The following is a 230,686-nucleotide window of genomic DNA, read 5'->3' on the forward strand; positions in this document are numbered from 1 at the left end:
CCCGCGGTGGCCGGCTACTATGCCGATGTCGACGGCAACATGCTGTCGTTCCCCTTCAATGCCTCGACGCCGATCCTCTACTACAACAAGGATATGTTCCGGTCCGCCGGGCTCGATCCGAGTGTGCCGCCCAGGACCTGGCCGGAGCTCGGCGTCGTGGCCAAGCGGCTGCGCGCGGCGGGCGCGATGTGCGGCGTGACCACGTCGTGGCCGTCCTGGATCAATGTCGAGAACTTCTCCGCCTTCCAGAATCTGCCGATCGCGACCAAGGCCAACGGGTTTTCCGGGCTGGACGCCCAGCTGATCTTCAACAATCCGCTGGTGGTGCGCCACATCGCGCAGCTCGCGCAGTGGCAGGCCGACAAGACCTTCGACTATAGCGGCCGCGGACAGGCGGCCGAGCCGCGCTTCCAGAAAGGGGAGTGCGGCATCTTCATCGGCTCGTCGGGCACGCGCGCCGACATCAAGGCCAATTCCAAATTCGAGGTCGGCTACGGCATGATGCCGTACGAACCCGACGTGCAGGGCGCGCCGCAGAACTCGATCATCGGCGGCGCGACGCTGTGGGTGCTGCGCGACCGGCCGCGCGCCGAATACGCCGGCGTGGCGAAGTTCTTCGCCTATCTGTCGCGGCCGGAGGTGCAGGCCACCTGGCACCAGAACACGGGCTACCTGCCGATCACCCGCGCCGCATTCGATCTGACCCGCGCGCAGGGTTTCTACGATCGCAATCCCGGCGCCTCGATCTCGATCGAGGAGGTGACGCTGAAGCCGCCGACCGACCATTCGAAGGGCATCCGCCTCGGCTCGTTCGTCCTGATCCGCGACGTGATCGAGGAGGAGCTCGAGCAGGTGTTTGCCGGCAAGCGATCGGCGCAGGCCGCGATGGACAACGCCGTCGAGCGCGGCAACCGCCTCTTGCGCCAGTTCGAGCGCGCCAATCCGGATAGGTGATGAGGTTATGCGTTGCCTTAACCTCCCCTTGAAGAGGGGAGGTCGCTTTGCTCGCCAGAGCAAAGCGGGCGGGGATCTTCTCTCACCACTTGCAGCGTCGCTTGCAGCTGACCCCCATCCCGACCTTCCCCCTTTCAGGGGGAAGGAGAAGACGGCTGTGTAGCCCGGATGAAGCGAAGCGAAATCCGGGGCCGGTCTTTCAGGCGGCACAGAATCCCGGATTACGCTTCGCTTCATCCGGGCTTCTGTAACGGGCCTTGGTTAGTCAATCCCTTTTCGCGTCATCCACTCGCCGGGCACTTGCTTCTGTACGGGATCGGCGCGAAGGCCGTCGCCTGATGGGGTGCATTGAGGAGCCGGCCGGCCAATCTACGGATTGCGTGGTCGTGAGCCACTTCCCGGATGGCGGCCTGACCGGATCCATCGTCCCAGCGGAGGGACTTCGCTCGGGGAGAGCCTGGTGTCGTGGCCCGCCCGGAACCGATTGCTGCTCCTGGCTAGATGGCCTTGGTCATCGGGTTGAACGGTTTGGTGTCGGCGAGCATGCGATGCAGGATCACGGCGAGCTTGCGAGCCAGCGCTACCTTGGCCTTGCGCATGCCTGCGCGCCGGGCGATCCGCATCGCCCAGCTCTTCAATGCCGAGCAATTCTTGACCGGCTTGGTCAGCATGACGTGAGCTGCCTGGTAGAGTGCCTCGCGCACGGAGGCATCCCCGATCTTGCTGATGCGGCCGGTGTAGTCGGTCTCACCGGACTGGTACTTCTTCGGGGTGAGCCCAAAGTGGGCTCCCGTGGCCTTCGAGGAGCGGAAGCGCTTCGGGTCGTCGATCGCCGCGGCATAGGTGAGCGCCACGATCGGACCAACGGACGGCGTTGTCATCAGGAGCTTGGCGGATGGATGCGTCCTGGCGAGCTTCTGGGTGTGCTTGTCCAGGCTCTTGAACTCCCGCAGCAGCACCGCATGGGCTTGGAGCAGCGCCGCCGCGACCAACTCCAGTCCGGGATGGCCGGTCACGAGCTCGCGGATGCGTCCGGCGAACGTGCGCTCGGTGGTCGCACCGACCTTCAGGCCAAAACCGCGAAGTATGCCGCGCAGGCTGTTCTCGACATCGCGAAGCTTGGATTGCAGCAGCTTGCGCGCCGTCAGGATGGCGCGGGTCTCCTGCGCCGCGACCGACTTGCAGTGCACCGGCCGGAACCAGCCGAGCCGCATCAACTGCGCGATCCGGCGGGCATCGTTGCGGTCCGTCTTCACCGGCATCGACTTGAAGGCTTCGCGAACGTGCCGCGTTTCCAGCAGCTCGACCGCAAGCCCTGCGTCTCGCAGACCCGCATACAGCCATTGCGACAAGGGGCCTGCCTCCAGCCCGATCCGTTCCAGTACCAGACCCAGCGACCGGAACCAGGCGATCAGCGCCGCCGGCTCGCTCGCAACCTTCGTCTCGCGCAAAATCTTGCCTGTCCCATCGACAAGGCAAACGCTCGAGCATTCCAAAGACACGTCAATTCCTGCATAGTGGTACATGGTCGTCCCTTAATGATGCTTGGAGCGGGCTTGCCCGACTCCGTTGAACACCATCAGTTTGAGGGACGACCGCCTTCCAACCAACAGGCCGCTCGCGAGCGCGCTTCCAAATTGCGCCGTAGCGAGCGGGCGGCCGGCCCGTTACCCCATCTACGAAATAGCTTCCCGTCATTGCGAGGAGCGAAGCGACGAAGCAATCCATTCGCTGTACAAGCGGTGCCATGGATTGCTTCATCCGGCGGCGCTTCGCGCCGACCGGGTGGCTCGCAATGACGGTCCGAGAGATGATCGCTTCCCTTCCACTCCTCACCAACTACGACAGCTACCGCGCCTGGCGCAGCGACACGTCGCGCTGGTTGCCGGTCGCGCGCGATATTGCTGATGGCCACGGGCTGTCGTGCGTCGCGCCGCATGTGTTCTCGACCGGCACCAATCTGGTTGTCGGGCTGGACGATAACCTGATCCTCAAACTCTTCCCGCCGTTTCTGCGCCCGCAATTCGTGTCCGAGCGCGGCGCGCTTGCCGGGTTGCGCGGACGGCTCGGCATTCCGATTCCCGACCTTGTCGCGGAGGGCGAACGCGACGGCTGGCCGTATCTCGTCATCACTCGCCTGTCCGGCACCGTCGGCTCGGAGGTCTGGCCATCGCTGTCGGAAGCCGAGCGCGAGCGCGTGCTCGCCGAGATCGGGGCCGTGATTGCCGAGGTGCAGCGCGTGCCGCCCGGCAGCCTGCGCGCTATCGAGCCGCGCTGGGAGGCCTTCATGCGCGGGCAGATCGCGCAGTGCCGGGCGCGCCATGAGCGGCTCGGCCTGCCCAAAAAATTCCTCACCTCGCTCGACGATCTCCTGCGTGACGCCGCTGAGTTGATCCCAATGAACGCGCCGCCGGTGATCCTGACCGGCGAATACATCCCGGAGAACTTTCTGCTCGGACGCCGGGCCGACGGCTGGCACGTCGCCGGCCTGTTCGACTTCGGCGACGTCCGGGCCGGATGGGGCGAGTACGACCTGCTCGGTCCCAGCGCCTTCATGGCCGCCGGGCATCCGCGCCGGGTGCGCAGCCTGTTCGACGGCTTCGGCATCTCGCGCAGCGATGTGACGTTCACGCTGAAGCGGCGGCTGATGGCGCTCTTGATGCTGCACTCTGCCAGCGATCCGCTCCGGCACATCTGCATCGACGGCTGGCCGGACCGGGTCGACGACTTCGTGCAATTGCAGGAGCTGATTTGGCCGGATTAGCGCGCTTCAGCGCGCGGCCTCTATTGCCGGCCACAAAGCAAGCAGAAGCCGCTTCATGCTCATTTTTTGAGCATATAGCCTGGCTTTGTATGCAATTGGCGATCTAAGATTTTGCCCGACCGGGATACCGGCCGACGTTTTACCTCGCTCCGGCAAGGCATTAGCAGTACATAAGATTTCGTTAAGGGTTGGCACAATCCTTGCGATCTGAGTTCCAAGGCCGTTTCCCAAGGCGTTGGAGCATCACATGAAGCGTCGCGATTTCCTCAAATCGGTGTCCGGGCTGGCTGCGGGGGCGCTGGCGCCGACCGCGCCCGCGATCTGGTCGCCGGCCAAGGCCGACGCGCGCTCCGAGACGCTGCTCATCGTCTCCGAAGGCGGACCCAACAATCTCGATATCCACGGCGTCGGCACCAACGTGCCGGGCTACGAGGTGTCGTGGAATTGCTACGACCGCCTGATCAGCCACGAGATGAAGAGCGGTCCGGGCGGCGTGCCCTATTACGACCGCGACAAGTTCAAGCCTGAGCTCGCCGAGGACATCAACATCGGCGACATGTCGGTCACCTTCAAGCTGCGCAAGAACGCCAAATTCCATGACGGCACGCCTGTCACGGCGAAGGACGTCAAATGGTCGCTCGACCGTGCCGTCTCTGTCGGCGGCTTTCCGACCTTCCAGATGAGCGCGGGCTCGCTGACCAAGCCCGAGCAGTTCGTGATCGTCGATGACACCACGGTGCGCGTCGACTTCCTCAGGAAGGACAAGCTGACGATCCCCGACCTCGCTGTGATCGTGCCCTGCGTCGTCAACTCCGAACTCGTGAAGAAGAACGCCAGCGAGAAGGATCCGTGGGGCCTCGAATTCACCAAGCAGCAGACCGCGGGCTCCGGCGCCTACAAGGTGACCAAATGGACCGCCGGCACCGAAGTCGTCATGGAACGCAACGACGAGTGGGTCTGCGGTCCGCTGCCGAAGATCAAGCGCGTGATCTGGCGCATGGTGCCGCAGGCCGGCAACCGCCGAGCGCTGCTCGAGCGCGGCGATGCCGACATCTCCTATGAGCTGCCGTTCAAGGACTTCCAGGAGATGAAGGCGAGCGGCAAGCTCAACGTGGTCTCGCTGCCGTTCTCCAACGGCATCCAGTATATCGGCATGAACGTGACCAAGCCGCCGTTCGACAATCCCAAGGTACGGCAGGCGATGGCCTACGCGATGCCGTATCAGAAGATCATGGATGCGGTGCTGTTCGGTCTCGCCAACCCGATGTTCGGCGCGGCCAAGGACAGGCCGACCGAGGTCGCCTGGCCGCAGCCGACCAAATATTACACCGACATGGAGAAGGCCAAGGCGCTGCTCACTGAAGCCGGCTACGCCAACGGATTCGAGACCACGATCTCGTTCGACCTGAATTTCGCAGGGGTCAACGAGCCGCTCTGCGTGCTGGTGCAGGAGAGCCTGGCGCAGCTCGGCATCAAGACCACCATCAACAAGGTGCCCGGCGCCAATTGGCGCACCGAGCTCACCAAGAAGGAAATGCCGCTGTTCACCAACGTGTTCTCGGGCTGGCTCGATTACCCCGAGTACTTCTTCTACTGGTGCTACCACGGCAACAATTCGATCTTCAACACGATGAGCTACAAATCGCCCGAGATGGACAAGCTCATCGACGGCGCACGCATTGCCGCCGCGAATGGTGACACCGCGGCCTACGACGCCGACGTCAAGGGTTTCGTCGATCTCGCCTTCGCCGACATCCCGCGCATCCCGCTCTATCAGCCCTTCGTCAACGTCGCGATGCAGAAGAACGTGACGGGCTACCAATACTGGTTCCACCGCCGCCTCGATTATCGCGCGATGGCGAAGGGGTGAGGCGCTCATGCTTGCGATGATCGGCAAGCGGCTGCTGTTCGCGATCCCGTCGCTGATCGGGGTCGTGATCGTGACGTTCCTTTTGACGCGTGCGCTGCCGGGCGATCCCGCGGCGTATTTTGCTGGCCCCGCGGCCACCAAGGAGGCGGTCGACCAGATCCGGAAGAAGCTCGGCTTCGACAAGCCGCTGATCGAGCAGTTCGTCCGCTACACCAACGATCTCGCCCATGGCGATCTCGGCACATCGCTCACCACCGGCCAGCCGGTGGCGGCCGAGCTGCGCAACCGCCTGCCGGCGTCGGCCGAGCTCACTCTGCTCGGCCTCGTCGTCTCCATCGTGATCGCGATCCCGCTCGGCGTGCTGGCGGCGACGCGGCCGGGCTCCTGGATCGACCATCTCTGCCGCGTCACCACCACGGCCGGCGTGTCGCTGCCGGTGTTCTTCACCGGGCTCGTGCTGGTCTATCTGTTCTACTTCCGGCTCGGCTGGTCGCCGGCGCCGCTCGGCCGGCTCGACGTGTTCGCTAGCGCACCGCCGACCGTCACCGGCTTCTATCTCGTCGACACGCTGATCGCGCGGGACTTCGAGGCGTTTCGTTCCGCGCTCAGCCAATTGATCCTGCCGGCGGTGACGCTCGCGATCTTCTCGCTGGCGCCGATCGCGCGGATGACGCGGGCCTCGATGCTGGCGGTGCTGGCGTCCGACTTCGTCCGCACCGCGCGTGCCAGCGGCCTGTCGCCCGGCAAGGTGATCGTCACCTACGCCTTCCGCAACGCGATGCTGCCGGTCATCACCACGCTCAGCATGGTGTTCTCGTTCCTGTTGGGCGCCAATGTGCTGGTGGAAAAGGTGTTCGCCTGGCCCGGCATCGGCTCCTACGCGGTCGAGGCGCTGATCGCATCCGACTTCGCGCCGGTGCAGGGCTTCGTGCTGACCATGGCGGTCATGTACGTGCTGCTCAATCTGCTGATCGACATCCTCTACGGCGTGATCGATCCCCGCGTCAGGCTGGAGGGCTAGAGCATGAGCACCGTAGCTCCAACCGTCGAACCCGCAGGACCCGCCCGCACGTCGGGGCTTGCCGCGGCGTTGGAGCAGACCCGCTACGTCTTGAGCGAAAACAAGGTCACCGGCTTTGCCTTCGCGCTGCTGGTCCTGATCCTGTTTGCCGCGCTGTTCGGGCCCTACGTGGTGCCGTACGACCCGCTCGCCTCCGACACCGCGGCTGCATTGAAGCCGCCGTCCGCCGCGCACTGGTTCGGCACCGATCAGCTCGGCCGCGACATCTTCAGCCGCGTCATCGTCGCGACGCGGCTCGACACCTTCATCGCGGTCGCCTCCGTCGTGCTGGTGTTCCTGATGGGCGGGCTGGCCGGCATCGCCGCCGGCTATTTCGGCGGCTGGACCGACCGCATCGTCGGCCGCATCGCCGACACCATCATGGCGTTTCCGCTGTTCGTGCTGGCGATGGGCATCGTCGCGGCGCTCGGCAACACCGTGCAGAACATCATCATCGCGACCGCGATCGTGAACTTCCCGCTCTATGCCCGCGTCGCACGCGCAGAAGCAAACGTCCGCCGCAATGCCGGCTTCGTGCAGGCGGCGCGGCTGTCCGGCAACGGCGAGTACCGCATTCTGCTCGGGCACATCCTGCCCAACATCATGCCGATCATGATCGTGCAGATGTCGCTGACCATGGGCTATGCTATCCTCAACGCCGCGGGCCTGTCCTTCATCGGGCTCGGCGTCCGGCCACCGACCGCGGAGTGGGGCATCATGGTCGCCGAGGGCGCGGGCTTTATGGTGTCGGGCGAGTGGTGGATCGCGCTGTTCCCGGGCCTGGCGCTGATGATCGCGGTGTTCTGCTTCAACCTGCTCGGCGACGGCCTGCGCGACATCGTCGATCCGCAGCGGAGGACGTGATGATGTGGACCTGGCTAACGCATGCGCGCTTTCTTCGCCTCTCCCCGCGTGCGGGGAGAGGCCGGGCCGCGTTAGCGGACCGGGTGAGGGGGGCGCTCCGCGCACTCCTCAGCCAGTTGTACGTGCCGATAGATGCCCCTCACCCCAACCCTCTCCCCGCAAGAGCGGGGCGAGGGGGCGCACTGGACAGGCGGAGAACATGATGCCTGTCCCGGTCCGGTGCCGTGCTACCGCTCCGCTCCTTTGCATGGGGTTGATTTGCGGATTTTTGGATGACGCACCCCATGAGGGGAGGCGCGCATGACCGCCCAGCCGCTGCTCGACGTCAGCGACCTCACGGTCGAGTTCACCACCCGCCGCGGCATCGTCAAGGCGGTGCAGCACGTCAACATATCCGTCGGCAAGGGCGAGACCGTCGGCATCGTCGGCGAGTCCGGCTCCGGCAAGTCGGTGACTTCCTATGCCGTGATGCGCATCCTCGACCGCGCCGGCCGGATCGCCGAGGGCTCGGTGATGTTCTCCGGTATCGACGTCAAGTCGGCCTCGGAGAGCCAGATGCGCGATCTGCGCGGCCGCGAGGTCTCGATGATCTTCCAGAACCCGCGCGCCGCGCTCAATCCGATCCGCAAGGTCGGTCACCAGATCGAGGACGTGCTGCGCCAGCATGTGCAGCAGGCGCAGGTCACCGATCGCGGCGAGACGGCGATCGAGGCGCTGGAGCAGGTCAAGATCGCGCGCGCACGCGAGCGCTACCACGCCTATCCGTTCGAGCTGTCCGGCGGCATGTGCCAGCGCGTGGTCATCGCGCTCGCGCTGGCCTGCAATCCGCAGCTTCTGATCGCCGACGAGCCGACCACCGGGCTCGACGTCACCACCCAGAAGGCGGTGATGGACCTGATCGTCGAGCTGACCCGGCGCCGGGCGATGTCGACGATTCTGATCACGCATGACCTCGGCCTCGCCGCCGCCTATTGCGACCGCGTCGTGGTGATGGAGAAGGGCCGTGTGGTCGAGACCGCCAAGTCGGCGGACATCTTCGCCGCGCCCCGGCATGCCTACACCAGGAAGCTGATGCGCGCGACGCCGCGGCTCGGGGTGTCGCTCCGGGATCTGTTGCCGGAGGAGGATTCGCTTGCCTCTCCCCGCGTGCGGGGAGAGGCCGACACGCTCGGCAGCGCACTCGCGCGCCAGAGCGTGGCGGGTGAGGGGGACCCTCCACGGGCCGTGCCTGCGGATGCGGCCCCTCACCCCAACCCTCTCGCCGTAAAGAACGGGGAGAGGGGGCGGATGGAGCCTCTCCTGTCAGTCGAAAGGCTCGTCAAGGAATACCCGCGCCAGGGCGCGGGCGGGATGCTGGCAAAGTTGTTCGGGCGCAAGCCGCCGGTCGAGGAAGAGACCTTCCGTGCGGTCGACGGTATCAGCTTCTCGATCGATCATGGCGAGAGCGTCGGGCTGGTCGGCGAATCCGGCTGCGGCAAGTCGACGACGTCGATGATGGTGATGCGGCTGCTGGACCAGACCTCCGGCCGCATCATGTTCGACGGCGAGGACATCGGCGGCATCACGCCGCAGTCGTTCGCGCGGCTGCCGCGGCGCAGCCAGATCCAGATGGTGTTCCAGGATCCGACCGACAGCCTCAACCCGCGCTTCACCGCGGCGCGCGCCATCGCGGATCCGATCATGCAGCTCGGCGACATCCGCGGGCGCGACGCGCTCCGCACCCGCTGCGAGGAGCTCGCGCGGCTGGTCGGCCTGCCGGTCAATCTGCTGGATCGCTTCCCGCACCAGCTCTCCGGCGGCCAGAAGGCCCGCGTCGGCATCGCACGCGCCATCGCGCTGCACCCGAAGCTCGTCATCCTCGACGAGCCGACCGCGGCACTTGATGTCTCGGTGCAGGCGGTGGTGCTCAATTTGCTGCAGGACCTCAAGCAGTCGATGGGCATGAGCTATTTGTTCGTGTCGCACGACCTCAATGTCGTGCGCCTGCTGTGCGATCGCGTCATCGTGATGCGCGCCGGTCGCATCGTGGAGCAGGGCACATCCGAACACGTCTTGGGCAATCCGCAGGATGCCTATACAAGGGAGCTGCTGACGGCGATCCCGCATCCGCCGCTGCCGGTGTCTTGACGCATGATCCGGAAAAGTGGGGACCGGTTTTCCTCGCGACAAACGCGGAACGCGTTTGCGCGGAGATCATGCGCAAAATCGTTATTGGGAGCGAAATGACCGATCATCTCGACGACTATATGAACGCCGTCGCCCGCGCGATGGCGTTGCCGCTGGAGGACGCCTGGCGTCCGGCGGTGCGCGCCAATCTCGACGTCTCGCTGCGACTGGCGCGGCTGGTCGATGACTTCCCGCTGCCGGACGACGTCGTGTCGGCCGCCGTCTATTCGACCTGAGACCCCGATGTCCGAAACTCCCGTTCCCATGTCGGCCGCCGAGATCGCGCAGGCCGTCTCAAACCGCAAGATCACGGCTCTTGCCGCGACCGAGGCTGCGCTGGCGCGGATCGCCGCGCATGACAAGGTCCTCAATGCCTTCACCGACGTCACCGCCGATCGCGCGCGCGCCAGGGCCAGCGCGGTCGATGCCGCGATCGCCGCCGGTCAACCGGTCGGCCCGCTCGCCGGCGTGCCGTTCGCGGTCAAGAACCTGTTCGATGTGCAGGGCCTTCCGACCCGCGCCGGCTCGAAGATCAACCGCGACCTGCCGCCGTCGCCGCGCGATGCGACGCTGATCGAGCGGATGGAGGCGGCCGGTGCGGTGCTGGTCGGCGCGCTCAACATGGGCGAATACGCCTACGACTTCACCGGCGAGAATGTGCATGACGGCCCGTCGCGCAATCCGCATGATCCGGCGCGGATGACCGGCGGCTCCTCCGGCGGCTCGGGCAGCGCCGTCGGCGGCGCGCTGGTGCCGATCGCGCTCGGCTCCGATACCAACGGCTCGATCCGCGTGCCGTCGTCATTCTGCGGCACGTTCGGTTTGAAGCCGACCTACGGCCGGCTGTCGCGCGCGCGGTCCTATCCGTTCGTCGCCAGCCTCGATCATCTCGGCCCGCTAGCGCGCAGCGTGAAGGACCTCGCGCTCGCCTACGACGCCATGCAGGGGCCTGATGCCGATGATCCGGCCTGCATTGTGCAGTCGGTCGAGCCGACCGTGCCGTTGCTTGCCAATGATATTGGCGGGCTGCGGGTTGCGATCGCCGGCGGCTATTTCCAGCAGAATCTGTTTCCGGAGGCGGCAGAGGCGGTCGCGCGTGTCGCGAAGGCGCTCGGTGCCGCGCGGATCGTGGAGCTTCCCGAAGCTGCGCGCGCTCGCGCCGCGGCCTACATCATCACCACGACCGAGGGTGCCGCGCTGCATCTCGATCGCCTGCGCAAGCGTCCCAACGATTTCGATCCGGCGGTGCGCGACCGTCTCATTGCGGGCGCGATGATCCCGGCGGTCTATGTCGACAAGGCGCAGAAATTCCGCCGCTGGTATCGCGCGAAGGTGATGGAGCTGTTCCAGTCGGTCGACGTGATCCTGGCGCCGGCGACGCCGTGCACCGCGCCGAAGATCGGTCAGGCCAGTTTCACGCTCGACGGCGTCGAGCTTCCGGTGCGCGCCAATATCGGCATCCACACCCAGCCGATCTCCTTCATCGGTCTGCCGGTGGTCGCCGTGCCGGTGCCGCTTGAGCCGCTGCCGATCGGCGTGCAGATCATCGCGGCGCCCTGGCGCGAGGACGGCGCGCTACGGGTCGCCTATGCGCTGGAACAGATGGGCGTTGCGGCCGCGCCGGCGCCGAGAGGACTCTGATATGGAAATCGATATTCCCGACGTCGTCGCTGAGGTCACCGCGCAGTTCCAGCGATATGAGAAGGCGCTGGTCTCGAACGACGTCGCGGTGCTCGACGAGCTGTTCCGCGACGACCGCCGCACGCTGCGTTACGGTATCGGCGAGAACCTTTATGGCTATGCCGAGATCATGGCGTTTCGCGCCGGGCGCTCGCCGGTCGGGCTGATGCGCAAGCTCGAGCGGACCGTGATCACGACCTATGGCCGCGACACCGCGATCGCCTCGACGCTGTTCTACCGGGACAGCGCGCCGGGTAGAGTGGGGCGGCAGATGCAGACGTGGATTCGCTTCCCCGAGGGCTGGAGAATCGTCGCCGCCCATGTCAGCGTCATCGACGAACCCAAAGGTGCTTGAAGGGCGCTTGAGGATGAGCCTGGAAGATCTGCCGCAGGGCGCAGAATCCGAGATGACGGTGCGCCGCATCGATCGGCCGTCGTCGCTGGTCGACAAGGTCACCCGTGCCGAAGAGCTGCGGCTGCAACTCGCCGACGAGATCGTGCGTGGCACGCTGCCGCCGGGGGCCGGGCTCGATGAAACCGACCTTGCGCGGCGCTTCAACGTCTCGCGCACCCCGGTGCGCGAAGCGCTGCGGCAGCTTGCCGCCAGCGGCCTGATCGATGCCCGAGCGCATCGCGGCGCCGTGGTGGCGCGGCCCTCGCTTGAACGGCTCACCGGCATGTTCGAGGCGATGGCCGAGCTGGAGGCGATCTGTGCCGGCCTCGCCGCCGAGCGGATGACGGCGGCGGAGCGCCACGCACTGGAAGCGATCCACGAGGAGTTGCGGGTGCTGAGCTACACCGGCAATCCCGAGCGCTTCCATGAGGTCAATGAGCGCTTCCACAACGCGATCTATGCCGGGTCGCAGAACGCCTACATCGCCGAGATCACTTTGGCGACGCGGGTGCGCGTGCAGCCGTTCCGCCGCGCCCAGTTCCGCAACCTCGGCCGTCTGGCAAAATCCCACGCCGAGCACGACCGCGTCGTCGTCGCCATCATGCGCGGCGACAAGACAGGCGCCGCCGCGGCGATGCGCGCCCATATCGAGCAGGTGCGCGGGGAGTACGAGACCTACGCGGTGTCGGTGTAGCTTCTCCTTACCTCGCCCCGCTTGCGGGGCGAGGTCGGATTGCATCGCAGACGCAATCCGGGTGAGGGGGTACAGGTCTCTCGATAGTCCTCCGCGCGGAGAGATGCCCCTCACCCCCACCCTCTCCCCGCGAGAGCGGGGCGAGGGAGCGCACTTCCGCTGCGGCTAGGCTTTCGCCCTCTCCGCCATGAATGCGCGCCAGCCGCCATAGGCGGAAATGTCCTTCGCGCCCTGGATCGCGGCGGGCTCGACGATGAAGCCCTTGGCCTGCCGTCCGTCGGCGAGCCTGATCGTGCCGATCGACAGCGGCGGCGGGATCGCGGCGACGAACGTTCCGAATGCTGCCGGTGACATCGCCCACAGTTCGAGCTTGATCGCTGCGCCGGCACCGGCCTCGATGCGCAGCATGCCGGGCTTCGGCGGCGTGGTGTCGAGCGCGTAGAGCCTGTAGTCCGGTGCGGTGACCGCCTCTTCCAGCAGGCGCGCATCGAGCGTCGTCAGCTCGTGGTTCAGCGCCATGCCGGAGAGATGCGCACCGACCACCGCGATGGTGATGTCGTCGGAGCCGGCCTGCGTCGGCGCGGCGGTGAGCGGCGGCTGCGGAAGTGAATTGGCGCCGAGTGTAAGTCCGGTGTCGGCGTGAAACACGCGGCCGATGCCGGCAAGCTCGGCGTCGCGGCCGGCGCGCGCGAGCAGCGTGATGCCGAACGGCGCGCCGTCGGGCCGCATCGCTGCCGGCAGCGCCAGGCCGCACATATCGAGCAGGTTGACGAAATTGGTGTAGGTGCCGAGCCGCGAGTTCAGCTCGATCGGATTGGCGAGCACATCGGCGGTGGAATAGACGGTCGGGGCGGTCGGCAGCACGATCGCATCGAGTTGCGCAAGGCTGCGCTCGGCGACGCGGCGCAGCGCCTCGAGGCGGTACAGCGCAGAAAAAGTATCGGCGGCAGTTGGACGCGATCCGCCGACGGTGATCTCGCGCGTCACCGGATGGACCGCCTCGGGCGACGACGCCAGCAGGTCGCGGATCACGAGATAGCGTTCCGCCACCCACGGGCCCTCATAGAGCAGCCGCGCGGTCTCGTAGAACGGCGCGAGGTCGAACTCGACGAGGTTGGCGCCAAGCGCCTGCCAGCGCTTGCACGCCTCGCCATAGGCCTCCTCGGCCTCGCGATCGCCGAAGAATTTCAACTGGCCGGTTTGGGGAATGCCGAGCTTCAGCTTGGCCGGAAAGCTCGCCAGCGGGGCCAGCGCCCGGTCGCGCGAATACGGATCGGACTGATCGGGCCCGGACATGACGGCGAGCGCGGCCAGCGCGTCGTCGGCGGTGAGCGAGAAGATCGAGACGCAGTCGAGCGTGCGGCAGGCCGGCACGACGCCGGTGGTCGAGATCAGCCCGAGGCTCGGCTTGAGCCCGACGATGTTGTTGAGCATCGCCGGCACGCGGCCGCTGCCCGCGGTGTCGGTGCCGAGCGACAGCGGCACCAGGCCCGCGGAGACCGCGACCGCGGAGCCCGAACTCGACCCGCCCGGCACCAGATCGCCGCGCACCGGGTTCCTGGGAATGCCGTACGGCGAGCGCACGCCGACCAGGCCGGTGGCGAACTGGTCGAGATTGGTCTTGCCGATGATGACGGCGCCGGCCGCGCGCAGTTTCGCGACCACGGTGGAATCCTGCTCAGGCAGATAGGAGAACGCCGGGCAGGCGGCGGTGGTCGGCAGGCCCGCGACGTCGATATTGTCCTTCACCGCGACCGGCACGCCGTAAAGCGGCAACGTCGGATCGGCGAGCCGCTCGGCCTCGGCAAGCGCATCCTTCTCGTCGCGCAGGCTGATGAAGATGGCGGGATCGTTGTGCTCGCGGATGCGCTGGTAGCTGCGCGCCACGGTTTGGGCCGGCGTCATGGTCCCGGCGCGGTGCGCGGCGACGATCGCGGCGACAGTTTCAGTCACGTGCTTGGCCTCATCTCGTGAGCGGGAGGCGTCGGATGCCATCCGCAAGGGAATTGCAGCCTGGTCGAAGCAAGCAATGTGCCATTGTGTACAATTCGCCCGCGTCCGTCGCGCGGCGGATTATTGCACAATATCAGTTGCTTGAAATGCTCGTCGGGAACGGACGTAGGCCGGTATGAGAGAGTATCTGCCCAATTTAAAGGCAAATCCGGTCAAGCCGAAATCTCGGTCGAAAGGTCAGGTGAAGGAGGCGAGGATGCGCAACAAATGCTCGCGGTTTTCCTTGCCGATCTTCTCGGCCACATGCCGCTCATGCTCGGCGGCGAGCCGCTTGAACTGCGCCAGCGCGGTCTTGCCGCGCGCGGTCAGATGCAGCGCATGGGAGCGGCGGTCTGTCGCGGAGGGGACGCGGCTGACGAAGTCGCGGTCTTCCAGGCTGTCGAGCAGATGCACCAGCCGCGCGCGCTCGATCCCGAGCCGCTTTGCCACCGCCATCTGACTGAGGCCTGGATTGGCCCCGATCACGGTCATCACCGAATACTGGGTTGGGCGGATATCGACCGTCGCCAGCGTCTTGATGAAGTCCTGAAAGATCCAGAGCTGGAAGCGGCGCACCGCATTGCCGGCGTGACCGACCAGCGCGTCGAGGCCGATGTCGTCGCCGGCCTCGCCGTTGGGCGCCGCGCCATTTGCTCCGTGCGATCGGGGGCGGCGGATTGCCGCTGCCGTTCCTGCCGCCTTGCGCGATGTCTTTTGCTGGCTCGCCATGACCGCAAGGCTAGCGCGCCCAAGCTGGGATGGAAAGATTGTTGTTGACGACAACAATTGATGTCCGCAACATTATGACCAAAGAGCCCGGCCGGGACCGCGGCGCCGCACCATGTTGCGGCGCGATCCCGATAAGACACGGGTGACAAGACTTGGGCGAGGAGGAAACCATGACGATGGCCGCCGCCAGCGGAGACAATCCGAGCAGCCTGTTCGCGACGCCCGCGATCGTTGCGGATCGCCGCGACGACGGCAGCATCCTGGTCCGCTCCACCACGCCGCTGAAGCAAGGCGCCCGCTGCGTCGGCGACTGGCTGGAGCATTGGGCGCAGCAGGCGCCGGATCGCATCTTTCTCGGCGAGCGCGCCAATGCCGATGCGCCCTGGAGCACCGTCAGCTATCGCGACGCGCTCGGCATCGTGCGGCGGGCCGCATCGTGGGTGCTAGCGCAAGGGCTGAGCACGGAACGTCCGCTCGTCATCCTCTCCGACAACGGCATCGATCACGCGTTGTTCGCGCTCGCTGCGCAGCATGTCGGCGTGCCCTCGGCCGCGATCTCGCCGGCCTATTCCTTGATGTCGAAAGACTTCGACAAGCTGAAGAGCATGATCGAGCTGCTCGACCCCGGCGCGATCTACGTCGCAAGCACAAGGCCGTTCGCGGCGGCGCTTGCCGCAATCAAGCCGCTGCATCGCGCAACCATCGTCAGCGGCAATCCGGACGACGCCGACGCATTGTCGTTCCGTACCGTCGCTGCCACGCCGGAAGCGCCCGGGGTCGCCAAGGCGTTCGCGGCGGTGACGGCTGACACGATCGCAAAATTCCTGTTCACCTCGGGCTCGACGGGCACGCCGAAGGCCGTGATCAACACCCAGCGCATGCTGACCTCGAGCCAGCAAGCCAAGGCGCAGACCTGGACGTTCCTGGAGCAAGCGGGCGAGGAACTGGTGATCCTGGACTGGCTGCCGTGGAGCCACACCTTCGGCGCCAACCACAACTTCAACCTGGTGCTGCGCAACGGCGGCACGCTCTATATCGACGGCGGCAAGCCGGCGCCCGGGCTGTTCGCGACCTCGCTGGCCAACCTGCGCAGCGTGGTGCCGACGGTCTATTTCAACGTGCCGCGCGGCTTCGACATGCTGATCGCGGCGCTGCGCACCGACGACGAACTGCGCAGAAAATTCTTCGAGGGCACCAAATTCGCCTTCTATGCCGGCGCGGCGCTGCCGCAGAATCTGTGGGACGCGCTGGAGGACTTGTCGCTGCGGACGGTCGGTCGCCGGCTGCCGATGGTGTCGGCCTGGGGTTCGACCGAGACCTCGCCGCTGGCGACCGATTGCCACTTCCTGGCCAAACGCTCCGGCAATATCGGCGTGCCGATCCCCGGCACCGAGCTCAAGCTGGTGCCGTCGGGCGACAAGCTCGAGGTGCGCGTGCGCGGGCCCAACGTCACGCCGGGCTACTGGAAGGCGCCCGAGCTCACCGCTGAGGCCTTCGATGCCGAGGGTTTTTACAAGATCGGCGACGCCGTCACCTTCGCCGATCCCGCACGGCCCGATCTCGGCCTGTTCTTCGACGGCCGCGTGGCGGAGGATTTCAAGCTCAATTCCGGCACCTGGGTCAGCGTCGGCACCTTGCGCGTCGCCGGCATCGCGGCGCTGGCGCCGCTCGCGCAGGACATCGTCGTCACAGGCCATGGCCGCGACGAGGTGCGCTTCCTGGTGTTTCCGAACCTCGCCGCCTGCCGTTCGCTGGCAGGGCTGCCCGAGAGCGCCGATGCGCGGGAGGTGATCGGTCATCCGGCGGTCCGTGCTGCGGTTGGGCGGGGGCTGGCGACGCTGAAGGCGCAAGGCGGCCATTCCTCCGGCCATGCCACCCGCGCGCTGCTGCTGGCCGAGTCCGCCTCGGTCGACGGCGGGGAGATCACCGACAAGGGCTACATCAATCAGCGCGCCGTGCTGACGCGCCGCGCCGCAGCAGTGGCGGTATTGGAGGACGACGGGTCGGGTGAGGCGATCGCCTGCGCGGGCGTGTGAGGCGATTTGTGCATCTGACGCGCCAGCAGCGCGCCGCGTACACTGCCGTCGTCCCTGCGGAAGCAGGCACCCATACTCCGCGGCCGAAATTGTGAACAAAGTTCGTCGTTCCGCCGACATGCGATAATCAGCATTTTGTGGTTATGGGTCACGGCTCGGAGGCCGGGACGACACCGCGTTTGTGGCACGGATCATCCAAGTTTCAGCTGTCCAACCCGCCAAGTCCCCGCTGCTTCCACTTGCCGCGCTGCACGCGGTTGCCTTTTTAGTTGCCATAGCAACTAAGCTGTGCGAGTTTCCGAACCCATAGGGACAGGGCCGGTCAACGGCCACGCGTTTGGGAGGAGAATGTTGCGCAGCACGGCGCCAACGGCACGCATGGAAGATCGGGCGAAGACCGCGGGGGTGCCGGGCGCCGCCCATGGCCCGGCTGTGCCGTCAGGTCGTGCTTTGCCCGGTGACGGCGCCGAGATTCTCGTGCAGCCGGCGCAGCAGCTCGATCAGCACCTCGCGCTCGTCCTTCTTCAGGCACGCCAGCAGCCGCCGCTCGCGCTCCAGCGCCGCGACGATGACCTTGTCATGGACGGCGCGGCCGCGCGCGGTCAGCGTGATCGAATGGGTGCGGCCGTCGTCCGGAGCGGTGCGGATGGTCAGCAGGCCGCGCTTCTGCAATGCCGCGAGGTTGCGGCTGACCGGCCCCTTGTCGAAGCCGATCACTTGGCAGATCCGGGAAGCGGGAATCCCCGGCTCGATCGCCAGCTGCGAGATGATCCGCCACTCAGTGACGTTGACGCCGAAATTCTTCTGGTAAAACGCGGTGGCGCTGTTCGACAGCTTGTTGCCGATGAAGGTGATGAACGCCGGCACATAGCGATCAAGGTCCAGCAGCGGGCCGTCACTGGCGTCTGCGGGATCGGCCGGTCTCGGCCGGCGGGGCTTTCGGGGGAGGGGCTGGCTGCTCATCTCTCAAATCATCGCTGCGAAACTGTCCGGGAGCAATAGATATGCGGCCCGTGTTGACAAGATCAAACCTCGGGAGGTCCCGATGACTGCAACAGAAGCTGCGTCCGTCCCGCATCTCGACGTCGATCCGTTCGCGCTCGAGTTCTTCGCCGATCCATTCCCGACCCATGAGCGGCTGCGCGAGGCCGGGCCGGTGGTCTATCTCGACAAGTGGAATGTCTATGGCGTGGCGCGCTACGCCGAGGTCCATGCGGTGCTGAACGACCCCGCGACCTTCTGCTCCAGCCGCGGCGTCGGCCTCAGCGACTTTTCCAAGGAGAAGCCGTGGCGGCCGGCGAGCCTGATCCTGGAGGCCGACCCGCCCGCCCATACCCGGACCCGAGCCGTGCTGAGCACGGTGTTGTCGGCGACCGTGATGAAGCAGCTTCGCGGGCAATTTGCCGCCGCCGCGGAGGCCCGCCTCGATGCGCTGCTGGAGAAGCGCAGGTTCGACGCGATCGCGGACCTTGCGGAAGCCTATCCGTTGTCGATCTTCCCGGATGCACTCGGCCTGAGGCCGGAGGGCCGCGAGCATCTGCTGCCCTACGCCAGTCTGGTGTTCAATGCCTTCGGCCCGCCGAACGAGCTCCGCAAGGAGGCGATCGAGCGCTCGGCGCCGCATCAGGCCTATGTTGCCGAGCAATGCCAGCGCGACAATCTCACCCCGGGCGGCATCGGCGCCTGCATTCACGCCCATGTCGATAGCGGCGCCATTACCGCGACCGAGGCGCCGCTGCTGGTGCGCTCGTTGCTGTCGGCCGGTCTCGACACCACCGTCAACGGCATCGGCGCCGCCGTTTACTGCCTCGCCCGCTTCCCCGACCAGTTCCAGAAGCTGCGCGCCGATCCGACGCTGGCGCGCAACGCCTTCGAGGAAGCCGTGCGGTTCGAAAGTCCGGTCCAGACTTTCTTCCGCACCACGACGCGCGACGTCGAGCTCAGTGGAGCCAGCATTCCTGAAGGCGAGAAAGTGCTGATGTTCCTGGCAGCGGCCAATCGTGATCCGCGCCGCTGGGAAGCGCCCGATAGCTATGACATCACCCGTCGTACGTCGGGCCACGTCGGCTACGGTTCGGGCATCCATATGTGTGTCGGCCAGCTCGTCGCTCGCCTCGAAGGGGAGGTGATGCTGGCGGCGCTGGCGCGTCGTGTCGCCAGGATCGACATCACCGGCGAGCCGAAGCGCCTTTTCAACAACACGCTGCGCGGGCTCAGCAGCCTGCCGGTCGAGATCACGCCGGCCTGACGAGACGCTCAAGACCAGCAAAAGGTCGATTGAGGAAACATGGGAGGGAGACGATGAGGGGCTTCGGGGTTGGGCGATTTAGGATTGGACTTGCGCTGGCACTGGCCTGCGCCGCGGGCAGCGCACGCGCGGAGATTTCCGGCGACGTGGTCCGCGTCGGCGTGCTCAATGACATTTCGGGCATCTTCCAGGACACCAACGGCATGGGTTCGGTGGAAGCCGCGCGCATGGCCGCGGAAGATTTTGGCGGCGGCGGCAAGGGCATCAAGGTCGAGATCGTCTATGCCGATCACCAGAACAAGGCCGACGTGGGCTCTGCGATCGCGCGCAAATGGCTCGATGTCGAAGGCGTCGACGCCATCGTCGACGTGCCGAACTCGGCGGTCGGGCTCGCCATCAACACCATCCTGCGCGATAGCCGGATGACGTTCCTGGCGTCGTCGACCGCAAGCTCCGATCTCACCGGCAAGGCCTGCTCGCCGAACACCATTCAATGGGTCAACGACGCCTGGGCCACCGGCAACACCACCGCGGCCGCGATGATGCAGCGCGGCGGCAAGGACTGGTATTTCGTGACCGTCGATTATGCGCTCGGCAAAGGCATTGAGGCCGAGGCGACGAACTACATCGAGAAGCACGGCGGCAAGGTTTTGGGCTCGAGCAAGCATCCGCTCGGCACGTCGGACTTCGCGTCTTTCCTGCTGCAGGCGCAGAGCTCGAAAGCAAAAGTGATCGGGCTCGCCAATGCCGGCGGCGACACCATCAATGCGGTGAAGCAGGCGGCCGAGTTCGGCATCCAGCAGGGCGGCCAGACCATGGTGGCGTTCCTGCTGTTCGTGAACGACATCCACGGCATGGGCCTGAAGGTCGCGCAGGGCCTGCAGTTGCTGGAAGCCTTCTACTGGGACATGAACGACGACACCCGCGCGTTCGCAAAGCGCTTCGCCGCCCGTCCCGGCATGAACGGCAAGATGCCGAGCGGCAACCAAGCCGGCGTCTACGCCTCGACGCTCGCCTACCTCAACGCGGTTGCCGCCACCGGCAGCGACGACGCCAAGGCGGTGGTGCCGCAGATGAAGACCTTCAAGGGCAAGGACAAACTGTTCGGCGACACCACGATCCGCCAGGACGGCCGCGTCATCCACCCGATGTATCTGTTCGAGGTGAAGAAGCCCGAGGAGTCGAAGTACCCCTACGACTATTACAAGCTGATCGCGACCATCCCGGCCGACCAGGCGTTCCGCCCGCTGGCCGATGGCGGCTGCTCACTGGTGAAGTGAGCTCTTCGCCGCGAATGCTGCTGCGCTCCCTCTCCCCTTGTGGGAGAGGGCTGGGGTGAGGGGTATCTCTGCACACGGCGCACGGGCCGGAGAGACCGCAACCCCTCACCCGGATCGCATTGCGCTTCGCTTCATGCGATCCGGCCTCTCCCACAAGGGGAGAGGCAGACTAAGTTTGTGGCGCGCTGTTGGCGACTCACTACGCAGCCTTCGCCGCTCCGTCACCAGCCTTCACCCGCGCCAGCATCTCGGCCGCCGTCATCACATGTGCCGTTGAGAATGCGAGGATCGTCAGCGTGGCGCGGTGTACTTCGTCGGCGGACAGCGCGCCCTGGCCGACATCGGGATAGTCGAACGTGCCGGTCGCGTCCGACAGGAAGACGACCTTGTAATTGTGGAACATGGCGTCGCGCGCGGTGGCGTGGCAGCAGTTCTCGGTCGTGGTCCCCGAGATGATCACCGTGGTGATGCCCCATTCACGCAGGATGAGATCGAGATCGGTGGCGAAGAACGCGCTGTAGCGGTGCTTCTTGATGACGTGCTCGCCGGGGGCGGGGGCGAGGTCGTTGAAGATCTCGACGCCCTCGCTGCCGTCGACCAGCGACGACCGGTCGGCGATCGGCGAATAGAGATCGTCATAGAGCCCCATGTCGCTGCCGTCGCGGCGATGCACATGCGCGGTGTAGATGACGCGGATGCCCTTGTCCCGGCAGGCCTTCAGGGTCTGCGCCAGCCGCGGCACCATGGCGGCGGCCTGCGCCGAACGCAGCTTGGCGCCCTCGGCCACGAAATCGTTCTGCATGTCGACGACGATCATGACGGTTCGCGCCGGATCGATGGTTTCGCATTGGTAGCCCATGTGGTGTCTCCTCCTGGTGAGAGACAATTTCTACGCCGGTTCCCGCGATCGTTCTTGGCTGCGCCGGCCAGTCGCTGGTCTCTGCTTGCCAGAAGGGAGGGCTGGACGCAGAATGTCCCGCTGCCGGGTTGGGCGGGAGCAAGGTCCGATGCAGACCCCAGATCACACAGTCGTCGCGCAAACGCTTGTCGCGCCGGGTGACAGTTTCGACCGCTGGCATCACGTCACCTGCCGCGAATTCTCGCTGACCGAATGCCGCCGCGTCGCCGACGAGGCGTTCCAGGCATCGATCTCGATCCGCCATCTCGGCCCGCTGGCCATCAACGACATCTGGTCGTCGACGCCGGCCGCCGACCGCATCCGGGTGATGCGCAGTGCGAGCGACGTCCGCAGGGATCCGCGCGACTATTTCATGCTGTGGCTCACGCTGCGCGGCGAGGTCAGCTTTGCCCAGGGCGGCCGCGACGTGCGCATGCGCCGGGGCGATCTGATGCTGCATGACCAGGCGCAGCCGTTCACGCTCGAATTCGCCCCGAGCGCGCGCGCGATCATGGTGTCGATTCCGCGGCCGCTGCTGCTCGCACGCCTGCCGGATGCGCAGCGCCTGACGGCGCGGCGGGTCGGCAACGCGTCGAAAGTGGGAGCGCTGGCGGGATCGCTGATCCGCCGGCTGACGCGGCTCGACGACGCGGCCGGACCTGCGGCGACACGGCTTGGCGCGGCGGCGCTCGATATTTTCGCAACCACGCTGCAGACCGAGCTGACGGACGAAGGGCCGCAGCGCGGCGACGAAAGGCTGGCGCGGGTCAAGGCCTACATGCTGGCCAATCTCGACGATCCCGGGCTCGATCTCGATGCGATCGCCACCGCGCAGAACATGGCGCCGCGCACGCTCAATCGCCTGTTTGCGCGCGAAGGCACGACCCCGATCCGATGGCTGTGGCAGCAGCGCCTCGCCGCCGCCTATCAGGCGCTGGCGGAGCGGCGCTTCAGCCATGTCACCGATGTCGCGCTGAGCTTCGGCTTCAGCGACGTCTCGCATTTCAGCCGCGCCTTCAAGGCCGCGTTCGGCCGCTCGCCGCACCAGGTGATGGGGTGAGAATGCGTACAGCGCTGAGAGGCTAAGACAGATTGTTATCCGTCATCCTGAGGTGCGAGCCTTGCGGCGCAATTGCGGCGCTGGGCGAGCTTCGAAGGATGTACGGCCACTAGCGGGGCCGTCGATCGTTCGAGACGCGCGTGCCGCGCTCCTCCAGCGACAAAGGCGGAGCCTTTGCGCGGGGATGATGGATAACAGGATAGCGCAGTGCCGAGCCACCTACTGCGCGACCTTGCTGCTGCCTTGCGTGATCAGCCGCGCGGCGCGCTGGTCGCGGGTGTGGATCCAGAGCCAGTTCATCGCCACCGCAATCCGATGCCGCACGCCGATCAGGAAGTAGATGTGGGCGAGGCCCCAAATCCACCATGCCAGCGAGCCGCGCAGCTTGAGCCAGCCGAAATCGATCACCGCTTTCTTCTTGCCGATCTGGGCGAGGCTGCCGGCATGCTTGTAGCGGAACGGCGGCAGCGTCTTGCCGTCGAGCCGGGCCTTGATCTGCGCGGCGACATAGCGTCCCTCCTGCTTGGCGGCCGGCGCGATGCCGGGCACCGGATTGCCGTCGGGATCCTTGATCGTGACGGTGTCGCCGACGGCGAAGACATCGGGATGGCCGGGCACGGTGAGATCCGGCTCGACCTGCAGCCGATGGGCGCGATCGGCCGGCGCGTTCAGCCATTCGGCGGCGCGCGAGGCGCGCACGCCGGCGGCCCAGACGATGGTGCGCGCCTCCAGCCTCTTGCCGCCGAACACCACGCCGTCGGCCGAGCATTCGGTGACCGGCTCGCCCAGCATCACCTCGACGCCGAGTTTTTCCAGCGACGCCTGCGCGTAAGCCGAGAGATCGTCGGGGAAGCCGGCCAGCACGCGCGGGCCGGCCTCGATCAGCACCACGCGCGCCTTGCGCGTGTCGATGTGACGGAAGTCTTGCGGCAGCGTGTCCTTGGCGAGGTCGGCGATGGTGCCGGCCATCTCGACGCCGGTCGGGCCGGCGCCGATGATGACGAAGGTCAGCAGCGCCGCGCGCTTGTCCGGATCGGTCTCGCGCTCGGCGCGCTCGAAGGCGACCAGGATGCGCCGCCGCAGCGTCGTCGCGTCCTCCAGCGTCTTCAGGCCGGGCGCGAACGGCTCCCATTCGTCATGGCCGAAATAGGCGTGGCGGGCGCCGGTGGCGAGGACCAGCGTGTCGTAGGGAATGCTGCCGCCGTCGTCGAGCGCTACCCGCTTCGCCGCGGCGTCGATGCCGCAGACATTGGCGAACAGCGTCGTCACCTCGGGCCGGTCGCGCAAGAGATAGCGGATCGGCCAGGCGATCTCGCTGGTGGCAAGCGAAGCGGTCGCGACCTGATAGAGCAGCGGCTGGAACAAATGGTGGTTGCGACGGTCGATCAGCGTGATCTCGACCGGCGCCCCTCTGAGACCGAAAGCGGCTTCCAGGCCGCCGAAGCCGGCGCCGACGATCACCACGCGATGAGGTTTGGCCGGCGCTTGCGTCATCTGATGTCGCTCCCGGTTTCGAACGGCTTCGTCGTTTGATTATGTATTCATTCGCAGCCCCATTCCAACACGAAATGCCTGATCGCCCGATAGCAAAACCCAATCGCCGCAAGCTTCACGCGTCCTGCGGCGCGGCCGCGGCCACGGCCCGCCGCCGCATCGGCAGGAACAGTCCCGCGACCGCGCCGGCGAATGACAGCGTTGCGGCAAGGCTCATCGCCGACGCGAATCCGTTTGCGAAATGACCGGATGAATCGTCTGCGCCATTGGCGGAGAAGCTCGCCACCAACGCCGCGATACCGAACATGCCGCCGAGGAAGCGGCCCATGTTGAAGACGCCCGACGCCTTGCCCATCTCGCTGACGGCGACCGCACCCAGCACCGCGTTCTGCGCGGCCGGCATCGCCATCGACACGCCGACGCCGGCGAGCACCAGCGGCGCGACCAGCGCCGAATAATGCACTGTGGGGCTCACGATCTCGCTGATCCATCCGAGCCCGATCGCCTGCATCAGGAGGCCGGTGACGACCAGCGTGCGCTCGCCGAACCGGTTGACCGCGGCGCCGGCGATCGGCGCGGTGACGAACAGCGTCGCCGTCCACGGCAGCAAGCGCAGCCCGGCGCCGAAGGCGTCGAAGCCGAGCGCGATCTGCAGGAACTGCGGCAGCAGGAACAGCACGCCATACATCGCGGCGTAGAACAGCACGCTTGCGGCCATGCCTGACGCAAACGGCCGTGCCGCGAACAGCCGCATCGGCACCATCGGGCTTGTGGCACGCAGCTCCCACAGCACGAACAGCGCCGCCAGCGCGACGCCGGCGATCAGCGCGCCCGTCACTTCCGCGCTGGCCCAGCCGACGCCGTTGCCGCGCAGCAGGCCCCAGACCAGCGCCAGCGCCGCGAGCGCGACCAGCGTGAGGCCGGTGATGTCGAGCGGCGCCGTCGGCCCAAAACTTTCGCGCAGGCGCGTGATCACAAGGGCGATCGCGATCAGGCCGACCGGTAAGTTGATCCAGAAAATCCAGCGCCAGCCGAGATGCTCGGTGATGAAGCCGCCGATCGCGGGACCTATGATCAGCGCGCATCCGGTGATGCCGCTGAAAATGCCGAGCGCGCGGGCGCGCTCCTCCCGGCCGAACGCGCCGCTCAGGATCGCCATCGCCAGCGGCATCACCAGTGCCGCGCCCGCGCCCTGTAAGGCGCGGGCGGCGATCAGGGCCGCGGCGTTGCCGGCCAGCGCGCAGGCCGCGGACGCCACGACGAACAGGCCGATCCCGGCCGCGAACATCCTGCGCCGCCCGAAACGGTCGCCGAGCGCCGCGCCGGTCAGGAGCAGCACCGCGAAGGTCAGGTTGAAGGCATTGACGGTCCATTGCAGCGTCTCCACGGCGCTTCCGAAATCGGCGCGGATGGTGGCGAAGGCCGTGGTCATGATCATGGCGTCGAGCGCCATCATGAAGGATGCCAGCGCGGTGAGGCCGAGCACCCAGCGCTGTTCGGCGCGCTCTCGAGGGGTCTGCATGGTCGTTCTCCGTTGCTGCGCCGCGAGGTTGCGGCGCGCTTCGCCGGCAAGGACGAACCGGAACGGGCAAAGGATGCGGCGAAGAACTATTTTTGAATTTATTTTTGCCGGACCGCATCCTTTGGCGGTTCGCAAACGTCCTTGGGTCTGACGCGGCCGGTTCGGGCCGCAGAACCAGGCCAAGGAGGCCGCGATGAGACGGACCCTGATCAGGTACAAGGCGAAGCCGGAGATGGCGGAGAAGAATGCCGCGCTGGTGTCGGCCGTGTTCGCCGAGCTGAAGGCGGCGAGGCCCGACGGCGTGCGCTATCTGACCCTGCGGCTGGAGGACGATACCTTCATCCACATGGTCGAGACCACGGCCGAGGACGGTTCGAGCCCGATCCCGAAACTGGCCGCGTTCCAGGCGTTCCAGGACGGCATCCGCGATCGTTGCGCCGAGCCGCCGCTGGTTCGCTGTGCGGTGATTGTCGGGAATTATCGTATGCTGGATGAGCCGTGAACCGGCGGGCAGTGCACCGATCTGGCGGAGCCATCATGATGTCACCACACCAAGCGCCGGCCGCGACCGACGTCGACACGCTGTTGGCGGCGATGCGGCCGAGGCTGCATCGCTACTGCGCCCGCATGGTCGGATCCGTCATCGACGGCGAGGATGTGCTGCAGGACGCGCTGATCAAGGCGGTGGAAGCCTTCGGGTCCGCCGCGCCGATCCAGAATCCGCAAGCCTGGCTGTTCCGGATCGCGCACAACACCGCGCTCGATTTCCTCAGGCGGCGCAACCGCCAGGAAGCGCTCCACGCGCCGGAGGAGGTGGACATGATGGCCGGAGAGCTCGATGATTTGGGCCGCCGCGAGATCGCCGCGACCAGCCTGCGCACCTTCATGCGCTTGCCGGTGGCGCAGCGTTCCAGCGTGATCCTGATGGACGTGCTCGGCTGCTCGCTGCAGGAGATCTGCGGCATCATGGATTTCAGCCTGCCCGCGGTGAAGGCCGCGCTGCACCGTGGACGCACGCAGCTGCGCGAGTTTGCCAGCGAGCCGGACGACGCGCCGCGGCCCGGCCTGTCGCCGGCCGATCGCGTCAGGCTCAACGCCTATGTCAGCCATTTCAACGCCCGCGACTTCGACGCCATCCGCGCCATGATCGCCGATGACATCAGGCTCGAGCTCGTCAACCGCACGCGGCTGAACGGCAAGGCCGAGGTGTCGCGCTACTTCGGCAATTATTCGAAGATCGACGACTGGCACCTGGTGACCGGACAGGTCGAGGGACGCCCCGCGATCTTGGTGTTCGATCCGACCGCTCTGGACGCGCCGCCGCGATCGTTCATGCTGCTCGACTGGTCGGCCGACAAGGTTGCGACGATCAGGGATTTCCGCCACGCGTCCTATGCGATCGACGGCGCCGAATGGGCGGTGGACAAGGGGTGATCGGCTTTCGCCCCAGCCTTTGGCTCAGTGATCGCGCGGCAAACTCCGCGTCGTCCCGGACAAGCCAACGGGTCGGCGCGAAGCGCCGCCCGATGACAGGCTCCGCGCGATCCGGGACCCATAACCACCAATGGGAATCGTCTTGGATCGCTGAGGCCCCAACCCTCTTCAACAATCTAAGCCTGTGGTTATGGGTCCCTGCTCCCGTGCGCAATTGCGCACTAGGCAGGGACGACAATAGGGAGGGAGCCGCTACCGCGTCTTTCCGCCGAATTCGCCGTTGGCGATCCGCGCGACGCGGCTGCCGCCTGTGGCCGGCGTACTGCGTCTTTCGAACGGGCCATCGCCGCCGGTCTCGCGCGGCGATGGCGGGGCTTCTTCGTAATAGCCGCCGCTCCGCCAGACCAGCAGGACGATGTTCATTGCGCCATTGACGGCGGCGCCGACCACCGTTTCGGTGTGCTGATAGGTCAGCGCATATTCGGGAAATCGTCCGGCAATCGCCCTGTCGAGCACGAGGAGGGCGATCCATGCCGCCATCACGCAGACCGGATCCCAGCCCATGTCGCGCACCCGCATCGATTGCAGCATGAAGCAGATGACGAGCATGCCGTAGAAGGCAATGACCAGCACGGGGTTGCTCGATGCCTGTGCCAGCAGCACGTCCATACTGCCGCTCGCCGGTGCGTTGCCGGTGACGCCGTAGACCAGCATCATAAAGCCGAGGCCCACCACGAAGGTGCAGAAGAAGAAAGCCAGTCGGCCCATCCGGGCATTGAAGCCGAAGATGTAATTCAGCATGTGACGCACCCCTTTGCGGCAGCGTCGGCCAGGGATGCTTTCCGGACCATGAAGCCCGCAGGCGCTTGCCGGCCTGTGGTTTCCGGGTGCTTTACCGGATCGTTAAAGCCTGCTGCAGTGCGGGCGTGGGTCGTTGCGGAAGGCCGGTGCCTGCGACAATCGTTGCCCACGCAACCGGCATTATATTTCTTGCCATGGTCGATTTAGACGAATTATGATGCAAGGTGCTGGGGTATGCGCCGAAGGTTCTAAGTCAGCGCCGTCGGTTCATGCTTGCTGCAGACTTGCGATATCGCGCACAAAATACGTCACAGAACGACGCGCGCAAAGCGTGACCCCCCGGGCCCTCGTGATCGAGCCTGGTGGGATCTTTGGTTGAGGAGGGGAGTGAATATGAAAAAGGCATTTTGGCTGGCAGGCGCCATGGCTGTGGCGCTGGCGCAGCCCGCGATGGCGGCTGACAGCGTCAAGATCGGCTTCGTCTCGACCTTCAGCGGTCCGACCGCCGTGATCGGCAACGACATGCGCAATTCCTTCGAGCTCGCGCTCGACCATCTCGGCCGCAAGATCGACGGCAAGCCGGTCGAGGTGATCTACGAGGACGACCAGCAGAAGCCGGATGTCGGCAAGCAGAAGACCGAGAAGCTGGTGCAGTCCGACAAGGTCGACTTCATCGTCGGCTACATCTGGTCGAACGTGCTGCTGGCGTCGCTGAAGACCGCGGTCGATTCCAAGACCTTCCTGATCTCGGCCAATGCCGGTCCGTCGCAGCTCGCCGGCGAACTGTGCTCGCCTTACGTGTTCTCGACCTCCTGGCAGAACGACCAGACCCCGCAAGCGGTAGGCACCTACATGAACCAGAAGGGCGTCAAGTCGGTGTTCCTGATCGGCCCGAACTACGCCGCGGGCAAGGACATGCTGGCCGGCGTCAAGAGCACGTTCAAGGGCCAGGTCGTCGGCGAGGAATATACGGTGTGGCCGAGCCAGCTCGACTTCTCCGCCGAGCTCACCAAGGCGAAGAACTCCAAGGCCGAGTCGATCTTCGTGTTCTATCCGGGCGCGGCCGGCGTGCAGTTCCTGAACCAGTATGCGCAGGCCGGTATCAAGCAGCAGATTCCGCTCTACACCGCCTTCACCATCGACGAATTGTCGCTGCCGTTGCAGAAGGACAATGCGCTCGGCGTTCCCGGCGCGCAGCAATGGGTCAACGACCTGCCCAACGAGGAGAACAAGAAGTTCGTCGCCGACTACCGCAAGAAGTATCCCGGCCTGCGGCCGACCTTCTACGGCGCCCAGTCCTACGACGCTGCCAACCTCATCAACAGCGCCGTGGTCGCGGTGAAGGGCGACCTGACGAAGAAGGACGCGATGAAGGCCGAGATGGAGAAGGTGAACTTCAAATCGGTGCGCGGTCCGTTCAAGTACGGCAACAACCACATTCCGATCCAGAACTTCTATCTGCAGGACGTGGTCAAGGACGCCGAGGGCCAGCTCTCGCTGAAGACGGTCGCGACCATCGTCAAGGACGACCAGGACCGCTTCCACGACAAGTGTCCGATGAAGTGATTGTCGGGCGTCTTTTTGGCGCGCGGCTTGCTTCTCTTTACCTCGCCCCGCTCTTGCGGGGAGAGGTCAATCGCGAAGCGATTGGGTGAGGGGCTCTTTACCGGCATTCGGTTTGCGGAAAGAGCCCCTCACCCCAACCCCTCTCCCCGCAAGAGCGGGGCGAGGGAGAACCCGCAATGTGCAATGCGGCGGCGTGCTTGCGCTGCCGCTGTTTTGTTTCAGCCCGGTATGAAGGATCCATGTATCTCGTCGTCGAACAACTGCTGAACGGCCTGCAATTCGGCCTCCTGCTGTTCCTGCTGGCGGCCGGGCTGACGCTGGTGTTCGGCATCATGGACTTCGTCAATCTGGCGCACGGCTCGCTCTACATGATGGGCGCCTATTTCGCGGCGACCTTCGTGGCCTGGACCGGCAGCTTCGTGCTCGGCGCGCTGATGGCGCTGGGCGCCACGCTGCTGCTCGGCATCGTGCTGGAATATGTCGCGCTCAGGCATCTCTATGGCCGCGACCATCTCGACCAGGTGCTGGCGACGTTCGGTCTGATCCTGTTCTTCAACGACGCCGTCCGGCTGATCTGGGGCCCGGCGGGCCTCGCGCTGCCGCTGCCGGCCTGGCTCACCGTGCCGGTGCAGATCATCCCCGGCGTTTACTATCCGGCCTACCGCCTCATGATCATCGTGGTCGCGCTGGCGGTCGCAGCAATGCTCTATCTCGTCGTGATGCGTACCCGCATCGGCATGCTGATCCGCGCCGGGGCCTCCAACCGCGAGATGATCGGGGCGCTCGGCATCAACATCAAGCTGCTGTTCACGCTGGTGTTCGGCCTTGGCGCGGCGCTCGCCGGCCTCGCCGGGCTGATGCAGGCACCGATCCTCACCGTGCAGATCGGCATGGGCGAGAACATCCTGATCCTGGCCTTCGTCATCATCGTGATCGGCGGCATCGGCTCGATCCGCGGCGCGTTCATGGCCGCGATCTTCGTCGGCATCATCGACACGATGGGCCGCGCCTTCCTGCCGGACCTGCTGCGCAAGGTGCTGAGCGGGGCGGCGGCGTCCACCGCGGCGCCGGCGCTGTCCTCGATGCTGATCTACCTCCTGATGGCCATCATCCTTGTGCTGCGGCCCGAGGGGCTGTTCCCGGCGGCCAAACGATGATGCGAAAGCTCAACGTCTCCAATGCGGTCGCGGCGCTGATGTGCGCCGCCCTGATGCTGCTGCCGCTCTATTCGGCGGTCACGGGCAATATCTTCATCCTCACGCTGTTCACCCGGATCGTGATCTTCGCGCTCGCCGCCGCGAGCCTCAATCTGATCATGGGCTATGGCGGCATGATGAGCTTTGGCCACGCCGCCTATCTCGGCATCGGCGGCTATGCCGTCGGCATCCTCGCCGCCGAGGGCATCGGCTCCGGCTTCATCCAGTGGCCGGTGGCGCTCGCCGTCTCGGCGCTGTTTGCGCTGCTGATCGGCGCGCTCAGTTTGCGCACCCGCGGCGTCTACTTCATCATGATCACGCTGGCCTTTGCGCAGATGGCCTACTACATCGCCTCCGCGCTGTCGCGCTACGGCGGCGACGACGGGCTCACCGTCTACAAGCGCAGCGATTTCGCCGGCCTGATCAACCTGTCGGATCGCAACCAGTTCTATTACCTCTGCCTGGCCTGCCTGTTCGGCGGCCTCTACCTGATCTGGCGCATCGTCAATTCGCGCTTCGGCCTCGTGGTGCAGGGCGTCCGCTCCAACGAGCAGCGCATGCAGGCGATCGGCTTCCATGCCAATCGCTACCGCCTGGTCTGCTTCGTGATATCAGGCACGATCTGCGGCCTGGCCGGCGCGCTGCTTGCCAACAACACCGATTTCGTCAGCCCCGCCGTGATGTACTGGACCCGCTCCGGCGATCTCATGGTGATGGTGATCCTCGGCGGCATGGGCTCGCTGTTCGGTCCCGTCATCGGCGCGATCGTCTATCTCCTGCTCGAGGAGCTGCTGTCGCAGTTCACCGAATATTCGGGGCTGATCCTCGGTCCGGTGCTGCTCCTGATCGTGCTGTTCGCGCGCGGCGGCATCATGGGCCTGCTCGGGAGGATGCGCCGTGGCTGATTCCTTGCCTGATCCCTTGCTCCGCGTCGACAATCTGGTCCGCCGCTTCGGCGGCATCACCGCGACCGACAACCTCTCGATGGAGGTGGTGCCAGGCGAATTGCACGCCATCATCGGCCCCAACGGCGCCGGCAAGACCACGCTGATCAGCCAGCTCACCGGACAGGTGATGCCGAACTCCGGCACCATCCGCTTCGCCGGCCGCGACGTCACGAACCTGCCGTCCTACAAGCGCAGCCGCCTCGGGCTGGCGCGCTCGTTCCAGATCACCTCGCTGCTGAAGGATTTTTCCGCGATCGACAATGTCGCGCTGGCGGCGCAGGCGCATGACGGCCACTCGTTCCGCTTCTGGGGCAGTGCGCGCAAGGAACGGCATCTGCGCGAGGCCGCGCGCGCGGCGCTCGAGCGCGTCGGCCTCGGCACGCGCGCCGATATCGTGGTGTCGCAGTTGAGCCATGGCGAGCAGCGCGAGCTCGAGCTCGCGGTCGCGCTCGCCACCAGGCCGCAACTGTTGCTGCTGGACGAGCCGATGGCCGGGCTCGGCGTCACCGAATCGACGCGGATGGTTGCGCTGCTGAAGGAGCTGCGCAAGGAAGTCACCATCGTGCTGGTCGAGCACGACATGGAGGCGGTGTTCGCGCTGGCCGACCGCATCACGGTCTTGGTTTATGGCCGCGTCATCGCCTGCGACGTGCCGGACGCGATCCGCAAGCACGACGAGGTCAAGCGCGCCTATCTCGGCGAACAGCATGCGGTGACGCGCCATGGCTGAGACCAAAATGACTGAAACCTTGCTTGAAGTGGATGGCATCGAGACCTGCTACGGGCTGAGCCAGGTGCTGTTCGGCCTGTCGCTCAAGATCAAGTCGGGCGAGATGGTCGCGCTGATGGGCCGCAATGGCATGGGCAAGACCACGACGATCCGCTCGATCATGGGCCTGACGCCGGCGCGGTCAGGCGCCATCCGCTTCGCCGGCGAGGCGGTGCGCGGCCTGCCGTCCTACAAGATCGCAAAGCTCGGCATCGGCCTGGTGCCGGAAGGCCGCCAGATCTTCCCCAACCTCACGGTGCGCGAAAATCTCGTCGCCGCGTCGGGCAATCGCTTCAGTGCCTCCGATCCGTGGACCATCGACAAGATCCACGCGCTGTTTCCTCGGCTCGCCGAACGCACGAATAATATGGGCGTCACGCTGTCGGGCGGCGAGCAGCAGATGCTGGCGATCGGCCGCGCGCTGATGACCAATCCGAAATTGCTGATCCTCGACGAGGCGACCGAGGGTCTTGCGCCCCTGATCCGCGACGAGATCTGGAGCTGCCTGTCGATGCTGAAGGAGCGCGGGCAGTCGGTGCTGGTGATCGACAAGAACGTCGGAAACCTCGCCCGCATCGCCGACCGCCATTACATCATCGAGCGCGGCCGCACCGTGTGGAGCGGCACCAGCGAGGAGCTGATCGCCGAGCCGGATCTGCAGCACAAGTATCTGGGGATTTGAGCAGCAAGCATTGCCGTATCGCCGTCATCCTGAGGAGCCTGCGTTGCAGGCGTCTCGAAGGATCGATGGCCCGGCTGGTGGCCGTGCATCCTTCGAGACGCGCTACGCGCTCCTCAGGATGACGGATCAGAGAGGCGGGCTGCCGCGGCTTACCGTGAAGAGCCTCGCAGCAGTCGTTTCGCTGCGTCGGCCGCTGCTGCGGCATAGGCGCGATCGCCATGCACCAGCATCAGGGAGATCGCGCCCTCGGACAGCAGCCAGATCTCGCGCGCACGGCGGTGAGCGTCGCGGACACCGGCCCGCTTCAGCAGCGCGCCGAGATGGGTTTCGAGCAAGGCCTTGTGCCGGCGCGCAATTGCGCGTGCGGGATGGCCAGGGAGATCGGCCAACTCGATGACCAGCCTGGTGAATCCCGAGCCGGCCCATCGCGGCCTGTCCGCCCAGACCGCCAGGTCGCGGAACAGGCCGTCGATGATCGCCGCCGGCGAGCCGGACAGCTTGTCGCCGAACGTCGCGAACGCGGCCAAGGCCAGTTCGTTCTGGGCTTCGAGCACGAAGGCGAGCAGCTGATCCTTGCTTTGAAAATGGTTGTAGAGCGTGCGCTTCGTCACCCTCGTCGCCGATGCGATTTCGTCCATGCTCACGCGGCTGTATCCGCGCTGGCGAAAAAGGACGTATGCGGCAGCAAGGATGCGCCGCCGTGTCGGTTCTGCAGATCGCGCCATGCAGTCACCTCTTAAATATACCGAGTAGTGAATTTACATCGGTTGAAAAACCAATTGGAATGGCTTCCGGGATTTTTCGGCCCGCGCCAGTCAGCTTCCTCGCGCTGCGAAAGCCATTGCCATGCCCGATTCATTGACGCTCAGAGAGATCAAAGCTCGTCCGGTGGTGCTGAAGCTGAAGCGGCCCGTGGTCGCGCGCATTGTCACGATATCGGAGTGGCCGCTCGTCCTCATCGATCTGGTGACGGAGGAGGGCATTGTCGGGCGCGGCTATCTCGAGCCTTACATCGTGAAATCGCTGCGATATCTGGTTCCGGTGTTGCATGATCTCGGCGAATTGCTCAGAGGTCGGAGCGTGGCGCCTGTCGAGTTGTTCGAGGCGGCGCGCAAATCGCTTCACTTTGTCGGCTATGAGGGATTGTCGATGATCGCGGCGTCGGGCCTCGACATGGCCGCGTGGGACGCGTTGGCGAAAGCCGCAAACAAGCCGCTGTGCGTGCTGTTGGGGGCGACGGTCGGCGCCGTGAGATCCTACAATAGCAACGGCCTTTGGCTGAAGGAGCCGGCCGCCGTCGCGGCCGACGCTTTGGAATTGCGCGACGAAGGAGGGTTCTCAGCCCTGAAATTGCGCCTCGGCAGAAGCGATCCGCGCGAGGATCTGACGACCCTTGACGCCGTTCGAAAAGCAGTCGGGGATCGGATGCATTTGATGGTGGACTACAACCAGGGGCTAAATCTCGCCGAAGCCATCGAGCGGTGCCATACGATCGATGACTATGGCCTCGACTGGATCGAGGAGCCCGTCGTCTATGACAATCTTGACGGGCACGCCCGACTGGCGGCGGAGCTGAAGACGCCGATCCAGATCGGTGAGAACTTCTATGGTCCGAGGGAGATGCATAAGGCGATCGCGAGAAAGGCCTGCGACCTGGTGATGCCGGATTTCATGCGTATCGGCGGAGTGACGGGCTGGATGCGGGCGGCTGCGATCGCCGGCGCCGCGGGTATCCCCATCTCAACGCATCTTTATCCGGAAGTCGCCGCTCACGTCATGCGCGCAACCGAGACCGCTCACTGGTTGGAATGGCAGGACTGGGCCGATCCGATTCTCGAACGGCCGTATGAAATCAAGGATGGTCTTTTGCATATTCCCGACACGCCTGGTGTCGGTCTGGAATGGAACGAAGCGGCCGTCGCGGCTCACCTTGCAAGCGTCTAAAGCGCGATGAGATTGGGTTGAATCGTCATCGCGCTTTAGCTCTTTGTTTGAGCATGATCTTTGCGGAAAATCGCTTCACACTTTTCCGGATCATGCTCTAGAGCGGCGGAGCGCCTACGCCGACGCTTCCGTCAAAACATCTCGAAATATTCGCGGTGCTCCCAGTCCGACACCTCGGCCTGGAAGCGTTCGATCTCCGCGTTCTTGATGAAGACGTAATAGTCCACGAATTCCGGCCCGAGCGCCTGGCGGAAGAACGGATCGTCGTTGAGCGCGAACACGGCCTCGCGCAGCGACTTTGGCAACAGCGCGGCCTTGGCCTCGTAGGGCGTGTCGGCCGACGGGCCGGGGTCGAGCTTGCGGTCGACGCCGTCGAGGCCGGAGAGGATCTGGCTTGCCATGTAGAGATAGGGATTGGCGGCGGGTTCGCCGATCCGGTTCTCCAGCCGGGTCGCCGGATCGCCGGCGCCGCCGAGCACGCGGATCATCACGCCGCGGTTGTCGCGGCCCCAGATCGCGCGGTCCGGCGCCAGCGAATAGGAGCGGTAGCGCTTGTAGCCGTTGATGGTCGGCGTCGTGAACACGGTCGAGGCCCGGGCGTGCTCGATCAGGCCGGCGAGCCAGCCGCGGCCGAGCGCACTGAGCGGCTCGCCGGTCTCCTTGGCCATGAAGGCGTTCTCGCCATTGGCGCGCGACACCAGCGACTGGTGCAGGTGCCAGCCGCTCGCGAACACGTTCGGCAGTTTCGGCCGGCACATGAAGGTCGCGTGATAGCCGTGGCGGCGCGCGATCTGCTTCACTGCCGAACGAAACAGTACCATGGTGTCGGCCGGCGCAAGACCGACAGTCGGTGCGAAAGTGAATTCGCACTGGCTCGGACCGAATTCGACCTCGACCGAGCGCAACGGCAGGTCGAGCGCGATGATGTCGCGGCGGATGATCTCGAGCGCCGGCTCCATCAGGTCGTAGCGCTGCTCGGTGAGGTATTGATAGCCGTGCGATAGCAGGCTGACCGACGGCGGCCGTCCGGGCTGGCCGGCATCCTCCGGCGCCATGTGGGCGTCGTCGAGCTTGAACAGGTGGAATTCGACCTCGAGGCCGGCGACGAAATCGTAGCCGCGGCCGGCGAGCTGATCGAGCACCTTGCGATAGAGGTTGCGGGTCGCGAACGGCACCGGCCGGCCGTCGCTGAAATAGAGGTCGCAGAGCAGCCAGCCGGTGTTTTGCGCCCAAGGCAGCACGCGGAAGGTGGTGGGGTCGGCGACCATCAGCACGTCGGCCGCGCCTTCCATCTCCTTCATGCCGAAGCCGCCGCCTGATGTGAACACCGGAAACACCGTCTTGTGCGAGGTGTCCTTGGCGAGCATCGTCGTGGTGATGGAGCAGCCGCTTTCCAGCGAGCGCACCGCTTCGCCGGCGATCAGCGTCTTGCCGCGCAGGATGCCGTGCTGGTCGGGGAACGACAGGCGGATGACTTCGAGGTTCTTCTCCTCGACGATGCGGCGGAGGCGTTGTGCGGCCTCCTTCTGCTCATCCGACCACAGGCCGTGACGCTCGACGAAGCTCACCGCGTCACTCCTTCACTTCTCCCTCGCCCCGCTCTTCGCGGGGAGAGGGTCGGGGTGAGGGGCTCTCTCCGCCGACTCGATATGCCGATAGACCTGTACCCCCTCACCCGGATCGCTAACGCGATCCGACCTCTCCCCGCAAGCGGGGCGAGGTGAAGGATACAATGCGGAGCCATTGATACCATCTTCACTCCGCCGCCGTCAGATGATGCACCTTGCCGGCGATCTCGCGCGGCACGGGAGCTGCCCATGGTGCGCCGCGGCGGCGCTTGACGTCGACTTCCATCCAGTAGAGCTCCCAGCCCTGGGTCGGGCCGATGCCGTCCATCGTGGCCGGGCCCTGGATACTGCGCGCGGAGGCGTCGTCGAGGAACAGCATCGGCTTCTCGCCGCCGGAGACCTTCTCGATCTCCTGCCGCAGCAGGCGGCGGTACTGCACGATCGCCTTGTCGCTCTGGCCGAGATGCTCGTTGGTGCGGTCCTGAATCGCCCCCATCGACTCCACTGCCCACTGGTCGTGGACATTGATGTCGGTGCCCATGCCGGTATAGGTCTCGGTCGCCTGCTCGTGCGGATCGAAGCCGTAATCGTTGCTCTTGTTCTTGCGCGACTTGTAGTCCGGCAGCGTATAGAGCTCGAGCCGCTGGTCGCGCATCTTCTGCTTGTCGACCGGCGCCGCATAGCTGGTGAAGATCGCGTACCAGTAGCAGTTCTCGTCGTCGACCGGCACGTGCCACTGCGTGATCGTCATCTCGGTCGACATCGGGATGACGAAGCCGTGCGGGAACAGCTGGTTGGTGACGCGCACATGGGTGCGCTCCGCGTCGAGCTCGCGCAGCGCAATCAGGCGCAGGCCATATTCGGTGTGCTCGACATTGATGATCGGCCGGTCATATTCGCGCAGGATCTTGGTCATCGGCATGTCGCTGCCGGCCGAGGCGCCGCGGAACTGCTTGCCGTAAGCCGCCGAGGTGTCCTCGTCCTCGAAGAAGCGATGCAGAAAGGAGGCGTGCGCCGGATCGATGCCGACCTCGAGCGCCTGCAGCCAGTTGCAGTTCATGTGGCCCTTGAACGCAAACGTATGGCTTCCGGGCGCAACGAAGCAGTCGAGCTCCGGAAAGGCGGGCGGGGCGCCTTCGCCGAGCCAGGCCCACAGGATGCCGCTCTTCTCGACCACGGGATAGGAACGCTGCCTGATGCCCTTGCACAGCTGCGAACCGGCCGGCTCCGCCGGCGTCTCGATGCACTGGCCTGACGTGTCGAATAGCCAGCCGTGGAAGGCGCAGCGCAGCCCGCCATGCTCGAGCCGGCCGAAGGCGAGATCGGCGCCGCGATGCGCGCAGTGGCGATCGATCAGCCCGTAGCTTCCGTCCTCGCCGCGGAACAGCACCAGGTTCTCGCCGAGCAGCCGCACCGGTCGTACCGGGCGCGGCCCGTCCAATTCGTCCACCAGCGCCGCCGGCTGCCAGTAGCTCCGCATCAGCTTGCCGCACGGGTCCTTGCGCCCGGTGCGGGTGATCAGATCGTTCGCTTCCTGGCTCATCATGGCGGCGTCTCCCGGATTTGGATTTGTTCGCCTATTGAACGAATGTGCGAATTATGCCATGTCTGTTTTGGACAGCAAGCGCAATTTTTGAACCGTTCAAAGCCAAAGCCCAACCTGAAAACGCCATGCCCAAGCTGAAGCGGACCGACCAGGACGAGCGCGCCACCGACTTCGTCGAGGCGCTCGATCGCGGCCTGCGCCTGTTGCAGGTGTTCGGCACCGTGTCGGGTCCGGCGACGCTGAGCGACCTCGCGCGCGCCGCCGATCTGCCGCGCGCCACCGCGCGCCGCATCGTGTTCACGCTGGCGCATGGCGGCTTCGTTGCCACCGACGGCAAGCTGTTCACGCTGACGCCGCATGTGCTGACGCTCGCGGGCTCGTTCCTGCAATCCAACCAGGTGGTGACGGTGCTGCAGCCGGTGCTCGATCGCATCGCGAGCGCGGCACAGGAGATCGCCTCGCTCGCCTTGCTCGACGGCGACGACGTCGTGTTCGTGGCGCGCTCGAGCCCGACGCGCGTGTTCTCCGCCGGTCTCGACATCGGCTACCGGCTGCCAGCGTTCTGCACCTCGGTCGGCCGCACCATGCTCGGCCGCCTCACTGATGCCGAGCTCGCGACGCGGCTGAAGGCGATGCGCCGCGATCCGGTGACGCCGCAGACCACGACCGATCCGAAGAAGCTGCTCGCCACCATCGTCACCGACCGCGCGCAGGGCTATTCCCTCGTCGACCGCGAGGCCGAGCCGCATTTCCGCTCCATCTCGGTGCCGGTGCGCCGCTACGACGGCACCATCGTCGCCGCAATCAACATGGGCGCGCATGTCGATCGCGTACCGATGCAGGAATTGATTGACCGCTTCCTGCCGCTGCTGCGGGATGGTGCTGATGATGTGAAGAGCCGGCTGCTCTAAGGTAGTCCAACTTCGCTGACGATTTTCGTCATTGCGAGGAGCGATAGCGACGAAGCAATCCATGCATCCACGCGCGCGGAGAGATGGATTGCTTCGCTTCGCTCGCAATGACGGGGGTAGTGTTTCTTTTTGTGCTGTGAGATTACAGCGCCACGCTGCGCAGACCGAACGAGCGCGCCTCGTTCTGCAGTACCGGCCGCACGGAATCGATCAGCCGCGCGGCGGCGGCGTCGACCGAGAGGCCGGCGGTGTCGACCACCGCCGATGCGCGGGCGTAGAGCGGCTCGCGGCTGACCAGGATGTTGCGCAATTCCGCCATCGCCGAGCGGTCGTCGGCCATCGGGCGCAGATCGCCTTGGCGGCGCACGCGCGCCATGTGCTCCTCCGGCTCGGCCTTCAGCCAGATCGTGTAGAACGACGACAGGATCAAATCGAAGGTCAGCGCCTCGGAGACGATGCCGCCGCCGGTCGCCAGCACCATCAATTCCTTGCGCGCCAACAGCTGCGTCAGCGCGGCCTGCTCCATGCGGCGGAAGCCTTCCTGGCCGTACAGCGCGATGATCTCGGCGACCGAGAGGCCGTTCTGCGCCTCGATCTCCTTGTTGAGCTCGACAAAGCTCCAGCCGATCTTCTTCGCCAGCATCCGGCCGAGCGTGGTCTTGCCGGCGCCGCGCAGGCCGATCAGCGCAATGCCGGAGAACGAGGCGCGCCGCGGCGCCAACGGGCTGCTGCCGGCGAGCATGTCCTTGGCCTGCGCGATCTGGTTGGGCGACGCCTTGCGCAAGAGATCGCGGATCACGGCCCAGTCCGGCACGGGCTCGCTGGACGGGATCAGGTCCTCGAGATGCGCGCCCATTGCGCCTGCGACACGGCGCAGCAGCACGATCGAGACATTGCCTTTGCCGCTCTCGAGCTGGGCGATGTAGCGTTCGGAAATGCCGGAAACCTTGGCGAGCACCTTGCGCGACATGCCGCGCAGGGCGCGCATCGTGCGCACGCGCTGGCCGAGCTGTTCAAGGAAGTCGGTTTCCGGGTCGTTGGCTGCGGTCATGATCCCTGTGCGACGCGCGGTCCTGACTGAATCAGACCGAGGTTCTAGGAAACATAGTGCCGATAAGGATTGACAGCAAGCCAACGTGGTGGCTTTGTATGAATTATAATTCTTAAATTCACAGGAGAGGGAAGCGTGGCACGTCCGGGTCCGAGGAGCGGAGCATGACTTACAACGCGGTCTCCTGGCTGCTCGACCGCAACGTCGATGAAGGCCGCGGCGACAAGGTCGTGTTCGACGATACGGTGTCGCAAATCACCTATGGCCAGTTGCAGCAGCAGACCCGCCGCGTCGGCAACATGCTGCGCCAGCTCGGCGTCCGCCGCGAAGAGCGGGTCGCCATGATCATGCTGGACACGGTCGATTTCCCGATCGTGTTCCTCGGCGCGATCCGCGCCGGCGTGGTGCCGGTGCCGCTCAACACGCTGCTGACTGCGGAGCAATACGCCTACATCCTCGGTGATTGCCGCGCCCGCGTGCTGTTCGTGTCGGAAGCGCTGCTGCCGGTCGTGAAGGACATCATCGCGCGCATGCCCGACCTCGAGCATGTCGTGGTCTCCGGCAAGGATGCGCATGGCCATAAGAAGCTGTCCGATGAGATCGCGCGCGAGAGCGACGTGTTCGCCACCGCGCCGACCCATGCCGACGAGCCGGCATTCTGGCTCTATTCGTCGGGCTCCACCGGCATGCCGAAGGGCGTGCGCCATCTGCATTCCAATCTCGCGGCGACCGCGGAGACCTACGCCAAGCAGGTGCTCGGGATCCGCGAGGATGATGTCGGCCTGTCGGCGGCCAAGCTGTTCTTCGCCTACGGGCTCGGCAATGCGCTGACCTTCCCGATGTCGGTCGGCGCCACCACGGTGTTGAACTCCGAGCGGCCGACGCCGGCGGTGATGTTCGCGCTGATGAACAAATATCATCCCAGCATCTTCTTCGGCGTGCCGACCCTGTTCGCGGCGATGCTGAACGACGAGGCGACCAAGGCGCAGTCCGGCGGCAATCGCCTGCGCGTCTGCACCTCGGCCGGCGAGGCGCTGCCGGAGTCGGTCGGCAATGCCTGGAAGACGCGGTTCGGCGTCGACATCCTCGACGGCGTCGGCTCGACCGAGCTGTTGCACATCTTCCTGTCGAACGCGCCCGGCGACATCAAATACGGCTCGTCCGGCCGTCCGGTGCCCGGCTACAAGGTGAGGCTGGTCAATGAGGCCGGCGCCGACGTCGCGGACGGCGAGGTCGGCGAACTCTTGGTCGATGCGCCCTCGGCCGGCGAGAGCTACTGGAATCAACGGGCCAAGAGCCGCGCCACCTTCGAGGGCGCCTGGACCCGCACCGGCGACAAATACACGCGCGATGCCGACGGCCGCTACACCTTCTGCGGCCGCGCCGACGACATGTTCAAGGTCTCCGGCATCTGGGTGTCACCGTTCGAGGTCGAGAGCGCGCTGATCACCCATCCCGCGGTGCTGGAGGCGGCGGTCGTGCCGGAGGCCGATCCGGAAGGGCTGCTCAAGCCGAAGGCGTATGTCGTGCTGCGGCCCGACAGTTCAGTCGCCGGCCTGCACGAGGCGCTGAAGGAGCACGTCAAGCAGAAGATCGGCCCGTGGAAATATCCGCGCTGGATCGATGTGGTCGACAATCTGCCGAAGACGGCGACCGGAAAGATCCAGCGGTTCAAATTGCGGGAACACGAGCACTAGCTCCCCGCGTCGTCCCGGCCTAGTGCGCAATTGCGCACGGGAGCCGGGACCCATACGCCGCGGCCTTCGTTTCGAGAGACGCTGTTCAACAGCTTTGCGCAACAACTAACGCCTGTGGTTATGGGTCCCGGCTTTCGCCGGGACGACGATGAGGAAGGCCTACCATGACAAACTTGAAACCCTCCGGCTTCCTCAGCATCGACGGCGCCGAGCTCGAATACCGCATGATCGGTCCCTCGCCGGACGCGGCGCCGACCATCGTGATGCTCCATGAAGGCCTCGGCTCGGTCGGGCTGTGGGGCGACTTCCCCGAGAAGCTGCAGGCGGCGACCGGCGCCGGCGTGTTCGCCTATTCGCGCGCGGGTTATGGCGCCTCGTCGCCGGCGAAGCTGCCGCGTCCGGTCGACTACATGCACCGCGAGGCGCTCGACGTGCTGCCGAAGCTGCTCGATCGGATCGGGTTCCGCCGCGGCTTGCTGCTCGGTCATTCCGACGGCGCGTCGATTGCCGCGATCTATGCCGGCGCGCAACAGGATCATCGCCTGCACGGCCTGGCGCTGCTGGCGCCGCACTTCATCGTCGAGGACATTTCGGTGAAGTCGATCGCCGAGATCAAGACCGCATACGAGACCACCAATCTGAAGGAGAAGCTGGCGCGCTGGCACAAGGATGTCGACAACGCCTTTTATGGCTGGAACGGCGCCTGGCTCGATCCGGCATTCCGCGACTGGGATATCTCCGACTATCTCGCCTATATCCGCGTGCCCGTGCTGATCGTGCAGGGCGCGGCCGACCAGTACGGCACCATGCGCCAGGTCGAGATCGCCCAGGAGGAGTGCTACTGCCCGGTCGATGTCACGGCCATCGATGGTGCCGGCCATTCGCCGCATCGCGAGGCGCCCGCGGTGACGCTCGAGGCGGTCGCCGAATTCGCCAAAGCGGCGCTGCGCGACGACCCGGCACTGGCGGCCTGACCTTTGGTGCCGATGCCAGGTCATTGGCCGAGCGAGTGAATTTCGTGAACATGAAACAAAATGCATGTTTTTGCGTTTTGAACTAGACCAGATCAAAAACATGCATTATTGTGCATGAAGACCTCGACGACGAACCTTCAAACGAACAACAGCAAGACAACAGATAAGGGTGGCCCATGGCTGGTGACGAGCGCGTCCTTGCAGGCGGGGCGAAGTACATCGACTTCCAGACCGACCCGTCGCGCTACCGACACTGGAAGCTCGACGCTGCGGGCGACGTCGCGACGCTGACCATGGACGTCGACGAGAACGCCGGCCTGTTCGAAGGCTACCAGCTCAAGCTCAATTCCTATGACCTCGGCGTCGACATCGAGCTTGCCGACGCCGTGCAGCGGCTGCGCTTCGAGCATCCCGAGGTCAAGGTGGTGGTGATGCGCTCGGGCAAGAACCGGGTGTTCTGCGCCGGCGCCAACATCCGCATGCTGGCGGGCTCGACCCATGCCCACAAGGTCAACTTCTGCAAATTCACCAACGAGACCCGCAACGGCCTGGAAGACTCCAGCGAGAATTCCGGGCAGAGCTTCATCACCGTCGTCAACGGTACCGCGGCCGGCGGCGGCTATGAACTGGCGCTCGCGACCGACCACATCATGATGGCCGACGACGGCGCTGCCGCCGTCGCGCTGCCGGAAGTGCCGCTGCTCGCGGTGCTGCCGGGCACCGGCGGGCTCACGCGCGTCGTCGACAAGCGCAAGGTGCGCCGCGACCATGCCGATTTCTTCTGCACCATCGAGGAAGGCATCAAGGGCAAGCGCGCCGTTTCCTGGCGCCTGGTCGACGAGATCGCGCCGAACTCCAAGCTCGAGGGCAAGCTGGCCGAGCGCGTCAAGGAATTCGCCGCGAAGTCGAAGCGCAACGGCGCCGGCAAAGGCATCGCGCTGGCGCCGCTGACGCGCACCATCGACGACAGCGCCATCCGCTATGGCTTCGTCAGCGTCGACATCGATCGCGCGGCGCGCATCGCCACCATCTCGATCAAGGCGCCGGAAACCACGGCGCCCGCCGACATCGACGGCATGATCGCGCAGGGCGCTGCGTTCTGGCCGCTGCAGGTCGCCCGCGAGCTCGATGACGCGATCCTGCATCTGCGCATCAACGAGCTCGAGATCGCGATGCTGGTGTTCAAGAGCCATGGCGACCGCGCCAATGTCGTGTCCTATGATGCGTTCCTGGAGGCCAACAAGGCGCACTGGCTGGTCAACGAGGTCAGGCATTACTGGAAGCGCGTGCTCAAGCGCATCGACGTCACCTCGCGCACGCTGGTGACGCTGGTCGAGCCCGGCTCCTGCTTCGTCGGCACGCTGGCCGAGCTCGTGTTCGCCGCCGACCGCTCCTACATGCTGATCGGCCAGAAGCAGGGCGACAACCGTCCGCCGCCGGCGATCGAGCTGACGGCGATGAATTTCGGGCCCTATCCGATGAGCCACGGCCTGACCCGGCTGCAATCGCGCTTCCAGGCCGATCCGTCGGATCTGGAGCGCGCGCAAGGCTCGATCGGCAAGGCGCTCGACGCGGAGGAGGCCGAGGAGGTCGGTCTCGTCACCTTCGCGCTCGACGACATCGACTGGGACGACGAGGTCCGCGTGTTCTTCGAGGAGCGCACCTCGTTCTCGCCCGACGGTCTCACCGGCATGGAAGCCAATCTGCGCTTCGTCGGCCCGGAGACCATGGAATCGAAGATCTTCTCCCGCCTCACGGCGTGGCAGAACTGGATATTCCAGCGGCCGAACGCGGTCGGTGAGGACGGCGCACTGCGCCGCTACGGCACCGGCCAGAAGGCGCAATTCGACATGACGCGAGTTTAAGGGAGCACGGCCATGAACATCATGAACGTCGATTACTCGACCAAGATTCCGAACAATGTGAATCTCGCCGAGGACCGCCAGGTGCTCAAGGCGCTGGAAGGCTGGCACCCCGGCTACATGGACTGGTGGAGCGACATGGGTCCGGACGGCTTCCAGGAATCGCTGGTCTATCTGCGCACCGCCTATTCGGTCGATCCGCGCGGCTGGGCCAAGTTCGACTACGTGCGGATGCCCGAATATCGCTGGGGCATCTTGCTCGCGCCGCAGGAAGAGAACCGCGTCATTCCGTTCGGCGAGGACTATGGCAAGCCGGCCTGGCAGGAAGTCCCCGGTGAGCACCGCGCCATGCTGCGCCGCCTGATCGTGATCCAGGGCGACACCGAGCCGGCCTCGGTCGAGCAGCAGCGCCATCTCGGCAAGACCGCGCCCTCGCTCTACGACATGCGCAACCTGTTCCAGGTCAATGTCGAGGAAGGCCGCCATCTCTGGGCGATGGTTTATCTGCTGCAGAAGTATTTCGGCCGCGACGGCCGCGAGGAGGCCGATGATTTGTTGCGCCGCCGCTCGGGCGACGCGGATTCTCCGCGCATGCTAGGGGCCTTCAACGAGGCGACGCCGGACTGGCTGTCGTTCTTCATGTTCACCTACTTCACCGACCGCGACGGCAAGATGCAGCTGCACTCGCTGGCGCAGTCGGGCTTCGATCCGCTGTCGCGCACCTGCCGCTTCATGCTGACCGAGGAAGCCCACCACATGTTCGTCGGCGAGACCGGCATCACCCGCGTCGTGCAGCGCACCTGCGATGCGATGAAGGAAGCCGGCATCATCGATCCGAACGACATCGCCAAGATCCGCGCGCTTGGCGTGATCGACCTGCCGACCATCCAGAAGAAGCTGAACCTGCATTATTCGCTGTCGCTCGATTTGTTCGGCTCGGAAGTGTCGACCAACGCGGCCAATGCCTTCAACGCCGGCATCAAAGGCCGCTACAAGGAGACCACGATCGACGACGACCACCAGCTCAAGAGCTCGACCTATCCGGTCATGAAGATGGTGGACGGCCAGATTAAGATGGTCGACGAGCCGGCGCTGACCGCGCTCAACATGCGGCTGCGCGACGACTACACGCAGGATTGCGTCAAGGGCATGCTGCGCTGGAACAAGGTGATCTCGACCGCCGGCATCGACTACAAGCTCGCGGTGCCGAACACTGCCTTCCACCGCCAGATCGGCGAGTTCAAGGACGTCCATGCGACGCCCGATGGCCTCTTGATCGACGACGCCACCTGGGCCAAGCGCAAGAACGACTGGCTGCCGTCGACCGCGGACGGCGACTTCATCGCCTCGCTGATGAAACCGGTGACCGAACCCGGCCAGTTCGCCTCCTGGATCTCGCCGCCCAAGGTCGGCATCGACAACAAGCCGGGCGACTTCGAGTATGTGAGGATCGAGAGCTGATCGGCGCGAGCATGATCCGGAAAAGTGTGAAGCGGTTTTCCGAAGAGATCATGCTCAAACAACGGATAGGTCATGATGCGAAAATCGCATCGTGACCTAACAGTTTCTTTCCGCAGGGAGAGAACAGGAAGGGGGCGAGCCGAAAAGGTCCCGGGGCTCGTCCCTTTCTTTTTGGTCAGATGCCGGTACGGAGGCGCGGCCTCAATCGTCATTTGTAGGTTCGTCGGGCCACATCTGCGCACCGTGAAGCACGCGCAAGATGCGAACAGTCTCACCGTCAACAAGGTGCGCCGTGACATAAGGTGTGCGCGGGATGACCAACTCGCGCGTGCCGGCAACACGCCCGGGCCGGCCACAGGAAAGTCGAGCAGGCGCCGCGCAGCATCGGCAATCTGTTCGTCAACATGGACCGCCGCGCGAGGATTCTCGGCCTCGATGTAGCTGAAAATGTCGTCGCGATCGGATAACGCGAAGCGCGACCAGACGAGTTTCACCGCTTACGCCCTGTCGCTTTTCGAAGCGCGGCGGCGCGGCGTTGCGCGAAATGCGCTTCGACCTCGGAATCATCGAGACCGGGCCGGGCATCCGCCAACGCCTGGTGCACCTTCTCGCGAAACCAGCTGTCGTAAGCCTGGCTGTTGCTCACGAGTTCCAGTGGAAGCATTCCTTCATTGGCCGTGCGTGTCAGCAGAATCCGCACGGCGTCGGATACCGTGAGACCCATGTTCTCCAGAACCTCGGTGGCCTTTTCCTTTACGTCCGCATCGATGCGGGTTTGGACCAGGGCATTCGAAGCCATAGCGATCTCCTTCACTCGCATCCAATGTAATGCATTTGAATGACACGCGCCAGAGGCGTCACAGCCCTATGGAAGCGGTGAGCCAGCGACAAAAACGGCCCCGCCCTTCGGCGGAGCCGTTGCCGTAGGTCGGTCGCGCGGCCGCTTAGCCCGCGATCTCTAGCCCTGCCGTCGCATAGACCACGCCGCCATCAACCGCGACGGTGTTGCCCACGACATAGTCGCCGGCGCGCGAGGCGAGATAGATTGCGGTACCCGCCATATCCTCGTCGGTGCCGACGCGCTTCGCCGGCACGCGCTTGGCGACCTCGTCGGCGTGGTCGCGCGCGGCGCGGTTCATGTCCGACTTGAAGGCGCCGGGCGCGATCGCGGTGACGTTGATGTTGTCCTTGATCAGGCGGGTCGCCATGCGGCGCGTCAGATGGATCACCGCAGCCTTGCTGGCGGCATAGGAATAGGTCTCCATCGGGTTGACGAAGATGCCGTCGATCGAGGCGATGTTGATCACCTTGCCCGGCCTGTCGTGCGTCGCCGCCGCACGCAGCGGCTTGGCCAGGGCCTTGGTCAGGAAGAAGATCGACTTGACGTTGAGGTTCATCACCTTGTCCCAGCCGCTCTCCGGAAATTCGTCGAAGTCCGCGCCCCAGGCCGCGCCGGCATTGTTGACGAGGATGTCGAGCTTCGGCTCGCGCTTGATGATCTCGCCCGCGAGCTTGTCGCAGCCCTCGACGGTCGAGATGTCGATCGGCAGCGCGATGCATTCGCCGTCATAGGCGGCGGACAGCTCCTGCGCGGTCGCCTCGCAGGGACCTGCCTTGCGTGCGGTGATGTAGACCCTGGCGGCACCCTGCGCGAGGAAGCCGGCCGCGATCATCTTGCCGATGCCGCGCGATCCCCCGGTCACCAATGCGACGCGGCCCTTCAGCGAGAACAGATCCTTGAACATGCGCTCCTCCATTGCGTTGCCAGTGGTTCTGGGCGCGCCCGGGGAGCGAGTCAAGGAGAGGGAAGGGATCGGTAGCCCGGATGCAGCGGAGCGAAATCCGGCAAAATGCTATCCGCGGATGCGACTGTCCCGGATTGCGCTTCGCTGCATCCGGGCTACGAAGAGTAGCTTACGCCGCGTCGATGCGGCGAAAGCCGTTCCACACTGCGGTGGCGGCGCCTGATGTCAGCACCGGCAGCAGGCGCGCGTCCTGGTAATTGCCGTTCAGCGAGACCCGCTGCAACGCAGTCAGATGGTCGGCGCTTTCGGGAAACAGCATGCCGGGCCGCGTCGTCACCGCGGTCCGAAAGCCGATCGACCGGGCGAGGGCGAATTCACGCTGCCCGGCGGCGATCCGGTCGCCATAGGGATAGGCGAGATGCAATGCCGGCCGCTGCAGCGCATCCTCGATCCGCGCCCGGCTGGTCGCGAGCTCGAACGATGCGATGGTCTCGCTCTGCTTGGCGAGATTGCAATGGGTGATGGTGTGCGCGCCGATCGTCACCAGCGGATCCTCGGCGAAGCCGCGCAACTCGTCCCAGGACATGCAGAGCTCGCGCGCGATGCCGGTCTCGTCGACCCCGTGACGGGCGCACAGCGCGGATATCTCGGCCTGCATCGCCTGCTCGCCGGGCAGTGAACGCAGCCAGTCGTGGATGCGGCCGAAGGCAGTCCGCTTGGCCTGCGCTGTCGCGGTGTCGATCCGCGTCATGGTGCCGTCGATCGGCACCTCGATCGCGGACGCCGCCGCGATCACCCGCTCCAGCGCGATCCACCACAATCTGCCGCAGCCCTCGGCGAAATCGCTCGCGACATAGACCGTGAACGGGGCGCCGAACTCGCGCATCACAGGCAGCGCGAAATCGCGGTTGTCGCGATAGCCGTCGTCGAAGGTAAAGCAGGCGAAGCGCCGCGCGAAATTCCGTTCGGCGAGACGGCGATGCGCCTCGTCGATGCTGATTACGTCGACGTCGAGCGCGCGCAGATGCGTCAGCATCGCGCGCAGGAAGTCCGGCGTGACCTCGAGATGATGGTTCGGCTGGAACGCGTCGCCGCGCCGCGGGCGGACGTGGTGCAGCATGAAGATGGCGCCGACGCCGGCGAAGATCGGCCGCAGCAGGATATGCGCACCCGAGAAATACAACGCCTCCATGCCGGCACGGATCACGGTGTTGCGGAGTTGTTTCATGAGGGCGCGGGCCGGCCGATTTGCATTCCGCGGCAAACTTAGCGAAAGACCACTGAAGAAACTGTTATCCCGGTCCGACATGGCGCCCCCGCCATGGCGCGTCATTTGGGGTTTGACAGTCAGCCAAGGGTTTGTTTTCTCTCTGGTTCCCGACCCCGCAGGACGCTGAATGCACGGACTTTTCAAGTGGAGTAGCAAGTGGTGGCCTGGGGTGATTCCACTGGTCGTGCTTTGGGGTATCGCGGCCTGGACGAGCACCACAACGGTCGAAGCGGACCTTGCCGCGCGCTCTAATGCCGCACTGAAGGACACCGTCCTCGACAAGCGCCGCATCAGCGTCGAGGGCCGCGATGTGACGTTCGCGGCCAACGCCTTCTCTGAAGACGGCCGCCTCAGCGCGGTGGCGTCGGTCGAAGCCGTGCCCGGCGTGCGGCTGGTCAACGACGAGACCCGCCTTGTTCCCGAAGCCAAGCCCTTTGTCTGGTCCGCCGAACGCGACGTCGTGCGGGTCACGCTCGGCGGCAATGCGCCGCTGCCGTCGAGCAAGGGCAAGTTGACCGAAGCCGCGAAGGCCAGTCTCGGCGGCGTCGAGGTGGTGGATCAGATGGTGCTCGCCCGCGGCGCGCCGTTGCGGTTCGACGCGGCGGCGCTGCTGTTGCTCGACCAGATCGGCAAGCTGAAGGAAGGCAAGATCACGCTGACCGACAACAAGGTCAATCTCGCCGGCATGGCGCGCGAGCTCGGCGGACGCGAAGCGATCGCCGCGGCGCTGAAGAACCTGCCGGAAGGCTATTCGATCGCCGCCAACGACATCAAGGCGCCGCCCTACGTGTTCCAGGCCTACAAGGACCCGGTCGCGGTGACGCTGACGCTGACCGGCTACGTGCCCGACAACAACGTGCATGCCGCGCTGGTCGCTGCCGCCGGCCGCAAGTTCTTCAGCGAGAAAGTGGTCGACAATCTCAAGGCCAGCATCGGCGCGCCGTCGGGTTTCGCGGCCGCGGTGGGGCCCGCGCTCGGCGCGCTGTCGCGGCTGTCGACCGGAACGCTGGTGGTATCGGACCGCGAGGTGAAGCTGTCGGGCGATGCGCTCTACGATGCCGCCGCCGGCCAGATCCGCGACGGGCTCGGCAAGGATTTTCCGCAGGGCTGGCAGTACAAGGCCGAGGTCACGGTCAAGCCGGCGGCGGCCCCCGTCGATCCCACGGTGTGCCAGCAGCTGTTTTCCGAAATTCTCTCGAAGGGCAAGATCCGCTTCGAGTCCGGCAAGGCCGACATCGTGCCGGATTCCGCCGGCCTGCTCGACCGCCTGATCGAGACCGCGTTGCGCTGCCCCAATGCGACGATCGAGATCGCCGGCCATACCGACAGCGACGGCGAGGAGGCCGCCAACCAGGCACTGTCGGAACGCCGCGCGCAGGCCGTGGTGGATTACCTCGTGCGCGCCGGGCTGCCTGCCAGCCGTTTCACGCCGATCGGCTATGGCAGCACGCAGCCGCTGGCCGGCAACGAGAGTGAAGACGGCAAGGCGCAGAACCGCCGCATCGAATTCGTGGTGAAGTAGCGATGACCGTGCTCGCGACATTCTTCTGGGGTTGGCTGCTCGGCGCGGCGCTGCTCGGCTTTTGCATGGGCTGGATCGCGGTGGTGCATCGGGCGCGGGGCGTCTCGAAGGTCTGGATGCGCTGGCTGGCGCTGCTCGCCGCCGCGCTGGTGGCGGCGTCGTTCGCGCGGATCGTGCCCGGTCGATTCGGCTACTGGCTCGATCTCTTCCTGGTCATGTTCGCGCTCTATCTCGTCGGCTGCGCGATCGGCTCCTGGCTGCGCGACTGGGTGGTTTCGCGCAGCAAGCCCGCGAGCTGACCTCAATCCCCTGATCCGACAGGCCTGAGCGGCGTCGCCAAGCGCAGGGTGAACTGCATTCGTTTTAGCGCTTGACATCAATACGTACGTACGTATTAAATCCTGTCCATGCCAAAACCCTCTCTCCGCGATGCCATCCTCGACGCCGGCCTGACGGAAATGTTCCGGACCGGCTATCACGGCACCAGCGTGCGCGACGTCACCGCCGCCGCCGGCGCGCCGCAGGGCTCCTTCACCAACCATTTCCGCTCGAAGGAGCTGTTCGCATCCGAGGTGCTGGACCGCTACTTCGTCTATGTGCGCGGCCTCGTTGCCGAAGCGCTGGGCGACACGACGCTGACGCCGCGCGAAAGGCTGAGGAGCTATCTCGATCTGATCACCGGCAAGCTCGCGCATGACGGCTTCACCCGCGGCTGCCTGATCGGCGATTTCAGCCTCGAGGCGTCGGGCTCGAGCGAGATGCTGCGCGAGCAGCTCGACGACATCTTCCGGGAATGGCGCGCGCCGTTTGCGGCCTGCATCGCCGAGGCTCAGGCCACCGGCGAGATCGCCTCCGACTTCGATCCCGATCAGCTGGCCGATTTCCTGCTCGCATCCTGGCAGGGCGCGATGCTGCGCATGAAGGTCGAACGCAGCGAAGCGGCGCTGACGCGTTTCAAGACGATCGCATTCCAAACCGTGTTCAAGGAGTTGCCATGACCAGATCCCCCGATATCAGCCTGCATCATCGCGCCGTGCTTGGGTCTACGATGGCCTATCGCGAGACCGGCCGTAGCGACGCGCCGCACGTGCTGTTCCTGCACGGCAATCCGACGTCGTCCTACATCTGGCGCAACATCATGCCGCTGGTCGCCCCCGTCGGGCACTGCATCGCGCCCGACCTGATCGGCTACGGCCAGTCCGGCAAACCCGACATCGGCTATCGCTTCTTCGACCAGGCGGACTATCTCGATGCGCTGATCGACGAGCTGGGCATTGCCTCGGCCTATCTCGTCGCCCAGGATTGGGGCACGGCGCTCGCCTTCCACCTCGCGGCACGCCGTCCGCAACTGGTGCGCGGGCTCGCCTTCATGGAGTTCATCCGCCCGATGCGCGATTGGTCGGACTTCCACCAGCACGACGCCGCGCGGGAGACGTTCCGGAAATTCCGCACGCCGGGCGAGGGCGAAGCGATGATCCTCGACAACAATGCGTTCGTCGAACGCGTGCTGCCCGGCTCGATCCTGCGCACGCTCAGCGACGAGGAGATGGCTGCCTACCGCGCGCCGTTTGCGACGCGAGAGAGCCGCAAGCCGACCTTGATGCTGCCGCGCGAGCTGCCGATCGCCGGCGAGCCGGCCGATGTCGCCGAGGCGCTCACGGTGGCGCATGCGGCGCTCGCGGCATCGACCTATCCGAAGCTGCTGTTCGCGGCGACGCCCGGGGCGCTGGTGTCACCGGCCTTTGCCGCCGAATTCGCCAAGACGCTCAAGCATTGCGCGGTCATTCAACTCGGTGCGGGCGCGCACTATCTGCAGGAGGATCATCCGGAGGCGATCGGCCGTTCTGTGGCCGGCTGGATCGCCGGCGTCGAGGCCGCCTCCGCGCAGCGCCATGCCGCATGAGGGCACGGAGCGCGTGACATGAGGAATGTCTCCATCACCTATTGCCGGCCGTGCGGCTATGAGAAGCGTGCCAAAGAGGCCGCGGCGCTGTTGCGCGAGCGCCTCAGCGTCGATGCGACGCTGATCCCCGGCAAGGGCGGCATCTTCCAGGTCAAGCTCGGCGACGAGGTTGTCGCCAGGCGCACGAAGGGACATTTTCCCGATGCCGCCGAGATCGTCGCCGCGGTCACGGCCGCGCGGGATTGATGATCGGCGGAGCGCCTCCCGGCGGGTACGGAAGATCATTCTCTATTCGGCCGTGCCGGTACTTCACCGTAGTTTTCCGGATGGCCTTGCGGACCGTTCGGCGGGCTAACTGCCGCACGCGCATGTCAAGTCTTGTCGAAGGCGGCGGGAAACGCGCATATTTGTGCACCCGCTGTCATGAATCATCCGTAATATCTTGAAGATGCGCGTTTTATTGTCTTTTGACGAATTCCACTCCGGTTTAAAACGCGCTACACGGGCCAGGGCACAGCGAAGCGCCGGCGGAGATCGCCCGGGAGCCGTCGTCGCGGGATCGCAATTCGAGGTCTAGATGCTGGAAGCAATACGCAGGGCGATGGCGTTTCTGCGCCAGAAGCAAATCCTGCATCGGCTGGGTGTTGTCATCAGCATCGCCGTCATCGGCATCGCCTGCTACGTCCTTTATCACATGCTGCGCGGCATCGACACCAACGAGGTGCTCGAGGCCATCAAGAGCACCGAGCCGCGGCAGATTGCCCTGGCGGGACTGTTCGTCGCGGCGGGCTACTTCACGTTGACCTTCTACGATCTGTTCGCGGTGCGCGCGATCGGCCACGCCCATGTGCCCTATCGCATCAACGCGCTCGCGGCCTTCACCTCCTATTCGATCGGCCACAATGTCGGCGCCAGCGTCTTCACCGGCGGCGCGGTGCGCTACCGGATCTATTCGGCGTGGGGGTTGAATGCGATCGACGTCGCCAAGATCTGCTTTCTTGCCGGGCTCACCTTCTGGCTCGGCAATGCCGCGGTGCTCGGGCTCGGCATCGCCTACCACCCGGAGGCGGCCGCCAACATCGACCAGCTGCCGCCCTGGCTCAACCGGGCGCTGGCATTCGCGATCATCACCGCGCTGGTCGCCTATGTGGTCTGGGTCTGGACCCAGCCGCGGGTGGTCGGCCGCGGCCCCTGGACGGTGACCCTGCCGGGCGGCCCGCTGACGCTGCTGCAGATCGCGATCGGCATCCTCGACCTCGGCTTCTGCGCGCTGGCGATGTACGTGCTGGTGCCGGACGAGCCAAATCTCGGCTTCGTCGTGGTCGCCGTCATCTTCGTGTCGGCGACCCTGCTCGGCTTCGCCAGCCACTCCCCCGGCGGCCTCGGGGTGTTCGACGCCGCTATGCTGGTCGGCCTCTGGCAGATGGACCGCGAGGACCTGCTCGGCGGTATGCTGCTGTTCCGGCTGCTCTACTATATTGCGCCGTTCGTCATATCTGTAATCTTGCTGACGTTTCGGGAGGTTATTGTCGGCGCCCGACTCAAACGGCTGCCGCAGGCTGATTCGGGTCCCCGCGCCGAGCCGCACCATGAGGCGGTTCTGGTTCGCAAGCGCGGTGACTCCGGGGTCTGATGAAGCGGCCCGATGCCTCCCGAGGGAAGGTCGCTATGACCGCGCCTGGGCGAGACATGAACCGACGGGATGAAAGCCGCCGCGATGGCAATTGACGATTCGCATTCCTCCATCTTCTCGCCCTGGCCCGACCGGTTGCGCCACTCCGCGCTGATCCTGCTTGCCGCAGCGCTGGCCTTGAGCGTGGTGGTCGCGCTCGGCGAATTGTCGCTGGTGCGCGCCTGCGCCGTGTTCGTCTGCATCGCGGCCGCGGCGCTGGTGCCGTGGCGGCTGCATGATGCCGGAACCTCGCGCGAGGATGTCCGCGGCGTCAATCCGGTCGAGGCCGCCGCCGTCAGCGCGGTCGTCGCCGGCATGCCGGATCCGGCCGTATTGCTCGATCGCGCCGGCCGCGTCATCCATCTCAACGCCGCAGCGGCGCAGCTCGCGCCTGCGCTGCGCAAGAACGAACTGGCGCAATTTGCCCTGCGCTCGCCGGAGATCATCACCGCGCTGCGCGAGGCGATCGCGACCACCGAGCCACGCCGCGCCACCTACACCGACCACGTTCCGGTCGATCGCTGGATGGAACTGGTGATCACGCCGGTGCCGGTGCCGACCCAGTTCGGCGGCACCGAGAAGTGCATGCTGATGACCTTCCACGACCTGACGCCGCTGCGCCGGGTCGAGGAGATGCGAGCCGACTTCGTCGCCAATGCCAGCCACGAGCTGCGCACGCCGCTCGCCGCCTTGTCCGGCTTCATCGACACGCTGCAGGGGCCGGCGCGCGAGGACGCGCGGGCGCGGGAGCGCTTCCTCGGCATCATGCACACCCAGGCGACCCGCATGGCGCGGCTGATCGACGATTTGCTGTCGCTGTCGCGGGTCGAGTTGTCGGCCCATGTGCGGCCCGAGGCCTCGATCGACATCGTGCCGATCATCCGCCAGGTCGCCGACGGGCTCGAGGCACTGGCCAGCGAGCGCCAGGTCGAGATCGAGGTCGACCTGCCTCAGGCTCCGGTCATGATCGCCGGCGACCGCGAGGAACTGCTCCGCCTGTTCGAGAACCTGATCGAGAATGCCCTCAAATACGGCGCCTCAGGGGGGCGCGTCATAGTGTCGCTGAATCAGGCCGTTTCGGGTGCATCGGGCGAAGGGGCCCCCGAAATCCGTGTCATGGTACGGGATTTCGGCCCCGGCATCGCCCCCGAGCACCTGCCGCGGCTGACCGAGCGCTTCTACCGGGTCGACGTCGGCGACAGCCGCAACCAGGGCGGAACGGGCCTCGGATTATCGTTGGTGAAACATATTCTTAACCGTCATCGCGGGCGTCTTTTGATCGAGAGCGTGCCGAAGAACGGGGCCACTTTTACCGCCTGTTTTCCCCGGCCGAAGACCCCGTTACCAACTCAAAGCTAAGCGTTTTCAGAAGCTTAGTACTGTCATCCAACTGTCATCCAACCTTCGTAAAAGCAGCACCGACCGCTCCTAGATGGACCGGCGTGAGCGCGATCGGGCGCATTCGGCGCTTCGCTCACTGGATGGAGACCACCCATGAATTTCATCAAAGCAATCGTCGCAGCCGGCGTGATCGCCGCTTCGACGTCGGCCTTCGCTGCCGATATTACCGGCGCGGGCGCGACGTTTCCGTTCCCGATCTATTCGAAGTGGGCTGACGCCTACAAGAAGGAGACCGGCAACGGTCTGAACTACCAGTCGATCGGCTCCGGCGCCGGCATCAAGCAGATCCAGGCCAAGACCGTGACCTTCGGCGCCACCGACGCGCCGCTCAAGCACGAGCAACTCGAGAAGGACGGCCTCGTCCAGTGGCCGATGGTGATGGGCGCGATCGTCCCGGTCGTGAACCTCGAAGGCATCAAGCCGGGTGACCTGATCCTGTCGGGCGAAGTGCTCGGCGACATCTATCTCGGCAAGATCACCAAGTGGAATGACGCGGCGATCGCCAAGCTCAATCCGAAGCTGACCCTGCCGGGCGATGCCATCACCGTCGTGCGCCGTTCGGACGGTTCGGGCACCACCTTCAACTTCACCGACTATCTCTCCAAGTCGAACGCCGACTGGAAGTCCAAGGTCGGTTCCGGCACCGCGGTCGAATGGCCGGTCGGCGTCGGCGCCAAGGGCAACGAAGGCGTTGCCGGCAACATCAGCCAGACCAAGAACGCTATCGGCTATGTCGAGTATGCCTACGCCAAGCAGAACAAGCTGACCTACACCGGGCTGGTCAACAAGGCCGGCAAGACCGTGCAGCCGACCATGGCTGCCTTCCAGGCTGCCGCCTCGAATGCCGACTGGGCCAAGGCTCCCGGCTACTACGTGATCCTGACCGACCAGCCGGGCGAAGCCTCCTGGCCGATCACCGCGGCGACCTTCATCCTGATGCACAAGGACTCGACCGACAAGGCGGCCTCGCAGGAAGCGCTCAAGTTCTTCAAGTACGCCTTCGAGAAGGGCGACAAGGCGGCCGAAGAGCTCGACTACATCCCGATGCCGGACTCGGTCGTCAAGCTGATCGAGAAGACCTGGTCGTCGGACATCAAGAGCTAAGTCCGACGCTGCGACAGGGCCTGTGCCGACTCGATCGCGGCACAGGTCGAGCGACCAAGACCCGGTCTCCATCACTGCGGCAACAAGCGCGGGATCGAGGCCGGGGTTCGCGCCTCAAGGGGCGTGGCTGGAACGACGGCGCCCGGCCAAATGCGTCAGTGAAGATCGCTTCGGGGCGTAGCGGTTTGCGTGGCTTTTGCATACTAAAGAGGGGATTGGCGTGGCAGACATGGCTGTTCAGAGCGATGTGATGGAAGCCGCGGGACCTTACGATCGCGCCAAGGCCCTCAGCGCCTTCAAGCTCGGTGACCTCACCTTCTATTGGATCACCCGCATCTCGGCGATTTCGGTTCTGTTGATCCTCGGCGGCATCATCCTGTCGCTGATCGTCGGCGCCTGGCCGGCGATGAAGGAATACGGCATCGCCTTCCTCTGGACGCAGCGCTGGGCACCCTCGGCCGATCCGCCGGTGCTCGGCGCGCTCGGCCCGATCTACGGCACCCTGATCACCTCGGTCATCGCGATGCTGATCGCCATTCCGGTCGGCATCGGCATCGCCGTGTTCCTCACCGAGCTCTGCCCGCAAATGCTGCGCCGCCCGATCGGCATCGCGATCGAGCTGCTCGCCGGCATCCCCTCGATCATCTACGGCATGTGGGGCTTCTTCGTGCTCGGCCCGTTCCTGGCCAACACGTTCCAGCCCTTCATGATCCGGATCTTCGAGGGCGTCCCGGTGCTGGGCGCGGTGTTCGCAGGCCCGCCGTCCTATCTCAGCCTGTTCAACGCCGCGCTGATCCTTGCGATCATGGTGCTGCCCTTCATCACCGCGATCTCGGTCGACGTGTTCAAGACCGTGCCGCCGGTGCTGAAAGAGGCCGCCTACGGCATGGGCTGCACCACCTGGGAAGTCGTCCGCAGCGTCGTGATCCCCTACACCCGCGTCGGCGTGATCGGCGGCATCATGCTGGCGCTCGGCCGCGCCCTCGGCGAGACCATGGCGGTGACCTTCATCATCGGCAACTCGTTCCGGATCTCGTCGTCGATCTTCGCGCCGGGCACCACGATCTCGGCGGCGATCGCCAGCGAATTCGCCGAGAGCGACGGCCTGCACCAGTCCGGCCTGATCCTGCTCGGCCTGCTGTTGTTCGTGCTGACCTTCTTCGTGCTCGCCGGCGCGCGGCTGATGCTGATGCGGCTTGAAAAGAAGGCGGGGAAGTAACGCCATGAACCCGATCTACAAATCCCGCCGCCGCAGCGACATCGTCATCCGCGCACTCTGTGTCGGCGCGGCGCTGTTCGGCGTTACCTGGCTGGCGCTGATCCTGATCACGCTGCTCTATAACGGCCTTGCCGGCCTCAGCGTGCAGCTGTTCACCCAGAACACGCCGCCGCCCGGCTCGACCGAAGGCGGCTTGCTCAACGCCATCGTCGGCTCGGTCATCATGACCGTGATCGGCGTCGGCATCGGCGCGCCGCTTGGCCTGTTCGCCGGCACCTACCTCGCCGAATACGGCAAGCACGACAAGCTGACCTCGGTGATCCGCTTCATCAACGACATCCTGCTCAGCGCGCCCTCGATCATCATCGGCCTGTTCATCTATGGTGCGGTGGTGGTGCCGATGCGCGGCTTCTCGGCGATCGCAGGCAGCCTTGCGCTCGCGGTGATCGTGATCCCGGTCGTGCTGCGCACCACCGAGGACATGCTGCTCTTGGTGCCCAATCCGCTGCGCGAGGCCGCCTCCGCGCTCGGCCTGCCGCGTTCGCTGGTGATCAAGCGGATCGCTTATCGTGCCGCGCGATCGGGTCTGATCACCGGTGTGCTGCTGGCGACCGCCCGCGTCGCCGGCGAGACCGCGCCGCTGCTGTTCACCGCGCTGTCGAACCAGTTCTTCAGCCTGGATCTGACCAAGACGATGGCCAACCTGCCAGTGACCATCAACAACTTCGTGCAGAGCCCCTACGCCTACTGGAAAGAGCTGGCGTGGAGCGGCGCGCTGCTCATCACATTCACCGTGCTCGCGTTGAATATCGGCGCGCGTATCCTTGGTGCCGAAAGGGCCGCAAAATGACCGAGCTTTCCGTCTCCACGACTGCCGCAGGCCACATTCCCCAGGTTCCGCTGCCGGAAGCGCCGCCGAAAGTCACGGTGCGCAACCTCAACTTCTATTACGGCGAGCACCACGCGCTGAAGAACATCAACCTGGCGCTCGGCACCAACCGCGTCACGGCGTTCATCGGCCCGTCCGGCTGCGGCAAGTCGACCCTGCTGCGCATTTTCAACCGGATGTACGACCTGTATCCGGGTCAGCGCGCGGTCGGCCAGCTGATGCTGGACCAGACCAACATTCTCGACCCCAAGCTCGACCTCAACTTGCTGCGCGCGCGGGTCGGCATGGTGTTCCAGAAGCCGACGCCGTTCCCGATGACGATCTACGAGAACATCGCCTTCGGCATCCGCCTCTATGAGAAGATCTCGAAGTCCGAGATGGACGACCGGGTCGAGAAGGCGCTGCGCGGCGGCGCGCTGTGGAACGAGGTCAAGGACAAGCTGAACGCCTCCGGCCTGTCGCTCTCCGGCGGCCAGCAGCAGCGCCTGTGCATCGCGCGCACCGTGGCGGTGCGTCCCGAGGTGATCCTGTTCGACGAGCCGTGCTCGGCGCTCGACCCGATCTCGACCGCCAAGGTCGAGGAGCTGATCCAGGAGCTCTCCGAGGACTACACGATCGCGATCGTCACCCACAACATGCAGCAGGCGGCGCGCGTCTCCGATAAGACCGCCTTCATGTATCTCGGCGAGCTGATCGAGTTCGACGACACCAACAAGATATTCACCTCACCGAGCGATCGGCGCACCCAGGACTACATCACCGGCCGGTTCGGTTGACCGGCGCATGATCCGGAAAAGTGGAAACCGGTTTTCCGATCAGGTCATGCTAAAATTCAGGACACGAAACCATGATCCCCGGGATCATGGTTGAGGGAGACAAGCGATGGCTTCTGAACATACCGCCAAGGCATTCGACAGCGACCTGCAGGAGTTGACTCGCCTGGTCGCCGAGATGGGCGGCCTGGTCGAACGGATGATTACCGAGTCGGTCGACGCGCTGATCCGTCGCGACGTCGCGCTCGGCAAGCGCGTGGTCGCCGCCGACATCGAGATCGACAATCTGCAGCGCAACATCGAAGAGCGGGCGGTGCTGACGATCGCCCGCCGCCAGCCGATGGCGATCGATCTGCGTGAGATCGTCAGCGCGATGCGCGTCGCCACCGACCTCGAGCGGATCGGCGACCTCGCCAAGAACATGGGCAAGCGCGTCGCGGCGCTGGAGAGCGATTTCCAGCCGCTGAAGCTGATCCGCGGCCTCGAGCACATGACCGACCTCGTGCTGTCGCAGGTCAAGTCGGTGCTCGACGCCTATGCCGCGCACGACCTGCCGGCGGCGATGAACGTCTGGAAGGGCGACGAGGAGGTCGATGCGATCTGCACCTCGCTGTTCCGCGAACTGCTCACCTACATGATGGAAGATCCGCGCAACATCTCGTTCTGCATCCATCTGATGTTCTGCGCCAAGAACATCGAGCGGATCGGCGATCACGCCACCAATATCGCCGAGACCGTGTTCTACATGATCGAGGGCCAGCAGATCACCGACAAGCGCCCGAAGGGCGACATGACCACTTTTGCCACCACGGTGCCGGGCAACTGAGGCATGATCGGCAAGCACGGAACCGGCAAGAGCGAAACTGGATGATCCTCGCGACAAATCGTTTCCGCGGGGACTATGCTCAAGGAAGTAAGCGTTTCGGTTTGCGTCTGGGCAACGGATCACCACAGAGAAAGAACTTAAACCGATGAGCGCACGCATTCTGGTAGTCGAAGACGAGGAAGCGCTGACGACGCTGTTGCGCTACAATCTCGATGCGGAAGGCTACGATGTCGAGACGGTGGGGCGCGGCGACGATGCGGATACAAGGCTGAAGGAGCGCGTTCCCGACCTCGTGGTGCTGGACTGGATGCTGCCGGGCCTGTCCGGCATCGAACTGTGCCGCCGCCTGCGGGCGCGGCCCGAGACCAAGCAGCTTCCGATCATCATGCTGACCGCGCGCGGCGAGGAAAGCGAGCGCGTGCGCGGGCTTGCCACCGGCGCGGACGATTACATCGTCAAGCCGTTCTCGGTGCCGGAGCTGCTGGCGCGGGTGAAGGGCCTGTTGCGCCGCGCCAGCCCGGAGCGGCTTGCGACCGTGCTGACCTACGGCGACATCGAGCTCGACCGCGAGAAGCGCCGCGTGGCGCGCTCGGGCCGTCCGATCGATCTCGGGCCGACCGAGTATCGCCTGCTCGAATTCTTCCTTGAGCATCCCGGCCGCGTGTTCAGCCGCGAGCAATTGCTCGACAGCGTCTGGGGCCGCGACATCTACATCGATGAGCGCACCGTCGACGTGCATATCGGCCGCCTGCGCAAGCTGCTCAATCCGGGCCGCGAGCAGGATCCGATCCGCACTGTGCGCGGCGCCGGCTACGCGCTCGACGACCGCTTTGCCAAGGCCGAGCCGCAGCCGTAACGGCCATGCGGCATTCATAAACCGCAACACGGCGTCGTCCCGGCGAAACCCGGGACCCATACGCTGCGGCCAGCGCAATCGGCACGCGGCCAGACGGCTTTCTAACAACACCCATTCGTGGTTATGGGTCCCGGCCTGCGCCGGGACGACGCTGGTGATATAGCCGGGCTGGGTCACACAAAAAAATCCCCGCTTTCGCGGGGATTTGTCTTTGAGGTCTTCCGTCGTTTTCCCGAGTGCTCACTTGATCTGCGGTTTCGCCGACGGCCGGCGGCGATCGGCGGCGGGCTGGTAGGCGACGCGCGAGTGATGCGCGCAATAGGGCAGGCCGCCGAGCGCTTTGCCGCCGCAGAAGAAGAATTCCGGGCTCGAGGGATCGCCGACCGGCCAGTGACAGGTGGCCTCGTTGAGCTCGAGCAGCGACAGCCGCTGGCTCATCGGCACCACATTGTCGTAGGAGATCGGATCGGGCTCCATCTCGGCCTCGAAGGCGTGCGCCAGCGCGGTGTTGCCGCGCGAGACCGGGCGCGCCACCCGCATCATGTGCTGGGCGGGGCGGGCCTTGCGCTGCCGCGGCGCGGCCGTGGAGGGTGCCTTGGCGCGGCCGGAGAGGCCGAGCCGATGCACTTTGCCGATCACGGCGTTTCGCGTCACATTGCCAAGTTCCGCCGCGATCTGGCTGGCCGACAGGCCGGACTCCCAGAGCTTCTTCAGCTGCTCGACGCGATCGTCGGACCAGGTCAATACAGTCATCGCATTCTTCCCTTCGCGTAGCGCCGGCCAATCATTGGAGCGGCGCTGCGAGCCAATCTGGACAAATATCCCTGCGGCCAGAATCCCTTAGCCCTCGCCGGGCACGGTGTTGCGCCCGAACGTTTACGCGAGACACAAAGGCTACTTAGAGGGTCCAGTACCGCCGCACGAGATGTCGTACCCGACAGGCCAAACGCTACAATATGGCGTGACTCTGGCGCAAGAGTCCGCGGTCGTGCGTCCACATGTTCCCACACAGTTAAGCATCGCGATGAGGCTTTTCCACCGCACCGGAATGCTCCGGATTGCGCTCGTTTCGCATTGCAGGAAGGCCACTTCGTGGCGATTGACACTTACCGACCGCAGCATAGAATGCCCGCCACGTGCCGCCCGCAAAGGCGGCCGTTTTGTTTTCCGAAGCTGGCCGTTGCTGCGCTGGCGTCAAGGCGCGCGGCAATTGTCGGCTTAAAAACCGTCAGTGATCGTCATGACCAACGCTGCCACGTCGCATCTGCTCCCCGTCTTCGCCAGGGTCGATCTCGGTTTCGAGCGCGGTGAGGGCGCCTGGCTGATCGCAACCAACGGCGACCGCTATCTCGATTTCACCTCGGGCGTCGCGGTCAACGCGCTCGGGCACGCGCATCCGCATCTCGTCAAGGCGCTGCAGGAACAGGCGACCAAGCTCTGGCACATGTCGAACCTGTTCAAGAGCCCGGACGGCGAGGTGCTTGCCGCGCGGCTGTGCGAGCAGAGCTTTGCCGACTTCGTGTTCTTCTGCAATTCCGGCGCGGAAGCGATGGAGGGCGTGATCAAGCTGGTCCGCCACTATCACTTCTCCAAGGGCCATGGCGAGCGCTACCGCATCATCACCTTCGAGGGCGCCTTCCACGGCCGCACGCTGGGCACGCTGGCGGCGACCGGCTCGGCGAAATATCTCGAGGGCTTCGGCCCGCCGATGGACGGCTTCGACCAGGTGCCGCATGGCGACATCGACGCGGTGAAGAAGGCGATCGGTCCGCACACCGCCGGCATCCTGATCGAGCCGGTGCAGGGCGAGGGCGGCGTGCGCTCGGCGCCACAGGCGTTCTTCAAGGCACTGCGCGCGCTGTGCGACGAGCACGGCCTGCTGCTCGCCTTCGACGAGGTGCAGACCGGCATGGGCCGAACCGGCGAGCTGTTCGCCTACAAGCGCACCGGCGTCACGCCGGACGTGATGTCGCTGGCCAAGGCGCTCGGGGGCGGTTTCCCGATCGGCGCGGTGCTGGCGACCGCGCAAGCCGCGGCCGGCATGGCGCCCGGCTCGCACGGCTCGACCTTCGGCGGCAATCCGCTCGCGGTCGCCGCCGCCAATGCCGTGCTCGACGTCATGCTGAAACCCGGCTTCTTCGAGCATGTGCAGAAGATGTCGCTGCTGCTCAAGCAGAAGCTCGCCTCCGTCGTCGACCGCTATCCCGGCGTGCTGTCGGAGGTACGCGGCGAGGGGCTGTTGATCGGCGTCAAGGCCGTGGTGCCGTCGGGCGACCTGATCGCAGCGCTGCGCAGCGAGAAGCTGCTCACCGTCGGCGCAGGCGACAATGTGGTGCGGTTCCTGGCGCCGCTGATCGTGACCGAGTCCGAGATCGACCAGTCGATCACCGCGCTCGAGCGCGCCTGCGCGACATTGTCGGTGGCGCAGCCGAAGAAGGCGGCTGGATAATGAGCAAGCCGGTCCGTCACTTCCTCGATATCAACGAGCTGCCGCTCGGCGAACTGCGCAACATGCTGTCCGCCGGAGCCGCCATGAAGGCGAAGCTGAAGGCGCATGAGAAGGGCAGGAAGCCGCTCGAAGGCAAGACGCTGGCGATGATCTTCGAGCGCCCGTCGACCCGCACAAGGGTGTCGTTCGACGTGGGCATGCGCCAGCTCGGCGGTGAATCCATCATGCTGACCGGCGCCGAGATGCAGCTCGGCCGCGGCGAGACCATCGCCGACACCGCGCGCGTGCTGTCGCGCTATGTCGATGCGATCATGATCCGCATCCTCAACCATGACGCGCTGCTCGAGCTCGCGGCTCACGCCACCGTTCCCGTCATCAACGGCCTGACCCGGCGTTCGCATCCCTGCCAGGTGATGGCCGACCTCATGACCTATGAGGAAAACCGCGGCTCGATCGAGGGCAAGACCGTGGCCTGGACCGGCGACGACAACAACGTGCTGGCCTCCTGGGCGCATGCCGCCGAGCGGTTCAAGTTCCAGCTCAATGTTGCGACCCCGCCGGAGCTGTCGCCGAAGAAGCCGATGCGCGACTGGATCAAGGCGACCGGCGCGCCGATCATGCTCGGCACCGATCCGGAAGCCGCCGTGCGCGGCGCCGACTGCGTCGTCACCGACACCTGGGTGTCGATGGGCGACAAGGAGGGCGAGCACCGCCACAACGTGCTGCGGCCCTATCAGGTCAATGCCAAGCTGATGTCGCTCGCCAAGCCGGACGCACTGTTCATGCACTGCCTGCCCGCGCATCGCGGCGAGGAGGTCACCGACGAGGTGATCGACGGGCCGCAATCCGTGGTGTTCGACGAGGCGGAAAACCGCCTGCATGCGCAGAAGGGCATTCTGGCCTGGTGTTTCGACGCGGTCGCGTAGTCGGAGATCAGTAAGCGTTGTCGTCCCGGGCAAGCGAAGCGCGACCCCGGACCCATAACCATCGCTGTCAATCGTTGCGAAGGCTGGGGCACCAGCTTGATGCAAGCAACTCACATCGGTGGTTATGGGTCGCTGCTTTCGCATGCTTTCGCAGGGACGACGGAAACATCCGCGTTAGTGAACCCCTTTATTTCATGGTCCGAGACCCCAGATAGAGCGCCATGGTTTCACAATCCCCCGACATCAAAATCACGCCCGAGGCGCCGGTTCGCGCGCCCTCAGCGGTTCCGGTCGACGATGCCGTGCTGGCATTCGAGGTCGGCGCGCTGGACCTGCGCGGCCGGCTGACCCGGCTCGGCCCCGCGCTCGACGAGATCCTGCACAAGCACGATTATCCGCCCGCGGTCGGCAAGCTGCTCGGCGAGGCGATCGTGCTGACCACGCTGCTCGGCTCGTCGGTCAAGTTCGAGGGCCGCTTCATCCTGCAGACCCGGACCGAAGGTCCGGTCTCGCTCCTGATCGTGGATTTCCAGGCGCCCGACCGGCTGCGCGCCTATGCGCGCTACGACGCATCGCGCCTCAAGAATGGCCAGAGCTCGGGCGAGCTGCTCGGCAAGGGCCACCTTGCGATGACCATCGATCAGGGCTCCAACACCAGCCGCTACCAGGGACTGGTCGCGCTCGACGGCGGCGGCCTGGAAGAGGCGGCCCACGAATATTTCCTGCGCTCGGAGCAGATTCCGACGCGGGTGCGGCTTGCGGTCGGCGAGGAGATGCGCGGCGGCGAGGGCGGCAAGCTGCACTGGCGTGCCGGCGGCATCCTGCTGCAATTCCTGCCCAAGGCGCCCGAGCGCGCCAAGCAGGCCGATCTGCATCCCGGCGATGCGCCGGAAGGCACGGCCACGCATAGCGTGCCGGACGATGACGCCTGGGTCGAGGGCCAGTCGCTGATCTCGACCGTCGAGGACGTCGAGCTGATCGATCCCGATCTGTCCGGCGAGCGGCTGCTCTATCGCCTGTTCCACGAACGTGGCGTGCGTGTCTTCAACCCGCAAACGCTGCGCGCGCAGTGCTCCTGCTCGCGCGACGCGGTGTCGTCGATGCTGAAGAGCTTTGCGCCGAACGACCGCGCCGAGATGGTCAAGGACGGCAAGGTCGTCGTGACCTGCGAGTTCTGCTCGTCGGTGTATGAATTCACTCCGCAGGAAGCCGGCGTGGAGTAGACGCGTTCGTCATCGTAGCCCGGATGAAGCGCAGCGAAATCCGGGGCCGCTCCAACCGCGGATGCACCTGCCCCGGATTGCGCTTCGCTCCATCCGGGCTACGCAGGCGTCAGTTCAGCACCCTTTTGCCGCCCGGGCTCGGGCTGTCCAGCGAAAATGTCGGCACGTCGATGTCGAAGCGCTCGCCGGCTTCGGTGACCATCTGATAGCTGCCGGTCATGAATCCGGAGGCGGTCGGCAGCGGCACGCCGCTGGTGTATTCGAAGCGTTCGCCGGGCGCGAGCACCGGCTGCTCGCCGACCACGCCCTCGCCGCGCACCTCCTGGCGGCGGCCGGTGGCGTCGGTGATGATCCAGTGCCGCGTCCGCAGCTGCACCGTATCCGGGCCCGAATTGACGATCACGATCTTGTACGACCAGAAATATTCGCGCCGGTCGACCGACGAGCGCTCCGGCATGAAGTTCGGCTCGACGGTGACTTCGATCTGGCGGGTAACGGCGCGGTACATGCGGCTCAATCCGATGGTCCTGGCGCATGGTCCGCTTTCGACCGGATCATGCTCAAACAGGGCGCTATCATAGCCAATTGAACCGCCGGAACCAATCGCCTGCCAGGCCGCGAAAGGGCGGGCTTGGAAAGCCGGATTTGGGGCGGCCCGTTCATCGCGGTTTCAACATAGTTCCGCTCTAAAGCGCGGCCGCATGCCGCCGCACTCCGTGCTTTGTCGGCAACTCGCGGACCGATATTATCTTTTCAGCACGGCGTGCGGGGCGTCCGCGGCCGACACGGTGTTTGATGAGCTCGATTGCCGATCCCATAGCCGGTTCGCCGGTGGCTGACGTCAAGGCCGAAGTAAAGGCAGAGGCCGAGGCGAAGGTTGCTGCGCCCGCGATCACGCTGCCGGCGACCGGCGAGCGCGAGCTCCGCCTCGATCTGTTCCGCGGGCTCGCGCTGTGGCTGATCTTCATCGATCATCTGCCGACCAATCTTCTGACCTGGCTGACGATCCGCAATTACGGCTTCTCCGACGCCACCGAGATCTTCATCTTCATCTCCGGCTACACCGCGGCCTTCGTCTACGGCCGCGCGATGCTGGAGGGCGGCTTCGTGATCGCGACCGCGCGCATCCTGCGCCGGGTCTGGCAGATCTACGTCGCGCACGTCTTCCTGTTCACGATCTTCCTCGCCGAGATCTCCTATGTCGCGACCTCGTTCGAGAACCCGCTCTACAGCGAGGAAATGGGGATCATGGACTTCCTCAAGCAGCCCGACGTCACCATCGTCCAGGCGCTGCTGCTGCGCTTCCGTCCCGTCAACATGGACGTGCTGCCGCTCTATATCGTGCTGATGCTGTTCCTGCCGCTGATCCTGTGGCTGATGAAGTGGAAGCCCGACGTCACGCTCGGTCTCTCGGTCGTGCTCTACGCGCTGACCTGGCAGTTCGACCTTTATCTCTCGGCCTATCCGAACGGCTTCTGGGCGTTCAATCCGTTCGCCTGGCAATTGCTGTTCGTGTTCGGCGCCTGGTGCGCGCTCGGCGGGGCGCGGCGGATGTCGCGGATCCTGTCGTCGAACATCACGATGTGGATCTGCATCGTCTATCTGGTCGCGGCGTTCTTCGTGACCCTGACCTGGTACGTGCCGCAGCTCGGCCACATCATGCCGAAGGTGATCGAGCAGTGGATGTATCCGATCAACAAGACCGACCTGGACGTGTTGCGATTCGCGCACTTCCTGGCGCTCGCCGCGCTCACCGTGCGCTTCCTGCCCAAGGACTGGCCGGGCCTGAAATCGCCCTGGCTGCGACCTTTGATCCTGTGTGGCCAGCATTCGCTTGAGATATTCTGCCTCGGGGTCTTCCTCGCCTTCGCCGGTCACTTCGTGCTTGCCGAAGTATCTGGCGGTGCCGCACTGCACGCCTTGATCAGCGTCTGCGGCATCCTCATCATGTGCGGCATGGCGTGGATCATTTCGTGGTACAAGCACTCCGCCGACAAAGGCGCCTCGAAAAAAGGCGCCGCCGGCAACGCCGATCTGGCGGGAGGGGGAGCATGAAGTCCGCGCGGACGATGCTGGGCCTGACGCTGCTCGCAGCCTGCCTGACGGCCGGTTTGGCGGCGGCGCCCGCGTGCGCTGGCGACACCGCGGAGCCGCCCCCGCCGCCGCCCTGCGACGTGCCCGCCTATCTGCTTACGAGCGAGAGCTCGCTGCCCAAGGTCACCGACGCCATCAAGTCCAACCGGCCGCTCAACGTGCTGGTGGTCGGCAGCCGCTCCTCGACCATCCAGGGCAACGAGGCGAGCGCCTATCCGGCCACGCTGCAGGCGGCGCTGAAGGAAGCGTTGCCGTCGTCGACGATCGATCTATCCGTAGAATTACAGGGAAAGAGCACCGCCGAGGAGACCGCGGGAACTCTTGTTAAGCTTGTTGAAGCAAAAAAGCCTACTTTGGTTATCTGGCAGACCGGAACCGTCGATGCTATGCGAGCAATCGATCCCGACGATTTCCGTACCGCCATCAACGAAGGCGTTGTTGCGTTGCGGGACGCCGGGACCGACGTGGTGCTGGTCAATCTGCAATACAGCCCGCGTACGGAGACGATGATCTCTGCACCGCCCTATCTCGACAACATGAAGGTGGTGGCGCAGCAGCACGACGTTCCGCTGTTCGACCGGTTCGCGATTATGAAGCAGTGGAGCGACGCCGGATATTTTGACCTGTTCAGCACCTCGCATGGTGTCGATCTGGCCAAGAAGGTTCATGCCTGTCTCGGCCGCGCACTGGCGAAATTCGTGATCGATGCGGCCCATCTGGGCCCGGTGCAGCAGAATTAAGGAAGCAGAGTAAATGCGTTTTGCCTTCCCTTTTCGCGCTTCCGCAGGGCGAGGTCTCTGTGCCGTTGCGGTGCTGACGCTGCTCGCGGTCGCACCGTCGCGCGCGCAGACCGACCAGCATGCAGCGCTTTCGTCCGACGGCAAGACCGAGGCCGCAAAGCCTGATGCAACGCAGCCCGCTGCGACGGCTGACGCAACCAATCCGCCGCAACCCGGCGTCGCCGCGAAGGCGCTCGATAAGGTGAAGCAGGCCGCGAAATCCGCCAGCGACATCTTCCACCGCGTGCCCTGTCAGCAGCCCAAGGGCGTGCCGAACAGCACCGGTTCGCTGCCGCATGTCGCGGCCAAGCTCGCCGCCGGCAAGCCGGTCGTGATCATCGCATTCGGCTCGTCCTCGACCCAGGGCTATGGTTCGTCGGCGCCGGAATTCACCTATCCGAACCGGCTCGCCGGACAGTTGCGCCGGCAGTATCCGTCCGCCGACATCACCGTGCTCAATCGCGGCAAGGGCGGCGAGGACGCGCCCGAGATGATGAAGCGGCTGCAGACCGAAGTGATCGACGTCCATCCCGACATGGTGATCTGGCAGGTCGGCACCAACGCGGTGCTGCGCAACCTCGATCCGACCGAGACCGCCAGGCAGGTCGAGGACGGCGTGGCGCGCCTTCAGGCGTCCGGCGCCGACGTCGTGCTGGTCGATCCGCAATATTCGCCGCGCGTCACCGAGCGTCCCGAAAGCGCGCGCGGCATGGTGAAGCTGCTCGGCCGCATCGCCGCCCTGCGTCATGTCGGCATCTTCCCGCGCTTCGAGGTGATGCGCGACTGGCACGAGAAACAGGCGATCCCGATCACCGATTTCGTCATCGCCGACGGCCTGCACATGAACGACTGGGGCTATGCCTGCTTCGCCCAGCTGCTCGGCGACGACATCATCCGCTCGGTCGGCGCGATCAAGATCGGCGTCAACGTCCCCGCCGATGTGCGGACCTACCGGCCGATGTGATCGGGCTGCCCGGCCGCTCCAACCGTCATTGCGAACGAAGCGAAGCAATCCATTCGTCCGCTTGCGCTGATGGATGGATTGCTTCATCGCTTCGCTCCTCGCAATGACGGTTGAGGCGGTGCGCTCATTTCCATCACCGTCACCCTGAGGTGGCCGCTTCTTCAGCGGCCCTCGAAGGGTCGACGGCCCGACTTGGGGGGCCGTGCATCCTTCGAGGCTCGCTCCGCTCGCACCTCAGGATGACGGGACTGATACCCTCGCGGACTCTTGCCTCGACCATCTCGGCACTCACCACCAATCTTGACCTCGCCGCGGTAATCCGCTCCCTTGGCGCTTGCACCCAAGCCTTAAGGGAAACGCTCATGTCTTTCGTGCTGGCCATCGATCAGGGCACCACATCGTCGCGCGCCATGGTGTTTCGCGGCGACATCTCCATCGCCGCCGTCGCGCAGCAGGAGTTTCCGCAGCATTTCCCCGCCTCCGGCTGGGTCGAGCACGAGCCGGAGGACATCTGGACCTCGACCGTGATGGTGTGCCGCGAGGCGCTGGAGAAGGCCGGCCTCAAGGCGAAGGACATCGCCGCGATCGGCATCACCAACCAGCGCGAGACCACCGTGGTGTGGGACCGCGCCACCGGACAGGCCGTGCACCGCGCCATCGTCTGGCAGGACCGCCGCACCGCCGACATCTGCGCAAAACTCAAGGCCGAGGGCCATGAGTCGGTGATTTCGGCCAAGACCGGTCTGATCATCGATCCCTATTTCTCCGGCACCAAAGTCGCCTGGATCCTCGATCACGTGCCGGGCGCGCGCGAGCGCGCCGAGCGCGGCGAACTCTTGTTCGGCACCGTCGACTGCTATCTGCTGTGGCGGCTCACCGGCGGGAGAGTCCACGCCACCGACGCCACCAACGCCTCGCGCACGCTGCTGTTCAACATCCATACCGGCGCCTGGGACGATGACCTCATCAGGCTGCTGCGCGTACCGCGCTCGATGCTTCCCGAGGTGAAGGATTCCTCCGCCCGGTTCGGCGAGAGCACGGCGGACTTGTTCGGCGGCCCGATCGCGATCTCCGGGATTGCCGGCGACCAGCAGGCCGCGACCATCGGCCAAGCCTGCTTCGAGCCCGGCATGATGAAGTCGACCTACGGCACCGGCTGCTTCGCGCTGCTCAACACCGGCACCACGCCGGTGGCCTCGAAGAACAAGCTGCTCACCACCATCGCCTACCAGCTCGGCGGCCAGCGCACCTACGCGCTCGAGGGCTCGATCTTCGTCGCCGGCAGCGCGGTGCAGTGGCTGCGCGACGGGCTCGGCATCATCAAGCACGCCGCCGAGACCGGACCGCTTGCCGACAAATCGGACTCCATGCAGAGCGTCTACTTGGTGCCCGCCTTCGTCGGCATGGGCGCGCCGTACTGGAATCCGCGCGTGCGCGGCGCGCTGTTCGGGCTCACCCGCAACACCGGCCCGGCCGAGCTCGCGCATGCGACGCTGGAGAGCGTCTGCTACCAGACCTTCGATCTGTGGGCCGCGATGCGCACCGACTGGCCGGAGGCCAACGCCGCCAACACCGTGCTGCGCGTCGACGGCGGCATGACCGCCTCGGACTGGACCATGCAGCGGCTCGCCGATCTGCTCAACGCCCCGGTCGACCGCCCGATGATCCAGGAGACCACCGCACTCGGGGCTGCCTATCTCGCCGGCCTCGATGCCGGCGTCTATCCGGAGCCCGCCAAGTTCGCCGACAATTGGCGGCTCGAGCACCGCTTCCGGCCGGCGATGAGCCAGGCGACGCGCGAGCGCAAGCTCGCCGGCTGGGCCCGCGCCGTGAAGGGCGTGCTGGCGAGCGACGAGGGGGAATGATGAACTGATGCTGCGGCAAGCTCGCTGCACCTCTCCCGCTAGCGGGGTCAAGACGAGCGAAGCTCGCTCTTAGGTCGTAGTGCATCATCAGATGCGCTACGGGTGGGGTCTCTTTCCACACCAAGCAAGCGGCGACGCTACGGCTGCCGCTCAATCTCGCCAAGTGTGCGCAATAATCAATAACAACCATCGGAGAACAACATGAACACGGATCTCAACCGCGTCGCCAAGCTACTCACTGCCGCACTCTGCGCCGCAATACTTGTTGCACCCGCCACCGCGCGCGAGAAGCCGAGCCCGCTCGTCGCGGCGCGCGAGGTCAAGACCGACGTCGCCGGGCTGAAGGCGCCGGGGCAGATCCTGGTCGATGTCTGGGGCATCCCGCACATCTATGCCGGCAACGAGCACGACCTGTTCTTCCTGCAAGGCTTCAACGCCGCGCGCGATCGGCTCTGGCAGATCGATCTCTGGCGCAAGCGCGGGCTCGGCCTCTTGGCGAAGGATTTCGGCCCTGCCTATGCCGAGCAGGACAAGGCGCTGCGTCTGTTCCTCTATCGCGGCGACATGAATGCGGAATGGGCCGCCTATGGCCCGAAGGCGAAATCCTATGCGGAGGCGTTCGTCGCCGGCGTCAACGCCTATGTCGCCGACGTCCAGGCGGGCAAGCGCGCGCTACCGATCGAGTTCAGGATCGCAGGCACGATGCCGGATTTGTGGTCGGCAGAGGATGTCGTGCGCGTCCGCAGCCATGGCCTGACCCGCAACGTCGCCTCCGAGGTGAAGCGCTCGCGGGTCGCCTGCGCTGCCGGCCTCGATGCCGATCGTTTCCGCGTCAAGCTGGAGCCCACCTGGACCACCAGGATCCCCGATGGGCTCGATCCCTGCAGCGTGCCGAAGGCGGTGCTCGCCGCCTACGATCTTGCCACGCGGCCGGTGAAGTTCGCCGCGCCGAAGGACCAGAAGGCGGCGCTGGCGCATGATCCCGACACCTACCTCGCCGAGGCCGACCAGCAGCGCGACACCATCGGCTCCAACAACTGGGTGATCGCGGCATCGCGCACCGCGACCGGACGTCCGATCCTCGCCAACGATCCGCATCGCGAGCACTCGGTGCCGTCGCTGCGCTACATCGTCGGCCTCAACGCGCCCGGCATCTCCGTGATCGGCGCCGGCGAGCCGGCGCTGCCGGGCATCTCGATCGGCCACAACGACACCATCGCGTTCGGGCTGACCATCTTCAACGTCGATCAGGAAGACCTCTACGTCTACGAGCTCAACCCCGACAATCCGAACCAGTACCGCTACGGCAGCGGCTGGGAGGACATGCGGATCGTGCATGAGAAGGAAGCGGTGAAGGGCGAGGCCGACCGCGATCTCGAGCTGAAGTTCACCCGCCACGGCCCGGTGATCTTCGTCGACGCCGACAACAAGCATGCGTTCGCCGTGCGCTCGATCTGGTTCGAGCCGGGCACCTCGGCCTATTTCGGCTCGTCCGACTACATGACGGCGAAGAATTGGAACGGCTTCCTCGGCGCGATGCGGCGCTGGGGCGCGCCGTCGGAGAACCAGGTCTATGCCGACACGTCAGGCAATATCGGCTGGGTCGCCGCCGGCAAGACGCCGCGCCGCGCCAGTTTCGACGGCCTGATGCCGGTGCCCGGCGACGGCCGCTATGAGTGGCAGGGCTTTCTGTCGCTCGACGAGTTGCCGAAGCTGTATCAGCCGAAGCAGGGCTTTATCGCCACCGCCAACCAGATGAACCTGCCGGCGGATTATCCGGTGGGTGAGCGCAGGGTCGGATTCGAATGGGCCGACAGCGCGCGCTGGCAGCGCATCACCGAGGTGCTGCAGGCCAACAGCAAGGTGACGCTGGCGGACGCGATGGCGCTGCAGAACGACGACACCGGCATGCTCGCGCGGCGCCTCGTCGCGCTGCTGAAGCCGCTCACGTCGGATGATGCGAACGTCGGGAAGGGCCTCGATCTGCTCAAGGCGTGGGATGCGCGTGATGCGGCCGATAGCGCGGCCGCCGCGGTCTATGAGGTGTGGATCGCAAACCATCTCGGGCCGGTGCTGCTCAAGACCACCGCGCCGAAGGCAGCCGAGCTGATTGCGCCGGAGGCCTCCAGCATCTCCGCCATTGTCGGCTATCTCGAAAAGCCGGACGTGGCGCTCGGCAGCGATCCATCAGCCGAGCGCGACCGCTTGCTGCGCGACAGCCTCGGCGAGGCGGTCGCCGATGTTGCCGACAAGCTAGGTCCCGATGCGTCGACCTGGCGCTGGGGCCGGCTGCATGTTGCGCAATTCAATCACGCGCTGATGCCGCTCGCCGACAAGGCGACCGCGGCGCAGATGCAGGTCGGCCCGCTCGCCTTTGGCGGCGCCGCCAACGTGCCGCGCGCCGCCACCTATCGCCGCTCCGACTATCATCTGATCTCCGGCGCTTCATTCCGCATGGTGCTCGATGTCGGCAATTGGGATGCGAGCCGCGCCGTCAACACGCCGGGCCAATCCGGCGATCCCTTCAGCGGCCACTACCGCGACCTCGCGCCGCTATGGGCGACGGGCCAGTATGTGCCGCTGCTCTACAGCCGGCCGGCGGTGGAAGCCGCAACCGCGGAAGCGATCACGCTGACGCCGAGGTGAGGGGGCGGTCACCCAAAACTCCACTGTCGTCCCGGGCAAGCTCCGCGCGACCCGGGACCCATAACCACAAATGCCGATTGTCTTGCGATGTTGGGGCCGCAGCGTGCCTTATCAACTCAACCCTGTGGCAATGGGTCCCGGCCTTCGCCGGGACGACACCCGAGTGTTCGGCACTGCCGTAGCCGCAACCGCGGACGCGATCACGCTGACGCCGAGGTGCGGAGGCGAGTGCGTCTCATCGGCTGCGCCACAAACTCCGCCGTCGTCCCGGCGAAGGCCGGGACCCATAACCACGAATGCCAATTGTCCTGCGATGTTGGGGCCGCAGCAGCGTCGTTCAACAACGTAGTCCTGTGGTAATGGGTCCCGGCCTTCGCCGGGACGACGTCAAACGTGTGGCGAGCACCGCGCTCACTTTTCCTGCTTCTCCTGAAAGCGGAAGCGCGACCCTGGATTCATCCATGCGAATGCCGACGCGGACTGCGGCGGCCAGCCACTATTCACTTCGTGCCATCAACGCGGCGGCGCATCTGGATCACTACAAGTTGACGTTTGCGATTTGCGCACGGACTTCCCGCAACACTGTGCGCGGGCGTCCAAGAAGCGTTGGCTTCTGCCTGTTAGTCTGACCGATCGTGATCGCCGCCGGCCTGTGACGGTTCTCACATCCGGCGCGAGCACGCATTTTCTGGAAGCGATTGAAAGCTCAGCTGGTTACTTCACAGGAGCTGACCATGACGAAAACTATTCTTGTTTCGATCGCAGTTGTTTGTCTGTCCACGGCGGCACTCGCCGATGCACGCACGGCACAACACCGGACCCACCAGCGTCTCGTGATGGGTACCGCACTGAGTCCTGCCGTGCTCAATGCCAACGCCAGTCTCAATGGCGATGTCAGCGACCGCGCGATGCGCATACGGAGTCTTCGCGAGTCCGGCTACAACCCGAAGAACGATTTCGACGCCAACGGCAACGTATGGGTCGGCAACTAACCGGGTACGGGAGGGCCTGGGGAGCCCTCCCTCAAAGCGCGTTCAAACTGGTTTATCCCGCTCGTTGGACCTGGCCGCTCGAATGAGCAGCGGTGGATGCGCTTATTACCTCGTCTGCTTCTCCTGACCAGGCATTGCGCGCAGCGTTGCATTGCATCCGCGGCGACGTGCGGTTATGTCCCGCCGACAGCCTGCAAACAGAGGTCGCGATGCTGCTGCCCAACGGTTACTCCGACATCCCCCATGGCAAGATCGCTGCCGTCGTCACCCATCTGGAAATGACCGCGCTTCCGCCGCTGCGCGACGATCCGCCCGGCGCGTGGCGCCTGCGCAAGGTCGATCGGCCAGCGCTCGACTGGTATCGCGATATCTATCGCCGGGTCGGCGAGGAGTGGCTGTGGTTCACCCGCACCGGGCTCGATGATTCCGATCTCGCCTCGAGGATCCACGGCCCCGGCAACGAGCTCTACGGGCTGGCCGTCGACGGCCAGGATGAGGGCCTGCTCGAACTCGATTTCAGCGTGGCCGGCGAATGCCAGCTGCTCTATTTCGGCGTCACCGCAAAATTCATCGGCACCGGCGCCGCGCGCTTCCTGATGAACCGCGCGCTCGAGATTGCCTGGTCACGCGACGTCAGCCGCGTCTGGGTGCACACCTGCACCTTCGACCATCCCTCGGCCGTCGCATTCTACCAGCGCTCCGGCTTCCGTCCGTTCCTGCGGCAGATCGAGGTGGCGGATGATCCGAGGCTCGACGGCAAATTGCCGCGCGATGCGGCGAGGCACGTGCCGGTGATTGGGTAGCTCGCCTAACGGACCGGATCAGGATCCGGTTGCAATGCGGCGCGGCCCATCTACGATGGTGCAAAGTGCAACCTTTGTCCCCGGCATTCGCACACTTCGAAATCTCTGTTTTCGAGGCGGCTTGCTGCGGCATGACCGACGAGATGACAGATGTTTTTGATCGGCCAGTACGACTCGCCCTTTGTCCGTCGGACCGCGATCGCGCTGCGGCTCTATGGGTTGCCGTTCGAGCATAAGCCGTGGTCGACCTTCGGCGATGCGGAGAAGGTTGCGGCCTACAATCCGGTGCGGCGGGTGCCGACGCTGGTGCTCGATGACGGCGAGGCGCTGATCGAGAGTAGTGCGATCCTGGATTATCTCGACGAACTGGTCGGGCCGGACAAGGCGATGATCGCGCGCTCAGGCGCCGAGCGGCGCAAGCATCTGCGCATCACGGCGCTGGCGACCGGGCTTGCCGACAAGGCGGTGAGCCTTGTCTATGAGCGCGTGTTGCGCAAGGAGCAGTTGAAGCTCTGGGTCGAGCGCTGCGAGGCGCAGATCGCGGGCGTGCTCGCGGTGCTGGAGCAGGAGCGCGCGGCGGTGCCGACGCCGTACTGGCTGGGCAATCGCATCGGTCATGCCGACGTCGCGGTGGCCTGCGCGCTGCGCTTCACCGGCGAGGCGCATCCGCATCTGTTCGACGCGCGCTATCCGGCGCTCGAGGCCCACGCCACGTGCTGCGAGGCGCTGCCGCCGTTCCAGGAGATCGTGCAGCCGCTGGCGCCGCCGAGCGGTTAGTGGATGGCGCGACCCGCGCTGATTGGCGTGTACCCCTCGCGCGCGGATGTCGCGAGAACGCATGATTATGACTCACAAGCGGCACCACACATTTGCTGTCGTCCCTGCTTTCGCGTGCTTTCGCGGGGACGACGGTTGTGTTTGCGGCGCGCCCGCCAATCTCCCTCAGCAACGCCACGCACTCGCCCGCGACCCCGAGGCGCGCGCTTCGGGCTACCCATTGCTGGTCCGATCTTCTATGGTGAACCGTTCGGGTCGCATGGAGCGAACTCGATAATTCCATGATATCAAAGGCTTAAGGCTCGGATCGAAGCCTTTGGAGGGCGGTTTGACGCGGTATATTTCGACCAGGGGTGAGGCCCCGGTGCTCGGCTTCTGCGATGTGATGCTGACCGGGCTTGCCCGTGACGGCGGGCTCTACGTGCCCGAGACCTGGCCGCAACTGTCGCCCGAGACCATCGCCACCTTCTTCGGCCGTCCCTATTGGGAGGTCGCGGTCGAGATCATCCGTCCGTTTGTCGCCGGCGAGATTTCCGACGCCGAGCTCGGCCGCATGGCCAACGAGGCCTATGCCACCTTCCGCCATCCCGCGGTGGTGCCGCTCGCCCAGGCCGGGCCGAACCAGTTCCTGCTCGAGCTGTTCCATGGACCGACGCTGGCGTTCAAGGACGTCGCGATGCAGCTGATCTCGCGGCTGATGGATCACGTGCTGGCCAAGCGCGCACAGCGCACCACCATCGTGGTCGCGACCTCGGGCGATACCGGTGGCGCCGCGGTCGAGGCTTTTGCCAATCTCGACAATGTCGACCTCGTCGTGCTGTTCCCGAACGGCCGCATCTCCGAGGTGCAGCGCCGCATGATGACGACGACCGGCGCCGCCAACGTCCACGCGCTCGCGATCGAAGGCACCTTCGACGATTGCCAGGCGCTGGTGAAGGCGATGTTCAACAACCATCGCTTCCGCGACCAGGTGGCGCTGTCGGGCGTCAACTCGATCAACTGGGCGCGCATCGTCGCGCAAGTGGTCTATTACTTCACCTCGGCGGTCGCGCTCGGCTCGCCGCAGCGCACCGTCGATTTCACGGTGCCGACCGGCAATTTCGGCGACATCTTCGCGGGCTATGTCGCCAAGCGGATGGGGCTGCCGATCCGGAACTTGCGCATCGCCGCCAACGTCAACGACATCCTGGCGCGCACGCTGAAGACCGGCATCTACGAGGTGCGCGAGGTGCACGCCACGACGTCGCCGTCGATGGACATCCAGGTGTCGTCGAACTTCGAGCGGCTGCTGTTCGAGGCAAGCGGCCGCGACGCCGATCAGGTCCGTCGCCTGATGGCCTCGCTGAAGCAGTCCGGCCGCTTCGTGCTGCCGGATGCGACGCTGGCCGCCGTGCGCCGTGATTTCGACGCCGGCCGTGCCGACGAGACCGAGACGGCGGCCGCGATCCGCGCCGCCTGGCGCGAGGCGGGCGATCTGGTCGATCCCCACACCGCGGTGGCGCTCGCGGTCGCCGACCGCGACACCTCGGATTCCAGGATCCCGAACATCGTGCTGTCGACCGCGCACGCGGCCAAATTCCCCGACGCGGTGGAAGCCGCCTGCGGGGTGCGTCCGCAGCTGCCGGTCTGGCTCGGAGGCCTGATGAGCAAATCCGAACACATCACGGTCATGAAGAATGATTCTGCCGAGGTCGAGCGCTTCGTGCTGTCGGTCAGCCGTGCTGCCAAGCAGGGAGTTGCCTGATGGGCGTTGAAATCACCAAGCTGCCGAGCGGGCTGACAATCGTCACCGACACCATGCCGCATCTGGAAACCGCGGCGCTCGGGGTCTGGGCCGGCGTCGGCGGGCGTGACGAGAAGCCGAACGAGCACGGCATCTCGCATCTGCTCGAGCACATGGCATTCAAGGGCACGGCGCGGCGCTCCTCGCGCGAGATCGTCGAGGAGATCGAGGCGGTCGGCGGCGACCTCAATGCGGGGACCTCGACCGAGACCACGGCCTATTATGCGCGGGTGATGAAGGCCGACGTGCCGCTGGCGCTCGACGTGCTCTCCGACATCCTCGCCAACCCGTCCTTCGTGCCGGACGAGCTGGAGCGCGAGAAGAGCGTCATCGTGCAGGAGATCGGCGCGGCGCAGGATACGCCCGACGACGTCGTGTTCGAGCATCTCAACGAGCTCTGCTATCCGGAGCAGCCGATGGGGCGCTCGCTGCTCGGCACCGCCAAGACGCTGAAGGTCTTCGATCGCGACATGCTGCGCGGCTATCTCTCGACGCATTACCGCGCCCCCGACATGGTGGTCGCGGCCGCCGGCGCGGTCGATCACGCGCGGATCGTCGAGGACGTCACGCAGAAGTTTGCGAGCTTCGACGCCACCCCGGCGCCGAAGCCGCAGGTCGCGATGTTCGGCAAAGGCGGCTCGCGGGTGGTGCATCGCGATCTCGAGCAGGCGCATCTGACGCTGGCGCTCGAAGGCGTGCCGCAGACCGACCCGTCGCTGTTCTCGCTGCAGGTCTTCACCAACACGCTCGGCGGCGGGATGTCGTCGCGGCTGTTCCAGGAGGTGCGCGAAAAGCGCGGGCTGTGCTACTCGATCTATACCTTCCACGCGCCCTACACTGACACCGGCTTCTTCGGCCTCTACACCGGGACCGATCCGGCCGATGCGCCGGAAATGATGGAAGTCATCGTCGACGTCATCAACGACGCGGTCGAAACCCTGACCGAGGCCGAGGTCGCCCGCGCCAAGGCGCAGATGAAGGCCGGCCTGTTGATGGCGCTGGAAAGCTGTTCATCGCGGGCCGAACAATTGGCACGCCATGTGCTAGCCTATGGCCGGCCGCAGACGGTGGAAGAACTGGTGGCCCGGATCGACGCGGTCAGCGTCGAATCGAGCCGCAACGCCGCCCGTGCCCTGCTGGCGCGCAGCCGGCCCGCCGTTGTCGCGCTCGGCAGCGGCAGGGGTCTGGACACGGCGGTGGCTTTTGCGGAAGGATTGACGAATTCGAAGGCAAAGACGCTGTTGCATTGAGTATTCTGCTTACCTCGCCCCGCGCTTGCGGGGAGAGCATAGGCCGCCTACCGGCGGCCGTTGACGGACATACGCCGAGGCGGAACCTCAGCTATGGCCGAAGGCTTCGGGTGAGGGTAGAGCCGCAAGACCGAATCTGCGGTAAGACCCCTCACCCCGACCCTCTCCCCGCAAGGGCGGGGCGAGGGAGAAGTGGCGGGGAGTGTTGGGCCATGGCCCTGTTTCGTTTGCCGTCCAATGGACCCGCTGCACTGATGCCGCGCGGTCACGGGCTCTTGCTGCGCGCGCCGCAGATGTCGGATTTCCCGCAATGGGCGCAATTGCGCGAATTCAGCCGCGCCTATCTCACGCCATGGGAACCGATCTGGCCCTCCGACGACCTGACCCGCGCCGGCTTCCGCCGCAGGCTGCGCCGCTACACCGAGGACATCGCCGCCGACCGCTCCTATCCGTTCATCATCTTCCGCGAATCGGACGGGGTGATGATCGGCGGCATCACGCTCGCCAACGTCCGGCGCGGCATCGTGCAGGCCGGCACGATCGGCTACTGGGTCGGGCTGCCGCATGCCCATCGCGGCTACATGACGACGGCGCTGCGGGTGCTGCTGCCCTCGCTGTTCGGCGAGCTCAATCTGCACCGCATCGAGGCGGCCTGCATTCCCTCCAATGCCTCGTCGATCCGCGTGCTGGAGAAGTGCGGCTTCACCCGCGAGGGTCTGGCGCGGCGCTATCTCTGCATCAACGGGATCTGGCAGGACCACCTGCTGTTCGGCCTGCTGCACGAGGATTTCCGCGGCTGATCCGTAAGCCTTTTTACGGATGGCGGTGCCGCCTTCGATGCCTTGGGTTCGCCGCCATTGCCTTGCTATAACGGCCGCGAAACAGGGAACCCGGTTGGGAAATTTGAGGACATTGATGGGTGAAAGGGTGATCAGGTTCGCGCTCGCAGCGGCGGTATCGATCGGTCTCGGTGCCACTTTGTTGCCTTCGGCAGCTCTTGCGCAGTCGCTGAGCGACCGCTTCAAGAGCCTGTTCGGCGGCGGCTCGTCCGACCAGGACAAGCCGGCGACGCCCGCAGCGCCGCAGCAGCTCAACGATGCCGACGCCGAACTGACCTGCCCGCCGGTGCAGATCCGCTCCGGAGCCTCGACCTATTCGGTGGCCGCGAACGGCAAGGAAGCGGTCGGCAACGACGTCAAGTTCCTGGCCTCGATCACGCGCACGGCGCGGCAATGCAATCTGAACAGCGGCCAGATCACGGCCAAGATCGGTATTCAGGGGCGGATCATTGTCGGTCCCCAGGGCGCGCCACCGAGCATTCAGGTGCCGCTGCGCGTTGCCGTGGTGCAGGGCGGCGTCGGCGAGAAGACCATCATGACCAAGGCCTACACCACCACGGTGCAGATGGACGAAAGCGGCAGCGTGCCGTTCAGCCTGGTCGCCGAGGACGTCGTCTATCCGGCGCCGTCTCCGGCCGACAACGACAATTACATCTTCTATATCGGCTTCGACCCGCAGGCCCTGAAGCCGGAGCCCAAGGCCCGCGCGCCGCACAAGAAGAAGTAACAGCGCGTTTTCGAGCGAAGTGGACGCCGGTTCGCGTGACGAAAACGCGTCAAACGGACGAATTTGGACAAAACAAAAGGCCGGCGCGATGAGCTCGCGCCGGCCTTTTTTAAGGAGTTCAGATAGCGTCAGTTCAGCTTGGAGCGGACTTCGGCGATGCCCTTGCCGACGAGGTCGTCGGCAACCGAGCCCTTGACCGACTGCGACAGGATGGTCGAGGCGGCCGTCACCGCGGCGTTGGCCGCGGCGGCGCGGACATCGGCCACGGCCTGGGCCTCGGCCTGGGCGATCTTGCTCTCGGCGGTCTTGGTCCGCCGCGCGACAAAATCTTCCATCTTGGTCTTGGCTTCGGCCGCGATCCGTTCGGCTTCGACCTTGGCGTTGGAGATGATCTCCTCGGCCTCGCGCTCCGCGCTGGCGCGGCGCGCCTTGTACTCGCCGAGCAGCTTGTTGGCCTCGTCCTTCAGACGGCGGGCGTCTTCCAGCTCGGCCTTGATGCGCTCGGCGCGGTGGTCGAGCGCCGTCAGCAGGGTGCGATGAACGCCGAGATAGCCGAACACGACCAGCAGAAGGACGAAGGCGATCGCAACCCAGGTTTCCGGTTCGTAAAACATCGTCTATCCCTTCAGCGACGCGTCGACGGCGCTGTTGACCGCATTGGCGTCCGGCGTGACGCCGGCAAGTTGCTGGACGATGGCGCCGGCCGCATCCGCCGCGATGCCGCGGACGTTGCTCATGGCGTTGGTCCTCGTCGTTGCGATCTGCTTCTCGGCGTCGGCGAGCTTTGCCGCCAGCTTCTCTTCCAGCGCCTTGCGCTCGGCTTCCGAGGCCGCGTTCAGCTTTTCGCGGGTCTCGTTGCCGATCGCCTGCGCGTTGGCGCGCGCATTCGCCAGCTCGGTCTCGTAGGCCTTCAGCGCCGCGTCGGACTCGTCCTTCAGCTTCTGCGCCTCGGCCAGATCGCCCTCGATCTTGTTCTGACGTGCATCGATCGTCCCGCCGACGCGCGGCAGGGCGATACGCGACACGATCAGGTAGAGCGCGACAAATGCAATCGCCAGCGAGACCAGCTGCGAGGCGAAGTTGGACGAATCGAACGGCGGAAAGGCTCCGCCGTGATGTCCGCCGTCGGTCTCGGTGTGGGCGCCGGCTTTCTGGCCTTTTGCCTCGCCATGACTCTCAGCCATGGTGTTCTCCTGTTGCTGTCATGCGCGCCGCCCTTGGAACGAACCTTGGGCGGCGCGAAGGGGTTACCGCAAAGCGGAACCGGGTTACCGCAGAGCGGAACCGGCGTGCCGCTCAGAGCGGAACGAACAGCAGGAGCAGCGCGATCAGCAGCGAGAAGATGCCGAGCGCTTCGGTCACGGCGAAGCCGAAGATCAGGTTGCCGAACTGGCCCTGAGCGGCCGACGGGTTACGCACCGCAGCGGCGAGGTAGTTGCCGAAGATGATGCCCACGCCGACGCCCGCGCCGCCCATGCCGATGCACGCGATGCCCGCGCCGATAAGTTTTGCTGCTGCCGGTTCCATATGTAGCTCCTTGAGAAAGATAGACAGATTGGTGGGTGGAGATTCCCCGGACCGCTTAGTGTCCCGGATGAATGGCGTCGTTGAGGTAGATGCAGGTCAGGATCGCGAACACGTAGGCCTGCAGGAACGCGACCAGCAGTTCGAGGGCATACAGCGCAATCGTGAGCGCCAGCGGCAGCACGCCGCCGACCCAGCCGAGCGCGCCCAGCGAGAAGCCGAGCATCGCGACGAAGCCCGCGAACACCTTCAATGCGATGTGGCCGGCCAGCATGTTGGCGAACAGACGAACGCTGTGCGAGACCGGCCGCAGGAAGAACGACAGGATCTCGATGAACATGACCAGCGGCAGGATGTAGATCGGAACGCCGTGGGGGACGAAGATGCTGAAGAATTTCAGGCCGTTCTTGTAGACGCCGTAGATCAGGACGGTGAAGAACACCAAAAGCGCGAGCGCCGCGGTGACGATCAGGTGGCTCGCGATCGTGAAGGTGTAGGGGATGACGCCGACCAGGTTCGAGACGCAGAGGAACATGAAGAGCGAGAAGATCAGCGGGAAGAACTTCATGCCTTCCGCGCCAGCCGTGCTGCGAATCGTGGTGGCGACGAACTCGTAGGAGATCTCGGCGACCGACTGCAGCCGTCCCGGAACCAGTTCCCGGCCGCTCGCCAGCATCAGCAGCGCAATCAGCAGCACCGCGATGAGCATGAAGAGCGAGGAATTGGTGAAGGCGATCGTGTGATTGCCGATGTGGCCGAGCGTGAAGAGGGGCTCGATATTGAACTGGTGGATCGGGTCGATTTTCATCCGCGCGGCTCTTGGTCCACCGGCTATCGTGCCGGTAATCGAATTTCAAATGTCGTGACTTCCCGCCAGCGCTCAGCGCTTGCCCGAGGCCACGCCCGCGGACCTCACCACGTTGACCACCCCGGCGACGAAGCCGAGCAGCGTTAACACGATGAAGCCGAATGGCGACGTCGACAGCAAACGGTCGAACCCCCAGCCAATCGCCGCTCCGACGGCAACGCCCGCGATCAGCTCCGAGGAAAGACGAAAACCGAGCGCCATAGCCGAAGCTCTGGCCGCACTGTCCCCGCTTTCATTACCGGATTGATCAGTCTTGCTCCTGCGGCTGTCGCGAATTTCTGACAACCGATGATCGAGACTTCCGAGCCTTGCGGAAAGCGCAGCTTCGTCAGGAGGCGATTGATCGCGACTTCCATTTGCGCCGTCGTTGGTGTTCTCAGCCATGCTGGAAACACTAACCGATGCCGCGGATGATGGAAATTGCGCCCGTCCCCGTCAAAAGCCGCGCGGACCATACTTACCGCGTCTAATCAAGTCAAGATTGCGTCGTAACCAGTTATTGCTTTGATTCTGCTGGTTTTATTTGGAGATATTCAAGGTCAGAGTGACGCAGTGATCGCAGTGCAACAGCTTGCGTGGCATTGAGCGATATTGCGTGGCTATTCCCGCTCTGCTGGGATCGCCGAAAGTCCCGTCCTCTCACGCAGTCAGGTTCCGCATGTCGCGCCAGATCGATTACTACTTCTCGCTGCAATCCCCCTGGGCCTATATCGGCCACAAGCCCTTCGTTCGACTCGTAAGCACTTACGATCTCAAGGTAAATTACCAGCCTGTGCTGCTGGTCGATCTGTTCTCCGAGACCGGCGGACTGCCGCTCGCCAAGCGCCATCCGGTGCGGCAGCGCTATCGGATGATCGAGTTGCAGCGCTGGCGCGACAAGCGCGGACTGAATTTTCATTTGCAGCCGGCCAACTGGCCGTTCAACGGGCGCCTTGCCGATGGCGTGGTGATCGCGATGCTCGAGGCCGGCCTCGACCCCGAGCCGTTCTTGCAACGGGCCTATCCCGCGGTGTGGGAGCAGCAGCTTAATCTTGCTGATCCTGCGACGCTGGTGAAGCTCGCCGACGATGCCGGTTTGCCCGGCCGGCAGCTGGTCGAGCGCTCGAGCACTGAAGCGATCAGCGCGGCCTATGAGCAGAATCGCCAGAATGCATTGGACGCCGACGTGTTCGGCTCGCCCGGATATGTGCTCGATGGCGAGGTGTTCTGGGGCCAGGACCGGATCGAATTGCTTGAAGACGCGTTGAAGTCAGGCCGCAAGCCCTATAGCTCTGTGGTCTAGGGCAGGAATCAGGTTGAGGCGGAGCAAGCCATGCCCATCGCGATGTCACCGTCGAAATTGTCCATCGCAATTGCTGCCATCCTGATCGCAAGCGGCGGCGCGGCGATCGCGCAAACCGTGCCGGACACCGAGAATGGCCGCTACGCCTTATCACCCGCCGGCGATGGTTTCCTGCGGCTCGACACGCGCACCGGCGCGGTGTCGACCTGCACCAATTCCAGCGCCGGCTGGGCCTGTTACATGGTGCCGGACGAGCGGGCGGCGCTGGATGCCGAGATCGGGCGCCTGCAAGCCGACAATGACAAGCTCAAGGATGAGCTCGCCGCGCGCGCACCGTCGGCCAAGACCGACGAAGCGTTGCCGAAATCCGATCTGCTGAAGAAGCCGGAGCCCAAGACCGAGCCGAAGGTCGCCGAGGGCGAGCGCAAGATCGAGATCCCGCTGCCGAGCGACCGCGACATGGATCGCATGATGTCGTTCGTGGAGCGGGCCTGGCGGCGACTGATCGAAATGGCCAACCGCGTGCAGCGCGACGTCAATGGCGGCAAGATTTGATGTTGTGCTGGCGCTGTCTCTCCAGCGTCGTCCCGGCCTAGTGCGCAATTGCGCACGGGAGCCGGGACCCATAACCGCCGCTGGGAGTTGGGTGGCCAAGCTGGCAACTCCAAATCTTCGTAACTGAGGGGCCGCGGAGTATGGGTCCCGGCCTTCGCCGGGACGACATAGTGAGAGTTACAGATGAACTCATCGAGGACCATCACGCACTCGGCGCCATCCTCCGTCGCGGCAACCAGCATCGTGTCGTCGCGCCTGGCGGTCGAAACGTCGGGCGCCGGCTTTACCGACATCACGCGCGAGGTCGCCAAATTCCTGCGCGAGGCGCGTGCCGGCGAGGGTGTGGTCACGCTGTTCATCCGCCACACCTCGGCCTCGCTGACGATCCAGGAGAATGCCGATCCGACCGTGCTGGTCGATCTGAAGACGGCGCTCGACCGCGCAGCGCCCGAAGACGGCGGCTGGCGTCACGACACCGAAGGCCCTGACGACATGCCGGCGCACATCAAGACCATGCTGACGGCGACCTCGCTGCAGGTCCCCGTGCTCGACGGTCAGATGGCGCTCGGCACCTGGCAGGGCATCTATCTGATCGAGCATCGCGCCCGTCCGCACCGGCGCGAGATCGTGCTGCAATTCATCGGCGCCACGCGCTGACGCGCGCGACCTGTCTTTTAAGACGCGGCCTCCAAATGACATCGGCCACGGATCGCTCCGCGGCCGATGCATTCTGATCGCGATGTCGACGGTCAGGTCTTGGTGATGTCGACGTCCTTGGTTTCCGGAATGAACAGCGCGCCGACCACGACGGTGATTGCGGCGAAGATGACCGGATACCAGAGACCGGAGTAGATGTCGCCGGTCGAGGCGGTGATCGCGAACGCGGTCGCCGGGAGCAGGCCGCCGAACCAGCCGTTGCCGATATGATAGGGCAGCGACATCGAGGTGTAGCGGATGCGGGTCGGGAACAGTTCGACCAGCATGGCGGCGATCGGGCCGTAGACCATGGTGACGTAGAGCACCAGGATGAACAGCAGGCCGATGACCGCGGCCACCTGCGGACGGAAGACATCGAACGGGTGCGACATCTTCACGATGCCGGCGTCACCCGGCTTCGGATAGCCCGCCGCCTGCACCGCCGCGAGGATTGCGGGGTTCGACGTCTTGGCGTCCGTATACGGCACTTCCTTGTCGTTGATCAGGATCTTCACCGGCGAGCCGGCCGGGCCCGGCACCGTCGAATATTTCACCGACGATTGGGCTAGGAAGGCGCGGGCGGTGTCGCAAGGCGCGCTGAAGACGCGGGTGCCGACCGGATTGAACAGATCGCCGCAGCCGGCCGGATCCGCAACCACCTGCACCTTGACCGTCTCATAGGCCTTCTCCAGCGCCGGATTGGCGTTGGTCGTGATCATCTTGAAGATCGGGAACAGCGTGAGTGCGCCGATCAGGCAGCCCGCCAGGATGATCGGCTTGCGGCCGATCTTGTCCGACAGCGCGCCGAACACCAGGAAGAAGCCGGTGCCGAGCAACAGAGACCAGGCGATCAAGAGGTTGGCGGTGTAGCCGTCGACCTTCAGGATCGATTGCAGGAAGAACAGCGCGTAGAACTGGCCCGTGTACCAGATCACCGCCTGGCCCATGGTCAGGCCGAGCAGCGCGAGGATCACGATCTTGGCGTTGCTCCAGGTCGCGAAGGCCTCGGTCAGCGGCGCCTTGGAGGTCTTGCCCTCCTCCTTCATCCGCTGGAACACCGGCGATTCGTTCAGCCGCAGCCGGATCCAGACCGAGATGCCGAGCAGCAGCACCGACACCAGGAATGGAATGCGCCAGCCCCAGTCGGCGAAGTCCTTTTCGCCGGTGAGGGTTCGCGTGAACAGGATCACCAGCAGCGACAGAAACAGTCCAAGCGTTGCCGTGGTCTGGATGAACGAGGTGTAGTAGCCGCGCTTGCCGGGCGGGGCATGCTCAGCGACATAGGTCGCGGCACCGCCATATTCGCCGCCGAGCGCGAGGCCCTGCAGTAGGCGCAGCGAGATCAGGATGATCGGCGCCGCGATGCCGATGGTCTTGGCGTTGGGCAACAGGCCGACGATGAAGGTCGACAGACCCATGATCAGGATGGTGACGAGGAAGGTGTATTTGCGGCCGACGATGTCGCCGACCCGGCCGAACACGATCGCGCCGAACGGGCGCACCAGGAAGCCCGCGGCGAATGCCAGCAATGCGAAGATGTCGCGGGTCGCCGGCGGATAGTCCGAGAAGAACTGCGCGCCGATGATGCCGGCCAGCGAACCGTAGAGATAGAAGTCGTACCACTCGAACACGGTACCGAGCGACGACGCGAGGATGACGAAACGCTCATCCTTTGTCATGCCGGCGGGCCGCGCCGAAGTTGCAGTCATAGTGGACATCTGGATTGCTCCCCCCGAAATATTGCTGCCATGCTCGCCCCCGGCTGGCGGGTGAGGCCCGAATAGGCCCTCGGCTTGAGATGAAGGTAACATCGCAGTGAAACCCGCCCCAATAAGACTTTTGGCCTTTTCAGGATCGAACCTATCTTCTGAAGGAAGAGCAGGATGGAACGCCTCCGCAGGCGTCTATTGCGGCGCACAAGCTGCGCGGGTTAACCGCGTTGGCATCTGGTATTATCAAGCGCTTGCGTGATACTGCCGCGCGGGCGAAAACCGAGCGACGCGGGTTTGCCTAAAGCCCGCTTGTGGGACTGAGATGACTGCTGCTGCCAATACTCATCTTGTCATCGCCGACGACCATCCGCTGTTCCGCGATGCGTTGCGTCAGGCGGTGTCGAGCGTCGTGAGTTCGGCCACGATCAGCGAGGCCGGATCGTTCGAGGATCTGACCGCGCTGCTGGAACGGGACTCCGAGGTCGACCTGATCCTGCTGGACCTGAGCATGCCGGGGATCAGCGGTTTCTCCGGCCTGATCTATCTGCGGGCGCAGTATCCGGCGATTCCGGTGGTGATCGTATCCGCCAGTGACGATGCCGGGACCATCCGCCGCTCGCTCGACTTTGGCGCTTCCGGTTTCATCCCCAAGCGCTTCGGCGTCGAGACGCTGCGGGATGCCATCATGAAGGTGATGGAGGGCGACGTCTGGGTGCCGCCGGACACCGATCTGTCGGCGGCCGGCGATCCCGACATGACGCGGCTGCGCGACCGGCTGGTGACGCTGACCCCGCAGCAGGTGCGGGTGCTGATGATGCTGTCCGAGGGGCTGCTCAACAAGCAGATCGCCTACGAGCTCGGCGTTTCCGAAGCGACCATCAAGGCCCATGTCTCGGCGATCCTGCAGAAGCTCGGCGTCGAAAGCCGCACCCAAGCCGTGATCGCCGCCGCCAAGATCGCCGGCGGCCAATGGCGCCAGGGCACGCCGCCGACGTAGTCCCGAGCAACTCCAGCTGTGGTTGCCGGGCTCGGGCCACGGCATTGCGAGCCGGCGGGTGGCGCGAAAGCGCGCCCGATGGCACGCTTTCGCGAAGCCATCCAGATCCCATTCAAACTGCGCATCGGTCGAAAACCGAGTATCCTGTCCGGCACCGGCCCGTGAGAGGCCGCGTGCTTTTGGGGAGAACGCCATGATTTCCATCACTCGCGTCGCCGGACTATCTCTGGCTGCGGCAATCCTTCTCGGTATCAGCTCTTTCAATTGCGCTCAGGCCAAGCCCTTGATGATCGTCGGCCTGGACGAGAAGCTGTTGTGGGACGACGACGGCAAGCCGGTGCTGTCCCCGCCCGGCAAGGATCAAGTGCTGATCATCGATCTCGCCGATCCCGAGAACCCGAAGATTGCGGCCTCTCTCCCATTGAAGAACTCGGTAGTCGGCCCCCCGGTCAACGTCGCTATCGATCCGACCGGAACCGTGGCGCTGGTCGCGGATTCGGTCGACGTGGTGAAGGAAGGCGACGCTCTGAAGCAGGTGCCGGATAACAAGATCTATGTGATCGATCTCAAAGCGACCCCGCCCAAGCTGGCAGCGACCATTGCCGGCGGAAAGCAGCCATCAGGGTTGAGCTTCAGTCCCGATGGCAAGATGGCGTTGGTTGCCAACCGCGGGGACAATTCGATCAGCGTGCTTTCGGTCAACGGCACTGACGTCAAGATCACCGACACGATATCGATGCCAGACAGTGTCGCACATGTCGCGTTCGCGCCAGACGGCAAGCACGCGCTGGTCGCGCGTTTTCCCGGGCACAAGATATCGGTGCTCGATATCGCCGGCGACAAAGTCACCTACGCCAAGATAGACCTGCCGGCCGGCCAATGGCCTTACAACGTCGCAGTGACCCCGAACAGCAAGATCGCGTTGACGTCGGACAATGGCAACTCAGGCGCGTCGGACGGCAGCGTCGACACGGCCAGCGTCATCGATCTCGAAGCGAAGCCGCCGCGCATCATCGATCGCGTGGTGGTCGGCGATGGACCGGAGGGGCTTGGCGTCAGTCCGAAGGGGGATCTCGCAGTCTCGGTGATCCTGCGCGGCTCGAACATGAAGAATGCGTTCTTCCATGAGAAGAACGGCAGCGTCTCGGTCCTGAAGATCGACGGCAAGAAAGTGACCAAGACCGGAGATATCGAAGTCGGCGGACTGCCTGAGGCCGCGGTCTTCACGCCTGACGGAAAATACATCCTGGTCGGGAACTACCTCAGCCAGGATTTCTCGATCCTCAAGGTCGACGGAACCAACGTCACCGACACAGGCAAGCGCTTTCAGGTGCCAGGGCACCCGGCGTCGGCCGGAATGGGGCCGAACTAACCCGACGCTTGGCGATCTTGCTGGAGCATGTGATTTTCGGTTGAGCCGGCCACTGCGCAGGCTCGCTTCACCTCTCGCGCTTGCGGGAGGGAGCGCCGTGTCTTTGCCGTGCCTTCATGATGCGATTCGATCCAGTCGCATCATGATCCAATGCGAGATGCGCGCCCGGATTGCGCCGCGGCGCGCTACTCCGCCGCCACCATCTGCTGGGTGCGCCATTGTCCGAGTAGGGCGCGGAGCGAGGCGGGTTTCACCGGCTTGTTCAGCACCGCGATGTTTTCCTCGCGCGCGGCGGCGCGCACCGCAGGGCTGCGGTCGGCGGTGATCAGGATCGCCGGAATGCCGTCGCCGAAGCGGCGGCGGATCTCGCGGATCGCGGCGACGCCGTTGCCGCGGTCGAGATGGTAGTCGACCAGGACGCCGGTGACGCGGCCACCGGCGGCCTCGATCGCGCTGATCGCGCCGTCGGCGTCGAGCACCGCGATCACCTCGGCGTCCCACGCCGTCAGCAGCGTCTTCATGCCGTCGAGGATGGCGGGATCGTTCTCGATGCAGACAATCAGCGAGCCGCTCATCGGCGTCTTCGACAGCGGCGTCGCGGTGGTGACGGCCGCAGTATGGTTGACCGCGGTCGCGACCGGCACGGTGACCGAGAACGCCGAGCCGCCGCTGACATTGGCCGAGATCGCGATGCGGTGGTTGAGCACCCGCGCCAGCCGCTCGACGATCGACAGGCCGAGGCCGAGGCCGCGGGCGATCCGGGCGCCCTGCTCGAGGCGGTGGAACTCCTTGAAGATCTCGCCGCGCTTCTGCACGGGAATGCCGACGCCGGTGTCGAAGATGCTGATCTGGAGCGTGGTGCCGCGGCGGCGGCAGCCGATCAAGACGCGGCCGCGCGGGGTATATTTGATCGCGTTGGAGATGAAGTTCTGCAGCAGCCGGCGCAGCAGCGAGCGGTCGGATTCGACCGGCAGCGAGCACGGCACGAAGCGCAGGTCGAGGCCCTTGTCGCGGGCGATCGGCATGAACTCGATCTCCAGCGAGCGCATCAGGTCGGCCATCCGGAAGCTCGTGATCGCCGGCGTCATGGCGCCGGCATCGAGCCTGGAAATGTCGAGCAGCGCGCCCAGGATGTCCTCGATCGCCTCGAGTGAGTCGTCGATGTTCTCGACCAGGCGCGAATCCTCGCCGCCGTTCTGGCGCTCGACCAGGCTCGTGACGTAGAGGCGCGCCGCATTGAGCGGCTGCAGGATGTCGTGGCTGGCGGCCGCAAGGAAGCGTGTCTTCGAGGCGTTGGCGTCTTCCGCGATGCCCTTGGCGAGCGCGAGCTCCGAATTCAGCCGCGTCAGCTCCTCGGTGCGGTCGCGCACCCGCTTTTCCAGCGTCGCGTTGGCGCGCTCCAGCGCCTCCGCCGCCTCGAAGCTCGGCGTGACGTCGGAGAAGGTGATGACGAGCCCGCCGCCCGGCATGCGGTTGGCACGCACCTCGATCACCAGATGGCGGTCGGTGAAGCGTTCCAGATAAGGCTCGCCCTCGGTGGTGTAGGCGCGCAGGCGGGCCTGCAGCAGGCTGTCGCCGTCGCCGGACGCAGGCGGACTGATCGCGCCCATGAATTCGAGGATTTCGGACAGCGGGATGCCGAGCTGCACCAGATGCTGCGGCAGCCCCAGCAATTCGGAGAACTGGCGGTTGGAACAGATCAGCTGCAGATCGGCGTCGAACACCGCGATGCCCTGGCGCACGTGATTGAGCGCGGTCTGCAGGATCTCGCGGTTGAAGTGCAGGGCGGCGTGGGAGTCGTCGAGCAGTTTCAGCGCGGCCTTGGCCGACACCGTGCGCCGTTGCAGCAGCAGCGACATCACAAGGCGCGAGGACGCGGCCCCGATCGAGGAGGCGATCAACCGCTCGGCATGCTGCAGCAACTCGAAATCGGCCGGAGCCGACGCCAGCAGCACGATGTTGCGGTCGACGGCGAAGGAGGCGAAGGCCTCGCGGGTGCGGTCGGGGCCGAGATATTGCGTCACCGTGCTCTGGATATCCTCCACCGTCACCGTGGTGCGCCAGCGCCGGAAGCTGGGCGCGATCGGGGCCAGCGCGTTGGGCACGAACACGTCGGCCTGCAACAACTCGATCGAGGACGGCGCGCGCGCCAGCGAGAACAGCACATAGGTGAGGATGTTGAGCGCAAGGCTCCACAGCACGCCGTGCAGCAGCGGCGGCAGGTCGGCGCCGAACAGCGCCTGCGGCCGCAACGCCTCGATCCCGAACGGCCCGTGCTGCAGCAGCATCAGGCCGGTGGTCGAGGTTTCCAGGAAGCTCGGGATGAACAGCGTGTAGAGCCACGTCGCGAAGCCGACCAGCATGCCCGCCATGGCGCCGCGTGCGGTGGCTCTGCGCCAGAACAGGCCGCCGAAGAACGCCGGCGCCAGCTGGGTGATCGCGGCAAACGACAGCAGGCCGATCGCGACCAGCTGGGTGTTGCCGAGCGCGCGATAGTAGAAATACGCCAGCACCATGATGGCGAAGATCGAGAAGCGGCGCGCCTTCAGCAGGAAATCGCCAAAGTCCTTCTGGCCGGCGCTGGCGTCGTCGCTGCGCGGCAAGACCAGCGGCAGCACGATGTCGTTGGAGACCATGATCGACAGCGCGACGCATTCGACGATCACCATCGCGGTCGCCGCCGACAGCCCGCCGACGAACACGGCGAGGCTGAGCAATTGCGAATTGCCCTCGATCGGCAGCGCCAGCACGAACATGTCGGCATCGACCGCGCCGAACGGGAAGATGACGAGGCCGGCGATCGCGATCGGAATCACGAACAGGTTGATGGCGATGAGGTAGAGCGGGAACAGCCAGCGCGCCCGGGTGACTTCGGCGGGCGTCGAATTCTCCACCACGCTGACATGGAACTGGCGGGGCAGCAGCATGACCGCGCAGAACGACAGCAGCGTCATGATCAGGAAATTGCCGATCGACGGCACATATTCGATCGCGCGCACCGCCTCCGGCGTCTTCAGGGCGCGCTCGTAGAGCTCGACCGGCGAGAACATCCAGAAGGTGACGAATGCGCCGGCGGCGATGAAGGCGACCAGCTTGACGATGGACTCGGCCGCGATCGCCAGGATCAGGCCGTGCTGGTGCTCGGTCGCGTCGGTGTGGCGGGTGCCGAACAGCACCGCGAACACCGCCATCGCCAGCGTGACCATCAGCGCGATGTCGCCGATCACGGGGATTTTCGAGAACGCCTGGTCCTCGCTCAGGATGGTCTCCAGCGACGCCGCCACCGCCTTGAGCTGCAGCGCGATGTAGGGCACCGAGCCGATGATCGCGATCAGTGCCACGGTCGCCGCCACCGCCTGGCTCTTGCCGTAGCGCGCGGCGATGAAGTCGGCGATCGAGGTGATGTTCTGCGACTTGGCGAGCGCGATCACCCGGCGCAGCAGCGGCGTGCACAATCCGACCATCACGATCGGGCCGACATAGATCGCCAGGAAGTCGATGCTGGTGCGGGTGGCGAAGCCGACCGAGCCGAAGAAGGTCCAGGAGGTGCAGTAGATCGCCAGCGACAGCGGATAGATCCACTGGCTGGCGCGGCCGCGCTCGCCCGGCGAGCTGCGGTCGCCGCGGCTGGCAATGAAGAACAACAATCCGATGTAGGCGAACGCCGTGGCGATTACGCCCCAGTCGTGCAGCATCGCTGCTCATCTCCTGTCCCGGCCGCTGGGGAAGGGCCGGTTGTCAGGATTATAACGCAAAGGACCGGCCGCGCGATGCACGGCCGGCCCAAATTCGGGGTCGGAAGCGGATAGGGTTACTCGGCGGCCAGCGACTTCTGGTGCAGGGGCAGGCCGAGCCGGTCCCAGACCTGGAGCAGCGCCTCGGCCAGCGCGTCGATCAGGCCGTCGTCATGGTAGGGCGAGGGCGTGATGCGCAGCCGCTCGGTGCCCTTGGCGACCGTCGGATAGTTGATCGGCTGGATGTAGATGCCGTGGTCCTCGAGCAGCAGGTCGGAGGCCCGCTTGCACTTCTCGGGATCGCCGACGAACAGCGGCACGATATGGGTGTCGCTCGACATGACCGGCAGGCCGGCGGCGGTCAGGATCGCCTTGGTGCGGGCGGCACGGTCCTGGTGGCGCTCGCGCTCCCAGTTCGAGGTCTTCAGGTGCCGGATCGCAGCCGTCGCGGCCGAGCAGATCGCCGGCGGCAGTGCGGTGGTGAAGATGAAGCCCGGCGCATAGGAGCGCACCGCGTCGATGACCTCGGCGCGGCCCGCGATGTAGCCGCCGAGGCAGCCAAAGGCTTTTGCCAGCGTGCCCTCGACGATATCGATCCGGTGCATCGCGCCGTCGCGCTCGGCGATGCCGCCGCCACGCGGGCCGTACATGCCGACCGCATGCACTTCGTCGAGATAGGTCATGGCGCCGTATTGCTCGGCGAGATCGCAGATCTTGCCGAGCGGTGCGACGTCGCCGTCCATCGAATAAAGGCTCTCGCAGACGATCAGCTTCGGCCGGTCGGGACCGGCGGCGATCAAGAGCTCCTCGAGATGCGCGACGTCGTTGTGGCGGAATATCTGGCGTTCGCAGCCGGCCTGGCGCACGCCTTCGATCATCGAATTGTGGTTCAGCGCGTCCGACAGGATCAGGCAGTTCGGGATCAGCTTGGCGAGCGTCGAGATGCCGGTCTGGTTCGAGACATAGCCCGAGGTAAACAGCAGCGAGGCTTCCTTGCCGTGGAGGTCGGCGAGTTCCGCCTCGAGCTGCACCAGCGGATGATGGGTGCCCGCGATGTTGCGGGTGCCGCCGGCGCCGGTGCCGACCCGGGTCGCGGTCTCGACCATGGCACCGACCACCTTGGGATGCTGGCCCATGCCGAGATAGTCGTTGGAGCACCAGATCACGACGTTGCGGCTGCCCTTCGGCGAATGCCAGGTGGCGTGCGGGAAGCGGCCCGCGATCCGTTCGAGGTCGGCAAACACCCGGTAGCGCCGCTCGTCGTGCAGGCGGTTGAGGGCGGTATTGAAGAACTGGCTGTAATCCATCGGCAAACCCAGAAAGCGGAACCTGACCGGAACGACTGCTTCTTCTTAGAGCTTTTCCAGCTCTAATGTCCATGCATTGACCCACATCTGGGCATGCGTCGCAGTTGGGCAAATTGCCCTAGCCGGGGCCGTTCGGCTCGATTTCGGTCAAATCGCCGGGCGATGCCTTGCCGCCCGGCCGGGTTCAGGTGGTCTTGAAGCGCAGCATGCCGTCGGCGTGCATTTCGGCCGTCAGGCGGCCCTCGACCAGCATGTAATTGACATGGGCGACCAGCTCACCGGCGGCGAAGCCCATCTGGTGCTCGTCCAGCACGTGCTTGTGGAACACCACGGGCACCAGCTCCTTGGAGGTCTGCGGCACCTCGCGGCAGGCCTCGGCGATCAGCCGGCAGCGCTCCTCATGGTGATCGGCGAGCTGCTTGATCCGGGTCTTCAGCCCGTAGAACGGCACGCCGTGGCCCGGCAGCACCATCACGTCGTAGGGCAGGGTGGTGGTCAGGCTTGCCAGCGAGGCCAGATATTCGCCGAGCGAGTTCTGCTCCGGCTCGACCGCCCAGACGCTGACATTGGGCGAGATCTTGCTGAGCACCTGGTCGGCGGACAGGAACAGCTTGTCGGCCGCGCAATACAGCATCACCTGGTCGAGCGCGTGGCCGCCGCCGGTGATCACCTTGAAGCGCCGCGTGCCGATCACGACCTCGTCGCCATGGGTGAGGCGGTGATAGGACGGCGGCAGCACCGACACGCGCTTCAGATAGTCCTGGCCACGGCCGAGCAGCTTCTCGGTGAGGTCCTCGTCCATGCCGTGGCGGCGGAAGAACAGCCGCTGCGCGTTGCGCCGCTCCTCGGTGCCGCGGTTCTGGTGATAGACCGACTGCAGATATTCCACCTGCGACATGAACAGCGGGCAGCCGAAGCGCTCGGTGATCCAGCCGGCGAGACCGACATGGTCGGGATGCGAATGCGTCACGATCAGGCGGGTGACCTTGACGTGTTTCAGCGGCCCCTCGAACAGCGTGGTCCAGGCCGCGATCGATTCCTCATTGCCGAAGCCGGCATCCACCATGGTCCAGCCGTCGCCGTCGGCGAGCAGATAGATGTTCACATGGTTGAGGCGGAACGGCAGCTTCAGCCGCGCCCACAGCACGCCGGGAGCCACCTCCACGACCTGGTCGTGGCCGGGATGGTTCTCCCAAGGGTATCGCAGTGCCTCCGCCGAGGAGTGCACGGGGTCGGTCTTCGTATGCATGCTACCGGCTTAGCGGCACACGGGCCGCCGCGCCAGCCGAAAAATCAGATAGTCGTCCGGAGAATGGGACGAGAAATCGCCGGAATTCCGTAGATGGGGTAACGGGCCGGCCGCCCGCTCGCTACGGCGCAATTTGGAAGCGCGCTCGCGAGCGGCCTGTTGGTTGGAAGGCGGTCGTCCCTCAAACTGATGGTGTTCAACGGAGTCGGGCAAGCCCGCTCCAAGCATCATTAAGGGACGACCATGTACCACTATGCAGGAATTGACGTGTCTTTGGAATGCTCGAGCGTTTGCCTTGTCGATGGGACAGGCAAGATTTTGCGCGAGACGAAGGTTGCGAGCGAGCCGGCGGCGCTGATCGCCTGGTTCCGGTCGCTGGGTCTGGTACTGGAACGGATCGGGCTGGAGGCAGGCCCCTTGTCGCAATGGCTGTATGCGGGTCTGCGAGACGCAGGGCTTGCGGTCGAGCTGCTGGAAACGCGGCACGTTCGCGAAGCCTTCAAGTCGATGCCGGTGAAGACGGACCGCAACGATGCCCGCCGGATCGCGCAGTTGATGCGGCTCGGCTGGTTCCGGCCGGTGCACTGCAAGTCGGTCGCGGCGCAGGAGACCCGCGCCATCCTGACGGCGCGCAAGCTGCTGCAATCCAAGCTTCGCGATGTCGAGAACAGCCTGCGCGGCATACTTCGCGGTTTTGGCCTGAAGGTCGGTGCGACCACCGAGCGCACGTTCGCCGGACGCATCCGCGAGCTCGTGACCGGCCATCCCGGACTGGAGTTGGTCGCGGCGGCGCTGCTCCAAGCCCATGCGGTGCTGCTGCGGGAGTTCAAGAGCCTGGACAAGCACACCCAGAAGCTCGCCAGGACGCATCCATCCGCCAAGCTCCTGATGACAACGCCGTCCGTTGGTCCGATCGTGGCGCTCACCTATGCCGCGGCGATCGACGACCCGAAGCGCTTCCGCTCCTCGAAGGCCACGGGAGCCCACTTTGGGCTCACCCCGAAGAAGTACCAGTCCGGTGAGACCGACTACACCGGCCGCATCAGCAAGATCGGGGATGCCTCCGTGCGCGAGGCACTCTACCAGGCAGCTCACGTCATGCTGACCAAGCCGGTCAAGAATTGCTCGGCATTGAAGAGCTGGGCGATGCGGATCGCCCGGCGCGCAGGCATGCGCAAGGCCAAGGTAGCGCTGGCTCGCAAGCTCGCCGTGATCCTGCATCGCATGCTCGCCGACACCAAACCGTTCAACCCGATGACCAAGGCCATCTAGCCAGGAGCAGCAATCGGTTCCGGGCGGGCCACGACACCAGGCTCTCCCCGAGCGAAGTCCCTCCGCTGGGACGATGGATCCGGTCAGGCCGCCATCCGGGAAGTGGCTCACGACCACGCAATCCGTAGATTGGCCGGCCGGCTCCTCAATGCACCCCATCAGGCGACGGCCTTCGCGCCGATCCCGTACAGAAGCAAGTGCCCGGCGAGTGGATGACGCGAAAAGGGATTGACTAACCAAGGCCCGTTACAGAAGCCCGGATGAAGCGAACGGTCTTGCGAATACGTGCCCGTCATTCCGGGGCGCCTCGAAGAGGCGAACCCGGAATCTCGAGGTTCCGGGTTCTATGCTTCGCATAGCCCCGGAACGACGCTGTACCTACGCCGCGCGGATGTTCGACAGGAAGCCGTCGATCTCCGAGCGCAGCACGTCGGCCTCGCGGCGCAGTGCGTCGGAGGCGCTCAGCACCTCGCCGGCGGCGGTGCCCGCCTCGGCCGACGCGGTGGACACGCCGACGATGTTGCTCGACACCTCGCTGGTGCCGCCCGCCGCATGCTGGATGTTGCGGGCGATCTCGCGGGTCGCCGCGCCCTGCTGCTCGACCGCGGCGGCGATCGCGGTGGTGACGTCGTTGATCTCGCCGATCGTGCTCGAGATGTTGCGGATCGCGGAGACGGCCGTCGTCGTCACCTCCTGCATGCTGACGATCTGCTGGCGGATTTCCTCGGTCGCCTTCGCGGTCTGGCTCGCGAGGTTCTTCACCTCGGAGGCGACCACGGCAAAGCCGCGGCCGGCCTCGCCGGCGCGCGCCGCCTCGATGGTGGCGTTGAGCGCGAGCAGATTGGTTTGCGAGGCGATGGTCTGGATCAGGTCGACCACGACGCTGATGCGTGCGGCATTGTCGGCAAGCCCCTGCATCGTGCTGTCGGTGGCGCTGGCTTCCTCCACCGCCTTGCGGGCGATCTCCGCCGAGGTCACGACTTGGCGGCCGATCTCCTGGATCGAGGACGACAGCTCCTCGGTGCCGGCCGACACCGTCTGCACGTTGACCGAGGTTTCCTCGGCGGCCGACGCGACGGCGTTGACCAGCGCGCTCGACTGGTCCGCGGTCGCCGACATGCTCTGCGCAGTCGACTGCATCGAGTTCGCCGCGGTCTGCAGGCTGCCGAGCGCGCTGCGGACGTTGGATTCGAACGTGACGATCTGCGCTTCCATGCGCGAGGCGCGCTCCGCCTTGGCGCTGCGGTCCTTGTTCTGGTTTTCCGTGAGCTCGCGGCTCTCGACCATGCTCTCGCGGAACACCTGCAGCGCGTCGGCCATGACGGCGATCTCGTCGCGCTGGCGGCTCTGCGGGATCTCGGTGTCGAGGTCGCCGTCGGACAGCAGCTGCATCGAGCGCTGCAGGCCGCGGATGCGGCGCAGGATGTTGCGTCCGACATAGAGCCAGACGAACAGGAACGAGCCGACCAGCGTCAGGGCGCCGAGGCCGATCATCACCATGGTCGCGAGCGAGATCTGCTGCCGTGCCTGGAAGGTCGAGCTGTCGGTCTCCTTCTGCACCGCGTCGACCAGCTGCTGGACGCTGATGCCGAGCCCGACATTGAGCTTGCGCGTCTCTTCCAGGATGGTCTGGCCGTAGTCGATCGCGTCGAGCTCTTTCTGGCGGATCTTGAACACGCCGGTCTTGCCTTCGCCGAGCACGAGCAGCCTCGAGGCGGTGTCGCGCACCGCAACGATCGCGGGATTGTTCGGCAGGTCCTCGAGGTTGGACTTGACGCGTTCACGCGCGGCCTTGAACTCGGCCTCGATCGCATCGAGCGTTTCGCTGGAATTGGCCGACAGCGCCGCGGTCATGTCGGCGGCCATCAGATTGCCGGCGGCGAGCACGTTGCTGATCTGGCCGACGGTGCGGGCAGCTTCAGTGGCGTCGTCCGCGGAGACTTCGGCCGCGGCGAGGATGGCGTTGAGCCGGGTCTGCGCGTCGAGCATCGCGGGACTTGCGGCGGAGACGAACGCCGCCTGCGCCTTGCGCAGTGCGTTGTACTGCTTGTCGCGCAGCGCGCCGACCTCGAGCCGCTCGCGCGCCGCCGAGATCAGGCTCTTGGTGGCCTCGTCGGTGTTCTTGACGTTCTCCTGCAATGCGCTGACCACGGATTTGTCGGCGCCGAGCTCGATGATCTCGCCGAGCTTGGCGCTGGTGAGCCGCGCGACGTCCTGCACCTTCTTGGTGCGATCGTTCAGCGCGTCCTCGCTCTGCACGGCGAGCAGGCCGGGGCCTTGCGCCGCGAGCGAAGCGCTTTGCGCGGCAAGTTGCAGGCTCGCGGCAAGCCGCGGAATGTCGCGGCCGGAGAGATCGGTCATGGTGCCGCCGAGCTGATGCAGCACGATGCCGGCGCCTGCGCTGATCACCAGCGCCATGCCTGCGATCACAGCGAACGCCGCGAACAGGCTGCCCCTGACGCCCATCTGCGGCAGATGGATACGCTTGAGATTTGGTTTGCCGAGCTTGAACCGAAACGCCATTGCCCCTGTGCCCCCTGGCCCACTACGCTTGGCCACTATCCTTGGCCACTACTCTTGGATGTTTCCCCGGCGCGGGAGTATCGGTGCGGCCGGTTAACAAAATCGGGAAAATTGCGACGATCTGCGGGATTTTTCAGGGCTGCCGCGCAGTGGCGACGTCTCGGTTCGCTGTGCGGAATCGATGCACGCGATCGGATGCAAAAAGGCCGGCGTGAGCCGGCCTTTTCCACTGTTGGTTGTGGGCGTGCTCTCAGTAGCGGCCGTAAGCAGGGCCGCCGAGGTTGCCGAGATTGAAGCGGTAGTTGAGGCCCGCCTTCACCGTGTGCTCGTCATTGTGGAAGCTGCCGACCGGCACCAGCGCGCCCGGCGCGGTGAAGCGGCTGTCGCCGAAGTCATAGTACTGGTACTCGACCTTGGCCGACCAGTTCGGCGCGAACATGTATTCGGCGCCGCCGCCGATGGTCCAGCCGTTGCTGTGGTTGTCGCTGAGCGTGAATCCGACCGGCGCGCCGCCGAGCGTCACCGTTTCGTTGTTGTCGGAATAGGCATAACCGCCCTTCACATAGATCAGGCCCGGACCCCAGGTGTAGCCGACGCGGCCGGTGATCGAGCCGATGCCGCGCTGGTTGTTGTTGTAGACGTAGCCGCCCGGGAAGATCGCGTTGAGCTGATGGCCGCCGACCCAGGAATACTGGCCTTCGAGGCCGATCACCCACATCGGCGACAGCTGCCAGTCGTAACCGGCCTGCACGCCGCCCATGAAGCGGGCGTCGGAGTCGGACAGCGCGAGGCCGTTGAAATTGTTGTTCTGGGAGAAAACGCCGCCGAGATGGCCGCCGAGATAGAAGCCGGTCCAGTTGTAGAGCGGAGCGGCGTAAACAGGCGCGGGCGCCTTCTGATAATAGCCACGGTTGAAATCGGCGGCGTTGGCGGTCGCGCCAAAGGCAGCGACGGCCGCCGCGACGGCGGCGGTTGCGAGCAGGAACTTCTTCATGGGGGCAGTCTCCGGACAAGTCATGAGGCGCAGCGTGAATGGCGCCATCCACGGCGACGGGTTAGACCGCATTTGAATAAAATGCAGTCACCGGAACGCTGCGCGGAGCGTTAAGTCGCAGCCTTTGCGGCGAAACGTTTTGTTGTGCCTAACGAACGCTTAAGGTGGAATGAAGCAAGGCTTAACGCGGTGTGCGCGGCGCGCATTTCCTGTTAACCAAGCCGTCGGTTAGAGCATGATCCGGAAAAGTGCGAAGCGGTTTTCCCTCTCGACAAACGCGGAACGCGTTTGCGCGGAGATCATGCTCAAACAAGGAGCTAAAGCGCGATGATGATTCAACCTAATGTGATCGCGCTTTAGGCCAGTCGCTTGCACACATCGTCGCGCATCTGCTCGCGGAACGCCTGGCGGCGCGCGGCGCGATCCCTGACCGGGACGTCATGGCGATCGAACACGTCGAACTTCTCCAGGATCGGATAGTGCTCGCTCGCCATCGCCAGCACGCGCAGCACGGCGGCAACCTTCGGGGTCGGGCCGGTGACTTCCCATCTGCGCAGCTTCTCGGCACCGCCGGCGGCCGATAGCCCGCACAGCTTCGCCATATCCGCCGCCGTCAGCTTGCGGCCCAGCGCCTCGCTGAGATGTTCGCGCAGTTTCTTCAGTTCTGGGCCGGTCACGCTTGGTCCGCTCCGCGATGGCAAAATGTGAAGTGAGTCACATGAGGTGCTTGAGGCGCGGGTTATACGCCACGCAGGCGAGTTCTAAAGGAAACCATCATGCACGGCATCATCGAAAGCCTCAGCCCCGAACACGATCAGATCGATTGGAAATGGGTCGGCAGTGTGTTCGCCTTCTACGTCGTGCTGACGATCGGCGGGATGGGCGCGCTGCTGGCGCATTGATTCCAGCGCACGCGGGCGCACCGCGTGCCTGCGACTGCCATCGTTTTGCGAAGATCCTGGTGCTGCCAGACAGGATTGAACTAGCGCTTCTTGCTTTGATTTGATTGCGTTTTTTTCGGTCCAAGGATCTGAGCTCCGCTGTCTCGGCTTTTGCTTGGTCTGATTCGCGCATAAGTTGTTCCAACTTTTTTGGGCGTTGGGGGGCACATGCGGATTTTCGTAGTCGGTTTCTTATGTTTGTTTCTCGGAGCGTGCGCATACGGAGGAGGATCGTCTCAAGTTGCGCCCGGATCGCAGGTCGGCGGTGTGGGAAATATCCAGTACGATCATAAGCTACTAAATGCGAACACACACATGGTTACGGTTCATGTCGCGCCAGGAGTATTGGAGACGGAAAGCTCAATGAGTCAGCGGATGATTGTGTTCGCCAACGAATTCGCGGGGCAAACTTGTCCGAGGGGCTTCAATTTCATTGCTGACCCAAACCCTGACGTTCGAGTGAATCAACTCACTCAGCGTACCAAGGTCTACACTTTCCGCTGCACGTAGCCCCGAACGCGAAAGCGGGCTGCTTCTGTCAAAAAGCCTCTAAGCCTCGCAATGTAAGTCGGTGCGACCGGATTGAGTCATCTAAGACCAATAGCTGTTCCGTTGACCGCCCGGACCGGCGGGATAGCCTTTCACCGAATGACTAGGACCTAGAAATTATCGGGCAGGATTTTAGGCAAAGGCGGAAGCCCGGCTTAACCGCGCTGGAGTAAACCCAGTATCCCCATCGAAAGCTTTGGAGATGTCCCAAGGCGTGTAGACTTCCGGCAACTCAACCTTCTATCTATGGCTCATTGTCTTCAGCAACCAGAGGCCGCGAATGGCTATAGACCCTCAGACAGCGACGTTGCTTGCCAAATTTGCAGACAAGTTTGCCGGCCCTATTTTCGGGCTCGCGGGAAAGGCAGCCGCAAAGCTTGCTGAAACACTCACGCTAAACCTAGCGCCATACTACGAAACTACTGTCGCGCGTTGCTCAAACGTTCGAACACTAATCAGCCGGGATCAATCCATTCCCATCGATACGATATATGTCCCTACTCATCTGTCTTCCCGACACCTGATGATCGACGAAGCCGGTTTCATTGAGCGGATCCCGCGCGACAAGGCCATAATCATCTGCGGTAGTGGAGGTTCGGGCAAATCGATTTTCATGCGCCACCTGTTCTTGACTTTGGTGCACAGCCAAACCCCCGTGCTTCCCATTCTTGTTGAGCTACGTGGCATCAATGAGTTGGGTAGCTCGAAAATTCTTCCGTATGTTTATCATTCGCTAGTCTTGGGGCCAGGGGCAGTCATTTCGGAAAAGCAATTTGAGGCTGCTGTGAAATCGGGGGCGATCTATCTGATCTTGGACGGCTTTGACGAAGTGTCACCCGACCTCCGCTCATCGCTTGAAAAGGAGTTGATTGAACTTCAGCGTAACAATCCGAGCATGGTCCTAATCGTGACCAGCCGAGAGGATGAGCGCTTTTCATCATGGCAAAGCTTTACTCGATACTCAGTCTTGCCAATGGCGAAGAAGGAAGTCGTACAGTTGTTACGCAAGTTGCCGTATGAAAAAATCATACGAAACAAGTTCGCCGAGGCGGTGCGGACCTCGTTATACGACAAGCACGAAAGCTTTCTTTCGAACCCTCTTCTGGCGACTATGATGCTCATCACGTACGAGCAGTTCGCGCAGATACCGGACGAGATTCATATCTTCTACGAACAAGCATTCGAAACGCTCTTCTTTCGTCATGACACTCTAAAAGAAGCTGGCTTTGAACGTAAACGTTACGTGGACCTAGCAATCAATGAGTTCAAGAACTGCCTCTCGTCGCTCTGCATATCCACGTATGTCAAAGCCAAATTCCTGTTCACTGAAACAGAAATCCTGGATGCGATTGCGGTCGCCTGCCAATACGAAAAGCTTAATATCAAACCAGCCGACTTCCTTCGGGACCTTATTGAATCCGTTTGCATCATGCAGCGGGACGGCACATCGATAACGTTTACTCATCGCTCATTCCAAGAATACTTCAGTGCCTGCTTTATCGCTCGCAGTCCTCCGATTGATCTCGCCGACCTTCTCGACAAGCTATCGCTTCAGCCGACGGACAGCGTGATATCCATGGCGGTCGATATCAATCGTCCTCTGATCGAACGAGCTTGGGTTCTTCCCAGGCTTCGAGAGATGATGCCTGCGTTGAGAAAATTCGATGCAAAGCACCCGATTTCGTTCGCGACGGAGGTCATCGGGGATTTTGGTCTGTCGGTTATGGGCAACGAAAAGGGCAAAGAGCATACGGTGCTCAATCTGGGAGACAGCCGCATGCATAGCTTCCCACTCATGATGGAGCGGCTATACCCGGTCCAATTCAAGGGGGTATTCGACGCACTGGAGAATGAAGACTCCATTCCGGGCGAAGAAATTGGTCGACGGATCGAAGCTAGAGATCGTGAGGCCAATAATATCTCAAATCGCGAGGCCAAGAGGGCCTCTCGAGTCAGAGGATTGCCCCTCTCTCCCGAAGACGACGAATGGCTTGCGAGCACAAACGTGGGAAAGCACTTTGAGCTCTTCAGAAAGGCACTTTTAGCTGTCGCACGTCACGTAGAGAAATCGGTAAATGACGCCGAAAAGACCGGAAGAACCTTGGTGCTACTTAGGTGAAAATAGAGAAATAGCCCAGACCGACCGCTTTCGGTACCTTGTGCTTCAGCGCCGATTGTGGCCATTGCCCTCCAACGCTTGGATCTGCGCAAAATTGTTACTGTATGGTCAATGGGGGATCGGAGGCTAGCTAAGTCATTGAAAAGATGGTGCTGCCAGACAGGATTGAACTGTCGACCTCTCCATTACCAATGGAGTGCTCTACCACTGAGCTACGGCAGCATGCCCGGGAAAAATGAATCGGCCCCGAGGGCCCGTCCAAGCGGGCGGTTCTTGCCACAGGCCTCCCTTTGGCGCAAGCGAAACCGCGCCCCTGTCGCCCTTGAAATCGGCAGAAATCGACCGCCTCGCCGTTGATTCCGGCCAATCTGGCCGATTTCGGCCGGATTGGGTTCCCGATCGCGCCGAAACTATCCCGATCCGCGCTTGCCGCCGAATCATATCGCCGCAACTGGCCGACCGGGCAGGGTGCGCGGGCACCCGCCATTGGCTATGCTCGCCTCGCGCGCAGCGCGGCGGCGGTTCGAGAGTTTTGCAATGACAGGCGACCAGGACAGAGGCGGCGGGCAGGCCGGAGCCCGCGTGAAGGATTCACGACAGGATCGTCTCAAGCTCGCGCTGCGCGAAAACCTGAAGCGGCGGAAATCGCAGGCGCGCGGTCGTGACGATGCGGCCTCTTCCGAAGCCGCCCATGGTTCGCTAGATGGCGGCTCACCAGATGACGCCGGCGGAAACGAGCCGCGCCGTTAACCCGGTTCGTGCGCATTGTTATAAGGAAGCGGGTTGCCGAGATGGCTGTAGATGAGACGACGATCGATCGGCTGAGCGCAACCGCCTACGCCTTCCCGCGCCATGAGCAGACCTTTCCGACCCTGACCGCGCACGAGATCGAGCGGATGCGCCGCTTCGGCGAGCCGCGCTCATACCAGGACGGCGAGGCGCTGTTCGAGACCGGCAAGCCCGGGCCCGGCATGTTCGTGGTGCTGTCGGGCAATGTCTCGATCACCCAGCGCGACGGCCTCGGCCATGTCGCGCCGATCATCGACCAGGGACCGGGCCAGTTCCTCGCCGAGATCGGCCAGCTCTCCGGCCGCCCGGCGCTGGTCGACGGCCATGCCGATGGGGTGGTCGAGACGCTGCTGCTGCCGCCCGACCGGCTGCGCGCGCTCTTGGTTGCGGAGGCCGATCTCGGCGAACGCATCATGCGCGCGCTGATCCTGCGCCGCGTCAGCCTGATCCAGGGCGGCGCCGGCGGGCCGGTGCTGATCGGCCCCGCCTCGGTCGGCAACATGGCGTCGCTGCAGAATTTTTTGGCGCGCAACGGCCAGCCGCACCACCTCCTCGATCCCGAGACCGACAAGGATGCCGCCGACCTCGTCGCGCGCTATTCGCCGACGCGCGCCGAGCTGCCGCTGGTGGTCTGTCCCAACGGCACGGTGCTGCGCAATCCGTCCGAGACCGCGCTTGCGATGGCGCTCGGCATGATCGGCAACAGCGCGCATGAAAAACTCTACGATGTCGCCGTGGTCGGCAGCGGCCCGGCCGGGCTTGCCACCGCGGTCTATGCGGCGTCGGAAGGCCTGTCGGTTGCGGTGTTCGATTCCCGCGCCTTCGGCGGCCAGGCCGGCGCCAGCATGCGCATCGAAAACTATCTGGGCTTTCCGACCGGCATCTCCGGCCAGGCGCTGGCCGGGCGCGCCTTCAACCAGGCCCAGAAATTCGGCGCCGAGATGCTGATCCCGGTCTCGATCAAATCGCTCGACTGCACGAAAGCGTCCGGCGCATTCGTGCTCGACACCGCCTGCGGGCATACGCTGCGCGCGAAATCCGTGGTGGTCGCCAGCGGGGCGCGCTATCGCCGGCCCGAGATCGACAATCTCGATGCCTTTGAAGGCCGCGGCGTCTGGTACTGGGCCTCGCCGATCGAGGCGCGGCTCTGCGCCAACCAGGACGTCGTGCTGGTCGGCGGCGGCAACTCCGCGGGGCAGGCGGCGGTGTTCCTGTCGGCGCATGCCCGCAAGGTCAACATGATGATCCGCGGCGGCGGGCTCGGAGCCAGCATGTCGCGCTATTTGATCGAGCGCATCGAGGCGACGCCGAATATCGAATTGATGTTCAACACCGAGGTGATCGGGCTCGACGGCGCGGAGACGCTGCAGCGGGTGCGCTGGCGCAGCCGGCTCGCGCCCGACGAGTTCACCATGGATATCCGCAATCTCTTTTTGTTTGTCGGCGCCGATCCGGCGACCGGCTGGCTCGAGGGCTGCGGGGTGCAGGTCGACCGCGGCGGCTTCGTGATGACCGGCGTGCAGACCGGCGAAGGCGCGCGCGCCGTGCCGCTGCTCGAGACCACGGTGCCCGGCGTGTTCGCGGTCGGCGACGTCCGCTCCGGATCGGTCAAGCGCGTCGGCGGCGCGATCGGCGAGGGCGCTCAGGTGGTGGCCGCGCTGCACGGCTATCTCGCTGACGCGGGTGATCACACACTGTAGCAACGTCGATGCGACGCACGCAAACGTTTTCCCGTCATCCTGAGGAGCCGCGAAGCGGCGTCTCGAAGAATGAATCGGCCACAGTGTGTCCGTGCATCCTTCGAGGCTCGCAAGAGCTCGCACCTCAGGATGACGGATCAGATAGCTGCGACAGGTAAGGGCCGAAAAATGACGAAAGGCTGCACCCATATCGCCGGCATCCAGGATGTCACGCCGAGTGCGCTTGGCTGCGAGGAATGCTTGAAGAGCGGCAGCCGCTGGCTGCATTTGCGCATCTGCCGCACTTGCGGCCATGTCGGCTGCTGCGACGACTCGCCGAACCGGCATGCGACGGCGCATTTCCACGCCACCGGCCATCCCGTGATCGAGGGCTACGATCCGCCGGAAGGCTGGGGCTGGTGCTATGTCGACGAGGTGCTGTTCGACCTGTCGAAGCGCAAGACGCCGCATAACGGACCGATCCCGCGCTATTATTGATGAGGCTTCTCGCACGGCGCACGTGCCGCATCGTGTGACATATGTGCGAAAATTTTCAGCAATCGCCCGCGCCGGCAATTTTTGATGGGATGTCGGCCGTCCTGCCATCGAAGCATGTAGCAATTTTCCGTCACGCATCGTAACCTCGCACGCGGGTCTCAACGGGGAGTGCGCCACATGACGACATTGGTGCTCGTGCACGTCATTATCAGCCTGATTGCAATCGTCGCCGGCGTGCTCGTGATGTTCGGGCTGCTCGGCTCGCGCGCGATGCCGGGGCTGACCGCGATCTTCCTCGCGCTCACGATCCTGACCAGCGCCACCGGCTTCGTGATCCCGCCTTTGGTGACCGAGAAGCTGCTGCCGTCGCACATCATCGGCGGGCTTTCGCTGGTGCTGCTCGCGATCGCCTGCATTGCGCTCTATGCGATGCAGCTCAAGGGCGCCTGGCGTCCGATCTATATCGTGACCGCGATGGTCTCGCTCTATCTCAACGTCTTCGTGCTGGTCATCCAGAGCTTCCTCAAGGTGCCGGCGTTGCAGGCGCTGGCGCCAGCCGTGCCGCCGAACCCGCCATCCGGGCCGGTCTTTGCCGTGGTGCAGGGCATCGTGCTGGTGTTCTTCGTCCTGGTGACCATCGGTGCCTGGCGCCGGTTCAGGGCGGTCACGTTCGCCTGATCCGGGGCGGATGACCTCATTTCGTGGCGACACGCAGCATAGAAGACGAGATGCGGTGGCGTGTCCGCGATGCGCCGTCGCCCAAGGTTCGTTCACGCCTGGCGTGTCCGGAATGACGATCAGCTGAAGGAGTGCTTCCAATGCCCACCATCACCACCAAAGACGGCGTCGAGATTTTCTACAAGGATTGGGGCTCGGGCCAGCCGATCGTGTTCAGCCATGGCTGGCCGCTGTCGTCGGACGACTGGGACGCGCAGATGCTGTTCTTCGTGGGGCACGGCTTTCGCGTCGTCGCCCATGACCGCCGCGGCCACGGCCGCTCCGCCCAGGTCGCCGACGGTCATGACATGGATCACTATGCCGACGACCTCGCTTCCGTCACCGCGCATCTCGATCTGAAGAACGCCGTCCATGTCGGCCATTCCACCGGCGGCGGCGAGGTGGTGCACTACATCGCCCGCCACGGCGAGAGCCGGGTGGCGAAGGCGGCGATCCTGAGCGCGGTGCCGCCGTTGATGGTGCAGACGGCGAATAATCCCGGCGGCTTGCCGAAGTCGGTATTCGACGGCTTGCAGGCTCAACTCGCCGCCAATCGCTCGCAATTCTACCGCGACCTGCCGGCCGGGCCGTTCTACGGCTACAACCGGCCCGGCGCAAAACCGTCGGAAGCCGTGATCCAGAACTGGTGGCGGCAGGGCATGATGGGCGGCGCCAAGGCGCATTACGACGGCATCGTCGCGTTCTCGCAGACCGACTTCACCGAGGATCTGAAGAAGATCAACGTGCCGGTGCTGGTGATGCATGGCGACGACGACCAGATCGTGCCCTACGCCGACTCCGCCCCGCTCTCGGCCAAGCTTCTGAAGAACGGCACGCTGAAGACCTATAAGGGTTTTCCGCACGGCATGCCGACGACGGAGGCCGAGACGATCAACGCCGACCTGCTGGCGTTCATCAAGGGCTGAAGGTGAGAGAGGCTGTGCTCTGCGCCGCGCGTCTCAACATTGCGCAGCCTCAATCCACCTCGCCCGGTGGCTCACTCCTCTCCCCACAAGGGGCAGGGCAATCGCATACGGAATGAACCGATTCTTCCGCGCCGTCATGGCCGGGCTAAACACTTGTCCCGGCCATCCACGTCTTCTCTTCGCGTGGAAACGAAGACGTGGATGCCCGGGACAAGCTCGGGCATGACGAGTTTGTGGGAACTCCGATCGCCTCAAACGGCCATATGCGATTGCCCTACCACAAGGGGGAGGAGTCCGAAGCATGTGCTCGCCTTACGGAGACTATGTTTCGGAAGCGCCGTGATCGGCTGGCTCACTCGAAAATCGCGCGGATCGCGGCGAACAGGCGCTTGGCGACCAGGTCCGGCTTCTCGCGGGCGCCATCGTCGGCCCAGAGCTCGCTGCCGACGCGCATCGCGCCGGTCGTGATCATCGCGACCAGCCGGGCTTTCATCCGGTCATTCTTGTGGTTGGCGCGCTTGAGCAACGCGTTGGCGAGTTCGCGCTCAAGCCCTTCATATTTGGCCTGATCGCGCGCCTGCAGCGCTGGATTGTCGCGCTTCAGCCGCGCCAGCGCGACCGCCTCGCGCGGATCGATCTGCTTGACCATGTCGGCGATGGCGTTCTCGGCGGCCTGCAGCATGGATTCAGTGGCCGGGCGCGCCGCAACGGCTGCGATCAGTGCCGCGGTGCCGTCCTCCTGCCAGGCCAGCACCACGTCTTCCTTCGAGGCGAAATAGTGAAAGAAGGTGCGGCGCGAGACGTCGGCGGCGGCGACGATGTCGTCGAGCGTGGTCGCCTCGAAGCCGCGCTCGAGAAACAGCATCATCGCGGCCTTGGTCAGCCGCTCCCGGGTCTCCTGCCGCTTGCGCGCGCGCAGGCCCGCCGCCGGCGACGCCGGATTCGCTTTGGATTGCACCGACTTGACCGGTTTCTTGGCCGATTTCCTGGCCGGTTTGCGCGCGGGCGCCGGACGTTGCAATTTTTCACCCCTTGCAAAAATGCACTTAGTGCACATTTCGTCGGATGCGGCTGGACCCGCAGGAACCCGACGAGAAACCCGAATCGTGTTGCAAGGAGATATAAGCATGACCGGCTGGAGCACTGCAGACATTCCGCGGCAGGGCGGCAGGACCGCCGTGATCACGGGCGCTACCGGCGGACTCGGCTACGAGACCGCGCTGGAACTGGCGCGCGCCGGCGCCAATGTCGTGCTCACCGGCCGCAACGGCGCCAAGGGGCAGGACGCGCTGGCGCGGATCCGCGCGCAGCTTCCCGATGCCGCGGTGACCTATGAAACGCTCGACCTCGCGAACCTCGCATCGGTCGCCGATTTCGCCGGGCGCTTCGCCGCCACGCATACCGCGCTCGATCTTCTGATCAACAATGCCGCGGTGATGTCGCTGCCGAAGCGGCAGGTCACCGTTGACGAGTTCGAGATGCAGTTCGGCACCAACTATCTCGGCCACTATGCGTTGACCGCGCTGCTGTTGCCGCAGCTCCGCCGCGGCCACAACACCCGCGTCGTCAATCTTTCCAGCCTTGCGCATCGCTCCGGCGTCATCAATTTCGACGATCTGCAGGCCCGCCGTTCCTACGCGCCGTGGCGCGCCTACTGCCAGTCGAAGCTTGCGATGCTGATGTTCGCGCTCGAACTGCAGCGTCGCAGTGCGATCAACGGCTGGGGACTGATGAGCAATGCCGCGCATCCCGGCTACGCGCGCACCGAGCTGATCCCGAACGGTCCCGGCACCGACAGCCTGTCGTGGCGGTTCGGTCGATATTTGCAGCCGATCATGAGCCACTCCGCGGCGGTGGGCGCATTGCCGACGCTGTTCGCGGCGACCTCAGCCGCGGCCCAGCCGGGCGGCTATTACGGGCCCAACGGGTTCTACGAGTTGAAGGGCCCACCTGCGCCGGCGCGCATCATGCCGCACGCCAGGGACACCGCGGTAGCGCAGCGGCTATGGGATATCTCGGCGGCGCTGACCGGTGTATCGTTTGATCAGGTCGCAACCGCCGCCTGAACGGATCGGGCGGCAGCAGGGCAATCGAGATGAAGGTCATCCTGTTCGGCGCGACCGGCATGGTCGGGCAGGGCGTGCTGCGCGAATGCCTGCTCGATCCCGGTGTCGAGCGCGTGCTCGCGGTTGGGCGCAGCCCGACCGGGCAGCGCGATGCCAAGCTTGTCGAGTTGATCCACGACAATTTCGTCGATTACAGCGCGATCGAACCGCAGCTTGCCGGCTACGACGCCTGCTTCTTCTGCCTCGGCGTCTCCTCGATCGGCATGGACGAGGCACGCTACCGCCATCTCACCTACGACATCACACTGGCCGCGGCGACGGTGCTGGCGCGGCTCAATCCCGGCATGGTGTTTACCTATGTCACGGGGCGCAGCACCGATTCCACCGAGCGCGGCCCGTTGATGTGGGCGCGGGTGAAGGGCAAGACCGAGAACGATTTGCTCAAGCTGCCGTTCAAGGCCGCCTACATGTTCCGGCCCGCCGGGATCCAGCCGCTGCATGGCGTCCGCTCCAAGACCGGCTGGGTGCAGGCGATCTATCTCGCGACCTCGCCGCTGCTTTCCTTTCTGGTGCGGGTCGCCCCGAACTACATGACGACGTCGGAACGGCTCGGCCGCGCCATGCTGAAGGTCGCCCGCGACGGCTACCCCAGGCCGGTGCTGGAGAGCGAGGACATCAATCGCCTCTGAAGCGCGGTGGGCCGGTTCCCTCGAGCGGCGATTTCGCCAGGTCTCTTGGTACCTCCCGGGCCGCGAGGCGTTATAACCACCGTCATGTCCCCACCCGCGCCGCTGAAACTGATTGCTCTCGATGCCGATGACCTCGCGGTCATCTCGGCTCATGTGCAGGACGCCCACGTCCAGCCCTCCGACATCGTCTGGCGCCAGGACGAGAAGCGGCTCGTGGTCGGCCTAAACCGGCTGGACTGGGAGCAGACCCTGTCGGGCGGCGCCTGCTCGCGGCGGCTGATCGCCGCGCTCAGGTTCGACCGGGTGCTGGCATGCAAGTCGCGCAATATCGACCTGGAAGTCCCGGAAGCCACCCTGGAACTGCTCGGGATCGAGTTCTATGCCTCCGACCCGCCGGGCGGCAGCGCGCTCCTGATGTTCGGCCATGGTGGGGCGCTGCGGCTGGATGTCGAGTGCCTGGAGTGCGAATTGACCGATCTGGGCATCGACGATCTCGGCGTGGCGCCGGGGTGATTGGGCACGTCATTCCGGGGCGGTCCCAACGGGTCCGCGCAAGGCGCGGCCCGATGACAGGCTCCGGACCGAACCCGGAATCTCGAGATTCCGGGTCTGGTCCTTGGGACCATCCCGGAATGACATCCCCCAAGGGTTGACGGCCATTATCCGTCGCGCCATTGAGCAGGGACCCGAATTCCTCCTAAGAAAGCCGTCATGCCCGTTCGCCTGGACCGACAGAGCGCCGATTTCGAGCAGCGATTCCGCGATTTCCTGGCGGCCAAGCGCGAGGTGTCGGCCGACGTCGAGCGCGCCACCCGCACGATCGTCGACGACGTGGCGGCCCGCGGCGACGCGGCGCTGCTCGAGGCGACCAAAAAGTTCGACCGGCTCGATATCGACGCGGCCGGCCTGCGCATTACCGCAGCCGAGATCGACGCCGCGGTTGCGGCCTGCGACCCCAAGACCGTCGACGCCCTGAGGTTCGCGCGCGACCGGGTCGAGACCTTCCACCGCCGCCAGTTGCCGAAGGACGAGCACTTCACCGATGCCGCCGGCGTCGAGCTCGGCTGGCGCTGGAGCGCGGTCGATGCGGTCGGGCTCTATGTGCCCGGCGGCACCGCGGCCTATCCGTCCTCGGTGCTGATGAACGCGGTGCCGGCCAAGGTCGCCGGCGTGCCGCGGGTGGTGATGGTGGTTCCGGCGCCGGACGGCAAGCTCAACCCGCTGGTGCTCGCCGCCGCCCATCTCGGCGGCGTCTCGGAAATCTACCGCGTCGGCGGCGCCCAGGCGGTGGCGGCACTGGCCTATGGCACCGCGACAATCGCGCCGGTCGCCAAAATCGTCGGCCCCGGCAACGCCTATGTCGCCGCGGCAAAACGGCTGGTGTTCGGCAAGGTCGGCATCGACATGATCGCCGGCCCCTCCGAGGTGCTGGTCATCGCCGACGACACCGGTAATGCCGACTGGATCGCGGCCGATCTCCTGGCCCAGGCCGAGCATGACGTCAGCGCGCAGTCGATCCTGATCACCGACAGTGCACGGCTCGCCGCCGACGTCGAGCGCGCGGTCGAGACGCAGCTAGCGACCTTGCCGCGCGGCGAGATCGCCCACACCTCGTGGAACGACTTCGGTGCCGTGATCAAGGTGGCAAAACTCGACGACGCGGTCGAGCTCGCCAATGCGATCGCGGCCGAGCATCTTGAGATCATGACCGCGGATGCCGAGGGCCTGTCGAACAAGGTCCGCAACGCCGGGGCGATCTTCCTCGGGGCCCATACCCCGGAGGCGATCGGCGACTATGTCGGCGGCTCCAACCATGTGCTGCCGACCGCGCGCTCGGCGCGGTTCTCCTCGGGCCTCGGGGTGCTTGACTTCATGAAGCGAACCTCGATCCTGCGGTGCGGGCCGGATCAGCTGCGTGCGCTCGGGCCCGCCGCGATGACGCTCGGCCAGGCCGAGGGTCTCGATGCCCATTCACGTTCCGTCGGATTGCGCCTCAACCTCTCATGAACAAGCCACCAGACGACGAGGATTCCAACAATCGCATCGTCGCGGTGACGCTCGACGAGGAATCGATCGGCCGTTCCGGGCCCGATATCGAGCATGAGCGGGCGATCGCGATCTACGATTTGATCGAGCAGAACCTATTCGCGCCCGAGGGCGCCGCCGGGCCGGGGCCTTACACCCTGCATATCGCGATCACCGGCAACCGGCTGATGTTCGATATCCGCAAGGAGGACGGCGCGCCGGTGGTCGCGCATCTGTTGTCGCTGACCCCGTTCCGCCGCGTCGTGAAGGACTACTTCATGATTTGCGACAGCTACTATCAGGCGATCCGGACCGCGACGCCGGACAAGATCGAGGCGATCGACATGGGCCGCCGCGGCATCCATGACGAGGGCTCGCGCACGCTGCAGGAGCGGCTCAAGGGCAAGGTGCGCGTCGATTTCGAGACCGCGCGGCGGCTGTTCACGCTGATCACTGTGCTGCACTGGAAGGGTGAAGGCGCATGATCGGTGAAGCGGTGATTGACGGGGGCGTACCCCGATCGAAAAAAGCCTGATCGCATGGAAGCGCCGCGCGCGCGCAATCCCCAGGCCGTGCTGTTCGCATGCGGCCTGAACAGCGTGCGGTCGCCGATGGCCGAAAGCCTGCTGCAGCAGATGTTTCCGCAAGGCCTCTATGTTCGCTCGGCCGGCGTCAAGAAGGGCGAACTCGACCCGTTCGCCGTCTCGGTGATGGCCGAACTCGGCCAGGACATTTCCAGCCACAAGCCGCAAACCTTCGAGGAGCTCGAGGACTGGGAGGGGCTGAACTTCGATCTCATCATCACGCTGTCGCCGGAGGCGCACCACAGGGCGCTGGATCTCACCCGCACGCTCGCCGCCGATGTCGAATACTGGCCGACGCAGGATCCGACCGGCACCAGCGGCAACCGCGAGCAGAAGCTCGCCGCCTACCGCGAGGTCTGCGACGGCCTGTTGCTGCGCATCCGCCGCCGCTTTGCCAAGGCCGGCGCGGCAAACCTGTGAGGCTCGGCCAGGCGAGGGGACCAGCGTGTTCCGATTCGCAGAACCGCCGCTTGTCGCCAGACTGACAAACAGCTGTGCTTATGGGGCCTGGTCTCAGGCGGGGGCGCGATTCGCGGCCGGTTCCAAGGTTGTGCATCCATGCCCCATCCGATAGGTTCCGCCCGCGTCCGTCCCCCCGATTCAGCCCAAAAGCCCGCATGATAGGCCGTCCCAAATTCGTTCTTGCTTCCGGTTCGCCGCGGCGGCTGGCCCTGCTCAACCAGGCCGGCATCGAGCCCGATGCGCTGCGCCCGGCCGATGTCGACGAGACTCCGCGGCGGGGCGAGTTGCCGCGCGCCTGCGCCAACCGCCTGGCGCGTGCCAAGGCCGACGCGGCGCTGAAATCGGTGCATCTCGACGACGACCTGCGCGGCTCCTTCATCATTGCCGCCGACACCGTGGTCGCGGTCGGCCGCCGCATCCTGCCCAAGGCCAATCTGGTCGACGAGGCCGCGCAGTGTCTGCGGCTGCTGTCGGGCCGCAATCACCGCGTCTACACCGCGATCTGCGTGGTGACGCCGCGCGAGGCATTCCGTCAGCGCCTGGTCGAAACGCGCGTGCGCTTCAAGCGGCTCAGCGAGGACGACATCCAGGCCTATATCGGCTCCGGCGAATGGCGCGGCAAAGCCGGCGGCTACGCGGTGCAGGGCATTGCCGGATCGTTCGTGGTCAAGATGGTCGGGTCCTACACCAACGTGGTCGGCCTGCCGCTCTACGAGACCGTGACCTTGCTCGGCGGCGAGGGCTTTCCGATCCGCCACGGCTGGCTCAACTCCGTCGCGGTGTGAGGTATCCACTGAGGTCGTATCGCATCGAAGATGCGATACGGATGGGGCTCTTTCCTCCTGAACGACCCGCGATGAGACCCCACCTCAACTGCTCCACATCGTCATGGCCGGGCTATGCAACGAGGCCGATAGCCGGACGCGATAGCCTGCCGCAGGGGCGCGCTGCCAAAATATCGAAAACAACCCCATGCAAAGGAGCCGACAGCTAGCGTGTTCGACACGGCAACTGTCCGTAGCGGGTGAAGATGTCGTGTTTTTGTAGCTCGTGATCTGTCGCCTTCGTTTCTGATTTGCAGGGGAGCCGGAAGGCGGGGACGGCTTTCCCTGATTGATCATGCCACGGCTGTTGTGGCGGTTTTAGCCCTGTGGGTGAGTTTCTTTGTTCGACTTGAAGCCCGTTTCTCCGTCCCGACCCGCGCTTTCTCGACGGCGGTGCGCGCAGGAGCGGTCAAGGACGCGCGCTTGCGCGCCCGCCAGGGCTTGTCCTTGACGGCTCCGAGCACGCCGCCAGGCTGGGGCGCGTCGGGGCTGATCTGCTGTCCGTTGGCGCTAAACATCGCCAACCGATGCGGTCCGAGGAACACGCTGACGGTGCCATCGGGATACTCATGGAGGCGCACCACAGCCTTGACGAAGTGAGGCCTGAGCCGGCTCTCCGGCAACTGCAGCCGCCGACCGTTCCATGCAACGGTATTGTCGTTGGCGACGGTTCGCTCCTCGATCACGCACAGCGCCTCGCGCCAGGCCTCATGCCGGTCGGCCACGAATGCCGTGCCTTCCTGTTCGGGCTTGATCGCAAACGCGGCGTTGTGCCCGGGGATGTAATGCGCCTTCAGCCACGCGTTGGCAGCCTCAACCGTCGTGATCCCGGCAAGCCGCAGCTCCTTCGGCAGCCGGTCCTGCAAGGTGCCGAACACCCGCTCGGAGCGCCCGCGCGCCTGCGGCGAATAGGCTGCGATATGCTCGATCCCAAGATGCGACAAAGCCCGTCCCACCTGGGTTTGTTGCGTCTTCGAGATCTTCTCGCCAGCTTTTGGGGTCAGGAAATAATGGCTGCCGCGGTCGGTGTAGAGCGCGCAGAACAGGCCATGCTCGCCAATCACTTCGCGCAAGGCCTGGAAGGTCGAGGCCGTTCCTTCTTCCTCGACCAGCACCATCGAGTAGATCTCGCTGGTCGCATCGTCCATCGTGACGATCAGGTCCCTCGCGGGCAGGCCTTCGATCCAAACGTGGCGCGATCCGTCCTGGTGCAGCAGCATGCCCCGAAGCGGCCGCCGCGGCCGCTTCTTGCGGTGCGCCGAACGCTTCGGAGCCTTCCGCACCAGCCCTGCCGCGTGCAGCGCCAGCTTCGTCACCGTATAGCCCAGCACATAGTCGTGCCGCTTTTGCATCTGCTCGTGGAAGTGCTTCACCGTGAAGTCCGCGTACTTGTCCCGGTACAGCGCAAGCATCCGTTCCAGCTCCTCCTCCGGCGCCCGCCGTGGCGAACGACGCCCCAGCCGGCGGTCGACAAGCCCGTCGTCGCCCTCCGCCTCATAGCGCTCCGCCCAGCGTTGAAACGTCCGAACACTGATCCCAAGAACCTCCGATGCTGCCTCCTGCGTCAGTTCCTTCGCCTCCGTCCGATCCAGCAAATCTGAAAACCGCATCCGTCGTACACCCTCGTGAATGGATGCCGTGCCCATCGTGCCCCCCTTGTTCCGGAGCACCGAAAACACGACACTTCACGAGCTACAAACAGGCGACAGATCACGAGCTCAGCGTTCGACACGACAACTTGACTCGTCGGGCAAATCGGCGGCATTCTTCCATTATCCAGAAATCGCGGAGACGCCCTTCGCTCCGAGGCTATCGCCCTGCGCTTGCGGGCGAGGCCGCCGTCTCGAGCCACTCGGCCAAGCACCTGCGCGGCCGGCGAAGACGCATATGCGATTGCCCTACCCGCAAGCAGGGAGGGAACGCAGCGGAACATGCGGCAGATGATGTAAACTCCGGCCCAGCCATGACCGACCAAGCCCGAACGCCCAAGGCCATACCCTCTGCCACCCCGCGTGCCTGCGCGATCTGCGGCAAGCCCGTCGAGCAGGCCTTCCGCCCGTTCTGCTCGGCGCGCTGCCGCGACGTCGATCTCAACCGCTGGCTGACCGGCCGCTATGTCGTCCCAGGCCGCGAGGACGACGCGGAGGACCCGGAATAGCCAAGATTTCCCAACAAGTTGGGGAAAGAGTGCCGGTCGGGCTCGCCGCGCCGAAGCCTTTGGCGAAGGCGGGTGGACACGGCGCTCCGACCTCTCTATAAACCGCCCGCTCGCTCTGGCCTTTCGGCCCCGCGGGTATGCCCAGGTAGCTCAGTTGGTAGAGCATGCGACTGAAAATCGCAGTGTCGGTGGTTCGATCCCGCCCCTGGGCACCATAAAATCAATGACTTAGCTGAACGTCTCCTAGCCAGTTAGACATTTCTGGCTGCGAGTTAGACACCTATGTACGCGATTTGCTCCCGAGTGGGTCGAACTTCGCGACCACCTCGCGCATCCGCTGCGAAATATCCGCGGTCTCGGTGTAGTACGCTGCCATCGCGAAGGTCCCTTGGCCGAGCCAACGACGAACTGTGTCGATGTCGTAACCGGCCTCGACAAGCAATTTGCCGACGGTGTGGCGCAACCCATGGAAGGTCAGGCCATCACCGATTTTGCCTTCCTGCCTCAATCTGGCCAACGCCTTGATGAAGCTCGAATTGAAGCCGCATTCCGTCCAAGGAGTGCCATTCGTCGTAGCCGCTAGGGTGATGGCGTCGTGCTGCGAGTAGCCGCAACCGTAAAAGCTCTACTAGCTGCGCAGCTTCGAGCAGTCCGCAGGCCGAGAGGTCGCTCGCTGTAGGTCCTGCCAGGCATGACTCCCATGACGATCCATGTAGCTGCGTGCTGCATGATCGCTGATGCCCTGCAGTGAAAATGCTTCCAATAGGTGCTCGAATAGCTGCGGAGTATCTTGATTTAGGATCGCGTCTCGCAGCCGATTAGATTTTGCGCCGATCAGATTTTCTACGCCAGCAAGGTGACAAACCGAATCTAGCAGTAATGCAGCGCGATCCAGGGCTAGGCGATTGGCACGTTACGAGGTCGGGGGGCCTTCTAGACTTGCCAGGCCGCTTGTAATTGGTCCGGCTTGCTCCCATCGCCCTAGGCTATGGCGTTTTTGGTTGTCCGTGGCGTTTGAGCGACTCGCCATCGAACTTCGGGCTGAGCGGTTAGGCCAAGCGTGAGCGAGGCCATGAAAGAGGCTGTCGCCTGCGGCCTCACGCTGGTGAGGCCCGATTAAATAAATCTGCGGCATCTCTGCATCCGACGTTGACCGGCCATGTTGCATCTAGAGTAGGACCATCGGATGGCGCGAAGAACTTGGCAAAAGGCTACACCACTAGAACACAAACCAAGCAACGCAGACCAGATCGCAGGAATCTCAGGACGGGGTGTGTACGGAGGTCTTGCATATGGGACATCTTGTCGCGGTTGCAAGTAGCTTTCGGATTGACAACTGGTTGTGTCGTAATGATCATAATCGACGCTCTACTTTAAGTTTAAGCGGTGGATGTGGAGGATAGGCCAATTATGAAAGGCGTATTCTTTATTTTGATTTTAGCCGCATCGTTGTCCTCGTCGCGAGCGGCAGAGCCCGTCAGATCGGCGGCGTTGATGTATTCCAAGCCTGAGGCTTTTAGCCCGCTCGTAAGGATTACAGAAATCTCTTGCACCTGCGGAACTACTACTAAGAAGTTCAATATCACGTGTACGCCGCCAAAGAATCCAACTTGCGTCTGCAGTATGCCTGGCAACAATCCCTCGGCAAAATGCATGTAGACGGATTGCGCGCTAGCACGTGACCGCTTTCGGAGTAACGGTCTCAGCGGGAGCTAAGCGTTCGAGCGACCCAAGGCTTTGCAACGTGCTCACTCCAGCCAGGGGCTCCCTCTGCGGGCAAGCAAAATCGATCTATGCCGAGCTTCTGTGATTCCTGAAAGTACTGCGGCATCACAGAGCCGCCACTGCTGAGCGCAAAGACAAGGTGAGGAAGATTTGGCTCGTTATTTTAGCGGCCTGTTGCTGCGAGCTCTGCTATGTGACGCAACAGAATGATCACAGAGGCACCACATACACTATTCTACTGCCGTGAGCAGTAGGACTGTTCGACGTAAAAGGCACGAAAGCAATTGATGGGAGAAGCGTACGAACAGATCTGCCGAGTGGTTTCGAATGTCCAGGAGCATCATCAGATTTCGCATTTATCATTAGACAGGGGCGGTTCATGAAAAAGATGCTTATGTCTCTAATCATTTGCTGTGCGACGTCAGTGACGGCGCACGGGCAAACTGCGGGTATGAGCGATATAACCGTACTTTCTGTTGACGTTGGGCGGTTTGAGTGGGGAAACAAGATTATCCATGTCTATGAAAACACCAGAAATCAATCGGTAGCGGCGACTGCAATCGAGAAGTGGCAGTTCGTCATAGAGCCATTGCTCAGTACGAGAAAGACGGCAAACGGAGAAATTGAATATCAAAAATTTCTCATGGATCCGTTAGTTGTTAAACACGGCAAGCATGAACATCTAAAGCGCCGAAATCGTGTTTTGGTGCCGCTTGACTTGATAACTAATGACGCGCGTGATCGCGCTCTTGATGCGATAACGTTTGTATACCCCAACTCAGTCAAGCCCCCGAAAGATTGCAGGCTAGGTCGCTCCAACGTAGATATTCTTCCACTTGTCGAAATCACGATATCCAGTAGTGATATCGAACGACCTGATGGCATGATGGCTCGCAACGTCGCGATTGCCGAAAAAACTCAATCGTTTCTTACAGCGCCGAAGCAGCTATTTCTCAAATTTGATGTGTGGGAGAAGGACAATAGTGGGGAGGAAGAGGTCTTGGACCGGTTTCTAAAATTCCTTCCATTCATGCAATTGGACGCAACGGTTTCGTTCAGTGTAAAGAGCACAAAGTTCAACATCGCGGCTATAGATATTGAGAAGCTAAAGAATACGAAACTTTGGATAGATTTGAACGGCTCTGGCGGGGTCGGGACGGTATCTCGTCATGACTTGAGAACGCTAGCTCAAGAGGCTGCCGTCAGTGTGCGAGGAACCTTTACAGTTGAGGATCCAGCAAGTTTCGATCAGTCTTTCATTCAAGGGCTGTTAAGTTCCGCTCGTGATGTTACCGCGGATGAGCGCTTCTTTCAGAGCGAGCAAGGAAAGAGTACCTATAACGCTGATGACTTGAAGCCTGACACCATCACCAAAGAATTGAACAAGGTTTGGACCAAAGATCAGGGAAAAGATGAGTGGACGCTCAACACGAGTTCCTCTGCTAACGCGAGCTTCTTGGACATTATTTCTGCTGGAGCCTCAGGGTCTCTTTCGACAAGCAAGCTAAAGGAGTGGCTCAAAGAACACAGCATTGAGAGTGATATCCAAGGAAACAAGATCATTGCGAAAAGCATCGCGCTCAAGCAGGTGAATCTTTCAGATTTCGCTTCACGGTTTAATTACGGAACAGAATATCGAAACGTTTCGGGTGCTAAGGCAAACCTCAGGACTGTAATTTTTGGACAGCCCCCGGCGCCAAATGCGAATCCTACTAGATTCCCTAGTTTGGCTGAACAGTGCGACAACAAGGATGGACTGAAATCTATGAGTTCCTTTTTCGCTCAATGAGAGCTCGGTCTGTTCCTGCTTAACAACGCGTCTCAATCGCTTGATGTTTGGTGCAGCGCATTGGCGAAAGGAAGATTGCAATGTACAGATTGATCACCTCCTTTTCCGTCGTATCTCTTCTCTTGGTGTCGATCCCCGTTCGGGCTCATGATGGCTGCGGCGTCAACAAGTGTTGCTGCAAATACGTCGGTACAGGGGGGCGCACTGAATACACGTGCACGACGGAATCGACGAATGACTGCTCTAATATCTACGGTGGTACATGTGGTAATATGGGAAAATGTTCCGCAGTACTTCGCAGGCCAAAACCGCAGACGAAGTAGATGCCGCGAGTGCAATGTAAGGCGATCTCCGTGATTCTCCACCGCCGTCAGTTCTAGAAATTCTTTGTGTGCTGCCAGGAAGGCAGTTCTCATAAGAACTGGCGATAAGCTAAGATCGCCAAGAGAACCTGTACACTCGGGTGTCTAAGTCTAAACCTTGAAACGCAGTCAGGTTGAAGGTGGCGAGTACATCCTATTTAAAAGTGGCCAGGCACCTTCGTGTTGAATGTGAATGTTCATCCAAGTTCGTTCAACTTTGAAGGTGTCGGATGTCGCGACCCAATGAAAGACCACCGCGCCCAAGCTTAGTCTCTCCAGTTTTTTCGGGATTATCTAGGTGCTGATCCACCGTCGCCGAAGGTTGTCAGTTAGGCCGACGTATAACATAGCAGCCCGGCGTATCCGGGACGAGCGTGGTGGGTTGAGGAGATAGGGCAATATTCATAGTTCAATCTGAGCAGCTGTGTTCGTAGAGACCTTGTGCAGGGCTTTCGACATTTCTTGCGACACAACGTTGATTGCACCTGCGTTTAAGAAGCTCGCTTGCTGCCCTTTGACCACCAATCAGGATGGCCCACGCCTACATAGTCGCCTTCGACGTTCTCAAAGCAGTCCCCAAGCAGCTTCTCGATGGTTGGGACCGTATAGCTGCCCCGATCAAAAAGCTTCATGAAAAACGGAATCGAAAACTTGCAGAAGAGCTCGACGCCATTGTACTTGTACAGGACAGAGGCATTACCATTATCCAGCTGCTACCGTAGTCAGCAATCGCTCCACGCAGGCGCTCGTCCCGGCGTAGCCCGGAGGGCGAAGCCGGTTGGTTCGATCCCGCCCCTGGGCACCACTCCTGAACAGATTTATGAAACCAAGGTTTGGGTTGACCCTTTCGGCCGAAAACGGACCGGATGCTGTCATTTGAGCCGACGGTCCTCCGACGCGATGATCGCGTCGACCACGCTTGCGGGATAGGCCTTCCGAGCAGCGACGTCGCCCGACACGAGTTGCTGACGCATCAGGCGGGTGAACCGATCGATAGCGATCGGGTCAATCTGGATGGGGGGTGCACTCGACTTCTTCGCATAATGGAGAGCCACAACGGCCCTACCCCGGCTTGCCATCAACGCGGCGATCCGGTTCTTGAGGGATCCGGATCCATCGGTACCATCGATAGCGCCGCTCTCAATGGCCGCATAAAGGCGCTCCAGCCGTTCCTCGGCCTCGGAAGCTTGGCGTGCTAGCTAGGCCTATCGCGCGAAAGGATCTTCATAAAGAGTCCGTCCAGCTGTCTCCGGCATGAAGCGCAGCGCGATCAGCCCAACAACGCATGTAGCCATCATGTAATAGGCCGGCATCAGCTCGTTCCCGGTAACAGAGATAAGGCCGCTGTTGATTGCCGGCGCCGTGCCGCCAAAAATGGATGTCGAAATGTTGTAAGCGCCGGCGAAGCCGGCGAAACGCACATGGGTGGGAAACATGGCCGGGAAGGTCGCCGAAATGGTCGCGAGTTGCGGTACGTAGAGCAGCCCGAGCAGAATGAAGCCGACACAGGCGCCGACGAGGCCCGTGCCCATGAGCATGTAGAGAGGGGCCACCAGCAGAAACAACCCGATCAGGGAGAAGCTCCACATCGGACGGCGCCCGATTCGGTCCGAGAGCCGGCCAGCAAATGGCAGGAACAGCATCATGAACAGCATGCCGAGGAGCGGCACCGCAAGCGCCTCATCCGGCGACAGGCCGATGCGGCTCTGAAGATAGGTTGGCATGTAGCTGAGCAGCGTATAATTGACGACATTGAGCGCAACCACCAGGCCGCCGACGACGAGCATAGGACGCCGGTGACGTGCCAGAAGGGCGATCAGGCCTGGTGAGGATCGTGCCTGGCTTGCGGTTTCGTGGGCACGGAAGACCGGCGTATCTTCCATTCTCGCGCGCAGATACGCGCCGACGAGGCCCATTGGCGCGGCGACCAGAAACGGAACGCGCCATCCCCAGTCGTGCATCGCCTGATCACCCAGAAAGAGCGAGAAGGATAACATCAGGAATGCGCCCAGCGAGAAGCCGGCCAGCGTTCCGAACTCCAGGAAACTCCCATAAAAGCCGCGTCGGTCATCGGGAGCGTACTCGGCCATGAACGTCGCGGCGCCGCCGTATTCGCCACCGGTCGAAAAGCCCTGTACGATGCGGAGAAGAACGAGCGACAGTGGCGCCCAGAAGCCGACGCTGTTGTAGGGGGGAATAAGCCCGACGCACAGCGTCGCGCCCGACATCAGCAGTATCGTTAGCGCCAACACGGATTTTCGGCCCACCCGGTCTCCCAGCGATCCCCAGAATATCCCGCCTAGCGGCCGTATGAGGAAGGAGATCGCGAACGTGGCCAACGCAAAAAGCACCGCTTCCCCGACGTCGCCGGGAAACAGTGCCGCGGAAATGTACGTCACGCCATACGCATAAATGCCGTAGTCGAACCATTCCGTCGCATTGCCGACGGCAGAGGCGGCAATCGCACGGCGCAACGTGGCGCGATCAGCAGTTGGATCAGGTGCGGAAACGGGGGCATTCACGATTGCTGTTCTCCGATCACCGCTGCGTCGGGCGTATTGGGGTCAAGCAGCGATGCAATCGGCGTCGTGCGTGGAAGAATCTGAAAGTCCTGCTGCTCGGGTGCAGGAACAGGCGGGGTTGCCGTCTGCCGCCACATGCCGAACGCGGCCGCGCCGCCGGCGCAAAGGGCGATGAAAAGGAAAAGCCCGCCGCTGCTCCAGCCTGTCATGAATATCGCTCCACCGATCGGCCCGAGCGCGGCGCCGACGGAATACAGCAGCACCAGCCGTCCACTTGCGGCGATACGTTGTGCGGCGTGCAGACGGTCGTTGCAATGGGCCACGCAGAGTGGATAGAGCGCAAAGCTGAGGCCACCAAACATTGTTCCGAGAATCAGCAGCCACGGGCCGACCGACGAGAGAAAGGAGATGACCAAGCTGATACACAGGGTTGCCGCGAAACTGAGCACGATGACCTGGCGACGATCATAGCGGTCGGAAATGCGTCCGAGCGGCCATTGCAGGATCACGCCGCCAAGAATCACGATCATCATGAAGTGGGCTGTCTGCGATAAATCGAACCCTAGGCGTCGAACCTGCACTGCGGCCAATCCGTAAAATGCCCCTAACATCAAGCCGGTCGTCATTACTCCGACAGCACCGAGGGGAGATGCGGCAAAGAGTGTTCGGGTTCCGAACGCCGCGGCTTCGGCAGGCGGCGGCGCCGAGTTGCGTGTGAGACAAAGTGGAATGATCGCGAGCGAGATTAGCATTGAGGCTAGTTGAAACGGAACAGCAGGCAAATCACCGCTGGCTCCTAGCAGCAACTGTCCCACCGCCTGTCCGCAATATAGTGCAACCATGTAGGCCGCTAGAATGCTGCCGCGCGAGGCCGCGTCAGCGCGTTCGTTTAGCCAGCTCTCGAGACAGACGAAGACGCCGGCGACGCAGAAGCCGTCGATCAGCCGCAGTCCCGACCAGAGCAGAGGGTGGATGATTTGCGCGTAGCCGAGCGTGCTCGCGGAGAGAAGCGCAACGAACGCCGCAAAGGCGCGGATATGTCCCACGCGCCGGACGATACGTCCCGAGCGCAGGGCTCCGACGACCAGCCCGGCAAAATAGGCGGTCGCCACCGCGCCGATCACGATCGTGCCCTGTCCCGCCCGCTCGAGCCGCAAACTCAGGAGCGTCGCCATAAACCCGCTTCCCGCCATGAGCATAAAGATGGCGAGCAGCAGGCTACGAACCGGGGAGATTGCCGCAAGCATGACGATTGCGACGCGCGCCGTCAGGCCGCGCGCCGGCCTTCCGCTTCCCCGTCGGCCTCCACCGGGACACGATGCAGAACCCTAGCGCTAGCATCGAAGTGGCAAACGGTCACGACGAACTGAACGTCAGCATTGCGAATCTGATGCCGCGTCGCAATCACGTCGATTCGTGCGTTATCGAGGGCTCGCAGCGCATCGAACACCAAGCCTGGCCAAGCGATGTCGCTGTCGGCCATCGCTTGACGCCATCCGTCCGCGCCGTCATCGGCAACAAAGCGTGCATAGATACCAGGCTCGTAGGTCTTCTTGTGCTCCAGCAGCAGGTCAGTCATCCCGGCATAGGCGGAGACGACAAAGGCGCGATTGTAAAGGTCCTCGCCCTTGCGCTCCGCGATCGGAACGTCGTCGAATAGCGTGCCAGTCGCGGCCATCGATGTGCCGCCGATCTTCTCGACACTATGAAAACCGCTCATGCGAGAGCATCCTCCATCAACGGGCCGTGCTGAGGCACGAGAGCTTTCGGGTCGCTGCGCGCGGCAACGAAGCTCGGCCGCGGTTTTTTGACGCCGAATGGCGCCTGCAGCCGGTTGCTCACGGCGTTATAGACGAAGAACGCGTTAGCGCGTGGAAATGGCGTGATGTTGCCGTTCGATCCGTGCATCGTGTTGCAATCGAAGATCACCACCGTGCCCGCCTTACCGGTCGGCGCCACGATGCCGTGGCGGTGCGCCAACTCGGTCAGACTTTGCCGGTCGGGCACGCCATACTCCTGCTTCTTCAGTGACGTGCGATAGTGGTCTTCCGGCGTCGCCCCAATACAGGTCAGGAAGACGCGGTGCGATCCGGGCATCAGCATCAGGGGGCCATTGTCCGGCGTATTTTCCGCCAGCAGGACTGACATGGAGAGTGCTCGCATGCGCGGCATGCCGTCTTCCACGTGCCAAGTCTCGAAGTCGGAGTGCCAGTAGAACTCCTTGCCTTCGAAGCCGGGCTTGTAGTTCAGGCGTGACTGATGGATGTAGACCTTGTCGTTCAGCAGGAACTGAGCGATGCCTGACAAGCGTGCGTCGGCGGCGAGGCGCCCGATCACTCTACTCTGAGAGTGGATCTCGAAGACCGAACGGATTTCTTGGCTGTCCGGCTCGGCGATGATCGTTTCCGGATTGAGGCCGTTAGGGCTCGATAGCAGTTTCTTTGCCTGCGTCTGCAGGTGGTCGACTTCCTCGGGAGAGAGGACATCCTTGAGCACGAGGAAGCCATCGCGATCGAACTGCTCGGCCTGCTGCCGCGTTAGCGGTGCGCTCTCGCTCCAGTCGCTATGAATAACGGGATCGAGACGCGGAAGCATCTGGGCCTCCGAGGTGAGACGGGATGGGTAAATGTCTGTCAATGCCTTTCCCTCTTTCAGTTGTTTCAGGAGTTAACGGCCGCCTCGCGCGGCGCTTCGACATCAGTCGGATAGGCACCAGTCTCATCGTGCACTTCCTGGCCGGTGACCGGCGGGTTGAACACGCAGGCCGTCAGGAGGTCAGTGTCCGGGCGAACGATATGCTGGTCGTTCTTGTTGAGTGCGTACATGATGCCCGGTGCGAGCTTGTGCGTTTCGCCGGTCCCGAGGTCTTCGATGGTCCCGGTTCCCTTCAGTATGAAAACCGCCTCGAGATGGTTCTGGTAGTGCATCTTGAGTTCTTCGCCCGCGTACATCGTCGTAATGTGGAAAGAGAAGCCCATGCCGTCGCTCTTGAGCAGAAGGCGGGCACTGTCCCAGCCCTTCGATTTGACGAGACGATCGGTCTTTTGAATGTCGCGGAGTTGACGAACGATCATTGTTCTTTCCTTTCGTTATTCGGCTGCAATGCCGTAGCTGCCGGTCCGCACCGCGCGGACCGACTCCTCGATGATGTCGAGGCCGGCCGAGAGAGCGGCGTCGTCGATAATGAGAGGTGCAAGCACCTTGACGATTTCGTCGTGTGCGCCGCTCGTTTCGATGATGAGTCCGGCGGCAAAACAGGCGCTGGTGATGGCATCGGCAGTTTCACCGGACCCGACGTCGATGCCGCGCATCATGCCGCGGCCGCGTGTCGAAAGGCCGAATCCAGAAGCGATGGCATCCAGGCGTCGTGCGAGCAATCGTCCCTTGCGCTGGACGTCCTGCTCGAACTCGTCATCCTTCCAGAAGTTCCGCAGAGACGCGGTGGCCGTGATGAAGGCGTGATTGTTGCCCCGGAACGTGCCGTTGTGTTCGCCGGGCAACCATTGATCCAACTCGGGTCGGAACAGTGTCAGCGCGAAGGGAAGCCCCATGCCGGACAGCGATTTTGCCATGGTGACGATGTCGGGCGTAAAACCCATGCCTTCAAAGCTGAAAAACGGACCGGTGCGTCCGCATCCGGCTTGAATATCGTCGACGATAAGGAGTGCGCCGTGGCGTTTTGCGATATCGGCGATTGCACGCAGCCAATCCGGCGATGCGGTGTTGAGACCGCCTTCGCCCTGAACCGTCTCGACTAGAATCGCGGCCGGCGCATCGAGCCCGCTGGAAGGGTCGGACAGCCGCCGTTCCAGCAGCGCGGCGGTGTCGAGATCCGGGCCGTGATAGCCATCGTAAGGCTCGTGGCTGACATGGCTGAGTGGTACGCCCGCGCCGGTGCGCTTGGCGGCATTGCCGGTGCAGGCCAGCGCACCGAGGGTCATGCCGTGGAAACCGTTCGTGAAAGCGATCACCAGTCCACGGCCGGTCACCTTGCGGGCCAGTTTGATGGCGGCCTCGACCGCGTTAGTGCCGGTCGGTCCGGTGAACATCACGCGGTAGTCCAGCCCGCGTGACTTCAGAATCAGCGACTCGAATGTTTCGAGGAACTCCGCCTTGGCGTCGGTATGCAGGTCAAGCCCGTGCGTGATGCCGTCAGTCGAGATGTAGTCGATCAGCGCTTGCTTCAGCGCGGGATGATTGTGTCCGTAATTAAGCGTCGAGCATCCCGACAGGAAGTCCAGATAGCGTCCGCCCTGATTATCATACATCCAGACATTGTCAGCTCGGCTGAACTGGCGCGGCATGGTGCGCGCATAGCTCCGCACGACCGACTCCCGGCGTTCGTAAATGGATCGGTCCGGGATATGGCTGGTCGGCTTGGGTCGTGTATGGCGAGCAAGTGTGGTTGTTGTGGTCATGTCGTCAGTTCTCCTGATCTCTGGCTCCGGGCTGTCGGTTTGGCAGGGGGCCAATGCGGGCCAACCACTCTGTGGCGTGCTTACCGGCGAAATGCGCGTCGCACTCGAACATCACACTGCGGATCAGCGGAGCGCCCCACGCGCGGGCCAGTCCGTTGAACAATGCCCAGGATGGAGCGTTGTCGTCGGTCACTGTGGTGAGGAGATACTTGGCACTTTCGGCGGAAGGGCGATCCAGCAGCGCGTTGATCATGCGCTGAGCAAGGCCTTTGCCGCGCGCCGCCTTCGCGACCGCGACCTGCCAGACGAAGAAGCTGTTCGGTTCCGAAGGCGGGCGATAACCTGAAACCCATCCTAGAATTTGCGCGTGACGTTCCGCAACGAGGCAGGAGTCCGTGAAGTGCGTGCACTGGAGGAGGTTGCAATAGGCGGAATTGGAGTCCAGTGGCGCGCAGGCTGCGACCAGGCGGGTAACCGCGGGGCCGTCAGCGGGCGACGGCTTTCTCAACTGGAACGCTTCGTTGACATCCGGAGCAGCGTCGAAAGCCACTGGCGAGGATCCACCGAAAGCGTCGACCCGAGGGCCGGCTATTGCTTCAGATTTCGAATTAATCGCTTCATTCTCCGAAATATATAGCGCTTTACCTTATAGGAAAATAAGTGGCGAAATCTTGAAAATTGGCTTGAGATCTCACATCAAAAGCTTCGTAGATATTTCGTTATCCGAATAAAATTTGAAGGGGTGACTTGGAACCGGTTACGATTCGCCTCGGCGCGGCCGTAGCTATAAGAAAAGCCACATGAAATCAGAGATCGCCTCACTGACGCTGCGCGCCCTGCGAAGAGTGCTGCGGGCAACTGAGATCGGTAGTCGCCAGCTGGCCATTGCGACCGGCCTTACGACATCGCAATGGCTCGTGTTGCGAGAGATCGACGCGCGCGAGAAAACCACACCGGGGGTCATTGCGCAGGCGCTTCAGTTCGGTCAGGCAACGATCACGACGATCGTCGATCGGCTTGTGGCGCTCGATCTAGTGCAGCGCCAGCGTAACGCAAACGACAAGCGCCAGTTCCTTCTGACGGCGACGCCGGCAGGCAGGGACATCGTGGCCAACGCACCCGACTTGCTTCACCTGACGTTTACAGATCGCTTCGTCCAGTTGCCGCAATGGGAGCAGGCCATGATCCTTGCTGCAGTAGAGCGGCTGGCCATGCTGATGGACGCGCACAACATCGATGCCGCGCCATTGCTGGACAGCGGGGCCATCGATCGATCCCAACCCAGATAGGTCGATTGCCTCGACTGCGTGGACGGCTCGACAGAGCCGGATCTTCCCGCGCAGGTTAGTGGCCGACATATCATCAGAAGCCGACGTCGGATCGGATGATTGCGGAGTCGGACGAGCAGCTCGGGCCGCATCGAAACCTGCACTGAATGTCGGTATCGGTGGGCTGCGCATCCAGCAATCGCTCCGCCGCAGGCGCTCGTTCCGGCGCAGCGTGGAGGGCGAAGCCGGATATTGTCGTCGATCCGACTAGGCAGCTCGGGCGCATACGATCCTTCAGCCGCGCAGGCGCTGTCGACGCGACCGGCAGGACTGGAGCAGGCGGCCCATGCAGGCCGCCTGTAGATTAGTCTGAGAGCAGAAGAGCCCTATTGGCAGGGGTGCTGGAGTCCGTCGGATCCCTTGAAAAAGGTGCCGGGCCTGCAGACGATGCCGTTGTGCGACGCGTAACTGTTCCAGTCGCCGTTCCACGCATAGTAGTCGCCATACGCGGCGGGCCGATCGTAGGTGCCGTATGCGGCGTAGGAATTGCGCCAGCCGTCGAAGGGAGCGGTCGCGATCGCCGCGGCGGTTCCGACGGCAGCGCCGGCCACGCCGGCAGCGGCCCCCACCGGCCCCACGGGTTCGCGATAGGCGGCTCGCCGCTGATAATAGCCTCTCCTGCTGTCGTACGGGCTCCCGGCTCCTCGGTTGAGGCAGTTGGCGCTGGCGAATTGAGATGAACAGGCGGCCGGGTTGGAGAAGACCGCTTGCGCCGATGCGGGGCTCGAAACTGCCGACGCCACTATCACAGCCGCGCCAAGAACTCTTAGACTCATCATGGCTTGCTCCCTGGATTTGGTTTGCTGCGACACTTACGAAGCTTGGCATGACTGAATGCCAAGTCCGCAAGTTCCCGTTTTCTCGCACCTAACCAAATGCAACCTCCGGAAGTGGTTCCTGTGCATCTCGTGCGCGGCATCAAATCGACGTGACTTGCCAATCGATCTGGAATGCGACTTCAGCAGAAGCGGCATGGATGCGGCAGGGAGTCGCGGCGTAGCAAGGATGCTGCGATCAATGCCCAAACGATGGGACGGCAATTCCATTCGTCCGACGAATCCGGACAGAGGCGAGAATGCAAATTGATGAAAGGTTGCGTGATCGCGGAACTGCCCGATGACCGCGTCAAGTTGCGTCGGACGTGCGCGAGAGAGCACGACGGTTGGCACGAACTGCACAAGTTGTGTGATGCGAAAGCATCAACTGCCAACAAACGGCAGCACGCGTTTCGGATCGCCACATTCGAGTTGATCTTCGTCCTGATAGTCGGATGATGATTTGCGATCTTGAATTGTAGCCGCTCCTGCATTTTGCACCGCGACCAAGCAACCCGTCCTTTTCAATTTGACGTTGTTGAGAACGACAGGTTTGGAAGGCGGCGCAAATGAAGTGCTTTACCGGCTCGACTCTCCTTGGATCTTGCGCGCGCAATCGCATGGAACAGGCGTCGACGCGCGCCGCCCTGCAATCATTGGTCCAGTTCTTCAGGAATAAGCCGAGACCAGTCGCGGCCTGTCGGAGCCGGTTCCGGCTCGCCGCGCTTGCCTTGATTGCGTCGGCCGCTCTGGTTGATGCGGCCTCGGCTCAGTCCTGCACGGTCGCACCGGATTCGACTGTCTCCGCAACGAGTGGAAGCTGCGCGATCGACGCGAATACGACGTTGACCGGAACGCCTGCCGTTCACGCAAGTTCGAGCGCTCAGATCACGACCAACAACGTCAACATCAATCCCTTCAATGGCGGCAGTATCGGTGGTTTGGCGGATGCTGCAGGTACGATCATCTTCAGTTCCGGGGCGAGCATCAACGGCAACTGGAGCACTGCCGCGTCGGCGCAAAGCGGCGGCCAGATCATCTTTCAGTCGGGTTCGATCATCAATCCGGCCTTCGGCGGCGGAGGAACTGCGCTGAGCGCTGATGGAACGGGCAGTCAGATCAGCGCGACAGGACTCACCATCGGTCTCAACGGCGCCGGCAACAACGTCGCTGCGAAGGCGGCCAACGCGGCGACGGTCAGTCTGCTCAACAGCTCAATCGCCTATGCGGTCGGCGGTGGCGGCAACACCGGCCTGTGGGCAACGGGCGCCGGCAGCCAGATTAGCTCGACGGGTACAACCATTTCGATGCCCGGCGGCGGCGGCAACGACGTTGGCGCGCGCGCGGACTCCGGTGGGTCGGTCACGCTGACCGGCGGCACTGTCAGCGTTGAGGGGAACGGCGGCGGCGAAACCGGCCTGTTGGCGCAATCGTCCGGAAGCACTGTCACGGCAAACGGCGTTGCGGTCACGGTTTCCGGCGGCGGTGGCGATGTCGGTGCCAAGGCACTCGACGGCGGCGCGATCACCTTGAGGGGAGGCAGCGTCGCCGCGACGGGCAGCGGCGGGGGCGAGATCGGCCTGCAGGCCAGCGGCACCGGCAGCACGCTCACGGCGAGCGGCGTGACGGTAACGGTTCCGAACAGCAGCGGAGGCCGCGGAGTGCAGGCTGACAATTCGGGCAGCGTCACGCTCGACGGCAGCTCGACGGTCACCACATCAGGCGCAGGCACCCATGTGGCCGGCGTGACAAGCAGCGGTACGCTGAGCATGACCGGTGGCTCACTCACGGCCAATGGAGCCGATGCCAACGCGCTCAACATAAGTGGCGGTGCAGCGACGCTCTCCGGAGTCACCATGACCAGTCCGAACGGTGCGTCGATCGCCGCCCCGGGCGGCATCAGCAGCGTAAGCCTGACCGGCGTGACTGCGGTCGCGAACAACAATCAATGGCTGAACGTCAGCGGCGGCTCCACGCTCAACCTCGTCGCGGACAGTTCGACCCTGCAGGGCGTTGCGCTCACCGACTCCGGCAGCACCTCCAGCGTCGCGCTGAAAAACAATTCGCTCTGGACCATGACCGGCAACTCGAACGTCACCAATTTGATCAACGCTTCGAGCATCATCCAGTTCACGTCCCCTGTCGGCGATCCGACGCAGCTGTCGAGCTACAAGACGCTGACGGCGGTGAACTATGTCGGCCAGGGCGGTACCATCGGGCTCAATACATATCTTGGCAGGGACGGTTCGCCGTCGGACAGGCTCGTCATCAATGGCGGCACGGCAGGCGGCAATACGTTCCTGAAGATCAGCAACACCACGGGCGGCGGCGCGCTCACCACCGGCAACGGCATCCTCGTCGTCGACGCGATCAATGGTGCGACGACGACGCCTGGTGCCTTCAGCCTGTCTCACCCCGTCTTGGCCGGCCCTTACCAATATTCGCTGTTCCGTTCGAGCGTCGACTCCAGCAACCCGCAAGCCTGGTATTTGCGCGACACCCTCGACTGTGTCGCGCATCCCAATCTTCGTGCCTGCGGCGGTGGCGGTCTCATCAACTGCTCCAATCTGCCCAACGTGCCTAGGTGCGGAGGTGGAGGCGGTGGAGGAGGCGGTGGCGGCGGAGGCGGCGGTGGCGGTGGAGGCGGCGGTGGAGGCGGAGCCGACGGCGGCGGCGGCGATATCCCCGACTACCGCGAGGAGACTTCGCTCTACGCGGCAATTCCGGCGATGACGCTGTTGTACGGACGCAGCCTGCTCGACACGCTGCATGAACGCGTGGGCGAGGAGGAGGACGAACGCTTCCGCGCCAATCCCGAGAACGCCAGGGTCGGATGGGGTCGCGTGCTTGGGGTCAACGGCGTGCATCAGGGCGACAGCTTTGGCGTGTTGGGTGGCGAAGCCGGACCGCACTTCAGCTATGATTTCCTGGCGCTGCAGGCGGGCATGGATGTCTATCGACACGACGGTCCCGACGGTTCGCGCGACCAGGCGGGGGCGTATTTCGCGATCGGCGGCGCGCGCGGGCGGGTCACCCATTTCGATGGCAGCCAGGGTGACAACACCTTCTCCGCCTACACGCTCGGTGGCTACTGGACGCATTTCGGGCCGACCGGCTGGTACATCGACTCGATCCTGCAAGGCACGTTCTACGACATCACGAGCAGCGCAAATCGCGGCATTCCGGCGCTCAAGACCGGTGCTCAGGGTGGGGCTGCGTCGGTGGAGGGCGGATATCCCTTCAAGTTCGCCGGCGGCTTCTTCATCGAGCCGCAGGCGCAACTGGTGTATCAGAACATCCACATCAACGACGCCAGCGACATCGCGGCGCAAATCCGCTTTGCGGATGTGGATTCGCTCGCAACCCGGATCGGTGCCCGATTTGGCCGAACATGGGCGGTCGATGACAGTCCGCGTACGCTGACGGCCTGGATCCGTCCGAGCCTGTGGAACGAATTCCTCGGCAACCCGAAAACGCTGTTCTCGTCGGACACCGGCTTCGTTCCATTCCAGGCGAGCCTCGGCGGCCTGTGGGGCGAGATCAATGCCGGCATCAGCGGACAGGTCACGTCGACCACGTCGCTTTATGCCAACGCTTCCTATCAGAGCCGGTTCGACGGTGGCGGCTTCTCCTACGGCGGGAAAGCCGGACTGCGCGTTAACTGGTAGCGCGCGAAGGCGTGACGTCGGCCCAGACAGGGTCGGCGAAACGCACTCGCGCAGGCATAGCGGACGAGGAAGTGCCTAACAGACCCTCACGCTTTGCTGAACATACGCGTAACCGTTCCACACGTTTCGCGTCTGATAGCAGGAGTTGTAGGCCGTCGCGGCTCCGATGGCTGCGCCAGTCGCCAAACCGGCTGCGGCAGCTCCGGCGCCCCAACCGCCTCGATAGTAACCGCCACCGCGGTAATAGCCGCCGCCGGCCCAACGTGCGCGGCCGCCGTGCCAGCCGCCGGCATGCCATCGCGTGCCGCCGCCGTGCCAACCAGGCCGCATTCCTCCGCCGTGGAAGTGAGCCGATCGAGCGCCGGCTCCTCTGGGCCGGGCCTGGGCGTCATAAGGGAGTATCATTGCTGCAGATGCGATGAAGCTGAGAACCAGCAAAGCCTTCGTTGGTCGCATATCCGGACTCCTTGCAAGGGTGTCCCAACCAATCCCGCTGAACGTGCTTCGTTCCGTTGGTTCAACTGCGTGCCACGCTGGCACAAGATGCATGCTCAATACGGCGCGTCGTGGCTTCGGGGCGCAAGCGACCCCCGCGGGCATGGTGAAGCTCGATCCTTCGGACCCCGGCGGCGCGAGGCAGGTACGAACGTGTTCGTACCTTGAAGACCTCCCTGTGTGAAACAATGCTGACGCTTACTGCCGACGCGGCAAATTGGCGAACTGATACGGCAGCTGGTCCACTACAGGGAACAGGGAGACGACTATGTGGAAGATATGTGTGCTTAGTACGTTGGTCTTGCTGGTTGCGGTTCCGGCAAATGCGGCTCCGAAGAATAGTGGCAAGAATGTCGATGCAATTCGTGCTGAATGCTTCAGGCAGGCGAATGAAGCCGCTGCCGCCGGCGGTGCGAACATGACAAGCGGGGCGACTGCCGCCCGAAACTCGGCGGGCTATTCCGCCTATCGGGATTGCGCGCGAAAGAACGGCATTCGCCCGTAAGCCGCTTTGGTTTCCGCTAACCCATGGAAGGCCGCCTTCGGGCGGTCTATTCCATGCGCAGTGAAAAACGGCGACGGCGGCATGGCCGTCGAAAGCCGAAGATGGCGGCTGAACGGCGCCGAAACGGCAGGGAAGGTCAGCTTGCGACGAGAGCCTGGGCCTTGCGCAATCCGGCCACGAGAGTGTCGACAACCTGATCCGCCGCTCCGTTGCGGCGCAAGAAGCCGGCCGGATCATCGGCCAACGCTTTGTACCGCGACATTCCTTTCAAGGCCGTTTGGGTCGCATCGCGGCGCCCCAGCTCTGTATTCGCTATCGCAATCAACAGTTGGCTGAATCCGGAATCGCGCAACGATGCCGTCTCGGCCACGTCGAGCATCTGCTTGTATTCACCCTTCAAGTAAAGGTCGACCGCGATGAAATGAAGATACCAGGCTGGCGGATGCAACGTGCGCTCGATCGCGCGCTTGAGCATCGGCACGCCTTCCGAGAAGTTCCCGCGGATGGCGAGACGCCAGCCGAATTGGGCAAGAATGTCGGGATCGTTGGGGTTGAGGTCGATCGCCAGATGGCTGATGCGATCACTATCGGCGTAACGTCCCGTGAAATGGTAGGCCGCAGCCAGGGCCTTCAGCGCCAGGGGACTGTTCGGCTGCAGGGCGATGGCGCGCGACGTTGCCTCAAGGGCCTTGTCATACTCCGTTTGCGGATTGCCGTCGGCTGAATAGCCCAACCGTCCGGCGTCGAGATGCAGCCATCCAAGCATGGCCCATGAATCGCTATACTGCGGATCCCGCTGAACGGTTTGCTGAAGACACTGCATGGCCGGATCGAAGTCGACGCGCCGGAAAGTGCTGCGATAGGCCTGAGCGCGCAGGACGCAGAGATAGCTTTCCATATTCCTCGGTGGATCCGCGCGAATGTCGTTTCTAACCACGCCGTAGGATTGGCCGACGACGGTTGCGATCTCGCTTGCGAGCTCGCGCTGGACATTCATGAGCGACTGAGGATCGAACGGTCGAGCATATGTCCGCATCCATACGATCTCGTCGTTCTCGGCGTTGAAGACAGTCGTTGTGACTTGCACCTCTTCGGCGCTCGTTTGAACGCTTCCACGGACGACATAGGAAGCACCGAGAGGACGACCAGGTTGGGGCGCCTCGTCGCCTTTTGCGGAGAGCGCATTCGACGGCGACGTGTAGAGCCGGAATCCTCCGAAGCGAAACAGGTTGCTGGTCAGTTCCTGTCCCATGCCGATGGCGAAGAGCCGCGTGTTCTCCCCGGGAGTCAGTGGCGTGAATGACATCACGAGGACCGCGGGTTCGCGTGGCGTCATTGGGGACGGAGGCGGTCTTGCTGCAAGCCATATCCAAGCCACCACGCCGGCTGCCAGCGCGGCAGCGACGGGCCCATAGCGCCTGATGCCAGGCTTGGTCGTCCAATTCGCACGTGTAGCAGCAGCAGTTGTCGAATCATCGTGCAGTTCAAGAGCAGGCTCGCGAGATGGAGCGTCGGCAGTATGCATTTTGTGCCACTCAAAATGGGGCACATAGGAGCCTTTTGGAATTGTGATGCGTACCGGATCATCGCGGCCCGAATCCACGTAGTAGCTATCGAGGTCGCGGCGCAATCGTCGAGCTTCAAGACGGACGACAGGGTCAGCCTGGGGATCGAAAGAGTCGTCGCGCCGAAACACGGCCAAGGCAATTGTGTAGCCCTTCAGGCTATCAGCGCGGCCTGCAAGCGTCTCGTCGACAATGAAACGAAGGAAAGCTTGCCGCCGTTCGCTCGCCTGGAAATGCGGACTCGAGAGGATGCGGTCCAGCTCTTTCGCTACATGCGCCGGCGGCACCGCGGAATCATCACAACGCGGGATATCGGATGAGCCGCTGACGGCATCGTGAGCGAAGGGTACATCAGGCATCAACCGGCAACCCCAATCGTCGGTTGACGGTAGGCTTTCTCAGTACATGTTGCAACTCGTAAGCGAAGCAAGCAGCCGGCGCTGACGCGACAGCTTTCAATCGTCGGAACAACGAGTTCCCGACTGCAGCGACAGCTGGTCGCATCGGCCTTGAAGCCGTCGCGCCTGAGACGGCGCGCTCAACGAGCGTCGCGCCGTGTACGAACATGTTCGTACCTTGAAGCCTCGATGAACCAGCAGCAAAGGTCACGTTGGCCACAAGCGAGTTCATCATGGAGGAGTTCCGCGCGATTGTGACCCGCTTTCCGCTGCGCGAACTTGACATTCGGCGCTGCTTCAATCGCGACGCGCAGTTTAGAGCGATTTGCGCAGATTATGACGAAGCTGTGAAAGCGCTTCGTCGTTGGCAACAAGCGGCAAAGCAAGGAGACCGCGAAGGAAGTCGGAAGGCCGCGGATTACGAACGGCTCGTTGCCGAACTGGAAGCCGAGGCTCTGGTTCATCTGAACCGGCCGTGATCGAGGGGGCGTTCGCATAACTGGAGCAGTGCGTGAAAAATACGATTCTCGTCAACCTTTCGATATCAAGCGTGCTTGCCGCGGGCATGCTGCGTGCTGCGATCGGTCAGTCACACAGAACCTGCGCAGCGAGGCCGCCGAACCGACCAAGCACGCAATCGGCCGCAACGAGTAACTGGAGGCAACCTTCTTGAATATTGCCGAGAGACCGATCGCGAACGTGGACGAAACCGGCGCGTCAGACAGCGTCTTCATTCCCGGCGGCACGTTTCGCATGGGATCGGATCGGCATTATCCGGAAGAAGCGCCGTCCCACATGGTGAGCGTCGACGGGTTCTGGATGGACCGCACTCCAGTGACGAACCGGCAATTCAAGCAGTTCGTGCGTGCCACCGGCCACGTCACCTTCGCCGAGGTCGCTCCGGACCCCAAGGACTATCCGGATGCGCTGCCGCATTTGATCTTCGCCGGCTCGCTCGTCTTCACGCCCCCGGATTATCCGGTCGATCTGCGCGACTACAGCCAATGGTGGACGCTGCTCAAGGGCGCGAATTGGCGCCATCCCTATGGCCCGAAAAGCAACATCAAGTCGCTGGACGACCATCCCGTGGTGCATGTCACCCATGCTGACGCACTCGCCTATGCGCGATGGGCCGGCAAGGATTTGCCGACGGAAGCGGAATGGGAGTTTGCTGCGCGCGGCGGCCTCGATGGCGCCGAGTATGCCTGGGGCGATGAATTCGTGCCGGGCGGCGTGCATCAAGCCAATACGTGGCAAGGTCACTTTCCGTTCGAGAACCGGTGCGAGGACGGCCATGCGCGCACCTCGCCGGTGATGACCTATCCGCCGAACGGCTATGGCGTGTTCGACATGATCGGCAATGTCTGGGAGTGGACCAGCGACTGGTGGGCTCCGAAACACCGCGCCGATGCAAAGAAGGCCTGCTGCATTCCCCAGAACCCGCGGGGCGGCTGCGAGCATGACAGCCACGATCCGTCGCTGCCGCTTAGCAGGATACCGCGCAAGGTGATCAAGGGCGGCTCGCATCTCTGCGCGCCGAACTATTGCCGGCGCTATCGACCGGCGGCGCGCCATGCCGAGCCGATCGATACGTCGACCAGCCATCTCGGATTTCGCTGCATTACACGTTCAGGGAGAAAGTGATGACTGAGAAGACAACGACAGACACCTTCAGCCGCCGCAACCTGCTCGCGGCCTCGAGTTCGCTCGCCACCATCGCCGCCTTCTCGGCGATGGCGCCCATCGAGACCGCCCAGGCGCAAGGGACCACGCAACCCTCGAGCGCGGCCGGCGGCGCAAAGCCGAACATCATCCTGATCCTGTCGGATGATTTCGGTTATGGTGACTCCGGGCCCTATGGCGGCGGCGAAAATCGCGGCATGCCAACCCCGAACATCGATCGTCTCGCGAATGAAGGACTGCAATTCATGTCCTTCTATGCGCAGCCGAGCTGCACGCCTGGACGTGCCGCGGTGCAAACCGGCCGAATTCCAAATCGCAGCGGCATGACGACCGTCGCGTTCCAGGGCCAGGGCGGCGGCATGCCGGCGGCGGAATGGACGCTTGCCTCGGTTTTGAAGACCGGCGGTTACAAAACGTTCTTCACGGGCAAATGGCACCTTGGCGAGGCCGACTATGCGTTGCCGAGCGCGCAAGGCTACGACGAGATGAAGTATGCCGGCCTTTATCATCTCAATGCGTACACCTACGCCGATCCGACCTGGTTTCCCGACATGGACCCCGAATTGAGGGCGATGTTCGAGAAGGTCACCAAAGGCGCACTTTCCGGAAATGCCGGGCAGCCGGCGAAGGAAGATTTCAAGATCAACGGCCAGTACGTCAACACGCCGGACAAGGGCGTGGTCGGCATTCCCTTCTTCGACGACTACGTCGAGAAGGCCTCGCTCGAGTATCTGGACCGCAACAAGTCATCGGGCCCGTTCTTCATGAGCATCAACTTCATGAAGGTGCACCAGCCCAACATGCCGGCGCCCGAATTCCAGGGCAAGTCGATGTCCAAGAGCAAGTATGCCGACTCCGTGGTCGAGAACGACACGCGTATCGGCCGTATCATGGACAAGGTGCGGTCCCTCGGCCTCGACAAGAACACCTATGTGTTCTGGACGACGGACAACGGCGCCTGGCAGGACGTCTATCCGGACGCCGGCTACACACCGTTCCGCGGCACCAAGGGCACGGTTCGCGAGGGCGGCAACCGCGTCCCGTCCCTTGCATGGGGCCCAGGCATCAAGGCCGGCACGAAGAATTCCGACATCGTCGGCGGCCTCGATTACATGGCAACCTTCGCAAAGCTCGCCGGCGTGAAGCTGCCGGAGAACGATCGCGAGGGTAAGCCGATCATCTTCGACAGCATCGACATGTCGCCGATCCTGTTCGGAACCGGCAAGTCCGAGCGCAAGAACTGGTTCTATTTCACGGAATCCGAGCTCTCGCCTGGCGCAGCCCGTGTCGGCAACTACAAAGCGGTGTTCAATCTGCGCGGCGACAATGGCGCAAAGACCGGCGGCCTCGCGGTAGACAGCAACCTCGGTTGGAAGGGACCGGAGTCCTACGTGGCGACCGTTCCGCAGGTCTTCGATCTCTGGCAGGACCCGCAGGAGCGCTACGACATCTTCATGAACAACTACACGGAGCACACCTGGTCCTTGGTTTCGATCAATGCCGCGATCAAGGATCTGATGCAGACCTATGTGAAGTATCCGCCACGGAAGATTCAGAGCGAGACCTACGCGGGACCGATCACCATCCAGCAGTATGAGCGCTTCGCGTTCTTCAGGGATCAACTCGCCAAGGACGGCTTCCAGATTGGCTTGCCCACAGGCAACTGATCGATGCAAATGGAGCGGCCCCCACTCTCGGGGGTCGTTCCTCTCTGAACGGCTGAAGTGGAGGACGGAGATTCGTGAACGGAAGCTTGGTTGACCGCCGTACGATCCTGGCCGGTCTGCTGGTGTCGGCGGCCACGCTGTCGGTCTCCGGCCGTATCGCACGCGCGCAGAGTGATCCTCTTCCTTCCTGGAATGACGGCCGGGCGAAGCAGTCGATCCTGGACTTCGTCGCCGCGGTGACCAAGGAAGGAGCGCCGGATTTCGTGCCGGCGCCGGAACGCATCGCGACATTCGACAATGACGGCACGCTGTGGTGCGAGCAGCCGATGTATGTGCAGCTTGCGTTTGCGCTCGACCGGGTGAAGGCCCTCGCCCCCAAACATCCGGAGTGGAAGCAGAAGCAGCCGTTCAGGGCGGTTCTCGACAACGACATCGCAGCGCTGGCCAAGGCCGGCGAGAAGGGCCTGGTCGAACTGGTCATGGCGACCCATGCCGGCATGACAACGGCCGAGTTCGCGCAGATCGCCGGCGACTGGATCAAGTCGGCGCGTCACCCGAAGTTCAACCGGCCTTATACCGATCTCGTCTACCAGCCGATGCTGGAACTGCTCGCCTGTCTGCGGGCCAATGGCTTCAAGACCTTCATTGTCTCGGGCGGCGGCATCGAGTTCATGCGGCCATGGAGCGAGCGGGCCTATGGCATCCCGCCGGAGCAGGTCGTCGGATCGAGCATCAAGACGAAGTTCGAGATCGACAAGGGGAAACCGACACTGATCCGGCTGCCGGCGATCGATCTCGTCGACGACGGACCCGGCAAGCCGGTCGGCATCAACTCGCATATCGGCCGCCGGCCGATCGCGGCCTTCGGCAATTCGGACGGCGACTTCCAGATGCTGCAATGGGCGACGCAATCATCGGGGAAACGCTTCGGCCTGATCGTGCATCACACCGATGCCGAACGGGAATATGCATACGATCGGAAGTCCTCATTCGGCAAACTCGACAAGGCGCTCGACGCAGCGAACTCCAATGGCTGGATCGTGGTCAGCATGAAGGACGACTGGAAACGCATGTTCCGCTTTGAATAGAGGCCGAACGATTGCGTAGGCATCGCTGACGCCCGGCGCCGCGGAGCACGCCGGCGCCGCCGGTGATGCAAGCGAGACGAAGAACGAGGAGGCATCATGACACGACTTCTTCCAGGATTGCGCCGGCTCACCATTGCGAACGCGGCGCTGGCGGTTGGCTTGATGCTCGGAGGCCCGGCATACGCGCAGACACCCGCGGACCAGAAGCCGGCCCAGGACCAGGCTGCCGCGCCGGCGCCGGCCCCGACAGCCACCAAGCTTCCGAACGGACAGATCGAGCAACTGGTCGCGCCGATCGCGCTCTACCCGGACGCGCTGCTGTCGCAGATCCTGATGGCATCGACCTATCCGTTGGAAGTCGTCGAGGCGGCGCGCTGGTCGCAAGACAACAAGACCGTCACCGGCAAGGCGCTCGAAGACGCCATGCAGAAGCAGTCGTGGGATCCGAGCGTCAAGGCCCTCGCGGCGGTGCCGCAGGTTCTTCAGATGATGAACGACAAGCTCGACTGGACCCAGCAGCTTGGCGATGCCTTCCTCGCGCAGGAGCAGGACGTGATGAGCGCCGTGCAGACCTTGCGCCAGCGCGCGGAGGCCGCGGGCAATCTCAAGTCGACGCCGCAGCAAAAGGTGATAAAGAGCGCGCCTCCTGCCGGTGTGACCGCGCCCTCCGGCATGCAGCAGGCGATCTCGATCGAGCCGGTCGATCCCGACCAGTATTACGTCCCGGTCTACGATCCCGGTGTCGTCTACGGGGCCTGGGATTATCCCGACTACCAGCCGTTCTATTGGTCTCCGCCAGGCTATGTCGCCGCGGGCGTGATCGGCTTCACCGCCAGCGTGGCCGTCGGCGCTGCGATCTGGGGCGGCTGCAACTGGTGGGGCCGCAACGTCTACGTCAACGTCAACCGATATAACCAGTTCAACCGCACCAACATCAGAAACACCAATTGGGCCCACAATCCGGCGCATCGCGGCGGTGTCGCCTATCGCGATGCCGGCGTGGCGAGGCGGTTCGGCAGTGGCAATACCCCCGCCGCGCGCGAGGCGCTGCGCAATCGCACCGGTGGTCCCGGCGGCAGGATCTCGAATGCGGGTGCCGGCCGGGCCAGGACCGCGGTCTCGCAACGCGCCGGCAATCGCGGTGCAAGCGTATCCCGCCGGGCCAGCAGCCGTAACGTCACCCGCGCCCATACGCGCGCGGGTAATCGCGCTGCGGTCTCGCACAGGAGCGTCACGCGCTCGCGCGTCAGCGGACGTGTTCACGCAGGCGGCCGGCCGGCCGCGATCCGCGGCGGCATGCGGGCCGGCGGCTTCCACGGAGGCGGCCGCGTGGGCGGTTTCCGCGGAGGTGGTGGCTTCCGGGGAGGGGGCGGTTTCCATGGCGGTGGCCGGCGGCGCTGATCAGCGCGCCTGGGCTCGCGCGTCGACATCTGCTAGCCCAGGTTGCGGCAAAATTACAATACAGCTTCCACGAAGAAAGGTAACGTCCAGGCAGATTTCAGCGGCACGTTTCAAATGATTGGGTTGGATCATGAATTTTTCATCGACCTGCGCAAGTTCCAGGATGTTCGCCATGGCCTTCGCAACCGCCGCCGCCGTCGTCGTGGCAGAAAAATCCGCCAGGGCCGATCCACAGGTTCTGGCGCTGCCGTCCCTGAAGGTCTGGGAGGGCGACTTCGATGGCATGCTGAAGCGCAAACTCGTGCGCATCCTCGTGCCGACCGACAGGACATCGTTCTTCATCGACAAGGGCGAGACACTCGGCTTCGAAGCCGAGCTCGGCGCCGAGTTCGAGGGCTGGCTGAACAAGCGGTACGGCAAGAAGAAGCAGAGGATCTATGTCGGCTTCGTCCCCACCAGGCGCGACAGACTGCTGGGTGACTTGATCGCCGGAAAGGGCGATATCGCCGCCGGCCTGCTCACGGTCACGCCGGATCGGAGCAAGTTGGTTGACTTCGCTGATCCTTGGGCATCCGGCGTTCGCGAAGTGCTCGTGACGGGATCTGCGGCGCCGAGCATCGGCTCGCTGAACGAGCTCGGTGGAAAGACGATTTTCGTCCGGGAAGCCAGCAGCTATTTCGAGCACCTGAACGCGCTCAATGCGGACCGGGCAGCCAAGGGGCTGGAACGCATCGTCGTCAGGCCAGCCGACAAGACCCTCGAGGACGAGGACTTGCTGGAGATGGTGAGCACCGGCCTGTTGCCCTGGGCCGTCGTCGACCGCTTCAAGGCGCAGGCGTGGGCGGGCCTCCTGAACGGGCTGACGGTGCGCGACGATATTGCGATCAACGAAGGCGGCGACATCGCCTGGGCGATCCGCAAGGACAGTCCAGCGCTCAGGAAGGAGCTCGCTGAATTCGTCAGTACTCACAAAATCGGAACTGAATTCGGCAACGACCTGCGTGCACGCTATTTCAAGACGGCGAAGCCGCTGAAGAACGCCCTCGCGCACGCCGAGGCGGAGAAGTTCAAGGCGCTGCGCGGATCTTTCGAAAAGTACGGGGTGCAATACTCCATCGACCCCGTCCTGCTCGCTGCACAGGGCTATCAGGAGTCAGAGCTCGACCAGGCCTGCCACAATGCCTCCGGCGCCACCGGCATCATGCAGATCAAGCCCAGTACCGCGAAGGGGAAGCCGATCGAGATCACCGGCGTCGCGGCCAGTGCCGACACCAATATCCACGCCGGCTCCAAATACCTGCGCTACCTGGCGGATACCTATGTCGACGCTTCGGTCACCGATCCGCGCGAGCGCGTGTTCATGGCCCTGGCGGCGTATAATGCAGGCCCGGGAAACCTGAAGCGTTTCCGGGACTATGCGAGCAAGCACGGCTTCGACTCGACCGTCTGGTTCGACAATGTCGAGAACGGCGCGGCTGCGATCGTCGGGCAGGAGACGGTTCAGTACGTCGGCAAGATCTACAAGTACTACATCTCCTATGAGTCGCTTCGTTCCCCCGCTCCGGCGAGCGCAACGGCCGACCCATCGCAGAAATGATCGGTTTGTTCAAAGTGTTCGCTGGCTTGGGTGGTGGACCAAAATCAAGAGGAGACTAGATCGTGAAACGCAAATCCATCGTGAACCAGATTGGGCTCAGCCTTGGCGCGCTCGTCATCTCGATTGCTTCTGTTCATGCCCAGGTCCCGCTCTCGACCTACATGGACTCGAAAGGGTTCATTGATGTTCAGGCTTTGACCTGCGCGCAACTCGCCAACACTTATCAGGAGGACGCCGACTTTCTCGCGATTTGGTACAGTGGCTGGTACAACGGCCTCGCGAAGAAGCATTTTGCCCATATTACGCGGACCAAATCCGGCGAGCACGAAGTCATTGTGTATTGCAAGGCCCACCCGGAACTCAAGGTGATCCAGGCCATCGACGTTCTCTTCAAGAACGAAAAATGATCGGCGGCTCCCCGAGGCAACCGGTGTGGCGAGACCGGGATGTCTCGCTGCACTGCCCGTTCACTCGCCAAGCATCGCAATGATCCGCATCGGGACGCGATGGTTGTGGCGACGTGGGCGGTCTGTTGACGCCCGGTGGCCATGGCCGTTCTTGTAGATCCGGGCGAGTTCTTTCGGCTGTTGGCGAAAGGCCCGGTTTCAAACGGCGTGTGCAAATGGAGAGGCCGTGGCAATGAAGGAGTTTTTGAAAACGACTTTAATCGGAGGCGCACTGTTTCTCCTGCCCGTCGCTCTTGTACTGGCGATTCTCAGCCACGCGATGCGTCTGGCGGTGAAGGCCGCGCTTCCGGTGTCTCATGCCCTTCATTTCGACCAGATCGGAAAGGTCGCAGGCATTGGAATTGTTACAGTCGTGGCAGTGGCTTTATTGATCCTGGTGTCGTTCCTCGCCGGCATCGTCGCGCGAACCAAAGCCGGCTCTCGGATTAGCGCGTGGGTCGAAAAATCATTTCTTGGCAGCCTTCCGCAGTACCAGATGGTGAAGAGTATGGCTCAAGGCCTTGCTCAGGCCGAAGGCGCCAGCGATGAGTTCAAGCCAGTGCTGGTGAACGTCGAGGGTGGCTGGCAGCTCGGATATCTCCTCGAGACACTCGAGAACGACTGGGTGGCTGTCTTCGTCCCGCAGGCGCCGACGCCGTTGGTCGGCATTGTCAGATATTGCTCGGTCGATCGCATTCGTCCTCTGAGCATGTCGATGTTGCAGGCGAGGGCAATCGTGACCAATGTCGGCATTGGATCTGCGGCGGCCCTCAAAGGAGAAGATCTGAGCAGGGCAGCAACTTGATTCCGCGGATCCACGTAAGTGACGAGGGAATCTGACCGAGCTTTCTGTCAGGCTTGCGCGTTGAGCCATATAACTTGTAACTTGCTGCATCCGTTGCCGGTATCGCTTCGTCGATCAATCCCGCTATCGAATTCCGGACGGCGGCGGCAAGCTTCCGGGATGCCGCAACCAGACCATCAATTTGCGCTTGAACCCGCAACGCGAGGCAGGAACTTGGCCGGCTGTGAGCTCGTTTGCTCCGGCGGGCTTTTTTAGTCCCGTGCCGTCGATTGGCGGCGTATCGTACGATCAATTTCGCGTCTGAAGGAGCCTGCAACGATGGCCAGGAAATTCAAGGTCGGCGATCACGTCAGCTGGAATTCCGAGGCCGGCCGCGTCTCGGGCACCATCATCGCGGTCCACATCAGCGATTTCGACTACAAGGGGCACACCCACCGCGCCTCGGAGGCCGATCCGCAGTACGAGATCAAGAGCGACAAGACCGATCATGTCGCGGCCCACAAGGGCAGCGCGCTGCATCATGCCTAGCAAAGACGTGGCGCTTCCGTTCTTCACGATCGGTCATTCCACCCGCAGCCTCGAGGATTTCATCGCTCTCCTCGGCGCGGCCACGATCGAGCGTATCGTCGACATCCGAACGGTGCCGCGGTCGCGAACCAATCCGCAGTTCAACAAGGATACGCTGCCCAAGCCGCTTAAGGCCGCGGGCATCTCGTATGAGCATCTGGCCGATCTCGGCGGGCTCCGCGGCAAGGCGCGAAGCGTGGCGCCGTCCGTCAACGGGTTCTGGAGCAACGAGAGTTTTCACAACTACGCCGACTATGCGCTGTCGCCGCAGTTTCATGCGGCGCTCCAGCATCTGCGCGACGAGGGGCGCCGGCAACGCTGTGCGATGATGTGCTCGGAAGCCGTGTGGTGGCGCTGCCACCGCCGCATCGTCGCCGACTACCTCATCGCGTCCGGCGAGACCGTCCTCCACATCATGGGGGAGGGGCGCCTCGAGCCCGCCCGTCTTACCGAAGGCGCCGTCGTCCAGGGCGACGGCACGGTGGTCTATCCGGCTACGGGTGAACTGGATTTATGAAAGGAGTGAGGCTTGCGGCTGCACCGTCGCGCCGCGCCCACTCACTCCACACTGCGTTTCCAATAGCCGGTGCCGAGCTTGCCGGTGATCACGGCAATGGCGTCGCGGATCTCGTAGGAGCCGCCGTCGCTGTAGTTCCTCAGTCCTCTCAGCGCATGCAGCGTCCAGCGGCCGTAGGCGAAGCTGACGGCGCCTTCGTGCGGACGCGCGGCGCGGGAGGGCTCGGCGTGGAATTGATAGGTGCCGTCGGCCATGATCTTCCAGATCCAGCGCGACTGGCCGCGGCCACCCGGCACCATGATCTCCCAGGTGCCGACCAGCGCGGGATCGATCGCGCCGGCTGCTGTCGCCGATGGCGCTGACAATGCGGCGGCTGCCGGCGCAGCGTTCGCCTGTTTCGTGGCGGCGGCGTCGGCCGGCGGCGCGGCCGCGAGATAGATCGCCTTGCGTGACAGCGAGCCGTACACAAACGGCTGCTGCGCGTTGCGCGTCGCCTCCATCACATCGTCCCGGACGTTGCGGAACATGAAGGTGACCTCGACGCCCGGCGTCTCGATGTTGTGGAGCAGCGCCGCGGCGAACGGGCTGTTGCGGCCGTCGCCGTCGAGCGCAATGGTGCCGTCGCGTGCGGCATAGGCGACCAGCATATTGCCGACCGGCTCGATGCGGCCGAGTCCGCTGCCAGCGGCGGCGCGGGTGGCGAGCGAGCGGCTCATCTTCGCCGCGAACGGATTGTTGCGGCAAGCATCGAGGATGACGAGGCCGAGGCTTGCGGTGTTGGCGACCTGCAGCATCACTCTTTGCAGGCTGATCGCTTCATTGGCGGCGTCGGTATCGCGCTTCAGCTCGGCATCGACCGGGATCAGCCAGTTGTCGCCGTTGATCTCCATGCCATGGCCGGCGAAGTACACCGCCGCCATGTCGGCGCTGGCGGCATTGCGACCGAAGGCGATCAGTCCGCGCCGCATCTCGTCGAAGCCGGCATTGGTGATGAGCGTTACGGCAAAGCCGAGGCGCTGCAGCGCGGCTGCGATATCGCCGGCATCATTCGGCGGATTGGACAGCGCCGGCACGCTCTTGTAGGCGCCGTTGCCGATCACCAGCGCCACCCGCCTGCCGTCGGCCGCAGCCGGCGCGGCGAAGCCTGCAAGCGCAGCGGCAACGGCCAGTCCCGAGACAAACGCGCGGCGATTCATGCTGGTCCCGATCGGAGGTGACGGGTGCATGGTAGCGTAGCGGGCGCGACGCGGCCACGGAAATGGCGCGCGATCAGGCCGCCTGCTTCAGCGTCCAGACGCCGGCCGGCACCGGTTCAGCCGGCAACAAGCTGGCGCCGGCGGCGCCCGCGATCGACATCGTGATTTCGTGGATGTCCTGCACCGACCGCTGCATCGAGAAGCGCGGATAAAGCTCGCGCAAGGTGGTCGCGGCCGCCGCCTGCGCTGCTGAGGGATCGGCCAGCACGGCCTCGACGGCGGCGGCGATGCTGGTCGTGTCCTGGCCGAAGCTGAAGCGGGCGAGATGCGGCATCTCCGCGGCCGAGAAGCGGTTGGCGTCGAACACCGGCACGGTGCCGGCGCCGAGCGCGAAGAACACCCGGTCATGCACCGACAGGTCGATATTGGGATTGAGCGAGACCGCGGCGAGGTAACTCCCGAGGCCTTCGCGCATCGCATCGAAGGTCATCGCGCCGAGCACGCGGGCCGGACGCCCGCTGACGTCGAGATCGCTCCAGCCGCCGCCGATGAAGTCGACCGGATAGTCGGCGAGCACCGCACCCACCTCGCGGGTGCGCACGCCTCGTGTGTAGTTGTCGAGCCGGGTCAGGATCACGTTGAACAGGTCGCCGCCGGGCTTCAGATAAACCAGGTGCTGCTCGGCGACGTCGACGATGATCTTCGGAAATGCGCCGCAGGTCTTGCCGCGCGCCTCGGCGATCACGTCGAACAGCAGCGCGAACAGCTTTGGCGGCATCATCTTGCGCCAGCCGCGCTCGAGCGCCAGCGGATTCCAGCCGGACTTGGCGAAGATCAGCCGGCCGTTGCGCTGCTCGGGCGGCAGGCCGCCGAAGAAGCCGGGATCGGGAATGCCCATATGAGTCGCGAACACGGCGCCGTTGGCCCCCAGATGATCGCGGTTGAATGCGGCATGGTCCGGAAACACGTAGCCATGCGCGGTGTAGCGGCTCTCGAGCCCGTGACGCATGGCGAAATAGCAGGGATGATCGCAGAACCAGGTGAAGACGGGAATCTGGGCGGCGTCCCAGAACAGCCTGCCGTCCTTGGTATGGATATCGAGCCCAATGCCGGAGAAGCCGAGCGCCATGGTCTCGGCACGCCGCGGCAGCAGGGCGTTGAGCCGGGCCGAGAAATCCGGCGCCAGCAGATCGAGCATCCTGACCTCGTGCCCGAGCCGGTCGAACTCGGCGGCGGCCATCGCCAGGATGCCGCGCAGCGAATCATAGGTGGTGTTGCTGGAGTACAGGACGCAGATCACGGACATGGGACCTCCGCGCTTGATGGTGTTGCTGCTCGCGCGGGCATTTCCGTCGCCTTGCTTGCTGTCAGTTGAACGGCCGAGCCGGCCGTTCCGGGCTCGGAATTATCCTGATGGGCGGATTTATTTCGCCGGAAACGGCCGTGTCGTCACGTTGAAGCTGCGTCGGGCGCCGTCGCGATCCGACATGAGGGCGAGAGCGCATGCAGCTTGATGGCTTCGACGTCGTCGTGGTGGGGGCGGGCTTCTTCGGCGCTGTGATCGCCGAGCAGGTGGCGAGCAGGCTCGGCCGCTCCGTCTGCGTGCTCGACCGCCGTCCGCATATCGGCGGCAACGCCTATTCGGAGCTCGACCCCGACAGCGGCGTCGAGGTGCATCGCTACGGCACGCATATCTTCCACACCAATTCCGAGACCGTCTGGCGCTATCTGCACCGCTTCACCGAGTTCACCGGCTACCGTCACCGCGTCTTCACGGTGGCGAAGGGCCGCGTCTATTCGATGCCGATCAACCTTGCGACCGTGTGCGCGGCGTTCGGGCGCGCCATGACGCCGGACGAGGCCCGCGTCGTGATCGCGGCGGAGGCGGCCGCGCACGGCGCCGCGGGGATCGGCAATCTCGAGGACAAGGCAATCGCCTCGGTCGGCCGCACGCTCTACGATCTCTTGATCCGCGGCTATACGCAGAAGCAGTGGCAGACCGATCCGCGTGAGCTTCCGGCCGACATCATCGGCCGCCTGCCGGTCCGCTTCACGTTCGACGATCGCTACTTCGCCGATCGCTATGAGGGCATGCCGGCAGACGGCTACACCGCGATCTTTCGCCGGATGCTCGATCATCCCAGGATCGCGGGCCACCTCGGCGTCGACTATTTCGACGTCGCCGACCGCATCAATCCGCGGCAGCTCGTGGTCTATACCGGTCCGATCGACCGCTTCTTCGGCTATGCCTGCGGCCATCTCGGCTGGCGCACCGTCGACTTCGCGCGCGAGGTGCACGACGTCGCCGACTACCAGGGCGCCGCGGTCATCAACTATGCCGACGCCGAGGTGCCGTACACCCGCGTCCACGAGTTCAGGCATCTGCATCCGGAGCGCGCGCATGCGCAAGGCCGGACGACGATCTACCGCGAATATTCCCGCTTCGCGGGCCGGAGCGACGAGCCGTATTATCCGATCAAGACCGCCGCCGACCGCGCCATGCTCGCCTCCTATCACGCCATGACGGCGTCGCGGCCGAATGTCATTTTCGGCGGCCGGCTCGGCTCCTACAAATATCTCGACATGCACCAGGCGATCGGCGCGGCACTGAAGACGTTCGAGCTCGAGGTCGAGCCGTTCTTCGCGCAGCAAGGCATGCACCGGCGTGACGCGGCCGCGCGCCGCGAAGTCTTGTCGCCCTTGCCGGCGTGATCTAATCCTGCGAGCTGCGGGCAACGAACGCCATAACAAATCGCCCGCGGTCCCCGGTGAGGAAACAATGAGAAAAACCGTTATTGCCGCGGCTGCCGCCGCCACTAGCCTTGCTGTCAGCATCGCCCACGCCGCGCCGCTTCCGGAAACGTCGGCGCACCAGGCCGGTTTCTCGGAGCGGGGGCTGGTGCGGCTCGACGACTTCTTCGCGCGCGAGATCGCGGCCAAGCGCGTGCCCGGCGCCGTGGTGGCGATCGCGCGCGACGGCAAGCTCGTGCATTACAAGGCGTATGGCCAGCTCGATCCGGTGAGGGGCACGCCGATGCCGATCGATGCGGTGTTCGCGCTGGCGTCGATGACCAAGCCGATGGCGGCGGTTGCAGGACTGACGCTGATGGAGCAGGGCAAGCTGCCGCTGCAGGCCAAAGTCGCCGAGTTCTATCCGGCGTTCGCCGACATGAAGGTCGGCGTGCAGCAGGCCGACGGCTCGCTGAAGATGGAGCCGCAGGCGCAGCCGATCTTCATCCACGATCTCTATCGCCACACCTCCGGCCTGATGTATGGCGGCCGGCCCGACAGCTCGAGCGCACTGGCGCGGCTCTATCCCGACGGCACCGCGCCGGCGGTCGAGGGCGATACCCAGGCCTTCATCGACCGCATCACCCAGCTGCCTCTGGTGCATCAGCCCGGCACCGAGTTCGAGTACGGCTTCTCGATCGACGTGCTCGGCGCCGTGGTCGAGAAGGTCTCAGGCCAGCGGCTTGGCGAATATCTCGCGGCCAATGTTTGGAAGCCGCTCGGCATGAAGGATGCGACGTTCCACCCGGCCGAGGCGCAGCGCGCGCGGCTGGCGCGTCCGTTCCCCAACGATCCGCTCACGGGCAAGCCGCAAGCCATCAAGCTGCTCGATACGCCGACCAGGTTCGATTGCGGCGGCGGCTGCTCGTTCGCGACCGTCGGCGACTATCTGCGCTTCGGGCAGATGCTGCTCAATGGCGGCGAGCTCGACGGCATGCGCATCCTCAGCCCCAAGACGGTGCATCACGTGACGTCGAACCATCTCGGGCCCGAGATCAAGAACAACGTCGCGGCGGTCGAACCGCATCGCGGCGGATTCGGTTTCGGGCTGTCGGTCGCGGTGCGGACCAGCGAGGGGCTGTCGTCGGTGCCGGGCAATCCCGGCGAGTTCACCTGGAACGGCGCTTATGGCACCCAGTTCTTCTGCGATCCGAAGGAGCGCCTTGTCGTCGTTGTGGGAACCGCAGCGCCGGGCGAGCTGCGCAAATATTATCGCGAGAATGTGCAGGACATCGTCTACGGCGCGATGGTGAAGTAACACCTCAGCAGGAAAGTCGAACCTCACGTTCCCACGTTTTGCATACGTGGAACGTGGAACAGCAAAAAGGTCCGTCGCTCAAGTGAGCGACGGACCTTAAATCTTGCGTGGCTACCAGCGCCTGTAGACGCCGGTCAGCGTACCGTTGTTGTTCCCTTCAGGACCCACGTCACCCTGGGTCGAGCTCGGCGTCGGGTGGTTGGTGCCGTTGAACGAACCGTACCAGCCCGGCTCCGCTGGAGAGTACATCACGTCAGGCTGCACGGCCTGATAGCGGGGGCCGCCGTAATATCTCGGACCAGGGTTCCCATAAGGATAGTAGCCTTGTGCGAACGCGCCTGCCGTTGTTGCGATCAGGGACGCCGCGGCGAGGGACAATATCTTGGTCTTTCGTTGCATTCACACTCTCCTTGCTGGTGTCCCGACCAACGACCGCCATGGAGCGGCGTTCCTGATCTGCCATGCATCTCGCAAGGGCAAATCTGCGCGAGCGTGGGGTCAGGTTCTTGTGAAGGGGCTTGTGTTCCGGGAGGGCACTGCCGGGCTCTGCCCGGCAGGATGCATCCGTCGCCGGCCCGTTATGCTTCCATGGCTATAACGGCGGATGCGCGAGCGGCGCCTCGAAAAGCCGGGGCGGTTCGTAAAAGGAAGCCCGCCACTGCGGCGGGCAAGGTCTCAGGGAGGAAAGCGCCCTGACAAGGGAGCGTGCAGCCAGTCTCCCCGATTCGTGCGCGGCTGCGAAGATCGTATAACTACTGTCATCAGGGGCGGCATTATGCGAATGCACTAGAGGCCGCGGCCGGCCGGCAAGGGAATGACAAGGCGCGCTAACACTGCGCAATTACAGGGGAAGTTTCATGAGCACGTCTGGAGTTTTTGCCCGCGTCGTCGCGGCGATCGGGGCCGGCGCCCTGGCGTGGCGGCGGATGCAGGGCGCGCAGCCCGCGCCCGCCTGGGGTAGCGCGCCAGAGATCCCGCAGGCCAAACCGCAGGGCGCGATCCCGACCCTCAAGATGCCGACGGCGCGGGGCTGGGACAACGACCAGAAGCCGGTCGCCGCGCCCGGGCTCAAGGTCAACGCGTTTGCGGCCGGCCTCGATCATCCGCGCTGGATCAACGTGCTGCCCAACGGCGACGTGCTGATCGCGGAGGCGACGCAGATTGCAGGAAAGCCGCGCAGCGTCTTCCACTACGCGATGCAGGCGACGATGCGGCGCGCCGCGGCGCTCGGCGTCAGCGCCAATCGCATCACGCTGCTGCGCGACCGTGACGGCGACGGCGTCGCCGAAAGTCGCGGCGCCTTCATGGTGGGGTTGAGCCAGCCGCTCGGCATGGCGCTGGTCGGCGACACCTTCTATGTCGGCAACACCGACGGCGTCGTGGCGTTTCCCTACACTGCGGGCGCCGATCGCATCACCGCGCCGGGACGCAAGCTCGTCAGCTTCAAGCCCGACGGGCACTGGACGCGCAGCCTGCTGCCGAGCGCCGACGGCAAGAAGCTTTATGCCGGCGTCGGTTCGCTCAGCAACATCGCCGAGAACGGTTTTGCGGTCGAGGAAGGCCGCGCCGCGATCTACGAGCTCGATCTCGCAGGTGGCACCAGCCGCATCTTCGCCGGCGGCCTGCGCAATCCGGTGGGCATCGCGTGGGAGCCGAGCACCAATGTGCTGTGGACCGTCGTCAATGAGCGCGACGGCCTCGGTGACGAGACGCCGCCGGACTATCTGACCTCGGTACGCGACGGCGGCTTCTACGGCTGGCCTTATTGCTACTGGGGCAAGACGGTCGACGATCGCGTGCCACAGGATCCGGCGATGGTCGCCAAGGCGATCCAGCCGGACTACGCGCTCGGCGGCCACACCGCCTCGCTCGGCCTGTGCTGGATGCCGCAGGGCACGCTGCCGGGTTTTCCCGACGGCATGGTGATCGGCCAGCACGGCTCGTGGAATCGCTCGACGCTGTCAGGCTACAAGGTGGTGTTCGTGCCGTTCGCGGACGGCCATCCCGCGGGGCCGCCGCGCGACATCCTTTCGGGCTTCCTCGCGCCCGACGAGAAGGTGTCGTACGGCCGCCCGGTGGGCGTCGCGCTCGGCCCCGACGGCTCGCTGCTGGTGGCCGACGACGTCGGCAACGTGATCTGGCGCGTGACGGCGGCGTAAGCGCCTGCACTTGCGGCAAGACGATTTGAACGGCGCGGCTTCGATCGGAGCCGCGCCGTTTCATTTGGAACAGAGCGTTAGCCTTGACTTACCGTAAGTGTAGACTTACGTTAAATCCAACAACGGACGACACGATTATGATCAGCGCCGAACGCGCGCTCGACGCGCTGGGAGACCCGACCCGCCGCCTGGTGTTCAAGCGGCTGCGTGAGGGCAATCGATCGGTGCAGGAGATCGCCGACGGCCTCAAGGTGAGCCGTCCGGCAGTGTCGCAGCATCTTCGGGTGCTGAAGGACGCCGGCCTTGCCGTGGTGCGGATCGAAGGCACGCGGCGGCTCTATGCCATCGACACCCGCGGGTTGGAGAGCCTGCGCGGCTGGCTCGACGGATTCTGGGACAAGACACTGACCGCCTTCAAGCAAGCGGCCGAACGCGAAGCCGCCAAAGAGAGGAGATCCCGATGACGATGCAAGCGACCTCCGACAATTACGATCCCTACAGCGTCCGCAAGGTGATGAATGTCGAGGCGCCGCCGGCGGTGGCCTGGCGGGTCTTCACCGAGCAGATGGGCACGTGGTGGCCGCTCGCGCATTACAAAATCGGCAAGACCAATGCGGTCGATGCAATCATGGAGCCGCGCGTCGGCGGCCGCTGGTACGAACGCGGCGACGACGGCAGTACCTGCGACTGGGGCAGCGTGCTGCTCTGGGAGCCCCCGTCGCGCCTCGTGCTGTCGTGGGATATCACCGCGGACTGGCAATACGATCCGAACCTGAAGACCGAGATCGAGGTGCGCTTCATTGCCGACGGCAAGGACGCCACCCGCGTCGAGCTCGAGCACCGCAAGCTCGACCGTTACGGCGCCCGCGCCGCCGAGATGCGCCGCATCTTTGATACCGAAGGCGATTGGGGCCGGCTGCTCGCGATGTTCGCGGCACGCGCCGCGCAGGGGCCGAAAGCATGACCGCGCGCGGATCGGCAATAGCGCGGCGATGTCAGACAGTCCTGATCTCGCCGCCATCGATGCGCAGCACGGTGCCGGTCATCCAGCGCGCCGGCGGCGACACGGCATAGGCGACGAGGTCGGCGATCTCCTCCGGCGTGCCGAACCGCCTGATGCCGGCCTGCCTGAGGAAGCCGGCCTTGGCCGCGTCGACATCGAGCTGCCTTGCCGCTGCGATCTTCTCCAGCATCGCGAGGCGTCGGCCGGTCATCACGGCGCCCGGGGACACGCAGTTCACCTGCACGCCGTCGTCGATGCCGCGCTCGGCGAAGGCTTTTGCAAGTGCCTCGATCGCGGCGTTGATCGTGCCCACCGCGGCGGCGCCGGCGCGGGGTAGCACGGCGGCATTGCCTGACGTGAAGATGACAGCGCCTTGCGACGCTTTCAGCGCGTCCCAGGCGCGGATCGTCAGCCGCCTCGCGCCGTGAAACTTGAGCGCGAGGCCGGCGTCCCATTGCTGGTCGGTCAGCTCGAACAGATCGAGCCCGGGCACTGAGCCTGCGACATTGACCAGCGCGTCGATGCGGCCGAAGCGATCCAGCGTGGCCTTGACGATTTCATCAGCGGCATCAGGCGCGGCGAGATCGAGCTCGAGCGCCAGCGGCGTGCTGCCGCGTCTTTCGATCTCCTGAGCGGCCTCGCGCAGCCTCTCGCCGCTGCGCGCGACGAGGACGATGGCGGAAAAATCCCGCGCGAGCCGCAGCGCGGCGGCGCGTCCGATGCCGGAGCTGGCGCCGGTCACGATGGCGACGGATGTAGTCATGTGTACTTCCTTGCAGTGGTCGGCGCGACTGAGTGGATGTGAGCCCGTCATTGCGAGGAGCGACAGCGACGAAGCAATCCATCCTTCCGTTGTGCGGAGCTATGGATTGCTTCGCTTCGCTCGCAAAGACGCGGATAGAGTTGTGGGTGCCGACATCCTTGAGTCAGCGGTTCAGGAACTCGCGGATAGCCTGCGCGATCTCGGCGGCGTGCGTTTCCAGCGCAAAGTGGCCGGTGTCGAAAAATTTGACGACCGCCTTCGGATTGTCGCGCTTGAACGCCTCGGCGCCCGGCGGCAGGAAGAACGGATCGTTCTTGCCCCACACCGCGAGGAACGGCGGCTGGTGGGTGCGGAAGTAAGTCTGGAAGGTGGGGTAGAGCGCGACGTTGCTCTTGTAGTCGCCGAACAGATCGAGCTGCACGTCGTGCGCGCCGGGCCGCGCCATGTAGTAGTTGTCGAGGTTCTGGCCGTCCGGCGACACCGTTTGCGGATCTGATGTGCCGTGGGTGTACTGCCAGCGCGTGGTCTCCGGCGTCAGGAACGCACGCAAGGCGTCGCGGTTCGCCGGCGAGGGATCCTGCCAATAGGCCTTGATCGGCGTCCAGCCGTCGCTGAGGCCTTCCTCATAGGAGTTGCCGTTCTGCGAGATGATCGCCGTGATCCGCTCCGGGTGCTTGACCGCCAGGCGGAAGCCGGTCGGCGCGCCATAATCGAACACATAGACCGCGAAGCGATCGAAGCCGATCACCTCGGTAAAGCGATCGATGACGCCGGCGATGCTGTCGAAAGTGTAGTTGAACTTGTCGCGCGGCGGCATGTCCGTCTGGCCGAAGCCGGGCAAATCCGGCGCCACGATGTGGAATTTGTCCGCGAGCTGCGGGATCAGATCGCGGAACATGTGGCCGGCGCTCGGGAAGCCGTGCAGCAGCAGCAGCTTTGGCGCGCCGGGCGAACCGGCTTCGCGATAGAAGATGTTAAAGCCGTCGACATCGGCAATGCGGTATTTGACCTGGGACATCTGTCACTCCTTGTGATCGTGCCTTGGTGAGTTCCGGGACTTAGGATTTGATTTGCTTCGCGAGCCCGCTGATCGCTTCGGGACGCAGATAGAGCAGCAGGGCGCAGCACACGGTGGCAAAGCCCAGCAGCGGCATGAACGGGGCGATGGCGGTGCCGGCCGCGAACACCAGCACGGCGAGCAAGGTGCGGCGCTGCGTCCATGTCCGCACGCGCTCGGAGATCAGGCTCTGGTCTGCCTGCGTCAGCACCGTGCGCTCGAAGGCGAGATAGGCGAGATCGATCAGCAGGAAGATGACTGCATAGACCACCACCGGCGCGGCGGCCATGTGCGATCGCGCGGCCCATGCGGTGGCAAACGGCAGCAGTGAAACCGCGAACAGATGCACGAAGTTCAGCCAGATCAACCGCGGCGTCGGCTGCCGCACCAGATGCAGCAGATGGTGATGATTGACCCAGATCACCGCGATGAACAGATAGCTCGCGGCGTAGCTGATCGCGGTCGGCCACAGCGGCAGCAGGTCGGCGAACCGCGAGCCCTCCGGCGCCTTCAGCTCCAGCACCATCACCGTGATGATGACGGCGATCACTGCATCGGAAAACGCGCCGAGCCGGTCGGCCGAGAGACGTTTCTCCTGCATGGCAGCTCTCCTGTCCGAAATCGTGGGAAGAGGTCAGCGCTCTGTAACGTTCTCGACCGCTTCCCGGATGATGTCGGTGACGAGCTTCGACGCGGTCATGATCGGGGTGTGATCGACCGGGTGTGAGCGCACGCTCGCCTGCATCCGCGCCGCCATGCTGCGCTGGGTCTCGGGCGCGATCATCCGGTCGTCCTCGGCAACCAGGAACCAGCTCGGGACGTCCTTCCAGAGCGGGCGGCCGACCGGCACGGTGATGCAGGCCGGCGAGATCGGCCGCTGCACCGCGGCGAGTACCGCAAGGTCCTCGGACCGCGCGCCCTGCGCAAAGGCCGCTGCGAAAGCGGACTCCGGCAGCCAGATCAGGCCATTGGCGTCGGGCGCGAGCTTCGGCGCGAACGGATGCGGCGGCAGCCGGTAGAATACGTCGGCGACCGTCTCGCTTTCATCCGGCGCCAGCGCCGCGACATAGACCAGCGCCTTGACGCGCGGCGAGCGGGTCTCGGCAATCACGGCGCCGGCATAGGCATGGCCAACCAGCACCACCGGGCCCGCGACGCGGTCGAGAGTGCGGTTCAGCGCGGCGACGTCGTCGGCGAGCGAGGTGAGGGGCAGCGGCGCCGCCACCGCTGTAATGCCCTCGGCGTCGAGCGCCGTGATCACCCGCGCCCAGCTCGAGCCGTCGGCCCACGCGCCATGCGCAAGCACCACGCTGACATCCTTGTTCGACATTGTCCGCTCCCTCGTTTCAGGCCCGTTTTGGCCGTAACCTCGAAAATGCTGTTTGATAGGTTATCCCGCTTGTGGTCCAGGACGCGTAACTTGTCAAATGAATTTTATCAGGTTACTATTTCCGTGACTGAGGAAGCCGTCAGAAAGCCGCCAGGAGGGCGTCACCGTGCAATCCCATCCGCCCGCGATGTTCATCGCAGACAGCCTGGGCATCGATTTCATCAATTCGATTGCGACCCCGGTCGATACGCCGGTCGACTGGATCGGCGATGGCGACGGCCTGCTGCGCTGGCTCGCGCAGGCGCAGCTGGTGCCGCCCGATGTGCTCGACGAGCTCAAGGCGCGCGCGACGCCGGGCGAGCTCGACGACGTCGCCGGTCAGGCCCGCGATTTGCGCGAGTGGTTCCGCGGCTTCGTGCGCAAGCATATGGGCCGGCCGCTGGCGTCGCGTGCGCTCAAGGAGATCGAGCCGCTGAACCGGCTGCTGGAAAGCGATCAGGCGTTCAGCCGGATCGTGGCGCATCGCCGCAAGGACGGCGATGGCGGCCATGACGGTTTCGCGCTGGAGCGGACGCGGCGCTGGCGTTCGGCCGAAACATTGCTGCTGCCGATCGGGGAAGCGATGGCCAGGGTCGTCTGCGAGGAAAGCTTCTCCGACATCAAGGCGTGCGAGGGCCCGGCCTGCACGCTGATGTTCGCCGACCACACGCGGGCGCGTGCGCGCCGATGGTGCAGCATGGCGATCTGCGGCAACCGCGCCAAGCAGGCCGCGCACCGCAGCCGGATGAAGGACAGGGGCTGAGACCACCAAAGCATGACCCGGAAAAGTGCGTAGCGGTTTTCCGAAAAGATCATGCTCAAAACAAAGACCAACAGGAGCCCAACAAAATGGCGGCACTTCCCCTGATCGTGTTCGACGTCAACGAAACCCTGCTCGACCTCGAGACCATGGAGCCGGTGTTCGCGCGCATCTTCAACGACAGGAGCGCGATGCGGCTGTGGTTCGCCAACTTCATCATGTACTCGGCCTCGCTCACCGTCGCGGGGTGTTACGTGCCGTTCACCGATATCGGCGCCGCGGTCATGAAGATGCTGGCCGACACCCGCGGCATCAGGATCGACGATGCCGACAAGCAGGAGCTGACCGAGAAATTCTCCACCATGCCGCCGCACGGCGAAGTGCCCGGCGCGCTGCGCAGGCTGCGCGCGGCGGGTTTCCGCCTGTTCACGCTGACCGACAATCTGCTCGAGGTGCAGACCCGGCAGCTGACCCATGGCGGCATCGTCGATCTGTTCGAGCGGCGCTTCTCCGCCGACGGCGTCAAGCATCACAAGCCGTCGCGGCAGGCCTATGGCTATGTCGAGAAGGAGCTCGGGGCAAAGCCCTCGGAGTTCTGCCTGATCGCCTGCCACACCTGGGACACGCTGGGCGCGGTCGCGGCCGGCTGGGAGGCCGCGCTGATCAAGCGTCCCGGCAACGATGTCCTCGGCGTCGGCCCGCAGCCGCAGGTCGTCGGCAATGATCTCGACGATGTCGCCGGTCAGCTGATCCGCCGCTACGGCGCCAAAGGGTAACGACGCCTGACGGATTCCCGCGCAGAGAAGAGGGCAAAACGCCCCTCCAGGCCCGATCGCTCGGAAGCGCATAAAACCGGAATGAAATCCATAGCGGTTCTCAACCATGCCCCTTGAGCTTTCCTCAACTTCCGCGGCCGATGCTGCATCCGCCGCAGGGATCGAAGGAGCTCACAGCATGCCGGCCAAGGGACGAGCGACCGCCACCAACGCCACCGCGCAAGGGCGCGAGGACATCCTCAACGCGCGCGCCATCAGCACGCTGGGCGCCGGCGTCGTCAGCGCGATGAGCGCGGTCGGCGCCGCCGTCATCAAGAAGAACAAGCCGGCACTCGGCAAGAACGCGGACTGGTTCTGGCACATGTTCGCGAAATGCGAGGCCAGGGCCGCGCGCATCGCCGAGCAGGCCGCGCGCGATCCGAAGGCCTGCGGCGATGCCACCTTCATCGAGGTCTATGCCGCGCAATTGCCGAAGCTGATGACAGCGGCGCTCGAGAGCCACGAGAAGGCGCTCAAGGCGAAATGATGCCGCATCCAGAGAGTCCCGCAACGGTGCTTGCCCCGTTCTCGTTCCTTTTGACCTCTCAAATGCGCCAAGGCGGCAAAGTAGCGGCGGCTGTCGCCGACCGGACGGTCTTGCAGGTTAGGCGAAGCCGTCACCCGCCATCGCGCTGACCAGCCCTACGGCCCGGATCGGGCAGGCCGCCTGATCCGGGCGCCAGCTTTTCTGCGACGGGGGCATGGCGATTTGGCGCTTCTTGGCGTAAAGCAGCCCAAATCGTCATGCGGCTGTGCCGCCTGCCGGGTACGCAGCTCCAGGTCGTCCCGCTCGACGTTCTGCGCCCGGACCAATCAAGGTTTTCCCATCTCGTGCCCTTTCCGACCACAAGTTCGCCGCTCGCCCGCGCCTTGGCTGAGCGCAACTACGATCAACCGACCCCGGTCCAACTCGCCGTGCTCGCCGCCGACGCGGTCGACCGTGATCTCCTGGTTTCGGCCCAGACCGGCTCGGGCAAGACCGTTGCCTATGGCCTAGCCATGGCAAAGGACTTGCTCGACGGCGCCGAGCGGTTCGAGCCGGCCGCCGCCCCGCTGGCCCTGATCGTCGCGCCGACGCGCGAGCTCGCCTTGCAGGTCCAGCGCGAGCTTGCTTGGCTTTATGAACACGCCGACGGCCGCGTCGTCTCCTGCGTCGGCGGCATGGACCCGCGCCGCGAGCAGCGCGAGCTTGCCGAGGGCGCCCACATCGTGGTCGGGACGCCCGGCCGGTTGTGCGACCATTTGCGGCGCGGCCGTCTCGACATTTCGGAACTCAAGGTCGTCGTGCTCGACGAGGCCGATGAAATGCTCAATCTCGGTTTCCGCGAGGATATGGAATTCATCCTCGAGACCACGCCGGACACCCGCCGCACCTTGCTGTTCTCGGCGACGTTTCCGCGCGGCATCGTCGCGCTTGCCAAGCAGTATCAGGAGCAGGCGTTCCGGATCGAGGTCGCGGGTGACGAAGGCGGCCATGCCGATATCGAGTACCGCGCCATCCGGGTGGCCGCCGACGATGTCGAGCACGCCGTCGTCAACGTGCTGCGTTTCCATGAGGCGCCGAGCGCGCTGGTGTTTTGCAACACGCGTGAGGCCGTCAGGCATTTGCAGGCGGCGCTGCTCGAGCGCGGGTTCTCCGTCGCCGCGCTGTCGGGCGAAATGACCCAGAACGAGCGGACCCAGGCGCTGCAGGCGTTGCGCGACGGACGGTCGCGGGTTTGCGTCGCGACCGACGTCGCGGCGCGCGGCATCGACCTGCCGAGCCTCGATCTCGTCATTCACGCGGATCTGCCGAAAGATCCGGAGGTCATGCAGCATCGCTCGGGCCGCACCGGCCGCGCCGGCCGCAAGGGTGTCAGCATCCTGCTGGTGCCGCCGGCACGGCGGCGGCGCGCCGAATTGCTGCTCGATCTCGCCGGCATCGATGTGGTCTGGGGCTCCGCGCCGCAGGCGGAGGAGATCCGCAAGCTCGACCATGATCGCCTGCTGCAGGATGCAGTGTTCTCCGAAGAGGCGACGTCAGATGATCTGGCGCTGGCGCAGGCCTTGCTCGCCGAACGCGCGCCCGAGGCGATTGCCGCAGCGCTCGCCCGGCTTTACCGTGCGCGGCTGCCTGCGCCCGAAGACATTCTCGATCCCGGCGAGGGACGCGGTCGGGACCGCGACGATCGCCGCGGCGAGCGCGCCTCGCGCCGCGATGATCGTGCCGCCGGGCCGCGATCGAAGACCGGCAAGTCCTCCGCGCGTCACGGCATGGAGGAGGCGACCGTCTGGTTCCGCGCCGCGATCGGACGCCGGAAGAGCGCCGAAGCCCGCTGGCTGCTGCCGATGATCTGCCGCCGTGGCGGCATCGACAAGCGCGACATCGGCGCGATCAAGATCATGGATACGAGCACCGAATTCGAGATCGCCGCGCGGGTCGCGGATTCCTTCGCGGTCAAGATCAAGCGTCCGGACAAGGAAGACAGCATCCGCATCGAGCCGCTGGCGAGCGCGCCGCAGGGAGAGGTGCGCGAGAAGCCGGCGCGCAAGCCCTGGCGCGACGATGGCGACGGCGGATACAGCGCGCCGCGCGCCGGGGGGCCGCGCGACGAGGGGGCGGGAAAGCGGCGCGGCAAACCGGACCGCGAGGCCAGAGCGTTTTCGAGCGAAGGCGCGAGCGGTTCGCGTCAGGAATACGCGTCAAAGAAGGAATCCAGGGACTCGTTCCGATCAGATCGGGACGGAAAAGGCTTCAGGCCGAAATCCGGCGACGAGCCCCGGTTCGGAAAGAAAAAGAAGCATCCGGGCAAGTCCAGCCACGCCGGACCCACGCAGTGGCCGGACGTGTCGGCGAAGCCGAAGTTCGGCAAGAAGCCGAAGAAGAAGCGGCGGGGCTGAGTTGGCGTGCGGATGTGTGAGTCACAAGCCGTGCCACATCCTCACCGTCGTCCCGGCGAAGGCCGGGACCCATTACCCCGAATGCTCATTGTTGCCTAACGCTGGAGCCGCAGCTCGCTTCGACGACGAACGCCTGTGGTTATGGGTCCCGGCCTTCGCCGGGACGACGATGCGGAGAGGGCTTCGCGTCTAACTGATTGCTTGTGACGCCCGGTATTTTGCAGCCGCTTGGCCCCTCACGCCACCAGCGCGATCTTCGGCACGGTCGCGAGCACCGACTGGTTGCGGCCGTTGGCCTTGGCGGCGTAGAGCGCCTTGTCGGCGGCCTCGATCAGATCGGACCATTGCTGGCCCGCGGTCGGCCGCATGCTGGCGACGCCGATGCTGACTGTCGTGATCAGTTCGCCCGCGCACCATTGCTGGACCTTGCGGCGGATGGTCTCGGCCAGGTTGAAGGCCTCGAGCGCGGTCATGTTGGGCAGCAGCACGGCGAACTCCTCGCCGCCGAAACGAGCCGGGCAATCGCCGGCGCGGCGCACCGCGTCCGAAATGCAGATCGCGATCCCGACCAGCACCTGGTCGCCGGCCTGATGCCCATAGGTGTCGTTGTAGGCCTTGAAATGATCGGCATCGATCATCAAGAGCGCGACCGGCTGGCCGTAGCGGCCGGCACGGCGCCATTCGCGCTCGATCTCGCCGTCGAACTTGCGCCGGTTCTTCAGGCCGGTGAGGGCGTCGGTAGTCGCCATCTCCTCAAGCTTGTCCTCGGCGTCGGCGCGGCGAACGATCTCGCGGGCGAGCACCAGCGTTCCGCTGAGCACGAACAGGATCAGAAACGCCATGATCGCGCCGATGCGAATGGCCTCCGTGCGCCAGAGGTTGAAGACGGCTTCGAGCGGCTTGCCAACCACCACGTAAAGCGGCCCGGAGCTGCTGCGCCTGACATAGAGCCGCGGTATGTCGTCGACCGGGCCCTTGCCGGAGAAGGCGCCGCCGACCTTCAGGTTCTCGGCCTTCCAGTCCAGCTGCTCCGCGAGGTTCTTGCCGATCACGTCGAGATCGAACGGCGTCCGCATGATGATGGTGCGGTCGTTGCGCAGCACGGTGATGGTGTCGCCCGGCATGAGGTTCAGCCGCCCGAACAGATCGTGGAAATAGCTGAAGCGGATCGAGCCGACCACGACGCCGAGGAAGCGGCCCTCGTCGTCGACGATGCGCCGGCTCAGCACGATGGCGTAGGCGCCGCGATGCAGCATCGGCCGGCTGATGTAAAGGCCGACATCGGGATTGTCGCGCTGGACCGTGAAATACTCCTCGTCGCTGCGGATCTCCGGCCGTGGATCGAGGCTCGCCGCGTCGATGGTCAAATTGCCCTTGGTGTCGAACACCTGGATCGCGCCGAAATGTTTTGCGGTCGCGGCGTGATCGAACAGGATCAGCTGGCGCAGTTCCTTGCTGATATTGCGGATCTCCGGCATCTCGAGATTGCTGGCGACCGCGCGCAGCGACAGGTCGTAGAGCTCGATGTTGCGGCTGATGTCGGCCTCGATGCCCGACGCCAGGTTCTCCAGGGTGCGGCGGGCCAGTTGCTCCTCGCCGCGGCGCATGTCGAACATCACGCCGGCGCAGACCGCGGAGAAGCCGAGGACGGTCGCAACCGACGCCGCGATCAGCAGCTTTGCCGATAGCCGCCAGCGCCGCCTTGCGTCGTTTCCCCGTCGAAATGACATGTCCCGCTCCAATGCGCCGTCATGCAACGGGAAATCTTGTTGTCGCCTTAAATGGCGACAGCAGCCGCCGAATGGGTTAACGGGTGGTTGCCGGACTTTTGTCATCGAGGACGTTGTGAACGACTACGACGCATTGCGGGATTATCTGAAGAAGCAGCATCTGCCGGAATTCGTGCTGACCTTCGAGGAGATCGAGGCGATCATCGATGCGGCGCTGCCGCGCGCCGCGCACCGGGCCTCGTGGTGGGAGACGTTGCGCAGCCCGCAGGAGAAGATGCCGCAGCGCGAGGCCTGCCTCGAGGCCGGCTACATCGCCACCCGCCAGGCCGACGGCAAGAGCGTCAGGTTCAAGCGCATGCCTAACCGTCGTCCCGGCGACCGCCGGGACCCATAACCACAGGGCGTTGTTGTTACGAAGGCAACCGGCCCCAGCGCGTCATGGATGGGCCGCGGCGTATGGGTCCCGGCTCCCGTGCGCAATTGCGCACGAGGCCGGGACGACAAGAGTTAGCTCGCGGCTTCCAGCCGTTCCTCGGTGAGCAGCCGGGTCGCCGCATCGGCGTCCATCGGCTCGCCGAAGGCAAAGCCCTGGGCGTATTCGCAGCCGAGCTGGTAGAGCTCGACGGCATCCGAATCCGTCTCGGCGCCTTCCGCCACCACCTCCATCCCGAGATCGTGCGCCAGCGCGATGATCGATTTCAGGATCACCGGGCGGGTTCCGCGGCTGGTGGTGCGGACGAAGGACTGGTCGATCTTGATGGTGTCGAACGGGAAGCGCTGCAGATAGGACAGCGAGGAGTGGCCGGTGCCGAAATCGTCGAGTGACAGCCCGGTGCCGAGCTCGCGGATCCGCGCCAGCATCTGGGCGGCGTGCTCCGGATTCTCCATGACCAGCGATTCCGTCAGCTCCAGCTTCAGCGTGCCGCGCGCCACCGAGGAGCGCGACAGCACGGTGCGGATATCGTGGATCAGATCGTGGCGCAGCAGCTGCCGCGACGACACGTTGACCGAGGCGAAGATCGGCTCGCGGGCGCGCATCGCGCGCTGCCACACCGCGAGCTGCCGCGCGGTCTGGTCCATCACGAACATGCCGAGATCGACGATCAGGCCGGTCTCCTCGGCGACGTTGATGAACTCCGACGGCGACATCCGGCCGAGCTTGGGATGATCCCAGCGCGCCAGCGCCTCGAAGCCGGCGATCGCGCGATCCTCCAGCCGCACGATCGGCTGGTACAGGATCGTGATCTCCTGCCGCTCGATGGCGCGGCGCAGGTCGCTCTCCAGCGTCAGGCGGTCGGTCTTGCGCGCCCGCATCGCCGGCTTGTAGACGTCGATGCGGTCGCCGCCGATCCGCTTGGAATGATACATCGCAAGCTCGGCGTCCTTGATGATCTCGTCGGTCAGCGGCGCCGCCGGGTCGGACAGCGCAAGGCCGATCGATGCGGTCAGGAAGATCTCGCGGTCGTTGAACGCGATCGGGGCGCGGATGGTCTTGCGGATGGTCTCGGCGAAATTGGTGATCCGCGCCGGGTCCTGCTCCGACAGCAGGATCAGGCCGAACTGGTCGCCGGCCATGCGGGCCAGCGTGTCCTGCGGCTTGAGGATGCGGGTCAGCCGCCGCGCCAGCGTCAGCAAAATGGAATCGCCGACCGCGATCCCGACGGAATCGTTGACCTGCTTGAAGCGGTCGAGGTCGATCACCATCAAGGTCGGCCGCAGGTTCGGCATGGTCTTGGCGAGATTCGCTACTGCGCCGAGGCGGTCCAAGAACAGCCGGCGGTTCGGCAGGCCGGTCAGGTTGTCATGGACGGAGTCATGAAGCATCCGCTCTTCGGAGTTCTTGAACTCGGTGACGTCGGTGAGGGTGCCGACCACGCGCGAGACCTCGCCGTCGGAGCCGACCACCGGCCGCGCCTTGAGCGCGAACCACATGAAGTGGCCGTCGGGCGTGCGCAGCCGGAAATCCTGCACCAGGCGGCCGCGGCGCTGGTCGAGCACGCTGTCGAGCGCGGCGCGGAAGCGGTCCTGGTCGAGCGGGTGCAGCACCTCGAGCCATTTCGCCGCCGGGCCTTCCAGCGTGCCGCGCTTGAGGCCGAGCAGGGCCTCGGTCTCGGGACTGGTGAACACCTTGTCGGCTGACACGTCCCAATCCCAGATCAGGTCGCCGGAGCCGGTCAGCGCCAGCGCGCGGCGCTCGACATCGGAGACGACGCCGGTGGTGGCGCCGCCGCCGGCGAAGGCATGCTGCATCACCGTGAATCCGATCAGCATCACGATCAGCACCAGGCCGCCGAGCAGCGCCGGGCCGACGATGTCGTTGGTGACGGAGCCGGCGACCGTCATGCCGGCCGCGACCACCCAGACCACCAGCAGGAACCAGGTCGGGATCAACAGCACCGCGCGGTCGAAGCCGTGGGTCGAGAGATAGACGATCAGCGCGAAACCGGCGAAGGCGATCATCACCAGCGACATGCGCGCGATGCCGGAAGCGACCGCGGGATCGAACAGCGCCAGCGCGACCAGCGAGCCGAGGAAGACCAGCCAGCCGATCGTGATGTGCGAGTAGCGGACGTGCCATCTGCTCAAATTCAGATAGGCGAACAGGAACACCAGCAGTGTCGCGGCGAGGATCGCCTCGCCCGCCGCGCGCCAGACGCGCTCGGCGTTGTTCGACATGTCGAGCACCTTGCCCCAGAAGCCGAAGTCGACGCCGATATAGACCAGCACCGCCCAGGCCAGCGCCGCGGCGGCCGGGAACATGATGCTGCCCTTGACCACAAACAAGATCGTGAGCACGAGCGCGAGCAGGCCCGAGATGCCGATCACGATGCCCTGGTACAGCGTGAACGAGTTGACCTTGTCCTTGTAGGCGTCGGGTTCCCACAGATAGAGCTGCGGCAGCTTGTCGGTGCGCAGTTCCGCGACATAGGTGACGACGGCGCCGGGATCGAGCGTGATGCGGAACACGTCGGCGGTCGGGCTCTCCTGCCGCTCGGGACGATCGCCGACCGACGGCGTGATGGTGGCGATGCGCGACAGGCCGAGGTCGGGCCACAGCAGGCCGGACGACACGATGCGGTAGTGCGGCGCAACGATCAGGCGGTCGAGCTGGTCGTCGGTGTTGTTGGCGAGCGCGAACACCACCCAGTTCTGGCCGCCTTCGCGGGCGCGAACCTCGATGCGGCGCACGATGCCGTCGGTTCCGGGGGCGGTGGAGACCTGGATGCGGTCGGCTTCACTGCGCTGATGGTCGAGAACCGCCGTCAGATCGATCGCGGGCGCATCGCTGCGCACGCTGACCGCGTCGATCGCATACGCGGCAGGCGCGGCGGCAAACATCATGAGGCCCAGCGCGAGCAGCGCAAGGCACCTGATCAGACGCAATGTCAGTACTCCGCGATCGACAAACTGACCGGACCCGGCGACCGGCCCGGCGGTGGCGCGATAAATGACACGAAAGCGAAGGGAATCAAAGGGTTTCCGCCCCTGCTTCCGTCGCGAGGGTTAAACCGCCAACACAATTTTGCCAATATGTTCGCTGGTCTCCATGCGCCGGTGCGCGTCGGCGGCCTTTTCCAGCGGGAATGTGCTGTCCATCAGCGGTTTGACGCGGCCTTCGCGCAGCAAGGGCAGCACCTTCGCCTCGATCGCCGCGACCATCGCCGCCTTGTCCGCATTACTACGGGGGCGCAGGGTCGAGCCGGTGTGGTGCAGCCGCTTGACCATCAGCTTGGCGAAATTGGCCGTGGCCTTCGGTGTTCCCGACAGGAACGCGATCTGGACGATGCGGCCCTCGACCGCGGCGGCGTCATAGTTCCGGTCGATATAATCGCCGCCCACCATGTCGAGGATGACATTGGCGCCGTTGCCGCCGGTGGCCTTCTTCACCGCCTCGACGAAATCCTCGGTCTTGTAATTGACCGCGTGATCGGCGCCGAGCTTGAGGCAGGCATCGGCCTTGTCCTGCGAGCCGACGGTGACGATCACCTTGGCGCCGAACGCCTTGGCAAGCTGGATCGCCATCGTGCCGATGCCCGACGAGCCGCCGTGGATCAGCAGCGTCTCCCCGGCCTGCAGCGCGCCGCGCTCGAACACATTGTGCCACACCGTCATCAGCGTTTCCGGAATCGCGCCGGCTTCCTGCATCGACAGCGAGGGCGGCACGGTCATCGCCTGCGCGTCCTGCGCGATGCAATATTGCGCGTAGCCGCCGCCGGCGACCAGCGACATCACCTTGTCGCCGATCTTGTGCTTTGCGCCTTCGCCGAGCGCGACCACTTCGCCCGCGATTTCGAGGCCGGGCAGGTCGCTGGCGCCGGGCGGCGGCGGATAGGAGCCGGAGCGCTGCGCGACGTCGGGACGATTGACGCCGGCGGCCGCGACCTTGACCAAAATCTCGCCGGCCTTCGGCACCGGCACCGCGCGGGTCTCCGGCACCAGCACCTCAGGGCCACCCGGCTTGCTGATGGCAACGACGGTCATTTGCGCGGGCAGATTTGGCATGGCTGGTCCCTGGTCAGTGGAGAGGATCGGCGGATGGCATACCGCCTTTTCCATCGAAGCGAAACGCCATTAAACCCCGAACCGCGCCGTGAGCTGGCTGGCTCGCTCAGGCGTGATCTTCTCGACCAGCGGGCCGAGCCTTGCGACCGGCGTGCCCGCGCCACGATCGAGCAGCGGAACGAGTGGGCCAGTGGGCCAGCGCGGTACGGCATCGCTCTGACCGAGCGCGCCGAGCACGCGCGCCGCGAGGTGAGGCACGATGCTCCACGCCAGCGTGGCGCTGAGCGCGACAAGATTGAGCCCGGTGCGGGTGATGACTGCCGCGCGTGCCGGATCGGACTTGATCGCCGTCCAGGGTGCCGCGTGTTGCAGATAAGCGTTCGCGGTGTCCCAGATCGCGCGGGTCGTGGCCGCCGCCGCGCGAAATTCCAGCGCCGTGTGATGGCGGTGCAGCGCTGCGATGCGCTGCTCCAGTTCAAGCGCGAGTTGTCGCTCGGCATCGCCGGGAGCGCCACCATCCGGGATGCGGCCGTCGAAGGCGCGATGCGCGAAGCTGATGATGCGGTTGGCGAGATTGCCGAAGATATCGGCGAGATCCTTGTTCACGTCGGCGACGAATCTGGCGACGCCAAAATCGGTGTCGACGCTCTCCGGCGCGTTGGCGATCAGCCACCAGCGCCAGAGGTCGGCAGGCAATTCCGCCAGCGCCGCATCGGTGAAGATGCCGCGCTTCCTGCTGGTTGAGAACTTGCCGCCCTCGTAATTCAGCCAGTGGAATCCCTTGATCACATCGGCGGTCTTCCAAGGTTCGCCGGAGCCGATCAGCGTCGCCGGAAAGCTCACGGTGTGGAACGGGATGTTGTCCTTGCCGAGAAATTGGATGTAGCTGACGTCATCGGCCTGCCACCACCACTGCCGCCAGTCGCGGCCAGGCGCGGCGTCGGCCCATTCCTGCGTCGCCGCGATGTAGCCGATCGGCGCGTCGAACCAGACATAGAACACCTTGCCGTCGAAGCCGTCGCGCGGCACCGCGATGCCCCAGGCGAGATCGCGCGTGATGCAGCGGTCGCGCAGCTCCGCATTGAGCCAGCCCTTCGCGGTCGACACCACGAAGGGCGGCCACCCGGTGCGGCTGTCGATCCATGCGCCGATTTTTTCGACCAGCTGCGACTGGCGCAGATACAGATGACGGCTGTCGCGGATCTCGAGCGCGCGGTCGCCCGACAGCGCCGAGCGGGGATCGATGAGGTCCGGCGGGTCGAGCAGCGTGCCGCAATGGTCGCATTGATCGCCGCGCGCGCCGGCGTCGCCGCAATGCGGACAGGTGCCGAGCACGTAGCGGTCTGGCAGGAAGCGCCGGTCGGCCGGCGAGAACACCTGTCGGGAGGTGCGTGCTTCGATCAGCCCGGCGTCATCGAGCCGGCGATAGAAGTGCTGAGTCAGCGCATGGTTGTGCGGCGAGCTGGTGCGGCCGAAATGATCGAACGACAGACCGAAGCGCCGATAGATGTCGGCCTGGACGGCGTGCTGTGCGTCGCAGAACGCCCGGACATCCTGTCCGGCCTCGATGGCGCCGAGCTCGGCCGGTGTGCCGTGCTCGTCGGTCGCGCAGATGAAGAGCACGTCGCAGCCGGTCTGCCGGCGGAAGCGGGCGTGGACGTCGGCGGGCAGCAGCGAGCCGACGAGATTGCCGAGATGCTTGACGCCGTTGACGTAGGGCAGCGCGCTGGTGATGAGAATCTTGGTCATGGATTAAGGTCTTTCGCGTTCGGTGATGCCGACCCCGCAAGAATCAAAGCGGAAAATCAAAAAGCCCTCCCGCGTGACCGGAAGGGCTTGGGGTCGGCTCATGCCTCGCGCGCAGGCGCGCAACTATCCCGTCCGGTCAGATTCCTTGCGGTCGGGCCGGGGCATTCGCGTCAGATGTTGCGCGCACACGAAAGTCACTGCAAAATTCTCCTCTGGACGGATATCTATCATCGCTGGACGCAGGACGCCAGATCAGCATCGCGGGGAAGACACATGCCGATTGAGGATGAGGACCGGCCGCGGAAGAAAATCAGCCATGAGATCGGCCAGGATCTCTCGCTGCTGTCGGTCGAGGAGTTGACGGAGCGCATCGCGCTGCTCAACGCCGAAGTCGATCGCCTGAAAGAGGCGATGACGAAGAAGCGCGCGTCGAAGGACGCCGCCAACGCGTTCTTCAAGTCGTAGCGCTGCGCCATCATTTCTGTCGTAGCCCGGATGAAGCGAAGCGCAATCCGGGAGCCGCGCTATCCGCGGATGGACCGTTCCCGGATTTCGCTGCGCTCCATCCGGGCTACGCGGCTCCACCTCCCCTTGAAAAGGGGAGGTCGCTTTGCTCGCCAGAGCAAAGCGGGTGGGGATCAGCTCTCTTCACATACGCCGTCGCCTGCGGTTGACCCCATCCCGACCTTCCCCTCTCAAGGGGAAGGAGAAGAGGCCTGTCCCAAACTAGGTCAATGGCCGACATGGCAAACAAAGTGTCAAGAAATCCGTTCATTTACGATCGGTTAAGCTTTCTCGATTATGACTGCATTGTCCTCGTTTGGACACCGAGTGGCTCCTGTCCACTCTGTTTGACGCCTCCCTGTTATCAACTTCAAAGCCGCCGGAAACGGCGGCTCTTTTTTGTGCGTCCTAGCGGCTGGAAACCATAAATCCGGTTGCGGCTGGACTCTTCGGCGCGCCCGCGCAATGATTTGTTCATCATAAGCTGGCGCGTCAGATGCCAGCGGGCGTTACGGTGGTGTGAGGGCGTTAACCATGGCCGATCGTTCCCAGAGCGAAGCCGGGCTTGTACTGTTCAGTGAACGGCTGACCAATTCTGCGGCATTCGGCGTGCTGTTCCGGGAAGGCATGGACCTGGTCGAGCAGACCGCCGCCTATCTCGACGGCGACGGACGTGCCGAGGCCAAGGCGCTCGAACGGTCCGTGAGCCTGACCTATGCCACCGAAAGCATGCGCCTGACCACGCGGCTGATGCAGCTCGCCTCCTGGCTGCTGCTGCATCGCGCGGTCAAGGAAGGCGAGATGACGCTGACCCAGGCCAATCGCGAAAAGACCAAGGTGAAGCTGTCGGCCGCCGATCCCGGCCCGGCCGACATGGTGACCAAGCTGCCCGAGCAATTGCAGCAGCTGATCGCCCGTTCGATGGATCTGCAGGCGCGCGTCCGCCGCCTCGACACCACGATCCACGCGCCGGCGCCGGACCGCTTGACGATCGGCAACCCGCTGGTGCCGCAGCTCAACCGCCTCAAGGCGGCGTTCGAGCAGTAATCCGGACAGCAAATCAGTGTGACGCGTCCGCGCGGCGTGGCTTGGTCCGCCGCGGCGACGTGTGCTGATCCATCACGCGCCGCAGCCGTAGCGTCGCCGCCTCCAACTCTTCCGGTTCGAAACCGCCGAAGCCGAGCATCAGGCCGGGGCGTGGTGCGGCCTTGTACATCGGCGAAATCGGCCGCACGACGATGCCGGCGGCAAGCGCTGATTTTGCCAATTGCACATCGTCGAAGCGCTCTGGCAGCCACAACAGCAGATGCATGCCCTGGTCGCTCGGCTGCAGCGTGACGTCACCAGGCATGTGACGCGTCAGCGCCGCGATCAGCGTCGCACGCCGTGCGGCGTAGACACCGCGAATGCGCCTGATATGCGCCTCGAACAGCCCCTCGCGCATGTAGGCTGCCAGCACATGCTGGTCGGCGGTCGGCGAATGCCGGTCGAGCAGCGCCCGCGCGCCGGCGAAAGCGTCGATCAGCGGCGAAGGCGCCACGACATAGCCGAGCCGCAGCGAGGGAAACAGCACCTTGCTCAGCGTGCCCAAATAGATCACCCGCGATGGGGCGAGGCCTTGCATCGACGGGAAGGGATGCCCGGCGTAGCGCAGCTCGCTGTCGTAATCGTCCTCGACGATCCACGCATTGCTTCGTTGCGCCCACGCCACCAGCGCATTGCGGCGGGCCATGCTCATCGGCATGCCCAGCGGATATTGATGCGACGGCGTCACGAACGCCGCGCGTGCGTGCGGGCACGCGGCGGTGGCGGCATCGACGTCGATGCCCTGCGCATCGACGCCAACGCGCGTGGTGACGAGATCGAGATCGTCGAGCACGGCGGTCATGCCGGGATAGGCGGGATCCTCGGCCCAGACAGGATCGCCTGACGACAGCAGCACGCGGCCGGCGAGATAGAGGCCTTGCTGGGTGCCGGCCGTGATCACGACCTGCTCGGGCTCGCAATGCACCGCGCGGGATTTGCGCACATAGTCGGCGATCGCCTGCCGCAGCTCGATCAGGCCGCGCGGATCGCCATAGCTCGCAGGCGCCGCGGCGCGCGATGCGCGCACGCGGTTGCCGAGGCGGCGCCAATGGTCGTCGGGCGCGACCGCGCCGCCGGGGACCGCGATCGCAAACGGGACCTCCGGCATCGGCCTGAAGGCCGCCGCCACTTTGGCAAGCCGCGCCGCGCGCGGCGGCAACCGGATCGGCACTGATTTGTTAGGCTTGCGATTGACCACGACGGGCCGTGCCTGCTCGGCAAGCGTCGGCGCGACGCGGGTGCCGGCACCGACCTGCGATTCCAGATAGCCCTCGGCCAGCAACTGCTCGAAGGCCTCCGTCACCGTGCCGCGCGCGACGCCGAGCGAGGCCGACAGCGCGCGCGTCGACGGCAGAAAATCCCCGGCCTTCAGCTCGCCGCTCGCAATCGCGGCGCGCAGGGCCTGCGCGATCTGCCGCCCGACCTGTCCGGCGGCGCGGTCGATCGTGGCGAGCGAGGGGATGCTGATCGTGGCGCGCAGGCGGGACATAGTGGACCAATTAGTTTGATCGAAAGTGGCCCTTATCATAGGCCACTTCGGCGCTATGGTGCGAGCAGCAATTGATGAGGTCTGTCAAGAGGTCCGCGATGTACCTGCCGCCGCATTTCAGGATGGATGAGCTCGGTCCGGTCCACGCCGCGATGCGGGCCTCGAAGCTCGCGACGCTGGTCACCGCAACCGCCGACGGCCTGATCGGCACGCCGCTGCCGCTGATCCTCAATGAGAACGAGGGCGACTACGGCACGCTGTACGGTCACGTCGCGCGGCCCAATCCGCAGTGGAAGCTGCCCGCGGTCGGCGAGGCGATGGCGATCTTCATGGGGCCCGACGCCTATGTGACGCCGTCCTGGTATGCGACCAAGGCCGAGCACGGCAAAGTGGTGCCGACCTGGAATTACGTCGCCGTCCACGCCTATGGCGCGGCCGAGTTCTTCGAGAATGCCGATCGTCTGCTAGACGTCGTGACCCGGTTGACCGAGCTGCACGAGACTTCGCGCCCGGAAGCCTGGCAGGTCAGTGACGCGCCTGGTGATTTCATCAAGGCGCAGCTGCGCGGGATCGTCGGCTTCCGGATGCCAATCACGCGGATCGATGCCAAGAAGAAGATGAGCCAGAACCGCAAGCTCGAGGATCGCGCCGGCGTGATCGCGGGGCTTGAGGCCAGCGACAATCCGACTGATCGCGAGGTCGCGGCAATGATTCCGGCGAGCTGAGACGCCTTGAACAAATTCCAGACCGTCATTGCGAGGAGCGATAGCGACGAAGCAATCCATCTATCGGCATATGCGGGCAGATGGATTGCTTCGCTTCGCTCGCAATGACGGCGGAGGAAGTTGCGCCCGCTCGACCCCTGCGGAGATTGACGCCCACACATGGAATTGTACCTCGCCTTCGCGATCACGACCGCGACCTTCGCGCTGATCCCGGGTCCCGCCATGCTGTATGCCGCGGCCCGCACGCTGGCAGGCGGCCGGCGCGCGGGGCTGATGGCCTCGCTCGGGCTGCATCTCGGCGGCTATGTCCATGTCGTCGCCGCGGCGGCCGGCCTCGCGCTGCTGTTTCATGCGGTGCCGCCGTTGTTCATGGCGATGAAGCTTGCCGGTGCGGCCTATCTGGTCTGGCTCGGGCTGTCGCTGTTCCGCGACCGCGACAATGCAAAGCGCCCCACACTTGCGCCGCTCTCCGCGGAGCGCGCCTTCGCGCAAAGCATCGTCGTCGAGGTGCTCAATCCGAAGACGGCGATCTTTTTCCTGGCGTTCCTGCCGCAATTCGTCGATGCGTCGGCCAGCCTGCCGGTCTGGGCCCAGCTGTTTCTGCTCGGCACAGCGGTCAATCTGACCTTCTCGGCGGTCGATATCGTCTGCGTGTTCTTCGCCAGCGCCGTGATGTCGAAGCTGCAGCGCTCGAAGAGGTCGCGGCGCATCATGCAGCGGATCGGCGGCAGCATCCTGGTCGCGCTCGGTGCGCGGCTGGCCTTCCAGGATCGCTAGAAGCAGTCATGTCCATCAGCGGCGATGGTGCGGATCAACGCTTCGCCAAGCTGCGCGACGAGCTGCTTCTGCAATGGCGCGACCGGTCAATTTCTGCCCGAGGCTTCAGTCGTGTTCGACGTCATGGGCGCGCCGGATGATCGCGGTGGTCGCGGCGGCGCAAGATCGTGGATAAAATCTCTCAGTGCGTCGGTATCGAACGGCTTGCGGAGTATTTTTAGACTTGGCGGAGCTGCTTTTGCGGCATCGCTGTAGCCGGTTGTAAGGGCGATCGGCAAACCGGGGTATCGCGACCGGACTTCTCTCGCGAGCCCGACGCCATCGATTGTCCCGGGCATGACGATATCGCTGAAGACGAGATCGATCTTTGTACCGGCGTCGAGCAATTTCAGCGCCGCTTCGGCCGAATCTCGATAGATCGTGTCATAACCCAGATGCTCGAACAGCGAGGAAGTCACATCCGCCACTTCGGGGCTGTCGTCGACAACGAGAACCGTCTGCCGCTGCGGCTGCCTTGCTCTTGTTCTGGCAGCGGCCAGTTCTTTACTGGTGATCTGCTCGTCTGCGCAGGACGGCAAGTAGATTGTAATCGTTGTTCCCTGTCCAACCTTGCTGTCCGCCGTCACCGTTCCGCCGGCCTGGTGCGCGAAACCATAGACTTGGGACAAGCCGAGCCCGGTACCCTTGCCGACCTCTTTGGTCGTGAAGAACGGATCGAACATCTTGGACAGCAGGTTTGGCGGAATGCCGGTGCCGGTATCGCCAAGCGCGATCGCAAAGAAAGCCTTTGCGCGGCGATCGCCGCCGGTTTCCTGGTTCGCAGTCACCGCATGGACGGATAAGGTGAACGTGCCGCCGCTTGGCATTGCATCGCGCGCATTGACGGCGATGTTGACGATCGCAAGTTCCAGCTCGGCGAGGTCCACCTTGACCGATGCTACGCCCTCGCCGACGTTCTCATTGTACACGATGTTCCCGCGCAGCGAGCTCTCGATCATGGTCCGCATGTTCTTGATGGACGCATTCAGATCGACGACCGTCGGGCTGAGATGCTGATGACGAGAGAATGTCAACAATTGGCGTGTGAGGCTTTCGCCGCGTTTGGCCGCGGTCTGTATGGCTTCAATTGCCTTGGGCAGTTTTGGATCAAGCAGGCGTGTGAAGATCTGGGCGCTGCCTCCGATGATCATCAATAGATTGTTGAAGTCGTGTGCAATCCCGCCGGTCAGCTTGCCGATTGCCTCCATTTTCTGCGACATCGCGAGCTGTTCGCGTGCCTGAACCAGCTTCTCTTCCGCGTCGCGTCGCTCGGTTGCGTCCCGCAGAATACTGATGAAGCCGATCAGATTTCCTGAGTCATCATGGCTCGACGAGACCGAGCCCGTGATGAAGAACGGCGTACCATTCTTTCTGATGCGCCAACCCTCTACGTCGTACTTGCCTCTTTCGATTGCCGTCTCCAGCGCGTGTGTCGGCGAACCCGCGCGGCGTTCATCCGGCCGATAGAATATTCCAAAATGCTTGCCGATGATTTCTTCCGAGGTGTAGCCGATGATCTTTTGAGCGGTGCTATTCCAACTCGTAACGTGTCCTTCTCTATCAAGCGCAAAAATCGCATAATCGACGACGCCTTCGATAAGGGTTTGGAAGTGCCGTCTGATGCTGTCGAGCGCCGAAGCGTTCCGTTCAAGTTGACCGTTCAACTGGTCCTGCACGGAAAGCAGATGGGCTTCCGCGGTGTGACGCGTGGCGATTGCCGCTGCCAGGGCAAGAGAGGGGGCCGATACGGTGATCGAAAGCACGAGCAGTGACAACAATGCTCCGTTCGGATCCGTTTTCGGAAACGGATCATTACCGAACGCGAAACCCCAGACTGCGATTCCGGTGAAAATGAGCGCAGCCGTAGCCGCGGTGCATCGATTGCCGCGCAGACCGGTCCAGATCAACGGGAGCAAAGCCAGAAAACCCAGCAGGCTGCGATGCGGCAACGCCACGTTGAGATCGTCGCTGACGAGGTCACTGCCGATGAGCGGGCTGTAGGCTACGATCCCAATGAGACCAGCGAGAGCGATAACTGCGATCGATTCCAACAGATCCCATCTGGAGGAAATCCGTAAGGGCATCATCGCCCAGAGCACGATGACCGGAGCAATCACCAGGATCGCGGCTGCGTCGGCAAGCCACCAGGTCAGCCCGGCGGCGACGGAATCGGGAAAGCTCGGTTCGTTGACGAAGATGGATCCGGCCAAGGCGGAGAATGAACTGATCATCGCGGTCGGCACAAAGGAGACACCTGCAAACTTTGCGACACCGGATGGCGTGGCAAACGTCTGGCAACCGTTCGACCAGCGTCCGATCAGCCATGTCCCGGCCAGTGCAGCAAGGAGGGTGCCGATCCCGGCGGCGACAAATTCCAGGAGCGATCGGTCGGTTATCAGGTAAGGCGCGACGGCGCCCACCAGGATCGCGGGCCAGATCCGGTAGCCACGCAGCAGCATAAGCGCGAGCGCAAACCCGGTTGGCGGCCACAGCGGCGTCGCGGTCGGATTGATAGCGGGAAGGAAATGTGCGGAGGCCGCAAGGCTCCCGTAGATCGCGGTGACGATAAAAAGTTCGATCGAGTAGGTCACAGCGCTCCGAGCATCGCCAAAAGCGAAAATCCCGGCCTTATCGAACCTTGCCCGTTCCATCACAAGCCTTTGCGGTGGGCACCTCAAGAATGCGGTAGGGAACGACCTGGCACCCGGTTCCATGTCACCCGAAGGAGGGCGATCGTATTTTCGCCAAGTCGATGACCCCTGCCAAACACTCAACGCAGTTTTGACCAAAGCATGGCCGCTGGATCCAGAGTAGGGGGCGCCAGCAACTTCTGAACAAGAGACCATGGGGCAGAACCGCTGACCTAACGGCGTGGGCCTGCAAAATCGACCCGATCCCGCCGCGTGTCGGCGTCGTTCAAGTAACCGCTCCGGGTCAAAGGCGAATATCGGCAAGAGCCGTTCGAGCTCAGCCTTGGGCTAGACGCCGGAACGGTGCGAGCGGTGGGCGTTCTCTCGCCGCCATGTCGACGTCGATCGTGAGACACCGGGAGATTTATCCTCAACCCTAGGTAGCCAAACTCGGGCTGTATGGTACCGTGCCCTCGTCGGGACGGCATTTCCGTCCCGGATTTGGGAGGGCTATGTCATGAGATTGCCGTCGAGCCTTGTCGCGCCTTCAGCCGTCGCCGTGTTGTCAACTGTCTGGCTGTGCGGCCCGGCAGCGTCGCAAACAGACCCAGCCAAGCCGCTTCCCTCCATCACGGTCGAGGCGCCGAAGCCGGTGGCAAGGCCAAATCGTCCGACACAGGTGGTGACCACGGGGGTATCTCACCGGAGATCGAGAACCACCCAGACGTCGTCGTCAACCGCTCGAGCGCCGTCGCCGGCGCCGGATTCAGTGCTGGGCAGGATTGCCGCGCTGGAGAAAGTCGCCAGCAATTGCAACGGTGGCTGCGAATCGAGCCTCCCGCATGGCAAGGACCCTTGGGTCGGGTGCAGCGAGTCGACGGGCGGACAAACCCACGGACCGTTCTCGTCGACGTGCCGAGACAACCTCACCTACAAGTCCTACGTCGATTGCGTCGAGACCAAATGGTTCCTGGGCGAGTACCGAAACAGGGCCTGGTGGCTTTGCAGCAGCCTGCAGGCCGCGGGGAAGTTTAAGGTCGCCGAACTCAAGCGACCGAAACGTCCGCGCTAGGTTCGCCGTCGGAATCCGCGCGACGGCGCGAGCTACCGTTTCATGTTCGTGATTGAGTCGTCGTTGCGGGTCCCGGAAGCAGGCCATCCGCGGCAATTCCCGCAAGGCGACTACGCCTTTGTTTCTTCCGGCCTCGGTAGAGGGGAGACGCGCTTGGCAAACTCGCGTCCCGGATAGTGCTGGCCGCAATAGGCGACGAGGTCGTCGATAAAGGATTTGGCATAAGGAGCCAGAAAGCGCTGCGGATCCCAAGCCACCGCAGTCCATCGCCCGATCGAGGCGCCCCTGTGAATCAGCGGAAAGGCGCGGACGCCTGCGGACGGGATCTGGACATTCGACGGCACGATGGCGACATCGTTGCCGCCTTTTGCCAGCGCGAGCAAGGTGTGAGGCGCTGCGCTTTCGAGGATCACGCGTGGCCTGATGTGTGCGACGTTGCAGGCGGCATCGAACCAGCCGCGAGATGCGAAGTCCCGCCGCAGGAGCAGCAATGACTCTTCGGCAAGTTCGGCAATCTCCAGCTTCCGCCTGCTTGCGAAGCCATGCCGCGGCGAAACCGCAGCAAGCATATGGACGGGAGCCAGCAACCGGCGGTGATAGCCGTCGTCGGCGGCCGGAATGATCGCGAGATGAACGTCGCCCCGCTGCAGACGATCCGGAACGCGGGCACCACCATCCTCGATCAAATCGATGGCCACGGAGGGGTGCCTGCGCCGGAACAGGGGGAGGAAATTGGCGAGCACCGTTTCCATATGTTGGGTGCTGCAGCCGACGCGCAGCGCGCCGGCCTTGCCGGTTCTCAGCGCGCGGGCACGCTCGCCGAACGATTCGGCATCCTGCAGGAGACGGCGGCCGCGCCGTAGCAGATCCTCGCCTTCTGAAGTCAGTTTGATCCCGCGGCCGACGCGATCGAACAACGGAATCCCGAGTTCGTCCTCGAGCGCCTGGATCTGGCGAGAGGCCGCCGGCTGGCTCAGACGCAGCTGTTGTTGAGCGGCGGCAAAGCCGCCTGCCGCGGCAACGACGACGAAGGTGCGCAGCTGGCGAAGGTCCATTTTCAATGCACCAAATGCATGAATAGATGGATAATAAATGCATTGGACACATTGAGCAAGCCGCGACATCCTTACGTCGCTCAGCCGAGATTTGTCCAAAAGGGAATCGCGATGTTTGACACCGAGCGTTTCGTTGCCGATTGCCGCGCAGCGTTCGCGGCGGACCCGTCTCACCGAGCCATTCATGAGGTCGTTGCCCGCGCGATGTCTGAACCGGCTGCGGTATTCAAGGGACTCGGCGAGCCGCAGCGTCCCGAAAGCCGCGCGCTCTTCCATTCCGAGACGCTGACCATCCTCAACGTGGTGTGACCCCCCGGCTATATCGTGCCACCTCACGACCATCACATGTGGGCCGTGATCGGCGTTTATGGGGGCCGTGAGGACAACGTCTTCTGGCGGCGCATTCCGAGCGAGCCGAACAGGATCGAGGCTGCCGGCGCCAGGGCCTTGTGCGTGCGCGATACCGTGCCGCTCGGCACCGACATCATCCATTCGGTGATCAAGCCAATCGACCGGCTGAGCGGCGCAATCCACGTCTATGGCGGCGATTTTTTCGCCACGGAACGGAGCAAATGGGATTCGTTGACGCTTGAAGAGGGCCGCTCCGACCGCGAAGAAGCGCGCCGCAACTTCGAACGGGCGAGCGCGCGTTACGAAGCAAGTCTGCGCGAGGCCGCCGGCTGACTGCAGCGCGCTTAAAGAAGTAGCCCATCCATGCTTGCTTGCAGATGTATGACCCAAAAGTCGAGCCACACATTCAGTGTCGTCCCGGGCTTGACCCGGGACCCATAACCACAAATGACAGTAGTTGCGCGACGCTGGGGCCGCAGCCCTCTTCAACAACACAGCCCTGTGGTTGTGGGTCCCTGCTCCCGTGCGCAATTGCGCACTAGGCAGGGGCGACGATTGTGGATGGAGGCCGTGCCACACATTCGCTGTCGTCCTGGCCTTTGCCAGGACGACGCATCGGGAGGATCGCGGGCCCGTTCAGCCCGCCGGTCCGGAGCGGCCCCCAAAAACAAAAACGCCCCCGAGACGGGGGCGTTTTGCGTGTGGTCGCCGGGGCGATCCCGAAGCGGACTTTAGTCCTTCTTGAGGAAGCCCGAAAACTTCTTCTGGAAGCGCGAGACGCGGCCGCCGCGATCCATCAGCTGCTGGGTACCGCCGGTCCAGGCCGGGTGCGACTTGGGGTCGATGTCAAGGTTCAGCGTGTCGCCTTCCTTGCCCCAGGTCGAGCGGGTCAGGTACTCGGTGCCGTCGGTCATGACGACCTTAATCGTATGATAATTCGGATGAATATCGGCTTTCATGACAGTTCCTTCGGCGCGCCGGCGCCCGTCTCAAGATGTCTGGAATACGGGATTTGCGCGGGTCTATAACCCATGGAGCCCGCCAAAACAAGCCAAGAAAGGGCCTAAGCCCATCACCGGATTGGGACTTTACCGGATTTGCCAGCCGGGGGTCGGCGGGCCTATGTGGGGGGTGATAGAACCGGTCTAGATTGATGAGCGTAGCCGAACAGCTTGAGACCCCGCGCGGCGCCCCGCAGCCTCCGCGCGACGCGTTGCTCGATGAGGAAGCCTTCATCGAGAGCCAGATCACGGAGCCGGCGAAGAGCCGTGCCCGGTTGCGGCCGTTGCTTGCGCTCGCGCCCTATGTGGCGCGCTACAAGGGCCGGGCGATCCTCGCGCTGATCTCGCTGACGATCGCCGCGATCACCACGCTGATCGTGCCGGTCGCGGTGCGGCGGATGATCGACATGGGCTTCACGCCCGAAGGCATCGCGATGATCAACAGCTATTTCAGCGTGATGATCGCGGTCGTCGCGGTGCTCGCCTGCGCCAGCGCATCGCGCTATTACCTCGTGATGACGATCGGCGAACGCATCGTCGCCGATCTCCGGCGCGACGTGTTCGCGCATCTGATCTCGCTGTCGCCCTCGTTCTTCGATTCCGCGCGATCAGGCGAATTGGTGTCGCGGCTCACCGCCGACACCACTCAGATCAAGTCCGCGGTCGGCGCGTCGGTGTCGATTGCGCTGCGCAATCTGATGCTGTTCTTCGGCGCCGCCGCGATGATGGTGATCACCAGCCCGCGGCTGTCCGGCTTCGTGCTGCTCGCGATCCCGATCATCGTGATTCCGCTGGTGGCGTTCGGCCGCTGGGTGCGGCGGCTGTCGCGCACCGCCCAAGATACGCTGGCCGATGCCAGCGCCTATGCCTCCGAACTGGCCAACGCGATCCGCACCGTGCAGGCCTATACCGGCGAACGGCTCGCCAGGACGCGCTTTGCCGGCGAGGTCGAGCAGGCCTATCAAGCCGCGCGCAGCTCGACCAAAGCGCGCGCGGTGCTGACGCTGATCGTCATCTTCATCGTGTTCGCCAGCGTCGTCGTGATCCTCTGGGTCGGCTCGCACGATGTGCTGGTCGGAACCATCAGTCCGGGCCGGCTCGGCCAGTTCATTCTCTATACGGCGTTCGCCGCGAGCGGCCTCGGCCAGCTCAGCGAGGTCTGGGGCGAGGTCTCGGCCGCATCGGGCGCCGCCGAGCGGCTGTTCGAGATCTTGCGCGTCAGGCCGCAGATCGCGGCGCCCGCGTCGCCGCGCGCGCTGCCGCAGCCGGCGCGCGGCGATGTCGGTTTCGACAATGTCAGCTTCGCCTATCCGACCCGGCCCAACGCGCTTGCGGTCGATGAAGTGTCGCTCTCGGTCCGGTCAGGTGAGAAGGTCGCGATCGTCGGCCCGTCCGGCGCCGGCAAGAGCACGCTGTTCCATCTGCTGCTGCGCTTCTACGATCCGAAATCGGGCACTATCTCGCTCGACGGCGTGCCGATCCGGCAGGCCGATCCGGCCGAGGTGCGCGCGCGCATCGCGCTGGTGCCGCAGGATTCCGTGGTGTTCGCCGCAAGCGCCCGCGAGAACATCCGGTTCGGCCGGCCCGATGCCAGCGACGCCGAGGTGGAGCGTGCCGCCGATCTCGCCCATGCCACCGAGTTCCTGCGCCGCCTGCCCGAAGGCTTCGACGCCCAGCTCGGCGAGCGCGGCGTGACGCTGTCCGGCGGCCAGCGCCAGCGCATCGCGATCGCGCGCGCGATCCTGCGCGACGCGCCGCTGCTGCTGCTCGACGAGGCGACCTCGGCGCTCGACGCCGAGAGCGAGACGCTGGTGCAGACCGCGCTGGAGGAGTTGATGCGCCACCGCACCACGCTGGTGATCGCGCATCGGCTGGCGACCGTCTTGTCCTGCGACCGCATCTTGGTGATGGACCAGGGCAGGATCGTCGAGCAGGGCACCCACGCCGAACTGGTCGCCGCGGGCGGACTTTACGCCCGGCTGGCCCGGCTGCAATTCGAGGGGATCTGAAAGAATTGGGGCTCGGCGCGCTCCGCCTATGCGATTCCTATGCAATCGGGCGCGCGCTCCCCTCGAAAACCTATTCCTGCGCAAGGATAGTCGCGCCGCGCCCGACCTCCATCGACAGCCGAAGGACGTCCGGCGCGCGGGGTGTTCGACTGATGCGCGAGAATGCGACCGAACCGGAGAGCAAGCTGCTCCGTGCCTGGCAGCTTGCCGTGCTGCGCTTCGCAGTGACGCTGGGCGACGACGATCGGATGCACGCGCTCGGTGTGGCCGGCGAGGTCGACCGGCTGGGTGGCGCGGCCGATGACGCCTTCCACTTCTTCCGCAGGACGACCGCGGAGCTGTGCGCGGCGATCTCCGGTCAGGGCGCGGATCAGGAGGCCGTCATCCGGCGATTCCTGGCGCAGATCGACAATGTCAGGCTCAAGCGTGCGGTCGAGGCGGCGATCGCCAGGGACCGCACGCCGCCGAAACTCGTGACGAGCCGCGTGAAGCCCGGCCCCGATCTCTGGCGCGGGCTGCCGTCCCGGCGTGCAACCGGAACGTAGGAAGGGCCTCACTCTGCAATCGCCATCACGGCGCAGCGGATATTCCGTCACAGCATGTCGCCACAACCCTGGCCGGCTTGCTGCGATCAGTGCGATGCGCTTCTCTGTGCTCGACAGGAGACCGGTCGGTTTCGGAATGCGGGGAGTGGCGAGATGGGTGGCTTGGTGATCAGCGGCGGCCGGGTGGTGGATCCGGCCAGCGGGATGGACGCGATCGGCGATGTCGCCGTGGTCGACGGCAAGATCGCCGCGGTCGGCACCGGCCTCGGCGGTTCCGAACGGCAGATCGACGCGACCGGGCTCGTGGTGGCGCCGGGCTTCATCGACCTGCACGCGCATGGCCAGACCATACCGGCCGACCGCATGCAGGCGTTCGACGGGGTGACGACCTCGCTCGACCTCGAGGCCGGCGTGCTGCCGGTCGCGTCCTGGTACAAGCGCCAGGCCGAGAAGGGCAGGGTGCTGAACTACGGCGCCGCCGCCAACTGGGCCTTCGCGCGCATCGGCGCGATGACCGGTTCGAATTCGGAAAGCTCGCTGGAATCGTTTGGCGCCGCGATGCGCGATCGCCGCTGGATCGAAAACGTGGCGACCGAAGGCGAGGTCGGCGGCATCCTGGAGCGCCTCGCCAACGGACTGAACGAGGGCGGCATCGGCATCGGCATTCTCAACGCCTATGCGCCGGGCGCCGGCGTGCAGGAATTGACCGCGGTGTGCCAGCTCGCGGCGGATCATGCGGTGCCGACCTTCACCCACGTCGCCTACATGTCGCGGATCGATCCTGAGAGCGCGGCGGAAGCCTATATCCGCCTGATCGGCTATGCCGGCGCCACCGGCGCGCATATGCACATCTGCCACTCAACTCGTCGAGCAAGACGGATATCGAGCGCTGTGTCGCGCTGATCGCGAAAGCGCAGGCGCAGGGCCTGCCGATCACGGTGGAGGCCTATCCCTACGGCACCGGCTCGACCGTGCTGGCGGCGACCTTCTTCAGCGATCCGAAATTCGAGGAGCGCAACGGCCTCGGTTACGATTCGGTGCAGCGCGTGACCGACGGTCACCGTTTCGGCAGCCGCGAGGAGCTGCTGGCGGCACAGGCCGAAGAGCCCTCGACCTTGGTGCTGTGGCATGTGCTCGACATCGAGAACAACGCGCATCATCGCGATCTGCTCGATATGGCGGTGCTGTATCCGGGCGGCGCGATCGCCTCCGACGCGATGCCGTGGACGCTGTCGGACGGCCGTCCCTACAGCGGCGACGCGTGGCCGCTGCCCGACGATGCCACCTCGCATCCGCGCTCGGCCGGCTGCTTCACCCGCTTCATCCGTGAATGGGTGCGCGAGCGCAAGAAAGTGTCGCTGCTCGAAGGCATCCGCAAATGCGCGCTGATCCCGGCCGAGATCCTGTCGGCGAGCACGCCGGCGATGCGGGCCAAGGGCCGGCTGCAGGTCGGCGCCGACGCCGATGTTGTGGTGTTCGACTACGAGACGCTGAGCGATCGCGCGACCTTCTCGGCGATGAATCGTCCGGCGGAGGGCGTGCGGCATCTCGTGGTCAGCGGCCAGCCGCTGATCAGCGATGGTGTGCTCGATGTCGCGGCGCGTCCCGGCCGGCCGGTGCGCCGGCCTATCACGGGGGGCTGAGGTGCCGGTCCCGATCCTGCTGGTCGCGGGCTTCCTCGGGGCGGGCAAGACCACGGTCGTCAACCATCTGCTGGCGCATGCGCAAGGGCGGCGCATCGCCGCCGTGGTCAACGATTTCGGCGCCGTTAATATCGATGCGGAACTGATCGCCGGCGCCGGCGACGGCGTGGTCAGCCTGAGCAATGGCTGCATCTGCTGCACACTCGAGGGCGACCTGCTGCGCACGCTCGCAACCTTGCTGCGGCGTGATCCGCGTCCCGAATTCATCGTGATCGAGACCAGCGGGATCGCCGATCCCGCCGACATCATCCGCAACCTGATGGATCCCGTGATCTGGAAGGAGGCGCCGCTGGAGACCGTGCTGTGCGTGGTCGACGCGACGCAGCCTGCGGCGATGCTGAACGATGCGCTGCTGCGCTCGCAGCTCCGGGCGGCGGATGTGGTGGCGCTGAGCAAGGTCGATCTGACTGACGCCGCTGCGTGCGCCGCGATCCGCGACGCCGTGCGCGCGGTGCGTCCGGCGGCCGTGGTGGTGGATGCCTTGCATGGCGAGGTGCCGGCCGCGCTGCTGTTCCCGGCGGACCTCGATCATGTGCCGGCTCCGCGCGAGACCGCGCCGCGACGGCCGGCGTCCGATCGCTTCGAGACGCTGAGCTGGACCTCGGAGTGGCCCGTCGTGCTGCCGCGCTTGCAGCAGGCGATCGGCAGACTGGCGCCGAAGCTGGCGCGGGCGAAGGGATTGTTCGAGACGGTGGAGCAGCCCGGGCGGCTGACCGTGTTTCAACTCGCCGGCGGCCGCGCGACCTTGGCTGCGGGCGGCGTGCCGTCGCCCGGCGTGCCGCGCACGCGCATCGTGTTCATCGCCGAGATGGGTGCGCTGTCGCGCGCGGAGATTGATGAGGTGATGCAGGGATGCGTCGAGGCTCAGTGACGCGAACCTACGTTTCCCGTCATACTGAGGTGCGAGGGAAGCAGCGTCTCGAAGGATGAATCGGCCACCAGCCGGGCCGTGCATCCTTCGAGACGCGCGTGCCGCGCTCCTCAGAGCCTGACTGAAAAATGGGTGAGTGATCTCAGTGGGGTGTGATTCCATCGGATTTGCAAAGATTCGAGGGAGAGCACGATGCCCTGGACCAAGATCACTCGGGAGCAATATCGGCGGGACGATCTGCGTTATGCAAGCGATATGACCGATGCGGAGTGGGCGGTGATCAGACGCCTGTTGCCGCGAGCGAACCGGCGCGGCCGGCCGCGTAAGACGGAGCTGCGTCGTGTGATCGAAGCGATCCTCTATATCGTTTCGACCGGCTGCCAGTGGCGGGCGTTGCCGCAGGAGTTCCCGCCCTATTCGACGGTGCAGGGCTATTTTTATAGATGGCGGGATACAGGCCGGTGGCAGAGGATTGTCAGCGTGCTTGTCCGCCGGGCGCGAAAAAAGCTTGGACGGACACCGAAGCCGACGGCAGCCGTGATCGACAGTCAAAGTGCGCCAACCACGCAAGCTGGCGGACCGCGCGGCTACGATGCAGGCAAGCGCATCTACGGCCGCAAGCGGCATATCGTGACGGATACCAATGGCCTCCTCCTTGGGTTCATGTTCATCCGGCCAACGTTCAGGACTGCCATGGCGCCGTACCGCTGCTGAAGAACGTGCGGATGAACTTCCCCCGGCTGCGCCACGTCTTTGCCGACCGGATCTACCGCGGAAATCAACTCCTCGACGCGCTCTCAGACTGCGGTCCATGGACTGTCGAGATCGTCGAGCGGCCTCAAGGCGTCAAAGGCTTCCAGCTTCTGCCGAGGCGGTGGGTGGTTGAACGCACATTCGCTTGGTTCGGCAGATGCCGCCGCCTCGCCAAGGACTTCGAGGCGACGGTGGCAACCGAAGCTGCCTGGCTGCTGATTGCACACATCAGGCTCCTGACCCGCAGACTCGCGGCTGCAGCTAAGGTTGGGTGATTTATGAGTCAGACTCTCAGGATGACGGGTTGCCTTTCGGCGTCAGCCCTCGACGTCGCTGTGTCATCGCCGCAGCAGCATCTCGCAAAGCATGTGTGCGACAATCGCATCGAATTGACAGCCTTGCCGGCACCACCTATCGTTTTTGCCGACGGTTCCCTTCGGGGATCAAAAGGGAATGCGGTGCGAGGGTAACCCCAATGCCGCAGCTGTCCCCGCAACTGTAAACGGCGAGCCTTTCGTCAATTTTGCCACTGGGCCATCGGCCCGGGAAGGCGTCGACAGGCGATGACCCGTGAGCCAGGAGACCTGCCGTCAGTCGTGGTCACACGCGAGCACATCGGGCGGGGGCGTCCTGGTGGGATCGGAGCACTGCCTTTTTTGGCAATGCGCCAGTCCACGTTCGCGGTGACGTGCCACGTTACCGCGAGTCCTTTTCATGTCTCCGTCCTCTCCCGTTGCGCGCAAATGGCGCCTCGGTCTTCTCTGCTCCCTGTCATCATTGTTGTTGCCGGTCGAAGGCTCGGCACAAACGCCGCCACCAACCAGACTCGATCCGATTGAGGTCGCGCCTTCCGCTGCGGCAAAGCCGAAGCCTGCGGCGCGCAGCCGTGACATGACCGCTGCGGCGCGGCCACGGCCGAGGCCTGCAACAGCCGGCAACGCCCCGCGCGTCGCGGCGTCGGGCGTACCGGGATCGGCATCGCCGACGCTCAATGCCACCACGCAGGGCGGCACCGGCAGTCGTCTCAACCTGACCCCGCTGCAGACGCCGGCCAGCGTCGAGATCATCACGGCGCAGACCATCGCTGAACGCGGCCAGCATAATGTGCTCGATGCCGTCACCCAGGACGCGGCCGGGTTCGTCGCAACGCCGGCGCCAGGCAATGGCGGCCTGTCGTTCAGCACCCGCGGCTTTGCCGGCAGCAACTCGGTGATGACGCTGTATGACGGCACGCGCTTTTATATCGGCTCCGGCACGCAGACGTTCCCCTATGACACCTGGTCGACGCAGCGCATCGAAGTGCTGCGCGGCCCGGCCTCGGTGCTGTACGGCGAAGGCGCGATCGGCGGCGTCATCAACGTGATTCCGAAGAAGCCGCAGAGCACGCCCTATAACGAGGCCGAGGTTTCGCTCGACAGCAACATGACGCGGCGGCTCTCGGTGGACAGCACCGGTCCGATCAATCCCAATGTGTCGTACCGCATCAACGCCACCGGCAACATGTCGGACAGCTGGGTCGATCGCGACAAGACCTCGAACGCGGTGGTCTCCGCTGCCGTGCGGGTGCAGGCGTCGGACAATCTCGCCTTCACGCTCTCGGAAGATTACGGCGATCGCAGCCCGTCGCGCTATTTCGGCACGCCGCTGATCAACGGCGCGATCCAGGACGCGCTGCGCTTCAAGAACTACAATGCAGCGGACAGCGCGATCCGCTATCAGGACAGCTGGACCCGGTTCAAGACCGAGTGGGACGTCGCCGACGGCATCAAGGTCAACAACACGCTGTATTACCTGACCAGCGAGCGGCACTGGCGCGACATCGAGAACTACACCTGGAATCCGAAGACCCAGCTGATCGATCGCACGAGCTATATCGAGATCTTCCACGACCAGAAGCAGCTCGGCAACCGGATGGATACGACCTTCAGCGGCCACGTGTTCGGCCTTGCGAACCAGGTCGTCGCCGGGTTCGACGTCAACCGGATCGACTTCACCCATACCAACAACTCGCCCTATGGCGGCGCGTCGTCGGTCAATCCTTATGTGTTCGATCCCGGATCGTTCTTCGCCACGACGACGGCGACCACGCCGGGCTTCAACGCGATCGTCAATCAATACGCGCTGTTCGCCGAGGATCGGCTCTCGCTGACCGATCAGTTGTCGCTGGTGACCGGGGTCAGGTATGATCGCCCCGGAGTGGACCGCACCGACTACAAGACGCCGGCAAACAGTTTTGAGACGACGCTATCGGGCACTAGCTGGCGCGCGGGCCTCGTTTACGAGCCGATCAAGAATCTCGCGTTCTATGGCCAGTACGCGGTCGGCGTCGATCCGGTCAGCAATCTGATCTCACTGTCGACCACGCAGAAGACATTCCAGCTTGCGACCGGCAAGCAGACCGAGATCGGGGTCAAGCAGTCGTTCTGGGGCGGCCGCGGCGAGTGGACGCTGGCCGCCTACGAGATCGTCAAGACCGGGCTCACGATTCCCGATCCCGGCAACCCTACCGGCGGCGTGGCATTGCAGATCGGCCAGCAATCATCCCGCGGGGTCGAAGGATCGATCGGGCTCGCGCTGAACGACGGCTGGCGCGTCGACGCCAATCTTGCGCTGTTGCGCGCCAGATACGACAACAACAGCCAGGTGGTCGGCGGCAAGATCGTCAGCTTCAACGGCAATGTCCCGGTCAACGTGCCGCAGCAGGTCTCGAATGTCTGGCTGACCTGGGATTTCGCGCCCAACTGGTCGGTCTATGGCGGCGTGCAGATCGTCGGTGCGATGTACTCCGATCTTGCCAACACCCAGCTGCGTCCGGGCTACAATGTGGTCAATGGCGGCGTCAGGTGGAAGCCGGATGACCGCACCACGGTCGCGTTCCGCGTCTACAACCTGTTCGACAAGGCTTACGCGGCGACCTCGAACGGCACCGGGCAGTGGCTGCTAGGCATGCCGCGTACCGCCGAATTGTCCGTCAACGTGAAGTTCTGACCATGCGCAACGCTCTGATCCGGCGCGGGCGGCGGTGGCTCTATATCGTCCATCGCTGGATCGGCATTGCGACGTGTCTCCTGTTCGCGATGTGGTTCATCTCCGGCCTTGTCATGATGTACGTGGCCTTTCCGCGCCTTACCGACAGCGAGCGCCTCGCCGCGCTTCCTGTCATTCCCTGGAGCAAGGTGCGGGTCACGCCTGATCGCGCGATGGCGATCGCAGGTGTCGAGCGTTATCCGCGTGACCTGCGGCTTTCGATGATGGACGACACGCCCGTCTATCGGGTGACCGCCTGGAAGGCAGGGACGATCACCATTTCGGCGACCGACGGCAGCGTGATCGACCGGATCACGCCCGACCAGGCGCTGGCCATTGCCGCTCATCATCCGCATGCCGTGCAGCCTCGCTTGATCGAAACGATCACGCGCGACCAATGGTCGGTGACCGCGCGCTTCGATCCGTTGCGGCCGCTCTATCGGATCGGCCTCGGGGACGCCGATGGCACCGAACTCTACGTTTCCTCGCGCACCGGCGAGATCGCGCTCGACACCACGCGGCGCGAGCGCGTCTGGAATTGGCTCGGCTCGATCCCGCACTGGATCTATCCGACCGTGTTGCGCAAGGACGGCCCGCTGTGGCGGGATGTGGTGCTGTGGATCTCGGGTGTCTGTCTTGTCGTCGCGGTCACCGGCTTCTGGATCGGCGTCCTCCGCCTGCGGCTGATGCGCCGCTACGCTGATGGCGCCGTCTCGCCCTATCGCGGCTGGATGGCCTGGCATCACATCGCCGGCCTGGTCGGCGGCATCTGCGTCTTGACCTGGATGTTTAGCGGCTGGCTGTCGCTCAATCCCGGTGGCGCGTTCTCCGGCCGCGGCGTCACCCGCGAGATCGCGATCGGCTATAGTGGCCATGACACGGCCGACATCGTCGCCGGCTTCCAGTCGTCGCCATCGATGCCTGCGGTGGAGGCCCGCTTCGTCTGGATCGGCGGACACCGGTTAATGTTGCTCGACGACGGCAACGGCGGCCGCAGCATCGCCGATCCTGTGACCGGTGCGCGGATGACCCTCTCGCGCGACGAGGTCATCGCTGCCGCCCGACACGCAATGCCCGGCGCTGCGATGACATCAGCGCGGCAGCTCGATGAACCCGACGCCTATTGGTACACGCTGCACCAGGCGCGCGAGCTTCCGGTATTGCGGATCGGGTTCGACGATCCCGCCCGCACCTGGCTGCACATCTCCCCCGTCACCGGCGAGATCCTCGAGCGCAGCGACGACAGCCGCCGGTCCTACCGCTGGCTGTTCAACGCGCTGCACAGCCTCGATGTCCCGCTGCTGCTGCGCATCTGGCCGGCGCGCGACGTCGTGGTGTGGCTGCTATCGGCGGCTGGTACGATTATCTCGATCAGCGGGATCGTGATCGGGTGGCGCCGGTTGCGGCGGCGGAAGGTACGAGGCAGGCGCGTGTCGGCGGGCCTCGTGCGCACACCCCCGTAAGGCGCGATTACTTGGCGGTCAGGTGCACGTCCGGCGCCGGCCGATCGGGGGCCCATTCCAGTGCAAACCGCTGACCGGCGATGATCTCATAGGTCGAGAGCTTGGATGCGACCGCATCGCGGAAACGGAGATAGGCATCGCGCTGCCGCCCGTTCGAGCGGGCCGCGGCCAGATTGAGCCATTTGTAGGCCAGCACGAAATCCGTCGGAACGCCGTGACCCTTGTCGTACATCAGGCCGAGCTGGGCCTGCGCGAACGGGTCGCCCTGCACGGCGCCGCGATAGTAGCAGTCGGCGGCGGCTGCGTAGGCCTGCGGCACGCCGAAGCCGTGCTCATACAAGAAGCCGAGCATGCCGAGAGCGCGCGGATTGCCGCGCTCGGCGGCCGGCGCGAGCTCCCGAGCCGCCCGGACATAGTCGCCGCGATGGAAGGCGGCCGATCCGCGCGCGACGCTGTCGGCGCTCGCGACAGAGGCGGTCATCGCCCAAAGCGCGATCGCAAGCGAAGCCGAGAGGCCCGTCCGTTGTGCGAGAACGCGGCGCATCCTGCTGCCCGGCTCAGTGATAGCTGGTGGTGATCGGCGCATTGGTCGATGTCGTGGCGATGCTGCCGCGCAATTTCGATCGAAGCTCCTCGGCCACAGTCTGGGCGTCGGAGCCGTTGCGGATGATCTGCGGGCGGATGAAGATGATCAGCTCGGTACGCTGGGTGCCGTTGCTCTGATGTCCGAAGGCGTCACCGAGGCCCGGAATCTGGTCGAGCACCGGAAGCGCGTTGCGGGCGCCGCTCTGCTGTTCGCTGATCAGGCCGGCCAGCAGCACGGTCTGACCGTTGGCCACCGAGATCTGGCTCTTGACCCGTCGCTCCGAAACGGTCGGCGTCAGGTTGACCGTGCTGCCGCTGCTTTGGGGAACGTTGCTGATCTCCTGCTCGACATCGAGCCGCACGGTGCCGTTCACGCTGACGCGTGGCGAGACCTTCAGGATGATGCCGGTGTTGCGATAGTCGATGGTGTTGACGACGGTGTTGCTCGTGGTCAGCACCGTCGCGCTGCCGGTCGAGACCGGGACGACGTCGCCGACCTGCAGGGTCGCGACCTGGTTGTTGATCACCACCAGCGAGGGATTGGACAGCACCTTGACGCTGGTGACGGCGTGCAGCGCATCCAGGATCAGGCTCGGCTGCGTTGCATTTCCGATCAGGAAGTTGAAGCCCGGGAAGCTCTGGTTGATGAAGGCATTGGTGAGCGACCCCGCGACCGAGACCGCGCCGGTGGTCGCGTCGGTGGTGGTCGCGGGAGCGGAAGTGGCCTGGGTGCCGAGGATCGAGCCGGTGTTCGGCTTCAGGCCGAGGTTCTGGCTGGTGAGATAGGTCTGCACGCCATAGGACAAGGTGTTGTTGAGCGTGACCTCGGCGATCGTCGCGTCGATCGCGACCTGGAGCTGCGGCTCGTCGATCTGCAGCAGGGTCGACTCGATAATGCGGTAGTTGGCCTGGTCGGCATAGATCAGGAGATTGTTGTTCACGACATCGGGCGTGATCCGGACGTCCTGCATGACGGGCTGCCCGTTGCCGCCGCCGGCACCGCGTCCGGCATCCAGCGCGGCATTGTTGCCCTGGCCCGGATTGTTGGGATTGTTCGCTTGCCCGCCGGCGCCGAATCCCTGGCCAAGGCCCTGGCCTGTTGCGCCTGTCCCCGACGTGCCGCGGGATGCGAAGCCGCTCATGCCTGAATTCGCGCCGTTGTTGTTGTTGAGCGACAGACGGTCGGCGACGCTCGAGGTCGACGAGGTGCCGGAGCCGGGCGCGAGCTGGCTGTCGGCACTGTCGAGCAGGTTGCCAGACGATCCGCCAAGGAACATGTCGGTCAGGACCCGCGCGATCTGGCGCGCATCGCCGTATTTGACGCGGTAGACATGGACCGAGGTGCGCGCCGTGTCGTTGCGGTCGAGGCGCTTGATCCAGGTCGCGGCCGTGTGCAGCATGTCGGGCTTCTTGGTCACCACCAAAATCGCGTTCAGGCGCGCGATCGGCATGAACTTGATGACATTCTGGCTGAGGCCGTTCTCGCCGGAATCGACGATCTTCTCCAGCTCGGCAATGACAGGCGCGGGCGAGCCGCTCGAGATCGGGAAGATGCCGACGGATTGGCCGCGCATCCAGTCGACGTCGAAACTGAGCACGGTATCGACCGCGGTGCGGCGCTCGGCGCCGGTGCCCTGGATCAGCAGCAGGTTGCGTGTCGTGTCGGCGCGGATCGCGCCCGCCCTGGTGGCGAAGCTGTCGGTCAGCTTCATGAGGGTCTGCGCCGACACATATTGCAGGGGGACCACCGAGATGCCGAATCCGGGTTCGGGATTGGCCGCCGCAGCATCGACGCGGCCGCCGCCGACGGCGTCGCCGAGCGGCGTCAGGCGATAGCCTGCCGTATCCTTGAGCAGCACAACGCCGCTCAGGCGGAGTGCGTTTTCAAGCACGAACACCATGTCGGACTTCGGCACCGGGCGGACCGAGACCAGGCTGACCGTGCCCTGCACCCGCGGGTCGATGGTGTAGCCGACATGCAGGATGTCGCCGAGCACCACCTTGGCGACGGTCGCCACCGGCGTGCTCTCGAAATTCAGATCGAAGCCATTGCCGTTCGACGCCGGCTGAGGCCGCGCGTCCGCGACCGCCGTCACTTCGCTTCCGTCATACATCGCCGCGCGGACGCTGCCGCTCTGGCTGCCGCCCGTCGCCGCCAGTGCGTTCGCCGGTTGCGGCTGGCGCTGCGCCAGGTCCAGCGAGCGCACCTTGTCGGTGACGTCGAGTTGGGATGCGTCCACGCTCTCGCCGACCGTCGCAGAATTGCAGGACGCCAACAGCCCCAATGACGTCAAGGCAAAAATGGCTGCGAGGCCGCCACGGATCGTCGGGCAGCGGCCCACTGTGCCTACGCGTTGCATGAAGGCCCTTCGCTTTGACTAACTGAAATTTCGATTGCTTGCGACGATCGGTCCTGCCCCGGAGGGACTCTTAGCGATCGAACATGACAGAAATAAATTGGTTACATGATTGTCGTTCGCGACCTGCCCATCGCATCGCACCTAAACTGTGCAGCCGGCGCGCTGCTTGTGTCCGCGATGCCACCCTCAAAGTTTCTTGAGCGCGACGAATGATGTGACTTCGCACAGCTGTCACACTTCGGATCGATAACCGCACAATTGCCGGGAGCCGAACGCGACGGCACGCAGCGGCACTTGGCACGAACTGATCCGGGATAGTGTGGCGGGATATCGAGAATGGCCAACGACCTGTCCGTTCGGTTCGTGGATTATCTGCGTCAGAACAATCACCTGGCGCCGAGCGATGGAACGGCCGAGCGGACCGGGCAGGGCGCCGACGCAAGGCAATCGAAGCTGTGGGAGGTCACCAGCCTCTCGCCGACCGACTTCGCCGACGAAGCCGCGCGCTTCTTTGCGCTCGGCCGGTTGACGCTCCAGGAGATGACGTCGGCCGAGCCGCTGGTCGGGGCGTTCTCGCCGCGCTTCCTGCGCGAGACCATGGTCTATCCGTGCCGGGCGGTCGACGGGACCACGGTGCTCGCCGTCGTCGACCCGACCGATCAGGCGACGCTGCGCGCGGCACAGATCGTGCTTGGCGCTGATATCAATGTGAAAGTGGCATCGTCAGAAGACGTCGCCATCGCGCTGAACAACTCTTCCAGCACTGAAGAGGCCGAGGCCGCCGATAGCGCGGCGGCGCTGCCCCGCGAAGACGACATCGAGAGCCTGCGCGATCTCGCCAGCGGCGCGCCGGTGGTGCGCGCGGTCAACGATCTGATCGAAAAGGCGGTCGAGCTTCGCGCCAGCGACATCCATATCGAGCCGTTCTCCGGCGGGCTGATGGTGCGCTTACGGATCGATGGTCTGCTCCGGCCGGTCGCCGCGCTGTCGGGCGTGCTGCCCCAGGCGGTGGTCTCCCGCATCAAGATCATCGCCAACCTCAATATCGCCGAGCGCCGCCTGCCGCAGGACGGCGCGGCGCGGCTGCGGGCCGGTCGCACCGACATCGATATCCGCGTCGCGATCATGCCGACGCAGCACGGCGAATCCTGTGTCATCCGCATCCTGCCCAAGGATCGCGGCTTGCTGGTGGTCGAAAAGCTCGGATTCTCCGAGCCTGACGAAGCCAAGCTGCGGCGGCTCTTGAAGCTGCCGCACGGCATGGTCGTGATCACGGGGCCGACCGGCAGCGGCAAGACCACGACGCTGGCGACGATCCTGTCGATCCTCAATGAGCCGAGCCGCAAGATCCTGACCATCGAGGATCCGGTCGAATACGAGCTTCCCGGCGTCAACCAGTCCCAGATCAAGCCCGCGATCGGCCTGACCTTCGCCACCGCCCTGCGGTCCTTCGTTCGCCAGGACCCTGACGTGATCATGGTCGGTGAAGTCAGAGATTCCGAGACCGCGCATGTCGCGGTGCATGCGGCGCTGACCGGGCATCTGGTGCTGACGACGCTGCACACCGAGACCGCGGCTGCCGCGGTGCCGCGTCTGCTCGACCTCGGGGTCGAAGGCTATCTGTTGCGTTCGGTGCTGCGCGGCGTGATCGCGCAGCGTCTGGTCCGGCAACTCTGCGAGCGCTGCAAGACGGCGCGGCCGCTTGCAACAGCCGATTTCGCCGAGGACCCCCGGCTCGCCGCGCTCGGCTTCAAGGCCGACGAGATCATTCACGAGCCATGCGGCTGCGAGCGCTGCGGCGGGACCGGCTATCGCGGCCGCCTCGGCGTGTTCGAACTGCTCGAACTGTCCAATGAACTGCGCGAACTGATCGGGGAGCGAACCGACGGGCTGAAGATCGATACGATGGCGATCCGCTCGGGCATGACCACGATGCTCGACGATGGGGTCGCCAAATGCCGCGCCGGATTGACCTCGCCCGCCGAGATCCTCCGCGTCGCAACGGTGCGGTGACGCCGTGCCGAATTATCGCTATCGCGCTCTGACCCAGGCCGGCGAGATCGTGAACGGCACGATCTCCGCCCCGACGGCGGCCGAGGTGGCGCGGCGGATCGAATATCTCAAGCTGCTGCCGATCGAAACCACCGAGGACAAGCGCGCATCCGGCGCCGTCGGCGCCCGCAGCCTGTTCGGCGGGCCGAGCGCGGCCGAGGTCACTACGTTCACGCGTGATCTCGCACTGCTGCTCAAGGCCGGTGCGCGTCTCGACGATGCCTTGGAGCTGCTGTCGGGCGACGCGGACGTGGGCCGGATGCGTCCGGTGGTGGCGAAAATTCGCGCCGCCCTGCTCACCGGCGAGAGCTTCGCCGACGCGGTCGCCGATCATCCAACCCTGTTCCAGCCGATGTACATCGCCCTGGTCCGGGTGGGAGAAATCTCCGGCACGCTCGATTCCGTGCTGGAGATGCTGGGCACCGAGCGCGCGCGTTCCGAGCAGATGCGGCGCAAGCTGACCGACGCCATGCAATATCCGGCCTTCGTGCTGGTCGCGGCGTCCGGCGTGATGCTGTTCTTCCTGCTGTTCGTGCTGCCGCAATTCTCGACCGTGCTCGGCGATTTCGGCGGCAAGTCGGACACGGCGCTCGCCAGCTTCATCGCGGTGTCGGATTTCCTGCGCGCCAATGCCACCGCGGCAAGCCTGATCAGCGCGGCGACGATTGCGCTCGCATGGTGGCTGTTGCGGCAGTCGCGCGTCCGCGCCGCGCTGGTCAACGCCATCTCGCGGGTGCCGGGCATCAGCAGCGCCTTCCAGTTCTATCGCGCCAGCCTGTTCTGCCGCAATCTCGGCGTCCTGCTCGGCAGCGGCGTCAACCTCACCGCCGCGTTGCGCATCCTGGTCGACATCATGTCAGTGACCGGAAGCGAGGCGAACTGGACCGCCGCCGCCGACCGCGTCCGCCATGGCGGCAAATTGTCGGAAGCACTCGCCGTGGCGGACAGTCTGCCGCCGATGGCGGTCCGCATGCTGCGGCTCGGTGAAGAGACCGGGCAGCTGCCGGTGCTGGCCGGGCGGGTCGCGGAATTCTACGAAGCAAAATTGCAGCGCAGCCTGGACCGGGTCGTCGGCATCGTCGGTCCGCTGGCGATCATCACGATCAGCACCGTCGTCGGCGGACTGATCGTGTCGGTCATGACGGCGCTGCTCTCGGTCACGCAGCTAGTCGGTTAGAGCAGGGGTCATCGGCCATGATATCGCGCAACACCATCATAAAGGCATTCGCCACGCGAGTGGAACGCGCTCGCGCGCCGTCGCAAAGCCAGAGGCGTTCGGGGCAGGAGGGCTTCACGCTGGTCGAGATGCTGGTGGTGATCGCGATCATCGGCCTGATCATGGGGCTGATCGGCCCGCGCGTGCTCAACTATCTCAGCGAATCCAAGGTCAAGACCGCGCGCATTCAGTTGCAGAGCTTCTCCAGCGCGCTCGACCTGTTCTATCTCGACGCCGGGCGCTTCCCGTCCACGGCTGAGGGGCTTGCCGCGCTGGTGCGGCGCACGCCGGGGGTCGCGGCCTGGAACGGCCCGTATCTGAAGGGCGGCAACGTGCCAAACGATCCCTGGAACCACCCCTATCTCTATCGCTCGCCCGGCGAGCACGGACCCTATGACATCGTCTCCTACGGCTCCGATGGTCAGGAGGGCGGCAGCGGCACCTCGGCCGATATCTCGCTCGAGAAGACCACCGCCGCCAACAACAACGACCAGTAAGGATGCATCGCAAGCATGAGTGACGCGACGCAGCGCGGTTTCACCCTGCTCGAGATGGTGTGCGTGCTCGCCATCATCGCGCTGCTGGCGGCCGTGCTGCTTCCGTTCATTCCGCACCAGACCTCGCGATCGCGCCTGCAGGCCTATGCATTGCAGACCGCGACGCTGCTGAAGGCCGATCGGAATGCCGCCATCGAGCGCAGCACCAGTGTTGCGACGCTGGTCGATGCGCCGAGCCGGGTGATCCACTCCGGCGCGTCGCGCATGACGGTGCGGATCCCCGAAGACGTGCGGTTCGATGCCGTGCTGCCGCAGAGCTGTCAGCGCCGCGCCGCACTGTCGACGATCCGCTTCTTCGCCAATGGCGGTTCCTGCGGCGGCTCCATCGCGCTGACGCGGCTCGATGCGGGATATGAGGTCCGCGTCAACTGGCTTACCGGAAGGGTTGAAATCGTTGCTCGCGACGTCGCCGCCAACTAACCGCACTGATGCGGGGTTCACCATCATCGAGGTGCTGGTGGCGCTGGCGCTGGTGGCCGTCTCGATCGTTGCGATCGGCGCCGTCATGGGCGTCAAGACGCGCGGCGTGCGGGCGCTGGAGCAGCACGTGGCGCTGATGCAGGCGGTGCGCACCTTGATGACGGTCGGCATCCCGCCCCGCGCGGAATTGCAGTCGGGCACCTCGACGGGGCAGGCGGAGGGCTACCGCTGGACGATTGATGTCAGTCCGCTCGGTGGCGACTGGAAAGTGCCCGAGGGCAATGTGCCCTGGGCTCCGGAGCTGGTACGGATTCGCGTCAAATCTCCGGGCGGTGCGCTGTCCGACATTCGCACCGTGCGCCTGATGCCGAGGTCGTCGGAATGACCCGGGCATGGGCAGACCAGCGAACGGGCGAGCGCGGCTTCACGCTGATCGAGACCATCGTCGCGCTGGCGCTGATGGGGCTGTTGCTGTCGGCGCTCGCCAGCATCACGGCGCAGTGGCTGCCGAGCTGGAACAGGGGCCTCGACCGGATCCAGCGCAGCGAATTGATCGGGATCGCGCTGGAGCGGATCGGCGCCGATCTTGCGGCCGCGGAGTTCGTTGCCGCCAACCGCGACAGCCACAAGCCGCTGTTCGACGGATCGGAGTTGTCCGTGATGTTTGTGCGCACGTCGGTGGGGCCGAATGCCGGGCCGGGGCTCGACGTGGTGCGCCTTGGCGAGACGCGCGATCGCGGCGAGTTCGTCACGGTTCGCACGCAGACGCGGTTCACGCCGCTGGCTGAAGGGGTGTCGCTGTCGGAACAGGTCCATCTCGCCAGCCCGGTGGTGCTGCTGCGCGCGCCCTATCGGCTGTCGTTCGCCTATGCCGGTGCTGACCGGGCCTGGAAGAGCGCGTGGAAGGACGCGGACAGACTGCCGGCGATGATCCGGCTGACCGTGCGCGACGCGGCGAGCCAGCGCGTCCTGTCGGTTTCGACCATCGCGCCGGTCCATGTCCAGATTCCGAGCGACTGCACCAAGCCGGACGGCAATTGCGGCGACAAGCAGAGTTCCGGCAGTGCCACCGATCAGGGGAAGACGTGATGGGCGCGTCCGGCAAGATCGGCCGATCGCCGGCCAATCGCGGTTTCGTCATCGTTGCGGTGCTCTGGATCCTGCTGGCGCTGTCGTCGCTGGCGATCATCTTCTCGGCCTATCTGGCCGCGTCGGCGCGCGCGCTGGCGGCCAGCGATCTGTCGTTGCAGACCGAGGCGCTGGTGTCGGCCGGGGTTGAGCTCACCGCCTATCAGCTGACGCTGACGGACGAGAAGACGAGGCCGCAGCAGGGGACGTTTCATTTCGGTCTCGACGATGCCAGCGTCGATGTCACCTTCACGTCGGAGGCCGGCCGCCTTGATCTGAATTATGCATCGAAGGAGATGCTGATCGGCCTGTTCGTCGTGCTCGGTGCCCGCAAGGACGCCGCCGCCGAATATGCCGACCGGATCGTCGGCTGGCGAACCCGGCCCGCGCCGGGCAGCGAGAACGTGGAGGCGGCGCGCTACAACGCGCTTGGCTATTCGCCGCGGCAGGGGCTGTTCACCCATGTCAACGAGCTGGCGCTGGTCGCCGGCATCCCCGAAGCGTTTGTCGATCGCGTGTTGCCATTCGTGACGGTGTTTAACGGCGGTCCGGACGTTGATCCGACCATTGCCGCGCCGGAAGTCGCTCTCGCCGTCGATAAGGCACCGGGGAAGGACCAGGACGGCTTCGGGGCGCGCCCGGCTTCGCCGAGCGGAATCGCTGCCGGAACGCAGGCCCCAAGCCAGCAAAGCGCGGCATCGACGGCGCAGAGCCCGTGCTACCGGATCGCAATCTCGATCCGCTTCCGCAACGGTCACCGGACCACATCCGAGGCGGTGATCGCACTCGGTGACAAGGTCGAGCCCTATCGGGTGTTGTCCTGGCAAAACGACGTCGAGGCGCGAATTACGGCTCTGCCGCGCAGGAGAGGTTGATGGCAATGCTTGCCGAGGCACGGCAATGGTTCGAGCAATGGATCGCCGCGGTCGCGACGGCCGTCGACGGCGTCGCCGGCATGTTCATGCGCCGGCGCAGCATCGAGCTCGACGAGAATGGCGATGGTACGTTCACCGCCCGCCTCGTGGTCTCGAAGGATGGCTCGCCTTCGATGCCGGTTTCGTTCCGGCTCGATCACGATGCGCCGCAGCCTCCGCTGCCGGCGGAGTGGAAGACCGCGTTCGACGGCAGCCGCATCGAGGTGCGTTTGCGATCGGATCAAATCGTCAGCCGCGTGCTCGATTTCCCGAGCCAGGCAAGCGACTTCCTCGACGGCATGATCCGCGCACAGGTCGACCGGCTGACTCCATGGAGCGCTGCCGATGCCGTGTTTGGCTGGAGTTCGCCGCAACCGATCGCCAATGACCGCATCGAAGTCGCGTTCGGCGCGACCGCGGCGGCGAAGGTCGATCCGTTGATCCGGATGGCGAGGATGCTCGGCGCCGCCTCCGTCGCGGTCTTCGCGCCGGCGGTTGGCGGCGACGGCGCCGCGCAGCAGGTGACGCTGCTCGACAAGTCGCTGCGCGGCCTTGCCGGGCCTTCGGTTCCGCGCCTGTTGCGCGTCGGCCTGGTCTCGACAGCGGCCGCGGCCGCGGGCTCGCTGCTGCTGAACATCTATCTCGGCGGGCGGCTGCAATCCGAGCAGGACGATCTGCAACACCGGATCGCGCAGCGCCGCGCCGCGCTGCGTCTCGATGCCAATGGCGACTCGTCAGGGCTCGGCCTGCTGGCCAAGCGCAAGCAGACGACGCCGTCGAGCGTCATGGTCCTGGAAGCGGTCTCGCGCGTGCTGCCCGACACGACCTATGTGACGGAGCTTCGCATCGAGGGCAACAAGGTGCAGGTGGTGGGACTGACCCAGGATGCGCCATCCCTGATCCGGTTGCTGGAGCAGTCGCCGCAATTCACCCGCGCGACGTTCTTCGCGCCGACGACGCGTGCGGCAAATGAATCGGCCGAGCGGTTCCACGTCGAGGCCAACATCACTGCTTATTTTGGGTCCGGCTCATGAGCGCAGCATCCCGATCGCTGACCGCTGTCAGCACCTCGCCAATGGTCGCGACCGCGAGCTATCTCGGCCTGTTCGTGCTGCTGCTCTTTGTCGTCATCTCGTCGTTCTCGGACATCATCGGCCTGCGCAGCGATGTCGCGGCAGCGGCCGGAATGCTCGAGCAACTGGAGGGGAGATCCAGGGCGAATACCGCGCCCGGTCAGCCGCCGATGCCGACCGGCTCGGCCTATCTCGAGGGGGCGACCGTCACGGTGGCCGGCGCCACCTTGCTGCAACGGGTGTCGGGTGCGGTGATCAAGGCCGGCGGCAACGTGCTGTCGACGCAGCTCGACGTTCCGAACGCGCCGGCCAAGGCCGGCTTCATCAGCATGGTCGCGAGCAGCGAGATCGAGCAAGCGCAATTGCAGCAGGTGCTCTACGATCTGGAAGCCGGCATGCCGTTTTTGTTCATCGACCAACTGGTCGTGCAACCCGTCGCCGACGAGGCCGCCAAGGGCGCCGATCCCGGCAAGCTGCGCGTGCTGCTCGGCGTCTCCGGACAATGGCGAGGAGCCAAATGATGCGACGCTTCGCTGCGACCATCGTGCTGTTGGCGGTGTCGGCCTATTCGGCGCCGGCTGCGGTGCCTGCCTCGTCCGGCGATGCATTGGACGCCGGGATGCTCGACGATACACGCCTCGGTGGACCGGTGCTGAGTTCACCGCCGCCGTCCGAACCGGTGACGTCGGTCCGGGTGGCCCCGTCGCCGGCACCGACACCCCGGCCGCTCAGCGCCAATCCGTTGTGGGGCATCCCGCTCAAGACACTGTCCAACACGCGCGACCGGCCGGTGTTCTCGCCGTCGCGGCGACCGCCACCTGCCGTCGTTGCGGAACCGGAGGTCAGCAAGCCAGCGCCGCCGCCGCCGCGCAAGGTCGCGATCGAGCCACCGCCGCTGTCGCTGGTCGGCACGATTGCGGGAGATGACGAAAGCTTCGGGATCTTTCTCGATCAGTCGAACAAGACGGCGCTGCGCCTGAAGATCGGCGATGACTTCCAGGGATGGAAGCTGCGGTCCATCAACGGCCGCGAAGTCACGATGCAGAAGGACGATCAGGGGGCCGTGCTCACATTGCCCCAGCCCGGCGGCGACGAGAGCGGCGATGTCCGCCTGGTTCCGGTCAGCACGGAAAGGAAGCCCTTGGCCGCGCGGCGCCAGATGTGACCGCGCGTCGGACCGAGATGCTAGTTCAACGCGAGCCAGCTCTGAAGGGCCGGCGTCACGAGAAACCCGAGCGCCAGAAACGGGCCGAACGGGATCGAGGTCTGGCGCTTCATCTCGTGACCTGCGAGTTGCAGGCCGCCGGCAACACCGAGCGCCGCGAGTGCCGCGATCAGCAGCAAGGTCGGAACGCCTGTCGCGCCGACCCAGATCGCCGCGGCGGCAAGAAACTTGACGTCGCCAAGTCCCAATCCGTCGACATGCCGCAAGGCGAAGTAAAGACGCTGCAGTAGAAGGAACACGATGCCGACCAGGACCGCAATCGCCATGGCGGTGAAGGCGGCCATCGTGCCTTCGGTGACGACGACGTTGGCGAGACCGAGCGCCGCGATCGCAAGGTTCAGCCAATTCGGGATGATGCCGTGGCGAAGATCGATCAGCGCGACCGCGCAGCAAAGCATGCAAAGCGCGCCGTAAGATCCGATAAAATAGAGAGCTTCGCGATCAATCTGCATGACGACGGACAAGTGTGACGGGTGCGAACGTTGTGTTGCAACAACTCACGCGCGTTGAACAGTCCAATTTCAATCCGTCTGCAGCAGCGCCAACGAGTTTGCGAGATTGTGATCGTCATCGACGATCGCGAAGCAGAAAAGATGCGACAAAAAGTCTGCGCTGTCACAAATCCGCATAGGATACCGACAATAGTTCGCCCCGCTACATGCCGCGATCCCTTCGTGGCAGACGAGTGGGTTGACTATGCACAAGATGCAAGTGGCGGCGTGCCTTGCTTTGCTGGCAGCGTTCGCAGGCGTGCGCGCCGCGAATGCCGGCGCTCTCGAGGAGGGCGCCGAGCGCTACCGGCCATATTTGATCGAGGGCGTCGCCAGTGCGCTGACAGGCGCGCGTGCACTGCGCGAGCGCGCCGCAGCGGCGGATTTGCCCGGAGCGAAGAAGGCCTGGCTGTCGGCGCGCGCCGGCTGGGAGCGCTCGGAGGTGTTCACCGCGGGCTTCGTGCCTGAGCTCGATGCGCAGATCGACGCCTGGCCCAACGCGGACAGCGGGTTCCACGCCATCGAGGCGAAACTGTTCGGAGCTGCCAGCACCGACGTTGCAACGGATGCGACCGGCCTTGTCGAGCATCTGAACGATCTCCACGGCAAGCTCAAGGATATCAAGCTGACGCCGCAGGGCCTTCTGGATGGCACGGTGCGGCTTGCCTACGAGGTCGGAGAGAGCAAGGCCGATGGCGGCGAGTCGCGCATTAGCGGCACCTCGCTGGACGACATGCGCAACAACATCGCCGGCATCGACTTCGCCTACCACACGATCTTCTCGGCCGCGCTCAACACGGTCGACGGCAAGCTCGACGAGATGGTGACCAACCGGATCGAGCAGCTCGAAGCGATCGTCGCTACGCCCGACCTGCCGCATGTCAACATTGCCGATCTGCGCCAGACCAGCGAGGAACTGGTGGTTGCGTTGCAGAGCGCCTCGGCAAAGCTCGGGCTGCAGCGGCCGACCCTAGAGGCCCAGGCGCGATGACATCGCTTCACCTGCGTCTGGCCACGCTGCTCTCCGGTGTCATCGCCCTGGCACTGTTCGGGCGTGCGGTGGCGTTTCCGGTTGACGGTGACAAGACCGTGCTGCCTGTCGCGACCGAACTGAACGAGGATGCGCTCGACAAGCCGCGCGAGGTGTTCCAGTCCGAGCGGACCGGAGCCAAGTCGTATCTGGTGAATCTCGGCGATCTCGCGTTCAATTCGCCCGGGCTGCTCGGTGACGTGGCGCGGCAGGCCGGCGTGAGCTGCGGCACCTGCCACGTCAATGGCGCGAATAACGCCAAATTCTTCATGCCGAAGATGTCGAGCCGGCCCGGCACGTTCGACACCACCGGTCCGCTGTTCAATCCGAAGGCCAACAATCTGGCGTTCGATCCAGTGCGGATCCCGAGCCTGCGCGGCGCCCGTTATCTAGCGCCCTACGGCGCAGACGGCCGATTCGCCTCGCTGCGCGACTTCGTCCACAACGTCATCACCAACGAGTTCGCAGGTCCCGAGCCGTCGCCGGCAACGCTCGATGCGATCGTGGCGTATATTCACGACATCGACTTCCTGCCCAATCCGATCCTTGGTCCCGCCGGACGGCTGGCCGGCAAGATCAGCGACGCGGAGCGCCGCGGCGAAGCGCTGTTCGCAAAGCCGTTCCCGCACGATCCATCATTGAGCTGCGCGGGATGCCACGTTCCGTCGTCCGGCTTTGTCGATCACCAGCAGCACGACGTAGGTTCGGGCGGCCTGTTCAAGACGCCGACGCTGCGCAACGCCGACTTCAACGCGCCGTACTTTCACGACGGCCGCTTCGACAATTACAACCAGGTTGTCGACTATTTCGATCGGACTTTTCAGCTCGACCTCTCGGCGCAGGACAAGGACGACCTCGTCGCCTATCTCACGGCGGTCGGCGATGGCGTTCAGCCCTATGAGCGCGACGGTGCCGGTGCAACGTTGAAAGAGATCAACGATTTCTCGATGGTGCTCGCGACTGCGATTCCGTCCGGTGACAAGGACATCGTCGCGCTGGCGGTCGATACGATCGGCCGCGAACTGCGCGAGTTGACCGAGCAGTATCCCGACCGCAAGAACACCAGCGTCTCGGGCGGGGAGCAGCAGCGCGTACTTGCGCGCAACGGCCTCAAGGAGCTCGTGCTCACGCTGCGGCGAATCGAGATGGCGGTTGCGGCAGGGCGCAACGCGGATGCCGCAACCGAGTTCAGGAATTATCGCAATCTGATGGCTGCTGCAGTGCCTGCGCTGCTGGCCAGCGCCGAGCCGTGGTCGCTATTCAATCAAGGCGTGCATGACCAACATTATGCTGCGCTTCGCCAGGTGATGCGCTCCAGGCACCTTTCGCATTGATTGCGTTGTATTGAAGTGATTTTGCGATCTGCGCTGCGGCGCGGATGCTCGATCAATTTTCGATCATTGGTTGCATGATTGAATCGTGGAGATGCACCGCGCGGCGGCAGATGTCTCCTCAGAAAATATTTGAACGTTTCGAAATTTCTTGCGCGCTTTCATGTAAGCGAAAACCATGCGTCATATTGTCGCACTAAGCAGTGTGCGTTGCTAACCGCAAACACCCTGAGGTCGACAATGAGTTTGAATTACAAAAAGCACTGGCGAACCAGCACCGCGCTCTGCATCGCGTCAACGGTGCTCGTCGCAACGGCCGCATATGCCACTCACTATCCGGGCGGCCGCAGTGATTGGGACAAGCGTCCGCATCACAATCACCAGGCGCACGAAGAGGGCGATCGTGCGAATCATGAGAACCATGGCCATCATGGTGACGGCGATCACGGCGTGAAGACCGCGTCGCCGATCAAGCACGTCATCATCCTGATCGGTGAGAACCGCGGCCTCGATCACACCTTCGGTATCTACAAGCCGAAGGGCAAGGGGCAGACCATCTCCAACCTGTTGTCGAAGGGCATCGTCAACGAGGATGGAACGCCGGGACCGAACTTTGCGCAGGCGCAGCAGTCCTCCGTCGCGGGCCAGCCCTTGTACTATATCGGCGCACCGACCATCGCGAAGTCGCCCTACAACGCGACCAACCCGATGCCGCAGCCGAACACGGCCGGCACGCCGACCGCGCAGAGCGACACCGCGCCCCCGTTCAAGACGATCGCCGAAGCCAGCGTCGAGAAGGACATGGACCCGGCCGATCTCGATATCCTCACCACCGGCTTCAGCGGCCTGCCGACCGGTGTGCTGGATACCCGCATTCCCGGCGCCGGCGGTCTGAACGGACCGTTCCAGTTGCAGGGTGAGCAGATCAGCGACGACGACTATACCGGCGACTCGACGCATCGCTTCTACCAGGATTGGCAGCAGGAAGACTGCAGCGCCGCCAACGCCACCAAGAAGAACAATTCGGGCTGCCTGAACGACCTGTTCCCGTTCGTGATGGCGACCTATTCGGCGTCCAACAAGAGCATGGCCAACTCGATGGGCTACTACAACGCCCAGCAGGGTCAGGCTCCGGTCCTGAAGATGCTGGCCGACCGCTTCACCCTGAGCGACAACTTCCACCAGTCGTTCCATGGCGGCACCGGCGCGAACCACTTCATGCTCGGTACCGGTGACGCGGCCTTCTGGAGCGACGGCAAGGGCAATCCGGTGACGCCGCCGGCCAACCTGATCGCCAATCCGAATCCGGTCGCGGGTTCGGTCAACCGCTACACCGTCGATGGCAATTGGAGCAATTGCTCTGATGTCTTCCAGCCCGGCGTCAAGCCGATCGTCACCTACCTCAACAATCTGCCGTATGCGGCGGAGCCGAACTGCAAGCCCAACCACTACTACATGCTCAACAACGTCAACCCGGGCTATCTGCCGAACGGCGCGCTGTCGGGCGGCAACAACGTGCCGCCGTCGTCGGTTCGCACGATCGGCGATGCGCTCATGGAGAAGAACGTCTCCTGGGCGTTCTATGGTGGCGCGTTCAACGACGCCGTGGCGCTTTCCAACGCCGCGGTTGCCGCCAATCCGTCGAACCCCAACCTCAGCGCCGCTGCGGTCGCCGATCCGGCGCACGCGCTCGGTGTTGCCTACTGCCAGATCTGCAATCCGTTCCAGTATGCGACCTCGATCATGGCCAACCCGGCCGTGCGTCAGGCTCACATGAAGGACACTGCCGATCTGATCACGGCGATCCAGAACAACACGCTGCCTGCGGTGTCGTTCGGCAAGCCGGACGGCCTGCTCGACGGTCATCCGCAGAGCTCGAAGGTTGATCTGTTCGAGGCCTATGTCCTAAACGTGCTCAACTCGCTGGACAACAATCCGGAGCTGAAGGCTGAAACCGCGGTCTTCATCACCTGGGACGAGGCCGGCGGCTATTGGGACTCCGGCTACCAGCAGTCCATCGACTTCTTCGGCGACGGACCGCGCATTCCGACCCTGATCCTTTCGCCCTATTCGACGGGCGGCAAGGTCAACCACAACTACGCCGACCACGTTTCGCTGCTGAAGTTCATCGAGCGCAACTGGGCTCTCCAGCCGCTCACGAACCGCAGCCGCGACAACCTGCCGAACCCGACCTACTCGAAGAACAACGAGTATGTTCCGACCAACAGCCCGGCATTGTCTGATATGTTCGACGCGTTCGACTTCAGCAAGCCGGTCATGTTGTCCTACACCGAGTGATCAAGCTCTCGCCCACGGCTCTTGACTGCATCCAAGGGCGGCGCCGATCGAACCAATGGTTCGGTCGGCGCCGTCATGTTGTGTCCCTGCCACCTGATCGACCGGAGACATGCGATGAAACGCAATAAGAAGACGTGCGCGATCAGCAGCAGCGTCGCGGCTAGCCTGCTTGCCGTCGCCATCCCGGCCGGCGCGGCGATCCCGGCCATGGCGCAGCAGTTTTCCGCCGACCTCGTCGCGAACAAGGACGACACGGCAACCGCCATGGGAGCCTTGCGGGTCTCGGGCGGAAAAGCACGGATCGAGACAAGCGCGCTGCCCGACGGGTTCTTCCTGATCGATACGGGCAAGCCCGCGGCCTATTTCGTCCGTCCGGCGGCACGGGCTTACATGGACGCGCGGCAATCGAGCCCGCTCACCCGGATGTTCATTCCGGTTGATCCGGATGATCCCTGCCGGCAATGGCTGGCGATGGCGCAGCTGTCCGCGCCGATCGACCTCGCGACGTGGCACTGCCAGCGCGATGGAACGGAAACCATCGCGGGGCACGACACAGACGTCTTTCGAATCGCCGCGCCGTCCGGTTTGAGCTTTGTCGGCTGGATCGACCGCGCGCGCAGATTTCCGGTACGGATCAAGACCGCGGATGGGACGGTGATCGCTGCCGATCACATCCGCGACGAGCCGCAGCCGGCGCAGACGTTTGAAATCCCCGCAGGCTTGCGCAAGTTCGACCCGCAAGCGCTGATCCGTCGGATCCAGCAGAGTGACGTATGGGTTGAGCCGCCGGCTTCGGAGTGAGCACGCCGTCCGTTAGTGCGACTGCTGGCTTGTTACCGGCAGGATCCGGCCGAGCGCGGTGTAGTGCGACTGATGCACGTTGCTGTTGAACAGCGACCAGGGTTCGGCCTTTTTCAGAGCGACGGGTACGTCGAAGTGCGCCAGCTGCGCAAAGTTGCGATATTCAGCCATCGCGTCGTCGATACGGCCGGCGGCGACGTCGAGATCGATGCGGCGCAGGGTGAGAACGAGGTCCTTCAGGATCGCGCGCGCCGCCAGCCGCTCGTCCTTGCCACCGATCGCGGTGTTCCTGATGTCCGGGATGCGCTCGGTCAGTTCGCGCAGCTCGGCTCCGACCCCGGTCACGGCCAGCGACACCACCGCGGTGTCGGCAGCCGGGATCGCGACCTCGAGGACGCTCGAGAGCTCGAGCACCTCTTTCATCCGGAGCATGACGCCGTCCTTGTCGAACGGGCGTTCGCCGTCGCCGACCGCATTCAGATAGGCCACGAGGTCCTGGGTGTCCTGGGTTGACAGTTCGAGGTCGAACACACGATCGAAATGATCGACCACCTGTTCATAGCTGTCGTAGCGGCCATCGTGGAAATACGGGGCGTTGAAGTTGGCGTTCAGCAAAGTCGGGGTCTTGACCAGTCCACCGGATCCGACGTCGTGGCGCATCTGGTCGTTGAAGGTTCCACCCGGAACATGACAACCGGCGCAGCTCAGCTCGGCCTGCTTCGGGAACGGCTTGAAGAACAGCTCTTCGCCGCGGCGCTCGGCCAGGCTCGCCTGCGCGGCAAGCCTGCCGCCGGGCGCAATCTTCGGATTGGGGAGGAAATCGATATCGTTGATATAGGCGACCAGGCCGTCGAGAACCTCGTCACGCGGCTTCGGACCGGAAAATTCATTGACGATGACATTGTAGACGAAGTCGCGCAGCGAGGTGATGCGTCCGTCATGTCCGTAGGGGGCGAGGAAGCGGGCGCCGCGCAGGCTCGGAATCCTCACCGGATCGAGGATGCTGTTGAACGTCTTCGCGTTGAAGGCAAGGCTGGTCGTATCGAAGGTGCCGGGGCGGGAGGATGCGCCCGGAACGAACAGTTTCGGGTTCGATGCGCCGTTGACGTGACAGGTGCCGCAGCTCATCTCGGCCTGACGCGCCTTGCCCCCCAGGATGGAAGGCGAGTTGAACGCAAGCTCGCCGAGATTGACCAAATAGGACTTTCGCCCGCCGACGGCTTCGGAATGAAAGAGTTCGCGCGGCCGCGCCAGCGCTTCCTCGGAAAATTCGGTGCCGGTCGGCAGCACGGTCTGGTCGCCGCCGAGCGGGAACGCCGTCGCGCGCAACGGGAGCAGGGCAACGACGAGCGCCAGCCACGCGACCCGTGCCGGTCTGACGCCGCGATCGGCGGCTGTCGCACGATGTTTTCCGGAGCCGGACGCCAGAATATCCCAAGCCATCGCGCGAAAACGCCCCTGTCACAAATGCATATGCGCTGCCGTGCGTCGGAAGATGTCACGGAGGTGACAGTTTCCTGTCGGCAGGATCAATGACCATCTGACTGGATAGACGAATTTTGATTGCGGTTTGATGACGCTCGATCAGCGAAACGCAACGCAGTCTGCGTTTGACACGATGAAAGTCTGTTGGTGCGCGAGCATCTTTCCGCGCGTTTGCGCGCGCGTCGAAAAACAGTCATCCCAGCGAAATGTGTTTTGCATAGCGTGTAGCTCCATTTCTATTTCTTTCTAAATCAGGAGAGCACTATGCGGCCTTGGGGAGCCATTCCGGCGCTCGCGGTTGTTGCTGGCGCCGTTGCCATCTCGCCGGTAGCAAACGCAGAGAATTTGGTCGAAAAGATCGTTGATGAGTTCAAGCACGAGATCAAGGACGAGCTGCGCGACCTGCGGGATCGTGGCCATGAAGGCGTGCACCAGTACAAGCACATCGTCGTCATCTATCAGGAGAACCACAGCTTCGATAACCTCTACGGTCACTGGGGCGACGTCGGCCGCGACCGGATCAACGGCACATCCTACGCCGATCAGGCGCACACCCTGCAGGTTCGGCAGGACAACCAGACCGTCTATGCTTGTCTGCTGCAGAACGACGTCAACCTGACTTCTCCGTCGCCGCAACCGACGAGCTGCACCGACAATACGGGCACGGTCGCGATCCTGAGCGCCTTCAAGAACAAGCCGTTCGAGATCAATGAATTCATTCCGACCTCGGCCACCACCTGCCCGAAGCCGCTCGGCGCTTTCGCGGCTCACGGTTTCCTCAACGGCACCGGCGCGCCCGGCGGCTGCACCGCGGACATCGTGCACCGCTTCTACAGCGAGCAGTACCAGCTGAACGGCGGCCGGCAAAACCGCTACATGACCGGCAGTGATGCGGCCGGTCTGGTGATGGGCTATTACGACACCAAGAAGCTACCCATCTACACCTATCTCCACGGCCACGGCGCGCCGAACTACATCATTGCCGACAGCTTCTTCCAGGGTGCTTTCGGCGGTTCGTTCCTCAACCACCAGTTCCTGGTCGCCGCCGCGGCGCCCCAATTCGTCGGTGCCCTGAATGACGGCAGCGCCAACGACTTCCACTCGATCGTCGATGCCAACGGCATGCCGACCAGCACGCCGCTCTACACGCCGCTCTCGACCGTGAAGGATGCGCAGCTGACGGCGAAGTGCAATCAGGCCGGCCTGCCGGCGGGCCTCGCCTGCGGCGACTACGCGGTCAACACCACGCAGCCGTTCTATCAGCCCTATTCCCCGGGCACCGCCGACATCAAGCGTCTGCCGCCGCTGCACACGCCGAACATCGGCGATCGGCTGTCGGCAAAGCACGTCGATTGGGCCTGGTATTCGGGCGGCTGGTCGAACGCCAACGGCGACGTCGGCGCTTCGGGCTGGACCAACGGCAACGGTACGACCTGCACCGACCCGAACCATGTCTCCACGGCGGTGTTCCCGAACTGCCCGGACGTGGATTTCCAGTACCACCATCAGGCGTTCAACTACTTCGCCAACTACGCGCCCGGAACGCAGGCCCGCAAAGATCGCCTGAAGGACGAGGCGGAGTTCATCCAGGCGGCGAAGACCGGCCGGCTGAAGCAGGTCAGCTTCATCAAGCCGATCGGCGAGGAAAACGAGCATCCGGGCTACACCAGCGAGTCCGAAGGCAGCCAGCATCTCGTCGATCTCGTCAAGGCGATCGTCGAGGGGCCGGATGGCAAGGACACGCTGATCGTCATCACCTATGACGAGTTCGGCGGGCAGTGGGATCACGTTCCCCCGCCTCCGTTCAACCGCCATGGTGCCGAAGCCAAGGCTGCGGACCAGTGGGGCCCGGGCACCCGCATTCCGGCGCTCCTGATCGCCAAGCGCTTCAACAAGTCAGGCGTCGCGCACGAGGACTTCGACACCACGTCGATCCTCAAGATGCTTGAAAAGCGCTTCGACCTCGACCCGCTGGTGACGCGCCCGGTGCGCAGCCTCTCGGCGGCGCTGAAGGCCGGCGAGGGCTGGCACTGACACGAGAAACGCTGCCGGCCGCCCGCGTCAACGTCCGACGCGGGCCGGAGTGCCGGCCACGCGCCCAAGGGATCGCTAGACGAAGGGATCGCTACATGATCAGATCGTGTAGCGGATGGGTCACGACGGCGTCCGGCGTATGGTCCGGGAAGAAATCTGTTTGGTGCTCCGGGACAGCCGGCCCCATTGCCGGCGTTCCACCAGTTGCAACTCCTTGCGCCAGCTGAAATCCGGCGGAATCGTCGTGGCGGCCGAACCATGCGAGGCTTTGATCAAACTGTGGAGGGGACGAAGCTCCCTGCTGTTCAAGGCTCGAAGGCTCCGCGAAATGAAAGGACTGCTCGGTCGTTCCCGACGTTCCGCCGTCTACAAAGGGCAAGATTGCCTGAGACAACGCCGCGTCCTCGTGGCTACTCGTTGACATCGGACTAACATCGGGTGCGGGAGCGCTGGCGCCGACCGGCGGCGCGGGGCTGTCCTGGCTGGCGGCGAATATGAAGGTGTCCATCCCCGCCGTGTGGCACTGAATATCGACCTGAAGGCTGCTCGTCGCCGAATCGCCGTCCGCATCGACCGCCGTCACATCGAACAGCAGATCCGCATTGATGCTCGTCTTTTCGGTATAGCTGATGTTGTTGATCGCGAAGGTGGGACACCCGGCTTCCACCCGATCGTAGTCGACCTGGACTTGATCGAACGACCTGTCAACGTAAAGCGTATACGTCGTCGTCGTGGCATCAAAGGTGTAGGTGTCGATCAGCGAAGCATCCGATGTCTCCTGCACCACGAAGCCGGCACTGCCGCAGAGCGGCCTGGGAACATCGATGCAGAAGTCGTGAACGTCGGCGCTGCCATCAAGAACCTTGAGGATCACGCCGGCGGTGCCGTAGCCCTGCCATTCCGTGAGATTGAAGCCGACCTGCGATTGCTTCTCGGTGAACGCGAGATTCAACTGCTCGGCCGGGTCCATCTGCAGTCCACTGTCGCCGACCGCAATACCGCAGTCCGATGCCTTGACATCGAGCGGCTGGCCGGCGCAGTCCGACCCGGTAATAACCAGTTGTCCGTCCGGAGCCGTCAATGACGGCGTGCCGCAGATCGGGGCATCAAAATCGGAGCCATGGACGGTGACGTCCTTCGACGGCCCGGCGTGCTCAAGATCAAAGCAGAATGTTCCATCCGGATTGATCAGCAACTTGAAATAAGGATCGTCCAACCTACCGCCGCAATCGGTAAGATACGCGTCGAGCTCGACGCCGCCGCCCACCTCATGGGTCGTATAGTAGAAGTTGTAATCATCGCCATGTCCGGTGACGTGCACCGCGGTGATGCCGTTGCCCAGGCATGATGTGGCCAGATCATATCCCGAGCAGCCGACCGGACCGTTGTGGACGGCAACGAACATCGCGGCATCGCCATCCGCGCCGAAATTGATATCGTAGGTACCTGTCGCAGTCTGATGATCCTGAGCGGCGACGAAGGTCTCCGGGAAGCCGCAAATGGTCGGGTGATCGTCCGTGATCGTCAGTTGCTTGCCGAGGTCGATGCACGCGCTCTGGAAGTCGCCGTCCTTGTCCGTGATGGTGGCAACCAGGCTTACGACGCCGGCGGTCAGCGACACGGCTTCGCCGCTGTCAGGGCCGGCGCAGGCCGGATGCGTCACCGCGCGATATTCGGTGAAGGTGACGCATCCCGTGGCCGGATCAACCGCGATGGTGAATGCCAGCGCGCCACTTGCTGTGCCAACATGGCCTTCGATGGTGTTGCCGTTCAGAACCAGCACGTCGGAGCAGCCGGTATGCGAATCGATCAGACCGGATGGGGTGCAGTCACCTCCGTTGATCGACAGTGCATAGTGAGTCGTCGCGCCGTCGGCGCCCTGGAGCGAGCTGAACGCCGTCGAGAATTCGGCGGAAATTTTCGTCAGCGCCGCGTCCGGTGCCGAGCCCGCGACATGGTCGTCCAGTGCCGTTGCCGTCAGGTGCGTCTCGCTCAGCGTCAGCGACGGAGCGGTGCAATTGGCCCGGATGCAGGGGCCATCGTCGCTGATGGTCAGCCTGCTGCCGAGGTCGAGGCCGGCGCTCTGGAAGTCGCCGTCCTTGTCCGTGATCGTGGCAGTCAGGCCCACGATGCCCGCGGCCAGCGATACGGCTTCGCCGCTGTCCGGGCTGGTGCCGAGCGGCTGCTCCACCGGCCGGTAGTCGGTGAAGGTCACGCGTCCCGTGGCCGGATCGAGCGTGATGGTGAAGGCCAGCGTGCCGTTGGTCGCACCGACGCGGCCTTCGATCGTGTTGCCGTTCAGAACCAGCAGGTCAGCGAGGCCGGTATGCGAGTCGATCAGCCCCGATGCCGTGCCGTTGCCGCCGGTGATCGTCAGCGCGTAGCGGATGGTCGCGCCATCGGCGCCTTGCACCGAAGTGAACGCGGTCGAGAAATCGGCGGAAGTCGTCGTCAGAGCCGCGTCCGGTGCCGAGCCGGCGATGTGGTCGTCCAGCGCCGTTGCCGTCAGATGCGTCTCACTCAGCGTCAGCGATGGGGCTGTGCCCGCCGCCTCGATGCGCGGGCCGTCGTCCGTGATTGTCAGCTGCTTGCCGAGATCGATGCTTAGATCCTGGTACTGGCCGTCGCTCTCCGTGACCGTCGCGATCAGGTTGACGAGGCCGGTCCCCAGCGCGATCCCTTCGCCGCTGTCAGGGCTGGTGCCCGACGATTGTTCGACCGCGCGGTGCTCGACGAAGGTCACGCGGCCCGTGGCCGGGTCAACCGTGATGGTGAACGCGAGCGCCCCGCTTGCCGTGCCGACATGGCCTTCGATGGTGTTGCCGTTCAGAACCAGCATGTCAGCGAGGCCGGTATGCGAATCGATCAGCCCTGACGCCGTACCGTTGCCGCCGGTGATCGTCAGTGCGTAGCTGACCGTCAGACCCGGTTCGGTGACGAATGCCGCCGAGAACTCGCCCGATGTCGTCGTCAGCGCGGCGTCCGGTGCCGAGCCGGCGATATTGTCGTCCAGCGTCGTCGCTGTCAGATGGGTCTCGCTCAACGTCAGCGATGGCGCGGTCCCAACCTCGATCAGCGGGCCGTGGATGGTGAGTGTCACCGTCTGCGGGGTTCCGCCGATCGTGGTCACCGTGAAGCTGTCGGTCAGCGTGTTGCCGACATGGAGGGCTTGCACGGAGCTGTTGGCGTTGTCGAGCGTATAGGTCCACACGCCGGCCGTTGTGAGCGTGAATGAGCCGTAGCCACCTGCGCTTGTCGTCGGCGCGTTCACGGCGGTGAAGGTATTGGCGGGATCGTCGACATCGGTGTCGGTGAGCGTGCCGTTTGCGATGAGCAGGCCGGGCGAGGCATGACTGACGCCGACCGCACCCACCACCGAGCCGGCCATGGTGCCGGAGATGATGGAGGCGTCGTCGGCGCCCAGGATGCTGATGTCGAAGCTCTCGCTGGCCGAAAGCGCGCCGTCCGAGACCGTGATCACGAAGCTCTGGGTCGTGTTGGCCTTCAGCGCGTTGATTGCGGTATTGTTCGGAACGAAGGTGTAATTTCCGGTCGCACTGTTGAGATAAAGCGTGCCAAATGTACCGACGCTAGACACGTCGTATGTCGCCTGTCCCAGCACCGTATCGCCTGTGGCGCCTCCGCTGATGCCGAATTTCAGTGCGCCGCCCTTGATGCTGATCGCGGAAAAGGTCCCGCTCGCCGCATTGAAGTCGTCAAATATCACCGTATCGATTTCAGTCGGCCCCGCTCCGAGGTTCAGCTTCGGCGGAGCCGGCGGCAGCTTGAAGAGATCATTTTTGGCGAAGGTCGCCACCGGTAGCGGCCCGAGCGTATCTTGCACCGGCGACAGCGGGGACTGCTGAATAAAATTGATCGGCAGCAGCAATTGGCCGCCTTCGAGAGCAGGCATGCCGGACCCTTTCGATGCCGGTCCTTTCTCGAAATAGGCAAGGGTCTCCTGTTGAGCCTCCCGTAGTTCCTCCATGTGCGCAGGGGAATTCGTGGCTTGGTTCACCCCGACGGAGGAGCCTTTTCTGCTCAGAATGATCGTCTCTTCGGGATCCTCGACGATGATGTGACGGGGGATCGCCTCCTTGGTGACGAGTTCGAACACGCCGTGGTGGAGGTCCTTGTATTTGATGTTGTCGTCGTCCAGGAGCGTGACGTTCGGCTCCGCGGCTCGGGCGTCCTCCAGCAGCGAGAAGGTCAGGGCGGCCAGCGACAGCATGCCGAGGCCGCTGGCGCGGATGGTGCCAACCGGTGTGTCCGCCGTCAGGACGCCAGACCCTGCGAGCCGGCTGCCGATGAGGCGGAAGAGGCTTCTGGTTTTCGCGAACAGGCCCGGCCGCAAGCCCCCGGTGGGGTCCTGCGCGAAGTCCAACTCCAGCCGGGTGCCGGCCGGCAAATTGAGCACCCTGCCATCGACCAGGCGGATTTCGATCCGCCCGCCGGCTCCGACCTCGATGACGTCACCCTGGCGAACGGAATCGCCAGCCACGATTTGAATCGGTATGCCCCGGGCACCCGCGATCGTGCCGCAGCCGATCGCCGTCCGAACAGTGCCAACTAAGCGGGGCGGCTGGCCGAAAACGGCCATGCACGCGTCCCCGAACTCTACGCCGGACGCAACTGACATTGGCTTTTTGCCTGTTAGGCAGTTCGAGCGGAAAGTGGCGCCGCAGTCTTTTTATTTTGGCTTGGTTCGGCCACGCGGCGAAAAACCCCGCGCCGTCAGCCATAGGCTTGTCCGCTGAAACGTCCTGATTGAAACCAAATTCGGCAGTAAAAATGGAATTCCAATACTGCGGGGGAGCCTTACGAAAAGGACAGAACAGCTGTCCTTTATCGCGCGTGCAGCCCCGCAAAATTAATAGTATGATTACCATGCAAATTGTCCACTTATTAATTTTTAGTCGAACTGCGTCAGGCATTTAGGCCTGTCTGCGACAACTCGTTTGGCACTCAAGGTCCTGCGGTCTCGGCCCGGTGGTCCCGATCACCATCGAGCCACGACACGACAAGATCTTCTCGTGGAGGGGATCGTGCGCATCCATTTGATTGTTCAATTGCTTGCAAGCTTCGTCCTGGCGCTCGCAACGCTCACGTCCGGCCAGGTCCAGGCGCAAACCGAACCGGACAATATCCAATTGAAATTCATCGGAAGGGTCGTAGCTGCCACTGGTTCGGTCACGATCGAGCATCCGAATGCAGTCGTCGTTCAGGCAGGGCTGCCCGGCAAACTGCCTCAGGCGCAGGTTGGCGACCCCGTTTATCTGGGCGACGTGGTGCAAACTGGAGCTGACGGACGCGTCGGGATCAATTTCTCCGACGGCACTTCGTTCAATCTGTCGAGCAACGCCAAGATGGCGATGACCGAGTTCGTGTACGACCCGAACGGCAAGTCGAACTCGACCTTGCTCAAACTGACCAACGGGACCTTCACCTTCGTTGCCGGCAACATCGCGAAGACCGGCGACATGAAGATCGACACCCCCGTCGCAACGATGGGCATTCGAGGCACCACGCCACGCATCGAGATATCGGACGATGGAACGGTGAGGTTCGCCACGCTCGTTGAAGAGGGCAAGAGCAAGGTCAGGAAGGTCGGGACACGAACGCCGCAGCAACCTGAGCAAAACACCCTCCACAAGTTCAATCCCAACATCTGTCGAGGTTGCTAGGCCAGGCGCAGCCCGTTTCGTGCAAGCAAGGCCCGATATGAAATTTCGTGCAAGCGCCGGCGCAATTGTCAGCCTGATATCGCTTCTCGTTGCGACGCTCCCCGTGTTGCCGGCGGTCGCGCAGAACCCGAAGAAGGATAGCTATCTCCGCACTATCGGATTGTGCAGCGGCCTCGATCGCACACCGGCCGAGGCGCGCATTGCTGCCTGCACGGCGCTGATCGATGCGGGGCAGGACATGACCCAGGCTGGCCTCGCGATCGCCTATAACAACCGTGGTAACGCCTACGCCGCCAAGGGAGACTATGACGGCGCCATCCGGGATTTCGATCGATCGATCGAACTCAATCCGACCTACACCAAGCCGTTCAACAACCGCGGCGTGGCCTATCTCAGGAAGCGCGAATATGATCGCGCGACCGACGCCTTCGATCAGGCGATCAAGCTCAACCCGAACTACGGCGAGGCCTTCGCCAACCGCGCCGGCGCCTATTTGAAGAAGAACGATTATGCACGCGCGGCGCAGGACTACGATGAGGCAATTCGCCTCGAGCCGAAGCTCGACGGGGTGTGGAACGGACGCTGCTGGAGCCGGGCCATCCTCGGCGAATTGCAGGCGGCGCTGGAAGATTGCAACAAGGCCCTTCAATTGGCGTCAACCAACGCCGCGACGTATGACTCGCGTGCCCTTATCTATCTGAAGACCGGCGAGCTGGGCGCGGCGATCGCCGACTACAGCTCCGCACTTCGCATCGATCCCAAGCTCGCAAGCGCTCTTTATGGCCGCGGCCTGGCGAAGTTGAAGCAGGGTGACAAGGCCGGCGGCAATACCGACATGGCGGCGGCCAAGGCGATCCAGGGCAGCATCGGCGACGATTTCACACGCTACGGCGTGCGATAGGCCGAGTGGTCGACGAGACGCAGTAAGGTGCACCGGCTCGATGCTGTCGCCGCGGATGCGCCCGGCCAGCCGGCTAGTCCATGATCTCGACCGTCGCCGAACGGCCGGCGACCAGCGCGATGCGATCCGGCAGGTGGTCCAGCGCGATGCGCACGGGGATGCGCTGTGCGAGCCGAACCCAGCTGAAGGTCGGGTTGACGTTTGCGAGCAGGCTCGCGCCTGCCGCGCGGTCGCGATCCTCGATGCCGGCTGCAATGCTCTCGACATGTCCGGTGAGCCGCACCGGCTCGCCCATCAGCCGGATCTGCGCCTTGTCGCCGACGCGAATGCGCGCGAGCTTGGTCTCCTCGAAATAGCCCTCCACATGCAGCGTGTCGGTGTCGACCAGCGCCATCACGCCCTTGCCTGCGGTGACGTAAGCGCCCGGCCGCAGGTCCATATTGGTGATGGTGCCGTTCACCGAAGCGTGCACCTCGCTGCGATCCAGATTGAGCTGCGCGACGGCGCGGTCGGCGACCGCCTGGTCATAGGCCGCCTTGGCCTGCAGCTGCGTCGCCAGAACCTGCTCCTGCTTCTGCTGCGACACCGCATCGGTGGTCAGCGAGCTGTAGCGTTTGAGGTCGGCGTCGGCCTGATCCAGCGTCGCGCGATGGCCGGCGACCGCTGCATCGGCCTGCTTCAGTGCCAGGGCAAAGCGTGCGCGATCGATCCGGAACAGGATGTCGCCACGATGCACCGGCTGATTGTCCCTGACCAGCACGTCGGTGACGAAGCCGGAGACGTCGGGAGCCACCTGGATCACGTCGGCGCGGACCCTGCCGTCGCGGGTCCACGGCGATTCCATATAGTAGACCCAGAGCGCGCGAGCGACAGCGAGTGCAGCGATGACGGCGACCGCGGTCAGCGCAACCCGGCCGAGCCAGGCGAAATTCCCTTTCATGGCAGAAACTCCGAAAGATAAACCACGACGCCGAGCAGGCATACATACAGGGCGAAATTGAACAACGCGCGATGCCACACCAGCCGGTAGAACCCGAAGCGCTGCATGATCCGGCTCGCCACTGCGCTCAATGCATAGGCAACGATCAGCCACAGCAGCAGCGCCGGAACGAGCACGCCGTAAATGTCGAGCTCATATCTCATGCGGCAAAGCTCTCCTCGGGCCGCGATCGATACGCGGGTGCATCCGGAAACAGGCCGCGGCGGATGCCGACGAGGCCGAGCAACGCATCGTCCCGCGCGCGCTCATTGGGGTCCTTGACGACCGCGGTCAGCGCCGCATCGATGCATGACAACAGTTCGGCCGGCATTGCCTGGTCCGCACGGGCGCGAAACGCCGCCGCGAGGTCGTCCAGCATGTCGTCGATGGCACGCACGGTCACTGCGGCGAGGCCGTAGCGGGCCCGCCGGAGGTCGATGATGTTGAGCCCGATGCGGAGCTGGACCAGGCTGTCGGCATCACGGCGGTCGCTCTCGGAGATGAAGGCGATGCGCTGGACCAATAGTCCGAGCCGATGCAGCATCAGGCCGGCAAACTGCGCGCGATCGCCGTGGCCGCGCCGCTCGGCCGCGACCGCGAGCGCCTGCCAACTCGACGTCATCAGCCGCTTGGCGATCCATTCGGCGCCGACGCCGCGTGCGATCCGCGTTACGATCTCCGCGATCACAACACCGAGGAAGAAGGCGACCGACGTGTTGGCGAAACTGGCGAAATCCGCGCTGTAGGTCGATTGCAGCGCGAGCAGCGTCGCGGTGTTGGCGGCGAGCGCCATGCCGATCGGCGCGGTCTTGGGTCGTGCGATCAAAAAGCCGTACAGGAGGAAGGTCGGCGCCAGTGCCGCGATCAGGACCTCGACATGGGAGATGCCGGGCACCAGCGCGAACTGATAGATTGCGACGATGACGATCGCGACCAGTGAAAACAGGCCGAAGGCCCGGATGCTGCGCGCAGGCTCGTCCTGTGCGGCGAAGAAGGAGCAGGCGACCGCCGCCATCATCGGCGCCGAGGCGCCATCGGCCCAGCCGGTCGCAATCCACAGGCCGCAGCAGATCAGGATGGCGACCGCCGCGCCCGCGGCCGACCACAGCGCCATGCCGTGGTCGCGATGACGGACCGGTGCGGCCCCCGACTCCGGGTGGAACGCCAGCTGGACGCTGGAGATATCCCGGCCCGCGGTGATCGCATCGCCCAGCGCGCGGCAGTCGGCCGAAATGTCGGCAAGCTCGCGCAGCCGGAGCAGCAGGCTGATCGTGATGATGCGTTCCCGCGGCGCGATGCCGTCGAGCGCAGATTGCCGCTCGGCGATTGCGGTGCGGATCTGCTCGCCGGATTGCCGCTGGCGGTCCTCGCCCACGATCCATGCGGCGAGATCGCCGATCAGGCGTTGCAGCTCCGGTTGCCGTTGCAGCGCCGCTTCGCCAAGTGCGGTAAGCCGGTCTTCGATCGACGTGATGATCGGCAACAGCATCAGCATGCGCAGCCGGACCTCGCCGAGGCCACGCACGGTGCCGGCGTCGGCCAGCCGGTCATAGGCGACATGGGTCGCCAGCGTATCGATCTCGACAATGTCGGTCGCAAGACGGAGGCGTTGGGCCCGGCGCGTCTCGCCGGTCCCGCGGTCAAGCAGCACGTCGCGGGACAGACGGCGCGCATCCGACAGCCAACTCCTGATGCGGCCGCCGACCGCCGGCGCGACGCTGCGGGGAAACACCACCGTCGACACCAGGCTCGCACAGATGATGCCGAGCGAGATCTCCTCGACTCGTGCCAGCGCTACATCGAAGATGCTGCCCGGTTCGGCCACCGACGGAAAGCCGATCAGCGCGACGGTATATCCGCCCAGCATGAAGACATAGCTGCGCGGCGTGCCGTCGAGCAGCGATAAATAGAGACAGAGCCCGACCCAGAGCGCGATCGCGAGGCACAGTAGCTCCGGTGCATTGACCAGGTTCGGCACCAGGGCGACCGTGACGCTCGCGCCGACCAGCGTACCGATCACGCGGAAGAACGCCTTCGAGCTGGTCGCGCCGGCCAGCGGCTGCGAGGTGATGTAGACCGTCGCCATCGCCCAATAGGGACGCGGCAGATCGATCGCCAGGGCGATGACAAGCGCCAGCATCGACGCCGCGAACGTCTTCAACGCGAAGATGAGATCCGCGTGGCGGACCAGGAACGGCTCTTCCGCGCGCATGACTATTTCGCCTCTGGAGCAGTCCTGGCTGGCGCAGTCCTGGCGTCCTGCAGGCGGCTCGCCCGCTGCTCGATGAGCTGCAGCGTCTCGAAGGTTACCGCAAGTTCCGCGCTGCCGATATCCTTCAGCAGGCTGGCCCGTACGCGACGCAGCACCCGATTGATCTCCTCTACCTTGGCTCCGCCGGCCGCGGTGAGATGCAGCGTCTTGGCGCGCCGGTCGGTCGGGTCCTCGCGACGCTCGACCAGGCCTTCAGACTGCAGCAGATCGATCAGCCGCACCAGTGAAGGCCCCTCGATTCCCAATTCATCCGCAAGCACGCCTTGCCGGACGTTTTCCCCCTGGCGGGACAACACCAGTAGCGGAATCGCCGTCGCGTAGGACAGTCCGTGGTCGGACAAGGCCTGATCCGACTCGCGGCGCCAGATCCGGGCCAGTCTGGTCACCAGGCGGCCGATCTCGGCGTGGATATGGGACTGTGAAGGCATGTAAACTAGATAGGATACGAACTATTAGGATACAACGATATAGTACGAACATCGCGGATGATCACGCGAATGCGATCCTGCGTGAGGGAGTGTCAGTACTGCTGCGGGATCGACCTCGATGCGCTGGTTATGCTCGGTTGCGGGCGGACCTTGAGCGCGGCGGGTTAGGAACACATCGGGATACAGATGCTTCTGTTCTTGAGGAGATTGTCATGAACAGAAAGCCGGTAACGCAGGATTCCGGACGCTCGAGCGACTGGGGTTCGCACGCGCAAACCGACAAGCCGTGGAAGGGAAACCCGGAGAAGGAGCAGCGCTCCGGAGATGCGAGGCGCTCAGGAGACGCGAAGGCCTCCGGAGACGAGAAGCCGGACCTGGAAAAGTGGCATGAATCGAACACGCATTGATGCGCGGAGATAGCCAATGTCCGCCTTTCATTTCGCGATCGTGAATGATGAGCGTGTGATCGATGCAACCGGTCAGCCGGTTGCCGACCGCGATGAAGCCATTGCGGTGGCCAAGCGGCTCGCCATCGACCTTGCGGAGACCCGACAGGAATATCTGGGCCGCGGCTACTACATCTCGGTGATCGGCAGCGACGCCCGCGAAATTCACCGCGAAAGCATCGACAGTGCCGCGAAGAGCGGATGAACGATGCCGCCCCGGCGGGCGGCAAGAGAGCAAGGCTTCGAGAACAAGGCTTTGAGAACAAGGCCTGGAGAGACCAAATGGATATGGGCCTTGAGATCATCTACGGCATCGGAGCGCTCGTGCTGCTGACCGCTTTGATCTTCGGCGTGCTTCAACACCATTTTCGCAGCAGGCGCACGGTGCAGGCCGGCGAGGAGGTCGTCCGCGACAGATACAAGCGGAATGAGACCTGACGCAGCGCCGCTGGCGCAAGGAGGAGACGATGGGATTGGCTCAATATGCGGTGATTGCAGCCGGCGAGGAATGGGGCGTCCTGCACGACGGCAATCTCAACGGCGGATACGCCACCAAGGAAGCTGCATTCGAATCCGCGGCGGCCGCCGCGGCTCTGGCGATCAGGATGGGGCACGAGGTCCACGTCAGCGTTCCCGGGCGCGAGGAGGGTGAAGCGGCCCTCACCAAGCGACCCGCCTGATCCAAATCACAGCAGTACGGCTTGCATTCGATGTGACGACGATGCGCGCCAGCGCGCTCTACGGATCGAGCTCAGTATCCCAGTAGAGATAATCGAGCCAGCTCTCGTGCAGATAGTTCGGCGGAAACAGCCGGCCGTTGCGATGCAGCTGATGCACGGTCGGGGCGTAGGGCGTCTGCTTCGGAAACATCTTGGCCTGCTGCGGCGTCAGATTGCCTTTGCGCAAATTGCAGGGCGAGCAGGCGGCGACGACGTTCTCCCAGGTGGTCTGGCCACCCTTGCTGCGCGGAATGATGTGATCGAAGGTGAGATCGTCGCCCGACAGGCAATACTGGCAGCTGAATCGGTCGCGCAGGAAAACGTTGAACCGGGTGAAGGCGGGGTGGGTGGTCGGCTTGACGAAGGACTTGAGGGATACGACGCTCGGCAGCTGGATTTCGAAGGAAGGACTTCGTACCGCCCGGTCGTAATATTCGACGATGTTGACACGATCGAGGAACACCGCCTTGATCGCGTCCTGCCAGGACCAGAGCGACAGCGGGTAATAACTCAGCGGCCGGAAGTCCGCATTCAAGACCAGCACCGGCCAACCGCCTTGCGAGACATGTGCGTTCAAATAACGCTCCTGACTCCCACTAGCTGCGAAGCAGCATGCACTCACATACTACAGGCAGCGTGACGGGATTGTGAAGAGCAATGAGCGGCTTATCCGCCGCGCCCTGCCATGTTCCTGCCCCGATTGCCTCCCGCCCGCGAGGCCCGTAAAGGGAGCCGCAAGGCCCTGTCGGCCAGTGACGGACCCTGCCGATGACCACGACCTCAAGCTATCTCGAGGCGCCGCGCCGGTTGCGCGCGTTCGTGCGCGCGCACGAGACGAGCCTTGTGGTGCTGGCGGTGCTGATCGGCGCCATTGGCGGCCTCGTGGTGGCGGTCATGAGCGGCCTCGTCACGGTGCTGCATTCGGTACTGTTCAATCTGCCGCTCGGCGACCGGTTGTCGAGCCAGCCCAGCATCGATCCCGTGCGCGCGCTCGTGGTTCCCACGATCGGCGGCCTGCTGCTGGGATTTGCATTCCTTCTGTTGCTCCGGGTGCGGCCGGCCCGCGAAATCGACCCGATCGAGGCCAACGCGCTTTATGGCGGGCGGATGTCGTTCCGCGGCAGCGTGATCGTGGCGCTGCAGACGATCTGGTCAAGCGGCGTCGGCGGCTCGGTCGGGCTCGAGGCCGGCTACACCCAGCTCTCCAGCGGCCTCGCCGCCTCGCTCGGGCGCGGCTTTCACCTCCGCCGCAACGACCAGCGAATCATGGTGGGCTGCGGTGCGGCGGCGGCGATCGCCGGCGCCTTCAGCGCGCCGCTTGCGGGTGCGTTCTACGCTTTCGAGCTTGTGATCGGCGGCTATACGCCGGCCAGCCTGACCCCGGTCGGCGTGGCGGCGGTGACCGGCTACTTCGTTGCCCATGCCTTCGAACCGCTGCCGCTCGGCGTCGGCGTCGGAACCGTCGGCGATGTGCTCGGACGGGATCTTGCGATTGCAGCGCTGCTCGGCATGGTCGCGGCCCTGACCGGCATTGCGATCATGCGCGGGGTGACGCTGTGCGAGGCGCTGCTGACCAAGAGCCGGCTGTGGCCGCCGCTGCGGCCGGCGCTCGGCGGGCTTGCGGTCGGCGCGATGGCGCTATTGACGCCGCAGGTGATGTCGTCGGGCCATGGCGCGCTGCGCTTCGCCGGCATCGTGGCGATGCCGCTTGCCTTCATCGCCGGCGTGTTCGCGCTGAAGGCGGTGGCCTCGATCATCTCGCTCGGCTCGGGCTTTCGTGGCGGATTGTTCTTCGCCACGCTGTTCATGGGCGCGCTCGGCGGCCGGCTGTTCGCCGCCGGCGTCGACATCGTGTGGCCGGGGCTGAACCTCGACCCCAACGCCTATGCGGTGATCGGCATGAGCGCGCTGTCGGCCTCGGTGATCGGCGGTCCACTGACGATGTCGTTCATCGCGCTGGAATCCACCGGCAACCTCTGGCTTACCACCGCGGTGCTGGTCGCGGTCATCATCTCGACCACGATCACGCGCGAGCTATTCGGCTATTCGTTCGCGACCTGGCGATTGCATCTGCGCGGCGAGACTATCCGCAGCGCCGCCGATATCGGCTGGATCCGCGATCTCACGGTCGGCAAGATGATGCGGCAGGACATGACGACGGTGAACGCCGCGATGCCGATCGAGGCGTTCCGCGAGGAATTCCCCCCGGGCTCGAAGACCCAGGTCGTCGCGGTCGACGGCGAGGGGCATTACGCCGGGCTTGCGCTGGTCGCCGAAGCGCATGCGCCCGATATCGAGGCCGACAAGGGGCTTGCCGCGATTCTGCGCTATGCCGATGTGGTGCTGCATCCCGGCATGAACGTGCAGGAGGCGATCGCGGTGTTCGACGCGGCCGAAGCGGAATCGCTCGCCGTGGTCGAAGGTGACCGCCGGCCGATCGGCCTGCTCACCGAAGCGCACGCCATGCGGCGCTACGCGGAAGAATCCGAGCAGCGCCGCCGCGAGGTGATCGGCGAGATTTGATTGCGCGGGAACGCTTTTCGACCCGTCATCCTGAGGAGCCGCGAAGCGGCGTCTCGAAGGATGCACGGCCACCAGCCGGGGGCCGTCGACCCTTCGAGACGCGCGCGATGCGCGCTCCTCAGGGTGACGGTGATGGAGTGACGGTGGGAGACTGAATCTAAACCTTCTCCAGCTTCTGCAGGCACCGCGTCACGCGCACCGCGGCCGGCATCTCGGTGTCCGGAAAGCTGGTCTTCCAGTCGGTGACGCCGACTTCGCCGACATAGATGTCGCCGCGGGAATCCAGCGCGATGCCGTGCGGCGCCAGGAATTTGCCGGTCTCGACGCCGGGGCCTTGCTCGCCGCCGAGGCGCGCGATGCGCTTGCCGGTGTGATCCACGATCGACAGTCTCGGGCCGAGATTGGGCACCTTGCGATTCACCGCCATGCCAGGGCCGAGTTCGCCGATCACGAAGTTCGGCTGCTTGCCACCGCCGCAGCAGCACAGCGCACAGGGCCGGTGCAGGTTGTTCCACTGCGTCTCGTATTTACCGTTGCCGTCGAACACCTGGACGCGGTGGTTCTCGCGGTCGGCGACATAGACCCAGCCATCGGCGTCGGTCGCGATGTTGTGCACGATGTTGAACTGGCCGGGGTCGGTGCCGGGCTCGCCCCAGGTTTTGATCAGCTTGCCATCCGGCGTGTATTTGTGGACGCAGGCATTGCCGTAGCCATCGGAGACATAGATCTCGCCCTTCGGCGACAGCGCGGTATGGGTGCAGCGGTGGAACGGCTCGCCGCTCATGAACGGCGCCGGCTTGTTCGGGATGCCGATCGTCAGCAGCACCTTGCCGTCGGTCGAGCATTTGCGCACGGTGTGGTCGCCGTCATCGGTGCAATAGAGATTGTCGTCGGCGTCGATATGCAGGCCGTGGGCACGCGAGAACACGCCTTCGCCCCAGCTCTTGATGAAATTCCCTGCGCGGTCGAGCACCACCATCGGATGGTCGCCGCGGTTGAAGACATAGACACGGTCCTTGCTGTCGACTGCGACGGACGCGACATCGGTCAGGCTCCAGCCGTCGGGCAGTTTTGCGAAGTTCTCCACCACGCGATAGCGGTGTTCGCCGGTGCCGAGGGTGATTGGCATGTTGTCTCTCCTCTGAGCCGTCATTCCGGGGCGATGCGCAGCATCGAACCCGGAAGCTCGAGATTCCGGGTCTGGTCCTTCGGACCAGCCCGGAATGACGATGGTGGGGTTAGGAAAAATCCGCCCGTGGCCCGACGTCGCGCGGCAACAGGCCTTCCTCGATCGCCTTGATCTGCAATGCGAGATAGCGCGAATTGATGCGGCATTGCGCGAGGCTGCCGGCGATGAACCACAGGCCGGGCTGCGGCGTGCGGGTGTACATGTTGCGCAGCTCCTGGCCGTCGCCGAAGCCCCAGATCGGGCCGACGCGCGCGGCCATCGCCTCGCCGAACAGCTTCTTCACCAGCTCTTCCTGCGGCCGGTAGCCGGTCGCGAGCACGATCAGGTCGGCGGCAATGATCTCGCCGTCTTTCAGCCGCGCGCCCTCGCTGACGAAGGTGTCGATGTCGGTGAATTGCTGCAGGGCGACCGCGCCGCTCGCGACGAGATCGGAGCAGCCGACGTTGAAGTAATAGCCGCCGCCGCGGGTCAGGTACTTGAACTGCCAGCCGGTGCCGCCATCGCCGAAATCAAGCTTGAAGCCCTTGCGCGTGAGGCCGTCGAGCAGCGGCTTGTCGAGCTCTTTCGACTGCTCGGTCATCAGCACATGGCTGCGCTTGGCGAGCACGAGCGGCATCGAGGTCGCGATCAGATCATTGTCCTCGAGCGTACCTTCATTGTAGGCGGCATAGGCCAGCTGCGCCGACGGCTCGATATTGGTGATCAGCGTCGAGGAGCGCTGTACCAGCGTGACCTCGGCGCCCGAGGAATGCAGGTCCTGCGCGATGTCGTGGCCGCTGTTGCCGGTGCCGATCACGAGCGCGCGCTTGCCGGTCCAGTTCTCGCCGTCCTCGTAGCGGCTGGAATGCATCACCTTGCCGCCAAAATCTTTCAAACCGGGGATGTCGGGCAGATTGGGAATGCCGCTGACGCCGGTCGCCATCACGACATGGCGCGGCTGCATTGTCCGTGTCGTGCCGTCGGCGCGGCGCAGCTCGACGGTCCAACGCCCATCCGCATCGTCATAGCTGCCGCCGACAAATTCGGTGCCGGTCCAGAAGTTCAGCTCCATGGCGTCGACATAGGATTCGAACCAGTTGGCGAGCTTGTCCTTCGGGATGTAGGTCGGCCAGTTCGGCGGGAATGGCATGTAGGGCAAATGATTGACCTGTACCTGGTTGTGCAGGGTCAGCGCGTGATAGCGCTTGCGCCAATTGTCGCCGACGCGCGCCTCGCGGTCGACGATCAGCGCGTCGATCTTGAGCTGCTGCAGCCGCGCGGCGATCGCAAGCCCGGCCTGTCCGCCGCCGACCACCAGCACATCAGGGTTGCGGTCGGCATATTCGGCGGATGCCTTGCGCAGGTCGAGCCAGTTGGGGCCGCGGAAGTCGCGCGAATAGGACTGCCCGCGCGGCCTGGTGTGGCCCTGCTGCTCCTCAAAACCCTTCAGCTCCTCGAGCGCCGTCAGCAAGGTCCAGGCCTTCAGGCGATCGTCGTCGGCGGCATCGGGGATCAGCCGCACGATGCCGTGGCCGCGGCCAACCGCCGTCT

The 230,686-nt window shown here is 64.4% G+C and carries 203 protein-coding genes, 2 tRNA genes, 3 pseudogenes and 1 riboswitch (2 of these 209 running past the window's edge); of the genes and pseudogenes, 136 read left to right on the top strand and 72 right to left on the bottom strand.

Features of this window, described 5'->3' with window-relative positions; genetic code table 11:
* Positions 1-954: the 3' portion of a sn-glycerol-3-phosphate ABC transporter substrate-binding protein UgpB gene (ugpB, locus tag J2R76_RS31080; RefSeq protein WP_083715136.1), read on the top strand. Its footprint begins 366 nt before the window's first position; only the last 954 of its 1,320 coding nucleotides appear in the window; its start codon lies off the left edge, out of view; the stop codon is at positions 952-954.
* Between the two features lie 497 nt (positions 955-1,451).
* Here the strand turns inward: ugpB and J2R76_RS31085 are convergent, their stop codons facing one another.
* Positions 1,452-2,480, bottom strand: coding sequence for an IS110 family transposase (locus J2R76_RS31085; protein WP_057016162.1), 1,029 nt, complete (start codon positions 2,478-2,480; stop codon positions 1,452-1,454).
* Positions 2,481-2,749: 269 nt separating this feature from the next.
* Here J2R76_RS31085 and J2R76_RS31090 point away from each other — a divergent pair, with 269 nt between their 5' ends.
* The 9 genes from J2R76_RS31090 (at position 2,750) to J2R76_RS31130 (ending at position 12,446) form a co-directional block, all read left to right on the top strand.
* Positions 2,750-3,718, top strand: coding sequence for a phosphotransferase (locus tag J2R76_RS31090; protein WP_244558913.1), 969 nt, complete (start codon positions 2,750-2,752; stop codon positions 3,716-3,718).
* Between the two features lie 247 nt (positions 3,719-3,965).
* The gene (locus tag J2R76_RS31095; RefSeq protein WP_057019531.1) at positions 3,966-5,588 is read left to right on the top strand and encodes an ABC transporter substrate-binding protein; all 1,623 of its coding nucleotides are present in this window, start codon (positions 3,966-3,968) and stop codon (positions 5,586-5,588) included.
* 7 nt (positions 5,589-5,595) lie between these two features.
* On the top strand, positions 5,596-6,609 hold the full coding sequence (locus J2R76_RS31100; RefSeq protein ID WP_057019487.1) for an ABC transporter permease: 1,014 nt from the start codon (positions 5,596-5,598) through the stop codon (positions 6,607-6,609).
* A 3-nt stretch (positions 6,610-6,612) separates the two neighbouring features.
* Complete coding sequence (locus J2R76_RS31105; protein WP_057019486.1) at positions 6,613-7,512, top strand: ABC transporter permease; 900 nt, start codon at positions 6,613-6,615, stop codon at positions 7,510-7,512.
* A gap of 300 nt (positions 7,513-7,812) precedes the next feature.
* Complete coding sequence (locus J2R76_RS31110; protein ID WP_076831059.1) at positions 7,813-9,639, top strand: ABC transporter ATP-binding protein; 1,827 nt, start codon at positions 7,813-7,815, stop codon at positions 9,637-9,639.
* A gap of 95 nt (positions 9,640-9,734) precedes the next feature.
* Positions 9,735-9,914, top strand: a complete 180-nt coding sequence (locus tag J2R76_RS31115; RefSeq protein WP_018269566.1) for a DUF4089 domain-containing protein — start codon at positions 9,735-9,737, stop codon at positions 9,912-9,914.
* A gap of 7 nt (positions 9,915-9,921) precedes the next feature.
* The gene (locus J2R76_RS31120; protein WP_076831056.1) at positions 9,922-11,319 is read left to right on the top strand and encodes an AtzE family amidohydrolase; all 1,398 of its coding nucleotides are present in this window, start codon (positions 9,922-9,924) and stop codon (positions 11,317-11,319) included.
* A gap of 1 nt (position 11,320) precedes the next feature.
* Complete coding sequence (hpxZ, locus tag J2R76_RS31125; protein WP_076831053.1) at positions 11,321-11,713, top strand: oxalurate catabolism protein HpxZ; 393 nt, start codon at positions 11,321-11,323, stop codon at positions 11,711-11,713.
* Between the two features lie 13 nt (positions 11,714-11,726).
* Positions 11,727-12,446: a GntR family transcriptional regulator gene (locus J2R76_RS31130; protein ID WP_057019483.1), complete on the top strand. Its 720-nt coding sequence runs from the start codon at positions 11,727-11,729 to the stop codon at positions 12,444-12,446.
* Positions 12,447-12,611: 165 nt separating this feature from the next.
* Here the strand turns inward: J2R76_RS31130 and atzF are convergent, their stop codons facing one another.
* Both atzF and J2R76_RS31140 read right to left on the bottom strand, forming a co-directional pair.
* Positions 12,612-14,441: an allophanate hydrolase gene (gene atzF / locus J2R76_RS31135; RefSeq protein ID WP_076831050.1), complete on the bottom strand. Its 1,830-nt coding sequence runs from the start codon at positions 14,439-14,441 to the stop codon at positions 12,612-12,614.
* Between the two features lie 195 nt (positions 14,442-14,636).
* Positions 14,637-15,167, bottom strand: a complete 531-nt coding sequence (locus J2R76_RS31140; protein ID WP_253625306.1) for a MarR family winged helix-turn-helix transcriptional regulator — start codon at positions 15,165-15,167, stop codon at positions 14,637-14,639.
* A 170-nt stretch (positions 15,168-15,337) separates the two neighbouring features.
* On the opposite strand from J2R76_RS31140, the gene J2R76_RS31145 reads away from it, so the two are divergent.
* The gene (locus J2R76_RS31145; RefSeq protein ID WP_375166543.1) at positions 15,338-17,203 is read left to right on the top strand and encodes a feruloyl-CoA synthase; all 1,866 of its coding nucleotides are present in this window, start codon (positions 15,338-15,340) and stop codon (positions 17,201-17,203) included.
* Positions 17,204-17,641: 438 nt separating this feature from the next.
* On the opposite strand, the gene J2R76_RS31150 is transcribed toward J2R76_RS31145, so the two are convergent.
* The gene (locus J2R76_RS31150; RefSeq protein ID WP_076831045.1) at positions 17,642-18,166 is read right to left on the bottom strand and encodes a MarR family winged helix-turn-helix transcriptional regulator; all 525 of its coding nucleotides are present in this window, start codon (positions 18,164-18,166) and stop codon (positions 17,642-17,644) included.
* A gap of 82 nt (positions 18,167-18,248) precedes the next feature.
* Here J2R76_RS31150 and J2R76_RS31155 point away from each other — a divergent pair, with 82 nt between their 5' ends.
* Positions 18,249-19,451: a cytochrome P450 gene (locus J2R76_RS31155; RefSeq protein WP_141339779.1), complete on the top strand. Its 1,203-nt coding sequence runs from the start codon at positions 18,249-18,251 to the stop codon at positions 19,449-19,451.
* A gap of 53 nt (positions 19,452-19,504) precedes the next feature.
* Positions 19,505-20,731, top strand: a complete 1,227-nt coding sequence (locus tag J2R76_RS31160; protein WP_141339778.1) for an ABC transporter substrate-binding protein — start codon at positions 19,505-19,507, stop codon at positions 20,729-20,731.
* A 199-nt stretch (positions 20,732-20,930) separates the two neighbouring features.
* On the opposite strand, the gene J2R76_RS31165 is transcribed toward J2R76_RS31160, so the two are convergent.
* A complete protein-coding gene (locus J2R76_RS31165; RefSeq protein ID WP_141339777.1) occupies positions 20,931-21,590 on the bottom strand; it encodes an isochorismatase family protein in 660 nt (219 codons plus the stop codon).
* A gap of 148 nt (positions 21,591-21,738) precedes the next feature.
* Between J2R76_RS31165 and J2R76_RS31170 the strand changes: the two genes are divergently transcribed.
* On the top strand, positions 21,739-22,689 hold the full coding sequence (locus J2R76_RS31170; protein WP_141339776.1) for a helix-turn-helix domain-containing protein: 951 nt from the start codon (positions 21,739-21,741) through the stop codon (positions 22,687-22,689).
* Between the two features lie 219 nt (positions 22,690-22,908).
* On the opposite strand, the gene J2R76_RS31175 is transcribed toward J2R76_RS31170, so the two are convergent.
* Together J2R76_RS31175 and J2R76_RS31180 are read right to left on the bottom strand one after the other, a co-directional pair.
* A complete protein-coding gene (locus J2R76_RS31175) occupies positions 22,909-24,183 on the bottom strand; it encodes an NAD(P)/FAD-dependent oxidoreductase (protein WP_076831032.1) in 1,275 nt (424 codons plus the stop codon).
* Between the two features lie 115 nt (positions 24,184-24,298).
* Positions 24,299-25,705 (bottom strand): MFS transporter, encoded by a 1,407-nt coding sequence (locus J2R76_RS31180; protein WP_076831029.1) that lies wholly within the window; start codon positions 25,703-25,705, stop codon positions 24,299-24,301.
* A 193-nt stretch (positions 25,706-25,898) separates the two neighbouring features.
* Here J2R76_RS31180 and J2R76_RS31185 point away from each other — a divergent pair, with 193 nt between their 5' ends.
* Positions 25,899-26,207, top strand: a complete 309-nt coding sequence (locus J2R76_RS31185; protein ID WP_076831026.1) for a hypothetical protein — start codon at positions 25,899-25,901, stop codon at positions 26,205-26,207.
* A 35-nt stretch (positions 26,208-26,242) separates the two neighbouring features.
* Positions 26,243-27,139 carry a sigma-70 family RNA polymerase sigma factor gene (locus J2R76_RS31190; protein WP_371852167.1) on the top strand — a complete coding sequence of 299 codons (897 nt, stop codon included), beginning with the start codon at positions 26,243-26,245 and terminating at the stop codon, positions 27,137-27,139.
* Between the two features lie 252 nt (positions 27,140-27,391).
* Here the strand turns inward: J2R76_RS31190 and J2R76_RS31195 are convergent, their stop codons facing one another.
* The gene (locus J2R76_RS31195) at positions 27,392-27,940 is read right to left on the bottom strand and encodes a hypothetical protein (RefSeq protein WP_076831024.1); all 549 of its coding nucleotides are present in this window, start codon (positions 27,938-27,940) and stop codon (positions 27,392-27,394) included.
* A gap of 393 nt (positions 27,941-28,333) precedes the next feature.
* Here J2R76_RS31195 and J2R76_RS31200 point away from each other — a divergent pair, with 393 nt between their 5' ends.
* The 5 genes from J2R76_RS31200 to J2R76_RS31220 all read left to right on the top strand — a co-directional run bounded on the left by J2R76_RS31200 (position 28,334) and on the right by J2R76_RS31220 (position 33,100).
* Positions 28,334-29,506 carry an ABC transporter substrate-binding protein gene (locus tag J2R76_RS31200; protein ID WP_076831021.1) on the top strand — a complete coding sequence of 391 codons (1,173 nt, stop codon included), beginning with the start codon at positions 28,334-28,336 and terminating at the stop codon, positions 29,504-29,506.
* Positions 29,507-29,745: 239 nt separating this feature from the next.
* Positions 29,746-30,663, top strand: a complete 918-nt coding sequence (locus J2R76_RS31205; protein WP_018269575.1) for a branched-chain amino acid ABC transporter permease — start codon at positions 29,746-29,748, stop codon at positions 30,661-30,663.
* The gene (locus J2R76_RS31210) at positions 30,660-31,607 is read left to right on the top strand and encodes a branched-chain amino acid ABC transporter permease (protein ID WP_375166544.1); all 948 of its coding nucleotides are present in this window, start codon (positions 30,660-30,662) and stop codon (positions 31,605-31,607) included. Before J2R76_RS31205 ends, J2R76_RS31210 begins: the two co-directional genes overlap by 4 nt.
* 4 nt (positions 31,608-31,611) lie before the next feature.
* On the top strand, positions 31,612-32,379 hold the full coding sequence (locus J2R76_RS31215) for an ABC transporter ATP-binding protein (RefSeq protein WP_057019469.1): 768 nt from the start codon (positions 31,612-31,614) through the stop codon (positions 32,377-32,379).
* Positions 32,372-33,100 carry an ABC transporter ATP-binding protein gene (locus tag J2R76_RS31220; RefSeq protein ID WP_057019468.1) on the top strand — a complete coding sequence of 243 codons (729 nt, stop codon included), beginning with the start codon at positions 32,372-32,374 and terminating at the stop codon, positions 33,098-33,100. The genes J2R76_RS31215 and J2R76_RS31220 overlap by 8 nt, the downstream gene beginning before the upstream one ends.
* A 149-nt stretch (positions 33,101-33,249) precedes the next feature.
* On the opposite strand, the gene J2R76_RS31225 is transcribed toward J2R76_RS31220, so the two are convergent.
* Positions 33,250-33,825, bottom strand: coding sequence for a TetR/AcrR family transcriptional regulator (locus tag J2R76_RS31225; RefSeq protein ID WP_057019467.1), 576 nt, complete (start codon positions 33,823-33,825; stop codon positions 33,250-33,252).
* A gap of 121 nt (positions 33,826-33,946) precedes the next feature.
* Between J2R76_RS31225 and J2R76_RS31230 the strand changes: the two genes are divergently transcribed.
* Complete coding sequence (locus J2R76_RS31230; RefSeq protein ID WP_057019466.1) at positions 33,947-35,044, top strand: enolase C-terminal domain-like protein; 1,098 nt, start codon at positions 33,947-33,949, stop codon at positions 35,042-35,044.
* A gap of 131 nt (positions 35,045-35,175) precedes the next feature.
* On the opposite strand, the gene J2R76_RS31235 is transcribed toward J2R76_RS31230, so the two are convergent.
* Together J2R76_RS31235 and J2R76_RS31240 are read right to left on the bottom strand one after the other, a co-directional pair.
* Positions 35,176-36,612 carry a glutamine synthetase family protein gene (locus J2R76_RS31235; RefSeq protein ID WP_141339775.1) on the bottom strand — a complete coding sequence of 479 codons (1,437 nt, stop codon included), beginning with the start codon at positions 36,610-36,612 and terminating at the stop codon, positions 35,176-35,178.
* 187 nt (positions 36,613-36,799) lie between these two features.
* Positions 36,800-38,158: an aromatic ring-hydroxylating dioxygenase subunit alpha gene (locus J2R76_RS31240; protein ID WP_141339774.1), complete on the bottom strand. Its 1,359-nt coding sequence runs from the start codon at positions 38,156-38,158 to the stop codon at positions 36,800-36,802.
* Between the two features lie 125 nt (positions 38,159-38,283).
* On the opposite strand from J2R76_RS31240, the gene J2R76_RS31245 reads away from it, so the two are divergent.
* Entirely contained in the window at positions 38,284-39,069 is a 786-nt protein-coding gene (locus tag J2R76_RS31245; protein ID WP_141339773.1) for an IclR family transcriptional regulator C-terminal domain-containing protein, read from the top strand.
* Between the two features lie 142 nt (positions 39,070-39,211).
* Here the strand turns inward: J2R76_RS31245 and J2R76_RS31250 are convergent, their stop codons facing one another.
* Positions 39,212-40,204, bottom strand: coding sequence for a helix-turn-helix transcriptional regulator (locus J2R76_RS31250; protein WP_256521265.1), 993 nt, complete (start codon positions 40,202-40,204; stop codon positions 39,212-39,214).
* 80 nt (positions 40,205-40,284) lie between these two features.
* Between J2R76_RS31250 and J2R76_RS31255 the strand changes: the two genes are divergently transcribed.
* The 4 genes from J2R76_RS31255 (at position 40,285) to boxB (ending at position 46,114) form a co-directional block, all read left to right on the top strand.
* Entirely contained in the window at positions 40,285-41,817 is a 1,533-nt protein-coding gene (locus J2R76_RS31255) for a benzoate-CoA ligase family protein (protein ID WP_057019463.1), read from the top strand.
* A 164-nt stretch (positions 41,818-41,981) separates the two neighbouring features.
* Complete coding sequence (locus tag J2R76_RS31260) at positions 41,982-42,791, top strand: alpha/beta fold hydrolase (RefSeq protein ID WP_057019462.1); 810 nt, start codon at positions 41,982-41,984, stop codon at positions 42,789-42,791.
* A gap of 176 nt (positions 42,792-42,967) precedes the next feature.
* Positions 42,968-44,656 (top strand): 2,3-epoxybenzoyl-CoA dihydrolase, encoded by a 1,689-nt coding sequence (gene boxC, locus J2R76_RS31265; RefSeq protein ID WP_141339772.1) that lies wholly within the window; start codon positions 42,968-42,970, stop codon positions 44,654-44,656.
* Positions 44,657-44,677: 21 nt separating this feature from the next.
* The gene (gene boxB, locus J2R76_RS31270; protein WP_200844636.1) at positions 44,678-46,114 is read left to right on the top strand and encodes a benzoyl-CoA 2,3-epoxidase subunit BoxB; all 1,437 of its coding nucleotides are present in this window, start codon (positions 44,678-44,680) and stop codon (positions 46,112-46,114) included.
* Positions 46,115-46,315: 201 nt separating this feature from the next.
* Here the strand turns inward: boxB and J2R76_RS31275 are convergent.
* The 4 genes and pseudogenes from J2R76_RS31275 to J2R76_RS31290 form a co-directional block, all read right to left on the bottom strand.
* Positions 46,316-46,608, bottom strand: a pseudogene (locus J2R76_RS31275) (type II toxin-antitoxin system RelE/ParE family toxin).
* Complete coding sequence (locus J2R76_RS31280; protein ID WP_141339770.1) at positions 46,605-46,913, bottom strand: type II toxin-antitoxin system RelB/DinJ family antitoxin; 309 nt, start codon at positions 46,911-46,913, stop codon at positions 46,605-46,607. Before J2R76_RS31280 ends, J2R76_RS31275 begins: the two are co-directional and overlap by 4 nt.
* A gap of 145 nt (positions 46,914-47,058) precedes the next feature.
* Positions 47,059-47,859, bottom strand: a complete 801-nt coding sequence (locus J2R76_RS31285) for an SDR family NAD(P)-dependent oxidoreductase (RefSeq protein WP_141339769.1) — start codon at positions 47,857-47,859, stop codon at positions 47,059-47,061.
* 169 nt (positions 47,860-48,028) lie between these two features.
* Positions 48,029-49,087, bottom strand: coding sequence for a polysaccharide deacetylase family protein (locus tag J2R76_RS31290; protein WP_141339768.1), 1,059 nt, complete (start codon positions 49,085-49,087; stop codon positions 48,029-48,031).
* Between the two features lie 169 nt (positions 49,088-49,256).
* Here J2R76_RS31290 and J2R76_RS31295 point away from each other — a divergent pair, with 169 nt between their 5' ends.
* The 13 genes from J2R76_RS31295 (at position 49,257) to phoB (ending at position 61,294) form a co-directional block, all read left to right on the top strand.
* Entirely contained in the window at positions 49,257-50,651 is a 1,395-nt protein-coding gene (locus tag J2R76_RS31295; RefSeq protein ID WP_253625307.1) for an OmpA family protein, read from the top strand.
* Between the two features lie 2 nt (positions 50,652-50,653).
* A complete protein-coding gene (locus J2R76_RS31300) occupies positions 50,654-50,950 on the top strand; it encodes a hypothetical protein (protein WP_057019456.1) in 297 nt (98 codons plus the stop codon).
* 108 nt (positions 50,951-51,058) lie between these two features.
* The gene (locus J2R76_RS31305; RefSeq protein WP_141339766.1) at positions 51,059-51,649 is read left to right on the top strand and encodes a TetR/AcrR family transcriptional regulator; all 591 of its coding nucleotides are present in this window, start codon (positions 51,059-51,061) and stop codon (positions 51,647-51,649) included.
* Complete coding sequence (locus J2R76_RS31310; protein ID WP_141339765.1) at positions 51,646-52,554, top strand: haloalkane dehalogenase; 909 nt, start codon at positions 51,646-51,648, stop codon at positions 52,552-52,554. Before J2R76_RS31305 ends, J2R76_RS31310 begins: the two co-directional genes overlap by 4 nt.
* Before the next feature lie 18 nt (positions 52,555-52,572).
* A complete protein-coding gene (locus tag J2R76_RS31315; protein WP_141339764.1) occupies positions 52,573-52,800 on the top strand; it encodes a SelT/SelW/SelH family protein in 228 nt (75 codons plus the stop codon).
* A 331-nt stretch (positions 52,801-53,131) separates the two neighbouring features.
* A complete protein-coding gene (locus J2R76_RS31320) occupies positions 53,132-54,187 on the top strand; it encodes a lysylphosphatidylglycerol synthase domain-containing protein (RefSeq protein ID WP_026192163.1) in 1,056 nt (351 codons plus the stop codon).
* 84 nt (positions 54,188-54,271) lie between these two features.
* Positions 54,272-55,585, top strand: a complete 1,314-nt coding sequence (locus J2R76_RS31325; protein ID WP_057019526.1) for an ATP-binding protein — start codon at positions 54,272-54,274, stop codon at positions 55,583-55,585.
* A 135-nt stretch (positions 55,586-55,720) separates the two neighbouring features.
* Positions 55,721-56,731 carry a phosphate ABC transporter substrate-binding protein PstS gene (gene pstS / locus J2R76_RS31330; RefSeq protein ID WP_076830985.1) on the top strand — a complete coding sequence of 337 codons (1,011 nt, stop codon included), beginning with the start codon at positions 55,721-55,723 and terminating at the stop codon, positions 56,729-56,731.
* A 229-nt stretch (positions 56,732-56,960) separates the two neighbouring features.
* Entirely contained in the window at positions 56,961-57,950 is a 990-nt protein-coding gene (pstC, locus tag J2R76_RS31335) for a phosphate ABC transporter permease subunit PstC (protein ID WP_076830982.1), read from the top strand.
* Positions 57,951-57,954: 4 nt separating this feature from the next.
* Complete coding sequence (pstA, locus tag J2R76_RS31340; RefSeq protein WP_050386784.1) at positions 57,955-58,800, top strand: phosphate ABC transporter permease PstA; 846 nt, start codon at positions 57,955-57,957, stop codon at positions 58,798-58,800.
* Entirely contained in the window at positions 58,797-59,615 is an 819-nt protein-coding gene (pstB, locus tag J2R76_RS31345; RefSeq protein ID WP_076830980.1) for a phosphate ABC transporter ATP-binding protein PstB, read from the top strand. The genes pstA and pstB overlap by 4 nt, the downstream gene beginning before the upstream one ends.
* Positions 59,616-59,721: 106 nt before the next feature.
* Positions 59,722-60,438: a phosphate signaling complex protein PhoU gene (phoU, locus tag J2R76_RS31350; protein WP_016844066.1), complete on the top strand. Its 717-nt coding sequence runs from the start codon at positions 59,722-59,724 to the stop codon at positions 60,436-60,438.
* A gap of 145 nt (positions 60,439-60,583) precedes the next feature.
* Positions 60,584-61,294 carry a phosphate regulon transcriptional regulator PhoB gene (gene phoB, locus J2R76_RS31355; RefSeq protein WP_016844067.1) on the top strand — a complete coding sequence of 237 codons (711 nt, stop codon included), beginning with the start codon at positions 60,584-60,586 and terminating at the stop codon, positions 61,292-61,294.
* Positions 61,295-61,534: 240 nt separating this feature from the next.
* On the opposite strand, the gene J2R76_RS31360 is transcribed toward phoB, so the two are convergent.
* Positions 61,535-62,047, bottom strand: a complete 513-nt coding sequence (locus J2R76_RS31360) for a GcrA family cell cycle regulator (protein ID WP_076830977.1) — start codon at positions 62,045-62,047, stop codon at positions 61,535-61,537.
* Between the two features lie 487 nt (positions 62,048-62,534).
* On the opposite strand from J2R76_RS31360, the gene J2R76_RS31365 reads away from it, so the two are divergent.
* The 3 genes from J2R76_RS31365 (at position 62,535) to J2R76_RS31375 (ending at position 65,892) form a co-directional block, all read left to right on the top strand.
* Positions 62,535-63,743: an aspartate aminotransferase family protein gene (locus J2R76_RS31365; RefSeq protein WP_076831076.1), complete on the top strand. Its 1,209-nt coding sequence runs from the start codon at positions 62,535-62,537 to the stop codon at positions 63,741-63,743.
* Positions 63,743-64,669 carry an ornithine carbamoyltransferase gene (argF, locus tag J2R76_RS31370; RefSeq protein ID WP_028342316.1) on the top strand — a complete coding sequence of 309 codons (927 nt, stop codon included), beginning with the start codon at positions 63,743-63,745 and terminating at the stop codon, positions 64,667-64,669. Before J2R76_RS31365 ends, argF begins: the two co-directional genes overlap by 1 nt.
* 221 nt (positions 64,670-64,890) lie before the next feature.
* Complete coding sequence (locus tag J2R76_RS31375; protein WP_076830974.1) at positions 64,891-65,892, top strand: Hsp33 family molecular chaperone; 1,002 nt, start codon at positions 64,891-64,893, stop codon at positions 65,890-65,892.
* A gap of 109 nt (positions 65,893-66,001) precedes the next feature.
* Here the strand turns inward: J2R76_RS31375 and apaG are convergent, their stop codons facing one another.
* The gene (apaG, locus tag J2R76_RS31380; protein WP_076830971.1) at positions 66,002-66,400 is read right to left on the bottom strand and encodes a Co2+/Mg2+ efflux protein ApaG; all 399 of its coding nucleotides are present in this window, start codon (positions 66,398-66,400) and stop codon (positions 66,002-66,004) included.
* A gap of 287 nt (positions 66,401-66,687) precedes the next feature.
* Between apaG and J2R76_RS31385 the strand changes: the two genes are divergently transcribed.
* The 12 genes from J2R76_RS31385 (at position 66,688) to J2R76_RS31440 (ending at position 81,411) form a co-directional block, all read left to right on the top strand.
* Positions 66,688-67,947 (top strand): OpgC domain-containing protein, encoded by a 1,260-nt coding sequence (locus tag J2R76_RS31385; protein WP_076830969.1) that lies wholly within the window; start codon positions 66,688-66,690, stop codon positions 67,945-67,947.
* Entirely contained in the window at positions 67,944-68,726 is a 783-nt protein-coding gene (locus tag J2R76_RS31390) for an SGNH/GDSL hydrolase family protein (RefSeq protein WP_141339786.1), read from the top strand. The genes J2R76_RS31385 and J2R76_RS31390 overlap by 4 nt, the downstream gene beginning before the upstream one ends.
* A gap of 13 nt (positions 68,727-68,739) precedes the next feature.
* Positions 68,740-69,729, top strand: coding sequence for an SGNH/GDSL hydrolase family protein (locus J2R76_RS31395; protein WP_076830966.1), 990 nt, complete (start codon positions 68,740-68,742; stop codon positions 69,727-69,729).
* Positions 69,730-70,091: 362 nt separating this feature from the next.
* Entirely contained in the window at positions 70,092-71,594 is a 1,503-nt protein-coding gene (gene glpK / locus J2R76_RS31400) for a glycerol kinase GlpK (protein ID WP_076830963.1), read from the top strand.
* Between the two features lie 201 nt (positions 71,595-71,795).
* Positions 71,796-74,240 (top strand): penicillin acylase family protein, encoded by a 2,445-nt coding sequence (locus J2R76_RS31405; protein ID WP_076830960.1) that lies wholly within the window; start codon positions 71,796-71,798, stop codon positions 74,238-74,240.
* Positions 74,241-74,974: 734 nt separating this feature from the next.
* The gene (locus J2R76_RS31410; RefSeq protein WP_141339761.1) at positions 74,975-75,232 is read left to right on the top strand and encodes a hypothetical protein; all 258 of its coding nucleotides are present in this window, start codon (positions 74,975-74,977) and stop codon (positions 75,230-75,232) included.
* A 209-nt stretch (positions 75,233-75,441) separates the two neighbouring features.
* The gene (locus J2R76_RS31415) at positions 75,442-76,035 is read left to right on the top strand and encodes an N-acetyltransferase (protein WP_076830957.1); all 594 of its coding nucleotides are present in this window, start codon (positions 75,442-75,444) and stop codon (positions 76,033-76,035) included.
* Between the two features lie 150 nt (positions 76,036-76,185).
* Positions 76,186-76,812, top strand: coding sequence for a glutathione S-transferase family protein (locus J2R76_RS31420; RefSeq protein WP_076830954.1), 627 nt, complete (start codon positions 76,186-76,188; stop codon positions 76,810-76,812).
* 328 nt (positions 76,813-77,140) lie between these two features.
* A complete protein-coding gene (gene thrC, locus J2R76_RS31425) occupies positions 77,141-78,556 on the top strand; it encodes a threonine synthase (protein ID WP_076831073.1) in 1,416 nt (471 codons plus the stop codon).
* Positions 78,556-79,845, top strand: a complete 1,290-nt coding sequence (locus J2R76_RS31430; protein ID WP_076830951.1) for a pitrilysin family protein — start codon at positions 78,556-78,558, stop codon at positions 79,843-79,845. The genes thrC and J2R76_RS31430 overlap by 1 nt, the downstream gene beginning before the upstream one ends.
* A gap of 212 nt (positions 79,846-80,057) precedes the next feature.
* Positions 80,058-80,645, top strand: a complete 588-nt coding sequence (locus tag J2R76_RS31435; protein ID WP_026191927.1) for a GNAT family N-acetyltransferase — start codon at positions 80,058-80,060, stop codon at positions 80,643-80,645.
* 115 nt (positions 80,646-80,760) lie between these two features.
* Positions 80,761-81,411 carry a hypothetical protein gene (locus J2R76_RS31440; RefSeq protein ID WP_076830948.1) on the top strand — a complete coding sequence of 217 codons (651 nt, stop codon included), beginning with the start codon at positions 80,761-80,763 and terminating at the stop codon, positions 81,409-81,411.
* A gap of 128 nt (positions 81,412-81,539) precedes the next feature.
* On the opposite strand, the gene J2R76_RS31445 is transcribed toward J2R76_RS31440, so the two are convergent.
* From J2R76_RS31445 to J2R76_RS31465, 5 genes are all read right to left on the bottom strand, one after another.
* Positions 81,540-82,025, bottom strand: coding sequence for an ATP F0F1 synthase subunit B (locus tag J2R76_RS31445; RefSeq protein WP_076830947.1), 486 nt, complete (start codon positions 82,023-82,025; stop codon positions 81,540-81,542).
* A gap of 3 nt (positions 82,026-82,028) precedes the next feature.
* Positions 82,029-82,595, bottom strand: a complete 567-nt coding sequence (locus J2R76_RS31450; protein WP_076830944.1) for a F0F1 ATP synthase subunit B — start codon at positions 82,593-82,595, stop codon at positions 82,029-82,031.
* A 112-nt stretch (positions 82,596-82,707) separates the two neighbouring features.
* The gene (locus J2R76_RS31455; RefSeq protein ID WP_016847054.1) at positions 82,708-82,938 is read right to left on the bottom strand and encodes a F0F1 ATP synthase subunit C; all 231 of its coding nucleotides are present in this window, start codon (positions 82,936-82,938) and stop codon (positions 82,708-82,710) included.
* Positions 82,939-82,993: 55 nt separating this feature from the next.
* The gene (locus J2R76_RS31460) at positions 82,994-83,743 is read right to left on the bottom strand and encodes a F0F1 ATP synthase subunit A (protein WP_016847053.1); all 750 of its coding nucleotides are present in this window, start codon (positions 83,741-83,743) and stop codon (positions 82,994-82,996) included.
* Between the two features lie 72 nt (positions 83,744-83,815).
* Positions 83,816-84,187 (bottom strand): AtpZ/AtpI family protein, encoded by a 372-nt coding sequence (locus J2R76_RS31465; protein WP_028338953.1) that lies wholly within the window; start codon positions 84,185-84,187, stop codon positions 83,816-83,818.
* Between the two features lie 274 nt (positions 84,188-84,461).
* Here J2R76_RS31465 and J2R76_RS31470 point away from each other — a divergent pair, with 274 nt between their 5' ends.
* The 3 genes from J2R76_RS31470 to J2R76_RS31480 all read left to right on the top strand — a co-directional run bounded on the left by J2R76_RS31470 (position 84,462) and on the right by J2R76_RS31480 (position 86,297).
* Positions 84,462-85,085, top strand: a complete 624-nt coding sequence (locus J2R76_RS31470) for a 2-hydroxychromene-2-carboxylate isomerase (protein WP_253625308.1) — start codon at positions 84,462-84,464, stop codon at positions 85,083-85,085.
* A 30-nt stretch (positions 85,086-85,115) separates the two neighbouring features.
* Positions 85,116-85,640, top strand: coding sequence for a hypothetical protein (locus tag J2R76_RS31475; RefSeq protein ID WP_076830938.1), 525 nt, complete (start codon positions 85,116-85,118; stop codon positions 85,638-85,640).
* A 183-nt stretch (positions 85,641-85,823) separates the two neighbouring features.
* Positions 85,824-86,297 (top strand): secondary thiamine-phosphate synthase enzyme YjbQ, encoded by a 474-nt coding sequence (locus tag J2R76_RS31480; RefSeq protein ID WP_076830936.1) that lies wholly within the window; start codon positions 85,824-85,826, stop codon positions 86,295-86,297.
* A gap of 92 nt (positions 86,298-86,389) precedes the next feature.
* On the opposite strand, the gene J2R76_RS31485 is transcribed toward J2R76_RS31480, so the two are convergent.
* Positions 86,390-88,054, bottom strand: a complete 1,665-nt coding sequence (locus tag J2R76_RS31485) for an MFS transporter (protein ID WP_035631004.1) — start codon at positions 88,052-88,054, stop codon at positions 86,390-86,392.
* Positions 88,055-88,370: 316 nt separating this feature from the next.
* Between J2R76_RS31485 and J2R76_RS31490 the strand changes: the two genes are divergently transcribed.
* Complete coding sequence (locus tag J2R76_RS31490) at positions 88,371-89,045, top strand: response regulator transcription factor (RefSeq protein ID WP_057019436.1); 675 nt, start codon at positions 88,371-88,373, stop codon at positions 89,043-89,045.
* 193 nt (positions 89,046-89,238) lie between these two features.
* Complete coding sequence (locus tag J2R76_RS31495; protein WP_076830933.1) at positions 89,239-90,417, top strand: beta-propeller fold lactonase family protein; 1,179 nt, start codon at positions 89,239-89,241, stop codon at positions 90,415-90,417.
* 185 nt (positions 90,418-90,602) lie between these two features.
* Here J2R76_RS31495 and J2R76_RS31500 read toward each other — a convergent pair whose 3' ends face one another.
* The 3 genes from J2R76_RS31500 to J2R76_RS31510 form a co-directional block, all read right to left on the bottom strand.
* On the bottom strand, positions 90,603-94,112 hold the full coding sequence (locus J2R76_RS31500; RefSeq protein ID WP_057019434.1) for a PAS domain-containing hybrid sensor histidine kinase/response regulator: 3,510 nt from the start codon (positions 94,110-94,112) through the stop codon (positions 90,603-90,605).
* 116 nt (positions 94,113-94,228) lie between these two features.
* Positions 94,229-95,458: a 5-aminolevulinate synthase gene (gene hemA / locus J2R76_RS31505; RefSeq protein ID WP_076831070.1), complete on the bottom strand. Its 1,230-nt coding sequence runs from the start codon at positions 95,456-95,458 to the stop codon at positions 94,229-94,231.
* Between the two features lie 184 nt (positions 95,459-95,642).
* Entirely contained in the window at positions 95,643-96,707 is a 1,065-nt protein-coding gene (locus J2R76_RS31510; protein ID WP_026191925.1) for an MBL fold metallo-hydrolase, read from the bottom strand.
* 243 nt (positions 96,708-96,950) lie between these two features.
* On the opposite strand from J2R76_RS31510, the gene J2R76_RS31515 reads away from it, so the two are divergent.
* On the top strand, positions 96,951-97,979 hold the full coding sequence (locus J2R76_RS31515) for an IS110 family transposase (RefSeq protein WP_057016162.1): 1,029 nt from the start codon (positions 96,951-96,953) through the stop codon (positions 97,977-97,979).
* Between the two features lie 378 nt (positions 97,980-98,357).
* On the opposite strand, the gene J2R76_RS31520 is transcribed toward J2R76_RS31515, so the two are convergent.
* The 3 genes from J2R76_RS31520 to J2R76_RS31530 all read right to left on the bottom strand — a co-directional run bounded on the left by J2R76_RS31520 (position 98,358) and on the right by J2R76_RS31530 (position 102,173).
* The gene (locus J2R76_RS31520; RefSeq protein WP_141342965.1) at positions 98,358-100,502 is read right to left on the bottom strand and encodes a methyl-accepting chemotaxis protein; all 2,145 of its coding nucleotides are present in this window, start codon (positions 100,500-100,502) and stop codon (positions 98,358-98,360) included.
* Positions 100,503-100,752: 250 nt separating this feature from the next.
* Positions 100,753-101,496, bottom strand: coding sequence for an outer membrane protein (locus J2R76_RS31525; RefSeq protein WP_076830931.1), 744 nt, complete (start codon positions 101,494-101,496; stop codon positions 100,753-100,755).
* Between the two features lie 356 nt (positions 101,497-101,852).
* The gene (locus J2R76_RS31530; RefSeq protein WP_253625309.1) at positions 101,853-102,173 is read right to left on the bottom strand and encodes a hypothetical protein; all 321 of its coding nucleotides are present in this window, start codon (positions 102,171-102,173) and stop codon (positions 101,853-101,855) included.
* A gap of 99 nt (positions 102,174-102,272) precedes the next feature.
* Here J2R76_RS31530 and J2R76_RS40705 point away from each other — a divergent pair, with 99 nt between their 5' ends.
* A complete protein-coding gene (locus J2R76_RS40705) occupies positions 102,273-102,398 on the top strand; it encodes a hypothetical protein (protein WP_256521266.1) in 126 nt (41 codons plus the stop codon).
* A 1,111-nt stretch (positions 102,399-103,509) separates the two neighbouring features.
* The gene (locus J2R76_RS31535; protein ID WP_253625310.1) at positions 103,510-105,105 is read left to right on the top strand and encodes an NACHT domain-containing NTPase; all 1,596 of its coding nucleotides are present in this window, start codon (positions 103,510-103,512) and stop codon (positions 105,103-105,105) included.
* 147 nt (positions 105,106-105,252) lie between these two features.
* Here the strand turns inward: J2R76_RS31535 and J2R76_RS31540 are convergent.
* A tRNA-Thr gene (locus J2R76_RS31540) sits at positions 105,253-105,327 on the bottom strand.
* A 315-nt stretch (positions 105,328-105,642) separates the two neighbouring features.
* Here J2R76_RS31540 and J2R76_RS31545 point away from each other — a divergent pair.
* The 5 genes from J2R76_RS31545 (at position 105,643) to J2R76_RS31565 (ending at position 109,714) form a co-directional block, all read left to right on the top strand.
* A complete protein-coding gene (locus J2R76_RS31545) occupies positions 105,643-105,855 on the top strand; it encodes a hypothetical protein (RefSeq protein WP_194295391.1) in 213 nt (70 codons plus the stop codon).
* 41 nt (positions 105,856-105,896) lie between these two features.
* Entirely contained in the window at positions 105,897-107,594 is a 1,698-nt protein-coding gene (locus tag J2R76_RS31550; protein WP_141342968.1) for a cyclic nucleotide-binding domain-containing thioredoxin-disulfide reductase, read from the top strand.
* Positions 107,595-107,762: 168 nt separating this feature from the next.
* Positions 107,763-108,071 carry a UBP-type zinc finger domain-containing protein gene (locus J2R76_RS31555; RefSeq protein ID WP_057018148.1) on the top strand — a complete coding sequence of 103 codons (309 nt, stop codon included), beginning with the start codon at positions 107,763-107,765 and terminating at the stop codon, positions 108,069-108,071.
* Positions 108,072-108,248: 177 nt separating this feature from the next.
* Entirely contained in the window at positions 108,249-108,749 is a 501-nt protein-coding gene (locus tag J2R76_RS31560; RefSeq protein WP_057018160.1) for a hypothetical protein, read from the top strand.
* Between the two features lie 140 nt (positions 108,750-108,889).
* The gene (locus tag J2R76_RS31565) at positions 108,890-109,714 is read left to right on the top strand and encodes an alpha/beta fold hydrolase (RefSeq protein WP_050382324.1); all 825 of its coding nucleotides are present in this window, start codon (positions 108,890-108,892) and stop codon (positions 109,712-109,714) included.
* A 352-nt stretch (positions 109,715-110,066) separates the two neighbouring features.
* On the opposite strand, the gene J2R76_RS31570 is transcribed toward J2R76_RS31565, so the two are convergent.
* Positions 110,067-110,672, bottom strand: coding sequence for a TetR family transcriptional regulator (locus J2R76_RS31570; RefSeq protein WP_229193278.1), 606 nt, complete (start codon positions 110,670-110,672; stop codon positions 110,067-110,069).
* A 169-nt stretch (positions 110,673-110,841) separates the two neighbouring features.
* On the opposite strand from J2R76_RS31570, the gene J2R76_RS31575 reads away from it, so the two are divergent.
* From J2R76_RS31575 to J2R76_RS31605, 7 genes are all read left to right on the top strand, one after another.
* Positions 110,842-111,780, top strand: a complete 939-nt coding sequence (locus tag J2R76_RS31575) for an SDR family oxidoreductase (protein ID WP_141342971.1) — start codon at positions 110,842-110,844, stop codon at positions 111,778-111,780.
* 29 nt (positions 111,781-111,809) lie between these two features.
* The gene (locus J2R76_RS31580; RefSeq protein WP_253625311.1) at positions 111,810-112,469 is read left to right on the top strand and encodes an epimerase; all 660 of its coding nucleotides are present in this window, start codon (positions 111,810-111,812) and stop codon (positions 112,467-112,469) included.
* 84 nt (positions 112,470-112,553) lie between these two features.
* Positions 112,554-112,982: a DUF2948 family protein gene (locus tag J2R76_RS31585; RefSeq protein WP_057018152.1), complete on the top strand. Its 429-nt coding sequence runs from the start codon at positions 112,554-112,556 to the stop codon at positions 112,980-112,982.
* 198 nt (positions 112,983-113,180) lie between these two features.
* Positions 113,181-114,476 carry a histidinol dehydrogenase gene (gene hisD / locus J2R76_RS31590; RefSeq protein ID WP_141342972.1) on the top strand — a complete coding sequence of 432 codons (1,296 nt, stop codon included), beginning with the start codon at positions 113,181-113,183 and terminating at the stop codon, positions 114,474-114,476.
* Positions 114,473-114,979 (top strand): UPF0262 family protein, encoded by a 507-nt coding sequence (locus J2R76_RS31595; protein WP_016841326.1) that lies wholly within the window; start codon positions 114,473-114,475, stop codon positions 114,977-114,979. The genes hisD and J2R76_RS31595 overlap by 4 nt, the downstream gene beginning before the upstream one ends.
* A gap of 54 nt (positions 114,980-115,033) precedes the next feature.
* The gene (locus J2R76_RS31600; RefSeq protein ID WP_141342973.1) at positions 115,034-115,498 is read left to right on the top strand and encodes a low molecular weight phosphatase family protein; all 465 of its coding nucleotides are present in this window, start codon (positions 115,034-115,036) and stop codon (positions 115,496-115,498) included.
* 197 nt (positions 115,499-115,695) lie between these two features.
* Entirely contained in the window at positions 115,696-116,325 is a 630-nt protein-coding gene (locus J2R76_RS31605; RefSeq protein WP_141342974.1) for a Maf-like protein, read from the top strand.
* 332 nt (positions 116,326-116,657) lie between these two features.
* On the opposite strand, the gene J2R76_RS31610 is transcribed toward J2R76_RS31605, so the two are convergent.
* On the bottom strand, positions 116,658-117,974 hold the full coding sequence (locus J2R76_RS31610; RefSeq protein WP_253625312.1) for an ISNCY family transposase: 1,317 nt from the start codon (positions 117,972-117,974) through the stop codon (positions 116,658-116,660).
* A gap of 353 nt (positions 117,975-118,327) precedes the next feature.
* On the opposite strand from J2R76_RS31610, the gene yacG reads away from it, so the two are divergent.
* Both yacG and J2R76_RS31620 read left to right on the top strand, forming a co-directional pair.
* Entirely contained in the window at positions 118,328-118,522 is a 195-nt protein-coding gene (yacG, locus tag J2R76_RS31615; protein ID WP_141342786.1) for a DNA gyrase inhibitor YacG, read from the top strand.
* Positions 118,523-118,661: 139 nt separating this feature from the next.
* Positions 118,662-118,737: transfer RNA gene (locus J2R76_RS31620), tRNA-Phe, on the top strand.
* A 65-nt stretch (positions 118,738-118,802) separates the two neighbouring features.
* On the opposite strand, the gene J2R76_RS31625 is transcribed toward J2R76_RS31620, so the two are convergent.
* Entirely contained in the window at positions 118,803-119,111 is a 309-nt protein-coding gene (locus J2R76_RS31625) for a tyrosine-type recombinase/integrase (RefSeq protein ID WP_141342787.1), read from the bottom strand.
* Between the two features lie 790 nt (positions 119,112-119,901).
* Positions 119,902-120,177, bottom strand: coding sequence for a hypothetical protein (locus J2R76_RS31630; RefSeq protein WP_141342788.1), 276 nt, complete (start codon positions 120,175-120,177; stop codon positions 119,902-119,904).
* A gap of 449 nt (positions 120,178-120,626) precedes the next feature.
* On the opposite strand from J2R76_RS31630, the gene J2R76_RS31635 reads away from it, so the two are divergent.
* Complete coding sequence (locus J2R76_RS31635; RefSeq protein WP_253625313.1) at positions 120,627-122,036, top strand: hypothetical protein; 1,410 nt, start codon at positions 120,627-120,629, stop codon at positions 122,034-122,036.
* A gap of 1,567 nt (positions 122,037-123,603) precedes the next feature.
* On the opposite strand, the gene J2R76_RS31640 is transcribed toward J2R76_RS31635, so the two are convergent.
* From J2R76_RS31640 to ectA, 7 genes are all read right to left on the bottom strand, one after another.
* Positions 123,604-124,920 (bottom strand): MFS transporter, encoded by a 1,317-nt coding sequence (locus J2R76_RS31640; RefSeq protein WP_199805256.1) that lies wholly within the window; start codon positions 124,918-124,920, stop codon positions 123,604-123,606.
* Positions 124,917-126,167 (bottom strand): MFS transporter, encoded by a 1,251-nt coding sequence (locus tag J2R76_RS31645; RefSeq protein WP_141342790.1) that lies wholly within the window; start codon positions 126,165-126,167, stop codon positions 124,917-124,919. Before J2R76_RS31645 ends, J2R76_RS31640 begins: the two co-directional genes overlap by 4 nt.
* Positions 126,168-126,187: 20 nt before the next feature.
* Complete coding sequence (locus J2R76_RS31650) at positions 126,188-126,640, bottom strand: hypothetical protein (RefSeq protein ID WP_057017674.1); 453 nt, start codon at positions 126,638-126,640, stop codon at positions 126,188-126,190.
* On the bottom strand, positions 126,637-127,515 hold the full coding sequence (gene thpD, locus J2R76_RS31655; RefSeq protein ID WP_283812345.1) for an ectoine hydroxylase: 879 nt from the start codon (positions 127,513-127,515) through the stop codon (positions 126,637-126,639). The genes J2R76_RS31650 and thpD overlap by 4 nt, the downstream gene beginning before the upstream one ends.
* A 65-nt stretch (positions 127,516-127,580) precedes the next feature.
* A complete protein-coding gene (locus J2R76_RS31660; protein ID WP_076827282.1) occupies positions 127,581-127,994 on the bottom strand; it encodes an ectoine synthase in 414 nt (137 codons plus the stop codon).
* 15 nt (positions 127,995-128,009) lie between these two features.
* The gene (ectB, locus tag J2R76_RS31665) at positions 128,010-129,338 is read right to left on the bottom strand and encodes a diaminobutyrate--2-oxoglutarate transaminase (RefSeq protein WP_057017677.1); all 1,329 of its coding nucleotides are present in this window, start codon (positions 129,336-129,338) and stop codon (positions 128,010-128,012) included.
* Between the two features lie 4 nt (positions 129,339-129,342).
* A complete protein-coding gene (gene ectA / locus J2R76_RS31670; RefSeq protein ID WP_225160841.1) occupies positions 129,343-129,888 on the bottom strand; it encodes a diaminobutyrate acetyltransferase in 546 nt (181 codons plus the stop codon).
* 250 nt (positions 129,889-130,138) lie between these two features.
* On the opposite strand from ectA, the gene J2R76_RS31675 reads away from it, so the two are divergent.
* Positions 130,139-130,627, top strand: a complete 489-nt coding sequence (locus J2R76_RS31675) for a MarR family winged helix-turn-helix transcriptional regulator (protein WP_057017678.1) — start codon at positions 130,139-130,141, stop codon at positions 130,625-130,627.
* 365 nt (positions 130,628-130,992) lie between these two features.
* Here the strand turns inward: J2R76_RS31675 and J2R76_RS31680 are convergent, their stop codons facing one another.
* A complete protein-coding gene (locus J2R76_RS31680) occupies positions 130,993-131,445 on the bottom strand; it encodes a hypothetical protein (protein ID WP_141342795.1) in 453 nt (150 codons plus the stop codon).
* Between the two features lie 881 nt (positions 131,446-132,326).
* Between J2R76_RS31680 and J2R76_RS31685 the strand changes: the two genes are divergently transcribed.
* On the top strand, positions 132,327-135,149 hold the full coding sequence (locus tag J2R76_RS31685; protein WP_253625314.1) for an autotransporter outer membrane beta-barrel domain-containing protein: 2,823 nt from the start codon (positions 132,327-132,329) through the stop codon (positions 135,147-135,149).
* Between the two features lie 1,136 nt (positions 135,150-136,285).
* Here J2R76_RS31685 and J2R76_RS31690 read toward each other — a convergent pair.
* On the bottom strand, positions 136,286-138,073 hold the full coding sequence (locus tag J2R76_RS31690; RefSeq protein ID WP_246786640.1) for a hypothetical protein: 1,788 nt from the start codon (positions 138,071-138,073) through the stop codon (positions 136,286-136,288).
* Between the two features lie 272 nt (positions 138,074-138,345).
* Here J2R76_RS31690 and J2R76_RS31695 point away from each other — a divergent pair, with 272 nt between their 5' ends.
* From J2R76_RS31695 to J2R76_RS31715, 5 genes are all read left to right on the top strand, one after another.
* Positions 138,346-138,591, top strand: a complete 246-nt coding sequence (locus J2R76_RS31695; RefSeq protein ID WP_229192917.1) for a hypothetical protein — start codon at positions 138,346-138,348, stop codon at positions 138,589-138,591.
* A gap of 220 nt (positions 138,592-138,811) precedes the next feature.
* On the top strand, positions 138,812-139,756 hold the full coding sequence (locus tag J2R76_RS31700; protein WP_309143557.1) for a formylglycine-generating enzyme family protein: 945 nt from the start codon (positions 138,812-138,814) through the stop codon (positions 139,754-139,756).
* Entirely contained in the window at positions 139,756-141,462 is a 1,707-nt protein-coding gene (locus J2R76_RS31705; RefSeq protein ID WP_200844473.1) for an arylsulfatase, read from the top strand. The genes J2R76_RS31700 and J2R76_RS31705 overlap by 1 nt, the downstream gene beginning before the upstream one ends.
* A gap of 74 nt (positions 141,463-141,536) precedes the next feature.
* On the top strand, positions 141,537-142,550 hold the full coding sequence (locus J2R76_RS31710) for an HAD family phosphatase (protein WP_076827303.1): 1,014 nt from the start codon (positions 141,537-141,539) through the stop codon (positions 142,548-142,550).
* 96 nt (positions 142,551-142,646) lie between these two features.
* Entirely contained in the window at positions 142,647-143,951 is a 1,305-nt protein-coding gene (locus J2R76_RS31715; protein WP_233475662.1) for a DUF3300 domain-containing protein, read from the top strand.
* Here the strand turns inward: J2R76_RS31715 and J2R76_RS31720 are convergent, their stop codons facing one another.
* A complete protein-coding gene (locus tag J2R76_RS31720; RefSeq protein WP_168857739.1) occupies positions 143,952-144,125 on the bottom strand; it encodes a hypothetical protein in 174 nt (57 codons plus the stop codon).
* Between J2R76_RS31720 and J2R76_RS31725 the strand changes: the two genes are divergently transcribed.
* The 5 genes from J2R76_RS31725 to J2R76_RS31745 all read left to right on the top strand — a co-directional run bounded on the left by J2R76_RS31725 (position 144,124) and on the right by J2R76_RS31745 (position 147,883).
* Positions 144,124-145,548: a lytic transglycosylase F gene (locus J2R76_RS31725; RefSeq protein WP_253625315.1), complete on the top strand. Its 1,425-nt coding sequence runs from the start codon at positions 144,124-144,126 to the stop codon at positions 145,546-145,548. The two genes, J2R76_RS31720 and J2R76_RS31725, sit on opposite strands and share 2 nt — an antisense overlap.
* A gap of 89 nt (positions 145,549-145,637) precedes the next feature.
* Positions 145,638-145,955 (top strand): HdeA/HdeB family chaperone, encoded by a 318-nt coding sequence (locus tag J2R76_RS31730; RefSeq protein WP_283805964.1) that lies wholly within the window; start codon positions 145,638-145,640, stop codon positions 145,953-145,955.
* Between the two features lie 232 nt (positions 145,956-146,187).
* Entirely contained in the window at positions 146,188-146,799 is a 612-nt protein-coding gene (locus J2R76_RS31735; protein WP_076827307.1) for a DUF502 domain-containing protein, read from the top strand.
* Positions 146,800-147,117: 318 nt separating this feature from the next.
* The gene (locus J2R76_RS31740; protein WP_057017689.1) at positions 147,118-147,327 is read left to right on the top strand and encodes a DUF2945 domain-containing protein; all 210 of its coding nucleotides are present in this window, start codon (positions 147,118-147,120) and stop codon (positions 147,325-147,327) included.
* Positions 147,320-147,883: a DUF488 family protein gene (locus J2R76_RS31745; RefSeq protein ID WP_076827309.1), complete on the top strand. Its 564-nt coding sequence runs from the start codon at positions 147,320-147,322 to the stop codon at positions 147,881-147,883. The genes J2R76_RS31740 and J2R76_RS31745 overlap by 8 nt, the downstream gene beginning before the upstream one ends.
* Positions 147,884-147,924: 41 nt before the next feature.
* On the opposite strand, the gene J2R76_RS31750 is transcribed toward J2R76_RS31745, so the two are convergent.
* The gene (locus J2R76_RS31750) at positions 147,925-149,079 is read right to left on the bottom strand and encodes a caspase family protein (RefSeq protein WP_076827311.1); all 1,155 of its coding nucleotides are present in this window, start codon (positions 149,077-149,079) and stop codon (positions 147,925-147,927) included.
* Between the two features lie 73 nt (positions 149,080-149,152).
* Positions 149,153-150,385 (bottom strand): hypothetical protein, encoded by a 1,233-nt coding sequence (locus tag J2R76_RS31755; RefSeq protein WP_253625316.1) that lies wholly within the window; start codon positions 150,383-150,385, stop codon positions 149,153-149,155.
* A 197-nt stretch (positions 150,386-150,582) separates the two neighbouring features.
* Here J2R76_RS31755 and glf point away from each other — a divergent pair, with 197 nt between their 5' ends.
* Together glf and J2R76_RS31765 are read left to right on the top strand one after the other, a co-directional pair.
* Positions 150,583-151,791, top strand: coding sequence for a UDP-galactopyranose mutase (glf, locus tag J2R76_RS31760; protein WP_253625317.1), 1,209 nt, complete (start codon positions 150,583-150,585; stop codon positions 151,789-151,791).
* 67 nt (positions 151,792-151,858) lie between these two features.
* Entirely contained in the window at positions 151,859-153,127 is a 1,269-nt protein-coding gene (locus J2R76_RS31765; protein WP_253625318.1) for a serine hydrolase, read from the top strand.
* 111 nt (positions 153,128-153,238) lie between these two features.
* On the opposite strand, the gene J2R76_RS31770 is transcribed toward J2R76_RS31765, so the two are convergent.
* Positions 153,239-153,526, bottom strand: coding sequence for a hypothetical protein (locus tag J2R76_RS31770; RefSeq protein WP_075969423.1), 288 nt, complete (start codon positions 153,524-153,526; stop codon positions 153,239-153,241).
* Between the two features lie 458 nt (positions 153,527-153,984).
* Between J2R76_RS31770 and J2R76_RS31775 the strand changes: the two genes are divergently transcribed.
* From J2R76_RS31775 to J2R76_RS31785, 3 genes are all read left to right on the top strand, one after another.
* The gene (locus tag J2R76_RS31775; protein WP_253625319.1) at positions 153,985-155,286 is read left to right on the top strand and encodes a sorbosone dehydrogenase family protein; all 1,302 of its coding nucleotides are present in this window, start codon (positions 153,985-153,987) and stop codon (positions 155,284-155,286) included.
* A gap of 137 nt (positions 155,287-155,423) precedes the next feature.
* Positions 155,424-155,750 (top strand): helix-turn-helix transcriptional regulator, encoded by a 327-nt coding sequence (locus J2R76_RS31780; RefSeq protein ID WP_141340053.1) that lies wholly within the window; start codon positions 155,424-155,426, stop codon positions 155,748-155,750.
* Complete coding sequence (locus J2R76_RS31785) at positions 155,747-156,250, top strand: SRPBCC family protein (protein WP_225646597.1); 504 nt, start codon at positions 155,747-155,749, stop codon at positions 156,248-156,250. The genes J2R76_RS31780 and J2R76_RS31785 overlap by 4 nt, the downstream gene beginning before the upstream one ends.
* A gap of 31 nt (positions 156,251-156,281) precedes the next feature.
* Here J2R76_RS31785 and J2R76_RS31790 read toward each other — a convergent pair whose 3' ends face one another.
* The 4 genes from J2R76_RS31790 to J2R76_RS31805 form a co-directional block, all read right to left on the bottom strand.
* A complete protein-coding gene (locus tag J2R76_RS31790) occupies positions 156,282-157,052 on the bottom strand; it encodes an SDR family oxidoreductase (RefSeq protein ID WP_076827323.1) in 771 nt (256 codons plus the stop codon).
* Between the two features lie 163 nt (positions 157,053-157,215).
* On the bottom strand, positions 157,216-158,070 hold the full coding sequence (locus tag J2R76_RS31795; protein WP_253625320.1) for an alpha/beta fold hydrolase: 855 nt from the start codon (positions 158,068-158,070) through the stop codon (positions 157,216-157,218).
* A 40-nt stretch (positions 158,071-158,110) separates the two neighbouring features.
* Positions 158,111-158,710 (bottom strand): TMEM175 family protein, encoded by a 600-nt coding sequence (locus J2R76_RS31800; RefSeq protein ID WP_253625321.1) that lies wholly within the window; start codon positions 158,708-158,710, stop codon positions 158,111-158,113.
* A 33-nt stretch (positions 158,711-158,743) separates the two neighbouring features.
* On the bottom strand, positions 158,744-159,439 hold the full coding sequence (locus J2R76_RS31805; protein ID WP_229191448.1) for an alpha/beta fold hydrolase: 696 nt from the start codon (positions 159,437-159,439) through the stop codon (positions 158,744-158,746).
* 187 nt (positions 159,440-159,626) lie between these two features.
* On the opposite strand from J2R76_RS31805, the gene J2R76_RS31810 reads away from it, so the two are divergent.
* The 4 genes from J2R76_RS31810 to J2R76_RS31825 all read left to right on the top strand — a co-directional run bounded on the left by J2R76_RS31810 (position 159,627) and on the right by J2R76_RS31825 (position 163,933).
* Positions 159,627-160,241 carry an ABATE domain-containing protein gene (locus J2R76_RS31810; protein ID WP_057017699.1) on the top strand — a complete coding sequence of 205 codons (615 nt, stop codon included), beginning with the start codon at positions 159,627-159,629 and terminating at the stop codon, positions 160,239-160,241.
* Between the two features lie 86 nt (positions 160,242-160,327).
* On the top strand, positions 160,328-161,014 hold the full coding sequence (locus J2R76_RS31815; RefSeq protein ID WP_076827335.1) for a haloacid dehalogenase type II: 687 nt from the start codon (positions 160,328-160,330) through the stop codon (positions 161,012-161,014).
* 178 nt (positions 161,015-161,192) lie between these two features.
* Positions 161,193-161,540 (top strand): hypothetical protein, encoded by a 348-nt coding sequence (locus J2R76_RS31820; RefSeq protein WP_253588764.1) that lies wholly within the window; start codon positions 161,193-161,195, stop codon positions 161,538-161,540.
* Between the two features lie 344 nt (positions 161,541-161,884).
* Positions 161,885-163,933, top strand: a complete 2,049-nt coding sequence (locus tag J2R76_RS31825) for a DEAD/DEAH box helicase (protein ID WP_253588765.1) — start codon at positions 161,885-161,887, stop codon at positions 163,931-163,933.
* Between the two features lie 236 nt (positions 163,934-164,169).
* Here the strand turns inward: J2R76_RS31825 and J2R76_RS31830 are convergent, their stop codons facing one another.
* Positions 164,170-165,663 carry a sensor domain-containing diguanylate cyclase gene (locus tag J2R76_RS31830; RefSeq protein ID WP_253588766.1) on the bottom strand — a complete coding sequence of 498 codons (1,494 nt, stop codon included), beginning with the start codon at positions 165,661-165,663 and terminating at the stop codon, positions 164,170-164,172.
* A gap of 115 nt (positions 165,664-165,778) precedes the next feature.
* Between J2R76_RS31830 and J2R76_RS31835 the strand changes: the two genes are divergently transcribed.
* Positions 165,779-166,057, top strand: coding sequence for a hypothetical protein (locus J2R76_RS31835; RefSeq protein WP_253625322.1), 279 nt, complete (start codon positions 165,779-165,781; stop codon positions 166,055-166,057).
* Positions 166,058-166,170: 113 nt separating this feature from the next.
* On the opposite strand, the gene J2R76_RS31840 is transcribed toward J2R76_RS31835, so the two are convergent.
* The 3 genes from J2R76_RS31840 to metG all read right to left on the bottom strand — a co-directional run bounded on the left by J2R76_RS31840 (position 166,171) and on the right by metG (position 171,915).
* Complete coding sequence (locus tag J2R76_RS31840) at positions 166,171-169,047, bottom strand: EAL domain-containing protein (protein ID WP_253625323.1); 2,877 nt, start codon at positions 169,045-169,047, stop codon at positions 166,171-166,173.
* Between the two features lie 120 nt (positions 169,048-169,167).
* On the bottom strand, positions 169,168-170,166 hold the full coding sequence (locus J2R76_RS31845; RefSeq protein ID WP_057017706.1) for an NAD(P)H-quinone oxidoreductase: 999 nt from the start codon (positions 170,164-170,166) through the stop codon (positions 169,168-169,170).
* A gap of 69 nt (positions 170,167-170,235) precedes the next feature.
* Complete coding sequence (metG, locus tag J2R76_RS31850) at positions 170,236-171,915, bottom strand: methionine--tRNA ligase (protein ID WP_057017707.1); 1,680 nt, start codon at positions 171,913-171,915, stop codon at positions 170,236-170,238.
* A 273-nt stretch (positions 171,916-172,188) separates the two neighbouring features.
* On the opposite strand from metG, the gene J2R76_RS31855 reads away from it, so the two are divergent.
* Both J2R76_RS31855 and J2R76_RS31860 read left to right on the top strand, forming a co-directional pair.
* On the top strand, positions 172,189-172,380 hold the full coding sequence (locus J2R76_RS31855; protein ID WP_016845225.1) for a DUF1192 domain-containing protein: 192 nt from the start codon (positions 172,189-172,191) through the stop codon (positions 172,378-172,380).
* A 573-nt stretch (positions 172,381-172,953) separates the two neighbouring features.
* Complete coding sequence (locus tag J2R76_RS31860; protein WP_253625324.1) at positions 172,954-173,466, top strand: DUF1465 family protein; 513 nt, start codon at positions 172,954-172,956, stop codon at positions 173,464-173,466.
* Positions 173,467-173,479: 13 nt separating this feature from the next.
* Here J2R76_RS31860 and J2R76_RS31865 read toward each other — a convergent pair whose 3' ends face one another.
* Positions 173,480-174,994, bottom strand: a complete 1,515-nt coding sequence (locus tag J2R76_RS31865; protein ID WP_253625325.1) for a PLP-dependent aminotransferase family protein — start codon at positions 174,992-174,994, stop codon at positions 173,480-173,482.
* 98 nt (positions 174,995-175,092) lie between these two features.
* Here J2R76_RS31865 and J2R76_RS31870 point away from each other — a divergent pair, with 98 nt between their 5' ends.
* Positions 175,093-175,719 carry an FMN-binding negative transcriptional regulator gene (locus J2R76_RS31870; protein WP_076827351.1) on the top strand — a complete coding sequence of 209 codons (627 nt, stop codon included), beginning with the start codon at positions 175,093-175,095 and terminating at the stop codon, positions 175,717-175,719.
* Positions 175,720-175,878: 159 nt separating this feature from the next.
* Positions 175,879-176,496, top strand: coding sequence for a LysE family translocator (locus tag J2R76_RS31875; RefSeq protein WP_076827353.1), 618 nt, complete (start codon positions 175,879-175,881; stop codon positions 176,494-176,496).
* Positions 176,497-176,582: 86 nt separating this feature from the next.
* Here J2R76_RS31875 and J2R76_RS31880 read toward each other — a convergent pair whose 3' ends face one another.
* Positions 176,583-179,126: an MASE1 domain-containing protein gene (locus J2R76_RS31880; protein WP_253625326.1), complete on the bottom strand. Its 2,544-nt coding sequence runs from the start codon at positions 179,124-179,126 to the stop codon at positions 176,583-176,585.
* Between the two features lie 556 nt (positions 179,127-179,682).
* On the opposite strand from J2R76_RS31880, the gene J2R76_RS31885 reads away from it, so the two are divergent.
* Positions 179,683-180,237 (top strand): hypothetical protein, encoded by a 555-nt coding sequence (locus J2R76_RS31885; protein ID WP_253588773.1) that lies wholly within the window; start codon positions 179,683-179,685, stop codon positions 180,235-180,237.
* Between the two features lie 110 nt (positions 180,238-180,347).
* On the opposite strand, the gene J2R76_RS31890 is transcribed toward J2R76_RS31885, so the two are convergent.
* Positions 180,348-181,361 (bottom strand): LysR family transcriptional regulator, encoded by a 1,014-nt coding sequence (locus J2R76_RS31890; protein ID WP_253625327.1) that lies wholly within the window; start codon positions 181,359-181,361, stop codon positions 180,348-180,350.
* A 42-nt stretch (positions 181,362-181,403) separates the two neighbouring features.
* Between J2R76_RS31890 and J2R76_RS31895 the strand changes: the two genes are divergently transcribed.
* Positions 181,404-181,601, top strand: coding sequence for a hypothetical protein (locus tag J2R76_RS31895; protein WP_253625328.1), 198 nt, complete (start codon positions 181,404-181,406; stop codon positions 181,599-181,601).
* Positions 181,602-181,637: 36 nt separating this feature from the next.
* Positions 181,638-181,976 (top strand): hypothetical protein, encoded by a 339-nt coding sequence (locus J2R76_RS31900; protein WP_253625329.1) that lies wholly within the window; start codon positions 181,638-181,640, stop codon positions 181,974-181,976.
* Positions 181,977-182,374: 398 nt separating this feature from the next.
* Here J2R76_RS31900 and rpmE read toward each other — a convergent pair whose 3' ends face one another.
* Positions 182,375-182,602: a 50S ribosomal protein L31 gene (rpmE, locus tag J2R76_RS31905; RefSeq protein WP_016845230.1), complete on the bottom strand. Its 228-nt coding sequence runs from the start codon at positions 182,600-182,602 to the stop codon at positions 182,375-182,377.
* Between the two features lie 194 nt (positions 182,603-182,796).
* Here rpmE and J2R76_RS31910 point away from each other — a divergent pair, with 194 nt between their 5' ends.
* The 7 genes and pseudogenes from J2R76_RS31910 (at position 182,797) to J2R76_RS31940 (ending at position 193,015) form a co-directional block, all read left to right on the top strand.
* Positions 182,797-184,653 (top strand): ABC transporter ATP-binding protein/permease, encoded by a 1,857-nt coding sequence (locus tag J2R76_RS31910; RefSeq protein ID WP_168857763.1) that lies wholly within the window; start codon positions 182,797-182,799, stop codon positions 184,651-184,653.
* 152 nt (positions 184,654-184,805) lie between these two features.
* On the top strand, positions 184,806-185,198 hold the full coding sequence (locus J2R76_RS31915) for a hypothetical protein (protein ID WP_229192545.1): 393 nt from the start codon (positions 184,806-184,808) through the stop codon (positions 185,196-185,198).
* A 153-nt stretch (positions 185,199-185,351) separates the two neighbouring features.
* Positions 185,352-186,841: pseudogene (locus J2R76_RS31920) on the top strand (amidohydrolase family protein).
* 1 nt (position 186,842) lies between these two features.
* On the top strand, positions 186,843-187,772 hold the full coding sequence (locus tag J2R76_RS31925; protein ID WP_253588777.1) for a GTP-binding protein: 930 nt from the start codon (positions 186,843-186,845) through the stop codon (positions 187,770-187,772).
* Between the two features lie 276 nt (positions 187,773-188,048).
* A pseudogene (locus tag J2R76_RS31930) lies at positions 188,049-188,800 on the top strand (IS5 family transposase).
* A 135-nt stretch (positions 188,801-188,935) separates the two neighbouring features.
* A riboswitch (cobalamin riboswitch) is annotated at positions 188,936-189,132 on the top strand.
* A 107-nt stretch (positions 189,133-189,239) separates the two neighbouring features.
* Positions 189,240-191,513: a TonB-dependent receptor gene (locus J2R76_RS31935; protein WP_375166545.1), complete on the top strand. Its 2,274-nt coding sequence runs from the start codon at positions 189,240-189,242 to the stop codon at positions 191,511-191,513.
* Between the two features lie 2 nt (positions 191,514-191,515).
* Entirely contained in the window at positions 191,516-193,015 is a 1,500-nt protein-coding gene (locus J2R76_RS31940) for a PepSY domain-containing protein (protein WP_253625331.1), read from the top strand.
* 7 nt (positions 193,016-193,022) lie between these two features.
* Here the strand turns inward: J2R76_RS31940 and J2R76_RS31945 are convergent, their stop codons facing one another.
* Positions 193,023-193,496: a tetratricopeptide repeat protein gene (locus tag J2R76_RS31945; RefSeq protein ID WP_253625332.1), complete on the bottom strand. Its 474-nt coding sequence runs from the start codon at positions 193,494-193,496 to the stop codon at positions 193,023-193,025.
* A gap of 76 nt (positions 193,497-193,572) precedes the next feature.
* The gene (gspD, locus tag J2R76_RS31950; protein ID WP_194295345.1) at positions 193,573-195,960 is read right to left on the bottom strand and encodes a type II secretion system secretin GspD; all 2,388 of its coding nucleotides are present in this window, start codon (positions 195,958-195,960) and stop codon (positions 193,573-193,575) included.
* A 336-nt stretch (positions 195,961-196,296) separates the two neighbouring features.
* Here gspD and J2R76_RS31955 point away from each other — a divergent pair, with 336 nt between their 5' ends.
* Genes J2R76_RS31955 through J2R76_RS32000 form a run of 10 tightly spaced genes read left to right on the top strand, consistent with a single transcriptional unit; the run spans position 196,297 to position 204,485 of the window.
* Entirely contained in the window at positions 196,297-197,973 is a 1,677-nt protein-coding gene (locus J2R76_RS31955; RefSeq protein WP_253588781.1) for a GspE/PulE family protein, read from the top strand.
* A 4-nt stretch (positions 197,974-197,977) separates the two neighbouring features.
* The gene (locus J2R76_RS31960) at positions 197,978-199,189 is read left to right on the top strand and encodes a type II secretion system F family protein (RefSeq protein ID WP_253625333.1); all 1,212 of its coding nucleotides are present in this window, start codon (positions 197,978-197,980) and stop codon (positions 199,187-199,189) included.
* A gap of 17 nt (positions 199,190-199,206) precedes the next feature.
* On the top strand, positions 199,207-199,725 hold the full coding sequence (gspG, locus tag J2R76_RS31965; protein WP_057017723.1) for a type II secretion system major pseudopilin GspG: 519 nt from the start codon (positions 199,207-199,209) through the stop codon (positions 199,723-199,725).
* A 15-nt stretch (positions 199,726-199,740) separates the two neighbouring features.
* Complete coding sequence (locus J2R76_RS31970) at positions 199,741-200,205, top strand: type II secretion system protein (protein WP_050386340.1); 465 nt, start codon at positions 199,741-199,743, stop codon at positions 200,203-200,205.
* Positions 200,171-200,590 (top strand): prepilin-type N-terminal cleavage/methylation domain-containing protein, encoded by a 420-nt coding sequence (locus J2R76_RS31975; RefSeq protein WP_245311511.1) that lies wholly within the window; start codon positions 200,171-200,173, stop codon positions 200,588-200,590. The genes J2R76_RS31970 and J2R76_RS31975 overlap by 35 nt, the downstream gene beginning before the upstream one ends.
* Positions 200,587-201,294 carry a type II secretion system protein J gene (locus J2R76_RS31980; RefSeq protein ID WP_253625334.1) on the top strand — a complete coding sequence of 236 codons (708 nt, stop codon included), beginning with the start codon at positions 200,587-200,589 and terminating at the stop codon, positions 201,292-201,294. The genes J2R76_RS31975 and J2R76_RS31980 overlap by 4 nt, the downstream gene beginning before the upstream one ends.
* Positions 201,294-202,208 carry a general secretion pathway protein GspK gene (locus tag J2R76_RS31985; protein ID WP_253625335.1) on the top strand — a complete coding sequence of 305 codons (915 nt, stop codon included), beginning with the start codon at positions 201,294-201,296 and terminating at the stop codon, positions 202,206-202,208. The genes J2R76_RS31980 and J2R76_RS31985 overlap by 1 nt, the downstream gene beginning before the upstream one ends.
* Positions 202,208-203,281: a PilN domain-containing protein gene (locus tag J2R76_RS31990; RefSeq protein WP_253625336.1), complete on the top strand. Its 1,074-nt coding sequence runs from the start codon at positions 202,208-202,210 to the stop codon at positions 203,279-203,281. The genes J2R76_RS31985 and J2R76_RS31990 overlap by 1 nt, the downstream gene beginning before the upstream one ends.
* Positions 203,278-203,841 carry a type II secretion system protein GspM gene (gspM, locus tag J2R76_RS31995; protein ID WP_253625337.1) on the top strand — a complete coding sequence of 188 codons (564 nt, stop codon included), beginning with the start codon at positions 203,278-203,280 and terminating at the stop codon, positions 203,839-203,841. The genes J2R76_RS31990 and gspM overlap by 4 nt, the downstream gene beginning before the upstream one ends.
* Positions 203,838-204,485 carry a hypothetical protein gene (locus tag J2R76_RS32000; protein ID WP_253625338.1) on the top strand — a complete coding sequence of 216 codons (648 nt, stop codon included), beginning with the start codon at positions 203,838-203,840 and terminating at the stop codon, positions 204,483-204,485. The genes gspM and J2R76_RS32000 overlap by 4 nt, the downstream gene beginning before the upstream one ends.
* Before the next feature lie 20 nt (positions 204,486-204,505).
* Here the strand turns inward: J2R76_RS32000 and J2R76_RS32005 are convergent, their stop codons facing one another.
* A complete protein-coding gene (locus tag J2R76_RS32005) occupies positions 204,506-204,943 on the bottom strand; it encodes an A24 family peptidase (protein WP_253588787.1) in 438 nt (145 codons plus the stop codon).
* A gap of 298 nt (positions 204,944-205,241) precedes the next feature.
* Between J2R76_RS32005 and J2R76_RS32010 the strand changes: the two genes are divergently transcribed.
* The 4 genes from J2R76_RS32010 to J2R76_RS32025 all read left to right on the top strand — a co-directional run bounded on the left by J2R76_RS32010 (position 205,242) and on the right by J2R76_RS32025 (position 210,496).
* On the top strand, positions 205,242-206,027 hold the full coding sequence (locus J2R76_RS32010; protein ID WP_057017731.1) for an EfeM/EfeO family lipoprotein: 786 nt from the start codon (positions 205,242-205,244) through the stop codon (positions 206,025-206,027).
* Entirely contained in the window at positions 206,024-207,400 is a 1,377-nt protein-coding gene (locus tag J2R76_RS32015) for a cytochrome c peroxidase (RefSeq protein WP_253625339.1), read from the top strand. The genes J2R76_RS32010 and J2R76_RS32015 overlap by 4 nt, the downstream gene beginning before the upstream one ends.
* A gap of 243 nt (positions 207,401-207,643) precedes the next feature.
* Positions 207,644-209,695, top strand: coding sequence for an alkaline phosphatase family protein (locus J2R76_RS32020; protein ID WP_375166583.1), 2,052 nt, complete (start codon positions 207,644-207,646; stop codon positions 209,693-209,695).
* Positions 209,696-209,809: 114 nt separating this feature from the next.
* Complete coding sequence (locus J2R76_RS32025; RefSeq protein WP_253625341.1) at positions 209,810-210,496, top strand: hypothetical protein; 687 nt, start codon at positions 209,810-209,812, stop codon at positions 210,494-210,496.
* A gap of 12 nt (positions 210,497-210,508) precedes the next feature.
* Here J2R76_RS32025 and J2R76_RS32030 read toward each other — a convergent pair whose 3' ends face one another.
* Positions 210,509-211,939: a cytochrome c peroxidase gene (locus J2R76_RS32030; protein ID WP_253625342.1), complete on the bottom strand. Its 1,431-nt coding sequence runs from the start codon at positions 211,937-211,939 to the stop codon at positions 210,509-210,511.
* A 306-nt stretch (positions 211,940-212,245) separates the two neighbouring features.
* On the opposite strand from J2R76_RS32030, the gene J2R76_RS32035 reads away from it, so the two are divergent.
* A complete protein-coding gene (locus tag J2R76_RS32035; protein WP_253625343.1) occupies positions 212,246-214,015 on the top strand; it encodes an alkaline phosphatase family protein in 1,770 nt (589 codons plus the stop codon).
* A gap of 91 nt (positions 214,016-214,106) precedes the next feature.
* On the opposite strand, the gene J2R76_RS32040 is transcribed toward J2R76_RS32035, so the two are convergent.
* Positions 214,107-218,615 (bottom strand): DUF5801 repeats-in-toxin domain-containing protein, encoded by a 4,509-nt coding sequence (locus J2R76_RS32040; RefSeq protein WP_253625344.1) that lies wholly within the window; start codon positions 218,613-218,615, stop codon positions 214,107-214,109.
* 433 nt (positions 218,616-219,048) lie between these two features.
* Between J2R76_RS32040 and J2R76_RS32045 the strand changes: the two genes are divergently transcribed.
* Positions 219,049-219,699, top strand: coding sequence for a FecR family protein (locus J2R76_RS32045; RefSeq protein WP_253625345.1), 651 nt, complete (start codon positions 219,049-219,051; stop codon positions 219,697-219,699).
* A gap of 37 nt (positions 219,700-219,736) precedes the next feature.
* On the top strand, positions 219,737-220,600 hold the full coding sequence (locus tag J2R76_RS32050; RefSeq protein ID WP_253625346.1) for a tetratricopeptide repeat protein: 864 nt from the start codon (positions 219,737-219,739) through the stop codon (positions 220,598-220,600).
* Positions 220,601-220,673: 73 nt separating this feature from the next.
* Here the strand turns inward: J2R76_RS32050 and J2R76_RS32055 are convergent, their stop codons facing one another.
* Genes J2R76_RS32055 through J2R76_RS32070 form a run of 4 tightly spaced genes read right to left on the bottom strand, consistent with a single transcriptional unit; the run spans position 220,674 to position 224,279 of the window.
* Positions 220,674-221,540, bottom strand: a complete 867-nt coding sequence (locus J2R76_RS32055; RefSeq protein ID WP_253625347.1) for an HlyD family secretion protein — start codon at positions 221,538-221,540, stop codon at positions 220,674-220,676.
* On the bottom strand, positions 221,537-221,743 hold the full coding sequence (locus J2R76_RS32060) for a DUF1656 domain-containing protein (RefSeq protein ID WP_092080457.1): 207 nt from the start codon (positions 221,741-221,743) through the stop codon (positions 221,537-221,539). Before J2R76_RS32060 ends, J2R76_RS32055 begins: the two co-directional genes overlap by 4 nt.
* Positions 221,740-223,791, bottom strand: a complete 2,052-nt coding sequence (locus J2R76_RS32065) for an FUSC family protein (protein WP_253625348.1) — start codon at positions 223,789-223,791, stop codon at positions 221,740-221,742. The genes J2R76_RS32060 and J2R76_RS32065 overlap by 4 nt, the downstream gene beginning before the upstream one ends.
* Before the next feature lie 2 nt (positions 223,792-223,793).
* On the bottom strand, positions 223,794-224,279 hold the full coding sequence (locus J2R76_RS32070; protein WP_057017738.1) for a MarR family winged helix-turn-helix transcriptional regulator: 486 nt from the start codon (positions 224,277-224,279) through the stop codon (positions 223,794-223,796).
* Between the two features lie 212 nt (positions 224,280-224,491).
* On the opposite strand from J2R76_RS32070, the gene J2R76_RS32075 reads away from it, so the two are divergent.
* Genes J2R76_RS32075 through J2R76_RS32090 form a run of 4 tightly spaced genes read left to right on the top strand, consistent with a single transcriptional unit; the run spans position 224,492 to position 225,405 of the window.
* Positions 224,492-224,686, top strand: a complete 195-nt coding sequence (locus tag J2R76_RS32075; protein ID WP_076827404.1) for a hypothetical protein — start codon at positions 224,492-224,494, stop codon at positions 224,684-224,686.
* 16 nt (positions 224,687-224,702) lie between these two features.
* A complete protein-coding gene (locus tag J2R76_RS32080; RefSeq protein ID WP_057017740.1) occupies positions 224,703-224,930 on the top strand; it encodes a DUF6894 family protein in 228 nt (75 codons plus the stop codon).
* Complete coding sequence (locus J2R76_RS32085) at positions 224,927-225,163, top strand: hypothetical protein (protein ID WP_229190373.1); 237 nt, start codon at positions 224,927-224,929, stop codon at positions 225,161-225,163. Before J2R76_RS32080 ends, J2R76_RS32085 begins: the two co-directional genes overlap by 4 nt.
* Positions 225,164-225,192: 29 nt before the next feature.
* Positions 225,193-225,405 carry a hypothetical protein gene (locus J2R76_RS32090; RefSeq protein WP_028333636.1) on the top strand — a complete coding sequence of 71 codons (213 nt, stop codon included), beginning with the start codon at positions 225,193-225,195 and terminating at the stop codon, positions 225,403-225,405.
* A gap of 58 nt (positions 225,406-225,463) precedes the next feature.
* Here the strand turns inward: J2R76_RS32090 and J2R76_RS32095 are convergent, their stop codons facing one another.
* On the bottom strand, positions 225,464-226,021 hold the full coding sequence (locus J2R76_RS32095; RefSeq protein ID WP_016845270.1) for an HNH endonuclease: 558 nt from the start codon (positions 226,019-226,021) through the stop codon (positions 225,464-225,466).
* 191 nt (positions 226,022-226,212) lie between these two features.
* Between J2R76_RS32095 and J2R76_RS32100 the strand changes: the two genes are divergently transcribed.
* Complete coding sequence (locus J2R76_RS32100) at positions 226,213-227,967, top strand: chloride channel protein (RefSeq protein ID WP_253625349.1); 1,755 nt, start codon at positions 226,213-226,215, stop codon at positions 227,965-227,967.
* A gap of 157 nt (positions 227,968-228,124) precedes the next feature.
* Here the strand turns inward: J2R76_RS32100 and J2R76_RS32105 are convergent, their stop codons facing one another.
* Together J2R76_RS32105 and J2R76_RS32110 are read right to left on the bottom strand one after the other, a co-directional pair.
* Complete coding sequence (locus J2R76_RS32105) at positions 228,125-229,096, bottom strand: peptidyl-alpha-hydroxyglycine alpha-amidating lyase family protein (protein WP_253625350.1); 972 nt, start codon at positions 229,094-229,096, stop codon at positions 228,125-228,127.
* Positions 229,097-229,205: 109 nt separating this feature from the next.
* On the bottom strand, positions 229,206-230,686 hold the 3' portion of the coding sequence (locus tag J2R76_RS32110; protein ID WP_229190370.1) for an NAD(P)/FAD-dependent oxidoreductase. The gene runs 307 nt beyond the window's last position; 1,481 of the gene's 1,788 nt are visible here — the last part of the coding sequence; its start codon lies off the right edge, out of view; it ends in the stop codon at positions 229,206-229,208.

The sequence above is a fragment of the Bradyrhizobium sp. USDA 4532 genome, from assembly GCF_024171315.1.
Taxonomy (GTDB): domain Bacteria; phylum Pseudomonadota; class Alphaproteobacteria; order Rhizobiales; family Xanthobacteraceae; genus Bradyrhizobium; species Bradyrhizobium australafricanum.

Coding starts and splice junctions, on each gene's coding strand:
- J2R76_RS31085 (WP_057016162.1), bottom strand. CDS start 2,480: ATGTACCACTATGCAGGAATTGACGTGTCTTTGGAATGCTCGAGCGTT.
- J2R76_RS31090 (WP_244558913.1), top strand. CDS start 2,750: ATGACGGTCCGAGAGATGATCGCTTCCCTTCCACTCCTCACCAACTAC.
- J2R76_RS31095 (WP_057019531.1), top strand. CDS start 3,966: ATGAAGCGTCGCGATTTCCTCAAATCGGTGTCCGGGCTGGCTGCGGGG.
- J2R76_RS31100 (WP_057019487.1), top strand. CDS start 5,596: ATGCTTGCGATGATCGGCAAGCGGCTGCTGTTCGCGATCCCGTCGCTG.
- J2R76_RS31105 (WP_057019486.1), top strand. CDS start 6,613: ATGAGCACCGTAGCTCCAACCGTCGAACCCGCAGGACCCGCCCGCACG.
- J2R76_RS31110 (WP_076831059.1), top strand. CDS start 7,813: ATGACCGCCCAGCCGCTGCTCGACGTCAGCGACCTCACGGTCGAGTTC.
- J2R76_RS31115 (WP_018269566.1), top strand. CDS start 9,735: ATGACCGATCATCTCGACGACTATATGAACGCCGTCGCCCGCGCGATG.
- J2R76_RS31120 (WP_076831056.1), top strand. CDS start 9,922: ATGTCCGAAACTCCCGTTCCCATGTCGGCCGCCGAGATCGCGCAGGCC.
- hpxZ (WP_076831053.1), top strand. CDS start 11,321: ATGGAAATCGATATTCCCGACGTCGTCGCTGAGGTCACCGCGCAGTTC.
- J2R76_RS31130 (WP_057019483.1), top strand. CDS start 11,727: ATGAGCCTGGAAGATCTGCCGCAGGGCGCAGAATCCGAGATGACGGTG.
- atzF (WP_076831050.1), bottom strand. CDS start 14,441: ATGGCATCCGACGCCTCCCGCTCACGAGATGAGGCCAAGCACGTGACT.
- J2R76_RS31140 (WP_253625306.1), bottom strand. CDS start 15,167: ATGGCGAGCCAGCAAAAGACATCGCGCAAGGCGGCAGGAACGGCAGCG.
- J2R76_RS31145 (WP_375166543.1), top strand. CDS start 15,338: ATGACGATGGCCGCCGCCAGCGGAGACAATCCGAGCAGCCTGTTCGCG.
- J2R76_RS31150 (WP_076831045.1), bottom strand. CDS start 18,166: ATGAGCAGCCAGCCCCTCCCCCGAAAGCCCCGCCGGCCGAGACCGGCC.
- J2R76_RS31155 (WP_141339779.1), top strand. CDS start 18,249: ATGACTGCAACAGAAGCTGCGTCCGTCCCGCATCTCGACGTCGATCCG.
- J2R76_RS31160 (WP_141339778.1), top strand. CDS start 19,505: ATGAGGGGCTTCGGGGTTGGGCGATTTAGGATTGGACTTGCGCTGGCA.
- J2R76_RS31165 (WP_141339777.1), bottom strand. CDS start 21,590: ATGGGCTACCAATGCGAAACCATCGATCCGGCGCGAACCGTCATGATC.
- J2R76_RS31170 (WP_141339776.1), top strand. CDS start 21,739: ATGCAGACCCCAGATCACACAGTCGTCGCGCAAACGCTTGTCGCGCCG.
- J2R76_RS31175 (WP_076831032.1), bottom strand. CDS start 24,183: ATGACGCAAGCGCCGGCCAAACCTCATCGCGTGGTGATCGTCGGCGCC.
- J2R76_RS31180 (WP_076831029.1), bottom strand. CDS start 25,705: ATGCAGACCCCTCGAGAGCGCGCCGAACAGCGCTGGGTGCTCGGCCTC.
- J2R76_RS31185 (WP_076831026.1), top strand. CDS start 25,899: ATGAGACGGACCCTGATCAGGTACAAGGCGAAGCCGGAGATGGCGGAG.
- J2R76_RS31190 (WP_371852167.1), top strand. CDS start 26,243: ATGATGTCACCACACCAAGCGCCGGCCGCGACCGACGTCGACACGCTG.
- J2R76_RS31195 (WP_076831024.1), bottom strand. CDS start 27,940: ATGCTGAATTACATCTTCGGCTTCAATGCCCGGATGGGCCGACTGGCT.
- J2R76_RS31200 (WP_076831021.1), top strand. CDS start 28,334: ATGAAAAAGGCATTTTGGCTGGCAGGCGCCATGGCTGTGGCGCTGGCG.
- J2R76_RS31205 (WP_018269575.1), top strand. CDS start 29,746: ATGTATCTCGTCGTCGAACAACTGCTGAACGGCCTGCAATTCGGCCTC.
- J2R76_RS31210 (WP_375166544.1), top strand. CDS start 30,660: ATGATGCGAAAGCTCAACGTCTCCAATGCGGTCGCGGCGCTGATGTGC.
- J2R76_RS31220 (WP_057019468.1), top strand. CDS start 32,372: ATGGCTGAGACCAAAATGACTGAAACCTTGCTTGAAGTGGATGGCATC.
- J2R76_RS31225 (WP_057019467.1), bottom strand. CDS start 33,825: ATGGCGCGATCTGCAGAACCGACACGGCGGCGCATCCTTGCTGCCGCA.
- J2R76_RS31230 (WP_057019466.1), top strand. CDS start 33,947: ATGCCCGATTCATTGACGCTCAGAGAGATCAAAGCTCGTCCGGTGGTG.
- J2R76_RS31240 (WP_141339774.1), bottom strand. CDS start 38,158: ATGATGAGCCAGGAAGCGAACGATCTGATCACCCGCACCGGGCGCAAG.
- J2R76_RS31245 (WP_141339773.1), top strand. CDS start 38,284: ATGCCCAAGCTGAAGCGGACCGACCAGGACGAGCGCGCCACCGACTTC.
- J2R76_RS31255 (WP_057019463.1), top strand. CDS start 40,285: ATGACTTACAACGCGGTCTCCTGGCTGCTCGACCGCAACGTCGATGAA.
- J2R76_RS31260 (WP_057019462.1), top strand. CDS start 41,982: ATGACAAACTTGAAACCCTCCGGCTTCCTCAGCATCGACGGCGCCGAG.
- boxC (WP_141339772.1), top strand. CDS start 42,968: ATGGCTGGTGACGAGCGCGTCCTTGCAGGCGGGGCGAAGTACATCGAC.
- boxB (WP_200844636.1), top strand. CDS start 44,678: ATGAACGTCGATTACTCGACCAAGATTCCGAACAATGTGAATCTCGCC.
- J2R76_RS31280 (WP_141339770.1), bottom strand. CDS start 46,913: ATGGCTTCGAATGCCCTGGTCCAAACCCGCATCGATGCGGACGTAAAG.
- J2R76_RS31285 (WP_141339769.1), bottom strand. CDS start 47,859: ATGTTCAAGGATCTGTTCTCGCTGAAGGGCCGCGTCGCATTGGTGACC.
- J2R76_RS31290 (WP_141339768.1), bottom strand. CDS start 49,087: ATGAAACAACTCCGCAACACCGTGATCCGTGCCGGCATGGAGGCGTTG.
- J2R76_RS31295 (WP_253625307.1), top strand. CDS start 49,257: ATGCACGGACTTTTCAAGTGGAGTAGCAAGTGGTGGCCTGGGGTGATT.
- J2R76_RS31300 (WP_057019456.1), top strand. CDS start 50,654: ATGACCGTGCTCGCGACATTCTTCTGGGGTTGGCTGCTCGGCGCGGCG.
- J2R76_RS31305 (WP_141339766.1), top strand. CDS start 51,059: ATGCCAAAACCCTCTCTCCGCGATGCCATCCTCGACGCCGGCCTGACG.
- J2R76_RS31310 (WP_141339765.1), top strand. CDS start 51,646: ATGACCAGATCCCCCGATATCAGCCTGCATCATCGCGCCGTGCTTGGG.
- J2R76_RS31315 (WP_141339764.1), top strand. CDS start 52,573: ATGAGGAATGTCTCCATCACCTATTGCCGGCCGTGCGGCTATGAGAAG.
- J2R76_RS31320 (WP_026192163.1), top strand. CDS start 53,132: ATGCTGGAAGCAATACGCAGGGCGATGGCGTTTCTGCGCCAGAAGCAA.
- J2R76_RS31325 (WP_057019526.1), top strand. CDS start 54,272: ATGGCAATTGACGATTCGCATTCCTCCATCTTCTCGCCCTGGCCCGAC.
- pstS (WP_076830985.1), top strand. CDS start 55,721: ATGAATTTCATCAAAGCAATCGTCGCAGCCGGCGTGATCGCCGCTTCG.
- pstC (WP_076830982.1), top strand. CDS start 56,961: ATGGCTGTTCAGAGCGATGTGATGGAAGCCGCGGGACCTTACGATCGC.
- pstA (WP_050386784.1), top strand. CDS start 57,955: ATGAACCCGATCTACAAATCCCGCCGCCGCAGCGACATCGTCATCCGC.
- pstB (WP_076830980.1), top strand. CDS start 58,797: ATGACCGAGCTTTCCGTCTCCACGACTGCCGCAGGCCACATTCCCCAG.
- phoU (WP_016844066.1), top strand. CDS start 59,722: ATGGCTTCTGAACATACCGCCAAGGCATTCGACAGCGACCTGCAGGAG.
- phoB (WP_016844067.1), top strand. CDS start 60,584: ATGAGCGCACGCATTCTGGTAGTCGAAGACGAGGAAGCGCTGACGACG.
- J2R76_RS31360 (WP_076830977.1), bottom strand. CDS start 62,047: ATGACTGTATTGACCTGGTCCGACGATCGCGTCGAGCAGCTGAAGAAG.
- J2R76_RS31365 (WP_076831076.1), top strand. CDS start 62,535: ATGACCAACGCTGCCACGTCGCATCTGCTCCCCGTCTTCGCCAGGGTC.
- argF (WP_028342316.1), top strand. CDS start 63,743: ATGAGCAAGCCGGTCCGTCACTTCCTCGATATCAACGAGCTGCCGCTC.
- J2R76_RS31375 (WP_076830974.1), top strand. CDS start 64,891: ATGGTTTCACAATCCCCCGACATCAAAATCACGCCCGAGGCGCCGGTT.
- apaG (WP_076830971.1), bottom strand. CDS start 66,400: ATGTACCGCGCCGTTACCCGCCAGATCGAAGTCACCGTCGAGCCGAAC.
- J2R76_RS31385 (WP_076830969.1), top strand. CDS start 66,688: ATGAGCTCGATTGCCGATCCCATAGCCGGTTCGCCGGTGGCTGACGTC.
- J2R76_RS31390 (WP_141339786.1), top strand. CDS start 67,944: ATGAAGTCCGCGCGGACGATGCTGGGCCTGACGCTGCTCGCAGCCTGC.
- J2R76_RS31395 (WP_076830966.1), top strand. CDS start 68,740: ATGCGTTTTGCCTTCCCTTTTCGCGCTTCCGCAGGGCGAGGTCTCTGT.
- glpK (WP_076830963.1), top strand. CDS start 70,092: ATGTCTTTCGTGCTGGCCATCGATCAGGGCACCACATCGTCGCGCGCC.
- J2R76_RS31405 (WP_076830960.1), top strand. CDS start 71,796: ATGAACACGGATCTCAACCGCGTCGCCAAGCTACTCACTGCCGCACTC.
- J2R76_RS31410 (WP_141339761.1), top strand. CDS start 74,975: ATGACGAAAACTATTCTTGTTTCGATCGCAGTTGTTTGTCTGTCCACG.
- J2R76_RS31415 (WP_076830957.1), top strand. CDS start 75,442: ATGCTGCTGCCCAACGGTTACTCCGACATCCCCCATGGCAAGATCGCT.
- J2R76_RS31420 (WP_076830954.1), top strand. CDS start 76,186: ATGTTTTTGATCGGCCAGTACGACTCGCCCTTTGTCCGTCGGACCGCG.
- J2R76_RS31430 (WP_076830951.1), top strand. CDS start 78,556: ATGGGCGTTGAAATCACCAAGCTGCCGAGCGGGCTGACAATCGTCACC.
- J2R76_RS31435 (WP_026191927.1), top strand. CDS start 80,058: ATGGCCCTGTTTCGTTTGCCGTCCAATGGACCCGCTGCACTGATGCCG.
- J2R76_RS31440 (WP_076830948.1), top strand. CDS start 80,761: ATGGGTGAAAGGGTGATCAGGTTCGCGCTCGCAGCGGCGGTATCGATC.
- J2R76_RS31445 (WP_076830947.1), bottom strand. CDS start 82,025: ATGTTTTACGAACCGGAAACCTGGGTTGCGATCGCCTTCGTCCTTCTG.
- J2R76_RS31450 (WP_076830944.1), bottom strand. CDS start 82,595: ATGGCTGAGAGTCATGGCGAGGCAAAAGGCCAGAAAGCCGGCGCCCAC.
- J2R76_RS31455 (WP_016847054.1), bottom strand. CDS start 82,938: ATGGAACCGGCAGCAGCAAAACTTATCGGCGCGGGCATCGCGTGCATC.
- J2R76_RS31460 (WP_016847053.1), bottom strand. CDS start 83,743: ATGAAAATCGACCCGATCCACCAGTTCAATATCGAGCCCCTCTTCACG.
- J2R76_RS31465 (WP_028338953.1), bottom strand. CDS start 84,187: ATGGCTGAGAACACCAACGACGGCGCAAATGGAAGTCGCGATCAATCG.
- J2R76_RS31470 (WP_253625308.1), top strand. CDS start 84,462: ATGTCGCGCCAGATCGATTACTACTTCTCGCTGCAATCCCCCTGGGCC.
- J2R76_RS31475 (WP_076830938.1), top strand. CDS start 85,116: ATGCCCATCGCGATGTCACCGTCGAAATTGTCCATCGCAATTGCTGCC.
- J2R76_RS31480 (WP_076830936.1), top strand. CDS start 85,824: ATGAACTCATCGAGGACCATCACGCACTCGGCGCCATCCTCCGTCGCG.
- J2R76_RS31485 (WP_035631004.1), bottom strand. CDS start 88,054: ATGTCCACTATGACTGCAACTTCGGCGCGGCCCGCCGGCATGACAAAG.
- J2R76_RS31490 (WP_057019436.1), top strand. CDS start 88,371: ATGACTGCTGCTGCCAATACTCATCTTGTCATCGCCGACGACCATCCG.
- J2R76_RS31495 (WP_076830933.1), top strand. CDS start 89,239: ATGATTTCCATCACTCGCGTCGCCGGACTATCTCTGGCTGCGGCAATC.
- J2R76_RS31500 (WP_057019434.1), bottom strand. CDS start 94,112: ATGCTGCACGACTGGGGCGTAATCGCCACGGCGTTCGCCTACATCGGA.
- hemA (WP_076831070.1), bottom strand. CDS start 95,458: ATGGATTACAGCCAGTTCTTCAATACCGCCCTCAACCGCCTGCACGAC.
- J2R76_RS31510 (WP_026191925.1), bottom strand. CDS start 96,707: ATGCATACGAAGACCGACCCCGTGCACTCCTCGGCGGAGGCACTGCGA.
- J2R76_RS31515 (WP_057016162.1), top strand. CDS start 96,951: ATGTACCACTATGCAGGAATTGACGTGTCTTTGGAATGCTCGAGCGTT.
- J2R76_RS31520 (WP_141342965.1), bottom strand. CDS start 100,502: ATGGCGTTTCGGTTCAAGCTCGGCAAACCAAATCTCAAGCGTATCCAT.
- J2R76_RS31525 (WP_076830931.1), bottom strand. CDS start 101,496: ATGAAGAAGTTCCTGCTCGCAACCGCCGCCGTCGCGGCGGCCGTCGCT.
- J2R76_RS40705 (WP_256521266.1), top strand. CDS start 102,273: ATGCACGGCATCATCGAAAGCCTCAGCCCCGAACACGATCAGATCGAT.
- J2R76_RS31535 (WP_253625310.1), top strand. CDS start 103,510: ATGATCGACGAAGCCGGTTTCATTGAGCGGATCCCGCGCGACAAGGCC.
- J2R76_RS31545 (WP_194295391.1), top strand. CDS start 105,643: ATGACAGGCGACCAGGACAGAGGCGGCGGGCAGGCCGGAGCCCGCGTG.
- J2R76_RS31550 (WP_141342968.1), top strand. CDS start 105,897: ATGGCTGTAGATGAGACGACGATCGATCGGCTGAGCGCAACCGCCTAC.
- J2R76_RS31555 (WP_057018148.1), top strand. CDS start 107,763: ATGACGAAAGGCTGCACCCATATCGCCGGCATCCAGGATGTCACGCCG.
- J2R76_RS31560 (WP_057018160.1), top strand. CDS start 108,249: ATGACGACATTGGTGCTCGTGCACGTCATTATCAGCCTGATTGCAATC.
- J2R76_RS31565 (WP_050382324.1), top strand. CDS start 108,890: ATGCCCACCATCACCACCAAAGACGGCGTCGAGATTTTCTACAAGGAT.
- J2R76_RS31575 (WP_141342971.1), top strand. CDS start 110,842: ATGACCGGCTGGAGCACTGCAGACATTCCGCGGCAGGGCGGCAGGACC.
- J2R76_RS31580 (WP_253625311.1), top strand. CDS start 111,810: ATGAAGGTCATCCTGTTCGGCGCGACCGGCATGGTCGGGCAGGGCGTG.
- J2R76_RS31585 (WP_057018152.1), top strand. CDS start 112,554: ATGTCCCCACCCGCGCCGCTGAAACTGATTGCTCTCGATGCCGATGAC.
- hisD (WP_141342972.1), top strand. CDS start 113,181: ATGCCCGTTCGCCTGGACCGACAGAGCGCCGATTTCGAGCAGCGATTC.
- J2R76_RS31595 (WP_016841326.1), top strand. CDS start 114,473: ATGAACAAGCCACCAGACGACGAGGATTCCAACAATCGCATCGTCGCG.
- J2R76_RS31600 (WP_141342973.1), top strand. CDS start 115,034: ATGGAAGCGCCGCGCGCGCGCAATCCCCAGGCCGTGCTGTTCGCATGC.
- J2R76_RS31605 (WP_141342974.1), top strand. CDS start 115,696: ATGATAGGCCGTCCCAAATTCGTTCTTGCTTCCGGTTCGCCGCGGCGG.
- J2R76_RS31610 (WP_253625312.1), bottom strand. CDS start 117,974: ATGCGGTTTTCAGATTTGCTGGATCGGACGGAGGCGAAGGAACTGACG.
- yacG (WP_141342786.1), top strand. CDS start 118,328: ATGACCGACCAAGCCCGAACGCCCAAGGCCATACCCTCTGCCACCCCG.
- J2R76_RS31630 (WP_141342788.1), bottom strand. CDS start 120,177: ATGCATTTTGCCGAGGGATTGTTGCCAGGCATACTGCAGACGCAAGTT.
- J2R76_RS31635 (WP_253625313.1), top strand. CDS start 120,627: ATGAAAAAGATGCTTATGTCTCTAATCATTTGCTGTGCGACGTCAGTG.
- J2R76_RS31645 (WP_141342790.1), bottom strand. CDS start 126,167: ATGCTTGCGGCAATCTCCCCGGTTCGTAGCCTGCTGCTCGCCATCTTT.
- J2R76_RS31650 (WP_057017674.1), bottom strand. CDS start 126,640: ATGAGCGGTTTTCATAGTGTCGAGAAGATCGGCGGCACATCGATGGCC.
- thpD (WP_283812345.1), bottom strand. CDS start 127,515: ATGCTTCCGCGTCTCGATCCCGTTATTCATAGCGACTGGAGCGAGAGC.
- J2R76_RS31660 (WP_076827282.1), bottom strand. CDS start 127,994: ATGATCGTTCGTCAACTCCGCGACATTCAAAAGACCGATCGTCTCGTC.
- ectB (WP_057017677.1), bottom strand. CDS start 129,338: ATGACCACAACAACCACACTTGCTCGCCATACACGACCCAAGCCGACC.
- J2R76_RS31675 (WP_057017678.1), top strand. CDS start 130,139: ATGAAATCAGAGATCGCCTCACTGACGCTGCGCGCCCTGCGAAGAGTG.
- J2R76_RS31680 (WP_141342795.1), bottom strand. CDS start 131,445: ATGATGAGTCTAAGAGTTCTTGGCGCGGCTGTGATAGTGGCGTCGGCA.
- J2R76_RS31690 (WP_246786640.1), bottom strand. CDS start 138,073: ATGCCTGATGTACCCTTCGCTCACGATGCCGTCAGCGGCTCATCCGAT.
- J2R76_RS31695 (WP_229192917.1), top strand. CDS start 138,346: ATGGAGGAGTTCCGCGCGATTGTGACCCGCTTTCCGCTGCGCGAACTT.
- J2R76_RS31705 (WP_200844473.1), top strand. CDS start 139,756: ATGACTGAGAAGACAACGACAGACACCTTCAGCCGCCGCAACCTGCTC.
- J2R76_RS31715 (WP_233475662.1), top strand. CDS start 142,647: ATGACACGACTTCTTCCAGGATTGCGCCGGCTCACCATTGCGAACGCG.
- J2R76_RS31725 (WP_253625315.1), top strand. CDS start 144,124: ATGGCCTTCGCAACCGCCGCCGCCGTCGTCGTGGCAGAAAAATCCGCC.
- J2R76_RS31720 (WP_168857739.1), bottom strand. CDS start 144,125: ATGGCGAACATCCTGGAACTTGCGCAGGTCGATGAAAAATTCATGATC.
- J2R76_RS31735 (WP_076827307.1), top strand. CDS start 146,188: ATGAAGGAGTTTTTGAAAACGACTTTAATCGGAGGCGCACTGTTTCTC.
- J2R76_RS31740 (WP_057017689.1), top strand. CDS start 147,118: ATGGCCAGGAAATTCAAGGTCGGCGATCACGTCAGCTGGAATTCCGAG.
- J2R76_RS31745 (WP_076827309.1), top strand. CDS start 147,320: ATGCCTAGCAAAGACGTGGCGCTTCCGTTCTTCACGATCGGTCATTCC.
- J2R76_RS31750 (WP_076827311.1), bottom strand. CDS start 149,079: ATGAATCGCCGCGCGTTTGTCTCGGGACTGGCCGTTGCCGCTGCGCTT.
- J2R76_RS31755 (WP_253625316.1), bottom strand. CDS start 150,385: ATGTCCGTGATCTGCGTCCTGTACTCCAGCAACACCACCTATGATTCG.
- glf (WP_253625317.1), top strand. CDS start 150,583: ATGCAGCTTGATGGCTTCGACGTCGTCGTGGTGGGGGCGGGCTTCTTC.
- J2R76_RS31765 (WP_253625318.1), top strand. CDS start 151,859: ATGAGAAAAACCGTTATTGCCGCGGCTGCCGCCGCCACTAGCCTTGCT.
- J2R76_RS31770 (WP_075969423.1), bottom strand. CDS start 153,526: ATGCAACGAAAGACCAAGATATTGTCCCTCGCCGCGGCGTCCCTGATC.
- J2R76_RS31775 (WP_253625319.1), top strand. CDS start 153,985: ATGAGCACGTCTGGAGTTTTTGCCCGCGTCGTCGCGGCGATCGGGGCC.
- J2R76_RS31780 (WP_141340053.1), top strand. CDS start 155,424: ATGATCAGCGCCGAACGCGCGCTCGACGCGCTGGGAGACCCGACCCGC.
- J2R76_RS31785 (WP_225646597.1), top strand. CDS start 155,747: ATGACGATGCAAGCGACCTCCGACAATTACGATCCCTACAGCGTCCGC.
- J2R76_RS31790 (WP_076827323.1), bottom strand. CDS start 157,052: ATGACTACATCCGTCGCCATCGTGACCGGCGCCAGCTCCGGCATCGGA.
- J2R76_RS31795 (WP_253625320.1), bottom strand. CDS start 158,070: ATGTCCCAGGTCAAATACCGCATTGCCGATGTCGACGGCTTTAACATC.
- J2R76_RS31800 (WP_253625321.1), bottom strand. CDS start 158,710: ATGCAGGAGAAACGTCTCTCGGCCGACCGGCTCGGCGCGTTTTCCGAT.
- J2R76_RS31805 (WP_229191448.1), bottom strand. CDS start 159,439: ATGTCGAACAAGGATGTCAGCGTGGTGCTTGCGCATGGCGCGTGGGCC.
- J2R76_RS31810 (WP_057017699.1), top strand. CDS start 159,627: ATGTTCATCGCAGACAGCCTGGGCATCGATTTCATCAATTCGATTGCG.
- J2R76_RS31815 (WP_076827335.1), top strand. CDS start 160,328: ATGGCGGCACTTCCCCTGATCGTGTTCGACGTCAACGAAACCCTGCTC.
- J2R76_RS31820 (WP_253588764.1), top strand. CDS start 161,193: ATGCCGGCCAAGGGACGAGCGACCGCCACCAACGCCACCGCGCAAGGG.
- J2R76_RS31830 (WP_253588766.1), bottom strand. CDS start 165,663: ATGTCATTTCGACGGGGAAACGACGCAAGGCGGCGCTGGCGGCTATCG.
- J2R76_RS31845 (WP_057017706.1), bottom strand. CDS start 170,166: ATGCCAAATCTGCCCGCGCAAATGACCGTCGTTGCCATCAGCAAGCCG.
- metG (WP_057017707.1), bottom strand. CDS start 171,915: ATGACCAAGATTCTCATCACCAGCGCGCTGCCCTACGTCAACGGCGTC.
- J2R76_RS31855 (WP_016845225.1), top strand. CDS start 172,189: ATGCCGATTGAGGATGAGGACCGGCCGCGGAAGAAAATCAGCCATGAG.
- J2R76_RS31860 (WP_253625324.1), top strand. CDS start 172,954: ATGGCCGATCGTTCCCAGAGCGAAGCCGGGCTTGTACTGTTCAGTGAA.
- J2R76_RS31865 (WP_253625325.1), bottom strand. CDS start 174,994: ATGTCCCGCCTGCGCGCCACGATCAGCATCCCCTCGCTCGCCACGATC.
- J2R76_RS31870 (WP_076827351.1), top strand. CDS start 175,093: ATGTACCTGCCGCCGCATTTCAGGATGGATGAGCTCGGTCCGGTCCAC.
- J2R76_RS31875 (WP_076827353.1), top strand. CDS start 175,879: ATGGAATTGTACCTCGCCTTCGCGATCACGACCGCGACCTTCGCGCTG.
- J2R76_RS31885 (WP_253588773.1), top strand. CDS start 179,683: ATGAGATTGCCGTCGAGCCTTGTCGCGCCTTCAGCCGTCGCCGTGTTG.
- J2R76_RS31890 (WP_253625327.1), bottom strand. CDS start 181,361: ATGTCGCGGCTTGCTCAATGTGTCCAATGCATTTATTATCCATCTATT.
- J2R76_RS31895 (WP_253625328.1), top strand. CDS start 181,404: ATGTTTGACACCGAGCGTTTCGTTGCCGATTGCCGCGCAGCGTTCGCG.
- J2R76_RS31900 (WP_253625329.1), top strand. CDS start 181,638: ATGTGGGCCGTGATCGGCGTTTATGGGGGCCGTGAGGACAACGTCTTC.
- rpmE (WP_016845230.1), bottom strand. CDS start 182,602: ATGAAAGCCGATATTCATCCGAATTATCATACGATTAAGGTCGTCATG.
- J2R76_RS31910 (WP_168857763.1), top strand. CDS start 182,797: ATGAGCGTAGCCGAACAGCTTGAGACCCCGCGCGGCGCCCCGCAGCCT.
- J2R76_RS31915 (WP_229192545.1), top strand. CDS start 184,806: ATGCGCGAGAATGCGACCGAACCGGAGAGCAAGCTGCTCCGTGCCTGG.
- J2R76_RS31935 (WP_375166545.1), top strand. CDS start 189,240: ATGTCTCCGTCCTCTCCCGTTGCGCGCAAATGGCGCCTCGGTCTTCTC.
- J2R76_RS31940 (WP_253625331.1), top strand. CDS start 191,516: ATGCGCAACGCTCTGATCCGGCGCGGGCGGCGGTGGCTCTATATCGTC.
- J2R76_RS31945 (WP_253625332.1), bottom strand. CDS start 193,496: ATGACCGCCTCTGTCGCGAGCGCCGACAGCGTCGCGCGCGGATCGGCC.
- gspD (WP_194295345.1), bottom strand. CDS start 195,960: ATGCAACGCGTAGGCACAGTGGGCCGCTGCCCGACGATCCGTGGCGGC.
- J2R76_RS31955 (WP_253588781.1), top strand. CDS start 196,297: ATGGCCAACGACCTGTCCGTTCGGTTCGTGGATTATCTGCGTCAGAAC.
- gspG (WP_057017723.1), top strand. CDS start 199,207: ATGATATCGCGCAACACCATCATAAAGGCATTCGCCACGCGAGTGGAA.
- J2R76_RS31970 (WP_050386340.1), top strand. CDS start 199,741: ATGAGTGACGCGACGCAGCGCGGTTTCACCCTGCTCGAGATGGTGTGC.
- J2R76_RS31980 (WP_253625334.1), top strand. CDS start 200,587: ATGACCCGGGCATGGGCAGACCAGCGAACGGGCGAGCGCGGCTTCACG.
- J2R76_RS31985 (WP_253625335.1), top strand. CDS start 201,294: ATGGGCGCGTCCGGCAAGATCGGCCGATCGCCGGCCAATCGCGGTTTC.
- J2R76_RS31990 (WP_253625336.1), top strand. CDS start 202,208: ATGGCAATGCTTGCCGAGGCACGGCAATGGTTCGAGCAATGGATCGCC.
- gspM (WP_253625337.1), top strand. CDS start 203,278: ATGAGCGCAGCATCCCGATCGCTGACCGCTGTCAGCACCTCGCCAATG.
- J2R76_RS32000 (WP_253625338.1), top strand. CDS start 203,838: ATGATGCGACGCTTCGCTGCGACCATCGTGCTGTTGGCGGTGTCGGCC.
- J2R76_RS32005 (WP_253588787.1), bottom strand. CDS start 204,943: ATGCTTTGCTGCGCGGTCGCGCTGATCGATCTTCGCCACGGCATCATC.
- J2R76_RS32010 (WP_057017731.1), top strand. CDS start 205,242: ATGCACAAGATGCAAGTGGCGGCGTGCCTTGCTTTGCTGGCAGCGTTC.
- J2R76_RS32015 (WP_253625339.1), top strand. CDS start 206,024: ATGACATCGCTTCACCTGCGTCTGGCCACGCTGCTCTCCGGTGTCATC.
- J2R76_RS32025 (WP_253625341.1), top strand. CDS start 209,810: ATGAAACGCAATAAGAAGACGTGCGCGATCAGCAGCAGCGTCGCGGCT.
- J2R76_RS32030 (WP_253625342.1), bottom strand. CDS start 211,939: ATGGCTTGGGATATTCTGGCGTCCGGCTCCGGAAAACATCGTGCGACA.
- J2R76_RS32035 (WP_253625343.1), top strand. CDS start 212,246: ATGCGGCCTTGGGGAGCCATTCCGGCGCTCGCGGTTGTTGCTGGCGCC.
- J2R76_RS32040 (WP_253625344.1), bottom strand. CDS start 218,615: ATGGCCGTTTTCGGCCAGCCGCCCCGCTTAGTTGGCACTGTTCGGACG.
- J2R76_RS32050 (WP_253625346.1), top strand. CDS start 219,737: ATGAAATTTCGTGCAAGCGCCGGCGCAATTGTCAGCCTGATATCGCTT.
- J2R76_RS32055 (WP_253625347.1), bottom strand. CDS start 221,540: ATGAAAGGGAATTTCGCCTGGCTCGGCCGGGTTGCGCTGACCGCGGTC.
- J2R76_RS32060 (WP_092080457.1), bottom strand. CDS start 221,743: ATGAGATATGAGCTCGACATTTACGGCGTGCTCGTTCCGGCGCTGCTG.
- J2R76_RS32065 (WP_253625348.1), bottom strand. CDS start 223,791: ATGCGCGCGGAAGAGCCGTTCCTGGTCCGCCACGCGGATCTCATCTTC.
- J2R76_RS32070 (WP_057017738.1), bottom strand. CDS start 224,279: ATGCCTTCACAGTCCCATATCCACGCCGAGATCGGCCGCCTGGTGACC.
- J2R76_RS32075 (WP_076827404.1), top strand. CDS start 224,492: ATGAACAGAAAGCCGGTAACGCAGGATTCCGGACGCTCGAGCGACTGG.
- J2R76_RS32080 (WP_057017740.1), top strand. CDS start 224,703: ATGTCCGCCTTTCATTTCGCGATCGTGAATGATGAGCGTGTGATCGAT.
- J2R76_RS32085 (WP_229190373.1), top strand. CDS start 224,927: ATGAACGATGCCGCCCCGGCGGGCGGCAAGAGAGCAAGGCTTCGAGAA.
- J2R76_RS32090 (WP_028333636.1), top strand. CDS start 225,193: ATGGGATTGGCTCAATATGCGGTGATTGCAGCCGGCGAGGAATGGGGC.
- J2R76_RS32100 (WP_253625349.1), top strand. CDS start 226,213: ATGACCACGACCTCAAGCTATCTCGAGGCGCCGCGCCGGTTGCGCGCG.
- J2R76_RS32105 (WP_253625350.1), bottom strand. CDS start 229,096: ATGCCAATCACCCTCGGCACCGGCGAACACCGCTATCGCGTGGTGGAG.